The organism is Mesorhizobium sp. LjRoot246 (assembly GCF_964254115.1).
Taxonomy (GTDB): Bacteria; Pseudomonadota; Alphaproteobacteria; order Rhizobiales; family Rhizobiaceae; genus Mesorhizobium.
The window spans coordinates 5,344,994-5,570,426 of the sequence record NZ_CAXUSN020000001.1 but is presented as its reverse complement, the minus strand read 5'-3'; the positions used below and the strand labels follow the sequence as shown (position 1 = coordinate 5,570,426).

Here is a 225,433-nt window from a genome sequence, read left to right as displayed (position 1 = left end):
CGGATCGTTGCCGACAAGCAGGTTTGCGATGCGTGTGGCAAAGCGGTCCATGCCGCCGCCTTCGGGAATGCCGACATGATAGTGGCCTGGTCGGCCAAGGTCCTGCACGGAAGTGGAGAGGCCGGGAGAGATTACCTTAACGGCCATTGATAAGCTCCATCAGCTTTGCATTGGTGCCGTAAATATCGCTGTTGAAGTCCTTCAGGCTGAAGGTGCACTCGCGAACCGTCGGCTGCCACCGATTGGCTTCGATTTCCTCCAGCGTGGCGTCGTAATCATCGCGACCAATGGCCTTGAACTTGACGATGTCGCCTGGCTTGAACAGGCACATGTCATCGGAGAGGTAGCGCACCTTCCTGGTTGGGTCGTAGATCGGGGCCGGGGTTATGCCATACATCTGGTAGCCGCCAGCGCCGCGCACCGAATAGATCGCTGCAAAGCAGCCGCCATGGCCAATGGTGAGCTTGGGAGTGTCGGTGCGCGGACGCAAGTATTTCGGCGCCTGAATCTGTTTCTTGCGCTCAACCATCTGGTACAGGAAGGGCAGTCCGGCGACGAAGCCTACCATGGATACGAACCAAGGCTGGCCGGAATAGGCCGCGATAAACTCTTCCACCGTGGCGTAGCCATTGATGCGTGCCGAATATTCAAGATCGGTGGAGGACGGGTCCTGGTGGCGCTCGCGGAAGCGCAAACAGGTTTCACGCGTCCATGGATCCTGGAAATAAACCGGCAGCTCGATGATCCGGGTCTTCAGCACCGGGTCTGCCTTTGAGGCCGCCTCTTCCATCGATTTCAGTTCGCTGAGCAAATCCTGCGGCTTGACGATGTCGGGGTTGAAGCGAATCTGGAAGCTGGCGTTGGCCGGGCAGATCTCGGTGACGCCTCGGATGCCTGCCGTACGCACGGCGTTGGTCATCGAAAGGCCGGTAAAGAAGGAGGTGAGCGACATTTCCTCGGACACCTCGCCGAAGATATGCTCGTCACCGCCGAAGTTGAATCGTATCGACATCGGTCCTCCTTTAGCCCGCCAAAGCTGCGGCGTTTTCGATGAGCCAGCCTTCCAGCCAGCGGGTATGCACGTCTCCCGCCCGCACCGCCGGATCGGCGGCCAGCGCAAGAAACAGCGGCTTGGTGGTCTTGAGCCCGCCGATCTTCAACTCGTTGAGCGCGCGGATCAGGCGCACTATCGCCGCCTCGCGCGTCTCTGCATGCACGATCAGCTTGGCAAGCAGCGAGTCATAAAAGGGCGGCACCTGATAGCCTTGGTAGAGCATCGAATCGAAGCGTACGCCCGGACCGCCGGGAATGCGAAGCTCGGCCACCTGCCCGGGGAATGGAGCGAACTCCTTCGCCGGGTCTTCGGCATTGAGCCGGACTTCGATCGCATGCCCCTTGACGGAGACATCGCCTTGCCGAATCCGCAGCTTCTCGCCGCCGGCGATGCGAAGCATCTCCGCAACGAGGTCGATGCCGGTGATCGCCTCGGTGACCGGGTGCTCAACCTGGATACGGGTGTTCATCTCGATGAAGTAAAAGCGGTCTGCTTCATCGTCATAAAGATACTCTACCGTGCCGGCACCAGAGTATTTGACCGCCTTGGCCAAAGCGACCGCCGAAGCGCAGAGCTCTTCGCGCAGCCTGTGGGAAAGTGCGCGCGACGGCGCCTCCTCCCAAACCTTCTGGCGTCGCCGCTGCAGCGAGCACTCCCGCTCGTAGCAGTGGATGGCATCGCTTCCGTCTGCCAGCACCTGCACCTCGATATGTCGGGCCTTACCGATCACCTTTTCCATGTAGAGACCACCGTCGCCAAAGGCGGCGAGGGCTTCTGCTTCGGCCTGAGGAAAGGCTTGTTCGAACTCGGCGAGCGAGTTCGCAATGCGGATGCCCCGCCCGCCGCCGCCTGCCGCCGCCTTGATCATCACCGGAAAACCGGTTTCGGTCAGCACCTCGTGGCCAGCCTTGAGACCCTCGACCCGGCCAGCCGAGCCAGGTACCACAGGGACACCTGCAGCGGCAGCGGCCGATCGCGCCGAGACCTTGTCTCCCATCATCCGGATCGCATCTCCCGACGGGCCGACGAAGACCAATCCGGCGCCTGTGACCGCGTCGGAAAACGCGGCATTCTCGGCAAGGAAACCATAACCGGGATGAACGCTGTCGCAACCGGTATCGCGGGCAGCCTTCAGAATTGCTTCGACGTTGAGATAGGACTTCTTTGCTGCTGGTGGGCCGATGTTGACCGCTTCGTCCGCAAGCTGGACGTGGAGCGATCCCGCGTCTGCGGCCGAATACACCGCCACGGTGGGGATGCCCAGATCTTGTGCGGCCCGGATGATCCTGACCGCTATCTCGCCCCGGTTGGCAACCAGAAGCTTTTTCAGCATCAGTCGAGATCCGCAATAGGTGCGCCAGCCATGATGGGGTCCTCATTGTCGGCAATGAAGCGGATGTTCGTACCGGCCGTCTCGGCCCTCACTTCGTGGAACGACTTCATCACTTCGATGAGACCGATTACGTCTCCGGCGGAAACCGCGTCGCCATCCGCCTTGTAGGGCGGCTGGTCTGGCGAAGCGCTCCGATAGAAAGTGCCGGGAAGAGGCGAAAGAATCTGGGCCATAAAAAGCTCCGGAAAACTGCAGACAGACTAATTTGGAACCGCCTGCGCGGGCGGGTTCGGTCGAGTTCAGTGCCAAGGGGCGATTGCGGTGCGCACGGCCCTGGCTATTTCGATGGCGTTCGGCGTATCGGAATGCACGCAGATGGTTTCGCAGCGTACGGGGAAGAAACTGCCGTCCTCTGCCGTGCCCTCGCGCTTGCTGATGGCGCGTACGCAACGCTCGGCCATTTCTGCGGGGTCCTTGGCGTCATGAACGCGTGTCAGGATCAGCTTGCCGGAGGCATCGTAGTCGAGATCGGCATAGAACTCGGCGATGAATGGGATACCGCGCTCTTGATAGATCTTCTCGTGCAGGGTGCCCGTCATGCCGAAGAGGGGTACGCCGAAAACCTCTGCCGCGTCGCACACGCCATGGGCGATTGCCTCCTGCTGCATGGCCATGAAGTAAAGGCTGCCATGCGGCTTGATATGGTGGAGTTCCACGCCCTCGGCCTTGAGGAAGCCGGCAAGCGCTCCCACCTGGTAAATGATGGTGTTCCTGACTTCGTCGCGGGTCAGCCGCATCTCGCGCCGGCCGAAACCCTGAATGTCCGGCAAGCCTGGATGGGCGCCGATCTTGACGCCACTCGCCTTGGCGCCGCGCACGGCGGCGTGCATGTGATCCGGATCGGAAGCGTGAAAACCACAGGCGACATTGGCAACGTCGATGATCGGCATCATGCCCACATCATCGCCTACCTTGTAGAGGCCATAGCTTTCGCCCATGTCACAGTTTAGCGTCACCGCCATCGCATTGTTACCCCTCGTAGCTGCCGTCTTTGCGGCGTTGCAGCATTTTGTGCGCATGCGGGGCATTTGTGAAATAGTAGTTTATTGATTGTGATATCAAAAAAACAGATAATGGTTCTGGGCCGGAGTGCGCCATGACCATCACCTTGAAACAGCTCGATTATTTCATCGCGACCGCCGAGAGCGGACAGGTCAGTCATGCCGCGGTGGAACTCAACATCTCACAATCGGCGGTCACTGCGGCGATAAAGACGCTTGAGGCTGACCTGGGCGTACGGCTTTTGGAGCGTAACCACGCTGGCGTAAGATTGACGATGGAGGGCGCGCGGTTTCTTGAACATGCGCGTGTTATCACCGGGGCCGTCGCAGCCGCCGTCCGAAGCCCGTTGCGCGATAGGAAAGGCCTGGCGGGCAAGCTGCGGCTGGGCATGACCTACACGGTCGTCGGCTACTACATGTCGCGCCACTACGCGCGGTTTCGAAAGACCTATCCCGAGATCGAGGTCGAGGTGCTGGAACTGCCCCGGGACGCTCTCGAAAGCGGCTTGATGTGCGGGGAGATCGACATGGCTGTGATGCTGGTGTCCAACCTGGCGCACACCGAGGAATTAGCGCAGGAGGTCTTGATGCGGTCGAACCGCCGGCTCTGGCTTTCGGCTGATCATCATCTGCTCGCGCGGCAGGAAATCAGCCTTACCGATGTGGCGGCGGAAGATTATGTCATGCTGACTGTGGACGAGGCACGCACGACGGCCGCCCGTTACTGGGATGCCGCGGGGCTTTCGCTCCGCACAGTCCTTACCACCAGTTCGGTCGAGGCCGTGCGGTCGCTTGTGGCCGCTGGCATGGGAGTCACTGTCCTGTCCGACATGGTTTACCGACCATGGTCCCTGGAAGGGCAGCGCATCGAAGTGCGCCGGCTTGTCGAGCCGATCCCCAGTATGGATGTCGGTCTGGCCTGGTCGCGTGACAGACCAATCGGCCCGGCGGCGGCGGCCTTCCGGGCCTTTATGTCCGTGACCATGGGCGGCGGCGGCTAGCCGCCGGCCGTCGGGCAGACGCTTTACCCCAACTCGCTGGTTGAACGGCGGGTAGTCTACAAGCACGGAATACCGTAGCATCGCTGAAGTTGCAGGGTAATGGCCGGCTGTGAGCGGCTGAGGCACCGCGCCGTCTCCGTAATGCTGCCGGTTTCAGCGACACATTCCAGCGATCGGAGCATCTGATGAGGTTCACGTTCGTGCCCGAGCCAGATCCGATGTGCCCAGGATGGCTGCCTGTCACGATGCAACCGATTTCGCAGAGGCAGACGATTTACCTGAACAATAAGAATGGACTCAACGGCCGGCTGGCCCGTCGTGGCAACCGCCGGTCCCGATCTGCCCCTGACATTTCCATGAAAGATATCGCCGCCCGATGCGGTTTTGGCAATGAGGCAACTTTCTTGCGGCGGTTTGGCAAATCGTTTGGCACCAGCCCCGGCCAGCATCGCGCACATTTTGGATCCCAGATGCGAGACTGAGCGATCACACTGCCGGATTGCAAACACGACGTTCGGGCTTCGCCTTGCGTTGATCCGCGGCACGCGGACCTGTGCGTCGGCTGCATCAGCGCGATCCGTGAAGTTTTCGGGCTCAGTCGGCTCGACGATCCGTCGCCCGGCGCCGGTCGATCCACAACGCCAGCAATGTGCAGGCCGCGCCCGAGAGCAGGTAGGCACCGGCGGCGATGAGGCCGAAATTGCCAGCCAGCAGCAGCGCGGCCAGCGGCGCGAAACCGGCGCCGAACATCCATGCGAGATCCGAGGTTATCGCCGAGCCCGTATAGCGATGCTGCCGCGAAAAGCTCGATGCGACGACCCCGGACGACTGCCCGAAACTCAGTCCCAGCAGGATGAAGCCCAACACCATGAACAGGGCTTCGCCCACCGTGCCGCCATCCAGAAGCTGCGGGGCAAAGCCGCTGAATGTCGCGATCGCGATCGCCGAACCGCCGAGGAGCGCACGGCGTCCAATGCGATCGGCCAGCGGCCCCGATGCCACGATTGCCGCAATGCCGAACAGCGCGCTTACCGCCTCGATCACCAGAAAATGCTCCGGCCCCTCATTGGTGAACAGGAACACCCAGGAGAGCGGAAACACCGTCACCATGTGGAATAGGGCGAAACTCGCCAGCGGCGCGAAGGCACCGACGACGACGTTCCGGCCTTCGGTCCTGATCGTGTCCCTGATGCGCGTCGGCTGCAGGTCTCCGCTTTCGTACAGTCGGGAGAATTCGGGCGTGACGACAATGCGCAGCCTGGCGAACAGGGCCACGACGTTGATGGCGAAGGCAACGAAGAAGGGATAGCGCCAGCCCCAGGCGAAGAAATCGTCGGCAGATAAATTGGCGACGAAGAACGCGAACAGAGAGCTTGCCACGATGAGGCCGATCGGCGCACCCAACTGCGGGATCATGGCATAGAAGCCGCGCCGGTTCTGAGGCGCGTTCAGCGCCAGCAGCGAGGGCATTCCGTCCCATGTGCCGCCAAGAGCCAGCCCCTGTCCGATGCGGGCAAGCGCCAGTAGCCAGATTGCAACCGCGCCGATATCACCATAGGCCGGCAAGAACGCGATGGCGACGGTCGACGTGCCGAGCATGAACAGCGCGATCGTCAGTTTCGCGCCACGGCCATAAGCGCGATCGACCGCCATGAACAGAACGGTGCCGAACGGGCGCGCGACGAAGGCCAGCGCGAAGATAGAGAAGGAATAAAGCGTTCCGACAAGCGGATCGTGCGTCGGAAACACGAGCTTGGGAAACACGATGACGGACGCGATCGCATAGACGAAGAAGTCGAAGAATTCCGACGTCCTGCCCACGATCACGCCGACCGCGATATCGCCGGCGCTGACCTGGCCATGATGCGAGCCAATCAGCTCGCTGTTCGTTTCGGTAGTCGAAGTCTTAGCCATCTTATCCGTTGCCATCAGAGGATGAACTGTCCGGGAACCAATCGCCGGCATCCATTGTGCGCTGCACACTGTGCCAAAGTCATACCAGCTGGGCATTGGACAAATTGTCCAATGTCACCGGGCCGCCGTGAGCAGTAGCCCTTGATCGATACCGCACCGCAACATGAACGACCCGGTTGCCACGGTCCATCGAGGGTGTTTGATGAAACGATTTGGAGCCTTGCTTGTGTTCCCCCTGGCCGGGCTGCTGAGCGGCTGCGATCTGGTCGTGCTCGCGCCCGCCGGCGACGTCGCGGCTCAGCAGCGCGACCTGCTCGTGGTTTCGACCTTGCTGATGCTGGTCATCATCGTGCCGGTGATGGCGCTGACGGTCTTTTTCGCCTGGCGCTACCGGCACTCCAACGCCGCGGCGACCTATGCGCCGGACTGGGATCATTCGACGAAACTGGAATTGGTGATCTGGGCGGCACCCCTTCTCATCATCATATGCCTTGGCGCGCTGACCTGGCTTGGTACGCACCTGCTCGACCCATACCGCCGGATCGACCGGATCGAGCCCGGCCAGCCCGTCACCCAGTTGCACAAGCCGCTCAGGGTCGAGGTCGTGGCGCTCGACTGGAAATGGCTTTTTATCTATCCGGACTACGGCATTGCCGCCGTCAACGAGCTGGCGGCGCCGGTCAACCAGCCGATCGACTTCCGCATCACCTCGTCGGCGGTGATGAATTCCTTCTACATTCCGGCTCTTGCCGGGCAGATCTATGCAATGCCTGCGATGGAGACGAAGCTGCACGCCGTCATCAATCGGCCGGGCATCTATAGCGGCTTCTCGGCCAACTACAGCGGCTCCGGCTTTTCGGGCATGCGCTTCGCCTTCCACGGCCTGTCCGACCAGGGTTTCGACCAGTGGGTGGCACAGGCCAGGGCCGCGTCGGCGGCGCTGAACCGCGAGAACTATCTCGAACTGGAAAAGCCGAGCGAGAACGAACCGGTCCGCCACTATGCCTCCGTCGATCCCGACCTTTATGGCGCCATTCTCAATTTGTGCGTCGAGCGCGGCAAGATGTGCATGAACGAGATGATGTCGATCGACGCCAAGGGTGGCCTCGGTCTCGCGGGCGTGCGCAACACGCTGCCGCTGCAATACGACAAGTTCGCCCGGCGCGGCGCGGTGTTTGGGAACGATCCGTCCTATGTCGCCAGCATCTGCACGGCGGAGGAGGCGGCCGCCGCGGCGCGTGCCTCCCGCAAAGCCTGGCCGACGGATTGGCCGGCCAGGAATCTTTCCCCGCTGCGCGGGGCGGGGCTGCTCCGGCCCGGAACTGAGAGCCGTCGCGCCGAGGCCGACGCGCCGCCGCTCGGCCTGCTGCGGCGCGAACTGTGAGGGATAGCCGATGTCCGATACGCTGACCAAGTTCATTTTCGGCCGTCTCACCTGGGACTCGCTGCCCCTGCACGAACCCATCGTCGTGGCCACCTTCGCCGCGGTGGCGCTCGGCGGCATCGCCCTTCTCGGCGTCATCACCTATTTCAAGCTCTGGAACTACCTGTGGCGCGAGTGGTTCACCAGCGTCGATCACAAGAAGATCGGCATCATGTACATGGTGCTCGGCCTGGTCATGCTGCTGCGCGGTTTCTCGGACGCCATCATGATGCGCCTGCAGCAGGCCATCGCCTTCAACGGCTCCGAGGGCTATCTCAATTCGCATCACTACGACCAGATCTTCACCGCCCATGGCGTGATCATGATCTTCTTCGTGGCGATGCCCTTCGTCACCGGGCTGATGAACTTCGTCGTCCCGCTCCAGATTGGTGCCCGTGACGTCTCCTTCCCGTTCCTCAACAATTTCAGCTTCTGGATGACCGTCGGCGGTGCCATCCTGGTCATGGCATCGCTGTTCGTCGGCGAATTCGCCCGCACCGGCTGGCTCGCCTATCCGCCGCTCTCCGGCATCGGCTACAGCCCTGATGTCGGCGTCGATTACTATATCTGGGCGCTCCAGGTGGCGGGCGTCGGCACCACGCTGTCGGGCATCAACCTGATCTGCACGATCATCAAGATGCGCGCGCCAGGCATGACATTGATGCGCATGCCCGTCTTCACCTGGACGTCGCTGTGCACCAACGTGCTGATCGTGGCGTCCTTCCCAGTGCTGACGGCGGTGCTCTCGCTGCTGGCGCTCGACCGCTATGTCGGCACCAACTTCTTCACCAACGACTTCGGCGGCAACCCGATGATGTATGTGAACCTCATCTGGATATGGGGTCACCCGGAAGTCTACATCCTTATCCTGCCGCTGTTCGGCGTCTTTTCCGAGGTCACGTCGACCTTCTCCGGCAAGCGGCTGTTCGGCTACACCTCGATGGTCTACGCCACGGTGGTCATCACCATCCTGTCGTACCTTGTCTGGCTGCACCACTTCTTCACCATGGGCTCCGGCGCCAGCGTCAATTCCTTCTTCGGCATCACCACGATGATCATCTCGATCCCGACCGGAGCCAAGATCTTCAACTGGCTGTTCACAATGTATCGCGGCCGCATCCGCTTCGAGCTGCCGATGATGTGGACCGTGGCCTTCATGCTGACCTTCGTCGTCGGCGGCATGACCGGTGTGCTGCTTGCCGTGCCGCCGGCGGACTTCGTGCTGCACAACAGCCTGTTCCTGATCGCGCACTTCCACAACGTCATCATCGGCGGCGTGCTCTTCGGCCTGTTTGCCGGCATTGCCTACTGGTGGCCCAAGGCCTTCGGATTCAAGCTTGATCCGTTCTGGGGCAAGGTCTCGTTCTGGTGCTGGGTGGTCGGCTTCTGGTTCGCCTTCATGCCGCTTTACATTCTCGGCCTGATGGGCGTGACGCGGCGCATGCGGGTCTTCGACGATCCGTCGCTGCAGATATGGTTCGTCATCGCTGCCTTCGGCGCGGTGCTGATCGCTATCGGCATCGCCGCCTTCCTGATCCAGATCTACGTCTCCATCCGCAGGCGCGAGGCTCTGACGGATCCGACCGGCGATCCCTGGGGCGGCCGCACGCTCGAATGGTCGACGTCCTCGCCGCCGCCCGCCTACAACTTCGCGTTCACGCCTGTCGTGCGCGACAACGATGCCTGGTGGGACATGAAGAAGGCCGGCTACATCAGGCCGCTCTCCGGTTTCAAGCCGATCCACATGCCGGAAAACACCGGCACCGGCGTCATCCTGGCGGCCTTCAGCGTCGCGCTCGGCTTCGGCCTGATCTGGTACATCTGGTGGCTGGCGGCGCTGAGCTTCGTCTGCCTGATCGCCACCGCGATCGGCCACACCTTCAACTATCACCGCGACTTCCACATTCCGGCTGCCGAGGTCACGCAGACGGAAGAGGCGAGGACGAGACTTCTCGTCGCGCAGGCTGGGGTTTGAGCATGGCATCGACAGCAACCACGGCCGGTGCCGAACCGGTCTTTCACCTGAAAGAAGAGCATGCGCACGCCGAAGGCGGCAGCACCATGCTCGGTTTCTGGCTCTATCTGATGAGCGACTGCCTCATCTTCGCGATGCTGTTCGCAGCCTATGGCGTGCTCGGCGGCAACTACGCGGCGGGTCCGGCGCCCAAGGATCTGTTCGACCTCGATCTGGTGGCGGTGAATACCGCCATGCTGCTCTTTTCCTCGATCACCTATGGCTTTGCCATGCTGACAATGGACAAGGGCCGCGTGGCAGCGACCCAAACCTGGCTTGCCGTGACCGGCCTGTTCGGCCTGGCGTTCCTGTCAATCGAACTCTACGAATTCTCCCACATGATCCATGAAGGCGCGACGCCGCAGCGCAGCGCCTTCCTGTCGTCCTTCTTCACTTTGGTGGGTACGCACGGCCTGCATGTCACCTTCGGCATCGTCTGGCTGGTGACGCTAATGGTGCAGGTCGCGAGATTTGGCCTCATCAAGGCGAACCGCCGCCGGCTGATGTGCCTCAGCATGTTCTGGCACTTCCTCGACGTCGTCTGGATCGGCGTCTTCACCTTCGTCTATCTGATGGGGATGCTGCGATGAGCGCTCATGATCATGCCGCCGACCATAGCCACGCGCATGGCGGAGCCGCGCACGGGTCGCTGAGGGGATATCTGATCGGCTTCGTCCTGTCGGTGATCCTGACCGCCATCCCCTTCTGGCTGGTCATGACCGGCGCCATCGACGACAAGCAGGCGACGGCCATCGTCGTCATGGCCTTCGCCGTGGTGCAGATCGTCGTTCATATGGTGTTCTTCCTGCATATGAACACTGCTTCAGAAGAAGGTTGGTCGATGCTGGCACTGATCTTCACGCTGATCCTCGTCGTCATCGTGCTGACCGGTTCGCTCTGGGTGATGTATCACCTCAACGCCAACATGATGCCGGGGCTTCACGACATGCGCGAGATGCCATGAGCCCGGCATCGGGCGCGGGGAGGACCAACATCGGGGAGGTGACCGGGCAGACTGGCATCGATCTGCGCGCCGCGCCAGGAAAGGGCGCCGGTAGATCGCCCGCGTCGCGATTTTTGCTCGTGCTGCTAGGGCTCCTCGGCGCGCTGGTGTTTCTTAGCCTCGGCATATGGCAGCTAGAAAGGCGAGTCTGGAAGCTCGACCTGATTGCCCGCGTCGACCAACGCATTCATGCTCCGGTCGTCGATGCGCCCGGTCCAGGGAGTTGGGACGACATGACGGCGGCCGGCTACGAGTACAGCCACCTGCGGTTGGCCGGACGATTTCTCGGCGGCCCCAACACGCTCGTTCAGGCGGTGACGGCGCTTGGTGGCGGCTATTGGGTGCTGACGCCGATGCGAACCGACCGTGGCTTCGTCGTGCTGGTCAACCGCGGCTTCATCCCCCAGGAGCGCAAGGCAGAGTTCGAACAAGAGAGCAGCGGCTTCGCTTCGTCGACCGTCATTGACGGGCTGTTGCGCATGAGCGAGCCCGGCGGCGGCTTCCTGCGCAACAACGACGCCGCGGGCAATCGCTGGTATTCGCGAGACGTTGGCGCGATAGCTGCCACGCGCGGCCTAGCCGATGCCGCCCCCTATTTCGTCGATGCGGAGGCTTCCGGCATCGACAGCTGGCCGCGCGGTGGCCTGACTGTCGTGACTTTCCGCAACAGCCATCTGGTCTATGCTTTGACCTGGTTCACGCTCGCTGCGATGCTCGCCATCGCGTTGGCCGCGCCGATGATCGGCGGCCGCTGGCAGCAAGGACCGGCAAGATGAGCGCCACGACGCCAACGCCGCACAACGGCAAATCCTTCGTTGCACCTTCCCTCAGGGGCAAGGACGGCGCGGTGTCTGGTTTGGACGCGACGAACAGGAAGAACCTTGCCCTGCTAATCCAGTTGCGTTGGCTGGCTGTGGCGGGTCAGGTGCTCACGATCCTGGTGACGCAATACTGGTTCGATATTCCGCTTCCACTGGCTGAGATGGCCGGCGTGGTGCTTTTCCTTGTCGGGCTGAACATCTTCAGCCTTCTGGTTTTGCGCGGCCACCGTCCAATCAGCAACGCGCAGCTGTTTGTCGCGCTTATCTTCGACATGGTGGCGCTGACGACCCAGCTTTACCTGAGCGGCGGCGCCTCGAACCCGTTCGTGTCGCTCTACCTGCTACAGATTACGCTTGGCGCCGCGCTGCTGACACCTTGGTCCACCTGGAGCCTGGTGGCGGCCGCTTCCGCTTGCTTCGTCTTCCTCACCTTCCAGTTCCAGCCGATCGCGATTCCGCATCACGGTGGCAGCGACCTGTTGGCCCTGCATATACGCGGCATGTTCATCTGCTTCGTGCTGGCGGCTGGCCTGATCGTGATCTTCATGACGCGCATCAACCGCAATTTGCGCGAGCGCGATGCCTATCTCGCCGATCTGCGCCAGCGCTCGGCCGAGGAGGACCACATCGTGCGCATGGGCCTGCTCGCCTCCGGTGCGGCGCATGAACTGGGAACGCCGCTGTCGACGATATCCGTAATTCTGTCCGACTGGCGCCAGATACGCAGCGTCACCCGCAACCGCGAGCTGGCCGGTGACGTCGCTGAAATGCAGGCGCAGATTGAACGCTGCAAGAGTATCGTGTCGGGCATCCTCATGTCTTCGGGGCAGGCAAGGGGCGAGGGCACGATCCGCACCAGCATCCGCCATTTCCTCGACGATCTTGTCCAGGAATGGGGTGTCAGCCGCCAGCCGCTCAATCTGGAGTACAGCAACGATTTCGCACCCGACGAGCAGATCGTGTCCGACACAGCGCTGAAGCAGGTCATCTTCAACGTGTTCGACAACGCCCAGGAAGCATCGCAGGATTGGGTCGGCGTCGTGGCCGAGCGGCAGGACGACAAACTGGTGATTTCCGTACGCGACCGCGGGCCGGGCTTCGACGAGGGTATTTTGGCCGCGCTCGGCCAGCCCTATATGTCGAGCAAGGGGCGGCCTGGCGGCGGCCTTGGTCTTTTTCTCGTCGTGAACGTGGTGCGAAAGCTCGGAGGCGACTTTTCGGCGCGTAACATGGAGCAGGGGGCCTGTGTTACGCTGTCGCTGCCGCTCGCGGCGCTGACCGATGGAGATGATCATGAGGCTTGATCGATCCTTGTTTATCGTCGAGGACGACGCCACTTTCGCGAAAACTTTGAAGCGCTCCTTCGAAAAACGCGACTACGACGTCGTGGTCTGCCAGGACAGGGAGGCATTGCTGCGCGCCCTCGAATCGGCGGTTCCAGCTTACGCCGTGGTTGATCTCAAACTTGGAGCTGGCGGCTCCGGGCTGGAGTGCGTCAAGCTCCTGAGTGCCCGCGAAGCATCGATGAGGATCGTCGTGTTGACCGGATTCGCCAGTATCGCCACGGCGGTCGAAGCGATCAAGCTCGGCGCATGTCATTACCTGGCGAAGCCAGCCAACACCGATGACATCGAGGCCGCCTTTGGTCGGGCCGAGGGCGATGTTTCGGTTTCGCTGAGCAGTCGCCCCACCTCGATCAAGAATCTCGAATGGGAGCGCATCCACGAAATGCTCGTCGAGACCGGCTTCAACATATCCGCAACAGCGCGTCAGCTTGGCCTGCACAGGCGCACCCTGGCCCGCAAGCTAGAGAAGCGCGTGGTGAAGTAAGCTCGCCGAGCGACGCCTAGGAAAGGCGCCAAGGTCGTGGTGCCAGTCTTCGACTTCTCCCTGAATGGGAAGCGAGCGCTTGCCGAATTCCGAGATGCCGTCGATCGATGAGAAAGTCCGCCACGGGTAGCGGCCGCGCATGTCCGGATTCTCCTGCGTAGGCAGGAGATTTCCGAATACCTCGAACTCCGCCAGAATCGGTGAGTGCATCTTCATATTGTAGGCACTGAACGCATGGGGGGCCTCTGCGGGCGGCTGGCGCCCATCAAGCCCCGAGACGCAACAAGTCGTGCGCGCGATCCTATCGCCGATCGCACCATGGTCACGCTAATTTCGGCTTTCTGGGTTATGTGCGTCAAGTTCTGCAAATTGGGGCGGCCACGATGCTGGTCATGCGGAACGCTACGGGAAGGTTTTGATTTTTGGACGCCGAAAAACTCAATAAAATCAATGATATGCATCCTCCAGACCCACCATTGACGTTATGATCAGCGGTTAGATGTCTTTTTCGACCCAGCCAGCCAGGTCAAGACTGGCAAACTTCCGCGTCGAGTTTATCGATTTACGGTGGGCTTCCGCGATCGCCGATCAATTGCGCGTGGTCCGCACGCCGAACACGACGCGGTCCCGATCTGACATGGGTTCGATCAGCGCATTGATTAAATCAGATCTCCAGATATACAAGACAATTTCGGGTATGGATTTCGGATAGACTGGCCATTCATGAGTCGCAATTTTCTGGTGATCGAACCTGAAGAGGGTATTGCCGTGCTCAAGGGGCTTGCCTCTTTGGCACGCATTTCCATGCTGAAACTATTGCATGAGAAAGGGCCGATGAATGTCAACGACATCGCCGCTGTGCTGTCGCTACCGCAATCGACGGTCTCGACCAATATCCAGGTGCTTGAGGATGCGGGCCTGATTCGCACCGAGAACCAGAAGGCGAAGAAGGGCAGCCAGAAGATTTGCTATCCGGCCGCCGAAGAAGTGCTCGTGGTCTTCAAGAGCGAATATCGTGCTGTCAAGAATGACGCTATCGAAGTCTCGATGCCGATCGGGCTTTACACTGGTTTCGAGGTGACGGCGCCCTGCGGCCTATGCTCGCCGGACGGCATCATCGGTCTGCTTGACGTGCCGAACACCTTCCTCGATCCGGACCGCATGAAAGCGGGCCTGTTGTGGTTCACGCGCGGCTTTGTCGAATATCAGTTCCCCAACAATGCCAAGCTCGCCAATGCCGAGATCACTGGACTCGAAGTGTTGGCGGAACTGTCATCGGAGGTTCCGGGCACCAGCGCCGATTGGCCCTCCGACATCACCTTGGCGATCAATGGCGTCGACGTCGGCACCTGGACGTCACCCGGTGATTTTGGCGACAAGCGCGGCGTCTTCACGCCCTCCTGGTGGAAGCTCAAGGGCTCGCAATATGGCAAGCTCAAGAACTGGCGAATTTCCGCCGATGGCACCTATGTCGACGGCGTCAGGATTTCCGAAGTCAGCCTCGCCGCACTCGACCTCAAGGCCCATCATTCGATCCGTGTCCGCATTGGCGTCAAAGACGATGCCAAGCGGCCGGGCGGGGTCAATATATTCGGCAAGGGGTTTGGAAATTACGACGAGGACATCCTGCTTCGGATCAAAACCAAGTGATATCACAAAACCGGGTTCTTAAAAAAGTGCAGCATTTTCAGGCCGTTGCCTTCATCGCGAGGCAAAATCTTTAGTCAATTGTCAGACTTTTGACTGTTTTGACTTGACGAGCGGCTGCCGGTCGCCTTTGATATCGGATAAGATGATTTAAATCATCATTTATGATATTGTGGGAGGAATGCATGAAGGCAGCCGTCACGGCGCATCCGCACTATGTTGTCTCGGAAATCGATCCGAGGCTCTATGGATCCTTTATCGAGCATCTGGGGCGGGCGGTATACACCGGCATCTACGAGCCTGGCCATCCGACGGCAGATGCCAATGGCATGCGTCAGGACGTCATCGATCTGGTCAGGGAGCTCAATGTTCCGATCGTCCGCTATCCCGGCGGCAATTTCGTGTCCGCTTACAATTGGGAAGACGGCATTGGACCCAAGGAAGAGCGCCCGGTTCGCCTCGACCTCGCTTGGCACACGTCGGAAAGCAACGAAGTTGGCCTGCATGAGTTCGCCAACTGGTGCGCCTCCGCCAACACCGAGATGATGCTTGCCGTCAATCTCGGCTCGCGTGGCCTCGATGAAGCCCGCAACTTTCTGGAATACACCAATCATCCCGGCGGCAGTGAGTGGAGCGACAAGCGTATCGCCAACGGGCGCAAGGAGCCCTTCGACGTCAAGCTCTGGTGCCTCGGCAACGAAATGGATGGCCCCTGGCAGATTGGCCACAAGACCGCCGACGAGTATGGGCGCCTGGCCCACGAGACCGCCAAGGCGATGCGCGCCTTCTCCAAGTCGCTCGAACTCGTGGTCTGCGGCTCTTCGAATGCCAAGATGCCGACCTATCCCGAATGGGAAGCGACCGTTCTCGACCACACCTACAACGAGGTCGACTACATCTCGCTGCACATGTATTTCGACAACGAAGCCAATGATGCGCCGAACTACCTCGCCATGAGCGAGAAGCTCGACGACTACATCGTCTCGGTCGCCGGCGTCATCGACTACATCAAAGCCAAGAAGCGCTCCAGCAAACAGGTCTACATCTCGTTCGACGAATGGAACGTCTGGTACCATTCCAAGGAGCAGGACAAGAAGATACTCGGCGGCAATGACGGCTGGCCCTTTGCCCCGCCACTGCTCGAAGACATCTACAATTTCGAGGACGTGCTGCAGGTCGGCCTGATCCTCAACACCTTCATCCGTCGTTCGAATGTCGTCAAGATTGCCTGCCTGGCGCAACTGGTCAACGTTATCGCGCCGATCATGACCGTTCCGAATGGCCCGGCTTGGCGCCAAACGACGTTCTATCCCTATCTCTTTGCCTCGCTCTACGGGCGCGGCAATGCGCTGGATCTCAAGGTGGAAAGCCCGACCTACAAGTCCGCTGTCGCGGGCAACGTGCCCTATGTCGATGTCACCGGCGTGCATGACACGAAAACCGGCCACGTCAACTTCTTCGCCATCAACCGCCATTCGAGCGAGGCAATCGAAACCGTGATCGACATCAGCGGCTTTGGCGCGGCTGACATCGTCGATCACCAGGTGATGACGCATGCGGATCTGAAAGCCGTCAATTCAGCAGCGGATCCCGGCAATGTCGGCCCCCGGAAGGAGACAGGCGCCGCAATGGCCGGCGGCAAACTGAGCCTGTCGCTGCCAGCCTATTCCTACCAGATGATCCGCCTGAAACTCTGACGTCAGGCGGATCATCGAAAAGTACATGCTCTGGGAGGAGCCTCGACGTGACGGCCGATATCGAAATCAGGAATGTCAGCAAGCAATTCGGTGCCATGGCGGTGCTGGATGATCTGTCGCTTTCCATCAAAGCACGCGAATTCATCGTATTCCTTGGGCCGTCCGGCTGCGGAAAATCGACGCTGCTGCGAATGATCGCAGGTCTCGAAACCGTCGACAGCGGCGAGATCGCCATCAACAATGAGCGTATCGATCATCTGCCGCCAGGCAAGCGCGGCATTGCCATGGTGTTCCAGTCCTATGCACTTTATCCGCACATGACCGTGCGCGACAACATGGCGTTCGGGCTTGAGAATGTCGGTGTATCGCGTGAGGTCATTGATGCGCGGATCAACGAAGCCGCCCGCATCCTCGAAATGCCACACCTGCTCCAGCGCAAGCCGGGCCAGCTCTCGGGCGGCCAGCGCCAGCGCGTCGCCATCGGCCGTGCGATCGTCAAGGAACCCAAGGCCTTCCTGTTCGACGAGCCGCTCTCCAATCTGGACGCGGCTTTGCGCGCCCGCACCCGCATCGAACTCGCCCAGCTTCACCAGCGCCTGCAATCGACAATGATCTTCGTCACCCACGATCAGGTAGAGGCGATGACGCTCGCCGACCGCATCGTCGTCATGAACAATCGCAAGATCGAGCAGATAGGCTCCCCGATGGAGATCTACGAACGCCCCGCGACCAAATTCGTCGCGAGCTTCGTCGGTGCGCCGGCGATGAACTTTGTCGATGCGACGCTCGACAGATCGGGTGGGAACGCCACGGTAAAATTCGCGGATGGCATAGCGGTCCAGACCGAGATCGCCTCCAGCCAGTTGACCGACGGCAAGTACACTTTCGGCATCCGTTCGGAGGATGTCCGCACCGTTCCAGCCGGGCAGGGCAATGCCGACGGAGTGGTCGATGTGCTCGAACGGCTCGGCGAGCGCACCTTGATCTATGCGCGGCTAGGCGATGGCCAGCAGATCGTCGGCTCGGATGTCGGCAACAGCCGCGTCGCGGTCGGCAACAAGGTCGGGCTCGCCTTCGACGGCCAGAAATCGCATCTATTCGACGAGGCCGGCCGCGCCTGGCACGCGAGGGAGGCCTGATATGGCTGACCGGCTGACGATACCGCAGACCGCGACGCCGGCCGCGAGCGTCAGAGCTCCAAGCATCGACATTTACGCACCGCAATGGCTAAACTTCATTTTCGTCGCGCCGTTCCTGTTCTTCTTCACGACGCTGCTTGTCTTCCCACTCCTCTGGGGAATGTGGTTGAGCTTCCACAAGGCCGACACCTTCTCGTCCGGAAATTTTGTCGGGCTAGGCAACTATGTCAGGCTGTTCCACGACAGGGTGTTCCTGCAATCGATCTGGAACACCTTCTATTTCGTGCTTCTGACAGTGCCGACGCTGGCGCTGATCGGCCTTTTTCTGGCACTTTGCCTCAACCGCCGCACCCGCACTGCCGCAGTGCTGCGCACCCTGTTCTTTTCTTCCTCGGTGTTGTCGGTCACCATCGTCACACTGATCTGGCGCATCGTCTTCATTCCGAATGTCGGCCTGCTGTCGACGATCTACGGATGGTTCGGAGCGACTGCTCCGGCTTTCATTTCCGATCCCAGCCTTGCGATGATTGGCATCGCCATTGCAACTATCTGGTGGTGTATCGGCCTGCCGATGATGCTCTTTCTTTCGGCGCTGCAGCAGATCCCGCACGATATTTACGAGGCGGCGGCCCTGGACAATGCCAATCGCTGGCAGACATTACGCTCGATTACGCTGCCGTCGATCAAACGCACCTTCATCCTGGTGATCATCATCCAGATCGTGCTGCAATTCCAACTGTTCGGACAGGCGTGGCTGATGACGCGCGGCGGCCCGAACAACCTGACCAAGCCGATCGTGCTCTACATCTACGACACCGCATTCCGTCGCTGGGATCTGGGCATGGGCGCCGCGGCGTCGGAAATCCTGTTCATCCTCATCCTTATAGCGGCCATGGCCCAGTATCTCGTCGCGCGCAACAAGGGGGGCCAGGCATGAGTGCTCCAGCCACTTCCATCAACGGACGGGCATTTGGCGACCGCGTCTTGTTGGCCCTCGTCATCCTGCTTTCGATCGTCATGGTCGCGCCGGTGCTGTGGGTCATCGGCCTGTCGCTCAAGGAAAATGCCGAACTGATGGCCAATCCGAATTCGGTCTTTCACGTGCCCTATACGCTCAAGAACTACATCAACACCATCGGCACCTCTTCGGTATTCGTCTGGGTGTTCAACAGCATCATCGTCTCGGGCGGATTGACACTCGGCACGCTGATCCTGTCGTCGCTCGCCGGCTACGGTTTTGCACGGCTGAACTTCCCCGGCCGAAACATCCTGTTCGTGATCGTGCTCTTCGGCCTGGCGGTTCCCGAACAGGCCGTGCTTGTCGCGCGCCACCAGATCTTCAGCATATTGAAGTTCCACAACACCTATCACGGCCTCATCCTCCCAGGCCTGTCGGCTTCGTTCGGCGTCTTCCTGATGACCCAATATTTTAAGGCCATCCCGAAGGAGCTGGACGAAGCCGCCATGCTGGACAATGCCAGCCGGTTCAGGATTTTTTGGAAGGTGCTTCTGCCGCTCACTGTGCCTGCACAGGCGACGCTCGGCATCTTCACCTTCCTTGGCGCGTGGAACGACTATCTGTGGCCGCTGATCTCGGCGACCAGGAAAGACATGTACACGCTGACCGTGGGCATGGCCTCGACGCAGACCAATTTCGCCCAGTCCGAAGGCATCGGTTTTCTGATGGCGCAGGCGGTGTTCGCCGGCGCGCCGATCCTAATCGTCTACCTGTTTTTCCAGAAATACATCGTCACGGCCGTCTCCGGCGCTGCGGTGCGATGACGAGATTGCGTGCGGCGGGGGAGTGCGCCGCGGCGATGGAAAGCATGACGCCAGTCCAGGGTGGAGTGGTGGAACTCAGTAGGAGGAACTGACATGAAAATGAAGAAATTGCTGTTTGCTGCAGTGTCTGCCAGCGTAATGATGCTGGCCAGCCAGAGCCTTGCAGCAACGGAACTGACCGTGCAGCGCTTTTTCGGTGCCTGCGATGCCGATTTCGGCACCAACACCGATGTCACCAAGGCTGTTGGCGAATGCGGCATCATCACCTCGCTGATCAACAAGTTCAACGCCGACAATCCCGATGTGCACGTCAACGTCACGACCGTGGAATGGCCGGGCTATGACCAGCTGACCGCGCAGTTCGCTTCGGGCGATGCTCCAGACATCGTCACGATCCACGAATCCGCGCTTTCGGACTACCAGTCCAAAGGCCTGCTGATGCCGCTCGACGATCTCTTGAAGTCCGTCGGCGTAACGCCTGACGCCTTTACCGACGCCGCACGCAACGGCGCCACCAAGGACGCCAAGATCTACGGCCTGCCGATCGACAGCTGGACGATGCTCTATCACATCAACATGGATCTCTTCAAACAAGCCGGCCTCATCAACGCCGACGGCACGCCGATCCTTCCGAAATCGCCCGAGGAACTGCTCGCCCAGGCCGAACAGTTCAAGCAGAAGACCGGAAAGCCTTACTTCGTTCAGAACCTGGCCAATGAGACCGCACTCTACACGCGCAATCTCTACACCTATCTGTTCCAGCAGGATTCCGATTTCTTTGCCGATCCAAAGCATGTGAAGCTGAATACGCCGGAAGCCAAGAAGGTCGTCGAGATGTACAAGGCGATCTTCGACAAGGGCTACACCACCAAGGACCTCGACTACGGCGGCGCGATCAACGCCTTCCTTGCTGGTGACGGTGGCGTCCAGCTCAACGGCACGTGGGTTGTCGGCGACAACAACGCCCAGTCCGAAACCAAGGGCACGGCGCTCAACAAGGGCGGCTATGCGGTCTACCCGTATCCGCAGCTGTTTGGCGGCGCCCATGCGCAATATGCCGACGGCCACACCTGGGCAGTCTCGCAGAAGGACCGCACACCCGAACAGACCGCGGCAATCGGCAAGTTCCTGAAGTTCTTCGCCGACAATGACTTCGAATGGTCGCGCACCGGCCACCTGCCGGCATACAAGGCCATCATCACCTCGGACGCCTTCAAGGCGCTGCCGCATCGCAACACGATCGCCGCGGTCGCCGATCTCGGCAGGCCACTGCCGTCCGCCGTACAGCGCCAGTTTGCGATCCAGGACATTATCGGCGAAGAGATGAGCGCGGCAATCACTGGCCAGAAAGACGTCGATGCAGCACTTGCCGACATGGAAAGCCGCGTCAACGAATTGCTCGCCAATATTTGAACACAGGTTCCCGGAGAGTTCTCCCGAGCTCCGCGGCTGAAAATAGTCGCGGGACTCTTTCTGTCAGATGATACATGGGACATCGCACTTTGGCGCAACCACGACCTTCAGTGTGGTCGCTGGGAATTTCTGCCCTTCAGAGGACACTCGAGCGAATCCCATGCCATCGATAGCAGTCGACAGATTCTAGGCGACCCGCAGATCTGCCGCTCTGTCGGGCGTTTCCCCCGCTCTTCGAACGGCGCCCATACGCCGTCAGACCCACCCCAACCTTCGCGACTTTGTGGCCTTCAAATATTCGGTCGCGCGCTGCTCGAAGACGTTAGCGCGCGACCGAATCTCAGCGTCGATCACACGGTCGTAGATCGATTACTGCTCCTTTTTGAACAAATCCTGGAAGATCAGCTGGCCCCAAGTGCGGCCGCGTGCGTGCACCAGCGCGCCACCCTCGTTGAGTTTTCCCAGCTTGACGGGTGCGAACCCGAGTTGTTTGGCCAAAGCCGCCACGGGAGCGGTCGCGTCCTCGTCGTCGCTCGACAGAAAGACGACCCGGTGGCCGCCCTCGACGATCGGATCGGCAGCCAGGGTAGCCGCAACCAGGTGATTGAAACCTTTCACGAACTTAGCGCCGGTGAACGACTTCGCAACGAAGGCGGAGGACGGGAGGCCGTCCAGCTCTTCAGGGACTGGAAACGCGTTCATCGCGTCGATGACCGTCTTGCCTCTCCAGCTCGGCAGGGCCTTCGCAACCTCGCGATGTTCCCCGAACGGGACCGCCAAGATGATTGTGTCGGCCTCGAGTGCATCCCGCAGCGACTTGGCGACGACCGTGGGTCCGATCGCCCGAGCCTGCGGCGCCAACGCCTCGGGCGGCCGGCGGCTCGCGACGGTCACGTCGATGTTTCTACGGGCGAAGGCGTGGGCGAGGGCCTGGCCTATCTTACCGAATCCTACAATCGCATAGCTCATAATACTTCTCCGATCCGTGTTGATATTGATTCCCGGCCCTCAACGGCGCTGGGTTATTCGTTTCGCTGCATGGCGACCTTCGCGTAGACGTCCGGCCGTGAGCGACTTCGCGCGGCCGGCCTTCAGCGCGGAAGTCGTCTCACCATTCCCGCGATCCGGCGCGATTTCAGATGGCCGAGAAGCCGCCGTCGACAGACAACTCCACCCCATTCACGAAGCTCGAATCGTCTGAAGCAAGAAACAGCGCGACCGCCGCAATTTCCTCAGGACGCCCCATCTTTCCCCGCGGGATCAGGGATTCGAACATCTGCTTCGCTTCCTCGGTGAGAACCTGGTCCTGCATCGGTGTGGCGATCGGCCCCGGGTGCAGCACGTTCACCCGGATATTCCTGCCCTTGAGTTCGTTGAGCCACCCGCGTGCGAATGCGTGCAGCGCCGCCTTGCTCGCCGCATACACGCTGTAACCAGGAAAACCTTTGATCGAAGCGACTGACCCGGTCATGAAGATCGATCCGCCGTCGTTGAACAGCGGCAACGCCTTCTGAACCGTAAACAGCGTGCCGCGCGCATTCAAGTTGAAGGTCGCATCGAAGTGCTGTTCGGTAATCTCGCCCAGTGGGACGGCTTCGCCCGTGCCGGCGCTCGCGTACAGGACGTCGATCTTGCCCTTTTCCCGCTTGACCGTGTCGAACAGGCGGTCGAGGTCGTCGAGATTGGACGCGTCGCCCCGCACGCCGGTCACGTTCCGGCCGATCAGCTTGACGGCCTCGTCGAGCGCCTCCTGTCTCCGGCCCGTGATGAAAACATAGGCGCCTTCTTCAACGAACCGCTTGGCGCTCGCCAGCGCCATTCCGCTCGATCCACCCGTGATGACTGCAACCTTACCCTCAAGCTTTCCCATGACTTCTCCTTTTCGTAGTGTCGGGACAGCATCTGCCTCCGAGGACCTCGAAATGGGTCCGCCGGTGTCAGTTGTTGAGTGCGCAAGCGCGCACATCGGTGGTGCGAAATCGATCCGGCTGGACGACTGACGCCAGCCGCGACGATCGGTGTCCGCTGTTCGGAATTGGGCCGCGAGCGTCGACATAAGCTATGATGGCCGCCGGTACTGCTGTACCATGCGCCAGGTACCGGCTTTGGAAGGCGCACCGCGTGGTGCCGGATTGCACCATGATCGACTGGGATGACGTTCGCTACTTTCTTGCCGTCGCACGCGGAGGCTCGGTGCGGGCTGCCGCCGCGCACCTCGGGGTGAATCATTCAACCGTGCTGCGACGCATCGCCCAGCTCGAGGACCGCCTCGGGGCGCAGATGTTCGAAAAGCTGCCTTCGGGCTACCGCCTGACAGCTGCGGGCGAGGAGGTCCTCGAGCTCGCGAACCAGATGGAAGCGTCGTCGCACCAGCTGGAGACGCGCGTCTTCGGTCGCGACCAGAGCGTGCGCGGGCTTCTGCGGGTGACGCTGGCACCGTCCCTCGCGACACACCTGCTCATGCCGGACTTCGCCGATTTCGCGCGTCTGCATCCGGACATCGAGATGGAAATCTTGTCGTCCGGCGAGCTGGCAAATCTGACCAATCGAGAGGCCGACGTGGCGATCCGCGTCGTCTACGACCGCAAAACCCTGCCGCTCAATCTTCACGGTCTGAAGGGACCGGAGCTGTTCGGCAGCGTCTACATGTCTCGCGACCGACTAGCCGCGTGGCGTGCGGGCTCGTCTGATCCCATCCGGTGGATCGTCATAAGCATTCATGGAATTCCGGATTGGGCCAGCGAGGGTGAGGTTCGCACCACCGGGGGGCCATTCAGGACCACGGACGCCGAGGCGCAGATCGTTGCTGTACGGCAAGGGCTCGGGATGACGACACTGCCGTGCTTCGTCGGAGATGCCGACCCCCTACTGGTGAGGGTGCCGGGCACCGACCTGCACATGTACGGAACGCTCTGGCTTCTCACACAGGGGGAGACACGCAAGACGAAGCGCGTGCGGCTCTTCACGGAGTTCGTTTCCCGCAGGCTCGCCGCGTACGCTCCACTTCTCGCGGGGCTGTCCATATCGCGCGACTGACGCCCGGCAGGCAGTTGACGCTGAGTCAGAAACTCATAGCCATCATCGCCGAGCTTCATGTGCGGACAGCGCACGGGCGACAGTCCGCTGTGGCGAACTCGTGACCGATTGATGTCGATAATAGCTGAACCGAAGTCACAGATTTTTTTACCCTGCGAAAGCTGCGCTGTGACCGGCAGGTGTCACAGCTTTCCTACTCCGTTGTCGCTTTTTTTCTGCGCCGATTGGTGTGCGACTGGGCCACGGCCATTTTTAGCTCGGGTGTGATCTCCAACGGCGCATTCTCTGACCCATGTGGGTTCTCTAGCCCCTGGACGTGGACGGTCGGAAATGGGAGTTCGATACCCTGCTCCTTGAAGGCTTGGCGCAGCCGTAGATAGAATTTGCCTTTCATACTGAAGGCACCTCCCGGTCGGGTTGTGACCTTGACCCTCAATACGATGCCGTACTCGCCGAACTCCTGTACGCCCTGCATCTTGATCGGTTCGATCACCCAGTGTTTGAACTCAGGATCTTCCGCCAGTTCGAGGCCGATACGCTTGATCAGCTTGCGAGCGAATTCGATGTCGGTGTCATAGCCGACGGTGATGTTGAACTTGTCGGTAACCCAGTCACGGCTCTGGTTCTGGACTGCCCCCAGTTCACCGAACGGTATGGTGAACAGCGGGCCACGATGGTGGCGCAGCTTCACCGAGCGCAGCGAAAAGCTTTCCACAGTACCCTTGTAATTGCCCGAGGAAATATACTCGCCGACACGAAACGCATCATCGAGCAGAAAAAACACGCCTGAAATGACGTCCTTGACGACGGTTTGTGCGCCAAAACCCACTGCGACACCGACGACGCCAGCGCCGGCGATCAGTGGGCCGATCTGGATACCCATTGAGGCGAGCATCATCAGCACCGCCATCACGATGATCAATGCGAGCAGAATGTTCTGGAGGATCGGCAAGAGCGTGCGCAGCCGCGCCTGCTGCGGATCGAGGATCGCGACGTCCTCCTCGTCGCTGATCACAGGGTGCGGTGTTTCGATGCCCAGCTTTCGTTCGATCAAAGCTTTGATGATCGACCAGCCGAAATCGGCTGCGAGGGCAATGACCACGACATTGATCAAGCCGCGCAATATGAGCGCAGTGGTCGCATTGCCCTCCTGCATGGATTGCATGTTCAGGCCCCAGACACGCGCGAGAAAGTAAGCCGCCGCCAGGATGAAAATCATTCGGATTCCGCGATCGATGACAGCGATCGTCACCGCCGGGATCGTAGGCCGGCCGGCATCTTCAGAACCCGGCCGCAGGACGAAATTAACCCCGCGCTGCGCCAGCACGATTGCCAAAGGCAGGAAGAATGCAGCGAAGGTAAACCAGAAGATTATATAGAGGCCGGCGTTGCGCTGCAGGAACAGGACGACGAAATAAGCGGTCAACAGCCATGTCGCTCCCGTGTGACCGGTGTGGTGCGCGCCGTCTCGCTGGGTTCTTGGCCGACGCCAAATGGCAAGCAGCAAAAGCAACAGCAGTACGAAATCGGCGCCCAGTGACAGGGCAATCATTCCGTCCTGATCAATGCCGAGACCGGGCAAGAGGATAAACGCGGCGCCGAAGAAGGCGAAGACGCCGACGATCCGGGGCAGCCAATAGGACCAATGGTCAGCCGCTTCGTTGGTGATCGGCAAAGCACGAACCTCGACGGCGTTCTCGACGTTCATGAAGGAAGGGACGAGCATGGCCATGACGTACATGCGCACACCCCATGTAACGACTGCCGCCATCAGAAATGTCAGGACAATTTCGCGGATAAGCATTGGCCAGTCGAACAACATGAACGCGCCGGCGCTGCCCAGTGCGAACGAGACGATCAGCATGCTGGAATAAAGCGCGCGACCGCCAATCTTCTTGGCCCGCCCAACGGGCGTATCCTTCGACTGCGCGATAACCCAAAGACGAAATGGACGGGTGATTTTGTACGTTGCCCAAGTGAGCGCTAGGCCGGCAGCGATGAACATCGCAATCAGCATGAATACGCCGGCAGGCCCCTTGCTGGACATATCCTCCATCGTCTTTGCCCGAACGCGCGCGAACTGGCCCGGCAGCAAGGGCAAAGTTCGCACGATTCTTTCGATATGGTGCCGGATCCGATCGAGCGTCGAGGACGCCATCGTATTCATCTGGCCTGGTGCCGCCGCGGCGCCGGACGATGTGTCGGTCGGCGAAGCGCCTGCCTCGGCAGGCGTTCCCGTTGACCCGGCGTCCTGATTTCGTTGTTCGGCCACCCAGGCCTTCACCGATGGATCGTCGAGAAGCTCGAATAGCTGTTTGACCCTTTCAGGCGGGACGGTCGTCGGCGCCTGCGCCTGTGCCTGACCAGCCAACAAGAGGGCGATCCCAAAGACGAGCGGCCTGGCAACCAGGACAAACATCGCAGTCAGATGTCGGAGACATCGTGCCGGGCGCGTCAGGTTCCTGGCTCCCAATCGTCCAATCATGAGTGGCATCGTGGTGTTAACCTTCCGGTCAAATCGGCAAGCAACGACATTTATGTCCGTTGTTGCCCTACCTTGTAGAAACCGATGTTGCCGTGCAAGACGTCATTTCCCAACCAGACCGTTTGTGCCGGGTACTTTGGCAGTATTTATTTAGCCGCCGGGGGCAGGGCATTCCGATCTGCGTGACATCGGGCGATCGCCGCAGTCTGGTCGCGTGAACCATCGTCAACAACAATATCGAGCGCTCCATAGGACCGCGAGGTCACGCTGCGAAGCGTCTCGTCGGTCTTGCGCATTGTGAGGGGGAATAATGACGCTGAGAAAGTTCGCCGTTCAATCGAGCACGGCCTCGACGGTGGCGACGAAGTCATCGAGCGAGCGATCCCCGCGAATCTCGATGCGCGGAAGATCGATGGGATCGCAATTAAGGTCCGCCGGCCCGTGTCTGCCGCCGAAGCCGATCCGATAGCCGGACTCCTTGGCCAGCCTGCCGAGCCGTCGGTCGGTGACAGAGAAGGGTGCCGCAAACGCCGAGGTTGGCCGACCGGTCCACCGTTCGATGAACATGCGAGAGCGCAGCAGCTCGGCGGCCAAATCAGAGCTCGACAGACCATCGATCGCGCGATGCGTCGCCAGATGACTTCCGAAGAACGCACCTTCGGCGGCGAGACGTCGCACCGTTCCGGCATTCATAAGCTGCGTCGGCGGACCGCTGACGGCGTCCCACTTTGCACTTTCACCCACCAGGTCCGTCACCAGGAACACTTCCGCGGTCAGGTCGTTCGCGCGCAAGGTCGGCCAGGCATGGTCGGCAAAATTCTGGAAGCCGTCATCGAAGGTGATAAGCACTGGGCGGCCAGCGAAAGGCTGACGGTTGGCGATGGACCATTCCATTTGCTCGGACGTGATCGCGTGAAAGCCATTGGCACGCAGCCATGCCATCTGGCTGGCGAATGCGGCGGGCGTGAGCCGGAAACGGGCGAGCGCGGTCGGACCATCATCAGCGACGCTGTGATACATGAGGACAGGGATACGTTGCCGCCGCTCGCTACGCGCGACGTCGCGGCGCAAGGCCCGCGCCCCGCCCCAGACGATATTTCGCGCGACCCCGATTCCGATGGGTGCGCGGATCGGCACATGATCAATCATCGGCTCCGTCGCCACGTCGTCCGGCGACGGGCGGCGGAAGCGGTCTATGCGATAGAGCTCGGTCTGGATCGATTGCACGAGGACGAGGCCTTCGGTCCCTGCCAGCGTCTCCGAGATCGCTTGTGCACCGAATGTGTTCCAGTCGAAGCCCGTCCTTTCAACATTGTCACGCAGCACGAATGCGTGTGCGCTGATGAAACTGCCGCCAGGCGCCAACGCCTCAGCGAACTTTTTGGTAATGCGCCGCAACTCGGCGAGATCATCCAGGTAGTAGAGCACTTCCGAGCAGAAGATCAGATCCATCTCACCCGGCAGCGTGTCGGCGGAGAAATCCAGTACGCCGAATTCAATATTCGGCTGATCGCTGCATCGCGCGCGAGCTCGTCCGACGGCTATGGCGGAGATGTCAGTTGCGGTCAAATGGCCCACTCGCGGCGCCAGCTGCCGCGTGAAGTGGCCCTCTGCGCAGGCCAGCTCAAGCGCCCGTCCGATGGGACCGGCAGGCAGAATCTCGAGCTGCCGCTCATATTTTTCCTGTTCATAGGACGAACCGTAGTTCCAGGGATCCTCGGTCGCGAAATAGCCATTCCAGAATGACGTGCGATCCTTGTCGTGCCTGGCTCGTGCGCGGCGCGGCGCCACAGGAGGCTCCGCAGGTTCGGCGCTCGACCGAACCAGCTCCCGCGCTTGCGCTGCCAATCGCTCGAGTTTGCCGAAGTGGCTGTCCGGATCAGGCCGGCGCTCCGCGGTGGTCGACAGTGCCTCGGCTGCAAGCGTGTTTGACGTGTCGGCACCGGCGTCCTTTTGCGGTGCGATCAGTTCAATCCAATGATCCCTTGTCACTGTCCCCAGCACGCCGAACTGCACGACAGCTTCGATCTGGTCATCCATCATCAGGTAGGCATAGATTTGATCGATCCCTTCCGGAAGCTCGGTCAAAGTTGGATTTCGAGCGTCGACGCGAATTCCGAGTGTCCGCGCCAGCCTGCGCGGCGCGGCAAGATCGTCGGCATCGAGAAGCATTTGCTCAAGATGATACTGGACGCGACGACCCGCGACCGGATCGCCCCAGACCTTGCCGAGTTCGATGATCAACTCGGTGAGGGCGCCGCCGAACCTGTCCCACCTGGCAGCCAATTGCGCTGGCACCGATAGGCTTCCTACCATAAGGCCATCGAAGGCCACCTTGGCGATCTCACGCGCCCACTTACGTCCTGCCGGGAGCGCGCGCAAGGACTGCGGGTTGATCGAGCCCGAGCCGCCGCCGCAATCCGACGCGGCGTTCCACAATGCGAACCACGCGAGTGCTTCGGAAGCGGTGCGGCCGATCGCCTCGACCGCTCCATTGGCGTGAGCCGATCCTGGGTGTTTGCCCCTGAGATCAGGAGAAAAGCCGCGGGCGATCACGATTTCCGCGTCTGCCAGCATCTGCGTCGAATTGCGGGAGAGCGCGCTGGGGCTGACCCAATGGAAAGCGAGCGGCTCGTCGACCATCACCCAATTTTTGCCTAGACGTGCGAGGCGCTGCCACAGATCCCAGTTCTCGCAGGTGCGCAGCGACACATCGAAACCGCCCAACTCGACGATTGCCTCCCGGTCGACCAGCAGCGCGTGAGTGGCGATGGCACACCGGCGGGCGAATGTTTCAAAGGGCTGGATCGCAACCTCTGGTGAGATGCTCGACAGGATAAGTTCGCCATCGGGCATCACGCGCTGAGAACCGCAATAGGCGGCCACTGCATCGGAAGCGGTTTTCAATGCGGCCAGCATTTTCGTGAGGAAGCTGGCATCCACCCAATCGTCGGCATCCAGGAACATCAGCCAGCGGCCGCGCGCCGTCGAAATTCCGCTATTGCGGGCGCCGGCGGGGCTATATGCGCAAGAACTCGACGTCCGAAATCGGGCATCTTGTTCCACATAACCGGCGATGATCGCGGGGGTGCGGTCCGTGGAGGCGTCATCGACGATGATCGCCTCCCAATCCACGATTTCCTGATCGAGAAGGCTATCGAGTGCGCGCGCCAGCGTTACCTCCGCGTTGTGCGCAGGAACCACGATTGAAACCAATGGATTATGCGTCACGCCGTCTTACCCGCGCCTGGTTCGAAGGAATAAGATGCGTTGATCTTTGTCGGCGTAGGCCGTCACAATCGACGCCGATCCGTCCGTCGCCCCATCATCCACGACGACTATATCCAGTATCTGGTGGGTCTGCCGGCGGATGCCGGCAAGCGTTGCGCCGATGTTTTGCTCGGCATGAACATCGGTACCACACCGCCTTGCGGTAGCATTATTCTGGATCATCGAGCTTTCGTTTTCTTCGGCAAGAGTCGGCGAATGTCAGAACCGGATAACGGCATCGGATGGCAGCACTGCCCTGTCAAGATCGGGGCGAATTGGAGGCAGGCAAAAAAGACACGAAGACAGGCTTGAATGGCAAGCGCTCATGCCCGACGGCTTGGAGCTGCGGTCATCGGCAAAAAGATGATCGCGGGCGAAGACGCGAGCGCAAGCTGATCCGGATCGACCCACTCGGAACCGCGGTCGAACTGCCGGCCCTGCAGTTGCTTGATGATGGGTTCAAGGCGCTCGATCTCACCGTCCCACTGCTCAACAACCGCCGCCATGTCACGCACAAGATGCCGCAGAAGAGCTGGCTCGCTGGGCAGATTGTCGGGGTCGAGCGGCATGTCCAAATCTACCCGAATCGGAACGCACGAACCGGCTTAAGCCGAGAAGATTCCGGCTTGCGGGGCGGCTATTTTGCTGACATGTTTACTAGTTGCTAAATTAGCACTGTGGCAGTTAGTCAAATGAAGGGGCATAGGATGGCCAAGGAATCGTCGAGTACCGCTTCTTCGGCAAATAAAGCGGACGCAAATCCGATAAGTAATGCAGACGCAAACGGGTTGAGCTTCATGGCGGGCCAGGCTCGCGAGAGCGCGGCCCCCGGCGACGCTGTAGGTGTCGACAAGATACGTGATCTTCTGTTCGGCAACCAGATGCAGGACTATGACCGCCGATTTTCCAAGCTTGAAGAGCGGGTCTTGCAGCGCTTCAAGGATGTCGAATCCGAGGCCAAGCGCAATCTTGAAATGTACGAGTCAAATGCAAAGAAGCAGGTTGACTCGCTTGCGGCGCAACTGCGGAACGAAAAAGACGCGCGAGCCGACGGCGACAAAGAGATTGACCGGAATCTTCGCGAGCAAAATCAGGCGCTTGAAAAGCAGGTGCGCGCGTTGTCGGATCAATTGAGCGAGCTTGAGCGCGAAGTTGCGGACCGGATAAATCGAAACGATCATTTGCTGCGTGAGGAAATCAAGCAAAAGAATGAAGGCATTCAGATGCTGATGGAGAAAATGTTTTCCGATCTCGGCAACGTCAAGACCGACCGAAATCTTTTGGCGGGCCTGTTTGTCGAGGTTGCAAAATGTCTAAATCAGGATCCTGTCGGTAGCAAGAGCAACTCGGAGCGTAACTGGAAAGTGAGTTGAGCGGAACTTGACGTCGACCGTCGACCCAATCAGCCTTCCGCAAAGAACAGCCTCGAACGATACAGAGATTGATCGCGAGGCTCTGGCTCGTCTTTTGATCGAAATTGCCCGGAACGTCGATCCGGACTACCGTGCGCGTTTCGACGGAGTTCCATCTGCCGATCCCCGCATGGAAACGCTGCGCCAGTTGCTGGTCGGCCGCGAGATTTCGGAGCTTTCGCGCGTTACGCATCTGCTGGACGAACCCGACCAGCTTGCGGCAGCAATGGGCGGCGTTCTTCCCAGTGCGGCCGCACGAGCGCCTCATGCGCAACTCGGTGAGGCCCTTACGCCAGCTGTCGAAAGGGCTGTGCAACGGTCCATCCAGAAGAGCCCGCGCACGCTGACGGATATTTTATACCCGGTGTTTCTGCCGGCAATTCGCAAGTCGATCGGGGAAAGGATCGACCAGACCTTTCAGTCGCTAAATGAAACTTTAAGACATATATTTACCTGGCATGGGCTCAAGTGGAGATTCGAATCCTGGAGAACCGGTGCCAGCTTCTCGGAAGTTGTCCTGAAGCATTCCCTTGTATACCGCATAGAGCATGCCTTTCTCATTAACCGCAATTCCGGGCTTTTGATAGCGCATGTAACTGCCGACAATGCAACTAGCGAAGATCCTCAACTTATTTCTTCGATGCTTAGTGCAATTCAGGACTTTGTAAAAGACTCATTTAACGAGAAGGAGCAGAGCAGCCTCGACACTATTCGTTTTGGCGACCTTCGCCTCTGGTCGGAAGTTGGACCATTTGCGACCTTGGTTTCGGTGATCCGAGGAAATCCGCCAGAGGAATTACATGAAATAGTTCGCGATGTATTGCTTCGTATCCATGAGGAATCCTCAGAGGCTTTAGAGCAGTTTGACGGCGACAGTTCGCAGCTGGCTGGCGTAGAGGCGCAGCTGCAGACATGCGTCGAGCTGAAGCAGGAGGAATCGAACCAGGGGTTTCCGTGGCTGGTGGTGACCGCGGCCCTGCTGCTTTTGATCCTGGCAGGCGGTTGGTTCTTTCTTTCCTGGCAATCCGGGCAGCGCTGGCAGGCCTATGTGTCGCGACTGGAGACCCAGCCGGGCATCATCGTTGCCGAACAAAAGATACGCGGTGGCCAATTCTATATTGCCGGCCTGAGAGACCCGCTTGCCGCCGACCCGCAGTCGCTGTTGTCCGGAACGCGGGTCGATCCCGCCCGCGTTCATTCGCAGTGGCGGTTCTATCAGAGCCTTGAGCCGGAGTTCGTGTTGAAGCGGCTGACGGCGTCGCTGGCTCCGCCGGATTCAGTACGACTTTCGATCGTCGATGATCGCATCATTGCCGAGGGTGAGGCTCCAGAAACGTGGATAGATCGGGCGCAGGCCGCCGCCCAGCAGCTTTCGGCAGGCGGGCCGGTCTTCGATATCTCTAGGGTCCGTGATGTGAGCCCCGAAGTACGCGAGGCGGAGCGCTGGCAGGCCTATGTGTCGCGACTGGAGACCCAGCCGGGCATCATCGTTGCAGAACAGAAGATACGCAACGGCCAATTCTATATTGCCGGCCTGAGAGACCCGCTTGGCGCCGACCCCCAGTCGCTGTTGTCTGGAACGCAGGTCGATCCCGCGAGGGTTCATTCGCAGTGGCAATTCTATCAGAGCCTTGAGCCGGAGTTCGTGTTGAAGCGGCTGACGGCGTCGTTGTATCCGCCCGATACAGTACGGCTTTCGATCGTCAATGATCGCATCGTTGCCGAGGGTGAGGCTCCCGACACCTGGATAGATCGGGCGCGCGCAGCGGCCCGACAGCTTTCGGCAGGTGGACCGGAATTCGACATCTCCAAGGTTCGTGATGTGAGCCCCGAAGCACGCGCAGCGGAGCACTGGCAATATTATGTGTCGCGACTTGAGGCCCAATCGGGGATCATCGTCGCCCAACAAACGGCGAGGGGCGGACATTTCTACATTTCCGGCCTGAGGGACCCGCTTGCCGCCGACCCGCAAGCTCTGCTGTCCGGAACGGAGGTTGATCCTGCCCGCGTTCATTCACAGTGGCAATTCTATCAGAGCCTTGATCCGAAGTTCGTGGTGAAGCGGCTGACGGCGTCGCTCACCCCGCCGAAATCGGTTCAGCTTTCAATCATCCAGGGTCGCATCGTTGCCGAAGGTGAGGCTCCTGCCGCCTGGATCAACCGGGCGCAGGCCGCCGCCGAACAGCTTTCGGCGGACGGAGTGGTTCTGGATGTCTCGCAGCTGCGTGAGCTGAACCTTGCAGAACTCAATCAGTTGAGACAGGCCATCCAGACGACCGATATTTTCTTCTCTTCCGGCAAGGTTGTGCCGGGACCAGAGCAGACGCCGGTTCTCGACAGGTTGGCGGATCAAATAAAGGAATTCGCCCAAAGTGCCCGCAAGTCAGGCGTAACAGCGCGGTTCATGTTGACCGGCCATTCGGACACCACGGGCCGTGAGACGGCCAACGCGTCGATCAGCGCCGCCCGCGCCGAGACAGTTCGTGCGCTTCTCAACAAGCGCGGCGTCGCTCCGGAATTGTTGCTGGTTCGGGGCGCGGGCACCTTTGAACCGGCGGTGCCTGAAAATAGTCAAACTGGTAGCTCCACCAATCGCCGGGTTTCGGTTACGGTAAACCTGGACTAGGGCGGAGCCCAAGATGTTGCAAAAAAAGATCTGCATGCTGGGCGGGTTCTCTGTCGGAAAGACGAGCCTGGTTCGCAGGTTTGTGCAAAGCATCTTTTCAGAAACCTACTTGACCACGGTGGGAGTGAAAATCGACAAGAAGAGTGTCGCACTCCCGGACAAAACCGTGGATCTGATTTTGTGGGATTTGGCCGGCGAAGACGATATCGGCTCATTCCGCGTCAGCCATGTGCGAGGTGCGACCGGGCTCGTGCTTGTCGTCGATGGAACCCGCGCCGCTACTCTTGCCGCCGCGCTCACGCTGCGCGAGCGGGTGGAGGCCGAATTCGGCGCTATGCCGTTTGTATTGCTGTTCAACAAATCCGATCTGGCCGATCGGTGGGTGATACCGGATAGTAAGATTGACGAACTGAGGCAACTTGGATGGCAAATATATCTAACGAGCGCGCTTACGGGTGAGCATGTCGATGATGCGTTTCGTCAGCTTGCTTCGATGGTTGCCAAATAGACCATGCATAGATTGCCAAGAGAAGTCGGAAACTGGATTTATGATTTCTTCTACAACGAGCACTCTATCGCATATGTGAAAATTGACGCCCAGCTTTGCATAGCGGCGAAGGGCGGTAACGTTGAACATTACGGGCTCTCATCCCTTCGCATCGGTAAGCCTGTTGCCGATCAGCTTGAATTCATGGAAGGTTTGCTGCCTTGCCCGGAGCTTCCATATCATATGGCCATGGTCGAACTGCCCAGCGGGCGTGTCGCGGACCTTCATCTTTTTGCTGATGACGACTGCGTGTGGCTGCTCTTTCTTGACGCCACCGCCGAACGCGACAACAAGCAGCGGCTTCAGCAGAAGGCTTATGAAATGACGCTCCTGCAGGAGAGGGAGCGTCAACTCAACGAGAAATTACAATCGACGAACGAGGCGTTGAGGAAGAGCCAGGAGGGATTGTCGCGTGAATATCAGCGCGCCGAATCCCTGCTCCTCAACATTCTTCCGGCGTCGATCGCGGAGCGGTTGAAAGCGCACAAAAAAATTGCTGACAACCACGCAGAGGTGAGTGTGCTTTTTGCCGACATCGTCGGTTTTACGGAAAGAGCGCGCAGCGTCGGAGCCGTGACGACGCTCGCAATCTTGAATTACTTCTTCAAGGCGGCGGATCGGCTCTCGGAACGACACGGCTGCGAAAAGATCAAGACAATCGGCGATTGTGTGATGGTGGTCTCTGGCCTGCCCACCGCGCGATCCGATCATGCACGAGCCCTCGCGCACTATGCAGTTGAACTGCGCAAGGCGGTCAAGCGCGAACGCTTCGCGGGAGAACCGATAAGACTGAGAATTGGAATTCACTCGGGACCGATCGTCGCTGGCGTCATAGGCAAAAGGCGGTTCGCCTATGACCTGTGGGGCGAGACCGTCAATCTCGCCTCACGTATTCAAACGTCCGCGGAGCCCGATGAAATCCGTATTTCCGATGCAACGCGCCAACTGCTCGGACCAAAATTTGCTTGCGACCCACTCGAGGAAACGGAATTGCGGGGTGCAGGTCGTGTGCTAATGTGGCGGCTCCCGGCCTGATTTGCCGCATGGCAGTGCCGACCCTGAGCCCATTGCATCTCAAGCCGCAAACCATCAACGCGAAGGTTTGACCCAACGGTGACCCTCATTGGGCGACTTGGGACACGGCTGACATCAGCTCCTGCGGGTTTGGCACCCCAAACATGTATCGCCCACCCTCTGGAACCTCCGTGAAGCTCCAGCGGACGATCCCCTGCCGGTCCAGCAGGAACTGACCGACCAGTTGTCCGTGTCCCGTTGCCATCATCTGCTCGTCGGCTTCGGTCATTTCGTAATGGTCCTTCATGTCGAGGATTTCGCCGGCCGCAATAGGATCCATAGGACCGGGCAACTCGCCTGGTATGTCGACCAGCATATCCTTTACCGCTGCCATCGAGACCTTGTACGGCCAGTTCGTCTCGTTTTGGGTGAATTCAAGATTGGGCAATCCAAAAGCACGATGTGAAGCGCGTTCAGGGTCGGAGGCCGCAAGCAAATTCGGCATCGGGTGGTAGCGGAAATAGAGACGCGCCCGTTCGATCGGCGTGTTGACCACCGTCAGGCTCTCCACGCCCCTTTCGCGCAGCTCCGGATCAAGCCGCGCCTGGGCGGCGATATGGCGCCGGCAAAACGCACAATGCAAACCTCGAAACAGGCCGACCAGCACCGGTTTTTGTCCGCGAAAGTCGTCAAGTGCGATCTTGCCTTCCTGGGTAATGGCGTCGAGTATCACGTTCGGCGCACGGTCGCCCGGTCGAAGGGGTACCAGGTCACTAGGCGCGGACATTTCCAACCTCCAACCCCGGCTAGTCGAGAAAAGGCAGCACCACAAGCGCTTCCGGGTCGAGCCCGTGCTGGGCGCATATACCCTGCGCCAAGGAAAAGTAGCGTTCGGCCTCGGCCAGATTGTCGAGGTCGAGATTAAGCGTTGCAAGACCATCATAGCACGGAAAAAGCAGTTGGGGTTCGGCTGTTTCGCGGGCTACGTCCAGTGCTTCGTGGAACAAGCCAACGGCCAGGTCCGGACGGCCGTTGCACTGGTGGATCTGCCCAAGCACAATCAACGGCACCGGCAGGTGCTCGCGCTGGTCGAGTGCCCGGTCGATCTCGATGGCCTTCTCGGCAGCGGGCACGCCCTCCGTTGGACAGCGATCCGTGAAAGTACAACAAGCGACCGCCAGATTGGCCAGGAGGCGCGCCTGGAAACCCAAATCACCAATATGGCGCGCCACTTCAAGACCGCGCCGACAGACCTCCATCGCCTGTGCCGGATCGATGGTCGTGTAAAGCACGCCGAGATTGGTGTAGCCGCGGCAGGCCGCGCCCAGCAGACCGGCGGCTTCGGCCAATTCAATGCTTTGCTCAACCTGGCGCACGGCTTCGCGGTTTCGCCCAAGGCGAGCCAGGGCGACAGCCTTGGTATTGAGTGCCTCGGCGGTCACAAGAGTGGCATCACGCCCTACCTCGGAGACATGCTCCGTTGTCAGAGTGCGTACGCAATCCAGCGCCGCGTCTGCCCATTTTGCCGCAAGAGCGTGATCTCCGCTCCGGAACGCCTGTCGGCCACGTTCTTGCCAGAGATGCGCCTGCTCGATCGGGGCATCCGCTCCATCGAGGAGCGCTGCCGCTTCAGCATAGCGGAATTCTGCCTTGTCCCGCTTGCCGACGTCCCAGAGCAGCCGACCGATCTTACGCAAAACTCGCGCCGACGCAACGCGATTGGCCGACTCGCGGTGTGCCTGCAACACCGTCTCGTAGTGGTGGTGCGCGATCTCGCGGCGGCCTGCAGCGCCGCTCAAATCGGCAATGCGCTCTGCAATTGCCAGTTTGAGTGGTGTTTGCCCGGTCGCGCCCAACGCAGTCAGTGCTCGCTCGTAGAAACGAAGGGCGTCGTCGTTGGCGTATATCATGCGAGCGCGATCGCCTGCCGCCTGCAGATAATGCGCGCCCTTCTCCCGCTCGGCGCTCTGTGCGAAATGATGACCGAGCACGGTCAAATCCTCGAGCCGTTCCGGCTTGTCGCCGCACAGTTGCTCCAAGGCAGCGCCAATCCGCCCGTGGATTTCGGTCCGGCGTTGCAGGAGCAGATTCTGGTAGATCACGTCCTGCAGCAATGTTTGCGTAAAGCGGTAGCTTTGCGACGAGACCGAACCAGATCCGGCAACTTCCTCGATGATTTCCGCATCGCAAAGAAGTTCGCAGCCGGCCTCTACGCGGCCGGGGTCGGTCGTCACGGTTTTCAGAAGCGTGGCATCGAAGCGCGGGCCGATTACCGCAGCTTCCTGGGCCAACCGGCGCACATCTTGTGGCAGCCGGTCGACGCGCGCAAGCAACATTGCCTGGATAGTGGCGGGAATGCCGGTTGCGACTTCGCCTGCCACGGTCCGCCATCGCTGGCCCTCGCGTATCAGCACACCGCGATCGATAAGGCCGCGAACGATCTCCTCTACAAAAAGGGGGTTGCCGCCCGCGCGCTCCAGGATCTGGTCGAGAAGCCCTCCTGCGGAATTTACCCAGCTCTCGCCGAAAAGCGCCGCCAGCAGGCTGCGTCCGTCATCACTGTTGAGCGGCGAAAGCCTGAGCGCTGTGTGACTGACCCGACTTGAGTCAAGCTGGTCGTTGTCCGGCGCCGGACGATGCGTGACCAGCAACATCAACCGCGTGCGTTCCAACCTGTCCATCACGAAACGTAGTGCCTCGAGAGACACGGCGTCGGCCCAGTGCAGGTCTTCGACGACAATCAACAGCGGCGACAACGCAAGCCGCCGTTCGATGATTGTGCGGACTGCGTAGAGAATTTGCCGCCGCAGCTGCTCGGGCTCGACATGCTGCAAGGTGGCATCGGGGTCGCCTAGACCAAGCACATGGTAGAGCAACGGCATCAGCCGCTTCGCCTCCTCGCCCTCCAGGCCGAGATCGGCAAGCAAACCTGCGAGCTTCCCCCGCATTTCGTCCCCATTGTCGTTTTGCATCATCCCCGCAGCGCTGCGCACCACTGCACCCAAGGCGCCAAATGATTGCTCGCCCAGCGGTGAGCAGGTGGCCTGTCGCACGGCGACGTTTCGAAAACGATCCTCGTCGTCGACACGGGCGACGAACTCCTTGACCAGCCGCGACTTCCCGATACCGGCTTCTCCGACGAGGCGGACAAGTTGGGCCGAGCCGCCGCACGCTTGGTCAAGGCTCGCCAGCATTCTATTGAGCTCCGCAGCACGACCTATCATCGGCGCGCTGAGGCCGAGCGCCTCGAGCCCACGCGCTGCACGCGGCGCCGTAAGCGGTGCATCCAGTCGATGGACGAGCACACCGCCAGCCTTGCCGCGAAGCACGACATCACCCAGCGACTCGTAAGAGAAGGCATGCCGGGTCAGCCTGTGAGTGAGCTCGCCTACCAGAACCTCACCCGGTGCGGCCAGCGATTGCAGGCGTTGCGCCGTATTCACTGTGTCGCCGGTCACCGAATAGGATTTGGCGGTGCCGATGCCCAATCCGCCAGTGACGACCGGACCCGTATTTATGCCTATGTGGAGTAACAGAGGCGAGCCGAAGTGGGGGGCGCGTTCGCCGAGCCGCGCCGTCCGGGCGATCATGTCGAGGGCGGCGCGAAGCGCACGTTCCGGATCGTCCTCATGCGCGACCGGCGCACCAAACAAAGCGAGCAGTGCATCGCCGATGAATTTGTCGACGAAACCACCAAAGTTTCGCACGGCCGCCGTCAATTCCTTGAACAGTTCGTTCTGCAACGCTTGCATGACCTCGGGGTCGAGCTGCTCGCTCAGCGTCGTGAAGCCGCAAAGGTCGGCGAACAAGACCGTTACCGTCCGTCGGTCGGCGTCAGAAACGGGATGCAGCCCATCTTCGCTTTCGATGTTCGCAAGCAGCGACGGAGTTCGAGAAGGCGGCACAATGGTCCGGCTTGGTGTCGGAGCAGGCCGTTCGACGGCTTTTGCGGGCGTACCGACGCTTGCCCCACATTTCGGACAGAACTCGAAATCAGGTGCGCAGAGGTAGCCGCAACTGGCGCATGGCACGGGCTGGCGCCTGCCACACCTCGGACAGAAAGCATAACCGCCCTCAACCTCGAAACCGCAGCCTGAGCAGTCCATCGAACCAGACCTCACCAGGGGCCGTGACGGCGTGATCTCGCTACGCATTTCACGGCCGGGGTATTCACAAGGATGAACCGATAGCCGTCGACCAGCAAGTGGCATCGCAGATGGGCATCGGGCGATCGGTGTGGGTCCTGCGGCAGCGCGCTGCCGATTCGGGCGGCTGCGTGGCCGTCGTTTGCGTCGAAGCAGCGTTGGCAGCCCTGTTCGAGGATATCAGCAAGCCATCCGCTATCGTTCTTCCCTGACCACAAGCGGACTTACTGCTTCGCCCAAAACAAGACGCTCATTGTCTGGCGCTGAGCGTTGGCAGTTGGCGCTACTTGCTCGTTCCCATCGACCCGACGAACGCCACCATTCAACCCCGTTGCGGACGCTCGTCGCAGAAGGCGTACGGTGAAGTTTGACCGATGCTGCCGTTCAGTCTCACAATTACGAAGGTCCGATAATATGAGATCGCGACGGAAAACTGAAATATCGGACCGTCGTTTTCAATCAAGCCCGATCCACACAAAGCCGTCCTGCTTTCGGCAGGGATATACGATCAGCTTTGCGCGGTTTTTCGAAATGTCACCCGCGAATTCATAGCCCGGCGCAGTACCATCCTGCTGTAGCTGCGCCCACCCCCTGATTTCGCCGGTAAGCAGGTCGAAACAACTCTGATGCCAGCGGCAGACCAGCCCAAGATCTGCGGTGATCGTGCTCTGCGTGTGCGGGAGCTTCAGCTTTTCGGCCTGAGCGGAACTTTTGCGTTCGTAGAGCGGCAGATGAAGATGCGGGCAGGCATTGTTGAAGGCGCAATAGCTGTCGGATCCGCGAACGACGACGATGTCGTAATCTTCAAAATCGAGTATCCGACGTTCGTAGGGCTGAAGCTCGTCTTCGGCAAAAGCGCGAATCCACCTCCTGCCGCCCTGACGGATGGTTTCGCGAGGCCGTCTGGCATTCAGCTCGGCGTCAATTTCGGGCTTCAGCCTGACGATTTCGAACAGGCTTGTGCGCTCGCCCGTACCGCGAAGGCGTACCCTGACGAAGTCGCCGATTTCCGCCTTGTCGGCGATCTGGTCGCGGAGGGCCTCGGATATCAGCAAGCGCGTACCGACATCTTTATTAGCGGCCTCGATCCGGCTGGCCAGATTTACAACGTCGCCGATGGCCGTGAGACGTTCGTGTCCAGCAAAACCCAATGTGCCGATGACGGCTTCGCCATAGTTGAGGCCGATACGAATATCGAAATCGATGCCATACATCGAGGCAAAGAACGGCTTCAGACGATCGACTGTGGCGAGGGTCTGAAGCGCGGCGTTCACGGCGCGGAGCGGGGCGTCGGGCTGGTCGTCGATACCGAATATTGCCATGAGCCCATCGCCGATCAGTTTGTCGATGAAACCGCCATTCTGCTCGATGATGTCGCCGACCTGGGCGAAGTAGCGATTGAGCAGATACATCACGTCGTAGGGCGAAAGCCGCTCAGACAGCGCCGTGAAATCGACAATGTCACTGAAGAAGACCGCAACATGCTTTGCTTCGCCGCAACGCGTCGCGGCAGCGCCGCCAAGTTGGCTGGTGATCATCATATCGGTTTCGTCCAGCACCAGGCGTCGGACCCGAAGCTCGCCTTCCGGCCTGAGCTGACAGGCCAGCCTAACTTCATCCGCCAATCTCAACCTGACCGCCATCGAAGTCTCATCGGAATTCCGGTCCGGGCAGGCCTCCAGGCCATCGAGTATCCAGACGCGGCATGTCGAGCATTTCGCCCGGCCGCCGCAGGCATGGGCGAACGGCACGCCCGATCTGAGAGCCGCCTCGAGCAAGGTCTCATCGGCGGCCACGTTAAAATCGATCTGGTCAGGTAGAGCGGTTACTTTGGTCATATTCTTGAACAGAGGTTGCGGCGTTGGCCGGCTCGCCAGTATAGCACCAATCGGCTCAGGCAATCGAATCATCCAAGATGCGAATGAGAACATTCGACCCTTTGCGGACGGTCGTTCGCGGAAGGCGTACGATGAGTTTGACCCACTCACGACGCTCACTCCGGTCAGTGATAACGTCCGGATTTGACGCGCGATTCCGATCTCAGCGAACGAAGTTGTAACACGCCATTCCAGTGTATGATTGCTTCGCCAAATTGGGTGTGTGCTGCAATAGCAGCCGAGATAGTCGCGCTTGCCGAAGGGGCTGTCGGCTCTGACGGGATTGGCGTAAGCTACAGTTAAGGGGGTGCACACATGCACCGCATCATTGCCATAGCGATCTTAGTTCTCGCGGCCGTGTTCAGTTCCGCACGGGCGGAGGTGCTGATCGGCGTCTCGGCTGCGATGACGGGACGGCTCGCCTGGATCGGCGAGCAGGGACAGCGCGGCGCGGAGATGGCAGTGGCCGACGTCAACACGGCGGGCGGCGTACTCGGCCAGAAGGTGAGGCTCATCTCGGTCGACGACTTCTGCGATCCCGAGCAAGCAGTGGCGGCCGCCAAGAAGCTGGTGGCTGACGGGGTCGTGCTCGTCGTCGGGCATTATTGCTCCGGGGCCTCGATCCCCGCATCAAAAGTGTACGAGGAGGCGGGCGTCGTTGAGATATCCCCAGGTTCGACCAATCCGCAGCTGACCGAACAGGGCCGTGCCAATGTCTTTCGCACCATTGGCCGCGACGACGCGCAAGGTTTCATCGCCGGCAACTACCTTGCCGATCGCTGGGGCAACAAGAAGATTGCGATCCTCCACGACAACTCGACCTATGGGAAGGGTCTCGCCGACGAGACCAGGAAGCAGCTGAACAAGCGGGGCGTGACTGAGGCCGTTTACGACGCATACCTTCCCGGGAAGGAAGACTATTCGGCCGAGGTCGCTGCGTTACAGACCGCAGGCGTCTCCGCCTTATACGTGGGTGGGTATCATGCCGAGGTTGCGCTGATTGCTCGCGCTGCACACGACAGTGGCTACACGGTTCAGCTCATATCCGGAGATGCTTTGGCGACCGAGGAATTTGCCCTGATCGCCGGCCCCGCGGCGGAGGGGACCCTCTTCACGTTCCCGGCGGACCCGAGGCGAAACCCCGAAGCGGCCGCGGTCGTTGAGCAGTTCCGTGCGGAGAACTTCGAACCCGCGGGCTACACGCTGTTGAGCTACTGCGCGGTCCAGGTCTGGGTCCAGGCAGTCTCGAAGGCAGGTTCGCTGGAGCCGAAGGCCGTCATTGCGGCACTGCATGAACAGGAATTCGACACCGTCATCGGTCGGGTCGATTTCGACGACAAGGGCGACCTCACAAAGCAGAGCTGGGTTTGGTACGTCTGGCGCGGTGGAGAGTACGTGCCGGTTGAATAGGGTTCGTTGATCGCCGGCGTGCCGGCTGAGACGTCTAGTCTGATGCAGACCAGTGTGGCCCGACTGTTCCGACTCGCCGAGATGCTTGAACGCCTCGGCATACGCGGCCGGCTGTTGCTCGCCTTTTTCGGGATCAGCGCCCTTGCGGTGCTGGCAACCGCTGCGGCGCTTTATGCCTTCCTCCAGGTTGGCGACGTCGTCGACCGAATTACCACGGATCGAGTGCCGTCGGCGCTCGCCTCCCTCCAGCTGTCGCGCCAGGCCGAACGGGTCGCTGCTGCCGCGCCATCGGTGCTGGCAGCGACAAGCAGGGCTCAGCACAGCGAGGTCTCGGCTGCCGTCGCGCTCGAGATGTCCCGCCTCGAGGCCCTGCGCACGGACCTCCGGGATGCCACGTTGGACACAGTGCCTTTGGCCGAGATCGAGGAAGCCGCGATTGTTCTGAGGCGCAACCTGAAGGAGCTCGACTCTCTTGTTGTCGCCCGGCTCGACGTGGTCGCCCGCAAGGAGGAGCTCCTGAACCGCCTCGCCGCGACAACGACCGGAAGCCAGCGCCTTGTCGCCACCGGCATCCTAGTGATGGATTCCAGGCTCCCGCAATGGCGGGCGGTCGCGGCCGACACGTCGCTGTCGCCCGATCGACGCGCAGCGGCGATGGCCGACCTGGTTCAGGCGATTGCGGCCTACATCCCCCAGCAGAAGGCGCAGCTGGAGATCTCGGCGGTCAACGACGCGCTGGTGAAGGTCGCGAACGCGCCGACGCCGGGCGATCTGGCGTTGATCCTTTTTCCGTTACGCCGTTCGCTCACTGCTCTTGAGAAGGCTTCTACGGAGATCGACGAAAAGCTGCGGACCCGCTTCCGGCAGCGTGTCGACGAATTCAAGGGTTTGACCGACGGCGAAGACAGCATCCCCAAGGCGCGGGAGGACGAGTTTGCTGTCCTGGCACAGGGCGAAAGGCTTCTGGCCGAGAACAATCGACTGTCGCGCAATCTCACCGCCGGCGTCGATCGCCTGGTCGCCACGGCAGACCAGGAGATCGCTGCTTCCGGTCGCGAAGCCGCGCTCGTCCAGCGCTACGGCACCGCGGTTGTGCTCGGCTCCGCCTTCCTTAGCCTCCTGAGTTCGGTTCTGGTTGTCTGGCTCTATGTCGACCGCAGCCTCCTCGCCCGACTGGGGGCCGTGAGCCAGGGCATGCTCGCGATTGCGGGGGGCAACCTTCGTGCGTCGCTGCCAGCCGCGGGCAGCGACGAAATCGGGCGCATGGCCGAAGCGCTGAGGCTCTTCCGGGATACTGCTGTCGAGGTCGAGGAGAAGAACCTGCGCGACGTTGCGGAAGCTCGTCAGCGGCTCATCGATGCCATCGAAAGCATCTCCGAAGGATTCGCTCTGTACGACGGGGATGACCGGCTCGTCCTCAGCAACAGCCGCTACCGCGAATTGCTCTACACCGGTCTGGAGACCGAACTGACGCCCGGCACGACATTCGAGCAAATCATTCGCCGATCCGCTGAGCGCGGCTACATCAGGGACGCCGAGGGGCGGGTGGAGGAGTGGGTCGCCGAGCGCCTCTCGCGGCACCGCAAGCCTGGCGAACCTTGGATGCAGCGGCGAGGCGACGGGCGATGGGTCATGATCAGCGAGCGGCGCATCAGCGCCGGCGGCACAGTCGCCGTCTATTCGGACATCACTGAGCTGAAGCAAAGGGAGGAGAACCTCGCCGAGAAATCCGTGGTTCTGGAGGCGCTTTCCAGCAAGCTGGCGAAGTATCTGGCGCCCCAAGTGTATCGCTCGATATTCACCGGCCGCCAGGAGGTCAGGATCGCCAGCCAGCGGAAGAAACTGACAATATGCTTCTCCGATATCGCGGGCTTTACCGAGACCACTGACAAAATGGAATCCGAGGATCTCACCCAACTCCTCAATCAATACCTGACGGAAATGTCGAAAATTGCTTCGGAACACGGCGCGACGATCGACAAATATGTCGGCGATGCGATCCTGATGTTTTTCGGCGATCCCGAGACTCGCGGCGTCAAGGAGGACGCGCTGGCTTGCGCGCAGATGGCACTTGCAATGCAAAAGCGGATTAACGAGCTTGCCGAAGTCTGGCGGGACATGGGGATCGAAACACCGCTGCGCTGTCGCATCGGCATCCATACCGACTACTGCACCGTCGGTAACTTCGGCAGCGAGGACCGAATGGACTACACAATAATCGGCGGCGCCGTGAATCTCGCCTCGCGCCTGGAGCAGGAGGCGCCGCCGGGGGCCATCCTCATTTCCTACGAGACGTTTGCGCAAGTGAAGGACTCAATCGACTGCGAGGAGCTGGGGCACGTCCAGGTCAAGGGGATCGCCTATCCCGTCGCCACCTACCGCGTCATCGATCTGAAGGCCAATCTGGCAGCCGCCCGTAGTGCCGTTCGAACCGAGCTGCCGCACTTTAGGCTGGAACTTGAACCGGAACTGATGTCCCCTGACGAGCGTGGCGATGCCGCCACTGCACTTCGAGACGCGCTGGATCGGCTTTGTCGTAAGCCCGGGTAGGCCTTGGTCCACAACGCCCCCCATGGACGCAAGGAGTGGGATGTGGGACGCCGCTCATTGGTGCTATCGATGCGAAGGCCTCGGAGCCGAGACTTAATATTCACGGCATCACTGGCAAGGTCCGGATATGGCGCGAGTTGCCCGTTCCGGGCGCCGCCTTAAACGACAAAGTTTGACCCAGAGCGGGCGCTCGGCGTGACAGTGTCGAACGTCCAAAAGCGTGATAGAGCAGTCATTGCCCAGGTGCGTACGTCGGCTGCATTTGACTGCCGAAAGCGGTTAGCATCGATTTCACTCAAAGTCGCTCAGAATAGAATCGAAAGTTCCCTCTTGCCTCCGTCTTCCTGCTATCGTGGAGATGAGGAGACGGACCCGTGAGCGAGACTCGTAAGCTAGCCGCAATCCTAGCTGCAGATGTGGTCGGATACAGCCGGCTCGCGAGCGCGGACGAAGATCGTACTTTGGCGAGGTTGCGGGCACTGCGCAGCGACCTGATCGATCCGATCATCGCAGTGCACAACGGCCGGGTGATCAAGCGCACCGGCGATGGGGCGCTGGTTGAGTTCCGCAGTGTGGTGGATGCCGTGCGCTGCGCCATAGAGGTTCAGAATGGTATGGTTGAGCGTAATGCCGGCGTGCCGCAGGACCGCCGCATCGAGTTCAGGATCGGCATCCATCTGGGAGATGTGGTCGAAGAAAGCGACGGCGACCTGATGGGCGACGGCGTCAACATCGCCTCGCGTTTGGAGGGCGTCGCGGCGCCCGGCGCCATCTGCCTGTCCGAGGATGCCTACCGCCAGGTCAAGGCGAGGCTCGACCTCTCGGTCAGCGATCTCGGCAGCACACAGCTCAAGAACATCGCCGAGCCGATCCGGGTCTATTCGCTGCAAGTCGGCAGCGCCGGGGCCAAGGCGGCCGCGACCTCGGAAACGGCGACGAGCCGGCCGTCTACGGCAGTTCCGCCGAAGCTGTCGATCGCCGTCCTGCCCTTCGCCAACATGAGCGGTGACGCCGAACAGGACTACTTCGCCGATGGCATCTCGGAGGATATCATCACGGCGCTGTCCAAACTGTCGCAGCTCTTCGTCATCGCGCGCAATTCGTCGTTCACCTTCAAGGGCCAGAACGTCCATGTGCAGGAGGTGGGCACGAAGCTCGGCGTGCGGCATGTCCTTGAGGGCAGCGTACGCAAGTCGGGCAACAGGGTGCGCATCACCGCGCAGCTCATCGATGCAATTTCGGGTGGCCATCTTTGGGCGGAGCGGTTCGATCGCGACCTGACCGACATATTCGCCGTCCAAGACGACGTGACGCAGCAGATCGTCGGTGCGCTGGCCCTCAACCTGACTACGGATGCCCGTCAGCGACTGGCGCCCGAGCACCCGCGCAACACGGAGGCGTATGACTGTTTCCTGCGGGGCAGGGAGCTGTGGCACCGGCTGACGAAGGACACCAACGTCGCCGCCCGCGATCTCTTGCAACGTGCCACCGAGTTGGACCCGAAGTTTGCCTCTGCCTACGCTTTCCTCGCCCTCACGCACGGACTCGACTACCTGAACCGGTGGGGTTCGTCGCCGCCGGAATCGATGGCGCAAGCCGAAGACGCCGCAACGCGAGCGGTAACGCTGGACGACAGCGATCCCTGGGCGCACTGGGCGCTGGCGATAGCCAAGCTGTACACACGACGGCACGATGGGGCCATCGACGAGGTCGAGCGCGCACTGGCCCTCAATCCGAACTTCGCCGAAGCGCACGTCTGCCTCGGCGAGGCGCTGTACTATTCGGGTAGATCCGAGGAGGCCCTCGCGAGTTTCGCCCGAGGAAAGACATTGAATCCATACTTTCCGGATGTGCTTCTGCACTTCCAGGCTCTGGCGTCGTTTCAACTGGGACGGTACGAAGAGGCTGTTGACCTCTTGCAGCAACGGCTGGCTCGCAACGCTGGCACCGACGTCTCGCGCGCGCTTCTGGCCGCCAGTTACGGCCATCTAGGTCGTTTGACCGATGCCCGCGCGGCATGGCAGGAGCTGCTTCGCGTCAATCCTGACTATTCGCTGGAATACCGTCGCAAAGTCTTGCCTTACAAGAACCCTGCCGATTTCGAACTCATGGTCGACGGGCTCCGCAAGGCGGGGATAGTGCAATGACAAAGGAGGCCATGCGGCCGGATCAGGTGCTAAAGGCCTGACCGATCTTGCGCCATCGCGCGTTTTCGCGAACCAGTTTCAGGTTGTCGGTCGTCTCGGCAAATGTCTGCAAACGGTATTGCAGGAGCAGGTCCGCGAAGAGCGCCCCTTCCGGCAGGCCGGCAAGCTGCTCGCGGACCGAGATCTTTTCATCGATGACCTGCATGCCCCAGGCATTTTCCCGAACCTGCAGCTCGGCAGCCAGATCGCTCTCTTCCGGCGCGTCTTCATCCAGCGCAGCCAGTAGGATCGAGTGGAAAAGCGCTACATAACCAATCTGCCTAAGGCCGCCCACAACCCGCACGCGCGGCAATATGGCAAGGACGAGGAACGTCAGGAACAAGTCCGGCAGCAGCACGCCGTCCAGCAGTGCCTGCCTGAGATGCGGCCGCTCAAACGGGATGGAAAGACCATGCGGCCTGTCAGGCTCGACCAGGTGCCCGTTATCGAGGACGAGCTTGCGCACGCGCTCCTCGCGGATGCCCCAGAAATAGGCCGTGGCATTGGGCAGGAATCTGCCAAATGGGCTCGATGCGGCCTCTTGCAAGGCACGTTCGAGACGCTGGCGCCTCGCCGGCTCGAGGAGCAGCCTGGAAAGCAGGCTGCCATCATAGTCCAGATGCCGCGCCACGGCAGAAGCGGCTAACCGATCATCGATGAACACCGGCCGGGCCATGCCGGAACGATCCCAATCGGCGACCAGATCCTCGTTGAGGGCCGTCAGCGCATCGGCGGCGGTTCCAAACATCTTGTCCTGGCTGGCAAGCAGGGTGCCCAGCCAGCGGCTGGCATCCGTTTCATCGCCCACCGCTCCGAGTGCGCGCTTGTTGAGGGAGACGGGACCGGCCGCGCAGGCGCTTTTGCGGCACAGTTTGTGGCGCCCCATGCCAAACAGGTTGACCTTGTCGTCGCCGACATCGAGCCATCCGGGTCCCTCCCGGCCAACTGTCTCCATGGTCATCGTCGTTCCCATGAAGCCGACGAAGGCCGACAGCCCGTTTTCGACCGCGCCGAGCCAGGCAAACAGGAGGGCATCGAAGGTGATCCGGTCCATCAGAAGCAGGCAATGCAGGCCGGACTGGATCACCGGTCTGTGCTCGAACTCTTCGAGGGCTTTGCCGATCTCCTCAGGCTGCATGATCGCACCGAGGCGCTGATGCAGGACCTCGCGCAGGATCGAGCGGGCAGCAATCGCCGGGCCGGATGCAGGCCTAGCCACCGGCCGCCACAGATGGCGGGCGTAGTCGGAAACCGGTGCATTCCAGTTCTGCTCGATATCACACACAACTTCCGGGCAGAGCAGCGACAGCACAGCCAGAATTTCCACCGGGGGCTTGGGCGTTGGATCAAAGACGGCGGTCATCAGAACCGCAGCCGCGCCATGCTCAGGAGGTCGTGGTACTGCCCGTCGGTAAAACCGGCCTTCACATGCCGGCCTTCGACCTCGAAGCCGTGGTTTTTGTAGAGACGGATGGCCGGTTCGTTGTCGGCATAGACGGTCAATTCGACCCGCTTCAGGGCGCGCCAATTGTCGGCCACGTCAAGCAGCGCGCCAAGTATGGCGGAGCCGATACCCTTGCCGACAAAGGCATCGTCGAGGCCGATATTGATCTCGCCGATATGCGAACGGCGCGGCGAACCCTGCACGACCAGACTGCCATGGCCGACGACCTTGCCGTCCAGCTCGGCAACGATCCAGGTGGTTTCCTGGCCGGATTTGGCGATGCGCCGCTCCACCTGCTCCACCATCTCGAAGGGCATCCTGAGCGTGCCCCAGCGGAAGCCCGGCATGTTGAAGATGGCGCAAAGCGCTTCTGCATCGCTTGGCCGGACGGCCCGGAGCTGCGGCTGGATTTTCTCGGACGATGGCGAGGTCGTGCTGGTCATGGCGTTTCCGGCGAAGGCAATCGGCCCGGCACGATGCACCGGACGTCACCTGAAAATCCAGCCGTCTCTGCAGACTATGATGCCGATTGCGAGCTAAAATACCGGGAGGCGGCGTAGAGTTTGAAGACGCCGCTGATGCCGATCCAGCCGAAAAGGGCGAGCCAGCACAATGTCCCGGTGGCCGTCCAGTCGATCCGATGCACCGCAGCGTCGGTGATGACGAGGCCAAAGATCGCAAGCAGGCCAACCAGAAACTGCGCCAGGCCGAGCATCAGCAGTTCCTCGCGCGGCGCACTTCTCCAGACGAGATATATGCCGCCCGCACCGGCGAGGAAGATGGCGCTGTAGACCTGAGCGTGGAAGGCATCGACCGGCCATGGCCAGAAGCTGCTGAATGTCAGGGGAAACAGCAACAGGCCGACGCCATAGAGCCCAAGGATCGCCGATTCCACCGGCATGTAGCCGCGCCATGCAGGGTTCAAGGTCACGCCTTTTGCAGAAGGACGGGTCCTGGCCCGCCACAGGAACATCCCGGATACCGCGACCGAGCCCAGATAGACCAAAAACCAGAGCCAGGGCGCTTTGCGCCCAAAGTTGAAATAGCCGAGATTGGCGAACGAGGCCGCCGACACGATGGCGGTGAAGATGAAGGCCATGACGAGCACGAGCCTGCCGGGCGACCACCTGTTCCAGAACAGCAGCGCCGCCATCACGACCATTTCGGCGGTATAGAAGCCGCCGAGGAAGCGGGCATTGAACGGCGTGACGGCCCAAGGCCAGCCCGGCTTGACCAGCGCAGGCGCGAAAAACAGGCCGGCGCCTACGATCAGGACGATGATGACGACCACGGAGAAAAGGCGCAGGACCGCGGGAAATGGTGGGTTGTCGGATGTCGGCATGGAGAAAGTCCCCAAGATGAGTACCCCATAGACCATCATAGTGCCGTTCGCGGCCGGTGAAAATCCGCCGAATGGAAATCGAACTTGTCGCCAGGCTTATCCATTCGAATGGCCGTACGGTCCGTTTCGAAGTAAGATGGAGCACTCGGACCAAAGACCGATCCGGTCAACACGCCTCGAAGGGCATTTTCCGGAGCCTGCACGATGAACGAAGCTCAGGATCTATTCTCGCTTCTGCGGCAATCGACCGATGTCGATCCGCAGGCAATCGACGCGATCAAGCGGACCATCGCGGACGGCAAGGACCGCGAACTTTGCCGCATCAATGCGCCAGCCTTCGCCAGCAAGCATGGCCTCGACGAGGAACGCGCCATAAGCGCCTTTCTCCACGCAGCGCGGGTGGGCATCTTTGACATTTCCTGGAATGTTCTGTGCCCCGGCTGTGGCGGCGTGCTCGACACCAACGCCACGCTGAAAACGCTGCAGAAGGACGAATACACCTGCGCGCTGTGCTCCGAAGGCTATTCGCCGACCCTCGACGAGATGGTCGAGGTGACATTCACCGTCAGTCCCCGCGTGCGCAGGATTGCTGCCCACAATCCACACGAACTGCCGTTGGTGGAATATTTTCGCCAGATCTACTGGGGGTCCGGCATCGATCTGCCGGAAGAGGATTTAGCGAAAAAGATAGAGACGTTTTCGCTGGAGGATATCGAGCTTGAGCCCGGGGAAAAGGCGGTTCTGACCATACAGCTTCCGTCCGAGTTCATCATAGTCTTCGAGCCGGTCACCCATTCAGCGCAGTTCATCGACGCGAAGGGCGAACCGACAAAAGAACGCCGAAGCCTGTCTTTGGTCTTCGACCGCGACCATGTCCAGAACCAGACACTGGAAATGCAACCCGGTCCGTTGCGCATTTCGCTGGAAAACAGGACCGACACCCGCGTGCTGCCGGCGGTCTTCATCGCCGGCCAGGCATTGCATGATCTCCTGGGCAAACGCCGGCCCTTCCTGACCGCCAAGCGCCTGCTCACCAACCAGACGTTCCGCGATCTCTATCGCACGGATACGCTCGACATCAACCAGCGCCTGAAGATCACCAGCCTGACCTTCCTGTTCACCGACCTGCGCGGATCGACAGCGCTTTACGAGCGGGTGGGCGACCTTTCAGCCTTCGATCTCGTGCGCGTGCATTTCCAGGTTCTGCAGGAGATCGTTGCGGCTGAGGCAGGCGCGGTGGTGAAGACGATCGGTGATGCGGTGATGGCGACATTCGCGACGCCTGATCGTGCGATTGCTGCTGCCCTAAGGATGCGCGACGCCATGCGTGCGCTCAATGACAAAAGCGGGCGCGAGGATCTGCTGCTCAAGATCGGAGTCCATGCCGGCCCTTGCATCGCCGTGTCCATGAATGAGCGACAGGACTATTTCGGCCAGACGGTCAACATTGCTTCGCGAGTCCAGAACCTTGCCAACGCACAGGCGATCTTCGCCACTCGTGCGGTGGTCGAGGACAATCTCACCGCCGATCTATTGCACAGGAACGCGCTGACGCCCGTGCCCCATGAAGTCTCGCTGCGTGGCATTGAGCGGGAGATAGCCGTGTATACGATCCCCTGAAGACTTGGATCTGAAGACTTGGTTCGTCTCGGCCGCTCACACGCGCTTGCAGAGGAAATAACGATCGGCGGGCTCAGAAGTCGGCGCCGGGAGGCGTTGCAGCAGCGGGTGATCGAGCGGCGTGCCACTGACCGCGAAGCCGCCGACGCGAAGCAGGCTCGCAATCAGATCGGGAAGCCAGGTAGCGGTCACTGCATCGCGATCATCATAGCCGGTGCCGATGTCGGCATGAACGAGGGCGGCTTCGATGCCAATGAACTTGCGGGCCGTCTCGCGTATTTCGCCGAGCACGAGGTTTTCAGCTTCGGGAATTGAGCTGGCGTGTGCGCCAACTTCGCGGTCGAACACCACGATCCGACGCCCGGGCAGGCGCTCGCGCAGATGGTGGAACGTCCGGCCATTGCCGAGGCCGAGCTCGAGCACAAGCCCCTCCATCTTCGCCACCTCGGCGCAGACATGATCGAGAATGTCGCGCTGTGCGGTCATCCTGCTGATGAAATTCTCGAGGCGACTCATATGCTTTTGTATGTCCTGAACCAGCTCAAGAGATCGGCAATGCCCGCGACAAAAACTGTTCACGGGGGGAATCTCGAAGGCGACGTGCTAAGCTCGATTGCGTGTCGGCACATATAGAGGCGGACGATGAACACTGCAACAACCGTACAGGCGGCTGGCAAGGATCATACCGGGTAGAACAGGCGGCACGGCGTGCTGCGGAATAGTGATCTCACTTGTAGGGGTCTGCGGCGTCCCGCAAGCCGTCGCCGAGGAAGTTGAACGCCATGATGACGAGAATGACGGGCAGCATCGGCAAAAGCAGCCATGGATAGAACGCGATCACGCTGACGCTGCGCGCCTCGGTGAGCAGGATGCCCCAACTGGTTATCGGCGCCCTCAGACCGAGCCCAAGGAAGCTCAGTGCCGTCTCGCCGAGGATCATGCCGGGGATGGAGAGCGTCGCCGTCGCGATCAGATGCGACATGAAGCCGGGAATGAGATGCCGTCTGATGATGCGGCTGCTCCCGGCGCCCATCAATTGCGCGGCCAGAACGTAATCCTCCTCGCGCAAGGCCAGAAGCTTTGAACGCACGGCGCGCGCCAGTCCGGTCCAGTCGAGCAGTCCGAGGATAACGGTGATGCCGAAATAGATCAGGATCGGGCTCCAGGTTATCGGCATGATCGCCGCCAAGGCCAGCCACAGCGGAATGCTGGGAATCGATTGCAGAACTTCGATTATTCGTTGAACGATCAGGTCGAAGATACCGCCGTGATAGCCGGCCAGTCCGCCGATGACGATGCCGAGCAGGAAGCTAAAACTGATGCCGACGAGGCCGATTGTCAGTGAAATGCGGGCGCCATAGATCATGCGCGAGAGCACGTCGCGCCCCAGCCTGTCGGTGCCGGCCAGAAAGAGCTGGCCGTTTTCGGAAGGGCAGACAAAATGCCTGTCACCTTCGATCAGGCCCCAGAACCGGTAACTGTCGCCCTTGCAGAAGAAACGGAGCCGCTGAACATCGTCCTGTTTGTCGATGTAGTTCCGCTTGAGCGTATCCATATCCAGCATCATCTGGCGACCATAGACGAACGGCCCGACGAACTCGCCATTGTGGAACAGGTGCACCTTCTGCGGCGGCGAATAGATGTAGTCCATGTTGCGCGAGTGCAGATTGTAGGGCGCCAGGAACTCGCAGATCAGTATCCCGAAATACAGCACTGCCAGGAATATGCCGGATACAAGCGCAAGCCGGTGTTTTCGGAATTTCCACCACATCAGCCGCAACTGCGACGCCTGAAAGACCTTCGACTGTTCGGGCGTCATCGCCTCGACCGACTGCAGGTCAAAGGGCGCGATGGAAACGTAGTGTTGCAGTGGAGCGCCCGGAGCGGGCAGCGGCGATTGCGTGTTCATTTGGTGCTGCCGCCCTGCAAACGAATTCGTGGATCAAGCAGCGCCAGCGCCAGGTCGGAAATCAGCACGCCGATAACCGTCAGGAAGGCGAGGAACATCAGGAACGAGCCGGCCAGATACATATCCTGGCTTTGCAGCGCCTTGATCAGCATCGGCCCGGTCGTTTCCAAAGACAGCACGATCGCCGTGATTTCGGCGCCGGAGATGATGGCCGGCAGGATCGAGCCGATGTCGGAAATGAAAAAATTGAGCGCCATGCGCAGCGGATATTTGACCAGCGCTTTGAACGGATGAAGGCCCTTGGCGCGCGCGGTCACGACATATTGCTTGTGCAGCTCATCGAGCAGATTGGCGCGCAGCCGCCGGATCATGCTTGCCGTGCCCCCGGTGCCGATGATCAGGACCGGAATCCAGAGATGGGCGAGGATCGACTTCGCCTTGGCCCAGCTCATCGGCTCGCCGAGATATTGCTGGTCCATGAGATGGCCGATGGACGTGCCGAACCAGATGTTGGCGAAATACATCAGGATCAGCGCCAGCATGAAATTCGGAATGGCAAGGCCGAGAAGGCCGAAAAAAGTCAGGCCGTAGTCGCCCCAGCTGTATTGATGCGTGGCGGAGTACATGCCGATCGGAAAGGCAATGAGCCAGGTGAAGATGATCGTGACGAACGAAACCAGCACGGTCAGCCACATTCGGTCCCCGACGACGTCGCGAACCGGCAGCTCATATTCGAAGGAATAGCCGAAATCGCCGTGTAGCATCCCGCCGACCCAGTAGAAGTAGCGAATGACCGGCGGCTGGTCGAAACCATATTCCTTGCGCATCATCTCGATGCGATCGGAATCCACTGCTTCGCCCTGGGCCCGAAGCTCGGCGACATAGCTGTCGAAATAGTCACCTGGTGGAAGTTCGATGATCGTGAACACCAGCGCCGATATGACCAGCAGCGTTGGAACCATCACGGCGATGCGCCAGACAAGATATCGAAGCACGCTCAGGAGCCTCCAAGCCAGAATGTATCCGGCATGTAGACGCCGAAATAGGCGGTCGGGTCGTAGCCGAAGAGTGCCTTGTCAGGCAGATTGCGCAGCCGCGAGGATGCCAGAATAGGCTGATGCGTTCCGTTCACCGTGCCGATCGAAAACACCTGATCGGTGTAGATCGACAGCATTGAGTTCCAGATTTCGGCGCGCTCCGTGGCTTCGGTCGATGAATTCCAGCGCTTGAGCAAAGCCATCAACTCGACCACTTCAGGAAGATCGGGCGCCTCACCCATCTTGCCATGGGACAGATAGTGAGCGCCCCAGAGCGGCCATTGCAGTTGGTCGTCGATGGTGGGGGCCAGCTGGTACGGGTTCATGTCGGCGGTCGGCACGCCATTGTCGATGCCCGACCACATCGACATCATGATCTGGCCGCCAAGCGCGCGGCTGCGAAAGATGTCGCGCTGCGAAGTCCGGATGAACAGGGCGATGCCGATCTTGCGCCAGTGATCGGTGATGAGTTCGAGCGCGTCGGTTTCCAGCGTGCTTTCGCCGGCCGTTTCCACGATGATCTGCGCAGAGCGCCCATCGGGAAGTAACCGCAGGCCGTCATCGTCACGTGCCTGAAGCCCAACCTCGTCAAGCAGGGCATTGGCCTGGTCTGGATCATGGGCAACCCAGGCTTTCGCGAATTCCGGCCGGTAGAGCGGGCTCTCCGGCAAGACCGTATCGGCACTTTCCTGCGCCAATCCGTAGAACACGGCCAAATTGATCTCGCGCCTGTCCACGGCGAGCGAAAGGGCGCGGCGCACGCGCACGTCACGCAAAAGGCCACGCCACACCGGGTCGGAACAATTCAGATTGGGCAGCAGCGCCAGCCGCGAACCCTGTGTGCGTTTCCATAGATGCATCTTCACCGGGTAGCGCTTCTCCGCGTCCTTCAGGAAGGAGTAATCGCTGAAGTCAATTCCCATGCATTGCAGGTCACTCTCGCCCGCACCGGTCTTGGCGGAGATGATCGCCGACGAGCTGACATTCATGATGATCCGGTCGACATAGGGCAGTTGCCGGCCATTCTCGTCTGTTCGATGAAAGAACGGGTTGCGCTCGAAGATGAACTGCTCAGCCGGCGGCTTGGTCCGGTTCTGCCAGGGATCGAGCGTCGGCAGATCCGGGTTCTCCGGGCGATACTGCCGCGACATGCGGATATGCAGGAGCGTCCATTTCGCGGCCCGGTTCTCCTTCATCAGGCCGGCGAGCCGGAATGGATCCTGGTATTTCTTGTGGAACTGCTTGAGATAGGCGGCCGGCAAAACAAGCGGTGTCGGCGAAGCAGCAGCAAGCTTGGGCAGGAAGTCGGGATTGGGCGCATCCCAACTATAGCGGACCGTCAATGGATCGACGATCTCGAAACGTGGCGGCTTGCCGTCCGCCAGCAGGGCCGGGGCGAGCCCGCCTTGCGAAAGCTCATCGTTCAGCCAGACATCTTCCCAGCAATAACGAAAATCCTCGGGCGTCAGCAGGCTGCCGTCGGACCATTTATGCCCTTCCCGAATCTTGAACGTGAAGACGCGATCATCCGCCACGTCGAAACTTTCGAGAATGTCGGCTTGCAAGTTAAGCTTTTCGTCATAGCCGACCAGGCGGGCATATCCGTAGATCGTCATCATCCGGATATCTTTCTGGCTGCCGATGATGGTGCGCAGCGTGCCGCCATACTGGCCGGGTTGGCGGCCCATCGCAGCGAGGTTCAACGCGCGCGGGCTCTTGGGCAGGCGTTCGGCGAGTGCCGGCAGAGCCCTGGCCTTCAGCTCCGGCTGAAGAAAATCCGGCTCCAGGTCGCCGGCTTGCACCGTGCCCGGCAGAAATGTCGAAGCCATGAGGCCGAGGAGGGTGCGCCGGCTGATCAATGGCGTAACTCGCTGACATCGACCGAACGTCGGGCCAGCACAAGGTGGCCGCCGCCAAGATCGAGCGGCGACAGCGTATCTTCTTCGCCCTCGTCGCGGAATTGCGGTCCCCATGCGCTGGCGTCGGAAGCGCCGCCGAGCTTCAGCGTCTTGAAATCCATCGGCCGGTCGAGATCGGGGAAAGGTACTGCGGCGACCAGTGAGCGCGTGTAGGGGTGGATCGGTTTCCTGAGCAGAATTTCGCGCGGCGCAAGCTCGACGATACGCCCGCCGCACATCACCGCGATGCGGTCCGCCATGTAGTCCACCACCGCCAGATTGTGGGATATGAATAGGTAGGTCAGCCCCAATTCCTTCTGAAGGTCCTTTAGAAGATTCAGGATCTGCGCCTGAACAGAGACATCGAGCGCCGAAACCGGCTCGTCGCAGATCAGGAGTTCTGGCCCCAAGGCCAACGCGCGCGCGATGCCGATACGCTGACGCTGTCCGCCGGAGAAACTGTGGGGGTAGCGCTTGATGAAGCGCGGATCGAGCCCGATTGCCTGCATCAGGCTCTTGACGGTGGCTAGTCGGGACGCGGCACTGCCACGTTGATGGATTTCCAGCGGCTCGCTCAAGATATTCTCCACCGTCATGCGAGGTGAAAGCGACGAGACCGGATCCTGGAAGACCATCTGGATTTTCGCGCGCAGCATGCGCAGGGCGTCTCCCTCGGCTTCCAGGACGTCGATCGGTCCTTCGCGGCCGTTGAAGACCACCGAGCCGCCGGTAGGGGTGATAGCCCGCATCAGGATCTTGCTGACGGTGGTTTTGCCGCAACCGCTTTCGCCGACCAGGCCCAGGCACTCGCCCCGCCTGATATCGAAGCTCACGCCGTCAACGGCGCGAACAGAGGCTTGATGATCCCCGCCGAACCATCCGGACTTGCGGGTGGTAAAAACCTTTGCCAGATCCCTGACCGACAACAGGATGTCGTCCGGCCCCTTCGATGCCGGCGCCGTCTGCTTGCCCAGCAGGGTGCCGACGTTCACCGGCACTTCGCGGAGCGCCTTTAGCCTTTCGCCTGGCTTCAGGTCGAAATGCGGAACAGCTGCCATCAGACCTTTCAGGTAAGGGTGACCTGGCCGGCGGAATATCGCCTCGACAGGTCCCGCTTCCATGATCTCGCCATGGTACATGACCACCACCTCGTCGGCGACATTGGCGACAACGCCGAGGTCGTGCGTGATCAGCAGCATCGCCATGTTCAGCTTGGTCTGAAGCCCGCGCAGCAATTGCAGGATTTGCGCCTGGATGGTGACGTCCAACGCCGTCGTCGGCTCATCGGCGATCAACAAAGCGGGCCGGCAGATAAGAGCCATGGCGATCATGGCGCGTTGCCGCAATCCTCCCGAAAGTTCAAACGGATACATGTCATAGGCGCGCTTGGGATTGGGAAAGCCGACAAGGCTGAGCATTTCCTCGGTCCGCGCCTTGCGCTCCGCCCTAGCCATGGGCGTATGAATCTGCAGGGATTCGCTGACCTGGTTGCCGATCGTATGCAGCGGCGACAGCGATGTCATCGGCTCCTGAAAGATCTTGCCAATGCGGCTGCCTCTCAACGCCCGGATTTCGGGTCCGTCACGCGGCATCTGCAGGATATCCTGCGTCGTGCCGGGCTTTTCAGGATCGGAAAACAGGATACGGCCGCGAACATGGGCTGTCCTCGGCAAAATGCCCATCACTGCCTGGCTGAGAACCGATTTTCCGGAACCGGACTCGCCCACAAGCGCGGTAACCTTGCCGGGCAAGACGCGAAGATTTGCACGCCTGACGGCATGCAACGGCCCCCCGATAATGGCAAAAGAGATGCCAACATCCTCGATCCGCAGCAGATCAACGCCCGAATTCATTCTCACACCAGCCCCACTCCTGGCGGCCTGCCGGGCGGCAGACCAGAAGGCGAGACTAGCGTATTGCCAGCCTAGAGCAACTTGGATTCGAACGAGTCCCGGCGGAACCGGCGACCGGGCCGCTTACCAAGGCGTTCGGATCGGATCGCGGCGGTTACTGGAGCTTCCTCGGGGCGCCGGGCGACAGCCGCGCGGCATCGCGGTGAAGCAGCATAACCTGCTCGGCGTCGGATATTCTGTCGTAAATCGGCTCCAGCGTGCCGTCCTCATCGAGTGCGAGAGCCCCCGATAGATCGGGTGAAAGCACCGTCAGCTTCTGCTTGATCCCCGCCAGTTCCTCGTTGCCGAGTGTCAGCCAGGTGTTGGCGCCGCAATAGCTGGCGAAGTCTTTGCTGGCGAGAACGCTGTGCGGATATTTCTTGGTCAGGGTCTGGAGGCGCTGGACCTCGTTTACAGCCGAGCCGAAGACAGAGAATGTGAGCCGGTCGGTAAGCCCGACATTTCCGAACATCACGTTGCCGACATGCAGGCCGATGCCAAATTTTATGTCGGACAACCCCTTTTCCTTTCTTCGCAGATTGAGATCCATCATGCGCCCAGTAGCCTTGTGCGCTGCCGCAAGAGCAGACTGGCAGGCGATCTCGGACTGCGAGCGGTGCCTTTCACAAGGGTAGACGGCAATGAAGCCATCCCCGATGAAACTCATGATCTGCCCGCCTTTGCGATTGAAAGGTGCAGCAATGGCATCGAAAAACTGGTTCAGCGTATCGATGTAGATTTCGCGGCCGGAAGTTTCGGCAAGCCTTGTCGACCCGCGCATATCGGCCATGACCAGTGCGGCCCGGATTGTGTCGCCCTCGCCGCGCTTGATCTGGCCGTCCAGCACGCGCCTGCCGGCGTCGCCGCCAAGATAAGTGGTCATCATGTTGTCGGCCAGCTTGGTGAGCACCGCCATTTTGGCTGCGATAGCCAGATGGTTTTGGATACGCAGCAGCGCCGAAATCATGCTGTCGCTGAAACCTGAAGCACTGTCGGTGGACCAGGACCCTATCATGCCCTGACTGGTATTGCCGCTGAAGGGATGGACGAAAGCCATGTAATCGGTCACGCCCATACGCCCGAGTTCATCGAAAACAGGAAATTCCGACGGGACCGAAGGGTCGAGCCGGCGCCGCAGATGGTCGAGCTTGTTGCTGAGCAGATGGTAGTATGGGCTGGTCAGGAATCTGTCAGAATGAACGCCGTCCTCTTTGCGGAAGCCTTCCACTTCCATGCCCTGGCCGCGAAGCCAAGTGAAGCCAAGCGCGTCATAAAGCGGATGAAGCATCGAAAAGCTCAAATGCACCCGCTTCAGCGGCAGGCCGGCAGCAGCCAGCCGTTCACAAAAGCCCTTTACCAATGTTTCCAGGTCGTTGCCCGCCAGCGCTGACTGAGTCAGCCAATCGGCAACCCTATCCATGAGAATGGTGGAAATTTCTGCTTGCGCTGTGCTCATACCATCTCGAAACCCGTCGAAGACGGAGCCATTATCCTTTGATCCGCCATAACACAGTCCGCCAGCGACCCAAAGATCTCCCCGAAGTCAACGAGGCCGGATTCGGCGGCAAAAGTGACGAAGCGTAACTGCATCCAACTCCTGTGGCATTAGGTGGCGAAACTGCCGGCGGAGTGCAACCCCGATCCTGGCATCGGGCAAAAATTCGCCGGCCCAGACCCCGTCAGGCCTTCACCACCGTCTCCCGGGCCAGCCCGAGGCGGCCAAAAACATTGCGTGTGTCTACGATCAGAAGGGCGTGATCAGCGATCGTCTGATAGTCGATCGCGTCATGGTCGGTTGCAATGACGACAGCATCGAAATCCTTCAATGCCGCCTCGGTCAATTCGACCGAGCGTCGCCCCTTGATCGCCATATGCTCCCGTGTGGTCGGGATCTCGGTAACATGTGGATCATGGAATTCCACCTTGCCGCCCCATTCCTCGATGAGTTCAATGAGCCGCAATGACGGGCTTTCGCGGATGTCGGGCACATTCTTCTTGTAGGCGAGCCCGATGATGAGAATGCGCGAGCGGCTGAGCGCCTTGCCGCAACGCCGGTCCAGCGCCTTCGCCAGTTCATCGACCACGTGACGCGGCATGGCGGTGTTGATCTCTGCCGCCAGCTCGATGAAGCGGGTCGGCAGTTCGTATTCGCGCGCCTTCCACGTCAGGTAGAAGGGATCGATCGGAACGCAGTGCCCGCCAAGTCCGGGGCCAGGATAGAAAGGCATGTAGCCGAAGGGCTTGCTCTTTGCCGCCTCGATTACCTCCCAGATGTCGATGCCCATCGCGCCGAGCACGACCTTCAACTCGTTGACGAGGGCTATGTTGACCGAGCGGAAAATGTTTTCCGTCAGCTTGACTGCCTCGGCGGTCGCCGTGGTGGAGACCGGAACGACGGTCTTGACCACGCCTTGGTAGAAAGCCTGCACGAGCGCCGCCGCTTCAATGCCGTCGCCTGCCACGACCTTGGGGATCGTCGCGACTTCAAAGTTGCGGTTTCCGGGATCCTCGCGTTCGGGCGAGAAGCCGAGGAAGAAGTCTATCTTCGACTGCAAGCCGGTTTCTTCCAGTATGGGCTTGATCACGTCGTCGGTGGTGCCGGGATAGGTGGTAGATTCCAGCACGATGAGGTGGCCGAGACGCAGATGCTTTGCGATGGTGTCAGTCGTGTTCCTGACAAAGGAGAGGTCCGGTTCACGGTTTTTCGTCAGCGGTGTCGGAACGCAGATGATGATGATATCGCAGACGGACAGTTCGGCAAAATCCGCGGTGGCGCGGAACCGTCCGCTCGCCACGTGGCCGGCAAGGGCTGTCGACGTCACCGCCTCAATGTAGGATTGGCCGTTGTTCAGGCTCTCGACCTTCTGGACTTCGATGTCGAAGCCGGAAACCGGGAAGCCGGCGCGTGCGACCGCAATTGCCAGCGGCAACCCGACATAGCCCAATCCGATCACACCGACTTGCGCGGCGCGCGTCGAGATCCGGTTCAGCAGACGGTCATATGCCGATCGTGAAGCGTCCAAAAACTGCTTTCCCGTGAATTCGGATAAGGCTAGCCGCTCCCACGGCGCGGCCTAGCATGGTCCAAGAACCATGGCCGAGGCATATTGCGGAAAATGAATTCTCGCAAGCCGTCATCAGACCGGCAACTTCGCCTTCAAGCTTGCGGCAGCCATCGCATAGCCGCCGGCGGCGCCATCTATGAAATGAACGTGATCGCGCTGCAGCGGCGAGGCGACGAGGCATGTCATCAAGGCCGATTTCTGGCGGTGCAGGCCATAGTTGCAGATGCCCGCCTCTTCCGCCTGTTTCAGCCGGTTCTCGATCCGCTGCAACACATCCGCGTCAACGTCGATGGTCATCTTCAAGCCGTCGTCGAATTTTCGGAAATCCGAATTGCTGGCCACCTCGCGTTTGTAGATTTTCGGATCGAAACGGCCGATCGTCCAGCCATATCTATCGGTGACGGCCGTAAGCGTCATCAGGAACACTATCCACAGCTTCGACAGCCACCGCCGTCCTGCCGGCGCCGTGGCGCGCGCCTCGATATCGAGGCCGGCGGGCAGCAAACTGTAGTCCGGCCCGTTCACCGGCACCGGGTGGCCATCGCGTTCCTGCCTGCCGGCAAGGGCGATGATGTCGGAAGCCAGAAACTGAAAAGCGCGCAAGTCGCGCGACCCCCCTGGTATGGCTATGATCGAGACGATTTCGCCATGCCGGGTTTCGATCGGGTTCCAGCGGCAGGAGAGGCCGGTCAGGTCCGGCCGCGCGCCGGCCGGCGCAGGATCGATGCGGTAGCGCCCCGCTTTCATCTCGGCTTCCGCCCAACTGCCGCCACCGCCGGCGAACATGGCATAGAAGACCGCATCGGAGGCTTGGAACCTTGCCACGCGAACGTCGAGGCCTTGCGCTCTTATATCCTTTATCGGCACGATTGCGGCGCGCAAGGTCAGGTCCAGTTCTTCCGCCACCCATCTCTGGACAGCCGCCAGCGCGTTGCGGGTGATCTCCAACGCCGAGCCGGGAAACGCCACGAGCGCGCCGTCGCCGCCGAAGACAAAGGGAAGATCTTGCCGACCCAGCGCATTGAGCAGCGCCGAAATGACGCTGGCGCCGGCCATATTCACGGTTTTATAGCGCCCAGCCTCGATCGCCTTGGTCGAGCCGATGATGTCGGCGGTGGCCAGCGCCCACCCATCGGGGAGGGGCCGATAGTTATCGATATCGGCAACGCTTTCGAACTTTGCGAAGACCGGCAGAGAAGCGACAAACGGGTCGGACGGGGCAGCTGTTTCCATGAGCATTAGATAGCACATTCCACTGCTTGAAGGTGAAGTCGATCATGCTTCGAAATTGACTTGCGCGTGCTTTCCAATGATAGGGTCCGGCAATGCGAATTGCCTTCTATGCGCCGCTGAAGCCACCCAATCATCCCGTTGCCTCCGGCGACCGCCAGATGGCACGCACGCTGGTCAGGGCGCTGGAGCATGGCGGGCATAGCGTCGAACTGGCATCCGAATTGCGCTTCTATCTACGCGAACCGGACCCGAAAAGTTTCGACGCGCTCAAGATCGAGGCCCGAGAGGAAGCCGCGCGGCTGACAAGGCTTTGGGATCGTGACGGCAGGCCCGATCTCTGGTTCTGCTATCATCCCTATTACAAAGCGCCCGATCTGATCGGACCCGAGCTGGCCTCGGCCTTTGCTATCCCCTATGTGACAGCGGAAGCCTCCTATTCGAGGCGGCGCAACGCCGGTTTGTGGGCCGATACGCAAGCGTTGGTTGTGCGAGCCGTCGAACAGGCGGCCCTGAACATCTGCTTCACGCAAAGGGATCGTCAGGGACTGACGAATGCAATTCCCGACGCCGCGTTTAGTATGCTTTCGCCCTTCATCGACACATCGGTATTCCGGGAGATGCCGGCACGAGGTTGTCCGACGCGCCTCGTTACCGTTGCCATGATGCGCCCGGGCGACAAAATCGAAAGCTATCGCATGCTGGCGCAAGCGCTCGGTCTGATCGGCCACCTGCCGTGGACCCTGTCGGTCGTCGGCGACGGGCCTGCCCGTGACGAGGTCAAGGCGCAATTCGCCGGCTTTCCCGCCGACCGTATTGAATGGCTTGGCGCGATTGAGCCAGCCGCCGTGCCGGATGTCCTCCATAGTGGAGGAATTTACGTCTGGCCGGGTTTCGGCGAGGCCTATGGCGTTGCCTATCTTGAAGCACAGGCCGCCGGCCTTCCGGTGGTGGCTCAGGACATCGCCGGTGTGCCGGAGGTCGTGCGCGATGGTCAGACCGGGTTTCTCACCCCGCCGCGCGATGTGGCGGCGTTCGCTTCTGCAATTGAAAGGCTTCTGGCCCGCAACGACGAAAGAACCATCATGGCCGCAGAAGCCAGACGCTTCATACTCGAAGAACGTTCCCTCGGCGTTGCAGCGGCGCGTCTGGCCGAACTTCTTCCGAAGGTCTCGGTTTCATGACATCCGATCGGATCTGGCAGCCCTTGGTGGAAGAACTGGCGTGCCGGCAACGGGCGGGTCGCAAGGCAGAGTTCTGGCTGCGCGATGACGACGCCGTGGACCCGACGCCCGCACTTGATCGGCTGCTCGACCTCACCGGGAAATTCGCTGTTCCGGTCACTCTGGCCGTCATTCCGGCCCTGACTGATGAGAAGCTTGTCGTCCGGCTTGATGAGGCGCCGCATGCCACGGTCGCCATCCATGGCTGGATGCACCGAAATCATGCGCCCGAGGGCCAGAAAAAGCAGGAACTCGGCGCGCATCGGCCACGCGAGGCGGTGCTCGGTGATCTGGCTCACGGGCTGTCGCACGTAACCGAACTACACGGCGCGCGCACCGTTTCGATGCTGGTTCCCCCCTGGAACAGGATTGACGCTGGCTTGGTATCCGACCTTGGATCGATAGGATTTGCGGCATTGTCGGTCTATGGACCGCCGAAGCCGGCTTCACTGGCGGTCATCAACAGCAATGTCGACATCATGGATTGGCATGGCACGCGCGGCTGCCGCGATCATGGCCTATTGGTCCAGGCTATCATCGCGCACTTGCAGCATGCATTCGACGGCGAACCGGTAGGCCTGCTCACCCACCATCTTGTACATGATGAATCGGCCTGGCTTTTCCTCGAACGGCTGTTCGCAGTCACCGCGCAGACTGAATCCTGCGCATGGCTTCCGATCAGGACATTGATCGGGCGCAGCGCGGATAGAGGAAAATAGCTCAGCGCTTTTTGTGCAATGAGACTGGAAATTCGAGCGTCTGACCATCTCGCGCGGCAAAAGCGCCGGCAAACCTGTCTTTGGCCAGTTTCTCCATCGCGTCCAGTTGCTCGTCGGTGCGTGTCGGATCGTGGTGAAACAGCGCGAGCCCCCGCGCACCGGCCGCCTCACAGAGCTTGACGCCCTGTTGCCATGTCGAGTGTCCATTACCGCGGCGTCGTTCCATTTCCTTTTCGGTGTAGGTGCAATCGTAAATGACGAGGTCGGCATCTTCGATCAGGCCGAGCACCGACTGATCGAGTGTGTCCGGCTCGTGCTCGGTGTCCGTGATCACCGCCACGACCCGGCCGCCCCATTCGACGCGGTAGCCTATGCAGCCGCCCGGATGGGTAAGACTGCCGGTCCGAACCACCACCCCTTCGCGCGGCCGAAGCACGTCTCCGGACACGAAATCGCGGCAGTCGAGCTTTGCCTTGCAGACGTCCATTTTCACCGGAAACCACGGCGGCCGTATGAACTCATCGATCATCTGCCGGGTCGTCATGCGTCCTGCAAGATGCCCGGACCAAACCGTAAGCTTGACGCTCGGGTCAAAGATCGGCGCAAAAGCCGGCAGCCCGATGATGTGATCGTAATGGCAATGGGTGAAAAGCAGGTCGAAATCGGTCAGATCCGCCGCCTGAAACGCCCTGCCGGCAGGCCGCAGGCCAGAGCCAGCATCGAACAGAAGCGTATGCTTGCCGCATCTCATCTCAATGCAGTTTGTGTTGCCGCCATAGCGAACGAATTCTGGCCCGGATACCGCAATGCTGCCGCGCACGCCCCAAAATCTGACCTGGAAAAAATCGTCGTCCATACTACTTTTCGCCCATCGTAGCTCTAGGCGGTTCGTGCGTCGATCAGATCCGCGGTCGTATGGCTTAGCCGATCGGCAAGAACCCGCAATATCTCGATGGTCATTTCCGGGAACTCCTTCATAAGCCTCAGGAAATGATCCTTGCGGATTCTCAAGGCCTCCAGATCACTTGCCGCGCTGACGGTGGCAGTGCGGGAGCTATTGCACAATATGGCGATCTCGCCGACGATCGAATTTGGCAGCAGTTCGGCAACTTTTATCGGCCCGCTGTCGGAATCGACCAGAATATCCGCCCTGCCCGAAAGGATGACATAGGCGGCGTCTGCCTCGTCGCCCTGCCGGAAAAGAATCTGGCCGGCGCTGTAGTTCACGCGATCGGATGTGAACGCGAGCAGCTTGAGCTTTGCCGGCTCAATGCCAGAGAACAAGGGAACGCGTTGCAGCATTCCAACTTCATCCTTGAGCAGCATTGTCGCAAACCTTCCTAAATTCGCGTCTGCCAGACTACGACAGAAGTTCCTTGAAGATACCGTTCTCTGCCAAAAGTGTCTCGTGTGTACCGTCTTCCACTAATTGACCCGAGTCAAAGACGATAACGCGATCGAACATCATCGCCATTGCCGGACTCGTCACGACCCACACAATTGCCGGCGAATGGCCGTCGCGTCCGGCTTCCTCGATCACGTTTCGCAGCACCTTGTCCTGAATGCGCTGGTCGAGCGCCGACAGCGGCCGGTTGAGAATGAGAAAATCGGGACGCTTGAGCAGGGCCCGGGCAACATCGAGCTTCTGTCGCTGTCCACCGGTCAGCCGCCTGCCGCCGGCGCCGACGTTGAAGTCCAGGCCGACATCCAGAAGCTCGGCATAAAGCCCCAGCTCGTCAAGAATTTCATAGACGATGGAGCGTATGCGGTCCGGCGCGTCGGGATGGTTGTTGCCAACACGCCCGAACAGGACATTGTCCATGACGGTGGCCGCGGCAATGTATTTGGCAGGATCATACCGTTCGATCGCGTTTTGCAGCTCGGGCGGCAGGTTTTCGTAGAACTGGTTGCGTGCCGCGACGATCTTGCTCATCAGCTCGTCGCTCAGCAGGCCGAAGCGGTGCCGGGGCTCGATATAGGCAAAGCTCAAGGTGATGATCATGGCGCGGTCGGCCTCCGAAACCGCATCGTAGGGGCGGTTCTTGAGCCGCTGCAGCAGGGTCTCGTAGGCGGGTATCTCCTCGGCGCTCATGAAGGCGAGCTGCTGGAAGAACTGGTGATCGGGCGGCAGGTCGGCGAACAGCTCGATCGCCTGTTCGGCGATCTCCATGCCCATCTCGTAGAGCGTGCGGTCGAGGCCGGCTTGCTTCAGCACGGAAGCAAAATAGGGATTGGCCGCCAGCGCCTTGTCGGCCAGTTCGGGGCCGGCGGCAGCGCCGAAGAGCAGGTTCTGGCCGATCGTCGCTTCCGTGTTGTAAGCGCCCGGCTCGAAAGGAACCACCAGTTCGCGCAGCCCTTCCTGTTCCAGCCGGGTTCGCAGCGCTGCACGCAGTTCGACGATCCGCCCGGCAAGCTTCGTGTGACGCGTGAGGTCGGCCGAAGAGCGCAAGCCAAGATCCAGAATGTCGCGCGACAGAAGAACCGCGTCAAGCACCCGGCGCACGGCTTCAAAGAGGTCGTGCGGGCCGGTAGCACCGGCGGAAACATAGTCGATCCAGTCGCTGTGGATGTCGAAATCCGGATTGCCCGACCGGCGTGCCTCGTCGATGTTCCAGCGCTGCTGGTCTGCCGCGGCGCCGTCATAAGTCACCGATGTGAGCGGCGCATGCTTCAACCCGTAGAGCAGGTTATCGCGCAGGCTTGCGTGGAACAGGAAAACATCCGACGAGGCGTAGGACATGCGCCGGCCGGTCACTGCTTCGGGGAGTTCAAGCAGGTCATCGGCGCCCGAAGTGACCTTTCCACTTTCCGGCCAGTTCAGCCGCGCGAAGGCTTCTGCAAGCGCCTCCGCTCCACCTGTTGAGGTGCTGACCAGCGCCACCGTCTCAGCCGGCTTGACCTGCATGGAGATACGGTTGAGGAGCATTGCACCGCCATCGTCTGCTATGGACAGACCTACCGCCGACAGCGGGTTTGTCATCGGACCGGGATCGTCGATCGTCAATGCCCCGATGCTCGGCGCAATGATATCCTCGACGCTGAACTGTTCAACGACCTGCTGATATTTGACCTGAACATCCTGCCGATCCTGATCCCAGTCGATCAGTTCCTTCATCGGTCCGGGCAGGTCCTTGTAGGCTCCGATCACGGCCACGAGCTGGCCGACGTCCAGCCGACCCCCGATGACCAGGTACCCGCCGACCATGTAGAACAGAAAGGGCGTGAGCTGCGCGAGAAAATTGTTGAGGAACTTTACCATGAATTTCCATTGGTAAAGATCGAAGCGGATCTTGAAGATGAGCCCGAGCCGGGCAGCTATGTCGGCGCGCTCGTAGTTTGACGTGTCGTGGACGTGAACCGCGCCGATGCCGTCGACGATTTCGCCAACCCGGCCCGAAAGCGCGCGCGCCGTCAGTTGCCGTTGGCGCCCGAGCACGAGCAGCCGCCGCCGCATTCGCGGGATGAGCACGATCTGGATCACCACGATCACCACCGCTATCATTCCGAGCCAGACGTTCTGGACCATGATGAACAGCATGGCCGTCAGCGCCTGGCCGCCGAGCAGCACCGGCTGCAGGAAGGCATCGCCGATGAAGCCGCCCAGCGGCTCCACCTCGTCCTTCACCATGGTCGCCACTTCGGCGGATTTCACCCGCTTGAAGTAAACCGGCGGAAACCGCAGCACACGATCGATCAGATCGAAGCGAATACGCCGCAGCATGCGTTCGCCGAGGCGGCCCTTGTAGGTGTTGATGTAGAGTTTGAACAGGCCGTTGATGACGACCAGCAAGAGGAACACAAGGCTCAGGGCAAGCAGCGTCGCTTTGCGGCCGAGCTGAAAACCGGAGAAGAACAGGACCTCGCCAATGAACGGCAGGTTATAGTGCAGCCTCATGAATGGCAGGGTCGCATCCGGTTGCTCGAACCCCTTGCCTTGGATCGGGCCATTGACGATCAGCTTCGGCAGGTCGAAGGACATGAAATACGGGATCATCGAAAGCAAGACGATCATCAATATCCAGATCTGCTGCTTCCTGGTGTGCTTCCATATATAGCGGGCTAGGCTGGGTTCCATATGCGACTGTGGATCTTTCAGCTGGAAGGATGCAGGATGCAAAAGCGCCCGCCGGCGAAGGGCGTATCGGCAATGTCTCCGTCGCCAACGACAAGCTCGAAGCTGCAGTGCACGAAGGACACCAACGGTCCGGGCAGATGCAACCGGCACTCTCCGGCAACGGGCAATGGCGAAGCGGCTAGCAGCATATTCATGTCCGCGGATCAAACAGCCTGGCGGGAGGCAAGATTGCGTTGTGTCGCCCGAAATCCCACCCTACAAGACGAATATGATGGATGTCACGCAACCACGCAATGCCGGCTTGGACTGGCACGAGCAAGCCTTGGATCTCACGCGGGGAATCGCTGCCTATGTCAACCACCCTCTCGTGGCAGGGCTGGCGCGCGTCATCGCCAAGCATCCGAAGGCCGATATCGCCAACGCCTTTAACCACAAGCAGGTCGCCTGCAAGATGTGGGCGCTCGATAGGCTGTTCGAAAGCTGCGGCGGCCGGTTCGGGCGCATATGGGTTCTGGGTGGTTGGTACGGCGTATTGCCGGCAATGCTTTTCAACGACGCCCGCTTCGACATCGCGGCGGTCGATAGCATCGACATCGATCCGGAAGTCGCATCGGTCGCCCTGACCCTCAACCGGGAAGCCGGCGACCGGTTCCGGGCGCTGACGGTGGATATGTACGCACTCGACTATGCGGCCGGGCAGCCCGACCTGACGGTCAATACGAGCTGCGAACACATCGCCGATCTGCGCGCCTGGCTTGCTCTGCTGCCGCGGGGCGCGAATGTGCTGCTGCAGTCGAACGACTATTTCAGCGAGCCGACGCACATCAACTGCGTAGCTTCACTGGCAGCCTTCGAAGCAATGGCGGCGCTACGGGAGGTGCGGTTCTCCGGCGAACTGCCGACAAAAAATTATACGCGCTTCATGCTGATCGGAACTGTTTGAAGCGCGTTACGCGAATCTCATCCAGACGCGACGCGCGTCAGGATCCATCGTCTGTTTGATCATGAGCTTTTCTGAACCCGGGTGCCTTTTTCAGGGACCATGTTCGATACCGCTCGCGCAGGATTTGCGCCGAGTGACGCGCGCCTTCCAGATCGAGACGATGCGCGGATGGCGTCGGTGCCACAAGCGCCTCTTCGATCGCTTGCCCCAAACCCTCAGGCGTTAGGTCCTTTTCCATCAGCACCGTTGCAAGACCGAGCTCTTCGAGCATTAGGGCACGAACCGTTTGTTCTGTTTCCCCGCCGGCTGCAAATGGGACGAGCAGGGAGCGACAACCCGCGCGCAGGACATCGCAGACCGTGTTGTAACCCGCCTGCGAGACCGAGAGGCGGGCGCCGGTCAGCAGGCTGGCGAAATCCTCGCGGAACCGGAAGATGGACAGGCCCGGGGTGGCATCGCGTGCGATTGCGTCAAACTCGTCTTTCGGCAGGTTTGGGCCGGTGATCAAACACCATTTCCAACCGTTGTTGGCATTCCGCGCCGCTGCGATGGTGGAGCTAACAAGGCTCTTTCCGGCAGCTCCGCCGCCAACCGACACCAGAACGTCGAAGCACTCGGAGGCCGCGGGCGATAGCGGCGCGGCAACGAGCCCTGTGTAGGTGACCTCGGCCCTGATCGCCCCAGCCAGTGGAAATGTCTTGTCGATGGTTGCGAAAGTCGGGTCGCCGTGGACCATAACAAGGTCGAAATGCCTGTTGACAAGATCAACCGTTTCCTCGTTCCGGCCCAGCTTGACGCGCTCCTGAAGAATATCACGGACGGACGTCGCCAGCAGCGGTCTGGGCGACGTCGCGTTGATGGCCTCGATCAGCGGCAAGAGTTCGAAGCGCATCTGCCGGCGTCCAAATGGAAACGCCTCGACAATGACGATATCCGGCCTGCAATTCCGGAATGCCTGGAGCAGCATCTCTGAACGCCGTTCCTTGAAATCATCGTCGATGGGTTTGCCCTGCAGGTCGACAAGTCCGGAAAATCCTTCATCACCGGAGGTGACAGGTGGCAGGGTTACAGATTTTACCCCCGGTCCCGGAAACCCCGCGACCGGCGCTCCGCCGGTTACGACGGTGACGTCAAACCCGTCATCGACCAGAGCCGCCGCGACGCGGCTGGTGCGCGCGAGATGGCCGATACCGAGCAGGTGCTGGACATAGAGGAAGGCGCGCAGCCGCTTCAATTGGCGGCCCGCCACTCGCGCTCGAACAGTTCCTTGAGCTGTCCAATGCTCGCCATATGATCGAAATTGCCGCGCACGTGCCGCTCCGCGGCGTCGCCGAGGCGGGCGCGCAGCACGGGATCACGGATCAGGCGCTCCAGTGCCTGTGCCAGGGCAATTGGGTTTTCCGTCGGAACCATCAGCCCAGTTTCATCCGCCGATATAAGCTCCGGCACGCCGGAAATATCGGTCGACACGCAGGCAAGCCGCTGGCTAGCCGCCTCCACCAGAACATTCGGCAGACCATCCCGGTCGCCATTTGCCGTGATCCTGCAGGCCAGGGCGAAGATGTCGGCGCGGCGGTAGTGCTCAAGCACCTCCTCCTGTGCAAGCGCGCCTTTCCAACAGATGCGACCATCCAGTCCGAGCTTTTGTGCCAGCGCCTTCAGCGGTTCCAGTTCCTCGCCGCCGCCGATATGCTCGAAACGCCACGCCAAGCCGCCAGGCAAGAGGGCAAGGGCTTCCAGCAAGGTATCGTAACCTTTCTTTTGGACGGCGCGCCCGACACTCAGAACGGTGACCGGTTCGTCCGGCTCCGAGCCGTCATGCTGTTTTCGCACCTCGCCAAAACTGCCGAAGCGATCAAGATCGAGCCCATGATAGCTCAGATGCACAGACGAGTTGCCGTTAGCGAGTTTTTCCAGACGGTCGAAGCCGGCTTTCGTGCAAGTGACCGTCCAGCGAGCCGAGGAAAGCTTACCTGCCAGATCCCAGTCCGCGGAAGTCCAGATGTCCTTGGCATGGGCTGAGCAGCTCCAGGGCAGGCTACGAAGCTGGCTGGCATAGCGCGTCACCGATGCCGGCGTGTGTGCGAAATGTGCATGCAGCCATCCCGCGTCTTCCGGCCATTCGGCCGCCAGCACGAGCGCTTGCCCGAAGCGGCGCGCGCGATTGCGCGTAAAGTCGCGGGGGAAATCGGCAGCCAGCGATCCGAGCGCGCGCCAGAAGCCCGGCCGCGGCAGACAAGCAAACAGCGAGCGAACGACGCGCAGCGGCTCTTCATGCAGATATTCCGGCAGATAATGGACGGACGCTTTGATCTCGTCATGCACGGGATGGCGTTTTGCGTCGGTCGGCCGCCTGAGCGCGACGAGTATCAGGTCGAACCCGGCACGCTCCAGACCGAGCAGTTCCTGCGCGATAAAAGTTTCCGACAGCCGCGGATAGCCCTTCAGAACCACGACGATCTTGCGATGTTGCAAGTCAGTTGGTTCCTTCAACGACCGAAAGGTGATGGCCGGCCCGCCGGTCGAGCAGTTCCGCGACGATTTCGGAAATATGAGGCAGACCTTCCAGCGTCAGATGCGGATTGCTCTGCGATGGGCGGGGCCGGTCCGGCAGCACCTCCAGTGCACCGGCAAACCGCCGGGAATCCTCGGCTTCCTCCGGCAAAAGCATCTCGATGAGCCCGAGTTCGGCCGCGCGCCGTGCTCGGATCAGTTGTTCCTCGCGGGGCTTGACGCGCGGTACGATGAGCGCCGGCTTGTCGAAAGACAGTATCTCGCAATAGGTGTTGTAACCGCCCATCGCCACCACCGCCTTGGCGCCGGCAATCAGGTCTTCCATTCGGTTGTCGAACTCGATCATCTTGATACAGGGGATCTTGGACCCCTTCTTGAGCAGCTTGTTGCGCTTGCGCGCCGGCATGTAAGGCCCAAGCACGATCAGCGCCTTATGCTGCAATTGCGGATCCTGCTGATAGGCATCGATGACGTCGTGGATGAGTTCGGCGCCGTCGCCCCCGCCACCGGTGGTAACGAGGATATAATCGCCCTCGGGCCGGTGGCCGGGCAACTCGTTCTTCTGCAGGCTCCGTTGCAGGAAACCGACGAACTTCATCTTTGCTCTGACAGCCGGCGGCACATCCAGGCCGGTCAACGGATCGTAGAAATCCGGCGGACCATAGACCCAGACCTTGTCGTAGAAGAGACCTATCTTGCGCATCACATCCCTGCGAGCCCACTCTGCTTCGAGCAGATGCGGCGCGTCCATCACCTCGCGCAGGCCAAGCACGAGCGTGGTGCCCCGCGTCTTGAGGTAGGACAGCGTGTCCTCGATCTCACCGCGCAGGCCGAGCGGTTCCTTGTCGACGATGAAGATATCCGGCCGGAAGGTCTCGGCTGTGTGGCGGATGATCGACTGGCGCATCCTCAGCGTCTCATGCAGATCGATGTCCTTTTCCAGCGAGGTGTACTCGCCGTTGCGCAACTTGATGACGCTGGGGATCTTCACGAAGTCGACACGGGCGCGGTAGTCGAAGGCGCCAGCGATAGTCGCACCCGAAATGATAAGCACCTGAAGTCCGCGGAAATCCTCGACCAGCGAATGCGCGATAGTCCGGCAGCGCTGCAAGTGGCCGAGCCCGAACGTGTCGTGGCTGTACATGAGAATTCGAGCGTTTTCTGCGTGCTGGGTCATTGTTGAACGTCTCTTAAAATTCTCGTCTTGAGGACCGTGCGCGACCCGCCGGCTTCGAAATCATCCTGGGTTTGAAACATCAGGCCGCAATTTTCAATTTGTAATGCCTGTCAGATAGGCTTTCTGGTTGCCAGAGGTCGAAACTAGATGGATTGGCGAATATCGCCTCGGCGAGAGAGAGCCAAGCCTCCCTGTCGTTGTGGGATGGATCGAAAGGAAAGCGGTGTCAAAAAAATCGGCAGAAGTCATCCCCCTTGATTCCAATAAGCTCCGGTCTCTCCGAACTCCATTGGTTTCGGAGCGATGAAGGCGAATTCCACTATCCTGCCCATATAGCCAATTGCTTGATCCGAAAGGACAAGGTCGCCGGGCGTCGCATGGCGCATATTGTTATAGAACTCATTTCGCGCGCCATTGCACTCGGTCTTGGGGGACCAAAGGTGCTGCCCATCAATCTCTTGACGGGCGGTCTGATTGTGATTCACCAACCGGAACTGAGCCATCTGTCGCCCAAGCTAGCCGGAATTTCAGCAAGAATCGAGTGGATGCCAGCGCTCACAACACGCCACCTGCAGAAGGACGTGTGCAACACCAGTTGCTTGTCGGTCGCTATGGCCTCTGGCAAATGCCTTGGCTGGGGCGGCGACGGTACTTTTTGAGACGGCTTGGGCACGCCGTCGAACGCCGCAAATTGCAAAAAATCGCCCGATTGGTCCCGATAGTTGGTGAAACCTCAAAAATTTTTGCGGCGATTCTAGCTTTAAAATCGCCGAAGACATTCACGTCGAACAGCGCCTTGGCGCGGTCGAGGCCTCCTCCGCGCCGCCAAACAGACCCATGCCGGCATTGTTGACAAGTCCGGCCTTGCCAGGGCGTCATCGACCATTTTTCGCGACGGACGCGTCGTCGGTCACGTCGCAGATCAGCATGGTAACGCCGTCGGGCTGATTGGAGGCCGTGCGACGGCTGGTTCCGAATACGCGGAAGCCGGCGCTCAGCAAGGTTTCGGCGGTGGCCCGCCCGATGCCGGAAGATGCCCCTGTCACCAAGGCGACGCCAGGATTGGTCTTATCCATTGAGGTCACTTTCTTTGGGTTGGAGTGGAGTTGCGAGGAGGGGGAAAGGTCTGAGCAAAAGCGTCAGTCGCGAGCGGCGTCAGCGTTCGCGCCGTGGCCATCCCAGCGCCGGAACAGCGCGCTGGCATTCACGCCGCCAAAGCCGAAGCCATTGCAGATCGCGTACTCCATCTCCATTGGCCGGGGCTCGTTTGCGACGAAGTCGATGCCGTCGCCGGCCGGATCGGCCTGGCCCAGGTTGAGGGTAGGCGGGGCGACCTGATCCCTGAGCGCCAGGATCGCGAAGATGGCACCAAGCCCGCCGGCCGCTCCGAGCAGGTGTCCGGTCGCCGATTTCGTTGCACTGACAGCTATCGCGAAATTGCGCCCGAACACGCTCTTGATCGCTTCGATCTCACCCAGGTCGCCTACTGACGTGGAGGTCGCATGCGCATTGAGATGACGGACCTCGCGTGGCGAAATCCCTGCCTGGTCAATCGCGATCTGCATGGCCCGGCGCGCGCCGTCGCCGTCCTCGGGACCGGAGGTGACGTGGTGGGCATCTGCGGTCGTGCCGTAGCCGACGAGCTCAGCCAGCGGCTTTGCGCCGCGCGCCAGTGCGTGGCTCAATTCCTCTATGACCAGCACGCCGGCTCCTTCGCCCATGACGAAGCCGTCCCGCGATATGTCGAAAGGGCGCGAGGCTTGAGCGGGTGCCTCATTGAAGCCGGTGGAAAGGGAGCGTGCGGCAGCAAACCCGCCGAGACTGACGGTGTTCATGCATGCTTCCGTTCCGCCGCAAACGGCGATGTCGGCTTCGTTTGCGCGGATAAGGCGGGCCGCGTCGCCGATCGCCTGGATGCCCGCCGCGCACGCCGTCACCGGTGCGCCGAGTGGACCTTTGAAACCATGACGGATCGAGATGTGGCCCGCCGCGAGGTTCACCAGGAAGGATGGCACCGTGAAGGGAGACAAGCGGCGGGCGCCACGCAGGTCGACCGTGCGCACCGCCTCGGTGATGGCGGGGAACCCGCCCACCCCTGAAGCGATGATCGTGGCCGTGCGCAGGCGATCCGTTTCCAGGGCAGGCTTCCATTGCGCCTGCGCAAGCGCCTCTTCCGCCGCGGCCAGCGCAAAGAGAATGAACCGATCTACCTTGCGTTGATCCTTCGCGGACAGGACGACATCGGGAGCGAAACCAGCCTCCGGATCTTCTTCCAAGGAGGGGACCACGCCGCCAATCTTCGCTGGCAGCTCTCCCACCACATCGTCCGGAAGCCTACGAATGCCCGAACGACCGGCAAGCAGGCGTGACCAGGACGCTTCGACATTGGCGGCCAGGGGCGTGACCGCTCCCATGCCTGTGACGACAATCCGTCGCATCTGCTCTCCTATCATTTTGGTGTGCCGGCAGCGCTGCCCCGCACCGTTCAGATGGCGACCGTTTCGCGAACCTGATCGGCCGCTGCATCCAGAAAAGCCTGCGCGAGGTTGGGGTCGTTGACGACCCGCGAGAGCATGACCGCGCCGACCATCGTCGAGAGAACGGCCATCGCCTTCTCGCTGTCGTCCTCGCCAACCCAACTGCCGAGCATCTCGAGGTATTCCTTGATCCCGGCTTCGAATGACGCCTTCACCTCGGCGCCCTGCCTGGCCGCATCCGAGCCGAGCGCAACGACCGGGCAGCCGTCCATCTTTTCCCCGCGGTGGTCCATACTGAGGTAGAATGAGATAACCCCGTCGAGCGGTTTCCCAGGATTTGCCGCGGTCGCGGCCGACCATTTGTGGGCGGCGCTTTCCATCGCCCGCCTGGATGCCTGCGCCGCCAAATCGTCCTTTGACTCGAATTGCTTGTAAAAGGCGCCTTGGGTCAGCCCGGCCCCCTTCATCAGATCCTTGAGGCCGATGCCGTCAAAGCCACGCTCTCGAAAAAGGCGGCTTGCCACATTGATCACGGTCTCGCGGTTTTCCGCAGCCTGAGTGCGACTTACGCGCATCGTCATCTCCTTTTTAGATTGCGTTCGTAATCTATACCCTATATAGAGGGCGAACACAATCTAAAAAGGACAAATGAAATGATCCGCAAAATCCTGAGCGCCTCGCTCCTGGCCGCGCTGTTTATTGCAACCCCGGCTCTTGCCGAAGAAGCCACCATCGGACGCCCGATCGAAGGCGGCAGCCTGCACGAGGGACACCTCGACATGGTGGCCTACTACGTCCCGGTCGACGGCGACCTTCTGGAGGTCACCGCCACCTTCGCGCCGAAGGCGGGGGGTGATCCGCAGCGGGTCGTCATGGGTCTCGCCAACAGCGACTCCGTAGCGTTTTCCATACCTGGCCATCCGGGCTCGCTTTATGCGTTCTCAAGGTCAGGCAAGGAGGTGACGGTCTCGACCGAGGCTGACACATCCCTGCGAGCCGACGCGACAATGCCCTGACCTGACGCGCGGACCGCGGCCTGCGTGACGCTGGCCGGGGCTCTCGCATCCGATCACGCCATCCCAATGAGTTTGGAGGAGAGGTCACATGCTTTATAGCTATTTTGTCAAGAAATCGATCCGGCAGAGCTTCGATGACGTCAACAATCGTCGCTGGGATGCAGCGGTGAAGGCCATCGCGCCGCATGTCCATCACCGGGTTGGTGGCGCCCACGCGCTTGGTGGGGAGCGCCATGACAAGGAAGCCCTGCGCCGGTGGTTTGAGCGCCTCGGCCGTGTTCTGCCCACTCTCCATCTCACGGTCAACCACATCTGGGTGAAGGGCTGGCCGTGGCATACCACCGTGTTTGCCCAGTGGGACGGCACCGCAACCCTGCTCAACGGCGACCCGTCATACGTCAACCGTGGTCTCCACGTGTTCACGCTGCGGTGGGGCAGGGTCCACGCGCTCGAGGAATTTTACGATTCACAGGCAGCGGCGCGCGGTCTCGCCGCCCAAGCGGCGGCAGGCCTCGAAGAAGCTGTCGCCGAACAGATTGTAAGCTAGCAGAGGCGCAGTCAGCTGAGGTAGGCGAGTTCGCTCCTATTCTATGGCACTGACTTTGCCTCCGGATTGAACGCAGCGGCTCCGCTATCCTGGACAAGTTTCGCCAAACGATCCGCAGCGTGGGTTCCACTCTTTCCAAGGTCGCGAACGCTGCTCATGTGATCGGCACCGGCGATGACGGTTCGGGAGACATGCAGACCCTGCTTTCTCAGATGCTCGGCGAATGCCTTGGCCTGGCTAAGAAATGGCGGCGTTTCCTCGCCCCCGATGGCGATCTCAACCTTCACTGACGGATCGAAGTTGTGTGTCAGTGGCGAGAACCAGCGGGCTTCTTCATCTGCGATCGCGATCTCGGCGGCAAGGAACGAGGTTTGCAGAGGTTTCAATTCGTACAAACCACCAAGGAGCAGCGCGCCTCTGATGCCCGATGATCGGCTCTGATCATTGAACAGCGTGGCTGCGAGCTGGGCACCAGCGGAGTGCCCGCTGACGGTCAATCGGCCGGGGTCGCCCCCATGGTCCGCGATGTGGTCGAGTATCCACTGCTTGGCATGACGGACCTGGTCGATGATCGTGGCCATCCTCACGGCAGGCATCAGGGCATAGTCGACAATGACCGCGATCGCTCCGGCGCGCGTCACCGTGTCGGCGACGTAGGAATAGTCGCTTTTCGAGAACATTCTCCAGTAGCCGCCGTGGATGAACATATGAACCGGCAGGCGGTCGCGATCGCCTTCCGGAAAGAATACGTCGACGGTTTCGGTGGGTTCGGAACCGTAGCCAACGTTTGCCAGCATGGGGGTTTTCGCCCTGGTTTCCGCGCTGCGGCGGATGATCTCGGCGACGATCTCATCGAAATTGGCCACGTGATCGCGAATGCGGAACGGATCTTTTTGCATGGACGTCTGCTCAGATGGTCACGGCGATGTACTTCGCTTCCAGGAACTCGGCAACGCCGTGCCTCTGACCACCCTCGCGGCCCAGCCCGCTCTGCTTGACTCCGCCGAATGGCGCCGCCGGATCCGACATCAGGCCGCGGTTCAGGGCGATCATGCCCGACTCGATCTTCGATGCCACTCGCATTCCCCTGGCGAGGTCACGCGTAAAGATGTAGGCGGCGAGACCGTATTCGGTGTCATTGGCCTTGGCGATGGCTTCCGCCTCATCGTCGAAGCGCGTGATGGGAGCCACCGGACCGAAGATTTCCTCGTGGGCCATGATAGCGTCGGCCGGCACGTCGCGAAGCACCGTCGGCGGATAAAAGTAACCCTTGCCTTCGGCGATTGCCCCGCCGCACTGGATTTTGGCGCCCCGGCCGACCGCGTCCTTGACGAGCCGGTCGATCTTGTCCACGGCCTTCCTGGTGATCATCGGACCGCACTCGGTCCGCGGATCGGTTCCGGTGCCAACATTGAGGGCAGCCATGCGGTTGCTCAACCCTTCCGTAAAGGCATCATGGATGCCGGTCTGGACGTAGAGCCGATTGGCGGCCGTGCAGGCTTCGCCGGCGTTGCGCATCTTGGCGACCATCGCACCGTCGAGCGCGGCTTCCAGGTCGGCGTCGTCGAAGACGATGAACGGTGCGTTGCCGCCAAGTTCCATGGAACAGGAGATGACGTGTTTCGCGGCCTCGGCCAGGAGCAGGCGGCCGATACCGGTTGAGCCGGTGAATGACAGTTTTCGCACGCGTGGATCGGCCAGCATGGCCGCCGTCACAGGCCCTGGCTTTGAAGTCGTCAGGACGTTGACGACGCCGGGCGGCACGCCGGCTTCCTCGTAAAGCGCTGCGAGCGCATAGGCCGTCAGCGGCGTCTCGCTCGCGGGCTTCAAGATCACGGTGCAACCGGCCGCGAGCGCCGGCGCGATCTTGCGCGTTGCCATGGCGGCCGGGAAATTCCATGGCGTGATGAGCACGCAAATGCCGATGGGCTGGTAGTCGACAATGATCCGGTTGGCGCCGGACGGCGCCAGGCCGAACTCGCCGCTGATACGGACGGCTTCCTCGGCATTCCAGCGGAAGAATTCGGCGGCATACGCGATCTCGCCGCGCGCATCGCGCAGCGCCTTGCCGTTCTCCAGCGAGATCAGGGAGGCCAGGGCCTCTGCTCGCTCACTCATCAGTTCGAAGCAACGCCTGAGAATCTCCGAGCGCTTGCGTGGTGGCGTCTCTCGCCAGCCCACAGCTGCCTTCGCGGCGGCATCGACCGCTGCAGCCGCGTCTGCGAGCGTGGCGTCAGGAACCGCCGCGATGACGGCTTCGGTCGAGGGGTCGATCACTTCAATCACGCGGCCGTCGGACGAGGGTCGCCAGTGTCCGTCGATAAAAAGACCATGCGAGAACGTCGCGTAATCGGACATATCTGCATCCTCGTCGAATTGCCCTGAAGAGATGTTCATTGGATTGCCTCTAGTGGTTACGTCGCGGCGGCGTCCATGTCGCCGTCGTAAGCCGCTTTGACCAGTCGCCGCATGGCGACAATGTCGAAACTGCGCGGGTTGTTCTTGATCAGCCGGTCGATGCCGAGCGCCTGTTCGGCGGTCCAGTCGACCTTGTCCGCGGGAAGGCCGAGCTCGGCCAGGGTTTTTGGAATGCCGATCGCGCCGAACAACCGGGCGACCTCGTCGATAGTTGCTGCAGCTGCCTGCTCAGGCGTATTGCCCGTCCGCGGCAGGCCGAGAGCGGCGCCCGTCTCCGCGATCTCCTCGGTGGCGGCAGAAAGATTATACCGCATCACATAGGGAAGCATGGTGGCGACCCCCAGACCATGCGCGGTGTGGGTGAGCGCGCCGACCGGGTATTGAACGGCATGGGCGGCCGCGGTTCCTGCCGAGCCGAAAGCGCAACCGGCCGCCAGAGCCCCCATCATGACATCGGCCCGCGCATCTTCATCCGACCCGTCCCGACAGGCTTTCTCGAGACTGCGTCCCAGGAGCTTCATGGCCAACAGCGCGAAATGGTCGGTCAGCCCATTCTTGCCGACGAAAACATGCTTCTGCGGCAAGGTCGGGTCCGTGCCGCGCCTGGCCGCCGTGAAAGCCTCGATCGCGTGGGTGAGGGCGTCCGCGCCGGCGATGGCCGTCAATCCCGGCGGGCAGGTCAAGGTCAGATCCGGATCGCATAGAGCGACAGCGGCGATGAGGTGAGGGCTGGAGATCCCGACCTTCAGCGTGCGCTCCGGGTCGGAGATGACGGCCACTGGCGTAACCTCGGAGCCGGTGCCGGCTGTGGTCGGCACCGCAATGAGGGGAAGGGTAGGGCCAGGCACTTTGAACTCGCCATAGTAGTCCTGAAGCCTGCCTCCGTGGCTGATCAGGAGCGCCGCGCATTTGGCCATGTCCAGGCAACTGCCGCCGCCGATGCCGATCACCATATCGGGCCTGAAGCCGCTCGCCTCGGCAACGCAGACCGCAACGCTGTCGCGCGGCACATCAGGCAAAGTCCTGTCGTGAACAAGGACTTCGATCGAGGCTTCCTTCAGCGAGGCGATCATCTCGGCAAACACGGACGTGCCGGCAAAGCGCTCGTCGGTGCAGATGAAGGCGCGTCGGCCATGTTTGGCGGCGACGTCAGGCAGAACTTGGCGCTGTCCTTTGCCGAACAGGATCTCGCGCGGCAATCGGATTGCGGCGAACAATGTCATGGTTGGTCCATTCTCACAAAATATCCTCTATAAAATCGTATAGGATATAGGATTGAATTGGCCGGAGCATCATGTTAGTGGTTGCACCTGTCAAGAGGCAAAGATGCAGAACACCGACGTTACATCAGACAAGGACACGCTGCCGACGGGCCGGATTTCCCGCGCCAATGGCCTGGCCGGAGATGTCTATGAAGCAATCTTCCAGCAGCTTATGTCGCTTAAAATTGCGCCGGGATCGCGCATCACCGTCGACAACCTCGTGAAGGACTTCAACGTCTCGCACACGCCGATCCGCGAGGCGCTTGGACGCCTGGAGGGTGAAGGTCTGGTGGTGAAGACCCACTTGATCGGCTATCGCGCGGCGCCGCAGATAACCCGGCGCAGGTTCGACGAACTCTATGAATTGCGCCTGTTGCTCGAGCCGGCTGCCGCGGCCAAGGCTACGGCAGCGCTGGACGAGACAGGCCTCGCGGTCCTGCAGGAGGCGGCAGGGGTGATGGCCCGGCGAGAGGGCAGGGACGAACGCCTGCGCTATTCGAACTTCGCGCGCCAGGATGCGATCTTCCATGACAGGATCATGCAGTTCGCCCACAACGACCTCATCCGCGAGACGCTGAACCACCAGCACACGCACTTCCACATTTTCCGCCTGATGTATCATTCACGCGTCACCGAAGAGGCGCTTGACGAGCATGAGGCGATCCTTTCGGCTTTCGCGGCAGGCGATCCGGACGCAGCCGAAAAGGCGATGCGGGTGCATATCGAGAATTCGCGGGACAGGCTCCTGCCTGCGTTCGAGTAGCGGTCGCGAGGTCGCTTGTCCGGGGCACCCTCAAGCTCGGTGCGCCGCTGATTACCCAGGCCAACACCAAGGAAATGTTCCCCGCCTCCCCGTTCTGAGCCGATTCGATCCCTAGGAGGCGAGGCGCGAAGTGCACCTCGCCCTGAAACAAGCCGAGAGGAAAAGCCATGCCAGGCAAAAAAATACTTATGCTGACCGGTGAATTCACCGAGGAATACGAAATCTTCGTCTACCAGCAGGCGATGGAGGCGGTCGGTCACACGGTTCATGTCGTGTGCCCCGACAAAAGCGCCGGAGATCTGATCAAGACCTCGCTGCACGATTTCGAGGGCGATCAGACCTACACCGAAAAGCCCGGCCACAACGCGCTGATCAACAAGACGTTCTCCGACGCCGAGAAGCAACTGAGCCAATACGACGCTGTCTACTGCGCCGGCGGTCGTGGCCCCGAATACATCCGCACCGACAAGCGCGTGCAGGCGATGGTGCGTCATTTCCACGAGGCCAAAAAGCCGATCTTCACCATCTGCCATGGCGTCCAGATTCTGATTGCGGTCGACGGCGTCGTCCGCGGCAAGAAGGTGGCGGCGCTCGCGGCTTGCGAGCCGGAGGTGACGCTTGCCGGTGGCACCTACATCGATCTGTCCCCCACCGACGCCTATGTGGATGGGACGATGGTTTCGGCCAAAGGTTGGACGGCGCTTGCTGCGTTCATTCGCGAATGCCTCAAGGTGCTGGGAACGGAAATCCGCCACGCATAGCCCTTCGAACCGACGCATCCCAAACGGATGCGTCGGTTCCGTCATTGTCGAATGGACTAGTCGTCGCCAATTCGGCTTCGGACGGCCGCCGTCACCGGGGCAGCCTGCGAAGAACCGAGCGATCTCAGATGCCGCGCGACCGGAGATCATCGGGAGACAACGGCTCGCCGCGCCTCGAGACACCCACCATGACGAGGGATCGCTCCGACGACGTTGCGATGGTCGGGTACTCGATACGTAACAGTTACAGAATTGCCACTGGCCCTGTGATCAGAAATGATCTTGAGCGTAGTCGGCCAAGAAAGAAATGACAGCGGCGATCTGGGAGCAAGGCACCGATCCTGTTTTCATTTGTAGCTTCTTCTTGTCGAGAACGGACAACTGGCATTGCCAAAGGCGGATTGGTCTTCGGGTGAATGCATTGCGACAGGCAGGAGGGCCGGGGCGTTGACGGTGTGGCGGTCGTTTCGAAGATCAATTTTGGCGGCAGCCATAACCATGCTGAGCGTCGGCGCTCATGCCGCCGACCTTGTCATAGCTATGCCCAACTGGTCGTCGGGTCAGGCGACCGCCAACATTTTGAAAGTCAGCCTGAAGAAGGAGTTCGGGCTGGATGCGGATGTCGTCCCGATGGGCACCCTGATCGCCTTCGCGGGCCTCAACACCGGTGAGGTCGACATCCATCCCGAGGTCTGGCTCCCCAACCTGGACAACCTCGTCAAGAAATACGCAACCGATGCAGGCACTGTCGCGATCAGCCCGATTGGAGTGCCCGCATGGCAGGGCATTTGCGCAACGCGCGTAGCTGCCGACAAATACGGCATCAAGGACATCTCGGACCTCAGCGACCCGAAGAAGACCGCATCGCTCGATACCGATGGCGACGGCAAGGGCGAGATGTGGATCGGCGCGGAGACATGGTCGTCGACCACCATCGAGCGCATTCGCGCCAACAGCTATGGCTATGCCAAGACGATGACGCTGCTGGAAATGCCAGAGGATGTCGGCATGGCTGCGGTGGATGCCGCCGAAGCCACGGATCGCCCTATGGTCTTCGGCTGCTACGCGCCGCATGTGGTTTTCAAGCTGCACGATATCGTTCGCCTGAGCGAACCGCCCTTCGATGCCGCCAAATGGAAGATCGTCCTGCCTTCGGAGGATCCGTCATCATGGCTGTCGAAGTCGAGTGCGGCGGTGGCGTGGGATACGGCGCATTACCACATCGGCTACGCGACTGCCTTGCGCAAGAAACATCCCGAACTGGCTCGTTTCCTGGATCGTATCGATTTCAAACCCGAGGAGGCGATCGACATGAGCTACGCGCTCCAGGTTGAAAGACGGGATCCTTACGAATTTGCCGAACAATGGGTGGCCAAGAACGAGGATCGCGTCAACGGATGGGCAAAGCCATGACCGCGAACCCGAAGGGAATAAATGCCGCAAGGCGTCCAACGAGCCTTGCGTCCAAGCGGTTCCCGCGGATTGCGCTGCTGATGGCTGCGGGCTTGGCGGTCTCGGCGTCGATCGCCTTTGCCGGGGGAACCCAGGTCTACAACCCGCAGACGCGGCAGTGGACCGATTACGATCGCACCAAGGCCTACAAATACTATAAGCTTCACAAGGATGTGCCTGAGGCTTTTCGCCCGCAAATGGTCAAATTCCGGACCGCGGAAGTGCCGGGCACGGTCATCATCGATGGCAATCAGCATTTTCTCTATCTTGTGCAGCCTGGCCAGCAGGCCATGCGTTACGGCATCGGTGTCGGCCGGGAAGGATTTGGATGGGCCGGCATAGTGCGCGTCGGACGCATGGCGGAATGGCCGACCTGGACGCCTCCGGCTGAAATGGTCGCTCGCGACCCCAAGGCAGTGAAATATGCGGCAGGCATGCCGGGTGGACCCGACAATCCGCTCGGTGCCAGGGCACTCTATCTGTACGAGGGCGACCAGGACACGATTTACCGGATACACGGTACGCCCGAGCCATGGACGATTGGGCTCGACGTATCATCGGGATGTATCCGGATGAGGAACGACGACGTCACCGACTTCGCATCGCGCGTCAATGTTGGTGCCAAGGTTATCGTGCTCATGCAGGGGGCGGCCCTCTACAAGGGCGTTTAAGGCAGCGTTTGGGGAGGCACGACAATGTCAGCAAAACGAGCAATCGCATTGATGCTGGGCGCAAGCCTTGGACCAGCCGCCTTGGTCGCTTGCGTCAGCGCGCCGCCTGCGCCGGAACAGATGTCCAGGACCAAAGTCGAGACCGCTCCAGCGGATCTTCAGCTGCTTTGCTCCAATGCGGTCGCCAAGGCGAACGGCATCGATACCACCAAGATCCTTCCGGTCTCCTCCAGCAAGCTCGATTCGAACACCTATCAGGTCGAACTCGATGCCGGCGGTAAAAAAACGAGCTGCCTCATCGATGCCGAAGGCAATGTCAAATCCATTCAGCCAGTCTGATCTCACGGCTGTACGTTTGGGTCGCTAATGAGGATATCGTTGATCGGCGCCGGCTGGGCAGGCGTGGCATTCGGCTGCAATGCCTTGACCGGTACGGTCACCGCGGTCGTGACCACATTGTTGGCTGTCTTGACCGTTCCAGGAGGACAGCCCCCACGCTCTCGCCGAGGCTTACATCCGACGCCGTCAACGTCTGGCCCATGACAGGCGCTGGCCAAGGCCCGCCGCCCAAGGCGGCAAGCTCTCGCATCCTGATCCAGGCATTTGCCGGGCGCAACATTCAGAGTTCGCACTTGTAGTAGAGGACCGACATTTCGGGAAACTGAGGGTCGAAGCGCTCGAAATGCGTCTTGTCGATGACCCGGAAGGATACCGAAAAACTGCTGAACAGGACGGCATCCGAACAGCTCAGGCGAACGGAGAAATGGTCGCCCCGTTGCAAGATATTCTAGGCTTTGCATGTGGCATTGGGTCCGAGGATCTTGCTTCCGGAAACGATGATTCCGGTTGCTAGCGAGGAACTCCGGTCCTTGTATTCAAACCTATTGCCGGCCTTCTTGAACGTATCGGCGCATCCTGTCCCGTTCATCGTCCACGCGCCTTGCAAGGCTTCCATGGAAGCGGCGGCGGCGTGACCTACCCCTCCGGTCAGCAAGGCGGCCAAGGCGACTGCGCTCAGAAAAGGTCTCTCGATCATGATCTCACCAACCCCGACATTTCAGGTCCTTTCAGATAGAATTCTCGAGGTTGAGGGGTTCTGGTGCCCCCGCCGCGAGACGCGTCGATGCGCCGGGATTGCTAGCGCCGGAACCGCTGCATTCCGCCGCCATGGAAGCCACCGCCGCCATGAAAGCCGCCGCCACGGAAACCGCCCCTATTGAATTCCGGGTGAAACTCGGTGCGGCGGGCAAGCGACCGTTGGTTGCCGGTCAACCTGCTTGCCCGATCGAAGCCCAGGCCTTCAGGCGCGGCCGGGCGGACATGTCGCTGCGCCCGCGGTGCATTGCCTTCGGCCCTGGGCCGGTTCTTGACGGCGTCGGTCGCTTTCGGATGATTGGCGGCAATCTGCTGTGCGGATTTCCCGCCGATATCGGTGTCCGGCGCGCGGACGGGCTGCCAACCGCCATCGGCATGCTTCTGCCACTGGCCGTTCTCCTTGCGGTAGACGTTGCCGTCTCGGCCGGCATAGACGTCGCCGCGCCTGCCTTCGGCCACGAAGCCATGATTGCCGTTGGCAGTGCGCCAGCGGGCTCCTTCCCCGCCGGCGGCCGTCGTTCCTCCGCTGATGCGCGCCCACTCCGAACCGTGCTTCACGCCCGCGGTTCCCCAGGAGCCGTATACGTTGGCGCCGCCACGGGCGAACGCCGCTGTGTCGGTGCGCGGATTGTAGGCCGCGATGAAGCCTCGTTCACCGGCCGGGCCGGCGATCGCCGCACCGCGCGCATAGGTGCCCGTTCGCGGGTTGTAGCTGGCGCCGCCGATGATGCCGCGATAGGGGCCGTAGGCGTAGCCGTAGCGGCCGAACGTCCCGCGCGCAGGGTTGTAGAACGCGCCCACGCCATAGGTGACCGGGCGCGCGTAATACGGCCAATAGCCGCCGTGCCAGCCATAGTCCCAGTAGGCCGGATAATACCAGCCCGTGCCGTAGACTACCGCGTCCCAGGCTAGATAGGCGCCGAGATAGCCGAGCGTATAGCCAAACCAAACGGCATCATTTTCAGTCCGGTAGACCCGCACATATGTGGCGTTGTAGACGGGCGAGGAGGGTGGGATCTTGTAGATCTCGTCCGGCACTGCCTTGGCGACACTGAACGGTCCTGTGGGACTATCGCCAACGAACCAGACGCCATCCTTGAGCACGAAATATTTCCCGCCCACCTGGATGACGGTCTCGTTGGTGTTGACGGCATAGGTCGCCGACGTGCCGTCGATCGGCTCGAATTTCGGCTCGCCGCTATAGGCGACATCGACGGTCACGGAGCCATCCGTCGAAACCCTAGCCATCTGCGGGATGTTCGCCTTCAGCCGCGCTTCCGCGTTCTCGGATGTGCCGGGCACGGACGCGCGCACCGACGCATAGGGCGCGTCGCTTGGAATTTCCTGGAAATCCTCCGGCAGGCTCGGCGTGGCAAAGGTCCACGCGCCGTCGAGCGCCGTCGCAGAGAACCATCTTCCCGACAACAGGACGTACCAGGCGCCAGTCTGTTTAAGAAAGAAGACGTCGTTGTCACTGTTGGAAGCCCACTGAAGTCCTGTGCCCGGAACATCCTCGAGCGTCGGCTCGCCGTCGAATTGGATCAGCTCGGCCGGCTCTGCCGAGTAGATCACCTTCGGTGCCTTGCCCTCGGCAAAGGGCGCGGGCGGGATTGCCGCACGGGCTTCCTTCCAGCTCTCTTCGTCGGGGAGCTTCGAGAGCAGGTCGGGCAGGCTCGGTGCCGGCTGCCAGTCACCGGAAAGGCTGTTGGCGGTAAGCCAGGATTTCTCGTCGCGCAGATAATAGGCGCCGCCGGCGTCGACCTTGAAGAGATCCCAATTCGTGTTCACGACAAAGGACAGTCCGCCCACGCCCTTCAGTGGCGCGTCGACTTCCTTGCCGTTGGTCTGCAGGAGAACCGCCGGAACCTTGCTGACGAAGATCGGCGGCGGATCGGATTTCAAGTCCTTCACGTCGTCCATCCTCTGGTAGCTGGCCAGGCTGGCGGTCAGCTTCTCCTCCGCCAGCGTCACCGTGCCGGTGGGAAGCAGCTTGCCGACCTCGAGCGCCAGGTCGGCGAGCGCCTTGCGGTCGAGAGCCGAGAAATCGAGTTCGGTCGCCTTGATGTCGCTGACGACGACTTCGCCCGCGTCCTGATCGGCTATCGTCGTTCCGGCAAGCCCGATCACGCCGAAGATGGGTTTGGCGTCCTTGGATGTCTTGTATTCAGCAGCAACCAGCGCCTTCAGGTCTGTAAAATTATCCCAGCTCGTCACTTGGGGCTGGTAAAGGACGATCTCGGCGCCCTGGTCCGTGGTGTAGGAGCGCGGCCAACCGGGGCGGCCGGAATCCGCTTCGTTGACATATTTGCCGCTGACGAAGCCTGTCTTGCCATTGTAGGTAGCCGCGCACCAGCCACCCGAGCCGTCGCATTCGGCAAGGTCGATCTGGGCTCCTTCCGGTATCGCCCCGATGCTGCTGTAGCCGGTGCCCGGTCCGGAGCGGAAACTGATCTTTGCCGTGGTGATGGCGGGGCCGGCGGCGACGGGCGATAACACCACGCCTTGCAGGATGAGCGCTAGAAGGAAGTTACGCATCCGCCGTTCCTCTGGTTAGGCAATCGCGCACGACTCAAAAGGTGCGCTGCCATGGTCGATTTGAGCGGAGTTTTCGTAGAAGAGCTTCGCTCCGCTTCAAGTTTCAGGAAGGAAAGATCTCCTTCCAATCCCGCTTCATGTCGGCGACGGTCCAGCCTTTCTTCGTTGCCTCATCCAACGCCTTGTCCAGCTTGCCGACCGGCGAAGCGCGGTCGTAGGCATATTCGCGTTCGGCGTCGGTGTGGTGCACCAGCCCCATGAAGCGCGGCCCTGTTCCCGACGCTGTCCATTCCAGCATCTGCTGGTCGCCGTCCGAATTGCCGAAAGCGAAAATCGGCTTTCGGCCGATGAACCGGTTGATCCCCACCGGTTTGCCGGGACCATCGTCGACGAACTCGACCTTGGCCTCCTTGACCAGCACGGGCGTTCCGTCAGGCTGAAGCTTGTATTGCGTGATGCCGGACGAACCGACGACCTGTTCCGGCGGGATGCCGTACACCTGTTCCATCCACGGCCGCATGAATTCGATCCCGCCGCCGGAGACAACAAATGTCTTGAACCCGTTCTGTCGCAGATGCGACAGAAGCTCCAACATGGGCTTGAAAACCAGATCGGTGTAAGGCCGGTTGAATCGGGGATGCCGTGCGGTCCGGGTCCAGTCGATGACGGTTTGGGCGAATTCGTCCGTCGTCATACCGGCATGGGTAATCTCCATGATCTCGATCAATCCCGGCTCGCCGGAAGCCATCAAGGCTTTCATATCGCCGGAAATGACGGCGCTGAAAGGCTGTTCGGTTTTCCATTCCGGATGTGTCGGCGCAAGCGCCTTCACCCTGTCGAGGGCAAACGCCAGCTGGAAATAAAATGGCTGTTCGGTCCACAGCGTGCCGTCATTGTCGAAAGTGGCGATGCGTTCCGAGACCGGGACGAAGTCCGGCCCTCCGGGAGCCGTCGTGCGCCTGATAAAGTCGAGGATCGCGGCTTTCGCGGCACCCTCGTTCCACGATGGCAGCGGGTCCGCCTGCGCTCGCGCCGTCGCATGGCCGGCCACCGTCAAGCCGGCTGCCAGCATGCCGGCGACCACGGTGCGTCTGTCGACTATCGCGGGACCGATCTTCGTGGTCATTGGATGATGACTTCCACATAGACCCCGCTACTCCTGGCGTAGTAGACGCCGCCGCAATTGTAGTAATAGGCTCCGTAGTAAGGGCCATAGACGCAGCCTGCGGGCAGGACGGCAAGCCTGCGGGCTGTCCGTCGAACGGTGCGGCGGGCGGTCCTACGGGCAACGCCGGCATAGGAAAGGGGAGTGAGCGGGTGCCCGATCCTTGCTTCGGCTGGCGTGCCAAAGCTGATGGCGGCCGACATCGGCTGATCCGTTTCGATCCGCAAATCGCCGAACAGAAACACCGCGGCCAGGCCGAGCGCCAAGTATGTGGATCGCCTTTTCATTGCACATCCTCCTCTTTCGGCGCAGGCAGTTCGTCGATCATCTCCAACTGGCTGAGATCGACCTTCTTGGCGCTGCCCGCATCGTGGAAATCGAAGCTCGTGGCCGGGACTTCGCTGCCGCTCTTGAAATCGCGGATTTCGAGCGTGTATTGCGGCGCCTGGGAGGTGTTCTTGCTGGTGATGACATAGCGCCTCGGGATTGGCTTCGGGCCGTCTTCGATCCATATCTGCCAGTCCACATCCGGTGTCCGGAACGCCAGATACTCGCAGGGGACACCGTCGACATTGGCGCTGGAAATGTGCTTGGCTTCGGTAACGCCGCCCAACAGGGCATCGGCAATGTCAGAGGACAGCAGATCGGCTCCGGGAGGCTCCACGCCAGCGTCGGCGAGCCGGTCGGCGAGGTCCTCAAGCGTGCCCTTGGCCTCCACCTGCGCGTAAGCATCGAGATTCTTGCCGAACACCGTCAGCATTTTTCCGTCGTAGACCATCTCGACGTCGGCGAAGCCGCCGGTGCGCGTGGCCCTGATCTTGTCGGGCCGGCTGACATTGACGGTGCCGGAACTGACGAATTGCAGTTTCTCGAAACTGGAGGAGACGGCCTCGATTGACGATTGGTAGGAGAACGAGAAATTCTGCTGCGCGCCCATATAGTCGGACATCGCCTTGAGCAGATCGCGTGCATCATCCGCGAATGCGTCGCCGAGCGGCACGAAGAGAAAGGTCGCGGCGAGGAGCCCGCCGCGCATGCCCGCTAGCCGTTTGGGATACTGCCGATGTGACATGGTGTTCCTCCGAAGCACATGGTTGGGACGTGGTCACACAAGCATCCGGGTGCCGCGTCCCCTTGGCTGTTCTTGGCCGGCTCAGCAGACGCACTTCAGCGCCGGACCGGCATCTTCGAAGAGTAGAAATTGCTGGCGACCGCACAAGGTTGACGGGCCGCACATACCGCTACGAAACGGTAACAGCCGCATCTGCCCACAGACCGAACCGATGCGGTTTCGATTTGGGGCATGAACCGTTGGCCGGGTGTCGAATGTTTGGAATGTCTGGCGGGCTGCAGAAAATTCCCCGCCCACGCAGGATCCGGAAGAGCGACCCAGCCGGGCGCGAGCCGCCTAAGCAATTCCTATTGTAACAGTAAAGTGCTGGCGCTTGTCCGCAGGCTTAGGTGATTGTTGCAAATCATGCCTCATCGCGCCAGCGTCTAGATGTGCGGCTGGAATGGTTTCGCTTGCTAACGCGGCTCGAAGTCCAATGGCCACAACTGCGGAAAACGACCATGACCGTCGGGGCTTGATTAAGCTCATGCTGAAAATGCCGGCGTTGCGCGGCAGGCTGCAAATACTGAGCGCGACAAATCCTGATCTGCTCAGTCTGTGCGGTGCCTTTGAGGATGCCAGCGCGATGCTGGAGCGTCTGAGAGCGGAAAAAGGAAACGGGAACCGCGCTGCCATAGCCGAATACGAAGAGCTTTGCGTCGAATTGGAAAACGATATCATCCGCATGTGCCAATAAATACGGATTGTCCGCCGTAGAACCTTTGCGCCTAGACGAGGCTGAGAATGGCTCGACCCGGCTATTGTTACTGTTACGTACTTCGCATCCCCACATTCTGGCCTAATTCTGTCAACGCTCCGAAAGTTCGGCGTGCAGAGAAGGGTCGCGAGTGGGGATGTCCGAGAAGCGCGTTAACCTGGCGGCGGCAGAGCCGGTCATTCTTTGGGTGCCGGCAATAGCCCGCTCTCGCCGATGATCAGAAGCTTCATGAACCAGTGTCGTCGGCCGGTTTCCGCCGATCCCAGCAGGCGGTGCGCAAAAGGCAAACCAGAGGGAAGAGCGTCAGTGTCCGGCTCAGCTTGTCGTGCCCTTGCGATGGCTTTTGCAATTGCACTATCCATGGGAACGGCCGAGGCCCAGGAGGCGAAGGAGGCCAAGGATACGTCGGGGACGAACCCTGCGGTGCTGACGAGGACCTTGGCGATCTCCAACGAGTATCGATTCCTACCGGATGACGAATACTACGACATCACCAACCTTCGTTACACAGAGCCGTTCCTCGACGGAAAGGCTTCGGTTCGGCTGACCGTGCCGCTTGATGGAACCAACCTGACAGGCGACGACGAATTCGGCATCGGCGACGTCGCGGCGAAGTTCAGCTGGATCCCTTATCTGAGCAGACGGCAGGCGTTCATCCTCAGCACCGAGATTTACGCGCCTACCGCCTCCGAGGATGTGCTCGGCACCGGCAAATGGGTCGCTGCACCGGGACTGACCTGGGCTTACTTCGCGAGCCCGGAGATCATCATCGCCCCCGCCTACATTCATAATTTTTCGTTTGCCGGCGACAGCGATCGGGCAGAGGTCAATCGCGGCGATTTCGATTTCTACGTCGTCTACAAGCCGCACGCCAAACGCTGGTGGCTCACGTCGGACGTGACCGCAAGTTACGACTTCGAAGCCAAGACAGCACCCATGTCCTGGGAGGTTGCCCTGGGGTTCAATCTTGGCAAGCTGGCAAACGGCGGGGCCATCAACGGGTATATCAGGCCAGGTATCGGCATCGGCAACGACCGGCCCTACGACTTCAATATGGAGGTTGGTGTTTCGCTGGTCAATTTCTAGCGACCAATGAGACCGGTGCAGAAAGGGAGACAATGACCGAAGCAAGATCACCTGCCTGGCTATTAACCGCGACAGCTGTTCTTCTGGCATTCGCTCCCGTCAGGGAGGCAAATGCCACAGAGGCTGTTGCTGGCCGCTATATCCCCGGCGCCTTTGCCGGCCCTGGGGCGGGCATTGTTCCGCCCACGCCAGGCGCTGCCTATTGGGCAATGTCCAACATCTACTACCATGGCGAAGCCAGTGGTCAGGTGCCATTCGGCAAAGGTTCGGTCGCGGCGGGCCTTACCGGTGATACCTATGCCGCGATCCTGGCTGGGGTCTACGTGCCCGAGTTGCACCTGCCGGGAAACTGGACTTACGCCGTCCAGCTTGCTGTGCCGTTGGGTCGGACGGGCGCCACCGCCGAGGTCGGTCCGTTCGGGACGGATCAGCACGTCACCGGGCTTGGGGACATCGCTTTCGCACCCCTCGTGTTTGGCTGGCATAACGATGCCATGAATACCTGGCTGTCGGCATCCCTGACGATCACCGCGCCTACCGGCGAATGGAAGGAGGGGGATGTTGCCTTCATCGGCATGAACTACTGGACATTCACGCCGGCGATCGGTTTCACCTATCTCATCCCACAACACGGGCTGGACCTCTCCGCCAAATTTGGCGTGGACATCAACACCAGGAACCAGGACACCGATTACTACAGCGGTGCGATGGCCCACCTCGATCTGTCAGTCACAAAGGCCGTGACGGAGAACCTGTCGGTGGGCGCAATAGCGGGCTTCCTGGACCAGATCGAAGATGATCGGGGCGCGTTCGCCGACACCCACGACGGCTTCAGGGGCAGTTCGATCGCGGTCGGGCCGCTGGTCAAATACAAGGCCAAGTTCGGAGAAAAAACCGAGGTCGATTTAACCTTGAGGTGGGCTCACGAGGTCGAGGTCGAAAACCGCATGAAGGGCGACGCTGTGTTCTTCGACGTTTCCGGGAAGTTTTGAACGGCGGGACAAACCAAGTGCCAATGCGCAAGCGGGTAGGTAAAATCGCCGCGGCTCTGTGCCTGCTCACGCTGACGGCGTGCGGCGGGGGACCGGAAGGCGTTCTGGCGCCGGTAGCCGCGAATATGACGTCCGCGTCGGCGTCGGATGTGACGATGTTGGTGGCGACCAGCCGCAAACCTTCTGGCGACCCGGCAACGCTGTTCACGGGCGAGCGCAGTCCAACACTTTCCTTGACCGACCTGACCATTTCAATTCCGCCGAACCGCGCATCCGGCACGGTCGAGTGGCCGAAAAAGCTGCCACCGAATCCCCAAAAGGAATTCGCGGTCGTCGCCGCGAAGAACCTTTCGATCCCGCAGGCGGGCGACTGGCTGCACGCTCACAATTCAAACGGTCATGTGCTCGTCTTCGTGCACGGCTTCAACAACCGTTACGAGGATTCTGTTTTTCGGTTCGCGCAATTTGTCCATGACTCGGGCGCGAAGGTCACGCCCATTCTGTTCACCTGGCCATCGCGCGCGAGCGTGCTCGATTACAATTACGACAAGGAAAGCACCAACTTCTCCCGCACGGCATTCGAGCGAACATTGAAGGCTCTGGCCAATGATCGCACCGTCACGGACATCACCGTGATGGCCCATTCGATGGGAACTTGGCTCGCCATGGAAGGGCTGAGGCAAATGGCTCTGCAGGATGGTCGGGTCTCTTCGAAGATCAGGAACGTAATTCTTGCATCTCCCGACCTCGATGTGGATGTCTTCGGGCGACAGTGGACCGAGCTCGGGCCACAGAAGCCGAAATTCACGATCATGATCTCGCGGGACGACCGCGCGCTTGCGATCTCGCGTCTGATTTCGGGCGATGTCGACCGGGTAGGCCAGATTGATCCGTCAAGCGAGCCGTACAAGTCGAAGCTGCAGGCGGCGGGAATAACGGTCATCGACCTGACCAATGTAAAGACGGACGATCGCTTGAATCATAGCAAGTTCGCCGAGAGCCCGGAAATCGTGGCGCTGCTCGGATCTCAACTGGCCTCCGGTCAAATCCTGACGGACTCGAGAGTAGGTCTTGGCGACGGACTGGGTATGGTGATTGCCGGCACGGTGGGGACGGTCGGCAAGGTCGCGGCGACGACGGTCAGTGCTCCTATTGCGATCATGGAGAGAAAGGGGAAAACCCCCGCCCCCGATCAGCTCGGGACAATTCTAAGGCACGATCCGGCGGCGGAGTGATTCCGATCGGCGTCCGTGAATGGAAGCCACCAGTTCCGGCCGCTCCCGCACGTATCGTTACGGTAACGTACTTCGAAATCCTGCGGCTGCGTCCAAGAGTGCTGGTCGACTTCGACATCGCCTCCGTTCGCAGGACCCGGCAATGAGCGTTGAACCCGTCACCGGCAAATCCGGCTCCGCCAGCATCTCGGTTGAGCTGTCGTCGAGGCGAACGGGTATGTCATTCCAGCGCACCCGCATGAGCGCCGACCGCACGCTGATGTCGGTAATTCGCACGGCGCTTTCGCTGATCAGTTTTGGTTTCACCATCTACCAGGTGTTCCAGAAGCTCAGGGACGCCGGCACGCTCAGCCATGCCGCGGCGCCCCGCAATTTCGGTGTGACGCTGGTGCTGCTTGGCATCGTCATGCTGGTCGTCGGCATCATCTATCACGTGCAATTCATGATCGGCCTGCGCCGGGAACGCGATGACATGCGCGATGCCGGCCTGATCCATGCCCAGAGCGGATATCCCGTCTCTTTCACGCTGATAACGGCGGTGATCCTGCTCGTGGTCGGCCTCGTCGCCATCGCCAGCATGGTGTTCGGCATTGGCCCGTTCACCGATGCGACCGCCGGCTGAACGACTTCGGACTGAATCAAACCGGCCCGCTCGATGTGGCCGGGCAGGATCAACAATAGGAGGCAGGAAAGATGGCGAAATCACCAAAGACCGGCAAGCCGAACATCCTCGTCATATGGGGCGACGATATCGGCATCGCCAATCTGAGTTGCTATACGCACGGACTGATGGGCTACAAGACACCCAACATCGACCGCCTCGCCAAGGAAGGCCTGATGTTTACAGACGCCTATGGCGAGCAGTCGTGCACGGCCGGCCGTTCTTCCTTCATTACCGGGCAGAGCTGCTATCGCACCGGCCTTTCCAAGGTCGGCATACCAGGTTCGGATGTCGGCCTGCAGCCCGAGGACGCGACCATTGCCGAAGTCCTGAAGCCGCTCGGCTATGCGACGGGCCAGTTTGGCAAGAACCATCTGGGCGACCGCAACAAGTACCTGCCGACAATGCATGGCTTCGACGAGTTCTTCGGCAATCTCTACCACCTCAACGCGGAGGAAGACCCCGAAGATCCGGATTATCCGAAGGATCCGAAATTCAAGGAAATGTTTGGCCCGCGCGGCGTGATGCATTGCTTTGCGACGGACAAGGACGATCCCACCGAGCAACCGCGTTGGGGCCGTGTCGGCAAGCAGAAGATCGAGGATACCGGCCCGCTGACGCGCAAGCGCATGGAAACCATCGACGACGAGATCGTTGCCGCGGCGAAGAAATTCATCAAGCGCCAGGACGATGCCGGCACGCCATTCTTCGTCTGGCTCAACACCACACACATGCATTGCCGCACCCACACCAAGCCGGAAAGCATTGGCCAGGCGGGCGAGAACCAGTCGCCCTATCACGACACGATGATCGATCACGACAAGAACGTTGGCGAGATGCTCGACTATCTCGACGAACTCGGCATCACCGACGACACCTTCGTCCTCTACTCGACCGACAATGGCCCGCACATGAACTCATGGCCGGATGCCGGCATGACGATGTTCCGCAGCGAGAAGGACACCAACTGGGAGGGCGCCTTCCGCGTGCCGCTCATCGTGCGTTGGCCCGGCAAGGTTCCGGCCGGCGAGGTCACCAACGACATCGTGCAGCATCATGACTGGCTGCCGACCTTCTGTGCGATCGCCGGCGATGCCGACATTCCGAACAAACTGCTCAAGGGCCACAAGGCCGGCGACAAGACCTTCAAGGTCCACATCGACGGCTACAACCTGGTCGACTTCCTAACGAAGAAGGGCGTGAAAAGCCCGCGCCAGGGTCTCGTCTATTTCGACGACGACGGCAGCCTCGTCGCGCTGCGCTTCAAGAACTGGAAGATCGTGTTCATGGAACAGCGCACCGAGGGCACGCTGCGGCTGTGGATGGATCCGCTCGTGGTGTTGCGCTGCCCCAAGATCTTCAATCTCAGAACCGACCCCTACGAGCGCGCGGACATCACCTCGAACACCTATTACGACTGGTACCTGTCCAAGGCCTACATGATCATGGCGGCGCAGGCGGTGGTGCAGCCGTTCCTGAACACCTTCAAGGACTATCCGCCCAGGCAGAAGGCGGCGAGCTTCACGCTCGACCAGGCGCTGGCGAAAATGGCGGACAGTTTCAACAGCGGACATTGAACCATTTTCGCGGCCGCGGGTAGAAGCCTGCCGCCGCAAGCAGCTTGTGTTCAATCGAAACCAACTAATGGTGGCCATCGTGAAGAGAATCTCATTTACTCTGGTTGGGCTTGCCGCAGCAGCCGTTGCAATGGTGTTGCCTGCACAAGCCGCCGATCAATCGATCACTCCCGCCGAAGCTCGCGCCATCGCCAAGGAGGCCACCATCTACGGCTTCCCGCTCGTCGACAGCTATCGCGTTCAATATTCCTATTTCGTCGACAAGAACGACCCGGAATACAAGGCGCCATGGAACACGCTCGTCAACACCGCACGGGTCTACACACCGGACGACAAGGCGATTCAAACCCCCAATTCAGACACGCCCTATTCCTCGGTCGGAGCGGATCTTCGTGCCGAGCCACTCGTCTTCACGGTGCCGGCCGTGGAGAAGAAGCGCTACTACTCGCTCCAGTTCATCGACATGTACACCTTCGACTTCGCCTATGTCGGCAGCCGCGCCACCGGCAGTGAAGCCGCAAACTATCTGCTCGCCGGCCCGGGCTGGAAGGGCGAGACGCCCGCCGGCGTGAAAAAGGTGATCCGCTCGGAGACTGAGCTTGCCTTCGTGCTCTATCGGACCCAGCTCTTCAATCCGGGCGACATCGAAGACGTCAAGAGGGTTCAGGCCGGCTACAAGGTGCAGCCGCTGTCTGCTTTCCTCGGGCAGTCCGCGCCCGCCGCGCCGCCGCCTATCGATTTTATCAAACCGCTCGGCGCCGAAGCCGAAAAGACCTCGCCCGATTTCTTCGCCGAGCTGAACTTCATCCTTCAGTTCTGCCCGACGCATCCGTCCGAGACGGAAATGATGGCGCGTTTCGCCAAGCTCGGCATCGGAGCGGGCAAGCCCTTCGACGTGAAGGCGCTTTCCCCTGAAATGCGCAAGGCGGTGGAAGATGGCATGGCCGACGCATGGAAGACTTTTGCCGAATACAAGGCAACGCAACTCGACACGGGCAAAAAGACCAGCGCCGACGGGTTCGGCACGCGCGAATTCTTGAATGGCGACTATATGAGCCGCATGGCCTCGGCCGTGCTCGGCATCTATGGCAACTCCAAGGACGAAGCGCTCTATCCGGTTTACTTCACCGACACGGATCGCAAGCCGCTGGACGGTGCAAAGCATTATACCCTGCATTTCGCGGCCAACCAGTTGCCGCCGGTCAACGCATTCTGGTCGCTGACGCTCTACCAATTGCCAGCAAGCCTGCTCTATGCCAACCCGCTCGACCGGTACCTGATCAACTCGCCGATGCTGCCGAACCTCAAGAAAGACGCGGATGGCGGCATTACGCTTTATGTCCAGAATGACTCGCCAGGAGCCGACAAGGAAAGCAACTGGCTGCCGGCACCGAAAGGGCCGTTCTTCTCGGTCATGCGGCTGTACTGGCCTAAATCCGAAGCACTGAACGGAACATGGAAGGCTCCGCCGCTGGAGCTGATCGCGGCGACCGAGCATAAGCCCGCGAGTGGAAGCGTGCCCGTCACCGCCGACAATTTTGTCCGCGCGGAGTCGGACCTTTATTTCAGCAACATAGTCAAGGACGGCGGCTTCGGAAAATTCAATCATCGTCGTGAGCCTGCGGCAATCGACAACCAAACCGTCATACGTCTCAACCGCGACACGCTCTATTCCGCCGCAATCTTTGATCTGGATGCCGGGCCGGTAACGATAACTCTGCCTGACGCAGGGCAACGGTTCATGTCGCTGCTGGCCATCAACGAAGACCACTATATTCCAGCGGTATCTTATGGCGGCGCGAGCACCTTCACCAAAGACCAGGTCGGCACACGGTATCTGGCGATCGCCATCCGCACATTCGTCGACCCCGCCGATCCGAAAGACGTTGAGCAGGTCCACGCTCTGCAAGACGCCATCAAGATTGACAAGCCTGGAGGGCCGGGCAAGTTCGATGTGCTGGATTGGGATCAGGCCAGCCAGAAAAAAGTTCGCGATGCCCTCCTCGTTCTCGCGACGACGATGTCCGACTTCAACAGGGCGTTCGGCTCAAAGGATGAGGTGGACCCGGTCCGCCATCTGATAGCTAGCGCGGCTGCCTGGGGCGGCAATCCCGACAAGGACGCAACCTATCTCAACACGACGCCGGCCAAGAATGACGGCGACACCGTCTACAAGCTTACCGTCAAAGACGTGCCGGTCGACGGCTTCTGGTCCGTCAGCCTCTACAATCCCAACGGATACTTCGAGAAGAACGCCTATGACGCCTACTCGGTCAACAACACCACCGGAAAGAAAAGCGCGGACGGATCCATCGACATCCAGTTCGGCGGCTGCGACGGCAAGATCCCGAACTGCCTGCCGATCGTGAAGGGATGGAATTACACCGTTCGTCTCTACCGTCCGCGCGCCGAAATCCTGAACGGCAAATGGCACTTTCCCGAACCGCAGCCGGTGGAATGACCGCGGGCATGGTGAGGCGGAAACAATGAGAACCATCACTTTTGCGATTCTCGCTTTATCCGGGGCGATCTCGACATCGTATTCTCCTGCAGCCGTAGCTGAGACATCGTGGACTTCCGAGCAACTCGCCGGGCGCGCGATCGAGCGTCGGGCTGTCGAGGCGGTCAACTGGGGGATCCCGGTCGTGAACTTCGACCGTATGTATCAGGCCGCGGTCAGGGCGGGCGCTGACTTTAACCAGATCGTCTACTGGTCAGGCCTTGCAGGCTGGAAGAACCAAACGCTTACGCCAAACCCCGACCTCATCTATTTCAAGCCGTTCTTCGACACCAAGGACGCAGGACCGATGGTGTTGGAGATTCCGCCGGCGGGAGACGACGGCTCGATCACCGGCACGATCATGGATGTGTGGCAAGCGGCGCTGGAGGATGTAGGACCGGCTGGTGCCGATAAGGGTGCAGGTGGCAAATATCTGATCCTGCCACCCGACTACAAGCAGCCGATTCCTGCCGGCTACATCGCGCTGCCGTCGTCCACCTACGAGGGCTTTGCCTTGCTGCGCTCGGTCCTCAAGACCAGGGATGATGCGGGTGTGAAGCAGGCTGTGGACTATGGCCTCGGGATCAAGCTCTACCCGCTCTCACAGGCAAGCAACCCGCCGGAAACCAAGCGAGTCGATGTGCTGGGCAAAGTCTTCGACAGCACGATCAAGTACGACTTCACCTTTTTACCTCGCTCGACCGCGTCGTCCAGTACGAACCATGGTTGCCGCGCGACAAGGCGATGATCGACATACTGCGCTCGGTCGGCATTGAGAAGGGCAAGGCGTTTGCACCCAACGCCAAGATGCAAGCGCCACTCAAGGTGGCGGCTGAAGAAGCCCACGCGTGGTTCAATGCGCGCTATGAGACCGCATTCTCTTCCTATTTCGAAGGCAAGCAATGGTTCGTGCCGGCGTCTCCGGAATTCATGGCCGTAGCTGCCACCTTATACGAAGGGGAGAACACCTACCCGATCGATGCACGTGGCTTGACCGACTACTGGGCCTTCACCACAGTAAAACACCTCGGCGCAGGCCAGTTCTACCTGATGTCGATCAGGGACGCGAAGGGAAGGCCTTTCGACGGAAGCAAGAACTACCACCTCGTGGTGCCGCCGAATGCGCCTGTGACACAGTATTGGTCCGCAGTGGTTTACGACCGGGCGACCCACGCGCTCATCCGCGAGGCCCCATCGCAGGGCAAGTCATCGCAGACCGAAGGACTGCAAACCAATTCGGACGGTTCGGTAGACCTCTATTTCGGCCCGAAGGCACCGCCGGGCAAGGAGTCGAACTGGGCGCCGACCAATCCCGGCGGCCGGTTTGAGGTGCTTTTCCGGCTCTACGGACCGCAGAAGCCCCTGTTCGAAAAAACGTGGGTTCTGCCAGACATCGAAAAGACAAAGTGAGGAATGCTCAAATGACGAAACATACCCGGACGACCTTCGCGGCGCTTGCATTCTCCGCCTTTACATCGATCGGCGCATCATGCGCTCAAGCCGCCGATCCTGTGCCCGTGACCGTCAACAACTTCATTCGCGCGGAAAGCGATTTGTATCTCAGCGTCGTCGCCTTGAAGGAAGGCGGATTCGGCAAATTCGAGCACCACCGGGATCTTTCGCCAGTCGATGCTCAAACGATCATCCGGCAGAACCGGGATACGCTCTACTCGGCGGCTGTGTTCGATCTCGATGCCGGGCCTGTGACCATCACGCTGCCTGATGCCGGCAAACGGTTCATGTCATTGCAAATGATCAACGAGGACGAGTACTCGCCTGCCGCCGTCTACACGCCCGGCAAGCACACCCTCACCAAGCAAAAGATCGGCACGCGCTACGTGCTGGTGGGCGTGCGGACGTTGGTCGATCCGGGAGATCCCGCCGACATGGACAAGGTGCACGCGCTTCAGGATGCGATCAAGGTCCAGCAACCTGGCGGTCCCGGCAAGTTCGAAGTGCCCAATTGGGATCCGGCGAGCCAGAAGAAGGTGCGCGATGCGCTTATCGTGCTCGGCACCACCCTGACCGATACCAGCCTGGCTTTTGGCACCAAGGACGAGGTCGATCCGATCCAACGGCTGATTTCGGCGGCGACGACGTGGGGTGGCAATCCGAGGAAGGACGCGATCTATCTGAACTTCACCCCGAGCAAAAATGACGGCAAGGCAATTTATAAACTTCACGTCAAGGACGTGCCGGTCGACGGCTTCTGGTCGATCAGCCTCTACAACCCGCAGGGCTATTTCCAGAAGAACGACTACGATGCCTATTCGCTCAACAACATCACGTCGAAGAAGAACGCCGACGGTTCAGCCGACGTCCAGTTCGGCGGATGCGACGGCAAGATTGCCAACTGTCTGGTGATCATGCCCGGCTGGAATTACACCGTGCGCCTCTACCGTCCACGCGCCGAAATCTTGAACGGTAAATGGCAGTTTCCCGAACCGCAGCCGGTAAAATGACAGCCGAAACCTAGGCGTGACTTCATGAGGTAACAACAATGGCTGGCGAGCACATCAAGGCGATCAAAGGAGCCATCGATAGCCTCCGCAGCGCGGAATACGATGCGCTTCAAAAGCTTACCGCCGACAACAACCCGAACACTCGTGCGCAGTTCCGCGAGATTCACGACACGCTGAAGACAATGCGAACCGCACTCAACACAGAGACCAGCCTGATCAAGCGCCTGTTGAAACTGATCGGCCTTCTTCCGGGGTGAAAGCCTGTGCGCTGCCGGCGACGCGAACCACATTGGATCGGAGCTTGTCCTGCGCAGGCTTTGTTACTGTTACGTACTTTGCATCCTGCCCTTCCGGTTCATTGTATTTCAGACACTGCGTGAGGAAGCCGATCCAAGCTGGGGTAGATCATGACACTTGCAGATGTCATCCCGATGGCCATCAATCTCTCGATGGCCTTGATGGTGCTGGCGCTTGGCCTTCATGCCAGCTGGAGCGACGCGACTTCGTTGCTGCGGCAACCGGTTCTGCTCGCCCGGTCGTTCATCTCGATGAACGTCGTCATGACCGTTCTCGCCGTGCTGATGGCACTGTCGTTCAACCTGCATCCGGCGGTGAAGCTTGCCCTTGTTGCGCTGGCACTTTCGCCGGTGCCGCCGATACTGCCCGGCAAGCAGACAAAGGCGGGTGGCTCGACCTCCTATGTCGTCGGGCTGTTGGTGACGATCTCCGTGCTGTCCATCGTCGTGGTTCCACTCGGGATCGGCGCGATCAGCGGGTGGTTCGATCTGGGCATCGGTGTGCCTGCCGCCAGGATTGCTTCGGTGGTGCTGATGAGCGTGGTCGCGCCCCTGGTCATCGGCCTGTTGATCCGGCAATTCGCCCCGGCGTTTGCGAGCCGGCTGGCGCGGCCGCTTTCCACCTTCGCGACGATACTTCTGATCGCCGCGTTCATTCCCGTGCTCATCAAGATATGGCCGGCGCTGATGGCGATGATCGGCAACCGCACGCTGCTCGCCCTTGCCATCTTCACGCTGATCGGCGTTGCTGTCGGCCACGTCCTGGGCGGACCCGAACCGGACAATCGGACCGTGCTTGCGCTTGCCAGCGGCACCCGTCACCCAGGCGTCGCCATGGCGATCGCCAGCATCACCTTTCCCGACGAAAAGGCCGTGATCGCCGTCGTGCTGTGGCATCTCATCGTCGGCGCTGTTGTTTGTATTCCCTACGTCAACTGGCGCAAACGCGCCCATGCCGCGATGCAGTCAAAGACCGCACTATGACCGGACCTGCGAGGATTTCCCGGAACGACTGGAACGCTAAATCCGGCAGCCCGACTGCCGGCGCGGTTGACAGAAGCGGTTTGTCCGTAACCAGGGCGCAAGGAGGTTGACGGATGGACGAAATTACCAGGGCTGATGACCTGTTCGTCGAAAAGCCGGAGATGATGCCGCGGTCCGTCAATTCGCCACCTGACGGCATGATCTGGATTCCAGGCGGCTCGTTTCTGATGGGCTCCGACAAATTCTATCCCGAGGAAGCACCGGTCCATCGCGTCAAGGTGGATGGTTTCTGGATGGACAGATTTACCGTAACCAATGGCGATTTCGAGCGCTTCGTGGCGGCGACTGGTTACGTGACGCTGGCCGAGAAACCCGCCAACCCCGACAACTATCCCGGCGCCTTGCCGGACATGCTCTCGCCTTCCTCGACCATGTTCAGGAAGCCGGCTGGTCCGGTCGACATGCGCAATCATTACAACTGGTGGGTCTATGTACGCGGCGCCAACTGGCGCCACCCACGAGGCCCCGCCAGCTCGATCAGGAAGCTGGCGGACCATCCGGTGGTGCATGTCGCCTATGAGGACGTCGAGGCCTATGCAAGCTGGGCAGGCAAGACGTTGCCAACGGAAGCCGAATGGGAGTTTGCCGCGCGCGGCGGTCTCGAGGGCGCCGACTACGTCTGGGGCGACGAACTCACGCCCTATGGCCAGCACATGGCCAATACCTGGCAGGGTGAATTTCCTCACCTCAACACACTGGATGATGGATACGAATACACCGCGCCGGTGGGCTCGTTTCCGGCCAATGGTTATGGCCTCTTCGACATGGCCGGCAATGTCTGGCAATGGACGACGGACTGGTACCAGGAACACAGCCGTATCGACAGCCCCTGCTGCACTGCCGAAAACCCACGCGGCGCGGCCCGCGAGGCAAGCTACGATTCACGCCAGCCCGATGTGAAGATCCCACGCAAGGTGACCAAGGGCGGCTCACATCTGTGCGCGCCAAACTATTGCCGGCGCTATCGTCCGGCAGCGCGCATGGCGCAGCCGGTGGATACTTCGATTTCACATCTCGGTTTCCGCTGCATTGTCCGCCCGGTGAGAGGCAGCCGTCCATGATCCTTGGCGAATGGCTGGGTCGGCTGACTGAGATCAGCGCGCCAATCATCGACCTGCTGGCCTTGGTCATGATCCTGGTGGGCACCCTCGAGGCATTCGTAAATGGCATCAGGGTGATGCTTAGCCATCCGGAAGGCCACTACGCCATCCGTTCGGTCTGGATGCGTCACGCACGATGGCTGATCGCCGGGCTGACATTCCAGCTTGCCGCCGACATCATCGAGACCGCGGTCGCGCCAAGTTGGGACGATGTCGGCCGCCTGGCGGCAATCGCCTTGATCCGCACATTCCTCAATTATTTCCTGGAACGCGACGCGCGGGAGGCGCGCGAACTCCAGCACGAAGGCGAAACCAGAGAAATAGAGACGACGACTTAACGCGGTTCAGAATTTGAAAGAATAGCTGATCCGCGCTAAGTATTTGTTTTTGCGCAATTCCAGGAAAACCGCCACGCACTTTTCCTAGAATTGCTGTAGGTCTAGTTCACCGGCTGTGCTTCCGGAAACTTCCAAGTGCCATTCAGCACCTCGGGTCGAGGTCTATACAGTCGGACCATATAGTTCCAGCCCGCATCGATCGGCAGGCAGTTCGGGACCTTTCCATCGCAGCCGCCGAATTGCACATCGACAGATCCGTCGCTCCCCTTCGTCGCCGTAAGATTGTTAAGTGAATAGGCATTCAGGTCGTTTGCTTCGAAGAAACCCTTGGCGTCGTAACGGCTGATGGACCAGAACGCATCAACAGGGATGTCAACAGGGACATGGAGCCTGTAGACTGTCTTGCCATCGTTTCCCTTTGGTGTGAATCCCTTATAGGTCGCATCCTTGTCCGGATTGCCGCCCCATCCTGCCGCAGCACCGATCAGGAAATGTACCGGATCGACCTCGGCCTTCGATCCGAATGCGCGGCTGAAGTCCGACATTGTCGACGCCAGGGCAAGCAATGCATCGCGCACTTTCGTCTGGCTGGCTTCGTCCCAATTCGGCACCTCGAACTTGCCTGGACCGCCGGGTTGATCGACCTTGATGGCATCCTGCAATTTGTGGACTTCATCAAGGTCACCTGGCCTCGTCGGATCGACCAGAGTGCGAACGGCAACGAAGAGATATCGCGTTCCAACCTGATCCTTCGTGAACGTGTTGCTCTCAGTTCCGTAGACGACTTTAGCTGTATATTGGTCTTCGTCGAGCACTTGCATGGACATGAATCGCGTCCCTGTGTCGGGAAGCGTCAACGTCACCGGCCCCGCGTCAAGATCGAACACCCCGGACGAATAGAGTGTGTCGCGGTTCATCCGGATCACCGTCTGCTTGTCAATCGGCACAGGCTGGCGCTTGTGGGTCAATTTGCCGAATGCGCCTTCCTCCTTGACGGACTTGGCAAGGTACATATCGGATTCGGCCCGAGCGAAGTTATCCGGGGTTACAGGTATCTTGTCCGCTGCCCAACAAGAAGTAGCGGCGCTGGCTGAGAGGATCAATCCTGCGACAATTGTCTTAAACATGACGGTGCTCCGCCTCCGACTGTTGACATGGCTGCGTATCGCCGAAGATGCGTACGAAGTTCCAACCAGCGTTACTCTTTTCCGTGAAGGATTGAAGTAACGTAACGGTTAATTTGTCGGAGCGGATTCGGGCCAACAAGGGTCGGTGGCATTATGCCATCCGCGGAATCATCGGTGGATTGGTTAATCGCTTCATCCGATGGAGCGCTTGGTGTGTTCAGCCGAATCTTATCCGAACTCACAGCCAGATGCGTCATGTTGTCCGAAATGTGCGCAACGATTTACTGGATCCGAAGGCCGACGAGCTGCAACCCTTGCGCAAGGTCAGCGCTCAATTGTGGGTCAAGATGGCGGCTGGACATATCGGAACGGAAATTTCGTTCGAAGTCGGGGCGCGTTTGCCGGATATGCGAGATCATGGCGAGCGCCTCGTCTTCTCGCCCCAGGCGCCACAGCGTTGCCGCCAGCAACAGGTCGGAGAGATAACATTCCTTGTTGACCTCCCGCCGAAGGCGCAGCAGCACTTCACCGAATTGCTTTTGCCGATAGGCATCGAAAGCGAGCGTCAATTCGGCGTCCGCCTGCGGCGAGCCGTCGAATTCCACCGCTTGGTTTGCGAGCCTCAGGCCCTCGCTTCGCTCTCCGGTGGAGTAGAGGATCCTGGCGAGCTTCGCAGCCACCTTGGTGTCGTAGGGGTTGAGGCTCATGGCCCTGCGGCCCGCCGATATCGCCGCTTCCACATGGCCCGTCCGGAACTCGGCAATCATCTTGGCCGCAAAGCTGCGAGAAGACCGAGGAGCCAGCGCCACCGCGCGATCAGCATGTTCGTGAGCGGCTGCGGTCAAATCGGTCGGCGCGTCCAGCGGGTCGATCGACAGCAGTATGGGAACTAGCATTGCATGGGCATCCGCATCGTAGGGGCGCTGCTGCAGTGTACGTTCAAGGCACTGCCTTGCCTGCTGCAAGGTCTGCGCCGTTTGCATGTTCAGGGCGAGATTTGCCCGCAGCACGCAACCGTTGCCGAGGGTGGGATTTTGTAGATCCCGGCTAGCCTCGACGGTATTGATCACGCCATCCGCGGAGGCGATTTGGGCAGCCAGCCGTGAAACCAGCAGTTGGGTCTGATCGGTCCATGACTCGGTATCTCTGCGAACACGTTCATCGCCGGACTGGAGAGCTTCACCCGTCTGTTGGTCGATGACCTGCCACCAGACCGACTTCTCGACCTTGTCGGAACCGTACTTCACAACCAGTCGGTACCGGTTCTGGGTCGGTGTGGCAGGGGAATCTTCGGCTGTGCTCGACGTGTAGACGTCCGGTGTTGAAAGCCGCAGCGAGCTGAAGCTCGAAAGCGCGATCATGAGCGAATCGCGAAGGGCAACAGCCTCGCTGTCGCCCGAGCCATCGAGGTCGACCGAGAGGGAAGGCCTTTCGGAGACAGGCATGCTGTTTAGCCCGTCCAGAAGGTTGATCCCGGCGAACAGCGCAACGCCAAGCAAGGCCATACCCGCCAGGCCCGCCCTTTTCAGGGTCCTGGTGCCTCGGCCGATTGCGTGCATTGGCGTCGATCTGAGCACCGTGTAGGCCTCGGAAAGCGGCTGCTTGCCGCCTGGATGATCTGTCCATTCATCAGGTTCCCGGACATGTCGAGAAAACATCGGCACGTACCTGCCCTTCGGAAGTTCGATGCTGACCTCCCGATCCAGCCCATACAGTTCATAATAGCGAGACAGTGCAGAGCGAAGGCGTGTCGCTTCGATCCGGACAATGGGATCAGTCGAGGCATCAAAGGATGACGGCCGGCCGAACACGTCGACAGCGATGGAGTATGCCTTAAGGGCGCTCTCGCGCCCGGCAAAAAGCTCTTCAGAAATAAAGCGCAAAAACTTTTTGTTGCGCTCCGAGCACTGAAACAGCGGGTCCGAAAGAAGGGCTTCAAGCTCTTCCCGGGCGCGCTCGTGCGTAACTGCCAAATATTCGCTTGGCTTCAGGTCTTCCTGGCCAGCGTCCATGACACGCCTCCCCTCGGTCTTGCACGGACCCGCGCGTTACAATCAACCTTGATTCCGAGTTACTCTCATGTCGAAGGGCACGTCACCAATTCCAACCTGAACCGATCTCGCGCTCAGGTATGTGCGGGATCGATAGCCCGACCGACATCGCTCGCATCTTCACCGACAGCCTGTAAACCCGCCGCGCGGCCTTCGGTTTAAGCCGCAAATCGCATTCCCAAGTTCAGCTACAGGCTATGCCGCCGATAGCGATAACGCTATGCAGTTTGTGCCACGCCGCAACCCGCGGTAGGCAGGACGGCTCGGGCGTCGTTCGCTTTCACCGGAAGACCAAAACCCAGCTTCCGACTTGTCGAGGAGCGTCTGCGGCCTGAACTTAACCATTGCCATAATTCTACGCTATGCAGTTTGTGCCAAGAACTGCTATACTTGACGTGGCGGGGAGAAGACAATCTGGCGAGGTCTTCCTATGTCAAATACTTGGAGGGGCGCTTCAGCGGAGAAGCAGGACTCAGAGTCGGGCAAAAATAGCGACCAGTCTTTATCTGCCGGTCAAGCTGATTCAGCCGATCAGATAGAGCTGAAAGCACGCACGTTTAAGTTGCATAACACGGAAGATCTTCGGGAAGCGGTGCATGGCGCGGATCTGAAGGTCGTGCAATTGGCGCCGGGCAGGTTCGAAGGCCAGCTGACGCACGCTCAGATCGGCGAACTCGCTGTAAGCGCTGGCGATTTTGGGCCAGATATCCGAGCGCGCGGTGTCATGAACCCGCAATTGGTCACGATCGGCATGATGCTGGAGAGCAGCGGCGAGGTCTCGCAGTGGGACTATGACGTCGTTCCCGGCGATGTCATAGTGTTTCCGAAATCGGTCGAACAGGAGGGCCGTTTTACTGGTCAATCCCGCTATGCGACAATCACGCTCAGCGAAGAGGCGCTCGCCGCCTATGTCACAGGCGAACGGGCTCTGCAGGATCGGGAATTCTGGACCAAGATTGACCGGTTTCGGGCTTCGCCGTCGCTGCGGGCATTTGCTAGCCGGGAGATCGCGGGAAAGATTTCGCAGCTGCGTACGGGAACAGTTCCTACCACCAGGGCAGGGATACTTTATTTCCAACGGTCGCTGGTAGAAGCCTTCATCGCGGGCATCGTCGACGAAGTACCAGAGGAGCGCGAGGAGCAGGTTCACGGTGGCGCGAAACTGGTCCGTGACGTTGAAGACTATATCGACAGCGTCGAAATCGATCGGCCAGTGCACATATCGGAATTGTGCTCCGCTCTGATTGTATCGCGGCGCACGCTCCACCGCGCATTTCAGCATACATTGGGAATCGGTCCGGTGGCTTATCTGCGCCTAAGGCGGCTATCAGCTGTTCATCGCGCGCTGGGTGCGGCGGCGCCTGCGCATGTCAGCGTCACCCGAGCAGCCCTTGACCATGGGTTCACCGATCTGGGGAGATTTGCGGCTTTCTATCAGAGAATATTTGGGGAAGTCCCTTCGCAGACGCTGGCAAAGGTGGCCTCGCTTGGGAGCTGACAACCTTGATCTGAACTTGTCCGAGGCATCGCGCTGGCGCCAAACGACCGCCGTGGCGCGCGAGGCGGCCGGCAATGTCCTACCTTGAAGACCTTTGGCGAAGCTGCATCAGGATGATTTCCAGTTCATCGCCGCTTGATGCCTAAACTGCTCCTGTTCGCGCTGAAGCTCGGGAATGCCGAGGCTGGCTACGGTGCCGCCCGCGTCGTCGGGGCGGAAGCGGACTGAAGACGCAGCAGGGAAGGCCGTGCCGATTGGCGCATTCCAATGCGACCAGACCATGGCCTCTGTCGCCGACGACATCGGCAAGACCAGGATCAATCCCGGCTATTCGCTGATCGGGCGGCTGAAAGGCCTCGCCGAACCGCGCGGCATCATGCGCACCGTCGAGCGCTCGAGCTTGCTTGAGGAGTCAGGCATAATTTGCATACGCAAAAATTACCTGTCCTGCTGCCGCAGAAGGCGGCACGGTTCGATCGCAAAACGGTTTTCGAACGGACCCGGGCCGCCGCCGAAAAGATATCGGCGGCACTCGGCTGGGGCGAATCCACCACCTCTTCACGTGCCGACCCGGAACGGCGGGACTACCCGTTCAGCGATTAACAAAAGCGATAAACTGGGAGAAGAAACATGCACTGGTCTAGGTCAATTCTGTTTGCATCCGCGGCAGCACTGGCGCTGAGCGCCATCGCCGCTCAGGCTGAAAACATGCCGAAGCGCATCGGCTACGTCACCAATTACGCCACCCATGAGTGGTATCAGAATGTCATCAAGGGCATGAAGGCTCACGGCAAGGAACTCGGCATCGAGGTTGAGGTGCAAGACGCCAACCTCGACATATCCAAGCAGGTCTCCGCGGCCGAAGACTTCATCGCCAAGGGCGTTGATGTGCTGATTATCACCCCGGTGAATGAAGAGGGTGTGGTGCCTCTGCTGCGTCAGGCCAAAGCTGCCAACATCCCTGTGGTGCTTGAGGGCAACCCGGTCAAGGGCATGACGACGATGGTTGCCATCTGCGACTATGACACCGGCTATTTCTCCGGCGTCGAGGCCGGCAAATATGCCAAGGAAAAGCTCGGCGGCACCGCCAAGGTGATGAATGTCGGCCTGCCCCTGCTCTCCGCCACGGTGTTGCGCTCGCACGGCTTCATGGACGGTCTGAAGACTGTCATCCCTGACGCCGTCATGGTCCACGACCTCGATGGCGGCGGCAATCCGGACCGCGCGCTCGAAGTGTCTTCGGCGGCACTGGCCAAGAACGCCGACATCAACATCATCTACGGCATCAACGACTCGTCTTCGCTGGGTGGGGCAAAGTCGCTGGCGTGATACTCCCAGCAGGCGAACAGAAGGTTCTCCGTTCGTGCAGGAAGATCGAATAGTTGCGGGTGTTGGCGCGGCTGATGACTTCGAGCACTTCGGGCAAGACGGCGGCGTGGACGCGCTTGTAGTCCGCGATCGCCCCGGCTTTCACGCCGATACAAAGTCCCATTCGTTGCATGCCGGTTGCTTCCCGGGCTTCTTCAGTCGAGAAGGTCGGCTGCGACTTCGAGCGTGTTGCGGAACGACGTCTCGAGATGATGTTCCATCGCTTGCGCCGCACCCTCCGCGTCGTGGCGCTTCAGCGCGTCGAAAATGGCCTCGTGCTGCTCGATCGTCTGTTCGCCATAGCCGGGCTTCGGAATGGCGAGATAGCGGCCACGATCCATCTGTGCCTTTGAAATGTCGACGGCTCTCCAGATCATCGGCAGGCCACAGATCTCCGCGATGGTGCGGTGGAAAACATCGTCGAGCTGTATCGCGGTGGCATATCTGCCGCGCGATATGGCCAGCCGGTGCGCCGCCATGTTGTCTTCCAGCAATTCGCTGGCTGCCGGCGTGAACTTGGCGGCCGCGCGTCGGGCGCTTTCCATCTCCAGTGCCCGCCGGATGACATAGGCTTCTTCCAGGTCGGCCCGGCTGATCGGAGCGACATAGGTGCCGGTCTGTGCCAGGATCTTGACCAGGCCCTCGTCGCTGATGCGCTTGACCGCTTCACGCACGGGGGTGCGCGACACACCCAGGGCCTCCGCGATGGCGACCTCGTTGATCACTTCCCCCGGCTTCATCTGCCCGACGACGATCAGGTTGCGGATCTTGTGATAGATCTGATCGCGGAGCGGAAGAGCTCGATTGAGCGTCGAAGGATCCAGGTCCATTGCAAATCCGTTTCTTCGTTCACCAGAAATGGTCGGATTATATTAGAACGTCAATTAGAATGCACGCCGATGCAAACGCCGGGACCGGTCGACATCTGGCGTCCATAACGGCTACCTGAATCTAGCTTGCCTGGGCTGTTATATTAGTGCAATAGTTGACATGGCAGCGAGAAATTCAATCCGCAACAGAAAGCCTGGACTGAGCCCGCATGTTCGCCGCGCGGGCATTTCAAGGCATGTTCGAAGAGGTCCGAACGCCAAGACGGTTTGCTACGTGACGGCGGCGGATTCACATGCCTACGCGACCCCGGCCAACAAGGCGCTTCAGGCGCGCGCAGCGGAACTAGGCATCGATATCCTGAGCCTCAGCCAGGATTTTGACGTCCAGAAGGGCACCGAGCAGCTCAACACCTGCGTCGCGGCTGTCAAATGGCCGCGTCGACCTCGCATTGGCGAGCGGCTGGAACGTCAGCGACTTCGTATTGGCGCCCCGCATCCCATCTTAACCTGCGCGACATATGGCTTGACTGCATCGAGGAGATCCGCAGCCTGTGGGGCGGGCGGCCGATGGGCGGGGCGCCGCTCGGGAGACTTTGATTGATCTACGATTTCTGCGTGATCGGCGGCGGCATCGTCGGACTTGCCACCGCCAGGGAACTGCTGGCGCTTCGTCCGCAGGCCAGCCTGCTTCTGCTCGAGAAGGAAGATACCGTCGGCAAGCACCAGACAGGACACAATAGCGGCGTGATCCATGCCGGCATCTACTATGTGCCGGGCAGCCTCAAGGCGCGGCTTTGTATCGAGGGAGCGCGCGCGACCAAGGAATTCTGCGACGAGCATGCGATACGCTACGACACGTGCGGCAAACTGATCGTTGCAACCAATGCGCTTGAAATGAAACGCGCCGACGCACTCCATGAGCGGGCCACGTCAAACGGGCTCAATCTGCGGCGTGTGGGAGAATCCGAACTGAGGGAGTTGGAGCCGAAAATTGCCGGCGTCGGGGCGCTGCTTAGCCCGGAAACGGCGATCGTCGACTACCGGGACATATGCCGGAAAATGCTGTCGCTTCTGCAGGCAGCCGGCGCGACCATCCATTTCGACGAAACGGTGGATAGGATCAAGGAGACCGGCTCTGCCGTCGAGATCGGTTCGAAGGGCGGGAACTGGCAGGCGCGTCAACTTGTCTGCTGCGCCGGACTCCAGTCCGACCGGCTGGCACGCATGGCGGGTGCGGACATTTCCTACAGGATCGTGCCGTTCCGGGGCGAGTATTTCCGCCTGCCGCCAAGGCTCAACGGGATCGTCAACCATCTGATCTATCCGGTGCCGGACCCCGACCTGCCGTTCCTCGGAATCCATCTCACGCGCATGATCGACGGATCGGTGACGCTCGGTCCCAATGCCGTGCTCGGCCTCTCCCGGGAGGGCTATCCGAAATTCTCCTTCAATGCCCGTGACGCGGCCGACATGATAGGCTTTCCGGGATTCTGGAAGCTCGTGATGCGGCATCGGCGTCATGCGGCGCACGAGCTTGCCAATTCGCTTTCGAAGCGTGGCTATCTGGAAGAGTGCAGGAAATACTGTCCGACGCTCGAACTCGCTGACCTGATGCCTTGTCCGGCTGGCATCCGTGCGCAGGCGGTTACGACATCCGGCGAAGCCGTGCACGATTTTCTGTTCGCCGAGACGCCACGCAGCTTGCACGTCGGAAACGCTCCGTCACCGGCGGCGACTTCGGCCATTCCCATCGGTCGGATGATCGCGTCAAGGTGCCTTCAGCACATACGCTAAGTCCAGCGCCGGAAGGGCCTGCAGTCGACCGGCTATGTCCTCGAGTATCGTGTGCAATTCGGCGGGCGCACCGCTTCGCCACCTGCGAGAGTTGGAAAGAAGCGTGCATAGAAGTCGCTGAGGCTGGAAACCCACGCGGTGTCTGGATTGCCGCTTGGCATTGGCGGGACTTCGTCTCCGCGTCCCATGCTGTACGAATGAACGACTCGTATTGGGATGTTTTTTGGACAAAAATGCTATGAATCGAGAGGAGTTTTGCGAATTTTTGTCGTGGGGCGATGCCAAATTTCTTAGCTGCTTCCGACAATGTCTCACACATTGACGTTAACTTAACATGACGGTATGGTTCGTTTGGCCCATCGGCCGCGTCGTTCTTTTATCACCGTTGCTCGTTGATTGTCGCCATGTCTGTCACCCCTATCCCAGCCTGCGGGATTACCTTGCAATGCCCATCGCCAGTTGCTGAAAGAGGCGGTGACCATGCCCTGTCTGCTCGGAATCGATAACGGTCTCACGGTTACCAAGGCGGTGATCTTCGACGCCGATGGCACGCAATTGTCGGTGGCGCGTCGACGGGTGCCGCAGTCGATGCCCCATGCGCGCTGGGTGGAGCGCGACATGGCCGGCCTCTGGCAAGCGACGGCTGACGCAATCAAGGAGGCGATCGCGCTCTGTGGCCGCCCGGCAGACGACATCAAGGCGGTGGCAGCGACCGCGCATGGCGACGGTCTCTATTTGCTCGACAAGGATCGTCGGCCGCTAGGCCCCGGAATCCTGTCGCTCGACAGCCGCGCCGGCGAGATCGTCGAACGATGGTCGGCGGACAGGGTCTTTGAAGACGCGTTGGCGCGCACCGGCCAGGCACCGCACGTCTCGGCGCCGTCGGCGCTGCTGGCCTGGATCAGGAAGAACGAACCCGACCGTTATGCGCGCATCGGGCATATACTGTCCTGCAAGGACTGGCTGCGCTTTTGCCTGTCGGGCACGATCGGCACCGATCGTACGGAGGCCAGCACCTCATTCACGGATTTCCGCACGCAGGCTTACGCGCCGGAAGCGATGCGCATCTTCGGACTGGACGATCTTTTCGACGCGCTGCCGCCGATGGCGCATTCGGCCGAAATCGTCGGTCACGTGACTGCCGAGGCTGCCGAAATGACCGGCCTTGCCAAGGGAACACCCGTTGCGTGCGGCCTGCATGACGTGACTGCCTCCGCGCTTGGCATGGGCGGCCATGGGGAGGGCGTGCTTGCCATCGTCGCCGGGACCTATTCCATCAACGAAGTGGTCTCTTCGCAGCCGCGCGTCGACCCGCGTTGGCTTTGCCGCAACGCCATCGACGTCGGCCGCTGGAACAACATGGCGATCTCGCCGGCCTCGACCGCAAACTACGACTGGTTTCTCGACACGTTCTGCCGCTCGGAGCAGGACAGGGCGGATGCTAATGGCGACTCGATCCATGAACTCTTGGCAGCAGAGATCGACGCGGCGCTGAAGAAGCCCTCGACCATCCTGTTTCACCCCTATCTGTTCGGTTCCCCCTTTGGCGATGTCGCCAGCGGCAGCTTTGTCGGCCTTCACGGCTGGCACAATCGCGGCGATATGCTGAAGGCGGTTCTGGAGGGCATAGCTTTCAATCATCGCACCCATGTCGAAGCCTTGCGCGAAGGCTTTTCTGTCAGCGAGATCCGACTGACCGGCGGCGGTTCGCGCAATCCGGCTTTCGTCCAGATGTTTGCCGATGTGCTGAATGCCCCGGTCACCATCACCTCGACCGACGAGACCGCGGCCTTTGGCGCTGCCCTTTGCGCGGGTGCCGCGGTCGGCATTTTCGCGACGCCGCAGCAGGGCGCCAGGCAGGTCGGCATGACGGCGCGCCAATACGAGCCTGTGCCGGCCTCGAGCGCTGTGTTCAACGAGCGCTTTTCCCTCTATGGCCGCGTAGCCGGTGCGCTCGAACCGCATTGGCCGGAGATCGAGAAGCTGGCGCGGCAAGACACTGGGGGAAGCACATGATCAAGGCCGACGAACGGCGCGAAGAGATCGCCGATTATGTGATCAAGCTCGGCCAGGTGCGCATCGACGATCTGGTCGAGCATTTCGGCGTATCGCGCATGACCATACACCGGCACATCGACCGGCTGGCGCAGCAGGGCGTATTACGCAAGCTGCACGGTGCGGTGACCGTTCAGCCTTCCGGCCTCTATGAAAGCGCCTTTCGCTATCGGGTGACGGTCAACCGGGCCGAGAAGGATGCGCTGGCGCGGGCAGCACTCGACTATGTCGAAGCCGGCCAGGTGGTGATGCTGGACGATTCCTCGACGGCAAACGCTGTCGCGACGCTGCTGCTCGACGTCAAGCCGCTGACCGTCATCACCAACTCCGTCGCGACGGCTGCGCTGCTGACCAATGTCGACGACATCGACTTCATCTGCCTCGGCGGCCAGTACCACGGCACTTACAACGCCTATATCGGTATCGTTTGCGAGAACGCCGTGGCGCAGCTTCGCGCCAATGTGCTGATCTGTTCGGCTTCGGCCATCACCGGAACCACGGCCTTCATCCAGGATCCCAATGTCGTGCGGGTCAAGCAGGCGATGATGGCAGCATCGGTCAAGCGCATCCTGCTGGTTGATCACGCCAAGTTCGACAGGATCGCGCTGCACGTCTTCGACGATCTGACCAGCTTCGACATCGTACTGGCAACCGAAGGCCTGGGCGATGCACGGGCGCAAGCCCTCGAACGCGCGGGCGTGAAGCTGCAAATCGTCAAGACGAAGGCGTCATGAATCTATCTGAAAGACCAGGTGCGGAAAATCCCGTCAAGCGTCTGGCCGCCATGGCCGTGACCGGCGAGGTCGACGTCGTCATCCTTGGCGCCGGCATCAACGGCGCGGGGCTGTTTCGCGATCTGTGCGCACAGGGCGTCAGCTGCCTGATCGTCGACAAGGCGGATTTCGGCTCGGGCACCAGTGCCGCACCATCGCGGCTCATCCATGGCGGCTTGAAATATCTCGAAACCGGCGAGTTCGGGCTGGTGGCGCAATCGACGCTTGAGCGCAATTTGCTTTTGAAGAATGCACCGCACTATGTCAGCCCGCTGCCGACCGTCATCCCGATCTTTTCCTGGAGCAAGGGCATACTGGCGGCGCTGCGAACGCTGTTCGGCTCGACCAGCGCGCCGCGCAGCCGCGGCGCCATCCTGATCAAGATCGGCCTGATGATCTATGATTTCTACGGCTCGCGAAACCAGATCATGCCGCGCCACCGCATGGTCGGGCGGCGGCAGGCGCTGGATGAGATGCCGGCGCTTAACCCTGCGATCGTCGCCACCGGCACCTACTACGACGCCAAGATAAGCCATCCCGAAAGGCTGGTGCTCGAGCTGATCCTCGATGGGCTGCAGGCAAATGCGGCCTCCGCCAGCGCGAACTACACGGCGCTGGTAAAATCCGCCGATGGCGTGCTGACCTTCCAGCCGGAAAACGGCGCGGTCTTTTCGGTGCGGCCGAAGCTGGTGATCAATGCCGCCGGTCCTTGGATCGACGATGTCAACGATCTGCTTGGCGCGCCATCGAAGATGATCGGCGGCACCAAGGGCTCGCATATCCTGCTGAGGCATGACGAACTGGTGAGAAGCCTTGCCGGGCGCATGCTCTATTTCGAAGCCGATGACGGCCGTATCTGCCTTGTCTACGACTATCTCGGCCTGGCGCTGGTCGGCTCCACCGACATCAAGGCCGATAACCCCGACGAGGTTCGCTGCGAAGCTGACGAAGTCGAGTACCTGCTCGACAGCGTGCGGACGTTGTTGCCGGGGATGGCGTTCGAGCGCGGCCAGATCGTCTACGCCTATAGCGGCATCAGGCCGCTGCCGGCCTCGGACGCATCGGTGCCCGGGCTGATCAGCCGTGACCACTCGGCGCCGGTCGCCGAGCCGGATCGAAACAGACCTTTCGCGGTCATTTCGCTGGTCGGCGGCAAATGGACGACCTTTCGTGGCTTCGCCGAGGAAGTCGCCGACACTGTGCTCGGCCGCCTGCAGCGCAGCCGCAAGGTGACGACGCAAGCCATGCCGATTGGCGGCGGCAAGGATTTCCCGGCCGATGCTGCGGCGCGGGCAACCTGGCTGGCTCTGGTTCACGCGGAGACGGGCGCTGAAGAACGGCGTCTCGATGAGCTGCTGTCACGATATGGCACCAGAGCCACGCAGATCGCCACGTTTGGGCCGGATGATAAGGGCCGACTGCCGGATTCAGAAAGCTACAGCAAATCGGAGATCGACTACATCGTCCGCAGCGAATTCGTCGAACATCTGGCTGATATCGTCATGCGCCGCAGCACACTGGCGATATCAGGTTCGCTGACAGGCCGGGACCTGCAGGAGATTGCCGCGATCGCCGGGCGGGCGCTAGGCTGGAGCGCTGGGCGCCTTGCAGAGGAAGTCGAGGCCGCTGCCGTGGAGCTCGAGGGCCGGAACCTGATGCGGTTGGACTGATCGCTCCCTCGCCGATGCTCTTTCCAAGGCAATCCGGTGGTTTGCCCAAGGGATGTGCCGTATGCGCAAATCACCCAACTCACAGACGGATTGGGATTTTTCCGATCACCGATATTATTCATTAGAAACAGGTTGTTGGTAATAGCCAGTGCGGTGAGCGCTTGGGCAATCCTGCTGACTTCAGCAGGACATAACATAGATTGACGTTAAATTAACATCATCATATGATCACCTAACATGCCTACCGCCTAATAGGCCGAAATTAACTGCCAATACGCCGGCAGACCGGCGTTTTGGGAGGGGTGAGACCTCTGAATTCCCCGTGGGCTTATGCGCCAAATCCGGCGAGGGATTGACAGCGATGCACGGATGTGAAAATTTTTGCACACAAAGATAATAATATCATCTCAGGGAGGAGATGGCTTGAAATCCGGCGGAACCGCTAACCGCGATCATGAGTCCAGCCTCGCTACCCGCGCGGCCTGGCTTCACTATGCCGGGGGTCTCACGCAGGCTCAGGTAGCCAAGCGGCTCGGCCTGACCAGCCTCAAGGCGCATCGGCTCATTACACGGGCCACCCAGGATGGCCTGGTCAGGGTGATCATCGACGGCGACGTCGGCGAATGCATCGACCTCGAGCAACAGCTGATCGATGCTTACGGACTCGACTACTGCGAGGTCGTTCCCGATCTCGATCAGGACGAATTGCCGCTGAAAGCGCTGGGTATCGCTGGCGCGCAGTTTCTGAAGCGCGAGATCGATCGCGGCGAGGAGATGCTGATCGGCGTCGGCCATGGCCGCACCCTTGCGGCAAGTGTCGAGTATCTGACGCGTACCTCTGCCGCCCATCTCCGTTTCGTCTCGCTGCTTGGCGGCGTGACGCGCAAATTCGCGGCCAATCCGCACGACGTCATGCATCGGCTGGCCGAACGGACCGGCGCGCAGGCCTATGTGATGCCGGTGCCTTTCGTCGCCAACACCGCCGAAGACCGTGAGGTGCTGCTTGGGCAACGCGGCATCAGCGACGTCTTCGACCTGGCAAGCAAGTCCGACCTGATGTTCGTCGGCATAGGCACAGCCGAACGGGAAGCCTCGCTGGTCGCCACCGGCATGATCGAGCATTCCGAAATCGATGAGGTCAAGCGCGATGGCGGCGTCGGCGAGCTGCTCGCCCACTTCTTCGACGACAAGGGCCGCCCGGTGGAAACGGCGCTGTCGGACAGAATTCTGGCACTGCCGCGGGACCAGTTGAAAGGCCGCAGGATCGTCGCCGTCGCCGGCGGCAAGGTGAAAGTACGCGCCATCAAAGCGGTGCTCGAAAGCCGTTATCTGAGCGGCCTGATCACCGACGAGTCCACCGCCCGTGCCCTTGTCGAGCAGAACCAATCCAATGGTGCGAAGCGCCAGATGAACGGAGGATCGTCAAATGCGTGACAACGGCAGATCTGCTCTTCTGGCGGTTGCGTCATGAGCGCGAAGGCCGCCACCGCGTCGACCCGGCAGACCTCGCCCGGCCCACGCCGGGCACTTGCAGGCGCCGCAATTGTCGTCCTGCTCGGCGCCATGGCGCTCGACACCAAGGTGGTCAGGATCGGCTCCGCAGGCGACGTTCGCAGTGCCGTCTTCTCCGCCGCCGACTACGGCAAGTCGGAATTTCCCAAGGTGCAGGCCGATGTCGAGGCGCGTGCCGCAGACGCGGTGACGGTGGCCACTGCGATCGCCAAGGACAGGGCGACGGCCGAGAAGGAATACGGCATGCCTGCGGGCGTTGGCCCGGTCATCTCGGTCAAGTTCAGCGGCGTCGTCGGCGAGGGAAAGTCGGGCATCTACAAGGTCGCCGTCGACGGCTTGCCCGACACCTTGATGATCCGCGTGCAGACAGGTCCGGCGATCAACGGCACGGAGCTTCGCGATGCCACCGGCAAGATCACATTCGGCCAGTTCACGAACCAGATCGAATATCAGGATGCCGGCTCGGCGCTGAACAACGAGATGAAGAAGGAAGTCCTGGCAAAGGTCGATACGAGCGCCTTGACCGGCAAGACCATATCGGTGGTCGGCGCGTTCAAGCTGGTCAACCCGAAGAGCTGGCTCGTCACTCCCGTGAGGCTGGACGCCAAATGAAACCGGCTGCCGACACCGGACCCGCGATTGGCGACGCCGTGCTTTCGGCGCGCAACATCGTCATGTCGTATGGCGGCGTTCATGCGCTCAAGGGCGTCAATTTCGACATCCATCGTGGCAAGGTCACCACGCTGTTTGGAGAGAATGGCGCCGGCAAGTCGACGCTGATGAAGATCCTCTCCGGCGTGGTCACGCCGACATCCGGTGACATCGTGCTCGACGGCAACCTCGTCAGTTTTTCCTCGTCCTCGGACGCGCGCGATCGCGGCATCTCGATCATCCACCAGGAACTGAGCCTGGCGCCCAACCTCAGCGTTCGCGACAACATCTTCATGGGTCGCGAACTGCGCACCAGGACCGGCCTCGACTTCGCCGAGGAGCAGCGCCAGGCGCGCGCGCTGATGGCCGATCTCGAAGAGGACATCGATCCGATGACCCTGGTCGAGGATCTGCGCCTCGGCCAACAGCAGATCGTCGAGATCGCGCGGGCGCTGTCGGTCGATTCCCGCATCCTGATCATGGACGAACCGACCTCCGCGCTCAGCGCAACCGAGGTCGAGGTGCTGTTCAAGGTGATCCGCGACCTGACCAGCCGCGGCGTCTCCATCGTCTACATTTCGCATCACCTCGAAGAAGCGCTGCAGATCACCGACTACGCCGTTGTCCTGCGCGACGGCGCGATAACGGCAACGGCCGAAGCCAGGGATATCGATCTCGAGTGGATCGTGCGCAACATGGTCGGCGAGAATTTCGATCTCGGCTCGCCGCCGACCGGTCATGCGTTCGGCGAGGTCGCCCTGTCGATCGAGGATGTCAGCGTCGTCGATACTTCGGGCTCAGGCTATTCCGTCGTCGATCACCTGTCGCTGGATGTCAGGGCCGGCGAGATCGTCTGCATCTATGGGCTGATGGGCGCCGGACGCACGGAACTGCTGGAAGCCGTCGCCGGACGCGTGCCGATGGCGGGCGGCCGTGCGCTTCTGGAAGGTGAGGACGTTTCGGGACTGAATATTGCCCAGCGCATTGCTAGGGGTCTTGTCCTCGTCCCCGAGGACCGCCAGCGCGACGGGCTGGTGCAGACCATGACCGTCGGCCGCAATCTCTCGCTTGCCAGCATCGAGGCATTCGCCAAGGGGTTGTTTCTGTCCCGTTCCAAGGAGCGCGGACTGGTCGAGGACTCGATCCGCAAGGTGACCATCAAGACCGCCGGCGGCAACGCCATGATCGGATCGCTGTCGGGAGGCAATCAACAGAAGGTGGTCATCGGCAAGATGCTGACGACCAACCCCAAGGTGATCCTCCTCGACGAGCCGAGCCGCGGCATCGATGTCGGCGCCAAGGCCGAGGTCTTCCGCTTGCTGAGCGAGCGCGCCGCGCAGGGCCTGGCGGTCGTCTTCTCGACCTCCGAGGTCAACGAATGCCTCAGCATCGCGCACCGCATCGTCGTCATGCGGCGCGGCAGGATTTCAGCCGAATTCGGCGCCAACGCCACCAAAGAGCAGATCATGGCCGCCTCCGGCGAAGCCGTGGTCGCCTGATCACCAGAATTTCGGAGCCCAGACCATGACCGACGTCAGCCAGGCCAGAAAACAGTCCGGTCCAAGCGCAAGCAGCGAAGGCTTCGATCTCGCCAGGCTGCTGCTCGAGGGCCGAGCCTTCTTCGCCCTGATCGTCATTATCGTCGTCTTTTCGATCCTGTCGCCCTACTACCTCTCGGTGGCGAACTTCCTCACCATGGCCTCACATGTCGCCATCTTCGGAATTCTCGCGGTCGGCATGCTGCTCGTCATCCTCAATGGCGGCATCGACCTGTCGGTTGGATCGACGCTGGGCTTGGCCGGCGTCGTTGCCGGATTCCTGATGCAAGGGGTGACGCTGACCTGGCTGGGCGTCGTACTCTACCCGCCGGTCTGGGTGGTCGCGGTGCTGGCCTGCATGCTCGGCGCCGTCGTCGGGCTGATCAACGGCGTGCTGATCGCTCGCTTCAAGGTTCCGGCCTTCGTGGCGACGCTCGGCGTCATGTACATGGCGCGCGGCCTGGCGCTGCTGATGACCAGCGGCCTGACCTACAACAATCTTGGCGGCAAGCCGGAGCTCGGAAACACCGGCTTCGATGCGCTTGGCTTCAACCGTCTGTTCGGCGTGCCGACCGGCGTCGTGGTTCTCGTGGTCATCGCGCTCATCGGCAGCATCGTTCTGAACCGCACCGCTTTCGGGCGCTGGCTCTACGCCTCGGGCGGCAACGAGCGCGCGGCTGAACTGTCCGGCGTTCCGGTCAAGACGGTGCAGATTTCCGTCTATGTGCTGTCAGGCATCTGCGCCGCCATTGCCGGCCTGATCCTGTCCTCGCAGCTCACGTCGGCGGGACCGACGGCGGGCACCACCTACGAACTGACGGCCATCGCGGCCGTCGTCATCGGCGGCGCGGCACTGACCGGCGGCCGCGGCAACATCCGTGGAACGCTGCTCGGCGCCTTCGTCATCGGCTTCCTGTCCGATGGTCTGGTGATCATCGGCATCTCATCCTACTGGCAGACAGTGTTCACGGGCGCGGTCATCGTGCTCGCCGTGCTGCTCAATGCCGTTCAGTATCGCCGCCGCAGCAAGCTCCCAAGCGCGACAGGTGGCCAACCGACTTCTCAGAAACGGGGGAAGGCCGAAGCGGCCAATCCTGCCCAAGGGAAGACTGCCAGGTGAACTGGCAGCAACACCGCGTAATCATTGGAGGAATGTACATGAAAACCATGCTGAAAAGTCTGCTTGCCGCCGCGATGGTCGTCGGGTTTACGGCCGCCGCGTCGGCCGCGGGCCTGATCTCGATCATCGTCAACGATCCGGCCAACCCCTACTGGCTGACCGAGGGCAACGTCGCCAAGGCCGAGGCCGAGAAGCTCGGCTATACGGCCAATGTCGGCGCCCACAAGGGCGACACCAACACGGAGAGCAACCTGATCGACACCGCCATCACCAACAAGTCGGTGGCGATCATTCTTGACCCGGCCAACGCCGACGGCTCTGTCGGTGCGGTGAAGAAGGCGATTGCAGCCAACATCCCGGTTTTCCTCGTCAATGCCGAGATCAACCAGGAAGGCCTCGCCAAGGGGCAGCTCGTCTCCAACAACGCGCAAGGCGCTGCTCTCGGTGCCCAGCAGTGGGTGCAGGCAGTCGGCGAAAAGGGCAAATATGTCGAACTGCTCGGCGCCCCGTCGGACAACAACGCGGCCACGCGCTCGAATGGTTACGCAACTGTGCTGAGCCAGTATCCGGATCTCGAAAAGGCCGCTTCGCAGGTCGCCAACTGGGACCGTACCCAGGGCCATGACAAGATGCAGAGCATGCTGCAGGCCAATCCCGACATCATCGCTGTGATCAGCGGCAATGACGAAATGGCTCTCGGTGCTGTTGCGGCACTGAAGGAAGCCGGCAAGCTCGCCGGCATCAAGGTCGGCGGCTTCGACGGCTCCCCGGATGCGGTTGCGGCGATCAAGTCCGGTGAACTGCAGTACACCGTGCTGCAGCCGGTCGCCATCTTCTCGGCCAAGGCCGTGCAGCAGGCGGACTCGTTCATCAAGACGGGTGCCACCGGTGCGGCGACCGAGAAGCAGCTGTTCGATTGCCTTCTCATCACCAAGGACAATGTCGACAAGTACACGGCACCCTTCGTGCTGTCTGAGTAAAACGTGCACAGGGGGTGTCCTTGCGGACACTCCCTACCTCTTCTACGGCTTGAGACAACAAGTACTGCCCTTGTGAACCGTCTTCGCAACCAATCGGAATTTGCGGCATGAAAGACCTGCTGATCGGCATCGATGCGGGAACGTCGGTGATCAAATCGGTCGCTTTCGATCTGTCCGGGCGGCAGCTCGCCATGACGTCGGTGCCCAACAGCTTCGTCACGCTGGAAGGCGGCGGCGCCGAGCAGGACCTCGATCAGACCTGGCGCGACATGGCGCGGACGGTTCGCGATCTCGCGGCCAAAATCCCCGACCTCGCGCAACGAACCGCGGCGGCTGCCATCACTGGGCAGGGCGACGGAACCTGGCTGATCGATGGCGCCGGCTCGCCAGTCTCGGGTGCGTGGCTGTGGCTCGACGCCCGCGCCGGACATCTGGTCGACGAGATGCGCGCCGATCCCCGGGATCGCAGGCGGTTCGAATTGACCGGCACCGGGCTTAATTCCTGCCAGCAGGGTGCCCAGCTTGCCTTCATGAAAAAGAACAATCCGAACCTGCTGGAGCTGGCGGCGACCGCACTGCACTGCAAGGATTGGCTCTACTTCAAGATGACGGGCGAACGCGCCACCGATCCGTCCGAAGGGACCTTCACCTTCGGCGATTTTCGGTCGCGCAGCTATTCCGGCGAAGTCCTCGACATTCTGGATCTGGCGACGCATCGCCGCCTGTTGCCTCCCATGCTTGAAGGCACCACCGACCATCATCCGCTGTCGCGATCGGCGGCGGGAGAGACTGGCCTGCTCGAAGGGACGCCGATTGTCCTTGGCTACGTGGATATGGTCATGACGGCTCTCGGAGCCGGTCTCTATGATCCCTATGGCAATGTGGGCTGCACGGTCATCGGCTCGACCGGCATACACACGCGCTTCGCCGCCACTCCCGACGATGTCGTGCTGAACGACGATGGCTCCGGCTACACGATCGCCATGCCTATTCCAGGCGGCTTTGCGCAGTTGCAGTCCAACATGGCGGCGACGCTCAACATAGACTGGCTGCTTGGCCTAGCGCGCGACGTGCTCGCGACGGCTGGCGGCAAACCTTCTCATGACGAGTTGCTGAAGGCACTCGACGCTTGGGTGGAAGCATCGGAGCCGGGATCGCTGATCTATCAGCCTTACATATCGCTGGCCGGCGAAAGAGGGCCGTTCGTCGACCCTGATGCGCGTGCGGGCTTCATCGGCCTTTCGGTCAAGCATGGCTTTGGCGATCTGGCACGCGCCGTCCTCGAGGGATTGGCCTTCGCGGCCCGCGATTGCTACCAGGCGATGGGTGCCGTGCCGAGCGAGATCCGCCTGTCGGGCGGCGCCGCGCGCAGCCCATCCCTACGTCGCATCATCGCGGCGGCGACCCGGGCGCAGGTGCGCACGAGCAGTCGCCAGGAAGCCGGCGCGGCAGGCGCCGCGATGATGGCTGCGGTCGGCCTCGGCGTCTACAGCTCCATGGAGGACTGCGCCGCCGAGTGGGTGACGCCGCTTCTCGGCGACTGCGATGCCTATGACGAGGCGCTTTCGCAAACCTACGATGCGCTCTTCCCTTCCTTCGTCGCGGCGCACCGGGCGCTTCGGCCGGTGTGGAAGGGCATGGCGCACCGCGCAGGAGCAAGATCTTGAGCAATACAACAGATGTCGTCGATCTCTTCGTGATCGGCGGCGGCGTCAATGGGGCCGGCATAGCGCGTGATGCGGCAGGTCGCGGGCTCTCCGTCATCCTGTGCGAAAAGGACGATCTCGCGCAAGGCACCAGCTCGCGCTCCGGCAAGCTGGTGCATGGCGGCCTGCGCTATCTGGAATATTACGAATTCCGGTTGGTTCGCGAAGCGCTGATCGAACGCGAGGTGCTGCTCGAAGCGGCGCCGCACATCATCTGGCCCATGCGCTTCGTTCTTCCGCATAGCCCGCAGGACAGGCCGGCATGGCTGGTTCGGCTCGGCCTGTTTCTCTACGATCACCTTGGCGGCCGTAAACGCCTGCCGGGGACCAGGACGCTCAATCTGAGAACTGCGCCGGAAGGGACGCCGATAAAGGACGAATTCAAGCGCGGTTTCGAATACTCCGACTGCTGGGTCGACGATGCGCGCCTAGTGCTGCTCAATGCGCTGGACGCCAGGCAGCGCGGCGCAAGGGTGCTCACGCGCACCGCCTGTGTCGCGGCCCGCCGCGAAAACGGACTGTGGTCGATCGACATGCAGGATGGCCGCACGGGTGCGGTGACGAAGGTCCGGGCGCGGGCGCTGATCAACGCGGCAGGCCCCTGGGTCAACGACATCGTCAGCCGCGTCGCCGGGCAGAATTCCACCCGCAATGTCCGGCTTGTAAAGGGCAGCCATATCGTCGTGCCGAAATTCTGGGAAGGGCGGCAGGCCTATCTCATTCAGAACAACGACAAGCGGGTGATCTTCGTCAACCCCTACGAAAACGATCTGGCGCTGATCGGCACGACCGACATTCCCTACGAAGGCAGGCCCGAGGAAGTGGCGGCCGAGGCAAGCGAAGTCGAATATCTGATCAAGGTGGTCAATCGCTATTTCAAGCGACAGCTGACGCCTCAGGACGTGGTCTACAGTTTCTCCGGCGTGCGTCCGCTCTATGACGACAATGCCGACAATCCCAGCGCGGTGACGCGCGATTATATCTTTGAACTCGACGCTTCCAACGGCAACGCGCCGCTGCTGTCGGTGTTCGGCGGCAAGATCACCACCTTCCGCAAGCTGTCCGAACATGCGCTGGAAAAGATCCAGCCATTCTTTCCGGCGATGAAGAAAGCCTGGACCGCCAAAATTCCCTTGCCGGGGGGCGACCTGCCCAATGCGGATTTCGAACAGTTCCTGAGCGATCTGCATGCTGAATTTTCGTGGCTGAGCCCTTCGCTGGTGAAGCACTACGCCCGAAGCTACGGCACCCGCGCCCGGCAATTGCTCGCCGGCGCGCAAAGCGAAGCTGATCTCGGCCGCCGCTTCGGTCCCGATCTGTATGAGCGGGAGGTAAGATTCCTGGTCGAAACCGAATGGGCAAGCACTCCTGCCGACATCCTGGAACGGCGCACCAAACATGGCCTCCACATCGATGCGGCCGAGCGGAAGACCTTTGAAGACTGGTTCTCGAACATCATGGCGACGGCGGACTGATGGCCTTCACGCTTTCCCTCAACACCAATCCTCTGGTCAATCGCTTCGCCGATCCGGACGATTTGATCGACGCGATCGCCTATGGCATCGGTATCCGCGACGTGCAACTGACGCATGAATTCGTCAATCCGGGCTGGCCGGCGGCGACGATTGTCAAATTCCTGCGCCTGTTCAACAGGGCGCTTTCGCGGACCGGTGTCAGGATCACCTCCGGCATGACCGGACCCTATGGCCGGCTCAATCATTTCGGCCATCCGGATGTCGATGTCCGGCGCTACTATGTCGACTGGTTCAAGACCTTCGCCGACATTTCCGCCGAACTTGGCGCGTCGGGCATGGGCACGCAGTTCGCCATCTTCACCCACAAGGACTTTGACGATCCGCAACGGCGAGCGGCACTGCTCGACATCGCGCTCGAATGCTGGCGTGAGGTGGCCGAGCACGCCAGGGCGGCGGGCCTGTCCTATCTGTTCTGGGAGCCGATGTCGGTGGGCCGGGAGTTCGGCCACACGATCGAAAGCTGCGCCACGCTGCAAGGCGCCATCGACGCGGCGAAGCTGCCCATACCGATGAAGATGATGATCGACATCGACCATGGCGACGTCACTTCGCTCAACCCTGCCGACACCGATCCCTATGCCTGGGCGAAAGCGTTTCCATTGCAATCGCCCATCATCCACATCAAGCAGTCTTCCATGAACAAGGGCGGGCACTGGCCGTTCACGGCCGCCTACAACAAGGACGGCCGCATAGTGCCGCAGAAGTTGCTGGACGCAGTTCGGCAAGGCGGCGGAACCGACAACGAAATTTGCCTTGAACTTTCCTTCAGGGAGAGGGAACCAGTCGACCATCAGGTCATCGAGATGATCCGCGAGTCGGTGGATTTCTGGGCGCCGTACGTCGACAGTGGCCGCGACAGTCTCAAGCCTCGGACTTGAGCGAAGACGTCGCCAGAAAGCCGGCTTCGATGTCGGTCGCAAAAGTATCGAAGGAGAAAAAGAATGGCCCCATATTGGGTCGGCACGAGCTGGAAGATGAACAAGACGCTTTCCGAGGCGCTGCAGTTCGCCGATGCGCTGGCGGCCTTCGTGCCTGACTTCGACCAGGCGATACAGCCTTTCGTCATTCCGTCCTTTACCGCCGCGCGCCAGGTCAAGGCGGCGCTTGCCGACACCCGCGTCAAAGTCGGCGCTCAGAACATGCATTGGGCCGACGCCGGGGCATGGACGGGGGAGGTTTCGCCAGTGATGTTGAAAGACTGCGGGCTGGATGTGATCGAACTCGGCCATAGCGAGCGCCGCGAGCATTTCGGCGAGACGGATGCGACTGTGGGACTGAAAACGGCGGCTGCTGTCAGGCACGGTTTCGTGCCGCTGATCTGCGTCGGCGAGACGCTGGCTGAGCGTGAATCTGGCCGCGCCGACGCGGTGTTGACGGTACAGGTTCTCGGCGCACTGCAAGAGCTGAGCGGCGATCAACTGAAGGCAGAAATCCTCTTTGCCTACGAGCCCGTCTGGGCGATCGGCGAGAAGGGAATCCCGGCCAGCGCCGACTATGCCGACAAGCAGCAGGCGCTGATCAAGAAGGTTGCCGCTGACCGGCTGCCGATTGTTCCGCCTGTGCTCTATGGCGGCAGCGTCAATCCCGGCAACGCGGCCGAATTGATCGGCCAGCCGCATATCGACGGCCTGTTCATCGGCCGCTCGGCGTGGCAAGCGGAAGGCTATATCGACATTCTGAAAAAGGCATCGGCCGCCATCGCGCGCTAGCCCAGAAACGGTTTTCCGTCCGGAATTGCGTCAATCAAAGAGATAGACACGAAAGCAAAGGAGTTCATCATCATGAAGATCGCACTCGGAGCCGACAGCGCCGGCAAGCCGCTGCTCGATGTCATCGCCAAGCATCTCGCCACCAAGCCAGACCTGGAGGTCGTCGACCTGAGCCAGGCTGGATTCTACGCCGACATCGCCGCCTCGGTCGGCCACGAAATTCTCGACGGCAATTACGACCGGGCCATCCTGTTTTGCGGCACCGGCATCGGCGTCAGCATCTCCGCCAACAAGGTCCCGGGCATTCGCGCCGCGTTGACCCACGACACCTATTCCGCGGAGCGCGCCGCCAAGTCCAACAACGCCCAGATCATCACCATGGGCGCACGCGTCATCGGTCCCGAACTGGCGAAATCGATCGCCGACGCGTGGCTGGCCTCGGAGTTCGATCCGAATGGCCCCTCCGCCGCAAACGTGCAGGCCGTCGACAAGCTCGACGCCAAGCGCTGAAAGCCAACCGCCGAAAGATGGGGGTTCGCTGCTGATCAGTCGGTCAAGGCGACCCGCATCGCCTCTATCACGGTCACGGCGGATGCTGCACCTGGGTCCATATGGCCAAGCGAGCGTTCGCCGAGGCGTGAGGCCCGGCCCTTGGTGGCGACCATCGCCTTGGTCGCTTCCGCGCCTGCCTTCGCCGCCTGAACTGCTGCCTCGAGACTGCCCGCCAGATCCTTGCCGGAGGCCAGCACGTCGCCCGCCGCCTGCGCCGCCGGCACCCATGCATCGATCATCGTCTTTTCGCCAGGCTCGGCCTTGCCGCGATCCTGAATGCCCTTGGCCATGGCTTGGAACAGGGCGATCACGTCCGCGTCGTCAAGCGCCGTCTTGCCCTTGACGGCTGCCGCGGCGCGCATGAGCGCGGTGGCATAGAGTGGACCCGAGGAGGCGCCGACGGCGTTCAGGAATGACTTTGCCGCCGTGTTGAGCAAGGTGGTCGGATCCGTCGCTCCGGCATCCAGTGCGGCAACCGCATCGCGTGCCGCGGAAAATCCAAGCTCCATCGCAATGCCGTGGTCGGCGTCGCCGATAACCCCGTCAAGCGCGCACAGCCGGTCTCTGTCAGCTGACATGGCGGTTGCGATCACCGCGAACATCGCAACAAGGCGTGCGGTATCGATTGTCGTCATGTTTTTGTCCCTTAACGTGAAGCGGGTTCAGCCGGCGCGAAACATGGCGCAGTCGCAAGGGTGGTCCAGCATCGTCTGCAACTCGCCGTCGAGTTGGTGCAGCGTGATCGAGGCCCCGGCCATTTCGAGCGAGGTGCAGTAATTGCCGACCCAGCTCGCGTGAATGGACACACCGATCTCATCGAGCCTCTGCTTCACGCGCCGGTTCATGATGTAGAGTTCCATCAGCGGCGTCGAGCCCAGCGAGTTGACCAGCACCGCGACCTTGTCGCCGCGCGTCGGCGCCATCTCGTCTAGGATCCTGTCCAGCATCTCGTCGGTGATCTCGTCGGCTGTTTTCAACTTTTCGCGCGCGATGCCGGGTTCGCCATGGATGCCCATGCCGATCTCCATCTCGTCCAGCCCGATCTCGAAATTCGGCCGGCGGGTCTGCGGCAGTGAACAGGGCGACAGTGCCACGCCCATGGTGAAAGTGTGGTCGTTGGCCTTGCGGGCGATACGCTCGCATTCGTCGAAGGACAGCATCCGGTCGCAGGCCGCACCCGCCGCCTTGAAGATGAAGAAATTGCCGGCAACGCCGCGGCGCTTGTGCCGCTGGTCGCGTGGTGCCGAGGCCACATCGTCGGTACTCAGCACCGTGCGCACCTCGATGTCGTCCATGGTAGCCATCTCGGCGGCCATGTCGAAATTCATCACGTCGCCGGCATAGTTGCCGTACATGAACAGCACGCCGGCGCCGCCGCTGACTGCCTTGGCGCATTCGAGGATCGGGTCTGGCGGTGGCGAGGCAAAGACATTGCCGATGGCCGCCGCGTCGGCCAACCCCATGCCGACGAAGCCGAGAAAGCTCGGCTCATGGCCCGAGCCGCCACCAATGACGAGGCCCACTTTGCCTTGGCGCGGCCCCTCGCGGGCGATGATAGAACGTGGACTGCCGTCCACGCTTTTGAGATGGCGGGGATGCGCGGCGAGAATGCCTTCCAGCATCTCGTCGACGGCGCGGTTGCCGTCGTTGATGATCTTCTTGGTCTGCACCCGGCATCCTCCCGATTTCGGTATTTTCGCAGATAATACCGGGTGTTACCGGGATTTCCACCCGGCAAGGCGTATTCGCGTGTTGAAATGTTCTCGCGCAGCGACACCTGAATCCAGGCGTCGGCTGGTTCAATCGCTCAGGCCGTCGCGGATGGCTGAGAAATAGCGATCGGTTCCGACCTGGCCGCCCTTGAGCGCAACCTCCAATCCGTCGATCGCCTCGACGCGCGAATGCGCAACGCAAAGCGGCGAACCCGGCGAAGCGGGCAGCGGCATGCGAATCGTCAGCGCATCGACACCCATCTCGCCAAGGGCGTGGCTCGACGTGTCGCCGCCGGCAATGACCACGCGCCGCAGGCCCTGTTCGACGGTTAGCGCCCGAAGGATTTCTCCGAGGCCGCGGCCAAGCCTGTGCCGGGCGCCTTCCTGCCGGTCGATTTCGGCGCCCCTGTCGGCAGTGGGGCCAAGCGCGGTGTAGAGGATGACGCTGCGCCCGGCTTGCAGGCTGGCACGGCTGTTTGCCGTTGCGCGCGTGATCGCCTGCTGCGAAGCCTGCGAAACCAGTTCGACCGGATCGACCTCGATGCCGTCGAAACCGTCGGTCAGGGCATGCCGGATCTGCCGTTCGGTGGTCGGCGAGCAACTGCCCGAGACAACGGCTATCCGGTCGGCAGCGCCCGGCGGCGTGAAACCTGGTCCAGTGTTGACAATGTCATTCGACGCCCATTCGGCCAGCAACGCATACTCGACCCCGGACGAGCCGACGACAAAAGAACCGCCGGGCTTGCGAATGCGCCAGATCTCCTTGCCGGCCAGAGCTTGCGTTTCCAGATTGTCGACATCGACAAGCACGATGGCCGTGCCATTCTCCACGAAGCGATCGAACGCTGCCGATCGCGATGCCGATTGCAGCGTCGCAAGGTCGACCAGCCCGGAACTCAGCTCCGTCTGCCGCGACAGATGGATCAGCAGATCGGACTCATCCATTGGCGTGGTTGGGTGACGGCTCATCACCGGGTGGCGGTCGATGCGGAAATATTGGTCGCGATAGGCGGCGAACAGATGGCCGAAGGCGGTGTAGCGCTTGAGTTGCGGCGCGCCGACTAGCAGCGGCACGCTGCCCTGGCCGAAAACCGAGCGGCCGATCTCGATGGCCCGGCCGATGCTGCCGATCGCCGGGCTGGAATCGAAAGTCGAGCAGACCTTGTAGTGGCAAATCGCGGCGTTGAGTGTCTTCAGCCAGGCGAAGGCCTCGCGCAGATGCGTGTCCATCCATTGCGGCGTCTCGCTGCGGCTGGTGCCGGCCAGTCCGATCGCCCGGCAATGGGCAAACCGTGAAAGCAGGGCCTCGTCCGGCTGGCGCATGAACAGCACGGTCGGCACGCCGCCGAGCTCAAGCGCCTCCATGACATCGGTCGAGCCGGTCAGATCGTCGCCATAGTAGCTGAGAAGCAGGTCTTGCATGGTTTCAGGCTGCCTTGCCGTCGCCGAATTTTTCGATCGACCGCGCCAGCTCGGAATGGTTCAGGGCGAAGTCCGCCAGCGGAATGCCGTCGACCGCCGCTTGCCAGGCTTGCTGCACGGCGCGAACGCCGGCGCCCGGCCCGTCTGGATGGCTCACAATGCCGCCGCCGCACAGGTAGAGAAGATCGACCGTCCGCCCGGTCCGCGTATATGTCTCAGGTGCCTGGCCACCCCATTGGCCGGAGCCGGCGACCGGCAAGGCGCAGTCCTCGGGCGAGAAGATCGGTGTCGTCACGGCTTTGAAGGATTCGACGAAAGAGTCGTCCGGCTCCCAGTATTTCGAGGCGATGCCGTTGATCTGGAACTGGTCGACGCCGAGCAGCCGCCAGAATTGCTGCCAAACCTTGAAGTCCATGCCGAGGCCCGGGTGGCGGGTAAGGATGTCCCAGCCGTTGCGATGGGCGTGCAGCACCAAGCTGGAGCGTTTTCTCAGGAACGCCATGCCACTAAGCCCGATCGAATTGATGTTGATGACAGCGCAATTGCCGCCGGCCTTCGCCACCAAATCGTGGTTGCGCATCATCTCGTCCGGGTCGGCATGCGAGATGCCGAACGCATACATCACCTTCTTGCCGGTCCTCTGCTCATGGTCGAGGATGAGCGGCATGATTGCCTTCACCCGCTCGGCCAGCGGCGAATAGGCCGGGCTCATCAGCTTCTCGTCGTCCTTGATGAAATCGACGCCGGCGGCGATTAATTCCGCCACCATTGCCGCCGTCTCGTGCGGCCGCAGTCCGAGCGCCGGCTTGACGATCGTGCCGATGACCGGGCGGTCCGTCACGCCGGCCAGCCGGCGGCTGCCGGCGACACCGAACTGTGGGCCGGGATGCGCCCCGCGATACTCCTCCGGCAATTTCATGTCGACGACGCGAATCCCGGTAAGGCCCTTGATCGAATAGGTGCCGCCGATGGCAATCGTCATCAGCGCCGAAAGGTCGGTGCCGATGGCATCGAATGGAAAGCCGATATCGACATCCGCGCGCTTGAACGGCCCGTTGCCGTCATCGGGAAGCGACGGCCGCTCCGCATCGGGCAGGGGCCGGATCGCCAGCACACGCGCCGCCACCCGGGCCTTCAGTTCCTCGGTCTCACCGGGAAGCGCGACGAAGGTGCCGGTCGACTGGTCGCTGGCGATCTTGGCTGCCAGCGCCTCGATGCTGCCTGGGGTCTCGATGCGATAGGTGAGGGTGATCATGGTCCGCTGTCTCAAGCCGAGGCGTTCGAAAAAGGTTCACCGTGTTCGAAATCTGGTATAATGAGTACATAAGTATTGCAAGTCATATCCGGCTGGCGGATCGACAGACGGCAATTTCCGGGAATTGTGGCGGCAGTGTTAAATAGGGCCGGGTCAAGGGAGTGATTCGCGACGATGAACCGTTCGGAACCGATTGTCCGGCGCAAGCTTTCCGACGAGGTCTTCTTGCGGCTGAAGCGCCTGATCACCAGCGGTGAATTGATGCCAGGCGACGACATGCCGTCGGAGCGCGAGCTGATGGAGCGCTTCGAGGTCGGCAGGCCTGCGATCCGCGAGGCGATGCAGGCGCTGAGCAATATGGGGCTGGTCGCGATCTCGCATGGCGAGCGCGCCAAGGTGCTGCAACTGACCGCCAAGTCGATCATCAAGCAGGTCGATGGCGCCGCCAAGATCATCCTGTCGTCATCGAAGGACACGCTTGAGCACCTGAAGACCGCGCGCATCTTTTTCGAGCGCGGCATGGTCAGGGAAGCCGCCGAAAAGGCCACCGCCGAGGATGTGCAGCGGCTGCGAGCCACCGTTGCCGAACAGCGCGGCTTCCGTGGCGATTCCGAAGCCTTCATCTCCGCCGACATGAAATTCCACACACAGATCGCCGCGATCTCCGGCAATCCGATCTATATCGCCGTCAGCGAGGCGATGCTCGGCTGGCTGAAGGAATATCACACCGAAATGCTGATCTGGACCGGCAAGGAAAAGTTCACGCTGACCGAGCACGAAGAGATCATTGGTCGGATCGAGAAGAAGGACGCCGATGGCGCCGAGAAGGCGATGATCAAGCATCTCGAACGCTCGCGCGCCCTCTATGTGATGAATTCCGAAAAGTAACTTCAACCGAGCCGGGTGATCGCGTAAGGCGTCATCACGACTTGGCCTCGGCCAAAAGCTGAAATGTCGACCGGCACGTCGTCCGCCGTCAGGTTGGCCAGCCACACGACAGTGTCGCCCGAGGCCGAGCGCCCGGCCAACGCCAGCACCTTGGTTTCATCGCTGGTCCTTGCCGCCACCTGCGTAAGGCCGGCCAGTTCGCAAAGCCCCTTGATCGCGCTGAAGATCGGCCGGGGCGATCCTTTCGCAACGGGTTCCCCTGAGGAAGCGAGCACGCCGAAAGGTCCGGTGAAACTGGAGAGCGTCAGCATCTCCAGTCCGGCGGGCGCGACGCGTGCGGCATAACCGATCGTCCATGCTGCCGCGAACAGGCCGGCATGGCGTGGGTCTCGGTCGGCCATGGCGATGCGCTGTCCCCCGGGCTTGGTCGCGCCGCCATAGGGGTTCTGGCGCATGGCAATCGTCGAAGGGCCGATCCGATAGGGTTTTGCCCCGAAGATAGCCCGCGCCGATTGGGTGATGAAAGGCAGCGCCTCCAGCGACTGCATGATGCTGAGATCGTCGGCGGCATGCACGATCGGGCAAGTGCAATGGCTGACGAAATCTAGCTGGTCTACGGGCACGCGTTTGCGGTTGAGTTCGGTGAAATAGCTGAACATGCCGCCGCCAAGACGGATGTCCCGGAAGGCGCGCCGCGCCGCGGCGTAGACCTCTTCGAGCGGCGGGCATTCAGGCCACGCGCTGCCCGGCGGCGTCGATTGCCGGTCGACCGAAGGTGAGACGGCAATGGCCTGGAGTTTCAGCCCGGCCTCGCGAACCAGGCCGGCGGCCCCGGACATCTCGGCGTCAAGATCGCCTGTGGCAGCAACGACGCATTCGAGGGTCGTCTGTACCGGATAGTCGGCGGCAAGTTTTGCAAAGGATTGCAACGCACCCAACCCGTGGCCGCGCGTCGGATCGTAGTGAAACAGCAGCTGTTGCGGGCCGAGCGCCGACAGCGTTGGGAGGCTTGCCAGCGCCGTCTCGACATCCTCGGGATAGATGACCACGCCGACATCGGGCAGCCCTGGTCCGGCCTCGCCGAGCTCGACGCGGACCGGTCGGCTGGCCACGGTAGCAGCCGGCGCTTTGCCTTCACCCGTGATGCGCAGGCTGATCGTCTGGCGCAGGGGTTCGCCGGCAGGCAGCACATAGGGCCACGGCAGCGCCAGCGGCCGCACATAGGTCTTATAGGATGCGTCCGACCAGTTGCGCTGGTCCTCCATTTCGAAAGTGTCGCCTTCCATCCGGCATTCGGCGGTGACGCCAGGCCGAATCTGATGCGTGATGGCGCGGATATTCTTGAAAGGCTGCCAGGGCTCGATCAACTCGGGAAGTTTCGTCGCCACCACGCTGCCGTCCGTATGCTCGACCGTGACCGGGCTGCCGGCTAGCCCGGCGATCGGGTGCAGGATGCAGAAGCCGCAGCGGTTGGTCTCGAAATCGTTCTCGGGAAGGGCGCTTACGTCGAAGACCAAACGGCCATCGGCAGAGCCTTTGATGGTGGCGCGGAAGCCGAGCCGGCTTCCACCGAGGGCCACACAGCTGGCCGAATAGCTGACCGAAAAAGCGTCGGCACCCTGTTCGATGATCAGGTCCGTCAATATTGGCTCGTAGGTGCCCCAATCGCGATCCCTGACTATATAGGCGATGGCGCGCAGCACCTCGGTGCCGCTATGACGGATCGTGCGCAGATTGCCGTTGACGAAGTCGGCGCTGAGCGCGCCTGCGCGCAGCCTGATTGGCTCGGCCTCGACGGCACGCGTACCGTAGAGGAGGAAGGCGTCGGCGGTCATTTCAGCAAGGCGTCGAGCTGCACCGGTTGCCGGCTCGCGGCACCGGCATAAGCGGCCTCGATCAGCGCGAACGTCTTGAGATTGTCGGCGCCCGAGGTCGCTGGTTCTACGCCCTTTGCCAGGCAGTCTACCCAGTGTTTTTGGATGGCGACGACGCTTTCCTGGATGTTGTGCCAGGGCCGCGACGCCCAAGGCAGCAGCGGCGGCGAGACGTCGGTGATGGCCGTGCCGCTCTTGCCGGTGACGGTGAGCCGGTATCCCTGCGCCAGCCGGATCGTTCCGTCGCTGCCGTCGATCTCGATCAGCGTTTCGGGAAACGGCTCCGTGGCGAGCTTCGTCGCATAGCTGCAGTCGACCACGGAGGTTGCGCCGCTCTTGTGGTCCATCAGCATGGTCGCCACATCCTCGCCCGCGATGGCGGGATTGATGCGGGCGGTTCGTGTCGTGATTGTCGACACATCGCCTAGCAGGAAACGGGCGATGTCGAGGATATGGATACCGAGGTCCTCGATGATGAAGCGCTTTCCCGTCGCCAGATAGGGCTGGTCGGAAAACACGTCATAGGCCGAGCGAAAGGAGATGCGCCCGAAGAAAGGCGTGCCGATCTCGCCGCTGTCGAGCACGCCGCGCACAGCCTGGATCGGCGACTGCCAGCGAAAATTCTCATGCACCATCAGCGGCACGCCGGCTTCCACGCACGCCCCGACCATCGCCTTGGCGTCGGCGAGCGTCGGTGCGAACGGCTTTTGGCAGATCACCGGCACGTGGTGCTGTGCCGCCATCTCGACCAGCGGGCGATGGCTGGGCGCGGTGGTGGCGATATCGACGAAGTCGAGGTTTTCGCCGGCAAAAAGTTCCGCCGCATCGGTATAGCGCCTCGCAACGCCGAACTGGTCGCCGACGATCCTGAGCCGCTCCGGATCACGGTCGCAGATGGCGACGATCGAGGCGCCTGCTATGTCGCGCCAGGCGTGCATCTGGTTGACGGCAAAGAAGCCGCAGCCGACTAGCGCTCCACGCAACTCCGCCATGCTCAACCTGCCTTCGCCATCTGCATCAAGGTGACACGTTGCTGAAGCCGGCGCTGCGCCTGGTCGACGACGACGGCGACGATGATGACGAGGCCCTTGATCACCATTTGCCAGAACGAACTCACACCCATCATCACCAACCCGTCCGAAAGAATGCCGATGACGAAGGCGCCGACAATGGTGCCGCCGATCGTGCCGCGGCCGCCCGACATCGAGGTGCCGCCGAGCACTGCCGCCGCAATGGCGTTGAGCTCGAAACTTTCGCCTGTCGCCGGATGCGAGGCCATCAGCTCGGACGAGATGATCAGGCCGACGATCGCCGCGCAGAACCCGGAGAACATATAGACGAACATCTTCACCATGTTGACACGGACGCCCGAAATCCGCGACGCCCGTTCATTGCCGCCGACGGCGAAGATGTGGCGGCCGAGCGGCGTGTATTTGGCGAGATAGGCGGCTCCCAGCGCAACGACGATCAGGATCCAGATCGCCACCGGCAGACCAAGCAGCCGGCCGGCGCCGAGGAAGCCGAAGCCGGTGGTGCCAAGCTCCGGCTTGCCGACGAGGTTGGGAAAGGTGCGGCCATCCGACGACAACAGCGCCAGGCCACGCGCGACATAGAGCACGCCGAGCGTGGCGATGAACGGCGCGACGTTCAGCCTGGTGATCAGTAAGCCGTTGACGGCGCCGATCAGGATACCGACGGCAAGCGTGATCAGCGCGATCTCGAAGACGTTGAAGTAGATCGTGTAGCCGATCTGCAGGTCGATGCCGTTGAGCACGAGATAGCCGGCCACCATGCCGCACAGGCCGACGATCGAGCCGACCGAAAGGTCGATGCCGCCGGTGATGATGACGAAGGTCATGCCCATCGCCAGGAACGCGTTCAGCGCCACATGCTTCGACATCAGGATCAGATTGGCGGTCGACAGAAAATTCGGCGCCGCGATCGAAAAGAAGATCAGGACGGCGATGAGCGCGATGAAGGTCCTGAGCTTCATCAACGTCAGGAGCATGGAGCCGCTCGGGGCAGAGGAGGTAGCCGCCTTGGCCGGGATGTCAGTCATGGGCGGTGCTCTCCGTATGTGGGGCCGGTCCGTGGCCAAGCGCCGATGCGGCGACGAGTGCCGCCTCCGTCGCCTCGGCGCGGTCGAACATGCCGGTCAGTTTTCCGTTGCTCATCACCGCGATGCGGTCGGACAATGCCATGACCTCATCGAGATCGGAGGTGGCGAACAATATCCCCAAACCGTCGCGGGACAGTTTGCGCATGGTGCGGAAGACGTCTGCCTTGGCGCCGACATCGATGCCGCGGCTGGGTTCGTCCATCAACAGCACCTTGGGTTCGGTCAGCAGCGCCTTGCCGATCACCACCTTCTGCTGGTTGCCGCCCGACAGCGACGAGACCTCCTGCACCGGGTCGGCGACCTTGATCGCCAGTTCCCGCACCATCTGTGTCACTGCCTGCTTCTCGTCGGCGCCACGGATGTGGAACAGGCGGGCAAATCGCGACAGGCTGGCCAGCGTCAAATTGCTGGCGACCGAGAGGATCGACACCAGCCCTTCGCGCTGGCGGTCCTCGGGGATCAGTGCCAGCCCGCGCCGGATGCGCCGCGTCGTGTCGCGCTCCCTGACCTGTTTGCCGCCAATGAAGATATCGCCCGTCGAATGGCCATGGCGGCCCATGATGCAGTCGAACAATTCGCTGCGCCCGGCGCCCATCAGGCCATAGATGCCGAGGATCTCGCCGGCACGCAGCGACAGCGAGACATGGTCGACGGCAAGCCCGCCGGTCGCGCGCGGCAGGCAGATTTCCTCGGCGCGGAAGATCTCTTCGCCCGGAAGATGGCCGTCTGCCTTGGCGAAATCCTTGGCGTCGGAGCCTATCATCTGGCGAACGATCCACTGCGTGTCGACGTTTTTCATCTCCTCCTGGCCGGTGATGCGGCCGTCGCGCAGCACGGTGATGTAGTCGCCGATGCGGATCAGCTCTTCCAGCCGGTGCGAGATGTAGACAATGGCCACACCGCGCGCCTTGAGGTCGGCGATCACCTTGAACAGGATCTCGACTTCCGCCGCGCTCAGCGCCGAGGTCGGCTCGTCCATGATCAGGATGCGCGCGTCGAGCGAGACCGCCTTGGCGATCTCGACCAGTTGCTGCTGGCCGATGCGTAGATCCTCGACCAGCATATCGGGCCGTATGCCGGCTTGCAGGCGTTCCAGAAATTCCGCCGCGCGGTTTTCCTGTTGCTTGCGGTCGATCTTGCCAAAGCGGTTGGTGATCTCCCGGGTGGCGAAAATGTTCTCTGCGACGCTCATATTACCGAACAGGTTCAGCTCCTGGAACACCATGCCGATGCCGCGGTTCACCGCATCGCCGGATGACGAGAAGGAAACCTCTTCGCCCTCCAGCAGGATGCGGCCGGCTGTCGGCCGTTCGACACCGGCGATGATCTTCATCAGCGTCGACTTGCCGGCGCCGTTCTCGCCGACCAGCACGTTGACCGCGCCCTTGCGCACCTCGAAATTGGCGCGCTTGACCGCAACGGTGCCGGAATAGACCTTGGAGACGTCCTCCAGCTTCAGGATGATGTCGCGCTCGGCGATCGCGCTCATGGCTTCGGCCCGATCTCTGCCTCCGCCGGTGTCACCAGCGGCAGGTCCTGGCCGCTGCCCAGCGTATAGGCGCCCAGCACCTTGGCGCTGCGGCCCTCCAGCGCCTCGCGCGGCAACTTGGACAGCACCGTCTTGTCAGCATAGCTGTTGAACGCCTTGCCGAACTGGGCGAAGTCGATCTGGTTGGTGAAGTCGTTGAACTGGATGAAGTCCAGGCTGTCGCGTAGCGCGGTACCGCGCACCGCCGGTCCGATTTGCACCCGCGCATCGGCCTTGCCGTCGCCGTCGACATCGATGTCAACCGTTGCCGCGCGGGATTGCGTGTTGGCCGCCACGATCTTGCCTTCCAGGCGAACCGCGAAAGTCCATGGCGCGTTCTCCTGCTTGTTTGGATTGCCGTATTTGGCGCCGGCGGCCGCTGGGTCGGCTTTCGCCAGGGTATGAACCTGCGGAAACGGCCCGGCTTTCTGCTGGAGATAGGGCACGGCCCTTGGCGCCCAGATCTCCTCGACCGTCTTGTCGGGATTGAAGGCGGGAGCGTTGTCGCCGGCTTCCGATTTCGTCGGCAGGATCTTGCAGGCAGTCAGGCTGATGCCAACCATCGCGGCAAGGATCGGCCAGTTCGGCTTGGTGTTCAGCATGGCGGCCTGTTGTTCAGCATCGTGGGCGGCCCACGGAAAATGGCGGCGAGGGGCGCCCTGGGGTTCGCCCCTCGCTATTCATCCCACGCGGGCTCAGTTCGTCAGCGCGAAGGTCTCCAGCTTGGCGGCATTGTCGCCATTGACCAGAACGCAATCCATCAGCTGCTTTTCCTTGGCCGGCGACTTCTTGTTCTTGATGAAGTCGTTGGCCTGCTCGACCGCCATCTGCGCCTGCGCGAAGGCCGGCTGCAGGACGGTCGCCTTGATTCCGCCCGACGTGATGGAGTCGCGCACGTCGTTCGATCCATCGAAGCCAACGACGATGACATCCTTGCGGTTCGCCGCGGCAAGTGCCGCATAGGCGCCCATAGCCATCGTGTCGTTGCCTGAGATGACGCCCTTGATGTCGGGGTTGGCCTGCAGGATCGATTCCATCTTGGAATAGGCTTCAGTCTGGCTCCAGTTGGCCGACTGCTGAGCGACCATCTTCAGATCCGGATAGTCGTCGATGACGTCGTGATAACCCTTGGAACGGATGCCGGCATTGGTGTCGGATTCCTTGCCGACCAGCTCGACGAAATTGCCCTTCTCGCCCATCAGCTTGACGAATTCCTGCGCGCCGAGCTGGGCGCCCTGGTAATTGTTGGAGACGATCTGCGCGACGGCGACGCCGGTGGCGTTGATCTCGCGGTCGATCAGGAAGGACGGAATGCCTGCGTCCTTGGCCTTCTGCACGGCGGCGACGGTGGCGTCGGCGCCGGCATTGTCGAGGATGATCGCCTTGGCGCCGCGGCCGATCGCGGTGTCGATCAGCTCGGACTGCTTGTTGGCGTCGTCGTCATGGACCAGCACCAGCGCTTCGTAGCCGAGTTCCTTGGCCTTGGCCTCCGCGCCGACGGCTTCCGCCTTGAAGAACGGATTGTCGTGCGAGGGCGTGATGATGGCAATGAGATCCGCCGCGTAGGCGGGCACTGCCGTGCCAAGCGCCAGCATGCCGGCGAAAGCCGCAAGCGTCATTCTGCGTGTGAGTTTCATGAAGTCCTCCCGTTTGAAAATTACCTTGGTCAACCAAGGCCTTTGTCGGCATCCAAATTCGTCAGGCAGCGCGGGCGGCGGATCACTTCGGGCAAGCCGTTACCGGCTTACCCTCGACGGATCATTGCCCCCAGCCATCCTCCACTCGCTCAGGCTTCGTACTCCCTGCGAAACCCTGTCGATCCGAGCCATGAACAGCTAAGCCAACTGGTATGATGAGTCAACCACAAATTCAGGTGATATGTACCTGATGAGCGGCGAAACCTGAACGTCGGCACGCCGACGCCTCGAGGGCGCCGCGCCTGTCCTCTCTCATGTGATGCGCTGAATGCTGGCGGCGATCTCTTCCGGCTCGAACACGCGTTTCCAGTCGTCACGCATCAGCACCGGCTTGCCGAATTCGATCGCCTTGTTGCAGGCGTCGGAGAACACGCCCTTGGTCTCGCCGAAGATGACGGCGCCGAGCACGTTCATATGGCCGAGCAGGAAGTCGAGCGCCGCCTGTTGGTCGACGCCGCGCGCTACGACCTCGTCGACGGCTTCCTTCATAACCGTCAACAGCGAGGCGCACACCGTCTCCGAAAGCCCAGGCTCGAGCAGCGCCATCTGTTCGACGCTGACGCGGTGCGAGCGCATGACCGGCGCCCAGATGATCTTCGCGATCGCCTCTCCCTTGGCGTAGTCTTCTTCCGGTCCCTGCATCAGGGCGCTGACCATATGCTGCTTGGCCTTGACGCCGCCGAAATAGTCCTTCTTGGCCGCCATGTCGGTCTCGTCGTTGAAAATCGGCGGATGGCATGGATGAGTGACGAAATAGGTGAGGTCCGGCCGCTTCGGCAGATGGCCGGCGAAGGGTGCTGCCGCGTCGAGCACCACCACCATCGTGCCTGATACCAGCTTGCTCTCGATGCTCGTCGCTACCTTGCCGATATGCGTGTCGGGAACGGCCAGGATCACCACATCGGCGCCCTTGAGCGCCTCGTCGGCGCTGACCGTATCGAAACCCAGTCCGGTCTTCAGCCGTTCGCGGCCGGCATCGCTGACCTCGACATGGCGTATCGTGTAGGGCGATCCGCGAAAATTGGTCGACAGGCGGTAGCCCATTTTTCCGCCGGCACCGAACAGCGCAATCGTTGTCATCTCACTACTCCTGATTTCGACGGCATCGCCTGTCGTCAACTTATCAACTGGTATAATCACGCTACCAGACTTTGGCAATCCGATAATCAAATGCAGTGCAGGTCATGACTGCCGTCACCGCGTCCCGGAACCTCCGGGCACCTTCCCCTTGGCTTGGCGCGTGCGGCATAGCCAACAGTTTCGGCATGCTGCTGGCGATGCGCGTCCTGGAGGGGGCTGGGGCGGCGCGATGATGCCGCCGGCCGGGTCGGCTGATCCTGCCTCGCGCAGCGGGCTGATCGTCGCACGACCTACATGACCTTGCTCGCCACTATTGGGTCAGCGGCCACGTTCGATCGGGCAAGTCATGCTCGAAGCGGTTTGCCTTCAAGGCAACGAATCCGTGCTAACGGGTTCCTTCGGAGCCTTCCCCGGCGCGTTGGCTGACGGAGCATTAAACGAAAAACTGGCGCAAATCAGCACCATAGATAAATATGTACCATAGCTGACGGCATAGAGTCAAGAAAAAATTCCTATCGCGGAAAGCTGCCGGCACAAAAAAGCTGCCGATACCGCCGAACTGGCTGTCGTCAGGCCTTTTGTTGACCTGAGTTCGGAGCCCTGGGTTTGCCTTCAATAGGATTGCCTCACCTGATCGGTCGATTATCATAACGTTGATAACTCCATGGCTGAGCGCTGCTCCGAAGCGCTCTTGGCGGTGGATGGCGCGGAAAGATTGCGATGGCGAAGCTGGAAACACGACGGGTGTGGGTCAAAGAGCTTTCATCTGGTGAGAAGCTGGCCATCGCCGCCGACTGCGAGCGTTTCATCGCCGATGTTCTGAAGCCACGGTTCATCCACGGCCAGTCGAATCGGCTCGACCATCCGCTAGACATCTTCGGCAAGTGGCGAGGAAACAAATACGGTTTCTCCGCGCGCTACCGTTCGGATGACGGTGAAGAATTCAACGCTCCCTTCGCCCGGCTCGACCATGTGGAGGAGCATCGCGCCGAGACCCGGTTCGACCTCATGTGGCACAGGCACACCGGAGCATGGTGGCGGTTGCATGCGGCCGTTACGTTGGACGAGGCCCTGCGTCTCATCGCGGCTGACTCGAGGCTCCAGCCGCCACTATGAATCGCGACAGTGCCCCCCGTTTCGATGTCGATGCCTTGAGCGACCTGGTCGGCAACAAGGTGTACTCGCGTGGCGAGGCCTATTGGCGTGACGGGCTGGTGCAACTGCTATCCGTTGGGCAGAAACGCGTTCTGGCACAGGTTGCCGGCACGGAGGACTATCGTGTCGAGCTGACGGGGCGTGGCGAGTCCGTTGACGGTACCTGTTCTTGCCGCGCCTTCGGCGATTGGGGGTATTGCAAGCATTTGGTGGCGACGGCTCTGGCGGCAAATGCGGCAGGCGGCGATGGCGTGGCGGAAGGCGCCGGCGCGTTCGCGCGTATTCGAAAACATTTGGAAGGCAAGGGCAAGGCGGCGCTTGTCGACATGATCATGGACAGTGCCGAGCGCGACCCGATTCTGTTGCGTAAGCTGGAAATGGCGACGCTGGCTACGCAGGACGGCGACGAGGCGACGCTCGAAGCGCGCCTCGGCAAGATGATCGACGGCGCAACCGCCACGAATGGCTTCGTGGATTACCGCGAGGCGCCCGACTGGGCGCAAGGCGTCGAGGAGGCGCTCGATGTGATCGCCTCTGTCTCGGGCAAGCATGCCGGCGTGGTGATGCCGCTCGCGATGCGCGCCATCGATCGGATCGAGGTCGCCATCGAAGACATGGACGATTCCGATGGTCATTGCGCGCGACTTCTCAACCGGGCGTGCGAAATCCACCTGAGTGCTGCCCGGGTGGCACCTTGCGAACCCGTGTCCCTGGCGCGCGACCTTTTCGCACGCGAGATCAATGGCGACTACGACACCTTCAGTGGCGCGGCCGGGCGCTACAGCGATGTCCTCGGTGAAGATGGATTGGCCGAATACCGTCGCCTTGCCAGCGAGGCCTGGGACAAGTTGCCCGCAACCGCCGGCAAGAGCCGGACCGGTCACATACTGAATGGGGATCATTACAGGCTGCGGGAAATCCTCGATTTCTTTGCCGAACGAGACGGCGACGTCGAGGCGCGCATCGCGCTTCGCGCCAAGCATCTGTCGTCACTGGAAGCTTATCTGCAAATCGCCAAACTCTGCCTCTCGCACGGTCGCGCCGATGAGGCCTTGCGCTGGGCCGAGGACGGCCTGTGGCTCTTCGAGGACGATCGGCCCGACGAGCGGCTCGTTTTCTTTGCCGTCGAACTGCTGACCACAGCCGGTCGCGATGCAGATGCCGAAGCACATCTATGGCGCGCATTCGAGAAGGCGCCGAGCCTGGAATTGTATCGGCGGCTGTGCAAGACGGGTGGCACGGCAGCGCGCGATCGGGCGGTCTCGCGTCTCCAATCCAGATTGGCGGGCGAGAAGCCATCCAAGTGGCATTATCCGGCCGAACTGCTCATCAGCATCCTGATCGAGGAGAAGCGGTTTGACCTGGCCTGGGCGAACACGCGCGAACATGGTGCTTCCGATGGGCTGAAGGAAAGGCTCGCGCGGGCCAGCGAAGCCACCCATCCGCGCGAAGCGCTGACGATTTATGCCGAACGCGTCAACCGGTTGGCCGAGTTTGGCGGCAATGACGCCTATGCGGAAGCGGCGGTCTTGATCGGCCATATGGCGGGCCTGCGCGTGGCGTCCGAACATGTCGCTTACTTGGCGGATGTGAAGGCCCGCTTCGGCCGCCGGCGCAATTTCATGAAACTGTTGCCCTGACATGCGGCGCGCGGCGATCGAGGAACAAGACCGTTATATGCTGGAACGCCAGCGGCAGTTCCGCGCGGCGGCGGATGTCGTTGCCGATGCCTGGACGCGTTTTCGCGATGTGGCGGCGGTGGCCGTTATCGGCTCCGTCGCCAAGCCGCTTTGGAAAGAGGTCCCGCGTTTCATCGAATTCCGGCGCGCACGGATCGAGGTCTGGCATGAATGCAGCGATCTCGACCTGGCACTCTGGCTCGACTCGCAGGAACGCCTCGGCGAACTGCGCCGCGCCGCGGCACTTGCCCTGCGCGAGGCGTTTGAGAAGGGAACAGGGATCAGCGTTGCCGATCACCAACTGGATGTTTTTCTGATCGAACCCGGCACGGACAATTATCTGGGCCGGCTTTGCAAGTTCAGTCAATGTCCTAAAGGAAAGATCGACTGCTTGGTTCCCGGCTGCGGCGAAATCGCCTTCAACAAGCAGGTCGCCGACTTCAAGCCGTATGACGATCTGCTCGCCCCAGCCCAAGGCGCGATGCTCTATAGGCGCGGCGTCGGCCGGATACGCTCTGCGCTTGACCTGCCGCAGACTGGTTGAAAGGCAACTGGGCGAGCCGGCGTTGGCCGTATGTCAGACGACCGCTCCACATCGCAGGCATCGCGATGATGCCTCTGTGAAAACGGCAGGCGTTGCGACAGTGAGCGACTTTTCCAGTCGTCCGGCGCGAAACGGTGCGTATACGGGCATACTTATATCCGCGAGGGCGGTTTTCCACTAGGCTGACGCCAGATGGACGGGAGCATCGATTGCGAGGATTTGCGGAAAGCGTGATGCAGGGGCCGCGGACCGTGGCCGAGCAGGTAGCGAATGTCCTGCGCGAAGCGATTGCCAGTGGAACCATCAAGGCGGGCACTCCGCTGCGCCAGGATGAACTGGCCGAGCAGTTCGGCTTCAGCCGCATGCCCATTCGCGATGCGCTTCGCCAGCTGGAAGCCGAGGGTATTGTCTCCATCCACCCGACAAAGGGCGCGCAGGTCGCCCGGATGGACGGCGCCGAGATCGGCGAAATCTATGCGCTGCGCGAACTGCTCGAATGCGAGGCGTTGCGGCTTTCGCTTCCCAATCTTGCCGGCGCGAAGCTCGACGAGGCGGAACAGGTGCTCGATCAGATCGACGCGGAGCGCAATGTCGGGCGATGGGGGGCGTTGAACCGCGCCTTTCATCTAGCTCTCTACGATGCCTGCGGCAACCATCGATTGCTCGGCTTGATCGAGGCCCACCACAATGCGGCCGATCGATACGTCCGCATCCTGCTGTCGAACCTGGACTATCGCAACCGCTCGCAGATGGAGCATCGCGACCTGCTCGCCGCCTACCGGCGGCGCGATGGTGACAAGGCCACAAGCATTCTGAGGCAGCATCTTCGCGAAGGGAGCGAGACGCTGGTCAGCGCGATCAGCGAAGATGGCCTGTCGCGAAAATCCTAGGCCGGCTCATAGGCATTGCGATGGCTTCAGCCCTGCGCCGGCCTGCGCTCGACGATGTAGATGTGGTCGGCCGCCAGCACCACTTCACCGCGCTGATTGATCACCTCGCAGCGCTCGATCACCCGTCCCGATCCTGGCCGTTTGGGGTCGTCTTCCCTGGTCGTGATTGTGGTGCGCGTGCGGATCGTGTCGCCGATGAACACCGGTTTGATGAAGCGCAGCCGGTCATAGCCATAGGAAAAGGCGACCGGGTTGACGATGCTAGCCGTCAGGCCGATGCCGACGGAGAACACCAGCGTGCCATGCGCGATGCGCTGGCCAAACGGCGTCGTCTTCATGTATTCGGCGTCCATATGGTGCGGGAAGAAATCGCCGGTGTGGCCGGCATGGACGACGAAGTCGGTCTCGGTGATGGTGCGGCCGCTGGTCAGGCGCGACGAGCCGATTTCGTAGTCCTCGAAATACTGGATCTGTTCCATCAGGGTCTTTCCGCGATCGGCGTCGCCGGTGCCGCGCTCGATTGATAGGCGGCCTCGACCAGCGCCATCGTGCTCCACGCATCCTCGACCGGGCTGATCAGCATAGCATCTTCTCCGGTGGCGAAACGCTGGACATTGGCCATGCGGCCAACGAAGCCGTCAGGAAACCACTCGCCGGCCAAGGGTACCGCGACCCAGTCTGTTCCGCCCTTCGGATAGATCTCCAATATATCCGGTTCGCCTGTGGGATAGTCGAGATTGAGGCCGAGCTTGAGATAGGCGGCGCCCTCGGTGCCGCAGATGCGAAACTCGCAGGCCTGATGCCGGCGTCCGAACTTGTGGTCGTGGTTGATCGACAGCGCGCAGCGCACGGTATCGCCATAGTCGAGAATGGCGCTGGTGCGCGTCTGCGCCACCGCGTGGTTGGGGTGGCCAAGCGTCTTGGCGTGCACACCTTGCGGGTCTCCAAGCAACTGCCGGATCAGGTCGAGATAGTGGATCGAATGCATGGCGATCTCGACGCGTGGCGCCTTGAGCAGGAACTCCCAAAGCTCCCACGGCGTGGCCAGCGCGAGCCAGGCATCGAAGTCGACGATCTCGCCGAGCCATCCCTTGGCGATCGCGTCCTTCAGCGCCAGCATCATCGGCGCGAAGCGCAGTTGGAAGTTCACCGCCGCGTGCAGCTTCCTGGCGCGGCAGATTTCGAGGATCACGGTCGCCTCGGCAAGATTGCTGCCCATCGGCTTCTGGATCAGCGCCACCGCGCCGTTCGGCAACGATTTCAGCACATCGGCATGGCGCGACGGCGGAGTGGCAAGGTCGAAGATTGCGCCCTCGACGGCGGCGGCCTCCTCGACCGAGCGAAAGGCCGTCACGCCCCATTGACTGGCCAGCTTTTCAGCCCTGGCATGGTCAGGATCATAAAGCCCGGCGACCGGAAAGCCGGCCTTCCTGTAGGCCGGGAAATGCGCGTCGCCGACGATCGATCCGGCGCCGAAGGTGACGATTGGCCGAGGCTTTGAGGGTTTTGGCCAGGATTGAACGAGCAAGGCAGGGTCGAAACCGCCTTCAGTCATGATGGAAGACCTCATCCATCTCGGCCCACCACTCGCCCTCTTTGCGCGTCGCCAACGGCTCCTGGCATGGCATGCAGACCGCCCACCATTCCTGCGTCTTCGGATCGGCCGCCATCTTGGCCATGTCGGCTTCGTAGTCGGTACCGTGGTATTCGAAGGTGCTGAACAGCAGGTTCTCTGGCCGCTTCAGGTAGATCGAGTAGTTCTTGATGTTGCAGGCCGAGATCATGGTGAGCACGTCCGGCCAGACGGCGGCATGCAGGCGGACATATTCCTCGACTTTTTCCGGCTTCAGTCCCAGAACCATCCCCATCCGCTGCATATCAGTTCTCCTATTTCGTCATCGCCGTGGTGAATTCGGCGATGCTCATGGCCTTGACCGCGTCCCAGTCCCAGTCGATGCCGATGCCCGGTTCGTCAGGCGCCAGCGCCTGCCCATCCTCGATGCGCATACGCTTGCCGGTCAACTGGTCGAGCTGCGGAATGTACTCGACATATCGGCCGTTCTGAACAGCGCAGGTCAGGCTGACATGAAGTTCCATCAGGAAATGCGGGCAGACCGGAATGTCGAAGGCCTCTGCCGCATGCGCGATCTTGAGCCAGGGCGTGATGCCTCCGATGCGGCCGACATCGACCTGCACGATCGAGCAGGCGCCTTTCTGCATGTATTCGCGGAAATGGCGGATGGAGTAAAGCGACTCGCCGATGGCGATCGGCGTCGGCGTCGAGTTGGACAGCCGCACATGCCCGTCGATGTCGTCGGCCGGCAGCGGTTCCTCGATCCAAGCAAGGTCGAGCTCACGCAGCCTTGCCGCGCGCCGGATCGCTTCGTCGACCGAAAACCCCTGATTGGCGTCGGTCATGATTTCGTAACCGTCGCCGACCGCCTTGCGCACTGCCGACAGGCGGGCAAGATCCTCCGAGCCGTGCGGCCTGCCGATCTTCACCTTGGAGCCGCGAAATCCCTTCGCCTTGGCGGCCAGCGCGTCGTCGACCAGCGCCTGCGTCTCGATGTGCAGCCAGCCGCCCTCGGTGGTGTAGAGCGGACAACGATCCTTGGCACCGCCGGCCAGCTTCCACAAAGGCAGGTTCTGCTTCTTCGCCCTGAGATCCCACAGTGCTGTATCGATCGCCGCGATGGCGATGGCCGTGATCGCGCCGATCGTCGTGGCATGCGTGGCGAATTCGAGATCGTGCCAGATCGCCTCGATCATATCGGGGTCGCGGCCGATCAAGCGCGGTGCAAGATGGTCTGACAAGAGCCGCATCACCGACGAACCGCCGGTACCAATCGTGTAGCTGTAGCCGATGCCGACCGCGCCGTCGGAATCGGTAATGGTGACGATCGGCGTTTCCTGGCTGACGAAACTCTGGATGGCGTCGGTGCGCTTGACCTTGGGCACAAGGTCCACCATGCAAAGGTCGACTTTCTCAATCCTTGCCATGTCGATCAGCTCCGCAATGTCTTTCCGGTCTCGGTGGCAAACAGATGAGCCTGCGACATGTCGAGGCTCATGGCGACCCGCTCGCCGGGCCTGAGCGGCCTCGGGTTCAGCATGCGCGACACCCAGTCTTCGCGGTTGAATTCGACGAACACCAGCGTCTCGTTGCCGAGTGGTTCGGTGACCGTGATTGGCAATTCGATCTGGTGTACGTCGGCCGCACCGCCGGAACTGATGCCATGACCAGTCGGATAGATGTCGTCCGGCCGTAGTCCGAACACGACCTTGTCGCCGGTCGCGACATTGGCCTTGAATTGGCTGGGGAGCGGCAGCTTTTCGCCGCTGGCGAAAACCAGCTGGCCACCATCGATCGTGGCCTCATGCAGGTTCATTGGCGGCGAGCCGATAAAGCCGGCGACGAAGCGCGTCGCCGGCCGCCGGAAAACCTCGTCGGGCGTGCCCACCTGTTCGATATGGCCGTCGCGCATGATGACGATGCGGTCGGCAAGCGTCATCGCTTCGACCTGGTCATGGGTGACGTAGATCACCGTCGACCGCACCTTGGCATGCAGCTTCTTGATCTCGGTGCGCATCTGCGTGCGCAATTTGGCGTCAAGATTGGAAAGCGGCTCGTCGAACAGGAAGACATCGGGGTCGCGCACGATGGCGCGGCCCATGGCGACGCGCTGGCGCTGGCCCCCGGAGAGTTGCGACGGGCGTCGGTCGAGCAGCGTGTCCAAGCCGAGGATGGCCGAAGCTTCGGCGACACGGCGCTCCATGTCTTCCTTGGCGGCACCGGCGATCTTCAGGGAGAAGCCGAGATTTTCGCGAACCGTCATATGCGGATACAGCGCGTAGGACTGGAACACCATCGAGATGTTGCGCGAGCGTGGCGGCAGGTCGTTCACAATGCGCCCGCCGATCTCGATCGAGCCGGCGCTGATCTCCTCGAGACCGGCGATCATGCGCAGCGTCGTCGACTTGCCGCAGCCGGACGGGCCGACCAGCGCGATGAATTCGCGGTCGGCAATGTCGAGATCGATGCCATGCACGATCCCGATATTGCCATAGCGCTTGGTCAGCTTGGTGAGGGTAACGGTTGCCATTGGATCAGCCTTTCACCGCGCCGGAGGTCAGGCCGCCGACAAGGTGTTTCTGGACGATGTAGGTGAGGGTGAGCGCCGGAATGATCATCACCACGGCAAGTGCGCACATGCCGCGCCAGTCGATGGTGAACTCGGCCGTGTAGTCGAGCAGGCCGACCGGCAGCGTTTTGGCGCTCACCGAGCGGGTCAGTTGCGAGGCCAGCGCGAACTCGTTCCAGCAGGTCAGGAAGGCAAAGATCGCGGCCGACGCGATGCCCGGACCGGCGAGCGGGAACTCGACCTGCCAGAACGCCTGCCAGCGCGTGCAGCCGTCGATCTGCGCGGCCTCCGCGAGGTCCTTCGGCACCTGACGGAAGAAGCCGTCGATCAGCCAGATCGTGAACGGCACGTTGAGCGCGACATAGGCAAGGATAAGCCCGAAATGCGTATCGATGATGCCAAGCCGCACATAGAGGAAGAACAGCGGCAGAGACAGCGCGATGCCCGGCACCGTGCGCGTCAGCATCAGGCCGAGGAAGACGCTCGATTTGCCGCGAAAGCGGTAGCGCGCGAACGCGTAGCCGCCGGCCATGCCGATGGCCACCGCAATCACCGTCGAGGTCACCGAGATGATCAGCGAGTTGCGGAAATATTCGATGACCGGAATGCCGCCCTTGCCGATGCCTGAGAACATCGCGACATAGGCGTCGAATGAAATCTCCTGCGGGATCCATACTGGCGGCTTGGCCATGATCTCGACGGTCGGCCGCAGCGACGACAGCACGATCCAGAGCCCAGGCAGGCAGATGGTCAGCATCGCCAGGAAAAGGCCGATGCGATAGACGATGCCCAACAGCCGGCGCTTCAGGCGGGCGGAAGAATTCTGATCCATTCTCACCACTCCGCACCGATCTGCGTGCGCGCCGCGGCGAGCTTGTTGAAGAAGTAGACCGTGAAGGCGATCGACAGCAGGATCGAGAAATAGGCCATGGCGTTGGCCATGCCCATGCGCCCGTCGCTGTAGGCGGTGCGCGCCACCAGCGTCCACAGCAGCTCGGTGCGGCCCGCCGGCCCGCCATCGGTCATGATCTTGACGATGTCATAGGCGCGCGCCACGTCGAGCGAACGGATGGTCATGGCGATGTAGGCGAACGGCATGACGAACGGCCACGTCACATAACGGAATGTCTGCCACGGCGTGCAGCCGTCGACGCGCGCCGCCTCGATCGGTTCCTTGGGCATGGCAAGCAGGCCGGCGAGGATCAGTATGGCGAAGATCGCCGTCGACGACCAGATTTCGGCGATCGAAATGGCGATGAAGGCGAGATGGCCCTCGATCAGCCACGGTATGGCATCCCTGGTGATGCCGAGCGACTGCAAGGCATTGTTTACCAGGCCGATATTGTCGTTGAACATGAACTTGAACTGGAAGCCGACGAGGATCGGCGAAAACATCATCGGGAACATCATCAGCGTGCGCAGGATGCGCTGACCGCGCGTCGCCTTCTCGACCAGCATCGCCAATCCGAGGCCAAGCAGCATTTCGAGATTGAGCGCGATGGTCAGCAGCAGAACCGTGCGGCCGAACGCCCACCAGAAGTCGGTGTTGGACAGGATCGAAAGATAATTCCGGATGCCGATAAAGACGTAGAATGTCTCGGGCCGCGTCAGGCGGAACGGGGTGAAGCTGGAATAGAGCGACAGAAGCAGCGGTACCACGACCACGGCCGCCAGCACGATCATGGCCGGAAGCAGCAGCAGGAATGGCGCGGATGGCTTGAAGCCCTTCATCAGAATCCTTGAGGTGTTTGTATATGGACGGCGGTGCGTGGACCGGGAGCGAAGGGTTGGCGTAAACCGCTGGCATCCCGCGCAACGCGATCGCCTCCCCCATTTTCTGATGGGGGAGGCGGCCCGGGAGCCGCTTCTAGAGCTTGCCGGCGTCCTGGAGGATTTGCGTCGCCTTGGCGGCGGCTTCGTCCAGTGCCTGCTTCGAGGTCTTGTCGCCGAGGATCGCCGCCTGCAGTTCGGGATAGACGGCGTTCGAAATCTCGATCCATTCAGGCGTCTGCGGCACGGCGAAGGCGTGCGTGGCTTCTTCCTGGAAGGCTGAGAGAACCTCCTTCTTGTAAGGATCGTTCTCGGCCTGCTTCAGGTCCCAGTCCCAGACAGCGGTGCGGGTCGGCAACGGGCCGGCGGCAGCTTCGAGCTTCTGGCTGTCCTCGTTGGTCAGCCACCACACCAGGGAAGCCGCGGCCTCCTTGTTCGGGCAATTCTCGGTCACCGAGAAGCCATGGAAACCGGACCAGCCGGTGCGCTTGCCGGACGAGCCCTTCGGCGCGACTTTCACGCCGACATTGCCGGCGACCTTCGACGATTTCGGATCGTTGAAGAAGCCGGCCCAGCCCGGCCAGTCCAGATTGATGGCGACGGTGCCCGAGGCAAAGCCCTGGCCGAGATCGTCCCACAGGTAGTTGGTGGTTCCGGCAGGCACGGCCTTGGCCTTGTAGAGGTTGACGAACCAGTCGAGCGCCCGGATGCCGGCCTCGGAATTGAAGACCGGCTTGCCGTCCTTGTCGAGATATTCGCCGCCCTCGGCGACCACCATCTCGTAGAATCGGCCGTTGATCGCCTCTTCCTTGCCGGCGAACTGCGTGCCGTAGAAATTGGGCGGGTTGGCGAAGAACTCTGCCTGGTCGGTGACTTCCTTCCAGGTGTCCGGCGGCACCAGGTCATAGCCGTATTTCGCCTTGAACTTGGTCTTGTTGTCGGCGTTCTCGTACAGGCTCTTCTGGTAGTAGAGCGCCGAAACGTCGAACTGCGCGCGCGGCAGCATCTCCAGCTTGCCGTCGATGGTTGCCGACGTGATCGTCGACGGCACGAAAGCGTCGATCTCTTCCTTGGGCAGCAATTTGCTGAGGTCGGTGTAGAGGCCCGTATATTGCGGCGCGAAGGACGAATGGTTCCAGCCGACGCACCAGTTGGTGCTGCCCGAGGCGATGTCGGACTTGAGCTCCTTGTCGATGTCGAAGCCATTCTTCTTGGTCAGGATGTTGACCTTGGCCCCGGTCGCCCTCTCCCATTCGGGAATGCGCTCGTAGAGCTTTTCATATTGCTGGCCGCCGATCAGCTTCACGTCGACGGTAATGCCTTCGAACTTGCCGGGCAGGTCGCCGGCAAGGGCCGCGCTTGCACCTGACGCAAGCAACAATGCACCGGCGCACACGCCGGAAAGCAGTCTGTTCATTGGTATCCTCCCTTGGTGCCGCCTCAGCGGCGACCGCAACTCGTCTGATGACAACAAGCGCTACATTCATATACAAACAAAACATTCACGGACACGTCAAGGCGAAATTTGTTTCCGCCAGCCGTGTTTCTGCGTATATGAAGGGTAAAATTCACTGGAGGGATGAGCCATGGACGACAGCGAAGACGAGCGCTATCGCGCGCCGGCGCTCGACAAGGGGCTTGATATCCTCGAACTGCTGGCAGGCGTCGACGGCGGTCTGACGCAGGCCGAAATCGCCAAGAAACTCGATCGCAGCCCCAACGAATTCTACCGCATGCTGGACCGGCTGGTGCGGCGCGGCTATGTCACAAGGCTTGATGGCGACCGTTACTCGCTGACGCTCAAGCTGTTCGGCCTGGCGCAGCTGCACGCTCCGGTGCGGCGGCTGGTGTCCTACGCGACGCCGCTGATGCGCGAACTCGCAGAGACCTCGCAGCAGGCCAATCAACTCGTTGTTTTTGATCGCGGTTCTGCCGTTGTCATTGGTCAGCAGGAAGCACCGAATTATTGGGGCATATCGATCCGTGTCGGCTCCCACATCAGTCTGTTCGACACCGGCTCGGGACATGTGCTGCTCGCCTTCCGTTCACCGGAAGAGCGCCAGATGATGATTTCCGAACACGTCCGCAGCACCGACAAGACGGCGCAATCGACCGAGTTCTTCACCCGGCTCGACCAGATTCGGGACCGCGGCTATGAGATGATGGCCTCGATGCAGACAGCCGGCGTCTACAACCTGTCGGCCCCGGTGCGCGGCTCCGACGGCAAAGCAATCGCGGCGCTGTCGATTCCCTACATCACGGTGGTCAATGCGCCTTCCGCGCCCGACATCACCAGGACGATCGAACTGTTGCTGGCAACGTGTGAAAAGCTGTCACACCTCGCTGGATCAGCGGTCGGTTCATCGGCATGAATTCTTATTTGAATGAACAATTCCTCCGTGAGATGATTTGAAAAAGCCGGAGGGAGGAGCCTCACCATGATCATCGACACCCATCTGCATCTCATCGACCGTTCGGCTTTGCGCTATCCCTGGCTCACCGGCGTGCCGGCGCTTAATCGCGATTTTTCCTATGAGGACTACGCCGTGGAGGCGCATCGTGTCGGCGTCGGGCGCGTGCTGCATATGGAGGTCGATGTCGACCCAGCCGACATCGAGGCCGAGACCGCTCGTGTCGAGGGGCTGTCGCGGCAACCCGGCAGCATGCTGGCGGGTGCGATAGCGTCATGCCGTCCCGAGGAAGGGGATTTCGCGGCCTATCTCGAACGGCAGCGGGCGAACCCGTTCGTAAAAGGCTTTCGTCGCGTCCTCCATGTCGTGCCTGACGACCTTTCGGAAGGCGCGCTGTTCCGGGACAACATCAAGCGGCTTGGCGGCACTGGCCTGACCTTCGATCTTGTCGTGCTGCCGCACCAGATCCCGAAGGCGATCGCGCTTGCCGACCTGGCGCCGGATGTGCAGTTCGTCCTCGACCATTGCGGCGTGCCCGACATCAAGGGCGGAGCCGAGCACCCGTGGCGCGAGCATATGAGCGAGATCGCCCGGCGCCCGAATGTCATGGCCAAGATTTCCGGCGTCGTCGCCTATGCCGATGCTGGCAGCTGGACGGCCGAGACGCTGCGGCCTTACGTCGAGCACACCATCAATTCATTCGGCTGGGACCGCGTCGTCTGGGGCAGCGACTGGCCAGTCTGCACGCTCGGCGGTGGCCTGTCGACCTGGGTCGCGGCGACCCATGCGCTGCTCTCAGGCTGCAGCATTGCCGAACGCGACAGGCTGTTGTCCGGCAATGCTCGCAAACTCTGGCGGCTCGACTAAGCCGGGATCGTTCACGATTTGCCGGCAGCGCCGGGCACCAGGGTACTTTCCCGAAACAGGCGATTGAGATCGGCAACGACTTCGGCGGCTTTGTGCCGGGAAGTCATGCCGGAAAGGATGCGGTCGGATGCCGCCTGCTGGAACGCCATGTAGCCGTCATGGCGTGGCCGCACCCATGCGCCTTCCAGCGTCGCGCGCGTATCCCGATAGAAATTGCCGGTCGCTTCATTGACGGTCTGATCCTCCCAGGCCGCTGCATGGCCGGGCTGCCCGCCGGCAGCGGCATAGGGGCCGCGTTGGACATCGCCGCTGGCGACCCAATAGGCGAAGTCGATGGCGGCATCTCTGGCCTTGGAAAAGGCTGACACCGCTATCCCTGTGCCGCCAAGCGCCGAACCGATCGGACCACTGGAGCCGATGACGGGGATATCAGCAAAGGCTAGCCGGTGCGGGCGAAAACCAGCCGCCGCATAGGAAACGTAGCCATAGATCAGCGGTGCGCAGACGATCCGGGAATCGGCTTCCGTCATACGCTCCGAGACGGCAATAGGATCCATCTCGAAACACGCCGGATCGACGAGCGCGGCAATCTCGCGCATCGCCTCGAAGACGTCGCTGCCGGCCACGATGTCGATGAGATCGTGGGATGGATCGGTGGTGCGGAGATGCCCGAAATTGCCGGCAAGCGTGTAGAACACCATCAGCACATGGGGCGGGCGCAACGGCAGCAGCACACGGCCTTGCCGGGCGAGGTCGAGTACCTCGCTCCAGCGCGCTGGCGGCGCATCGAGCGCGTCCGGCCGCCATGCCTGAACTTGGGCCGCCGCGTCGATCGGGAAGGCCCACTGTCGCCCCTGCCAGTTGTAGCTTGGATAGGACCGGCCGACGCTGCCTGAGGCAAGGGCTGCGCACTCTGCCTCGCGGCCGGCGACATCCAGCGGCTCGAGGCAGCGCTCAGCCGTGATCTGGCCGACATGCGGGTGGTCGATGACGATCAAATCGTAGGCGCGCGCCAGTTCCTCGACCGGGAAGGATTCGAAATCCTGCAGCGAGCGCTTGTCCCATTCGATGGCTATGCCGGTCTTCTGATTCCATAGCGATGAGCAGGCGACCATCGGGTCGTAGCCGCGCGGATGGCTCCAGGTCATGCCCTTGAGTGTGGGCACGCTCACAGGCCGAACTCCTCGCGGATTGCAGCACTGTGCTCGCCGATGCGGGGCGCCGCCCGATCGACCTTGGCTCTGATGCCATCGACCCGGAGCGGCGAACTGGTGGTGAGGATCGAGACGTCGTCCTCACGCGTCACCGTCTGCAGCATGTCGAGCGACTGAAACCCCTCGCTCGCCAGCATCTCCGGCCAGGTCAGCACCTTGGCGCACCAGATGTCGGCTGGCTCCAGGATATCAAGCCACTCGTCGATGGTCTTGGTGGCGATCCTCTGCGCGATGATTGCCTTAATGTCGTCGCGCGCCGTGAACCAGGATGCCGGCTTGTCGCGGTAGGGCGCCAATTCACTAAGCGACAGCAGGTCGGCCAGCTTGGGGATCGGCGTCATGGCGATGGCGAGGTAGCCGTCTTTCGCCGGATAGACGCCATAAGGCGCTGAGAGATAGGCGTGAGCACTGCGAAAGCTGGAGCGCCTGGGCAAGCGGCGGCCGTCGTTGAGATGCGTGGTCAGCACCTCGAACTGGAAATCGACCAGCGCTTCCAGCAGGCTGGTTTCGATATGGCTGCCCTGGCCGGTGATGCCGCGCCGCACCAGTGCTGCCAGTATGCCTTGCGCGCAGGCGGCACCGGCCAGCATGTCGCCGATGGCAAGACCGAACGGTACCGGCCCCTGGTCCTCGTCGCCATTCAGCCACATCACGCCGGAACGCGCCTGCGCCAGCAGGTCCTGGCCGGGTCGCTTGACCCATGGCCCGTCCCCGCCATAGCCGCTGATCGAGGCATAGACGAGCCGCGGGTTGATCTTGCGGACAGCCTCGTAGTCCAAGCCGAGCCGCTCGATGACGCCCGGCCGGAAATTCTGGATCAGCACATCGGCCTTGGCCAGAAGGCCGCGCAGCGCCTCGAGATCGGCTTCGTTCTTGAGGTCGATGGCAAGACTTTCCTTGGCCCGGTTTATGGCATGAAAGATCGTTGAATCGCCGCCGATCTCGGTGTCGCTGAGATAGAGCCGGCGCGACAGGTCGCCGCCATCCGGACGCTCGATCTTGATGACGCGCGCGCCGAGATCGAGCAGCCTGAGCGAGCAGTAGGGTCCCGACAAGAACTGGCTCATGTCGACGACGACGAGACCGGCAAGCGGCAATTCGACTGCTGCCGGCATTTCTATTTCTCCGTCTTGCCGACGAAATCGGCAGGGTTGCGGTACTTCACCGTCTGCAGATGCTCGCAATAGAGAACGAGCTCACCTTCGCCCTTGAACACTTCATAGCTGGCGCGGATCAGCCCCATCTCCTTGTAGCGAGGCTTCTTGTCGAGGTTGGAGCGGATCGAATAGATCGTGTCGCCAATGAAGACAGGCTTTATGAAGCGCAGTCTGTCGTAGCCATAGGAAAAGGCGTTGACGCAATTGGTGGCGACCAGCCCCAGGCCCGCCGAAAAGACGAAAGCGCCGGCGATCAGCCGCTTGCCGAAAATGCCTTCGCTCTCGGCAAACATCTGGTCCTGCACATAGGGGTGGATGTCGAGCACCAGCGTGTTGAACAAATGGCTGTCGCCTTCGGCCATGGTGCGCCGCAATGAGCGGATTTTCTGCCCGACCGGCCAATCCTCATAGAACCAGTTCTCGGCATTCCACACCGGCAGCGCGGCATGGTCCGGCGGCATGTTCTTGGGGTGCGTCGAGGCAACGCCGACGGTGGGCGCGAAGTCGCTCATAGCTGGCTCCGCCAGCCCTGCGTGGAGTACGTTATATCAGTCGGAAAGCCTATCGAGGCGTCGAAATTCAAGACGTCTCCTCCCATCAATCTTCTTTTGTAAATAGTATTTTCACATATGGGATTGCGTTGCAAGCGTGAACAGGCGAAATTTTGGCCATTCCCGCAAGCCGCCGGCGCTGGCGGGCAGGGAGGAAATCATGCGCAAGGAGTGTCTGGTCTTTGTCGGCAGCCTGAACCGCGAGGCGCCCTATTTTCAGGGCGCACGCGGCGTCGGCCTCAGCGTCTACAGCTTCAATGAGGAAACGCTGGAAACGCGAAAACTGACCGAGACCGATGACGTCGACAATCCGACCTTCCTGTCGGTGACGCCGGATGGCGCGCGGATCTATGCCAACTCTGAAGTCTTCACCTGGCGCGAGGGTACGGTCTCGGCCTACAGCTTCGATCGTGCCTCGGGCACGCTCAGCTACCTGAACAAGCAGCCATCACTCGGAAGCATCACCGCCCACAACACCATCACGCGCGACGGGACGAAGCTGCTGGTCGCCAATTACGGCATGGGCGAGGGCGGTCCGGATCGCGCCGTGACGGTCTTTGGTTTCGAAAAGGATGGCGCGCTGACAACGCCGCTGGCCAGCATCTCGCATAAGGGCAGCGGCCCGAATGCGGCGCGGCAGGAACGCTCGCATGCCCACAGCGTCACCGAAACCATTGCCGGGGGAACAGCCATCGTCGCCGACCTCGGCATCGACCGGCTGGTGTCCTACCGGATCGGCAAGGACGGAAGCCTGGGCAAACTCGCCGAATCCGCTTTGCCGCCCGGCGCCGGCCCGCGCCATCTCGCTTTGCATCCGAACGGCCGCTTCGTCTTTGTCATGAACGAGCTGGATTCGACCATCGTCTCGATGGCGCTGGACGAAGCCACCGGCAAGCTCTCCATCATCGATTCCCAGCCGGCGGTGCCGGCCGAGGCGCGCGACAGCAACCATTGCGCTGATATCCAGATCTCGCCGGATGGCCGTTTTGTCTACGGCTCCAACCGTGGCCATGACAGCGTCGTCATCATGGCCGTCGACCAGCAGGCCGGCGCGCTGGCCCTCGTCGGTTATATCCCCTGCGGCGGTGCGACGCCGCGCAACCTGGCGCTGACGCCGTCAGGCGGCCATCTGTTCTCGGCCAACCAGAATGGCGACCGCATCTCGATCTTCGCCCGCGACACCGAGACCGGCATGCTGAGCGACACCGGGCGCGCCATCGAGATCGGCACGCCGATGTGCGTCAAGATCGTGCGCTGAACGCCTGCAACCGCACATCATATCTACGTCGAAGCGTCGGACAAAACCGGCTCGGGCTCAAGCCTGTTGTATGGCCGATAGCTTCCAGTTCGAGCCGTTCTCACGCACGAATGTCCACAGCTCGGTCGTCTCCGTCGGATGTTCATCGTCGCCCTCGACGACCTTGCCGCTGGCCCGTTCGCGGGTCACGTCACGAGACTCGTAGCGCAATGCGGCCGTGGCGTAGTCGCGGTTATCCTCACGCCAGCTCTCTGCGATGTCGGCCTGCAGCAAAGCGATGTCCGTCACCTCGTTCCTGAGGCCTTTGTGGGCATTGTCGGCCAGTTCTTCCGACAGATAGGATACCATCTCGGGGGTCGTCGCCCGGCGCAAAGCGGCATGGTCCTCGCGTCCGAATGCCTCCTGGACATCGGTCAACAACTGCTGAAATGCTTCGAGGTCGGTCTGGGCCAGCCTGATCTCGTCAGAGCCGGCGGCCGGCGAGCCTCCGCCCGAACCGCTCCCAAAGCCGGGAATTGTGAAGGAGCCCGCAGTCTGTTGCTGTGCCGTTGCGCGGTTCTCAAATCGCGAAGCCTGGCCATTGCCGGCACCGGCGAGCGCCGGCGCGGGACCACGCGCGGATTGCGAGCGGAAGAACCTGATGGCCAGCATGATCGCGCCACCGATGAGCAGCGCCTGAAGCAGGAAGCCGAACATGCCGGCCAGGCCGCCGAAGCCTTGGCCGACGAGCAGGCCGATCAGGCCGCCGAGCAGCAGGCCGCGCATCATTGTTCCACCGAAGCCGCTCATGAAGCCGGGCCTCTGCGGGCCGGCCTGCGGCTGCCGGGCCGCGTTGTTCACACCGGTGTTTGGCGTCATCGAACGCTCGACTGGAGCGGTCGGCGCCGGGGCGGTCCTGGTCGGCGGTGCCGATTGGAACGTACGCATGCCACGACTGCCGAAACTGCCGCCGCGCCGCGCCTCGGCATGATCCATCGCGACCATGGAGAATGCCAGGAACAGTCCTGCAAAGAGAGCTGCAAATCGGCTTGTGCGGGAAATCATCGGAAATGAACCTTTGTCGATGCGTCTCGGAAGTTTCAGCAAACGCCGGCCTGGATTGCCGGGCGTCATGCGGTCAGTCGAACAGCTCTTCGAAGAATGACTTCTTCCGCTTCGGATAGCGGTGGCCGTGCGAGCGGGAATAATCGTCATCGCGGCCCTGGCCGTGTTGCGGCTGGGAGAATGCTGCCGGCTGCGGCGCGGGCGAGGCATCCCTGCCGGAACGCTCGATGATCTTGTCGAGTTCTCCTCGATCAAGCCAGACGCCGCGGCACTGCGGGCAATAGTCGATTTCGATACCCTGGCGTTCGCTCATCACGAGCGCGACGCGACAGGAGGGACAAACCATACCAAGGAGAGAAGAAGATGTCATACGGGGCTCCAAACCGAGAAGGAATGAGTCCGCTTGACCGAAAGAATGGAAACGGACCCGTTAAAGCGGTCCGACATCACAATCACCAGAGGCGATAGTCAGAGGGGCCCGGCCCGCACCGGACAATTAGGAATGCCGCGCCGCGCCTTCAAGAGCGACATTGCCTGCGAGAATGATTTGTTCGCCATCTCTGCTCAAACCGTCACCACGATCTCAGATCGTCACCACGATCTCAAATCGTCACCACGATTTTGCCGAACTGCTGGTTCGATTCCAGGTAGCGATGCGCCTCGACGATTTGGTCGAACGCAAAGGTCCTGTCGATGATCGGTCTGAGCGTCCCGCTCTGCAGACCTTCGACGATGAACGTCTTGGCGACCTCCAGTTTTGCCGGGTCGCCGGTGATCTCATGCACGAGGTAGCCGCGCAGTGTCAGCGTCTTGGCCAGCACGGTTGACAGCGGGAAGGGCGTCGCCTCGCGGCTGAGGCCGCCATATTCGATGAGGGTGCCGCCCTTAGACATCGCCTCCGTCAGCGGCTCGAAGATAGGCCCGCCGATCGCATCGAAGACGACGCGTACGCCTTGCGCCCCGGCGATCTGGTTCAGGCATGCCGACAGATCCTCCTCCGCCGAGGCCACCACATGCGCCGCACCGACGCCGAGCAGCGCCTGCTTCTTTGCTGATGTCCGGGTCACGGCGATCGCGGTCGCACCAACCTTGTTGGCGATCTGGATCGCGGCAAGCCCGACACTGCTCGATGCCGCTGTGATGACGATGTGGTCTCCACTGCGCAACCTGGCGATATCGATCAGCGCGCCATAGGCGGTGAGGTACTGCATCCAGACGGCCGCTGCCGTCTGCCAGTCGAGCGATGGCGGATGCTTGACCATAAGCCCGGCGGGATAGGTGGCACGCTCGCCATAGGCCGGCCAGCGGATCATCGATTGCGGCGGGATCACACTGACGCTGTCGCCCGGTGCGAAATCCCCCACTTCTTCGCCCACCGCCTCGACGATACCCGCTGCCTCGAGGCCCAGCCCCGAGGGCAGCGTCGGAGTCTCGATGTAAGTGCCCGCACGTAGCAACGCCTCGGCGCGATTGAGGCCGAGTGCCTTGACGCGGATTTGAACTTCGCCCGGACCGGGTCGGGGAAGGTCGACATTCTCGATGCGCAGAACCTCGGGGCCACCATGCTGGTGAAAGCGAACCACACGTGTCATTCGGGATACTCCAAATCGTCTGAACCGAATGTGCTATGCAGCTAGGATTTTCGGAGATAAATGGCCGTGGAAGGAGAACAGTAGAAACCAGGAGTTCCGAATATGGATCGGCTTGAGAGCATGGCCGTATTCGTCAAGGCGGTCGACCTCGGCTCGTTCGCGGCCGCGGCGGTCGCGCTTGATCTCTCCGGACCAATGGTCGGCAAGCATGTCCGGTTTCTCGAGGACCGGCTGGGTGTGCGGCTGCTCAACCGAACCACGCGCCGGCAGAGCCTGACCGATTTCGGCCGCGCCTATTATGAACGTTGCCGGCTTGTGCTGGCCGAGGCCGATGCCGCCGATGCCTTCGCCGACCAGTTTTCAGAACCACGGGGAAAACTGCGCGTCACCATGCCGGCGCATTTCGGCCGCCACTGCGTGACACCCGTGCTGCTGCGGCTGGCCCAGCAATATCCGATGCTGGAACTTGACCTGTCGCTCAGCGATCGCTTCGCCGATCTCGCTGAGGACGGCTACGACCTTGCTATCCGCACCGGTGATCTGGACGACAAGGCCGGCGTGATCGCGCGCCGCGTCGCCCGCCAGGGTATGATCGTCTGCGCGGCACCCTCCTATCTCAGAATTCATGGCGAACCGCGACAGATCGAGGATCTCGCCGACCATCAAGCGATTGTCTACCGCCGCCTTGGCCAGGTCGTTCAGCCCTGGCTGTTTGCGCGCGAGGGGCAACCCGCGCAGGAGATCATGCCAACCGGCCGGCTGCGGCTCGACGATCTCGATGCCATCGCTGACGCGGCCACCGACGGCATGGGCCTAGCCTGGCTGCCCTATTGGCTGATCAGGGAGCGCATCCGGACCGGCGCATTGGTGGCGCTGTTGCCGGATGAGCCGCGCTATCTCTACGACTGCTACGCGCTTTGGCTTAAAACGCCGCATCTGCCGCTGAAGGTGCGGCTTGCCGTCGACGCGCTGGCGGCTGCCTTGCCGAAATCGATGGCGTAACCGTAGCGTCCGCCTCTCGGTAAAGATCGCGCCAATATCCCCTGACCTTGGCGCGGCGGCAAAGGTCGTCGACAACAAGGACACAATTCGGGTTTCTTCTGCAAAGCCGGTAAAAGAGTGCACGCTTCGGCTTTGAGGCGTGGCGTTCCAGTGCCATATGAAAGTGGCCGGCGGATTGAGTGCATTGCGGGAGGGTTTATGACAAAAGGTTCGGATCTGTTCGTCGCGGCCCTCGAAAACGAAGGGGTCGAACGGATTTTCGGCATTCCGGGCGAAGAAAATCTCGATATCGTCGAATCCATACGCCGCTCCTCGATCCAGCTGATCCTGACCCGCCACGAGCAGGCTGCCGCCTTCATGGCCGCCACCTATGGCAGGCTCACCGGCAAGCCAGGTGTGTGCATCACCACGCTTGGCCCAGGCGCGCTCAATCTTTCGACTGGTTCCGCCTATGCGCTGCTCGGCGCGATGCCGATGATCATGATTACCGGCCAGAAGGGCATCCTGTCATCCCGGCAGGCACGCTTCCAGATCGTCGACATCGTCGCGGCGATGAAGCCGCTGACCAAGCTGTCGCGTCAGATCGTCTCGCCGAAGATGATCCCGTCGCTGGTGCGCGAAGCCTTTCGTGTCGCCCAGGAAGAGCGTCCAGGCCCGGTGCATCTGGAGCTGCCGGAAGACATTGCAGCGGCGGAGTGCGAAGCGGTCGCGCTGGTACCGACGCATCCCGTCGAACTGCCCCTGGCCAGTGCGGTCGCGCTCGATCGCGCTGCCCGGATGATCATGGAGGCCAAGCGTCCGCTGTTGATGTTCGGCGCGGCGGCGTCGCGGCCGCGATCGACCTCCGATCTCGCGCAGTTCGTGTTGCGCACGCAAATTCCCTACTTCACCACGCAGATGGGCAAGGGCACCGTGCCTGGCGGAACCGAACTCTACATGGGAACGGCAGCACTTTCGGAGCGCGACTATGTGCACGAAGCCATAGAGCAGGCCGATCTGATCATCACCATCGGCCACGACACGATCGAGAAACCGCCCTTCATCATGGGCGCCAAGGGTCCCAAGGTCATCCATGTCGGCTATCTCACAGCCGATGTTGAGCAGGTCTATTTCCCGCAAGCGGAGATTGTCGGCGACCTCGGCCCTTCGTTGGCGTTGCTGGCCGACCGCATCGAGGGCAAGATCCCCAATGCACAGGCGCTGCTGCCGCTGCGTGAAGGTATTTTGAGCCGGATCGCCGCGCGCGCCACCGAGGATCGCTTCACGCCGCAGCGCATCGTGCATGATGTGCGCGCCGTGATGCCGGCGGACGGGATACTCGCCCTCGACAATGGCATGTACAAAATCTGGTTCGCGCGCAACTACCGGACGCGCATGGCAAACACGCTGCTGCTCGACAACGCGTTGGCCACCATGGGAGCGGGCCTGCCGTCGGCGATGATGGCGGCACTGCTCTATCCACAGCGCCGTGTCATGGCCATCTGCGGCGACGGCGGGTTCATGATGAACAGCCAGGAACTGGAAACCGCCGTCAGGCTCAAGCTCAACCTCGTCGTCCTGCTGCTCGAGGACCACGCCTACGGCATGATCCGCTGGAAGCAGGCAGTCGACGAGTTTCCGGATTTTGGCATGACCTTCGGCAACCCCGACTTCGTGAAATATGCCGAGGCCTATGGCGCCAGGGGGACCCGGGTTGGCGCGATCGCCGAATTGCGGCCAGCGTTGGAACAGGCCTTCGCCGGCGGCGGCGTGCATCTCGTCGTCGTGCCAATCGACTATTCCGAAAACATTAAGGTGCTTGTCGACGAGCTGCGCGAGCGGCTGCCGGCGACCCCGGCGCCCTAACGACAGCGGCAACGCCGCCATCGTTATCGCCTGGAGTCGCAGCCGAGGTTCCTAGACCTTGCAGTAGGGCGTTACCGGCGCGATGGTGCCGAAATCCCTAGCGATCTCGTAGCCGATGCCGTCGGCCGCCGCCTTGCCGACATAGGAATGGCAGAGCGTGTGGTTGTTGGTGGCGTCGACGCGGATCTTGCCTTGCGGCGCGTCGAACTCGATCGACGGCAGCGCCGCCAGCACGTCGTCGTCCTTCAGCGATCCGGCCTTTTCGGCGGCCAGCGCATAGAGATGCAGGTCGTTGTAGCCTGCCTCGCCGATGCCGTTGACCATCTTCTCCTGGCCGAACTTTTCGCGGAAGCTCAAGATGTCGGCCTCGCGCGCCGCAAGACCCGCCACCAGTGCTGTCTCGCAGCGGACCCATCGGCGGTGATGCGGCGACGCATTCGTGGCGGGTTGCGGAGTTGCTCTCATTGCGCCTGGGCAGCCCTTCGGTTCTCTGGCGAGACCGCAGCCCCCTTGGCATTGTCGGCCGAGGGATTGCCAGCACCTGCCTCAATCAGCGGAATCTGCGGTGCGGCGTCGCGCGGCAAGGTTCCCTTGATCCGGGGATCGTCGACAATCTCAAATCCGGTCGCGAAGGGCACGAACCCGCAGGCACTGTAAAACCCGATGACGCTGTGATGGTCGAAGCTGCTTGTGTGCAGCCAGATGCGGTTCGGGTTGAGGCGCCATGCGAGGTCCAGGGCACCGGCCATCAGCCGCTTGCCGAACCCTCGGCCGGTCAAGGACGGGAACAGGCCGAAATAGGTGATCTCGATCTCGCGGCTGTCGGCGACGAAGAATTCGACCATGCCGAGATGCGCGCCGCTCTCATCGTAGCCGTAGTAGAGATGCTGGCGCGGATCGGCAAAATGCTCCGCGATCTCGGCATCGGACATTTCGGAAACGCGGTCCCACAGCCAGGGCGCGCCGATCTCAAAAAAGATCGCCCGGTAGGAAGCGCAGTCGGGCGTCGTGATCCGCGTCATGGCCAAGGGGTGCGCGAGATCGGGCTGCGGCGAGCGCGCCTCCATCCACGTCACCGCATTGGCAAGCTTGCCCACCGGCAGGCGATGGTAGCCAATGGCGAGTTCGGTAACTTCGGCGGGCATCGGATTTTCGGTGATCAACGCATTCCTCTCAAGTCTTGCAGAAACAGCAGTACCGGCTCGCCGCGGCCGATGCCAACTCCCCAAAGACTATGGCAGCATCGAAGACCATGGCGGCGTCGAACGGCAAGTCCTGGACTGAAAGTTTGGCACGTATGCCTCTTGCATTTCACAGGAATGGCATATGAGATATGATACACCATTCGGATGAAAGTGAAATATGATGCCTGAGCGGATTGCGGACGAGGCCATTCTGAGCGCGGTCGATGACGGCTTCGCGCGGCAGGTCGCGTTTCTGCAAGACCTCGTGCGGTTTCCGTCGCAGCGCGGCGAGGAACACGCCGCGCAGTCGTTCATGGCAGCTGCCTACGAGGCGGATGGCTACGCGGTCGACATGTGGCGCGTCGATGTCGACGCGATACGCGAACTCCCGGGTTTTTCACCCGTGGCGGTTTCCTATGACGACGCCTTCAATATCGTTGCCACTCACACGCCGCGAAACGCGACCGGCCGCTCGCTGATCCTCAACGGGCATATCGATGTCGTGCCGACTGGCCCGCTCGACCGCTGGGTGCGCGATCCCTACGATCCGGCGATCGAGGATGGCTGGATGCATGGTCGCGGCGCCGGCGACATGAAAGCCGGCCTGTCCGCCTGCCTCTATGCGCTGACCGCCTTGCGCAGCCTTGGCTATCAGCCGGCCGCGAAGGTTTACCTGCAGTCGGTGGTCGAGGAGGAATGCACCGGCAACGGCGCGCTCGCCTGCCTGCAGCGCGGCTACCGCGCCGACGCCGCTTTCATTCCCGAACCGCTGGAACCGCGGCTGATGCGGGCGCAGGTCGGGCCGATCTGGTTCCGGGTCGAGGTCGACGGCGACCCGCAGCACGCATCGGGTGCATTTTCGGCCGGCGCCAATGCCATCGAAAAGGCCTTCGTCATCATCCAGGCGCTGAAGCAGCTCGAAATCGTATGGAACGCACGCAAGGTCGATGACCCGCATTTTTGCGACCATCCGCACCCGATCCGCTTCAATCTCGGCAAGATCGAAGGCGGCGAGTGGACATCGAGCGTTCCGGCGCGCTGTGTCTTCGAAATGCGCGTCGCAACCTATCCCGGCCAAAAGCTCGAGGATGCCAGGGCCGAGCTTGAGGCCTGCATCGCCGATGCGGCCCGAGCCGATCCGTTCCTGGCCAATCGTCCGCCGAGCCTCACCTACAATGGCCTCATGGCCGAGGGCTATGTACTGGAGGGTGTCGACGAGATGGAAGCAGTACTGCGCCGCAGCCACACAGCCGTCTGGGGCGAGCCGTTGACGGAGCACGTCACCTCGGCCACCACCGATGCACGTTTCTTCGGCCTCTATGCCGACACGCCGGCGATCGTCTACGGCCCGATCTGCCGCATGCCGCATGGCTATGACGAGGCCGTCGATCTCGACTCGGTGCGCAAGGTCACCCAGACGATCGCGTTGTTCATCGCCGATTGGTGCGGGCTCGAACGCATCAATCCGGAGGCGAGGATATGAATGCGGCCGTCCCCGATGCGTTCGGCGAAACACTCGCCGAGGACGCGCCTGATGTCTCGACCGCTGACGCGCAGGCCGTCCTGCGCCGGCACTACGGGCTCACCGGCTCGGCGCGTCCGCTGCCTGGCGAACGCGACCACAATTTCCATATTCAGACCGATGGCGAGGGCGAATTCGTCCTGAAGATATCCCATCCGGCGGAAGAAGCCGGATTCACCGATTTCCAGAACAAGGCGCTCGACCACATCCTTGCGGTCGACCCAACCTTGCCGGTTCCCTCGGTGCGCAAAAGCCTTGAGGACGAAGCGCAGTTTGCGATCAGCGTCGCCGGATCGGCGCCGCGCATCATCCGGCTGGTCACTTATCTGCCAGGCCAACTGCTGTCGCTCTCGCCCACGTCAGCAGCGCAGGATCGCAATCTCGGCATCTTCCTCGCCCGCCTCGGCCGGGCGCTGCGCGGTTTCTTCCATCCCGCCGCTGGCAGCGACCTGCTCTGGGATATCCGCAAGGTCGCCAAGACGCGGCCGATGATGGCGCACATCACTGATCCGAGCCGGAGGGCCATGGTCGAGCGTGCGATGGACTCCTTCGAGGAGCATGCTGCGCCGGTCATTCCGAAACTGCGCGCCCAGATCGTCCACAACGACATGAACTCCTACAATGTGGTGATGGATGCTTCGCGGCCCGAGGTGGTGAGCGGCATTCTCGATTTCGGCGACATGATCCATTCGCCGCTGATCTGCGACCTCGCCATCGGCGCCGTCTATCGCTGGCCGGCGGAAGGTCATCCGCTGGCGCCGGCCGCGCGCTTCGTCGCAGGTTATCAGTCGGTCCAACCACTGGAGGAGGACGAGATCGGCATTCTTTTCGAACTGATCCGTGCTCGCCTTGCGCTCATCGTCAACATCGCCAGTTGGCAGGCCGAGCGCTTCCCGGCCAAGCGCGACTATGTGCTGCGCCTCGCCAGCGAGGTCTGGGCCTCGCTCGAACGGTTGGACGGCCTGTCGTCCGCTGATGCCCGCCGCTATTTTCTCGACCATTCCAATCCGGAGTAGAAGCTCGTGTCTCAATCCTCGCCATATGCTGCAAACGCCGACGTAGCGGCATCGGAGCGCGCGCTGCTTGAACGCCGCGCCAGGCTGCTTGGGCCAACCTACCGCGCCTTCTATCGCAACCCGATCCATCTGGTGCGTGGCAGCGGTGTGTGGCTCTACGATGCGCAGGGCCGCAAGTTCCTCGATGCCTACAACAACGTCGCCTCGGTTGGGCACTGCCATCCGCGCGTCGTCGAGGCGCTGTCGGGGCAGACCGCCACGCTCAACACCCACACGCGCTATCTCAGCGAGATCATCCTCGACTACGCGGAGAAACTACTCGGCACCGTTCCAGCCCATCTCGGCCACGCCATGTTCACCTGCACTGGCAGCGAGGCCAACGACCTCGCCATCCGCATCGCCCAGCATTCCAGCGGCGGCACCGGTGTGATCATCACCGATTTCGCTTACCACGGCGCCACCATCGCGACGGCGCAACTGTCGCCGGCGGCGGTCGGGGCAAAGGGCGTACCCGCGCAACACCGCACCGTGGCAGCGCCGGACATGTTCCGCGACCATGGCAAGGCATCACGCGATTTCGCCAAAAATGTCGCCGCCGCCATCGACGACATGCGTGCAAACAATATCAAGCCGGCGGCGCTGCTTCTGGACTCGGCCTTTTCCAGCGATGGCATCTTCTTTCCGGATGCGGCGGTGATGCGCGAGGCGGCCGACCATGTGAAAAAGGCCGGCGGCATCGTCATTGCCGATGAGGTTCAGTCTGGCTTCGGCCGGCTCGGCCAGGGCATGTGGGGCTTCGCCAATTATGGCATCGAGCCCGACATCGTCACGATGGGCAAGCCGATCGGTGACGGGCATCCGATGGGCGCCGTGCTGGTGCGGCCGCAACTTGTCGCCTCCTTCGGCTCGAACACCGGTTATTTCAACACCTTCGGCGGCAATCCGGTCGCTGCCGCCGTCGGCCTCGCCGTTCTGGAGGTGATCGAAGGTGAAGGACTGATCGAGAATGCGCGCAATGTCGGCGCCTATACGGCTGAGCTGCTGCGCGCCCTGCAGAGCCGGCATGGCGCGGTCGCCGACATCAGGCACAACGGCCTCTATTTCGGCGTCGAGCTGATGGCGGACGGCGACGAGGCGCTGGCCGCCACCAAGACATCGGCGGTCGTAGAAGCCATGCGCGAGGACGGCGTGCTGATCTCGTCGTGCGGTCCGCGCGGCAATGTGCTGAAGATCAGGCCGCCACTGCCGTTTGCCAGGGACAATGCCGAGCAACTGGCCGAGACGCTCGATCGCGCGCTGTCGAACTGGTGATCGGAGCAGACCGCCCATGCTGAAGCTCGAACATCAAACCCTGAATGACCGCGCCTATGGCGCGCTCAAGCAGGAGTTGATTTCCGGCGGCTTCAGCCCGGGCCAGACGCTGGTCATCCGCAAGCTCGCCGACACCTTCGGCATCTCGACGACACCGATCCGCGAGGCGCTGCAAAGGCTCGTCGCCGAGCGGCTGCTGGAGATGCAAAACAACCGCTCGGTCATTGTGCCCCTGCTGTCCGCGCCTGCCTTCGAGGAGCTGACGCGCATCCGCATCGCCGTCGAGGGACTGGCCGGCGAGATGGCGGCGACCAGGATGAGCGAAAGCGGGCTGGCTGACATACAGGCGACGCTCGCCGGCATGCAGCGTGCCATCGAGGCCGGCGACGCCAGGGCCTATCTCTCATTGAACGAGGCGTTCCACTTCGCCATCTACCAGCACGCCGGCGCGCCGATCTTGCTCAACATGATCCGCGACCTTTGGGGACGTGTCGGCCCCTATCTCAAGCTGCTGATGCAGGCCGATCGCTACATCCCGCAGTCGAACGACGCGCATCGCAAGATCGTAGTTGCACTGGAGCAGCGCAGTGGTCCCAAGGTGCGGGTTTTCATAGAAGAGGACATCGCGATGGCGGCCGCCGTGCTGTCGGCAAACCTTGACGCTGCCAAGCGACTGTCGGCCTAGCTCGACCTGTCCAGCCGGTCGCGCAGCATGCTCCAGCCGAGCAGCATGTTGGGCGCATGCCGCAGCACAGGATGGAACGGAATCGGCGCCGGCGGCGCGAAGGGCAACGGCAGGTCGCGGGCGTCGGTTCCAGTGGCCCAATCGGCCAACACCTTGCCCATCGCCGTGGTCATGGCGATGCCGCGGCCGTTGCAGGCACGCCCGGCAATCAGGCCGGAACCGAGGTCAATGAGGTGCGGCAGGAAATCCGGCTCGACGGCAGCCATTCCCGACCAGCTGTAGGCGACGGGCGGCAAGTCGGGCAGGTCGAGGTGACGGCCAAGCCTTCGCCAGATCGTCCGCGGGACGCGCGTATCGGCGCCGGCGCCAAGGATGTGCATGCCGCCGCTGATCAGCCGGTTTTCGGCATCGAAGCGGAAGGTGAACAGATTGCGCCTGGTGTCGCCGACACCTTGCCCGCCCGGCAGCAACCGGCTGCGTATTTCACGAGGCAGTGGCGCTATCGCGATCTGGAAAACCTTCAGCGGAAAATAGGTTCGCTGCAAGGTCGGATTGAGGGACCGGCCATAGGCGTTGGTGGCGATCAGCACCTTTGCGGCGCGTACCGATCCCGTCGGCGTTTTCAGCATCCAGCCATCGGCTATGCGATCAACCGAGGTGACGCGCGTCTGCTCGAAGATCTTCGCTCCGGCCTTCTCCGCCACGTCGGCGAGCCCGCGCGCATAGGCGACCGGATTGAGCACGCCGCCGGAACGATCCATCCAGCCGCCGACATAGCCTGGCACGCCCGTCAGTGCTTCGATCTCCCGCCGATCCAATGTGACTGCCGGTCGGCCACGCTGTGCCCATTGCCCGGCACGTGACTTGACCTTCTCGAAGGCGGCAGGCGAATGCGCCGGCTGGATCCATCCGTTCTGCACGGCGTCGCAGTCGATGCCGTGCTGCCGGATCAGGCGGAAAACCAGATCGGCGCTGCCGGCGGCGAAATCGATCAGCCTTTCGCCGCGCGAAGGTCCAAGATGGGCCACTATGTCGGCCGGGTCCATCTTGGCGAAGTTCGGCACGACGAAGCCCGCATTCCTGCCGGTCGCGCCCCAGGCGATGAATTCGGCTTCGAGAACGGCGACGGAAAGGCCTTTGCCGGCGGCGTGCAGCGCGGTTGAAAGGCCGGAAAAGCCGCCGCCGACAATGGCCAGGTCGACATCGAGCCCGCTCTGCAGCGCCGGCCGCTCTCGACGATCGCGGCTGACGGCATGCCAGAGCGAAGCGCCATGCGCTTCCTGCCGAACCGCGGCATTCATGACGGGGAAATGCTCTTGGCCGTCGCTACCTTCGCCCGCTTGCCAAACCACGGCCGCCGCGGCCTGTCGCCGAGCAGGCCGTTCGGCCGGGCCAGCAGGATGACGCAGAGCATGACGCCGATCGCTGCGATCTGCAGCGCGGCGGCGCGAGCCTGCTGTTCCGGTGGGAACAGGATGCTGGTCAGCGTGCCCGATCCGGCCCATATCGCCCAGACCAGGATGCTGCCGATGACGGCGCCGAGATTGCTGCCCGAGCCGCCGACGATCAGCATCACCCAGACCTGGAAGGTCAGGATCGGCAAATAATTGTCCGGCGCGATGAAGCCGGTGAAGTGCGCCTGCAGCGCGCCGGCCAGCGCCATGATGGCGCCACCCACGGCAAAGGCCTGGACGCGGTAGAAACGCGCGCTCTTGCCAAGCGAGATCGCCGCCCGCTCATCCTCGCGCAGCGCCTTCAAAACCCGCCCCCATGGGCTGCGCGACAAATGCTCCAAAGCGAGATAGGCGATCAGCGTGACGACCGAGACCACAGCAAGGTTGGAGAGGTTGAACAGCAGCGGCGTCTCGGCAAGGCTGCCGAAGGGGCGCGGGATGAAGCCTATGCCGAACGGCCCGCCGGTCAGCTTCTGCGCGTTGAGCGCGACCAGTTGCACGACGACGGCGACGCCGAAGGTGGTGATTGCCAGATAGTCTGATCTCAGTCGCAGCGTTGCCATGCCGGTCAGTGCTGCCGCGATGCCGCCGACGACCATGGCGCCGAGCCAGCCGACAAGGATCGGCAGGCCGAAGCCGCCAAGCCGCACGGCATCGTCCGGCGTCGTCAGCAGCGCCGAGGTGTAGGCGCCGATGGCGACGAAGCCGGCGAGGCCGACATTGAACAGGCCGGTCAGGCCCCACTGCAAATTGAGCCCCAGCGTGACCAGCGAGAAGATCAGCGCGGTGGTCAGGAAGAAGGCGCCGTAGCCGATCAGATCCATCAGCGTTCCCTCACACCAAAAAGGCCGATCGGCCGCACGAATAGCACCGCCATCAGGATGATGAAGGAGACGGCGGCGCGCCACTCGGCGCCGATCAGTTGCACGGCTCCGGCTTCGGCAAGCCCGATGATCAGGCCGCCGAGCACCGCGCCGGGGATGCTGCCGATGCCGCCGAGAATGGCGGCGGCAAACATCGGCAGCAGCATGTCGAAGCCCATGAACGGACGGATCTGCACCAGAATGCCGATCATCACGCCGGCCACGCAGGCAAGCGCCCCGCCGATGACCCAGGTGACGCGCACCACGCTGGCGACGTCGATGCCGACGATGCGGGCGAGTGCCGCGTTCTGGCTCAGCGCCTGCATCGAGCGGCCGGTCTGCGTGCGTGTCATCAACAGATGCACGCCCAGCACCAGCACGGCGGTCAACAGCAAAAGCGCGATCTGGTCGGGTGTGATGCGGATGCCGAAGCCGACCGGCATGGCGATCTGGATCGCCCGGCTGAAATAGGTCGGCCGCGAGGTGAAGGTGAATTCGAGCAGACTTCTCAGCGCCATCGAGGCGCCGAAGCTCGCCATCACCACGATGATCGCCTGGCCTTGCGAGCGCAGCCGCGAAAACAGCACCTTGTCGAGCAGCAGCGCCAGCAAAGCGGTGAACGCCATGCCGATGATCAGCGCGACAATCAGCGGCCAACCGAAGGACAGCGGCGCGATCGGCGCCACCTTGCCGAATGTCGCGCCGATGGTGCTGACGACGGCCAGCGTCGCATAGGTGCCCCAGGCCATGAAGTCGCCATGGGCAAAGTTCGAGAAACGCAGGATCGAATAGGTAAGCGTCACGCCGATGGCGCCGAGGCCGATCATCGAACCCGTCAGCAATCCGTCGACGATAAATTGCAGGCTCATGCCGTGCCTCCTTTCCCCGCCTGCGATGGGCGCTGGCCAAGATAGAGTTCGGCGACCACCGGGTCGTTCCATAGTTCGGCGGCGATGCCCTGGTGCCTGTCCTTGCCCTCGACCAGCACATAGGCGCGGTCGCCGATGGCGAGTGCCGCCTTGGCGTTTTGCTCGACCAAAAGGATGGTGACGCCGGACTTGCGGATGCCGGCCAGCATCTCGAACACCATCGAGACGAATTTCGGCGACAGGCCGGCGGACGGTTCGTCCAGCACCAGCACCTTGGGGTGGACGATCAGGGCGCGCGCAACGGCCAGCATCTGCCGCTGTCCGCCGGAGAGGTTGCCGGCGGCGGTGCGGCGCTGTCGGACAAGGTCGGGGAAGGCCGCATACATCTCCTCGATGCGGGCAGGGATCTCGCGCCGTTCGAGGATGCCGCAGGCAACTTTCAGATTGTCCTCGACCGACATCAGCGGAAAGATGTTTTCGGTCTGCGGCACGAAGGCTAGCCCAAGCCGCACCATGGTGTGTGCCGGTGCGGCAGTGATGTCCTTGCCGTCCAGAAACACCGTGCCGCCGGTGATCGGGACGAGACCGGCGATCGCCTTGATGAAGCTCGACTTGCCGGCGCCGTTGGGACCGAGAACGACGACGATCTCACCCTTGCCGACGGTGATCGAGGCGCCGCGCACAATCGGCACGCCGGGCTCGTAGCCGGCTTCGAGGTCGCGGACATCGAGGACGGTTTCGCTCATGCGGCGCCTCCCAGATAGGCCTCGATGACGCGCGGGTCGCGCGCGACTTCTTCCGCAGTACCTTCGCTGAGCAACTGGCCGCTCGCCATGACAAGGACGCGATGGCAAAGCCGCGTCACCATGTCGATATTGTGCTCGATGAGCAGGAAGGTGATGCCGCGCGCGTTGATGTCGCGGATGCGGTCGATGATGACTTCGAGCAGCGTCGCGTTGACGCCGGCCGCCGGTTCGTCGAGCAGGATGATCGCCGGATCGGCCATCATGACGCGGGCGAGTTCGAGCAGCTTGCGCTGGCCGCCGGACAGCACGCGCGCCGGCTCATGCGCAAGGTGGGTGAGGGTGACGAGCGCCAGCAGATCGAGCGCCTTTGCCCTGGCGGCTCTCTCCTGCGCCGCCACCCGCCATGGCGCGACGAAATTGGCGAGCAATTTTTCGCCGGCCTGGCCCTGTGCCGCCAGCATGATGTTTTCGATCAGCGTCAAATTGGGCAGCGGGCGCGGGATCTGGAAGGTGCGGCCAAGGCCACGGCCGATGCGCAGATGCGCCGCTTCGCCCGAGACCGGCGTGCCGTTGAGAAGGATCTCGCCGCTGGTCGGCAATATGCTGCCGGCGAGCAGATCGAACATCGTCGTCTTGCCGGCGCCGTTGGGACCGATGAGGCCGAGGATTTCGCCCGCTTTGACATCGAACGAAACGTCGTTGACGGCGACAAGGCCGCCGAACCGCCTGACGACATTCTTCGCCGTCAGAACCGGCGCACGGGTCACTTGCCGTTGCCTTTCCGCTGCCTCGCTCATCAAACCCTCTGGCCGAAGACGATCATTGCCGTCTCCTGATTATTGATTTGTGATCACACTTGCTTTGATCACGCTATTCGGCTTTAATTTCATCCGCAAGCCGAAAACCGGCCAAGAACGGAATTCCATGCAAAAGGCTGCCATCGAAAAGAACAACGAGGCGATCGCGGCCCAGCTTGCGCCGGTCGGCCGCGAGACTGTGCAGGACCGCGTCTATTCCGAACTGCGCCGCGCCCTGATCGGCGGCCTGTTCGAACCAAGCCAGGTGCTGACCATCCGTGGCCTGGCCGATGCCTTGGTCACCTCGACCATGCCGGTGCGCGAGGCGCTCGGCCGGCTAATCACCGAAAAGGCGCTGGAAGCGCTGCCTAACCGTTCGGTGCGCGTGCCGCCGATCACACTGGAGCGCCTCGACGATCTCTTGCGTGCGCGCATCCTGATCGAAGGCGAGGCGATCGCGCTGGCCGCCGCCCGCATGGGGCCGCGCCAGATCGCCACAATCGAAACCATTCTCGGCGAATGGGACGAGATGCGGGCGCTGAAGCACAAGAAGGACGTCGATCGCGAAGTGACGCTCAACCAGAGCTTTCACTTCGAGATCTACCGCTCCTGCGGCTCGGCCGTGCTAATCCCGATGATCGAGAGCCTGTGGCTGCAATCGGGTCCCTGCATCCGTGTCGCCATCTACGCCTTCTCGGAAGCCGGCGAGGTCGACACCGCCCAGTATCACCGCCGCATCGTCACGGCGCTGGCCTCGCAGGATGCGCAGGCGGCGCGCGAGTCGCTGGTCGCCGACATCAGCCGACCCTTCACCTTCCTGCGCAGCAAGCTGCAGGCCAATGCCGCGAAAGACCAGACATGACCGCCATCAGGATCACCGAACCACGTTCGAAGCTGTCCGTCACGGCGCTGCTGCTGCCCGAGAAGGCGCCGGAAAACGCTGCCTTCCTCTCGGCCTATCTCGGCACGCCACGCGTCGTCCCTGGCATCCATGCGATGTGGACGGGGCCTGAGATTTCCTGTCCGGTTCCATCAGCCGATATCGACGGCCAGGCCTATGCAAAACCGTTGCCGGCGGAGAACGCGACGCTGACGCCGCAGCCGGGCGACATCGTGCTGTCCTACGTGCCGCCACGCATGTGGGGCGGCAATCCCAATGCGATCTTCGACATCGGCCTCTATTACGGGCAGGGCGCGCGGCTCTTGTTCCCGATCGGCTGGCTGGCCGGCAGCGTGGTGGCGCAGGTGCGCGTCGAAGAGCGTGATCACTTCGCCGCCGCCTGCGGCGTCATCCGCCGCAACGGCGCCTGCGACGTCACCTTCAGTCTTGTGGAGATGTGACATGGCCGACGACAGTTTCGAACTCTTCGATCTTCGCGTCGAGGCGGTCATTCCCGAGGGCAAGCCGATCCATTGCGGTGCCAAGGCCGGCGACTATTTCGAACTCAAGGGCGAGATGCTGTCGATGCCGGCAGGGCAGGGTTTTTCGATCTATTCGATCTCGGCTGTATTGCCGCTGCTGGCGGCGAAGCAGCGCCCAACCCATCCGAACGACTGGATGACCTCGGACGCCGAGATCGCTTGTCCCGATCCAAATTGCGCCAGCCGGCTGCGGATCGTCAGGGTGGCCAAGCGGCGGTTCAGCCATGCCGAGACCACGGCCGTGCCGTTGCCGAAGGAGAATGACCTGAGATGACCGCCAAGACCTTCGAACTCGGCCCCGGCTACACCATCTCGCGCGTCATCCGCGGCGGCTGGCAGCTGGCCGGCGGCCACGGCGCCATCGACCGCAGCCAAGCGGTTGCCGACCTGATCGCCACCTTCGATGCCGGCATCTGGACCTATGATTGCGCCGACATCTACACCGGCGTCGAGGAACTGATCGGCGCGGCGCGGCTGCGGTTGGCCAGTGAGCGTGGCCTCGACGTTGCGGCCAGGATGAAAGTGCACACCAAGCTGGTGCCTGACCTGGAACGGTTGGCCAGCATCAGCCGCGACTATATCAGGGGCATCGTCGACCAGTCGTTGCGGCGGCTGAAGACCGAGCGGCTCGATCTCGTGCAGTTCCACTGGTGGGACTATGAACAGCCTCGCTATGTCGAGGCGATGGGCTGGCTGAACGAGCTGCGGCTCGAAGGCAAGGTGCGCAATCTCGGCACGACCAATTTCGACACGCCGAGGCTGGCCGAAATTCTAGCGGCCGGCATTCCGCTCGTCAGCCAGCAACTGCAATATTCGGTGCTCGACCAGCGGCCGGGCAACAGCCTTGCCGCGCTCGCAAAACAGAACGGCATCAGCTTCCTCTGCTACGGGTCGGTTGCTGGCGGTTTCCTCAGCGACAAATGGCTAGATATGGCCGAGCCGGTCACGCCACTCGAAAACCGCTCGCTGGTCAAATACAAGCTGATCATCGACGATTTCGGCGGCTGGGAGCTGTTCCAACACCTCCTTCAGGCGCTGAAGGCCGTTGGCGACCGCCACGGTGTCGACATCGCCACCATCGCCAGTGCCTGGGTGCTGGAGCAGCCGCAAGTGGCCGCCGTCATCGTCGGCGCCCGCAACCAGACGCATGCACTGGCCAATGCGGGTATCATGGACGTTGCGCTCGACGCCGAGGACCGGACGCGGATTGCTGCCGTCATCGCACAAGGCGCCGGCCTCGAGGGCGACGTCTACACGCTGGAGCGCGACCGCCACGGTCGTCACGGTTCGATCATGCATTACAACCTCAATGCGGGGAAGAAATGACCGGCGAACCCTCTCTGTTTTCACGCGCCAGCGCCGAAATCATCGACCTGCATCGCTTCTTCGTCGATTGGTTCGTCGCCGCGCGCGCCAATACGGTGGACTTCGGCCGCTTCGAACGCGCCATGGGCAAAGACCTCAGCATGGTGGCGCCGGACGGGCAGGTCCTCGATCGCGAAGCGGTCGTCGATCATGTCCGCTCAAGCCGCGCCTCCTGCGACGACGGTTTTGCCATTTCGATCGAGGACATCCGGCCCGGCTGGCAGGACGCCGATACCATCGTCGTCCTTTATGTCGAGGCGCAGCTGCGCGCGGGCAACCACAGTCGTCGCCAGTCGAGCGCCGTCTTCACCACCAGTTCATCGGCGCCCAACGGTGTCGAATGGCGACATCTGCATGAAACCTGGCTGCAGGTGCCGGAACGCTGAACAGGCTCCAGAATTCAAATACAGTCGAGTAACGAAAGGGGAACAACAATGACAAAGACGATACTCCAACTCACCACCGCGCTCGCCCTCGTCACGATGGCAGGTGCCGCGCAAGCCGCCGATTGCAAGATCACCGTCGGCCTCGTCATGGAGCTGACCGGTCCGGCCGGCGAATACGGCCAGGCCGGCGCCAAGTCGGTCGAGATGGCCTTCCGCGACATCAACGAAGCCGGCGGCGTGCGTGGCTGCGACCTGGCGACCGACACGCGCGACAGCCAGAGCCAGGGCAACATCGCGGTCGACGCCGCCACCCAGCTGGTTCAGGTCAAGAAGGTGCCGGTCATCATCGGCGGCATCATCTCGTCGGTGTCGATCCCGATCCTGACCTCGGTCACCGCGCCAGCCAAGATCGTCCAGGTCTCGCCGGCATCGTCCTCGCCGACGCTGACCGCGCTCGGTCGCGACGGCAAGACCAACGGCATCTTCTTCCGCACCATCACCTCGGATGCGCTGCAGGGCGTCGCCGCGGCCAAATATGCCATCGACAAAGGTTTCAAGAAGCTGTCGATCATCCATGTCAACAACGATTTCGGCGTCAACATGGTGGCCGAATTCTCGCGCGCCTACAAAGCGCTCGGCGGCACCATCGTCTCCGACACGCCCTATAACGAGAAGCAGTCGAGCTATGCCTCGGAAGTCACGGCAGCCATGGCAGGCGAGCCGGACGGGCTCTATCTCGTCAGCACGCCGGTCGACGGCGCCACGGTTGCCCGCACCTGGATTTCGCAGGGCGGCGTGCAGAAATTCCTGCTCAATGACGGCATGAACAGCCCTGACTTCATCGAATCCGTCGGCGCCGACTATCTGAAGGAAGCCTATGGCACGTCGTCCGGCACCAGCCCGACCGCCTCGACGGAGTATTTCACCAAGAACTACAAGGAATTCTCCGGCATCGAACCGTCCAATCCTGCGGCCGACCGTTCCTATGATGCCGGCGCCATTGTTGGCCTCGCCATCGCCATCGCCGGCTCCGAGGATCCAGCCAAGATCAAGGACGCTATGTACAAGGCGGTCGACCCGGCCGGCACGCCGATCTTTGCCGGCAAGGAAGAATTCGCCAAGGCGCTCGGGCTGATCAAGGACGGCAAGCCGATCCGCTACGAAGGCGTCATCGGTCCGGTCGCCTTCGACAAATACGGCGACATCACCGGCCCGTTCCGTCTGTGGAAGATCGTCGATGGCAAGGTGGCGACCGACGGTGAAATGACCACCGACGACGTCAACGCCCTGCAGGCGAAGCTCCAGTAGGTTTCATTCCTTTTTGTCCGGCATCGATTGCGTCAGCGTCGATGCCGGATGAAGAATATGGCTGCTTTGTTGCAGCGCTTCTGCCCGACGCTCAGGTCCGTTCCGTCGCGACCTGCCTGGGGATGAGAAAACGGGCGGCAAGCACGCAGAGCAGCACGGTGAACATCAGGATCAGCGCCACCAGCGCATTGATGTCGGGTGAGAAGCCAAGCCGCATCATCGCCCACAGCCTGACCGGCAGCGTGCTCTGCGTGCCGGTGACCAGTATGGTGATCATCGTCTCGTCGAACGACAGCGCGAAGGCCAGGATGGCGCCGCCAACCATGGCGCTCGACAGGTTCGGCAGAATGATGCGCCAGAACGTCTGCCAGCCCGTGGCACCGAGATCGTAGGACGCTTCGACCAGCGTGCGGCTCATCGACTGCAGCCGCATCAGCACCGTGCGGTAGACGATCGCCAGCACGAACACCGTGTGGCCGATGACGACCGTCAGCAGCGACCGTTCGAGGTGGATCTCGCGGAAGAAGATCAGCAATGCCAGGCCGCTGATGATGGGCGGCATCAGGAACGGCAGGAAGATGATGAACTGCAGGATGGACCGTCCGGAGCGGCGCCCATGATAGTAGAGCGCCAGCAGCGTTCCGCTGACCACCGACAGGATGACGGTGCAGACGCCGACGATCAGCGTGGTGCGCAAGGCGGCCAATATGTCGTGATTTTCAACCAGCGCGACATAGGTCGCAAGGGTCGGCGACGACCAGTCGACATTGCCATGCGAAATGGTGAAGAACGACGACACGATCGGCACGAACAGCGGGCTGTAGAGCAGCACCGCAACCAGTGCCGTGATCGCGGCCAGGAAGATGGTGGACAGTCGGGGCAGGGCACTCATACCGAAATCCCCCGGTTGCGCCCGAAGCGTTCGCCGATGAGGATTGCCGCGATCACCACGACCGCCAGCGCCACCGACAGCGCTGCGCCGAACGGCCAGTTATAGGCTGTGCCGAACTGGCTGTAGAGGATGCGGCCGAAGGTGAAGCCGCTGATCCCGCCGACCATTTGCGGCGTCAGGAAATCGCCGATCGCCAGCACGAAGACGAAGCTCGCCGCCGAGGCGACGCCGGGCAGGCTGAGCGGCAAGGTGATGCGCAGGAATGTCTGCAAGCCGCTGGCCCCCAGATCATCTGAAGCGCGCAGCAGCACCTGCGGAATCCGCTCCAGCGACAGGAAGATCGGCAGGATGGCGAAGGGGATCAGGAGCAGGGTCAGCGTCAGCAGGATAGCGTTCATGTTGAACACGAAAAGCGTCGACGGTTCCTGCAGGATACCGAGCGCCACCAGCGCCTTGTTGAGGAAACCGTTGAGGCCAAGGATGCTGCGGATCGCATAGATCTTGATGACGTAGCTCATCAGCAGCGGCACCAGCAGCAGCATCAGCAAGGCGTAGCGCCAGCGGCCTTTCAGCATCGTCAGGAAATAGGCGGCAGGATAGGCGAGCAGGATGCAGATGATGGCCACCGAGACGCACAGAACGATGGTATTCCAGAACACCGGAAGAAAGACCGGATCGGTGAAGAACCTGACATAGTTGCCCAGTGACAAGTCGTAGACGATCGTGCCCTGATCGACGCTGAAGAAGCTGTAACCGAGGAAGATCGCCAGCGGCACCAGGACAAAGATCACCGGCAAGGCAAACGCCAGCACTGTCACCAGCAGCGACAGCCGTCTTTCCGCAGGCTGTGTCGGACCGGCTTCGCTCATGCCAGCACCAGATGGCCTTCATGCGGCGCAAACGAAAACGATACAGCCTCGCCGGATTTGAGCGCGCTGCCATCGACCCGGCTCGGCACGCGCAGCCGCAAGCGTTGCGCGGCATTGTCGGCGCCGGCCGTGATGGTGGCGACGGTCGACGAGCCGGCAAAGGCCATGTCGGAGATCGTGCCGGAAAAACGGTTGTCGGTGTCCTTTGCATCCGCAAGGTGCAAGGCTTCTGGACGGAATGCGGCGTAGGCGCTGGCGCCATCCGCCGCGGCTTTCAGATGCGGCTGGCTGCTGATCGAGCAGATCAGGCGCCCGAGCGCCGTCTCGATCGATCGCAGCTCGCCCTGGACCGGTCCGAGTTTCCCAGCCACCAGATTGTTCTCGCCGAAGAAGCGCGCGACGAACTCGCAATTCGGTCTGTAGTAAAGATCGTGCGGCGTGCCGAGCTGGCGGATATGGCCGGCCTCCATCACGCAGATCCGATCGGCCATGCCGATGGCTTCTTCCTGGTCGTGGGTGACGAACAGGAAGGTGGTCCTGATTTCGCGCTGGATGGACTTCAGGAATACCTGCATTTGCCGGCGCAGTTCGAGGTCGAGCGCCGCCAGCGGCTCGTCGAGCAGGATCAGGCGCGGCTGGCAGATCAGCGCACGGGCGAGCGCGACGCGCTGGCGCTGGCCGCCGGAGAGCTGCGCCGGAAAGCGGTCGGCGAACCGGCCGAGCTGGACCAGATCCAGCGCCTCCGCGACACGGCGCGCAATCTCCTTGCGCTGGACATGGCGAACCGAAAGCCCGTAGCCGACATTGCCGGAAACGGTCAGGTGCGGGAACAGCGCATAGTCCTGAAACACGGTGTTGAACGGCCGCCGGTTGATCGGCATGCGGCTGATGTCCTGGCCGTCCAGACGGATATCGCCTGAGGTCAGCGGCTCCAGCCCACCGATCAGCCGCAGCACCGTGGTCTTGCCGGAGCCGGATGGTCCAAGAACGGTGAGGAACTCACCGTCCCGGATCGACAGGTCGATGTCGTGCAGCACGGGAACCGTGCCGTAGGATTTCGAGACGGACCGCAGCGTCAGCAGGTCGGTGGTCTGGTTCATGAAATACTCTCGCATACGCTTCGGCGGTCCGGAACCTCCGGACCGCCGGGTCCTTTGAAGGCAGAGTGCGGAACGGTCAGGGCGTGGCCTTGACCTCGTTCCACATGTCCGAACGCTTGAGCGGGTCCTCGACATTGTTGAGCCAGACCAGTCTGTCGTTGCCGCCGGCGCTGCCGGTTTCCGTCACCGTGTTGCCGAAGCCGGTGCGCTCGGAAAGCTCGCCGCTGACCTTCTTGCTCAGCATGAAGTCGATCCATTTCTCGGCCGCCGCATTGTCACGGACGCCCTTGGAAATGACCCAGTTGTCGAGCCAGGCAAGCGCGCCCTCGCTTGGGTTGACGTAGGCGACATGGGCGCCGATCTTCTGCAGCGCCTTGACCTGCTGCTGGCCGTAATTGGCCCAGATCAGGGCAACGTCGTTGTTCTGGTAGATCTGCTGCGCCTCGTCGGCGGTGGTGTAGAAGCTCAGCACGTTGCGCTTGAGTTCGACCAGCTTGGCCTTGACCGCCGCCATCTGCTCTTCGTTGAGGTTGAACGGATCCTTGTAGCCGAGCGTCAGTGCGGTGAACGAGAAATTGTGCTCGCCATTGTCGTAGGCCAGCACCTTGCCCTTGTAGGCCGGGTCCCACAGAACCGACATCGAGGTCGGCGCCGGCTTGACCTTGTCGGTGTCGTAGATCAGGCCGATGGAGTCGAAGCAGAACGGAATGCCGTAAACCTTGCCGTCCTTGGTGACGCCGCTCACTGCCGTCAGATCGCGGAAGCGCGGCAGCACTTCCTTCTGATTGGCGAGCTTGGTGACGTCGATCGGCGACACCAGATCGGCCTTGATATAGCGCTGCAACTGGGCGGTGTTGACGGCGAAGACGTCGAAGTCTTGGCCTTCGCTGCCCTTGATCTTGGCCCAGATCTCGTCATCGCTGCCGATGAAGACGACATCGACGCCGATGCCGGTCGCGGCGGTAAAGTCCTTGACCCAGTCGGCATCGGCGTAGCCGTCCCAGGCCAGAACCCGCAGGTTCGCGGCGAGCGTTGCCGATGTCATCAGGCCGATGCCGAGCCCGATCGTTGCCATTCTCAGAAACAGTTTTTTCAGTCCCATTTTCAATCTCCCATTGTCATTCTGGTGGACCGCGGTTTCCGGACTTTCGTCGTCACAGCTGGGTGACGGCGACCAGTCCCTCGTCCGGCACCGACACCATCCGGTTGCGCAGTGGCTTGCCGAATGTCTGTGCCTGGATTTCATACTCGTCGCCGGAAGCCGTCTTGACGCCGGAGGCGTAACTCATCACCGCCGCACCGAAGAAATAGGCATGCAGGTCGCCCGCCCTGCGGTGCATCGGGTAGCGGAAATGGAAGTGTTCGAGATTGCCGATCGAGTGCGACATGTGCGCCTCGCCCGACAGGAACTCCTGCTCCCAGATGACAGCGCCGTCGCGCAGGATGCGCGAGTGGCCGCGCACCTCGTCAGGCAGGTCGCCGATCAGCAGCTCCGGCCCGATCGAGCAGGAGCGCAGCTTGGAATGGGCGAGGTAGAGGTAGTTCTCGGCTTCCGTCACATGGTCGGAATATTCATTGCCGAGCGCATAGCCGATGCGGTAGGGGCGGCCGTCCGGCCCGTTGACATAGAGGCCGACGATCTCGGCCTCTTCGGCGCCGGCGCGCGCGAAGGCCGGCATCGGTAGCTCGGCACCGGGCGGCACGACACAGGTGCCGACGCCCTTGAAGAACCATTCGGGCTGGATCCCGATCTGTCCGGCGGCGGGCTTGCCGCCTTCCAGGCCCATGCGGAAGATCTTCAGCGAATCCGATTCCTCGGCATCCTCGCCATGGGTCAGCACATGCATCTTGTCGCGTGCGGCGGCACTTCCGGTATGGGTCAGGCCGGTGCCGGTGACGAGGAAGCGCGCCGGTTCCGGATGGTCGACTGGGGCCAACACGCGGCCATCGTGCAACAGCTGGTCGTAGTCGATCGTCGCTATGCCGGTCCGCTTCCCAACCAGCGCCGCTATCGACGTGCCCTGGGCGATCGCCGCTTCGGCCAGCTCCAGCACGCTGCTGGTCTTTTCGAGCGGGTGCAGATGATTGCCGTCATCGGAGACACGGCCAACCCGTCTGCTGCCGTCGGCCATTGTGAACTGAACAAGACGCATGAACTAACCTTCTTCCTTTACAGCCGTACGGGTCACACCCAGCCCGCGTCGACGATGAACTGCTGGCTGGTGCACATGCGGCTGTCGTCGGCTGCTAGGAACAGCGCCATGCGTGCGATATCGGAGGGTTGCAGCCGGTCGGGCAGGCATTGCCTTTCCGCGATCTGGCGTTCGCCCGCCGGGTTTAGCCACAGGCGCATCTGGCGCTCCGTCATCACCCAGCCCGGCACCATGCAGTTGACGCGGATGCGTTCGGGGCCAAGCTCGCGGGCCAGCGCCCGCGTCATGCCGTAAACAGCGGCTTTCGCGGTGACATAGGCTGGGCAATCCGGATCGCCGACCATCCAGGTGATGGAGCCGAAATTGATGATCGAGCCGCTGCCCGCCGCGCTCATCTGCGGACGCACCGCCTGCGCCGCGAAGAACTGGTGGCGCAGATTGACCGCCATGCGGTCGTCCCAGTAGGCCACCGTCACGTCCTTGGTCTGGTGGCGGTCGTCGTTGCCGGCATTGTTGCACAGCACCTGGATGGGGCCGTTGTGCTGCATCGCTTGCGCGGTTGCCGCCTGCAGTTGCTCTACGTCGCGCAGGTCGCAGGGAATGAACAGTGGCGCGACATGTCCCTCGGCCGCAATCGCGTCGACCAGGCGTTGGGACGGTTCCTCGGCCAGATCGACAAAGGTGACACGGCTGCCTTGCGCGCAGAAATGGCGCACCAGGCTTTCGCCGATGCCGCTGCCGCCACCGGTGATGAACACGCTGCGGCCCTTGAGGCTGGGGTAGGTGGCGTAGCCGCCGATTTCATCCGTCATCGCGCGCCTCTCTAGTGCGAATGCCGAGGGATGCCGGCATCGCGTCGGCCGACGAGAAAGTCGAAATCGCAGCCCTTGTCGGCCTGCAGAACGCGCTCGACATAAAGGCTCTGATAGCCGCCTTCGGGCGGCGCCGGCGGCTTCCAGTCGCGCCGGCGGATCGCCAGTTCCTCATCCGACACCAAAAGCTCCAGCCGGCGGCCGGCGACGTCGAGCTCGATGAGATCGCCGTCGCGCACCAGCGCCAGCGCGCCACCTGCGGCTGCCTCAGGTGCCACATGCAGAACCACGGTGCCGTAGGCGGTGCCGCTCATGCGCGCGTCCGAAATGCGCACCATGTCGGAGACGCCTTGCTTGAGCAGCTTGGCCGGCAGCGGCATGTTGCCGACCTCGGCCATTCCGGGATAACCGCGGGGTCCGCAGTTCTTCAGCACCATCACCGAGGAGGCATCGATATCCAGCTCCGGATCGTCGATGCGCGCGTAGCAGTGCTCGATGTTCTCGAAAACCACCGCCTTGCCGCGATGCTGCATCAGCGCGGGCGTTGCCGCGGACGGCTTGATGACCGCCCCGTCAGGCGCCAAATTGCCGCGCAGGATGGAGATGCCGCCTTCCTTGGTCAGCGGCTGGCTCAGCGGCCGGATCACCTCGCTGTTGTAGTTGGGCGCGCCGTCGATCAATTCACCGATGGTCTTGGCGCTGACGGTCATGGCGTCGCGATGAAGAAGCCCCACTTCATCAAGCGACGCCATGACCGCAGCTAGCCCCCCGGCGTAGTAGAAATCTTCCATCAGGAATCGGCCCGACGGCATCAAATCGACAATGGTTGGAACGTCACGGCCAAGGCGGTCCCAGTCCTCGAGGCTGAGATCGACGCCGACCCGGTTGGCGATGGCGATCAGATGCAGCACCGCATTGGTCGAGCCGCCGATCGCGCCGTTGACGCGAATGGCGTTCTCGAACGCTTGCCTGGTGAGGATCTGCGCGATCGTCACGTCCCTGCGCACGAGATCGACGATCTGGCGTCCGGCCATCTGCGCGAGCACGCCACGGCGCGAATCCACAGCCGGGATCGCGGCATTGTCCGGCATGCCGATGCCGAGCGCCTCGACCATGCTGGCCATGGTCGAAGCCGTTCCCATCGTCATGCAGCTGCCCGCGGACCGGCTCTGGCCCTGCTCGGCGGCGAGGAAGTCGGCGACCGGCATGCGGCCGGCCTTCACTTCCTCGGCGAATTTCCAGACGTGGGTACCCGAGCCGATATCCTGTCCGCGGAACTTGCCGTTGAGCATCGGCCCGCCGGAAACCGCGATGGTCGGCAGATTGCACGACGCAGCGCCCATCAAGAGTGCCGGCGTGGTCTTGTCGCAGCCGACCAGCAGGATGACGCCGTCGATCGGATTGCCGCGGATGGACTCTTCGACATCCATGCTGACCAGATTGCGAAACAGCATGGCGGTGGGTCGCATGTTGCTCTCGCCCAGCGACATCACCGGGAATTCGAGCGGCAGGCCGCCGGCTTCATAGACGCCGCGCTTGACGTGATCGGCGAGTGCCCGCAGGTGCGCGTTGCACGGGGTCAATTCCGACCAGGTGTTGCAGATGCCGATCACCGGGCGGCCGTCGAAAGCGTCGGCGGGGATGCCCTGGTTCTTCATCCAGCTGCGGTGCATGAACGCGTTTTTGCCTTCGCCGCCGAACCAGGCCTCGGACCGCAGCTTGCGTTTGGTGTCCGTCACGATGTCTGTTCCCGATCCTGGCGGCGCCTGTTGCGGTTGTCGACGCTGCGGCGCACGTCCTCCTCGGCATTGTCGATAAGCACCAGCAGCGCTTTTTGCGCACCAATGGCGTCGCCGGATGCAATCTTTTCGGCCACTTCCCGATGCAGCGGCAAAGAATGGCGCTGCCCTTCCGGATTGTCGTTGGAGAGGCGAAAGCTCATCATCAGTGCGGTTTCGACCAGTGCCGCCAGCGAGCCGATCAGCTCGTTGCCGGTCATGCGCAGGATGGTCTGGTGGAACAAAAGGTCGGGCTTGGCGAAGCGGTCGCCGTCGTCGACCACGGCTTCCATTTCGGCCAGCGCGGCATTGATCTCGGCAATCTGCGCCGGCGTGGCGCGCTGGGCGGCGAGTGCGGCCGACATCGGTTCGATGGCTCGCCGCAGCTCAAACAGCGCCCGGACATCCTCGGCGCTGACGCCGCTGGCATAGCGCCAGGACAGGACATCGGGGTCGAGGAAATTCCAGTCGGAACGGGGACGCACCCGTGTGCCGGTCTTCGGCCGCGATTCGACGAGCCCCTTGCCTGCCAGCACCTTGATCGCCTCGCGCAGCACCGTGCGGCTGACCCCCAGCATCTCGCTGGAATCGTCGGCATTGGGCAGTGCCTCGCCGGGCAGGAAATCGCCTTGCACGATGCGCAGTCCGATCTGCTCAACGACGGTCGCATGCAATGCCGTCGAGCCGCTGGAAACCGCCACCGCAACCCTTGACGTGCGCGCCGTGCTGAAAGATTTCTTATTCTTCATACTATTCATATGATATGTCTTATCGGCATTGCGATTGGAGTCAAGGGATGGGCGCGTGCCGATGACAAAGAATTCCGCTGCCGTTGCCGAGCAGCACCAAGAGCTGATCTCGATCAGCGATGGCATTGCGAGTGTGGAGATTGCCCCGGCCGCCGGCGGCGCCGTGGCGTCTTACCGCTGGCGGCAAAACGGATCCGTTGTGGACTGGCTGCGCCCTGCGGATCCAGCGGCGATCGATAGTCGCCATGCCGGCGCCATGGCCTGCTTCCCGCTGGTTCCCTATTCCAATCGCATAAGGGGTGGCCGCTTCGTATTCGCCGGCCGCACCGTCGAACTGCCGACCAGCTCCGACGATCCGCACCATGAGCATGGCCATGGCTGGCGTCGGCCATGGACAGTCGCGCGGCACGATGCCAGCGCCACCGTGCTATCCTATCGCCATGCCGCCGATTCCTGGCCGTGGAGCTATGAGGCAAGGCAAGCGATCTCGCTGGTTGATGGCGGGCTGGTCATTGCCATCTCGCTGCGCAACCTCTCGGACGCGCCGATGCCGGCAGGCTTCGGGCTGCATCCCTATTTCCCGTCGACGCCGTGGACGCATGTCCAGGCGCGGGTGTCCGGCATGTGGGAGACCGATGCGGAAATCCTGCCCACCCGGCACGTCCTGCCGCCTGCTGGCTCCAACCCGACCACGGGCTTCGATGTGTCGGAGACGGACTTCGACACCGTCTTCACCGGATGGGCGCGCCGTGCCCGGATCTCCTGGCCGGAGCATGGGCGGCAACTGGACATCGAGGCAGAGGCGCCGCTCGATTTCCTCGTCCTCTACACGCCGCCGGGCGAACCGTTCTTTTGCGCCGAGCCGGTCAGCAACGTCACCGATGCCTTCAACCGCAGGGGTGGCGCGGGTATCGACACCGGCTGCATCGTACTGGCACCCGGGCAGATGCGATCCGCAAGCGTTCGCTTCACGCCTTCACAGGCGATCTGATCGCCCAAGTCGAATCGCCCAATGCGAGGCCAGATCAGAACGGATAATGCTGGCCGGGATCCTCGATCGTCACCCAGCGCATATCAGTGAACTCGGCGATCGAGGCCTTGCCGCCGAAGCGGCCATAGCCCGAGCCCTTGACGCCGCCGAACGGCATCTGCGCTTCGTCGCCGACGGTCGGGCCGTTGATGTGGCAGATGCCAGCTTCGATGCGCGCGGCGACCGCCATGGCACGCTTGATGTCGCGGCTGAACACGGCTGACGAGAGGCCATATTCGGTGTCGTTGGCGACACGCACGGCCTCATCCTCGCCCTTCACCCGGATCACCGGCTTGACCGGTCCGAAGGATTCTTCGGCGTAGACGCGCATCGCCGGCGTGACATGGTCGAGCAAAGTTGCTTCGACCACGGTGCCGGTGCGCTTGCCGCCGGCCACCAGCCTGGCGCCCTTGGCGACGGCATCCGCAACCAGCTCCTCCATCTTGTCGGCTGCCTCGCTGCTGATCAGCGATCCGAGCACGACATGGCCGCGCGGATCGCCGGCCGGCAGTTTTGAAGCGCGGGCGGCGAGTTTAGAGACAAATTCATCGGCGACTTTCTCATCGACGATCAGCCTCTCGGTCGACATGCAGATCTGGCCCTGATGCATGAAGGCGCCGAACGTCGCGGCATTCACCGCCGCGTCGATGTCGGCGTCATCAAGCACCAGCAGCGGTGCCTTGCCGCCGAGTTCGAGCAACGCCGGCTTCAGGTGTCGGCCGGCGAGTTCGGCGATGATCCTGCCGACCTTGGTCGAGCCGGTGAAGTTGACGCGCTTGACCGAGGGATGCGCGACCAGCGCCTCGACGATGCCGGCGGCATACTTGGGATCGTTGGTGACGACATTGATGACGCCCTTCGGCAGGCCGGCTTCGACCAGAACCTGGCCGATCAGCCGGTGCGTACCGGGGCACATTTCTGAGGCCTTCAGCACCACGGTGTTGCCGCAGGCGATCGGCATTGCGATGGCGCGGGTGCCGAGAATGACCGGCGCGTTCCACGGCGCGATGCCGAGGCACACACCCGCAGGCTGGCGGATCGCCATGGCCAGCGTGCCCGGCTTGTCCGACGGGATGATCTCCCCCGAAATCTGCGTCGTCATCGCCGCTGCCTCGCGCAGCATGTTGGCCGCCAGCATCACGTTGAAGCCGGCCCAGGGGCCGGTCGCACCAGTCTCCTCCGTCATCAGCCTGGTGAATTCGGCGACCTTCGAGGCCATCACGTCAGCAGCCTTTGACAGCAAGGCGCGGCGCTCGCCAGGCCCGGTCTTCGACCATGCTGGGAAGGCCGCCGCTGCGGCCTCGACCGCGGCATTGGCGTCGGCAATGCTGGCTGCGGCGGCGCGCGTCGCCAGCTTGCCGGTGAACGGGTCCATGCGGTCGTAGGAGGCCGAGCCGGACGCATCCCTTTTGTCGCCGTCGATCAGAAGTCCGATATCCATTGTTCTCTCCCTCGCTCGCAGTGGAGCATCGCAAAATCTAGAAGCCGAGCACCTCGGCATTGATCGAGGCCTCGAGGCCGCCATCCACCGGCACATTGGCGCCGTTGACCCAGCGCGCTCCGTCCGAGCACAGGAACAGCACCACCGGCGCGATATCGCCCGATGTGCCGGCGCGCCCGACCCTGGCAATGTCGCTGTCGACGCGGGCGTCGCCGAGCACGCTGCGGAACTGTTTCAGGATCGGCGTCTCGACAGGGCCGGGGCTCACCGCGTTGACGCGGATGCCACGGCGTTTGAACAGATCCTGATGCGCCGCGCGGAAGGTCCACAACAGCAGCAACTCCTTGGAGACGGGATAGCCTTCCTCGTCCCTGACCGCGTGAGTGCGGACCACGTCGGCAACATCGGGGAAGCCTTCGATGCCGACCATCGAGGCGGCGCGGTTGAGATTGGCGCGCCAGCCATAGCCGGCGATCGAGGCGACGTTGACGATGGCGCCGCCTTCACGAAGTCTTGGCGCCAGACCTTCCGACAGAGCCCGCAACCCGAAGAAATTGACGGCCAGCGTCGACGCCGCGCCGGTGTTGCCGGAGAGGCCGGCGACGTTGCAGAGCGCGTCGAGCTGCTGCGGCAGGCGGGCGATCAGCCCGTCGACACCGGCCTTCGACGAGATATCGGCCTTGACGAAGCAGCCGACCGGAGCAGCCGGCTCGCGCACATCGACGCCGATCACATCGGCGCCAAGTTGGCCGGCGAGTTCCGCCGTGCGCGCGCCGATGCCGGAGGCGACACCGGTGATGAGGATCGTCTTGCCGAAAAGCATGGTCATGCCTTCTCCCGATGAGTTGTGATCTGCTGTGGCGAAGGCGTTGCATCGCCATCGGCGGCGGCTGGGAACCTGACGCGGTAACCGACCGGCAGCAGGCGAAGCCCAAAACGCTCCTCGATCGTCCCCCACAGGCCGCGCGGCAGGAACAGCGAGAACAGCACGGCCGTGGCGCCTAGCCCGACCAGGTACAAGACGCCGGTGCCGCCGAACCATGTCTCGATGAGGAAGAACACCAGCGCGCCCAAAATGGCGCCCTCGAACGTGCCGATGCCGCCGACCAGCACCATGAAGATCATGTAGGCGGTCCACTGGACATTGAAGTAGGTCTTGGGCTGGAAGGTGATCGAGGTCGCCAGCCACAGCGCGCCGGCGATGCCGATGCCGAAGGCGGCAAGCACGAACAAAAGCCGCTTGGTGCCGGTGACGCGCACGCCGACCGAGGCGGCGGCATCCTCATTGTCGCGGATCGCGCGGATCGCGGCACCTGTGCTGCCGCGCAGCAGGCCAAACAGGATGGCGAGCAAGGCGGTCATCGAGGCCAGCGCCAGCCAGTAGATGGTCGCCCGCCTGGTGCTGGCGTCGTAGACATTGAGCGAGATCAGCGACGTGCCGGTTTCGCCTTGCACCAGCCGGTCGAGATTGACCAGGAGATGCGTCAGCGCCGCGATCACCCACATGCCGATGGCGAACTCGCCATTCCTCAGCCGCAGCATGAACAGCGACAGCGGCCAGGAGACGGCGCCAACGACAATTCCGGATGCGAAGAGCGCGAGGAACGGGTTGAGGCCGGCATCGGCCAGCCGGATGGCGAAATAGGCGCCGAGCCCGAAGAACACCTGCTGGCCGACCGAGACCAGGCCGCCGAAGCCGGCCAGCGCGTTCCACATCGCTGCCAGGATCACATAGACGAACAGCGCGGTCATGCGGTCGACGGCACCGGCCGACAGGAAGTGCGGTGCGATCACGAGCAGCGCAATGATGACGGCGACGGCAATCGCCGCGATCCGCGACATCGCGGTGCCGCGCTCGATGACCGGCGAGGCCGAGACAGCGCTCATGACGCGCTCCGGGATGGCAGGCGCAACAGGCCGCGCAGGCCGAGGCCGGACGTGGAAAGCCGCACGAACAGGACGATCAGGAATGCGACATGGCCGCCGATCAGAAAACCTTGCGGATGCACTTGCGCGCCGAGTGTCTGCGCAAGCGCCAGCACGATGCCGCCGATCAGCGTCCCCCACAGCGAACCGGCGCCGCCGATGACCGCGGCCTCGAAAGCGAACAGCAGTTGCGGCGCGCCGGCATAGGGATCGAAGGTGGCGCGCATGCCGAGGAACGCGCCGGCAAGGCCGACGGTGACCATGGCTATTGCCGCAGCGATGGCATTGGCGCGGCGCGCATCGACACCGACCAGGCCGGCTGTATCCGGGTCCTCCGACGTGGCGCGGATGGAGCGGCCAAGCCTGGTGTGGGTGAGGAACACTTGCAGCCCGCCGAGTAGGATCACGGCACTGGCGAACATGATCACGGCGAGTTTGCCGACATAGATGCTGCCTGGCCATTCCCAGGAATCATAGGACAGGCTGCCGATATAGGGCGCCAGCGAACGCGTATCGGCGCCGAACTGCTCGAACAGCAAGTTGTCGATGACGATGGCCAGGCCGAACGTCGTCAAGATCGGCAGCAGGGCGCCGCCGCGCGCGCTGCGTTCGAGCAGGAAGCGCTGCAGCGTCCAGCCGATCGCCGCCATCAAGGGCAGCACGATGAGCAGGCCGACAAAGGGCGAGATGTGGAACCGCGAGGCGAGCCACCACAGCGCATAGGCCGCGAACACGGCAAGGCTGCCATGGGCGAGGTTGATGATACGCATCACCGAAAACATGAACGACAGGCCGCAGGCGATCAGCGCGTAATAGCCGCCCAGCAGAATACCCTGGATGATCTGGTTGCTCATGCGGGAACGCTCCCGGGGCTCTTCCGGTGCAGGCCGAAATAGGCCTTCGTCACATCCTCGCGCGAAACCTGTTTGCTCGGCCCTTCGAGCGCGATACGCCCTTCGAGCATGCAGATGACCCTGTCGGAAACCGCGAGAGCGCGGTTGAGGTCTTGTTCGACGAGGATGATCGTCGTGCCGGAGGCGATCAGCCCTTGCAGCGCGGCATAGACACGGTCGACGATCAGCGGCGACAGGCCGAGCGAAACCTCGTCGAGCAGCAGCACGTCCGGATTGCTCATCAGCGCGCGGCCGATCGCCGTCGCCTGCTGCTCGCCACCTGATAGATGGCCGGTCTTGGCATGGCGGCGCGGCTTCAGATTGGGGAACATCTCAAGCACCCTGTCGACGCTCCAGGCGCCCGGCCGGCCGGCGGTCTTGCCGAGCAGAAGGTTCTCCTCGACCGTCATCTGCACGAACAGTTTTCGCCCCTCGGGCACCAGCGCGATGCCCATGCCGACACGCTTGTGCGACGGCACGCTGGTGAGGTCGGCGCCGCTGAGCAGCACCCGGCCGCCCGCCGGCTGGTGCGCGCCGGCGATCGCCCTGAGCAGCGTGGTCTTGCCGGCGCCGTTTGCACCGACCAGCGCCAGCGTCTCGCCGCGCTCGATCGTAAAATTCACACCGCGCACCGCCTGCAAGAGGCCGTGCCGGACAACCAGGTTCTCGACCGCAAGCAGGCTCATTTGGGGCCTCCGCCGAGATAGGCGCGCACGACCTCGGGGTCGGCCATCACCGTTTGCGGATCGCCGTCAGCGATGATTTTTCCTGCGTCCATGCAGATCAGCCGCTCGGCCACCTGCAAGAGAATATGGACGATGTGCTCGATCCAGACGATGCCGATCTTGCGCCGGCGCAATTCCTTGATCGTGTCGACAAGTTCGCCGGCTTCACCGTCGGTCAGCCCGCCACCGATCTCGTCCAGCAAAAGCAGCGTCGGTCTTGCGGCAAGCGCGCGTGCCAGTTCCAGCCGCTTGCGGTCGAGCAGGCCGAGCGTTTCGGCGCGCCGGTTGGCAACACCGAGCATGCCGCACAGTTTCAGCGAGCCCAGCGCTTCCTCATAGGCTTCGTCGCGGCCGAGGCCCGCGCCATGTGAGGCGGCGACGAAGACATTCTCGAAGGCGGTCATGCCGCTGAACGGTTTCGGCACCTGGTGCGTGCGCACCAGGCCGAGCCGGCAGCGCTGCGTTGCCGATAGCGGCGTCACATCGCCGCCCTTGAAGCTGACCGTGCCCGAGCTTGGCGGAAAGGCGCCGGCCAGCACGCTGAGCAGCGTGGTCTTGCCGGCGCCGTTCGGGCCGACGATGCCGACCGCTTCGTCGGCTTCCATGGTGAAATCGACCGCATCCAGCACCACAAGCGCGCCGAAGTGTTTGTGGATACCGGCGGCAGCAAGGATCGCCTGTTGTTGCGGATGGGTCACCAGGCGATCCTCGTCAGCGGTCCATCAGCCGTTGTAAGGCAGAAGCTTGGCTTCGACGGGCACTTTGGGGTCGGTGGCGTTCTCGGTCACGACGTAATCGAGCGGGAACTTGGATCCTTCCTTGGCGGCCACCCACTGCGTGCCGATGATCGGGCCGGGCGAGACATTGGCCACCGGGCCGCTGGTGAAGTCGACCTTGCCGACCATCGTCTCGGTTTTCAGCGTGCTCAGCGCCTTGGCCACGGCAGCCTTGTCCTTGGCGTCGGTACTTGCCTTCAGCGCCTCGAAGCCGGCGTCGAGCAGCGACATCGAGGCGCCGAGTTGCTGCGTCCACTGCTTGCCGCTCGCCGCCTCATAGCCGTCGGCCAGCTCGGTTCCCGAAACGCCGGTCAGCGGCGATTTGTAGGGGAAGGCCTTGTGCCAGTAGGCGGCGCTCGAAATCTTCACGCCGAGGTCGCCGAGCGCTTCGATATCGGACGGGAACAGTCCGGTCTTGGCGACCTGGCAAATCTTGATCTGCTTGATCAGGCCCTGCTGCGCCGCTTGGCGCCAGAAGGCGGCGAAATCCGGCGGGATCGGGAACGAGTTGAAGATCTCGACGCCTTCCTGCTTGAACAGCGCGATCTGCGAGGAATAGTCGGTGGTGCCGGTCTCATAGGCGCCGGGATCGACAATCGTAAAACCCTCCTTGGCCAGCAGCGGTGCCAGGTGGGCGCGGATGGCATTGCCGTCGGCGTCGTTCGGATACATGACGCCGACCTTCTTGTTGGTCTCGATCAGGTTCCATTGCGAGATATAGGCCTTGAAGAACTCGCCGACGCCGAAGCCGAAATGATAGGTCCATTTGAACGGCGAGGGTGCATCGGGCTTGGCGCCACGGCCGAAATACCATGCCTCCCACGGCATGACCGTCGACAGGCACGGCACGCCCGCGGCTTCGCAGGCGTCGGCCACCGGATTGATCACCTCGGGCGTCGACACGGCCAGCATCAGATCGACGGCCTGGTTGTTGATCAGGTCCTTGGCCAGCTGGCCGGCACGCGACGGATCGGATTGTGTGTCCTGATCGACGATTTCGACGCTGTATTTCTTGCCGCCGATGTCGAGGCCTCCGGCCAGCGCCTTGCGGGCCAGGTCCAGCACGTAGCCATCGGTCTGGCCGAAACCGGCGAGCGGCCCTGTGCGCGGGCTGACGAAGCCGACCTTGAGCGTGTCGCTGGCTTGGGCAAAGGCCTCGCCGCCGCCAAGCGTGAGCGCGGCGCCGCCGGCGATCGAGGTGGCGATGAACTGGCGCCGCGAAATGCCTGGAATGCTGGATTTGCTGCCTATGGCGTGGGTCATGTGTTCCTCCCTCTGTGCTCCTCGGTCGCCACAGTGCACCAGCGGTTTGGTTCGGTAAAATGATATTTTGCGGTGTTTCGTTAACCTCTGGGTTAGGTAATTGGGGATCTTCTCAGGCGTCAGTGGCCCTGCCTTGCCGCTTCGCGGATGGTCTGCAACAGGATGGAGAAGGCCGGCGAGGGCGCCGTGTCGGTCCGCATCGTCAGGCCGACCGGCCCCTTGGTTTCCTCGGTGTTGACCGGCAGGGCGACGAAGGCGCCGCTGCCGAGTTCATTGGCAACGACACCGGCCGAAATGATCCAGACCGCATCGCTCTGCCGCAGGAAAGCGCGGCCGAAGGAGTCCGAGACGGTTTCGATCTCAGTTGCCGGCGCCGTCATGCCATTGGTGATGAACAGGCGGTCGACAAAGGGGCGGATGACCGATTCCCGTGTCGGCATCAGGGCCGGGAACTCGTCGAGCCGCGCGAACACGTCCTGTCCGGGCTCAAGCAGCGGATGTCCCGCGCGCACCACGAACAGCACCTGTTCGGAATAGAGATGCTCGAAGAAAAAGCCGGTCATGTTCTCCGGCGCCGCCAACCGTCCGACGACGAGATCGAGCGCGCCGGTGCGCAACTGTTCGAGCAGCACCGCGTTCTCGCCGGTGACGATCTTGATTGCGGCACCCGTACCCTCCTTGAGGAACAGGCTCATGGCGAGCGGCATCACCCGCGCCGACACTGTCGGCAGCGCGCCGATGCGGATCGGATGCCGGTTGACCGCCCCATCCTGCCGGACGGAATCGACACCCTGCTTGAGCGCCGTGATCGCCGTGCCGGCATGGCGAAGGAAGATTTCGCCTATGCGCGTCAGTCTGATGCCGCGGCCGTCGCGTTCGACGACCGCCACCCCCAGCGCCTCTTCCAGTTCGCGCAATGTCTTGGTCACCGCCGGCGGGCTGACATGCAGCAAGTCGGCCGCCCGCGCCACGCTTCCCTGCCGCGCAACTTCCAGGAATGCCTGCAGGTGACGGAACCGGATACGGCTCTCGGACATGGATTTGATAACCCCTGAGTTAATGAAACGGCGCAAAATATCATTTTACCGAACCAAACGCCTTGTGCAATGTGGGGATGGAGGACCGAAATCGTGCCATTCGTCACCATCGGCGGCATCACGCTGCACCATCGCCACATCAAGGCGGCCGGCAATGCGCCACCGGTCATATTCATCAATTCGCTGGGCACCGACTTCCGGATCTGGGACGAAATCGTCTCGGCGCTTGATGGTGAAATGCCTCTGCTTGTCTACGACAAGCGCGGTCATGGCCTTTCGGACATTGGCGACATCAGATCGATCGATGATCATGTCGACGACCTCTCGGCGCTCATCGATTATTTCGGGTTGAGCAAGGTCGTCCTGTGTGGCCTGTCAGTCGGCGGCATGATCGCGCAGGGCATCTATCGCAGGCGTCCGGAAATGGTCGAAGGCCTTATCCTGTGCGACACGGCGCACAAGATCGGCACGGCAGACAGCTGGAATACACGCATCGCGACGGTCGAAAGCAAGGGCATCCAGGCCATCGCAGATGGCGTGCTCAAAGTATGGTTCACCCCCGCCTTCCACGCGGCGCGTCTGGCCGAGCTCGACGGCTATTGGAACATGATGACCCGGCAAGCGCTTGCCGGTTACATCGGGACGTGCGTGGCCGTTCGCGATGCGGATTTCACCGATGCTGCACGCCACATCGCGGTGCCGACGCTCTGCATCGCCGGCGACCAGGATGGCTCGACGTCTCCCGATCTCGTCCGCTCGCTGGCCGAGCTGATCCCGGGCGCGCGCTTCGAGATCATCCGCGACGCCGGACATATTCCTTGCGTCGAACAGCCTGAAGCGCTGATCGCCCTGATCCGCGGTTTTATCGCATCGCTTGCCCCTGGAGCAGAAACCCATGGATGAAGTCCCCGGCAACGCAGCCAGATATCGCACCGGCCTCGCGGTGCGGCGCTCGGTGCTCGGCGACCGCCATGTAGACCGGGCCGAAATCGCAGCCACCGATTTCGATCAGCCGTTCCAGGAGCTGATCACCGAGGCCGCCTGGGGAACGGTGTGGGCGCGGCCGGGCCTCACCAAGCGTGAGCGTTCGATCGTCACGCTGGCGCTGCTGGCCGCACTCGGCCATGATGATGAGGTCGCCATGCATGTGCGCGCCACCGCCAACACCGGTGCTTCGCGCGACGATATCTGCGAGGCGTTCCTGCATGTCGCCATCTATGCCGGCGTGCCGGCCGCCAACCGTGCCTTCAAGATCGCCAAGGACGTGTTTTCGGAAATGGACGGAGCCGAGAATGCCCGCTAAGTCCGGCTCGAACCGGAGGCCAGAAACCGGCGCTTTCTTCCAGCGCGACCGGACCTGGCATCCGCCGGCGCTGACGCCGAACTACAAGACCTCCGTGCTGCGTTCGCCGCAGAAGGCATTGCTTGCCTTCGATAACACGCTGTCGGAACTATCAGGCCCTGTTTTCGGCCATGCCATGTTGGGCGAACTCGACGCCGACCTGATCCACAATTTCGCCAGGCCCGGCGAGAGCGCCATCGGCGAACGCATCATCGTCTACGGACGGGTGCTCGACGAACGCGGCGTCGGCGTGCCCGGCGCGCTGCTCGAATTCTGGCAGGCCAATGCCGGTGGCCGCTATCGCCACAAGAAGGACGGCTATCTGGCGCCGCTCGACCCGAATTTCGGCGGCTGCGGCCGCGCCATATCAGGCGAGGATGGCGGCTATGTTTTTCGCACCGTCAAGCCCGGTCCCTATCCCTGGCCGAACGGGCCGAACGACTGGCGGCCCTCACACATCCATTTCTCGGTCTTCGGCCATGGTTTTGCGCAGCGGCTGATCACGCAGATGTATTTCGAGGGCGATCCGCTGATCTGGCACTGCCCGATCGTGCGTGGCATCCCCGACAAGGCAGCCATCGAGACGCTGATCGCCACACTCGACATGCAAGCAACGATCCCCTTCGATGCGCGCGCCTACAAGTTCGACATCGTGCTGCGCGGCCGCCGTTCCTCGCTGTTCGAAAACAGGCTGGAGGGCACTTGATGGCCCAATCGCTCGGCCGGCTCAGGGAAAGCCCCTCGCAGACCGCGGGACCCTACGTTCACATCGGGCTGACGCCCAATTTCTGCGGAATCGGTGGCGTCTATCCCAGTGACCTCGGCGCCACCATGGTCAACGACAAGACCAGGGGCGAGCGCATCGGCCTGCGCATCCGGGTGCTCGACGGCACCGGCACGCCGCTCAAGGACGCGCTGATCGAGATTTGGCAAGCGGATGCGGATGGGCTCTACAATTCACCGGCTGAACTTCGCGGCACGGCCGATCCCAATTTCTTCGGTTGGGGCCGCTGCCCGACCGACATGGACACCGGCCTTTGTACATTTGAGACGGTCAAGCCGGGCCGCGTCCCGTTCACCGATGGCCGCCTGATGGCGCCGCATATCACGCTCTGGATCGTCGCCCGTGGCATCAACCTCGGCCTGCACACGCGGCTCTATTTCTCCGATGAGGAAAAGGCCAATGCTGAAGATCCGATCCTGGCGCGCATCGAGCACCGCGTTCGCGTGCCGACGCTGATCGCCGAGCGTCAGGGCAATACTTACATCTTCGACGTCCATCTCCAAGGGGAGAAGGAAACGGTCTTTTTCGACAGCTGATGGGCAGGAGGAGCAAGATATGACGGTATCGCCCTTCGACCATCCACTGCTCTCCGCGCTTCTCGGCGACGAGGAAGCGGCGAGGCATTTTTCCGTCGAGGCGGAAATCGAGGCGGCGCTGGCATTTGAGGGCGCGCTGGCGGAAGCGGAAGCCGAAAACGGGATTATCGCCAAGGATGATGCTGAAGCGATCGTGACCGCCCTTGGCACATTCCGGCCCGACACCGCCTTGCTGCGGGCCGCCGTCGTCAAAGACGGCGTCATGGTGCCGGAACTGGTGCGCCAGATCAGGGTGGCGGTCGGTAAAACGCATGGCGACAAAGTGCATTTCGGCGCGACCAGCCAGGATATCGTCGATACGGGCCTGATGCTTCGCCTGAAGTCCATCGTCGAGCATCTCGGCTTGCTCCTGACCGAGACCATCATACGGCTCGTCTCACTCGAAGAGCGCTTCGGGGGCAGGGCGCTGACCGGGATGACGCGCATGCAGAAGGCGATTCCGATCAAGGTTGCGGATCGCTTGACAGCGTGGCGCACGCCGCTGCAACGGCACCAGGAAAGATTGTCGGAACAGTCGAGACGTCTGCTGGTGCTGCAGTTTGGCGGCGCGGCCGGCACGCTGGAAAAGCTCGGCGACAAGGGGCCGGCGGTGCGAGCGGCTCTTGCCGCAAAGCTTGGCCTTGGCGACGCGCCGCAATGGCAGAACCAGCGTGATGCGCTCGCCGATTTTGCCGGCTGGCTGTCGCTGGTTTCAGGCAGCCTTGGCAAGTTCGGCCAGGACATTGCGCTGATGGCGCAGAGCGGAACTGAGATCGAACTTTCCGGCGGCGGCGGCTCGTCGGCCATGCCGCACAAGCAGAACCCGGTGAAGGCCGAGGCACTGGTGGCGCTTGCCCGCTTCAACGCCACGCAGCTTTCCGGCATGCATCAGGCGCTCGTGCATGAGCAGGAGCGCTCGGGTGCGGCCTGGACGCTGGAGTGGCTGCTGCTGCCGCAGATGGTCGTGGCGACCGCCGCGTCGCTGCGCCTCGCCGCCGAACTGGCCGTACAGGTCGAAAGTCTCGGCCACTGATGCGCACGCAAATCGTCATCGTTGGCTCCGGACCGTCCGGCCTGCTGCTGGGGCAACTGCTGGCCGGCATCGGCGTCGAGACGGTCATTCTGGAGCGCGCCAGCCGCGAGCACGTGCTTGGCCGTGTGCGCGCCGGCGTGCTCGAACAAGGCACTGTCGAATTGCTGGAGGAAGCCGGTGCCGCGGCACGGCTGCATGCCGAAGGGTTGCCGCATTCCGGCATCTCGCTCGCCTTCGACGGACGCCTGCATCGCATCGACCTTGCCGAACTCACCGGCGGCAAGCATGTCACCGTTTACGGGCAGACCGAAGTAACGCACGATTTGATGGACAAGCGCGACGCGGCTGGGCTGACCACGATCTACGAGGCGGCAAACGTCACGCTGCACGATTTCGACAACGCCGCGCCTTTCGTCACCTATGACAGGGACGGTGTCACGCATCGCATAGACTGCGACTTCATTGCCGGCTGCGACGGCTATCATGGCGTCAGCCGCAAATCGGTTCCGCGGCAGGCGCTGAAAACCTTCGAGCGGCAGTATCCGTTCGGCTGGCTCGGCGTGCTGGCCGAGGTGCCGCCGGCCGATCACGAACTGGTCTACGCCAATCACGAGCGGGGTTTTGCGCTGTGCTCGATGCGCTCGACGCATCGCAGCCGCTACTATGTGCAGTGTCCGCAGGACGACCGCGTCGAGGCCTGGCCGGACGATCGCTTCTGGGACGAGTTGCGCCGCCGCTTGCCCGAGCAGACGGCGGCAAGCGTCGTCACCGGCCCATCCTTCGAGAAATCGATCGCGCCGCTGCGCTCCTTCGTTGCCGAGCCGCTGCGTTTCGGCCGGCTTTTCCTTGTCGGCGACGCCGCCCACATCGTGCCGCCGACCGGCGCCAAGGGCCTCAACCTCGCCGCCAGCGACGTGCGCTATCTGTTCACCGGTTTTCGCGACTTCTATGTCGAAAAATCACACGCCGGCATCGACGCCTATTCCGGCAAGGCGCTGGCACGGGTTTGGAAGGCGGTGCGTTTTTCCTGGTGGATGACGACCATGCTGCACCGTTTTCCCGACACCGGCGAGTTCGGCCAGCGCATCCAGGAAGCCGAACTCGACTACCTCGTGCAGTCGCGTGCCGCTTCGACCGCGCTCGCCGAGAACTATGTCGGCCTGCCTTACTGAGGAATCATCCGGTGCCTTGCTGCCTGGCAAAGTCCGATAGCATCGGGCGCTGCCCCTTCAGGATCTTCACCTCGGTCTCGGCCAAAGTGAACCAGCCAGCTCTGTCCACCTCCGGAAACTCTTTTAGGGACCCTGACTTTGGCGGCCATTCCATGGTGAACATGTTGCTTTTGATGGCAGCCACATCGATGTCGATACGCGCCTCGACGGACCAGGCCGTGACAACCTTGCCGCCGGGTTGTTTATAGTCGCCGAGCCGCGCGAAGGTGCCATCGACCTTGATGCCGAGCTCTTCCTCGGTCTCGCGTTGCGCTGCCGCCAACTCGTCCTCGTCCACGCCGACGAGGCCCTTCGGTATCGACCATGCGCCCTCGTCCTTCTTCGCCCAGAACGGTCCGCCCGGATGAACCAGCAACACCTTGAGAACGCCGTCGCTGCGGCGGTAGATCAGCAATCCCGCACTGCGTTTTGCCATTTTACACGTCCGTTTGCGAAGCCGGCAGCTTTGCCGACAGTCCTTGAAATGCTGACGCTAACCTTGCGCCAGGGGATTGCGACGCTATGTCAGGCGGGTCTGCATTGCACCTCATCCGCGAGTCCGGCAATCTGATACCATCGCTTATTTGGCGGCTCGAAGGCTAGGTGACGATGCAACTCGGTCTTATTGGCTACTATAGCGACTTCGTGGTGTATCCGCTGGTGATCGCAGTGCTGGCAGTGGCCGGGCTGCTCGAGGCCGGCGAAGAGAGTGCGCCAGGCTGGGTCGGCACGGTCCTCGCCTGTCTCGGCCTCTGGACGCTGATCGAGTATGTGCTGCACAGGTTCGTTCTTCACCACATTCCCTACATCAGGGACCTGCATGATCGTCACCATGTCGAGGAGCGCAGTTCGGTGGGCACGCCGACCTGGCTCAGCCTCGGGGTGCATGCGCTGGTCGCGTTTTTGCCTGTCTGGGTGGTCTCGGATTTCGCCACCGCGAGCGCGGTGAGCTGCGGGCTGATGCTGGGGTACCTCTGGTACATCAGCATCCACCACATGATCCATCACTGGCATCCGAGCCATCCGAGTTATCTCTACACCCTCAAGCGCCGCCATGCGGTGCATCATCACATCGACGAAGCGGCCAATTTCGGCGTGACGTCGGCATTCTGGGATCGGGTCTTCGGTACGGCGCGGCTCTGAGAGCCCGTTTGGAAATTGAGATGGCGGTTGGCGGTCGTGTTCATGTCGATGGCTGGTCGCATTGAATGGTCGAATTGGTAACGCTGGAGGGATAGATGGAGGGTGGATGCCTTTGCGGCGCGGTGCGCTATGTCGTTGAGGGCGAACCGATCAGCAGCGGCATCTGCCATTGCGAGACCTGTCGGCGCGCTGCATCGGCGCCCCATCTCCCCTTCATTGGCGTGTTGTCCTCAGGTTTTCGCTACACCCGCGGTGCGCCGGTCGACTACACCTCTTCGCCCGGCGTCACCCGCAGCTTCTGCGGCCTATGCGGGTCTCCTCTGACCTATCGCCAGGACGACGCACCCGACGAACTCGACGTAATGACAGTGAGTTTGGACAACCCGAGCGCGATCCCTCCAACCTTCCATGTCTGGACGAGCGAGGCTCTCGACTGGGACCGGCTGCCGGGGGATCTCACGAGCTACTTGCGATCGCGCAGCGGTTAAGGCCGGGGTGGCGTGCCCCGACCGTTCAGCGCCTCTTACCGCGACCGCCGGAAGTCTTGGCTCCGCGAGGTCCGCTCTGGACCGGCGTGTTGTTTTGGTTTTCGTCTGACAGTTTTCGCCAGCGGGCAAGGCGCTCCGGATCGAGCGTGCCAGCCTTCAAGGCGGCCTGTACCGCGCAACCCGGCTCGTGCACATGCGTGCAGTCGCGGAACTTGCAGAGCGGGGCAAGCTCGGTGATTTCGGCGAACAGCGTGTCGATGCCATAGCCGACATCGCTGACCTGCAGCGTCCGCATGCCCGGCGTATCGATCACCCAGCCGCCACCGGCAGTAGAATGCAGCGATCGCGACGTGGTGGTGTGGCGTCCCTTGGCATCGTGTTCGCGAATGCTTCCGGTCTGTTGCGGCGATTGCTGCGCCGATCCGGCCAGCGTGTTGACCAGTGTCGACTTGCCGACGCCGGAGGAGCCGATCAGCGCCACCGTCTGGCCGACACCGCACCAGGCTGCCAAAACGGCTGCCGCATCCGATGTGCGGGGGTTCAGCATCACGACCGGCAACCCACGCTGCAACACGGCAGCCTGCCTTGCATACGCCTCGGCGTCCTCAGCGGTATCGGCCTTGGTCAGCAGGATCACCGGTGTCGTCCCTGCCTCGTTGGCCAGCGCCAGATAGCGCTCGAGCCGGGCGGGATTGAAGTCGGCATTGCAGGAGGTGACGATGAACAGCGTGTCGACATTGGCCGCGGCAAGCTGCGGCACCCTGCCGCCCTGGGTGCGGCGTTCCAGCACCGTCTTGCGAGAAAGGCGCCGCTGCACAAGCTGGTCATGCGCATCTACCAGCACCCAGTCGCCGACGGCATAGTCGCCGGTGTTGGCCTGCGCCGGCAGCGTCAGATCGACCGGTCCCGCCTGGGACAGGCCGGTCAAGCGGTCGCGATGGACCGTGGCGACACGCGCCGGGACGAGATCGGCGTCGCCCGGATCGAGCTGGTCGGCGAAAAAATCCGTCCAGCCCAGGCTGGCGAGCGATGGCGTGGAAGGATCCGTCACGGCTTTGACCACGGCGTCGCGGACATTGGACAGTATCCCTGGCAGGTGAGGCGCGAACGGAGTGGGCGATTGCCCAGCTGTATGGGCGGCACGGCGGCATTTGGCAAGCGGAGCTGCGGCTGAGGCAGGGCCACGAACTCGGGTTAACGGGTTCCTTCGGAGCCTTTCGCCGGCGCGTTGGCTGACAGAGCACTAAACGAAAAACCCGCCTGTGCGGCGGGTCACTGGCGCAAATCAGCACCATAGGCAAATATGTACCTTAGCTGACGGCACCGAGTCAAGAAAAAATTCCTATCGTGAAAAGCTACCGGCACAAAAAGCTGCCAAAACCGCCGAACTGGCTGCCGCCAGGCCTTTTGTAACCTGAGTTCGGAGCCCCGGCGGCTGAGGGGCAAGCCCTAGCCTCGACACGCCCGATACGAATCGGAAGCTGCCGAGGACGTTGGCGAGAAAACGGGCGGGCGGATCGGCCGGCGGTGTCGGTTTCTTCATCCGATGCTGCCGGCGCTAGGTGTCAACAAATAATTTGACGTACGTAATGTTTTTGCGTTGTATTGAGAACTGTGAAAATTTGACTGAATAAGTTCCGTCAAGCATTGCCGCTGCCGGTCAACGGTCGCATGACTGGGTGACCGGCCGGCCGTTGCGGTCGGCAAAGGGATCAGGAATATATCGATGGCGGAGAAGACGCACCGCACGATGGACGACTTCGCCCAGGCATGTGGCGTGTCTCGCCCGACGCTGTCGAAATATTTCGATGATCCGGCGAGCGTGAAGCCGGCGACGCGGGCGCGCATCGAAGCGGCGCTGCGATCTTCGGACTATGAGCCGAACCTTTTCGCGCGCAACCTCAACCGCAAGCGCACCCGCAATGTCGGCATCGTCGTGCCGACGGTCACCGATCCGTTCTACGCCGAGATGGTCAGCCGCATCGAATTGCGCTGCCGCGACGAGGGCTTTTGGCCGATTGTCATATCCTCGCACGGTTCGCCGAAGCTGGAGGCGGAATCGGTCAGGACGCTCATGTCGCTGAAGGTCGCGGGCGCCATCGTCGCTCCTCTGGGTTCGGTCTCGGAACCGGGCGTCTTCGAGCGGATGGGTGAAAACATTCCGATTGTCTATTTCGACACCTACATCGAAGGGAATACGCCTTTCGTTGGCAACGACAACCACCAGAGCACGTCGACCATAGTGGATTATCTGTGCCGGTCCGGCGAACCGCCGGTCTATGTCGACATTCCGCACGTCAACCACAATTCCGGCGAACGCCTGCAGAGCTACATAGAGACGATGCAGGTTGCCGGCTTGGAACCCGTCTTCATCAATGCGGCGCGCGACTATAGCTGGGACTTCGAGCGCATCGGCCATGAATGGATGGACAGGACACTCGAAAAAGGCACCCTGCCTGGCCGCACCATCCTGTGCGCCAATGATCGTCTCGCCTTTGGTGTGATGGCGGCTGCGTTCTCGCGCGGCCTGAAGGTCGGCCGCAAGCCCGATTGCGATCTGCGCGTTGCGGCGCATGACGATCATCCGCTGAGCCGCTACACTTGTCCGGCGCTGACCACCATGGCACAGGATTTCGCCGCCATGGCCGGTCGCAGCGTCGAGATCCTGCTGGCCCTGCTGAACGAGGCCGACCCGCCGAAGCAGGACATCGCACGCACGGTCAAGCTCGGCGCGACGCTGATGATGCGTCAGTCGGCCTGACCGTCCGGCGGCAGCGAACCCTTCTCGAATTGGCGCCAGGCAGCCACGGCCTCGGCCACCGCTTGCCGGGCAGCGGGGATATGGCGCCCCATCGAGACGAAGCCGTGGATCTGGCCCGGCCATTGCCGCAGGGTCACAGGCACGCCTGCGGCTTGCAGGCGCGCGGCATACGCTGCCCCTTCGTCGGCGAGGATGTCGCATCCGGCTAGCGCGACGAATGCCGGCGCGACACCGGCGAGATCAGGTGCCAGCAAGGGCGATACGCGCCAATCCAAACTGTCGTCAGGCGTTCGCACATAATGGTCGCGAAACCAGGCCATGGTGGTAGCGGTGAGCCCGAAGCCGTCGCCGAAACGCCGGTAGCTATCCGATGTCTGCCGCGCATCGGTATTGGGATAGATCAGGATCTGCGCCGCAAGCGGTGGAGCCAGCCCATCGCGGGCGAGCAGCGCCAGCACGGCGGCGAGATTGCCGCCGGCACTGTCGCCGGCAACGCCGATGCGCGCCTTGTCGATGCCGAGATCGGCGGCGTTCTCGGCCATGAAACGGAGCGTCGACAGACAATCCTCGAGTCCGGCGGGAAATTTGTGCTCCGGCGCCAGGCGATAATCGGGACAGACAATGACGGCGTTGCCGAGATTGGCCAGCCACCGGCAGATCTCGTCATGCGAATCGAGATTGCCGATGACCCAACCGCCGCCATGCAGATAGAGCAACGCCGGCGCCCCGTTCGGCAGTGCGCCGATGCCGCGATGGATGCGGATCGCAATCGGGCCGTTCGGCCCGTCGATCCGCTTTTCCAAGGTCGCAGCGACCGGCTCGTGCTCGCCCTGCAGCGTTGGGAACGAAGCATTGTAGGCGGCGCGTGCCGCCGCCACGCTGCCGGTCTCGAACGGCGCGCCGCCAGCCGCACGGCCGATTTCGAGGACGCGCAGCGCATCCGGATCGAGCGTCGTCGTCATCTCCTCAGGCCAGCAGGCTGCTTGCCTCCTCCTCGGTCAGCAGGGCCGGCTGGACGACATCGCCCGCGATGGCGACTGAACCCTGTGTTTCGCCGGAATGCAGGATCGCCTCCATGATCTCAAGCACGTGCAGCGCAAGGCTGCCGGAAGCGCGCGGCGTCTTGCCGGTTTGAAGCGAGCGCACCAGGTCGGCGACGCCGAGCATGCGGTAGTTGGCGCGGTCGGGCGCCGCATAGGGCCAGTTGCGGGCGCCGTAGAGCTCGCCTTCGCTGGCGAAATCCTGCCAGTCGGCGCCGCGTTTGGACAGCGATACGGTGCCGCCGAACGTGTCGGGGTCGGGCAGGCGCAGCGAGCCCTCCGTGCCGTGAAGCTCGATCGGGTGGTTGGAGTGGCGAAAGACATCCCACGAGGCGCCGAAGGTGACGGTCGCGCCGGAGCGGAATTCAAGCAGCGACAGAACGTTGGTCGGCGTGCCGACCTTGAATGTGGTGTTCTTGAACGGCCCCTCGGCTGATATAAGCCGCTCCTCCTGGCCGCGTGTCGCCATCGCCATGATGCGCTCGACAGGGCCGAGCAGGTTGACCAGCATGGTCAGATAATAAGGCCCCATGTCGAACACCGGGCCACCACCGGGCTGATAGTAGAATTGCGGGTTGGGGTGCCAATGCTCCATGCCGCGGCCCATCATGAAGGCCGTGCCGGTGACCGGGCGGCCGATGGCGCCGTCATCCATCAGCCGGCGTGCGCGGCGTCCGGCGGCACCGAGAAAAGTGTCGGGCGCCGAGCCGAGCAGCAGGCCGCGCGACCGCGCCTCATCGACCAGGCGCCGTCCATCGGCGGCCGAGGTGGCGAGCGGCTTTTCGGTGAAGACGTGCTTGCCGGCCGAAAGTGCTGAAAACGAAATGTCGAAATGCGCCGCCGGAATGGTCAGGTTGAGGACAAGATCGATCTCGGGGTCGGCCAGCAGCGCATCGACGCCGAGCGCCCGTATGCCATATTCCTTCGCCCGCAGCGCCGCCATATCGGCCGAGATATCGGCGCAGGCGCGCAATTCGATGCCGCCGAAGAGGGCGGCGTTGCGCAGATATGTCATCGAGATATTGCCGCATCCGATGACGCCGATCCCGAGCTTCGTCTTTGATTTTCCGTGCATCTTCGATCGTACCTTCCAACGCGGTCATGGGCTGCCGAATCCGCCGGCCGGTAGCCCAACGAGGTATACAACATTTTAAATATTGACGCGCGTAAAATTTTTAGACAACATGCGAAAATGCTGGCGTGATCTCGGGAGGCTGCCAGTTCTAGGAGGAGAAAATGACGGACATGAAAAAACGGCCGACCGCCGATGCGAATCCCGTGGGTTATGAGCGCATGGGATATTTCCGTCGCGGCCAGGGACCGCGACGGAGTCAGGCATAGATCACCTTGGCCCCGGTCCTATCAAGCTGGCTGCGTATCGCGCCAGACAGGCCATCGTCGGTGATCACAACATCGACGCTCGACAGCGAAAAGGCCTTGGAGGTCCCGCTGACGCCCCATTTGCTCGAATCCGCAAGGAGGACAACGCGCCGGGCCATGCGCACGAGGTTTCGCTTCGTTCGCGCCATGTCTTCGTTCACGTCGACCACATCCAGTGACGAGTCAATCGCATGCGCTCCAACAAAGACCTGATGCGCTACCAAGCCGCCGAGAGCCGTGTCGGCATCGGTGATCAGCGTGCTCACCGTGTCCGGATAGACCCGGCCACCGATCATGTGAACGTCGAGCCCGGGCCGATGCATCAGATGCTGCACGATATTCATCGCCGTGGCCGCGACCACGACATTGCTGAGCGGCGGTAACAGCATGGCAACCTGCATCAATGTCGAGCCGCCGTCGAAGATGACCGATTGGTTGTCCTCGAACAGTTCTACCGCTGCCCGGGCAATGCGTTTCTTTGCATCGAGGTTCGTTTGCATCCGCCGGGCGAACGCGGCCGTGGTCGAATCCGTGGTCCGGGTCACCGCGCCTCCACGGGTCTTGGTCAGCAGTCCCTTGCGGTCCAGTATCTCGAGGTCGGAGCGCACCGTGACTTCCGACACGCCAAAATCGTCTGACAGGTCCTTGATGCGAACCTGTCCGCTGCGTTGCACTTCACCCAGGATCGATTGGCGTCTCTGCTCTGACAACATTGCCCTGTCCTTGCCTCCATGCGCCAAGCGATCGCCCTGGCCTCGGTTCACTCTACCAAAAATACGCGAATTCGAAAGATTTCGAAAGATTGCATTTATCCTTTCTTTCGCAAACACTAGGTCCAGGATTTTGAAATCAATCGATTGGAGAGTTTTGGACTCATGAGCCTCGGAACCAAGGTGCGCCTGGCGCGCCTCTTCTCACACCCATCGGGGAATCTTTTTGGCGGCGCGGTCGACCACTTTGTCGGCTATGGCGACGTGCGCAAAGGAGGTCTTGCCGACCTGCCGGGCGCGCTTGCACGCGTCATGGTGGGCAAACCCGACTACGTCAGCATTCAGCCTGGCACCGCGCGCCATCTGTGGCCGCAATACGCGGGCAAGGCTTCCCTGGTGATCCAGGCCGGCTGCTTCACCCCAGACGATCGCATCAGTGAACTGATTGCAACGCCCGAGGACGCGGTGCGCGCTGGCGCCGATGCGTTGGCCGTGGCCATTCCGGTGCGCGGCGCGACCGAGGGCAAATACATACGCTGGCTGACCGATTCGGTGAATGCGGCGGCCCGTTACGGCATGCCGGTGGTGGCGCATATCTACCCTCGCGATTTCACCGACGGGGCAAAAATCGTCTTCACCCCCGACGAGATCGCCTATGCGGCACGCATCGGCTACGAGTCCGGCGTCGACGTGATCAAGATCGGTTACACCGGCGATTTCGAGTCGTTTCGAGAGACCGTTCGGACCTGCCCGGTGCCGGTTGTGATCGCCGGCGGTCCGAAGACCGACACGCTGCTCGGCGCCCTTCAGCAGACTGCGGACGCCATCCGTGCCGGCGCGCGCGGTGCCGTGGTGGGCCGCAATCTCTGGGGGCATGGCGATCCGGAAAAGGCAGCGATTGCCTTTCGGGGCGTCATCCATGACGGCCTTTCGGCGCAAGACGCCTTGGCGAAGGCGGGTGCCTGAACGATGCCCACCGTCCCTTCAATCCTCGGCTTCGGAGCTATTGCGATCGACGACATCGTCTATGTCGATCAGCCGTTGTCGGCGGGCAAGGGGAAGGTTCTGCAAAGTGCCCGAGCTTTCGGGGGAAATGTCGCGACGGCGCTTGCCGCCGTCGCGCGGCTCGGCGGAACCGCCGGGTTCGTTGGATGGCTGGGCAGTGCGGCCGACGACGCCGTGTTGTGCGATCTCGTTGCGAGCGGCGTTGAAACCGCGTTCGCGCCGCGCCACCCGCACGCGCGCCCGGTGCGCTCGCGGATCACCGTCGGTTCGGATGGGGAGCGGTTCATCGCGTATGACGACGAAGCGATGCTGGGCACCGCGCCGGACTTTCCGGACGAGGTTCTCAGCCGCGCGACCGCCCTGATCGTCGATAGCTACGCGATCGGGTCGCTGGATGTCGTGGCTCGGGCTCGCGATCTCGGCCTTGCGATCCTCGGCGATGTCGAATGGAGTCACGGCCCAGCCACCGAGAGACTGATCGGGCTCTGCGACCATCTCATTCTTCCGCTCGGCTTTGCGCGGACCGCCACGGGCCACCGGTCGCCGGCCGAGATACTCGATGCATTGTGGTTGCCGTCGCGGTCCGCCGTGGTTCTGACGGATGGCGGCAGGGGCGTCTTCTATCGCGGACGCGACGAGACAGGGCTCTGGCACCTGCCTCCGCACCGGGTTGCCGTCGTCGATTCGACCGGCGCCGGTGACTGCTTTCATGGCGCCTATGCCCTTGCATTGACGCGCGGGGCCGACACCGCGGGCCGGGTCGCATTCGCGGCCGCGGCGGCCGCCCTATCGATAACGGGGCGGGGCGGGCGCGAGGCGCTTCCGACCGACGACCAGGTCACGGAACTCCTAGCATCGACGAACGTGCCGTCGGCAGTCGAACTGAAATATGCGCGGCTCGATACCGGAACGTAGCCCGAACTATCCGAGGAAATATTTCGCAGGTGAACATAAGCCGAGGACAATCATAAAAACAGTGGCTTAGACTTGTGGAGGGAGGAATATGGCAGAAGTCGTTCTTGAGAATATCTGCAAGACATACGGGAACAATTTCCACGCAATCGACCAATTGAACCTGTCGGTCGAGGACGGCGAGTTTTTGATTCTCGTCGGGCCGTCCGGCTGTGGCAAATCCACCGCGTTGCGGATGATCGCGGGATTGGAGGACGTCACCAGCGGCAGCCTTCGGATCGGCGGAGTCGACGTCGTCGACATGCCGCCCAAGGACCGCGACATCGCGATGGTCTTCCAGAGCTACGCCCTCTACCCGCACATGACGGTGTTCGAAAACATCGCCTTTTCGATGCGGCTGGCAGGCAAGCCGAAGGTGGAGCGCAAAAAGCGCGTGGACGAGATCGCCAAAACCCTTCAACTGACGTCTCTGCTGGACAGCAAACCGGCGAACCTTTCAGGCGGACAGCGTCAAAGGGTTGCCATGGGCCGCGCCATGGTGCGCGAGCCGGCAGCCTTTCTCATGGACGAACCCCTTTCCAATCTGGACGCGAAACTGCGTGTTCAAATGCGCGCCGAAATTACCAGTCTGCAAAAGCAGCTCGGCGTAACGACCATATATGTGACCCACGACCAAACCGAAGCCATGACGATGGGCGACAGGGTCGCGGTGTTGAAAGGCGGCGTGCTGCAGCAGGTCGACACACCCAAGAGGCTCTATCAATCGCCGGTGAACGCCTTCGTTGCCGGCTTCATCGGGTCTCCTTCGATGAACCTTTTCGAGGCGACTCTGACGGGCGACGAACTGATGTCCGGCGCCTTAGCCATCCGGCTGCAGGATGCAGCCTTCGAGCGCAGGCCGGGCTTGAGGTCGTATGCCGGGCGCAAGGTCGTGTTCGGGATACGACCGGAGGATCTCTATGACAGCAGCCTCGAATCCGGCCGCAAGTATCAGACGATACCGGCAAAAGTGACCTCGATCGAAGAACTCGGATCCGAACATATCGTCCATCTCGACATCGACGCGGTCCGGGTGGACTCCGGCGACCCTGACGCGGAACGGGATTTCGGCCTGGCGTCGAATGCGGTGGCGAAATTCGAACCGGTCAGCACAGTCCGCTCCGGCTCGGAAATCAAGTTGGCCCTGGATAACGCCAAGCTCCATTTCTTCGATCCCGAGACGCATCTGGCGATCTGAATATCGCGACAAGACCCGCGGGTGAGGGTGAGGCGCCTGCGTAAGAAGACTTCTGAATAAGCAGACGATCGGCCGCATTGTGCGGTCGATCCTAAAGAAGGAGGAGAAAATGACTTTTCGTATAAAACCCGCGATGCTGAAAATAGCCGCGGCCGCATGGTTGCTTGGCGCAACCGGCGCCATGGCGGATACGACGCTGGAATTCACCCAATGGTGGGAGCCCGAATTGCCGGCTGGCTCGCTCAGGGCAATCATGGATGGCTTCGAGGCCGCTAACCCCGGAATCAAGGTGACGCTGGTCAGCGGCCCCTACGCGACCACGCGAGACCAGATCTCGGTTGGTGCTGCAACCGGAACGCTCAGCGACGTCGTCGGTCTCGACGGTGCCTGGGTGAACAATCTGAATGCGCAGAACGCACTCGCCGACATGAATCCGATGATGGATGCAAGCGGTTTCGACAAGAGCCAGGTGGCGGACATCATCAAGGTGGACGGCAAGGCGGTGATGTTTCCCGTGGCTTCCTTCGTCTATCCCGTCTTCGTGAATTTGGATCTCGCCGCCCAGGCAGGCGTGACCAAGCTGCCGTCGACCCGTGCGGAGTTTCTCGAAGCCGCCAAGAAGATGACGAAAGCCGACAAGAACCAGTATGGCTGGGTGCTGCCCCTGTCGCTGCAAACGCCATCCGGCGTCCAGAACGACATGATGTCGTGGGTTTGGGCTTCGGGTCAGTCGATGATGGCGAACGGCAAGCCAGACCTTGGGGGCAAACCGGTGGTGGATATGCTCACCTTCGTCAAATCACTCAACGACGCCGGCACCATCTCGCCCGGCATCGCCACCAAGACCGAGCAGGAAAAGGTCGAGGAGTTCGTCAACGACCGCGTCGGCATGATGATCGACTCGCTCGCGCATGTGAACCTCATCCGCAAGCGCAATCCCAAGCTGAACTTCGACCTCATCCCGGTCCCGGTCGTGGAAAACTATACCGGCAAGCGCGGCCTTCCCTATGCCTCCTGGGGCATCGGCATCTCTGCTGCCTCGAAACATCAGGAAGAGGCCTGGAAACTCGTCCAATATCTGATGAGCGAACAGGTGAACGCCAAGCTCGTGTCGCTTGCGAACGCCTTCCCGGGCAACGTCAACGCCAAGCCCGATTTCGTGACCTCGGACAAGGCTTTCGGCAAGGCTTTTGAAATCTTCAAGACCGGTTATCTCGCCAATGAGTTCACGGGCCTGCCGGTGGCTGAAGACCTGATGACCCAGTTCGACGTGCAAGCCCAGAAGATGCTCGCCGGCGAGCAATCTCCGGAACAAGCCGCGGCCACCGCCCAGAAGGGCTGGATGGCGAAATTCTGATCGGCCTGTTCCCGTTTGCTATCTTCGACCGGGTGGCCTGACTTCGGGCAGGCCACCCGGCAACAACGGATCGGCAATTTGAGATGGACCTGTTTCCGAAGCTTACCTTCTCTTGAAGGCGTATCCCAAGGTTGGCACATGACCCGGCAAAAGCGCTCCCACCACAAGCTGAAACGAGCGGTCGCACCGTACCTCTATCTGTCGCCCTCGCTGCTCATAATCGGGCTTCTGATGCTGCTGCCGATGGTGACGGTGATTGCCTACTCGTTCCAGAACAGCGCGGTGCTGCGTCGTGACCCATCCTTTGCCGGACTGAAACACTACCAGGCGATCTTCGACGACCCCGTGTTCTGGGCTTCGCTGTGGCACACGCTCTACTTCACATGCATGAGTGTCATTTTCCACATGACCATCGGCATGGTCTTCGCGCTCATGCTGAACAGCGACCGCATCAATCCGACGCTGCGCAATATTCTGCGCGTGCTCTACATACTGCCCTGGCTGTTCACCGCGGTGATTATCGCCGTGATCTGGCGCCTCCTGCTTGAGCCGAACGGTGTCGTGAATAGCATTCTCATGCAAATCGGCATCATCGGTTCCAAGGTCGAATGGTTTTCCTCGCCTGAGACCGCGCTGCACGCCGTCACCTTTGCCAATATCTGGGCGGGCTATCCGCTCTTCATGGTCAGCCTGCTCGCGGGCTTGCAGGGCATTCCCAAGGATTTCTACGAGGCCGCCGATATCGACGGGGCGAAAGCCTACCAAAAGCTGATCTTCATCACCATCCCGCAGCTGATGCCGATCATCATCAGCATCTCGCTGCTCGACTTCATCTGGACCATGCAGGTCTTCCCGTTAATCTGGATAACGACGGGCGGTGGCCCGATCTACTCGACCGAGGTCCTTAGCACCTACACGTACAAGCTGGCGTTTTCGAGCTACAACCTGTCGCAGGCTTCGGCGAGCGCTGTGGTCATCTTGTTGATCTCTCTCGGCCTGACGCTGTTCTATATTCGCTATCAAAAGGCTCGGTAGTCACCATGAGGAAAAGGCATACGCCGAAAGACAGGCTGATCACCGTCGCGCTCCATGTAGCGCTTGCGGCGGGGCTCTTTTTCGCGGCATTCCCGATCTACTGGATGCTGAGCAGTTCGTTCAAATCGAATACCGAAATCTTTGCCCTGCCACCAACCATCCTGCCAAAGGCCTTCACGCTGGAAGCGTATGCAGCCATCCTTGGCGATCCGGTAAAGCTGCGCTTCTTCTTCAACAGCTATTTCGTGGCGGGAGCGGTGACCGTGCTAACGGTGCTGATCGCCTTGCTGGCGGCCTACGGGTTCAGCCGCTTCAACTTCCGCGGCAAGGGCAGCCTGAACACAATCATCATCAGCACGCAGACGATTCCGCCGATCACACTTTTGATCCCCTTCTTCGGGCTCGTCGTTTCATACGGCATCTTCGATACCTACGTCGCACTGATCCTGACTTACCTGGTGTTTACACTGCCGTACGCGATCCTGCTGATGACGGGATATCTGAACACCTTGCCCCGCGATCTCGATGAAGCCGTGGCTGTCGATGGCGGCACCAGTTGGACGGCGCTTTGGCGGGTGATCGTCCCGATTTCACTGCCTGGTATCGTGGCGACGTCGGTCTACACCTTCCTGTTGTGCTGGAACGAATTTCTCTTTGCGCTGACGCTGACGAAGTCAACGTCCATGCGCACCGTCCCGATCGGCATCCAGCTGTTGATGGGGCAGCACGCCTTCGAATGGAACCAGATGATGGCGATGAGCGTGCTCGGCTCGCTACCGCTCTTGCTCATCTACCTCGTTGCCCAGAGGTACTTCCTCGCCGGCATGACCGCGGGCTCGGTCAAGTAGGATGTCCATCCCAAGGAAAACCGAAGGAGCAGGCCCCCGCGTATCGCAATCCTTGATGCGCCCTGCGTCAGCCGATCGTACTCGTGCTGCTCTTCCCGCGCCACGTCATCGAGCGGCTGACGCAGGGCGCATCAAGGAATAGGCGGTATCAAGGAATGAAAGGATGAACGTGAAAGACCTCAAAGTCGGCTGCCAGACCTTTACCTGGGAAATGCTTGGCAAGGCCTGGACCGGCGGTCCCGACGACCTGCTCAAGGCGATCGCCGATGGCGGCTATGCCGGCATCGAGATCACCGATACCATGATCGGTCACTATGGCGACACGCCGGAAGAGTTTGCCGCCGCGCTGAAGGCATCCGGGCTGTCGCTGGTCTCTTTCGCCTTCGGCTCGAACAGCGGCTTCACTCTGAAAGATGAGATCGGCGCCGACCTCGAGGCCGCCAAGCGCTGGATCGACTTCGCCGCAGCCTTCCCGAATGCGCTGGTGTCGATGGGCTCGGCGACGGTGGTGTCCGAAGGGCCACGCGATGAGAAGTTCGCGATCGCGGCGGAGGTTTACAACAAAGCTGGCGAGCTCGGACGCAAGGCGGGCGTCCAGGTCGCGGTGCATCCGAGCTCGCACCACAACACGCTGCTGTTCGACCGCGCCGACTACGACACGATCTTTGCCTTGGTCGACCCCGACCTAGTCGGCTGGGTGCCGGATACCGGCCATATCCTGCGCGGCCACAAGGACATGGCCGACACGCTGCGCACCTACCGCGATCGCATCCGCTACATCCACCTCAAGGACGTCGACGCCAACGGCACCTGGGCCATGCTCGGCAAGGGCGTCTGCGACACCCCTGATGTCATCGAGATCGCCAACACCGCGCCACGCTTCAACGGCTGGCTGGTGCTGGAGGAGGAATCCGAAACGGCCGCCGCCGATCCCGCCGGCGCGGTCAAGACCAACCGTCAGACAATGCGCTCCTACGGCGCCTGAAGAAACGAGACGATGATCAAGAAACAGGACAGACGCCTCAGGGTCGGCGTGCTCGGTTGCGGCCCCATCGCACAGTTCGCGCATCTGGAATCCTGCGTAAAGGCCGGCAATGCCGACCTTTATGCCATCTGCGACGCAGCACCCGATCTGCTCGCCCGCATGGGCGCCACCTACGAGCCCGAAAAAATGTATGGCGACTACGACGCGATGCTCGCCGATCCCGAACTGGAGGCGGTGATAGTCGCCACCTCGGACGCCTATCACGTGCCGATGTCGATCAAGGCGCTCGATGCCGGCAAGCATGTGCTGTGCGAAAAACCGATCGGCACCTCGGTCGAGGAGGGCGAGGCGCTGGCGCAGGCGGTCAGGCGCTCGGGCAAGGTGCTGCAAGTCGGACACATGAAGCGCTTCGACCCGGCGCTGGAGGCAGCGCGCGACTTCGTCCGCGACGAGATCGGCGAGGTGCTGGCGCTGAAGGCCTGGTACTGCGATTCCACCCACCGCTACACCAACACCGATGCGGTGCAGCCGCTGCCCGTCACCAGCAAGCTCGCGAGGAAACCGGGGGGAAATCCCAAGGCGGATCTCAGGCAGTATTTCATGCTGGCGCACGGCTCGCACCTGGTCGACACCGCGCGCTTCCTGTGCGGCGAAATCGTTGCCGTGCGCGCCCGCCTCAACGAACGCTTCGGCGCCTATTGCTGGTTCGTCGAGACCGAGTTTGCCAGCGGCGCGCTCGGCCATCTCGACCTGACCGTTGCCGTCCGCATGGACTGGCACGAAGGTTTTCAGCTCTATGGCGAGAACGGTTCCGTCATCGCCAAGACATTCAACCCCTGGTACTTCCGCGCCAGCGAGGTCGAGATCTTTCACGAGAAGACCGCCACTGCCCACAAGCCGCTCGGCGCCGACGGCCATTTCTTCCGCCGCCAGCTGGAGGGCCTTGCCCAAACGGTGCTGGAGGGCACGCCTATGCGCGGCGCCAATGTCGACGACGGCATCGCGTCGATCCGTGCGATGGTCGCCATTGCGCGTTCGGTCGAGACCGGCGAGCGGGTCGAACTCGCCTCGGTTTCGGGGGCGGTCTGATGCGTCTCGGCATCTTCGCCAAGACTTTTCCCGGCACCGAGCCGGCTGCGGTGCTCGCGGCCGTTCGGCAAGCGGGCTACGAGACGACGCAGTTCAATCTAGCCTGCGCCGGCCTGCCGTCGATGCCGGATGCGGTGCCGGCGGAAGCTGTCGCTTCTATCCGTGCCGCCGCGCAATCGACCGGTGTTTCTCTTGCCGCGCTTTCGGGCACCTACAACATGGCGCATCCCGACAAGGCCGTTCGCGACGACGGTCTCAGGCGCCTGGCCACCGTCATCGAGGTTGCCGCCGCCTTGGAAGTTCCCTTGGTCACGCTCTGCACCGGCTCGCGCAACGCCGCCGATCAGTGGGCGTATCATCCGGACAATGTTGACCCGTCCGCCTGGTCCGACATGGCCGCCGAGATGGCGAAGGCGCTGGCGCTGGCCGAAGACGCCAGCGTCGATCTCGGCATCGAGCCCGAACAGGCCAACATCGTCACCTCGGCCAGTGACGCGACCAGGCTGATCGCCGAGATTGGGTCGAAGCATCTGAAGATCGTGCTTGATCCGGCGAATCTGTTCGAACACGCCACGCCCGGCGAGGCGCGTGCCATCGTTGCCGCCGCGATCGACGAGGCCGCTGGCCACATCGCCATGGTGCATGCCAAGGACCGCCATGGTGACGGCCGCTTTGCCACCGCCGGAAAAGGCATCGTCGATTTTCCGGATTTCGTCGCGCGGCTGAAGGCAGTCGGCTTTGACGGGTCGCTCGTCACCCACGGCCTGTCCGCCGACGAAGCGCCCGGCGTCGCCGCCTTTCTGCGAGGGCTGCTCTGATGGGCGCAGCACCGGCGATGCTGCTTCGCGACGATGCGGCACTTCATGTCTTCGATACGGGGCAGGGCAGGCTTCCCGTCATCTTCCAGCATGGCCTCGGCGGTGACGCAACGCAGGTCGCGCAGAACTTTCCCGACGGCCCGTCATACCGCCGTCTGACCGTCGAATGCCGCGCGCAAGGCGGCTCCGGGGCGGGCACCAGACGGCCCTTTTCGATCGCGATGTTCGCCGACGACGTGCTGGCCGCCGCCGACGCGGCCGGCCTCGACCGTTTCGTCGCCGGCGGCATCTCGATGGGCGCGGCCATCGCCTTGCAACTCGCCGCCCGCCACCCGGGCCGTGTCCTTGGTTTGGTGCTTGTTCGCCCGGCCTGGGCTTTCGACGCGGCCCCGCAAAACATGCGCCCTTACGTGGAAGTGGCGGAGCTCATCCGCAACCGTCCGCTGGATGACGCGCGCGATGTCTTCGCTTCCTCCGCCACGGCGGCTCGCTTTCGCACCGAAGCGCCGGACAATCTTGCTTCCTTGCTTGGCTTTTTTGCGCGCGAGAACGCGACTGTTTTCGCCGAGGTGATGCAGGCGATCGCTGGGGATGGACCCGGCGTGACACGGGCAGAGGCCGCCGGCCTCGCAATCCCTACGCTCGTCATCGGCAGCGGCATCGATCTCGTCCATCCGCTGGCCACCGCCCGCAGCCTCGTCGACGCCATCCCCAACGCCATCTTCACCGAGGTGACGCCGAAGGCCACCGACAAGGATCGGCATTTCGCCGAGATCCGCACCGCTATCGGCAGTTTCCTCAAAGATCGTTTCAACAACCAGGACCCATCATGATCTCGAAACCTCTCTCCGGCCCCGCCGCCATCGCCGCATTGCCGCGCGATCGTTTGATCGCCGAATTCTCGCTCTGGTCGGCCAATCTTGCCAATTTCGAGAGCGACCTCAGGCGTATCGAGCCTTATGTCGATCTTCATCACATCGATGTGGCGGACGGTCATTTCGCTCCGTCCTTCCTGTTCTTCCCCGATCTCGTCGCCCGCATCGCCGGGCTGACGGCCAAGCCGATCCATGTCCATCTGATGGTCGATGAAGCAATCGTCGAGGCGCAGACGCGCCAGTTCGTCGAGGCCGGCGCCGACATGATCAGCGTCCATGCCGAGAATGGCGAGGCGGGCCTGCGCGCCGTCCGGTTGGCCCGCGAACTCGGCGCCGAGGCCGGCGTGGTGCTCAGGCTGGAGACGCCGGTCGAGACTGTGACGCCCTTCGTCCCGGAGGTCGCCTTCGTCACGCTTCTGGGAACCGCTATCGGCGTCAAGGGACAGGGCCTGTCGGACAAGGCCTGCGACAGGCTGGGCGCTGCCCGCGCCATCCTGAGAAAGGCCGGCCGCGAGGCGGACGTGGTTCTGGCGGCCGACGGCGGCATCCGCCACGAGACTGTGCCATTGCTGCGTGCCGCCGGTGCCGAAACCGTGGTTCTCGGTTCGCTCGCCTTCGGCGACAAGGATCTCGCCGGCCGCATCGGCTGGCTGCACGGATTGAAGGTCGCGGCATGACAAGTGAAGCCGCCCTTGCGATCGATCTTGGTGGGACGGAGCTTCGCGCCGCCCTGGTCGACCGTGAAGGCAAGATCCTGGCATTCGCGGCGGTGTCGACGCAGGCGCAGGCTGGTCCAGATGTGGTGATCGGCCAGATCGAGGCGCTGGCGGCGACCGTTCATGCCGAGGCGCCGGCGCTCTCGATCGTCGGCGTCGGCGTCGGCGCGCCGGGACCGCTTGATCCACTAGCCGGCATCGCCGTCGGTCCGCCGACGCTCGCCGGCTGGCTGGACGTGCCGCTTGCCGACATCCTCGAGCGGCGGCTCGGCCTGCCGGTGCGGCTGGAGAACGACGCCAATGCCGCGGCACTCGGCGAATGGCGCTTCGGCGCCGGCCATGGCGCGCGCTCGCTGGTCTTCGTCACGGTGTCCACCGGCATCGGCGGCGGTGTCGTAGTCGACGGGCGCATCCTGCATGGCCGCCGCGGCCTTGCCGCCGAGATCGGCCACATGACCATCACCAATGAAGGCGAGCGCTGCGTCTGCGGCGTCGTCGGCTGCTTCGAGGCCATCGCTTCGGGAACCGCGCTCGGCCGCCGCGCCACCGCCGCCACGGTCGCCGGCGATGGCTCGACCTTGCGGCGCCTGTCTGCGGACGTGGAGGTGACCGGCCGCCATGTCGTCGAGGCGGCACGGCTGCGGGACGGTCTTGCTTTGGCGCTGCTTGACGAGGAAGCCCGCTGGCTGGGCGTTGGCTTCACCAACCTCTTGCATCTCTATTCGCCGGATGTGCTGGTCGTCGGCGGCGGCATTGCCAATGGGCTCGACCTGATGCTGCCGACCCTCGAGGCGACCATCCGGCAGCGGGCCATGCGCGCCTATCGCGACGTACCGGTCGTCCAGGCCCAGCTTGGCCGCCATGCCGGGCTGGTCGGCGCCGCCAGCCTTGTCCTGTTCGACGATGTAGGCACGTTTGCGGCCCGCATGCCTGTCGGCCCAAGCACATTTCCGGACACGGCAATACCGAGGTGATCAAGGGCGTCGACCTCGAAGTCGGCAACCGCGAATTCGTCGTCTTCGTCGGCCGGAAGCGGCATGCCTCCGGCCGTTGTCAGTATTGAACCGCGCCGATTACTCGGCGGGAACGACGTCCGCCGGCAGGTTGTCGTCCGCCGTGCCCGCCAAGGCTCTGGCAAGCTTAGCCTCGTCGAGTTCGCCTTCCCAGCGCGCCACCACCAGCGTGGCGACGGCATTGCCGACGAAATTGGTCAGCGCCCGACACTCCGACATGAAGCGGTCGACGCCGAGGATCAGCGCCATGCCTGCGACGGGCACCGCCGGAACCACCGAAAGCGTGGCGGCAAGGGTGATGAAGCCTGCCCCGGTGATGCCGGCGGCACCTTTGGAGGAAAGCATTGCGACCAGCAGCAGCAGGATCTGGTCACCCATCGACAGGTGGATGTTGGTCGCCTGCGCGATGAACAGCGCCGCCAGCGTCATGTAGATGTTGGTGCCGTCGAGGTTGAAGGAATAGCCGGTCGGAATGACCAGACCGACGACCGAACGCTTGGCGCCGGCCTTCTCCATCTTTTCCATCAGCGAGGGCAGGGCGGCTTCCGATGAGGAGGTTCCCAGCACCAAAAGCAGCTCTTCCTTGATGTAGCGGATCAGCGACAGGATGGAGAAGCCGTTGTAGCGGCAGACCGCGCCCAGCACGACGAACACGAAGAGAAACGACGTCACGTAGAAGGTGCCGACCAGCATGGCGAGGTTGATGACCGCGCCGATACCGTATTTGCCGATGGTGAAGGCCATGGCGCCGAAGGCGCCGATAGGGGCTGCCTTCATCAGCACGCTGACCAGCTTGAAGATCGGCGTCGTCAGCGCCTGCAGGAAATTGAGGACGGGCGTGCCCTTGTCGCCGACCAGCGCCAGCGCAATGCCGAACAGCACCGAGAAGAACAGCACCTGCAGGATGTCGCCGTCGGCGAAGGCGCCGACGATCGTCGTCGGGATGATGTTCATCAGGAAGCCGGTGACCGACTGGTCGTGCGCCTTGGCGGCGTAGGTGTTGACCGTCGAGGCGTCGAGCGTCGCCGGGTCGATGTTGAAGCCGGCGCCCGGCTGCACGACATTGGCCACGACAAGGCCGATGATCAGCGCCAGCGTCGAGAAGGTGAGGAAATAGAGCATCGCCTTGCCGGCGACACGGCCGACCTTCTGCAGGTCGCTCATGCCGGCAATGCCGGTCGTCACGGTCAGGAAGATGACCGGGGCGATGATCATCTTGACCAGCTTGATGAAGGCGTCGCCGAGCGGCTTCATGCTTTCGCCGACCGACGGATAGAAATGGCCGAGCAGGATGCCGATGGTGATTGCGACGAGCACCTGCACGTAGAGCTGGGCATAGAAAGGCTTGCGCTGCGCGGAAACCGCGCCTGATTGGTCTGCGATGTGCATCGAACTCTCCCTGGCCGGATGAGCGAAAACGGACCGCCCTGCGTGACTTCTCCCATCGCGGCGCTCCGGTCGCGCGCCGCTGCAAGCAGGTTTGCAAGCGCTGTGCCAGATCGGCGAAAGGCCGGAATCCCGGGTTTTCCGCCTTTGTCAGAGGTCGCGCGGGCAACGCCTGTGCGGATTTCCGCACAGGCAGCGTTTGCCTGGGCGGATTTTCGCATTACACTGGCCGTAAGGCCGCGAGCAAAAAAGGAGAGGGCAGACGCAGCAGGCAGGCACCGATAGCGAATCCCAGGGATTTGCCGGCCGTGAATTGCTGCGCGAGGCGGCGGCCCGGCTGCGCGATGGCCGCTGGCTTGTCGTCGTCATTGCCCTTGCGGTTCTGGCCGGGGCGATTGCCGTTGCTGGACGCATCGCCTCCGGCCAGGCGGCCGACAATCTCCGCGACACAGCGCTTGCCGCTCTCCCGCTGGCGGCGGGAACGCTGACCGGCGAAATCGAAAAGCAGCGCCTGGTTCCCCTGGTTCTGGCCCGCGACGACGCGGTGCGCGGCGCCCTGCGCCGAGCCGGAAAAATGCAAGAAGCGGCCCTCAACGACAAGCTCAAGGCGATTGCGGGCGACGCCTCGGCGTCGGCGATCTATGTCATCGACACAGCCGGCATCGCCATAGCAGCCAGCAATGCCGGCGAACCGGCGAGCTTCGTCGGCATCGATTATAATTTTCGGCACTATTTCCAGGAGGCCATGGCCAACGGCGCCGCCAGCCAATATGGCCTCGGCACGATCAGCGGTAAGCCGGGGCTCTACCTTGCCAGCCGCGTCGACGATGGCGGCAAGCCGCTCGGCGTTGCGGTGCTGAAGGTCGAGCTCGACGGCGTCGAAGCAAATTGGCGTTCCAGCGGTTTCCTTGTCTTTGTCACCGATGAGCGCGGCGTGGTGCTGGCCACCAGCCAGCCCGACTGGCGGTTTCGTGCGCTGGCTCCACTCTCGGCCGAGGCCGTCACCGCCGCCCATGAGCAGCTCCAACTGGCCGATGCCGGCTTCGAGCCGCTGCCGATCCGGCGCGGCGCCGGCGACGGCCTGGCAACGATC

General features: G+C 61.9%; 212 protein-coding genes and 4 pseudogenes (2 of these 216 cut by a window edge). 111 read left to right on the top strand and 105 right to left on the bottom strand.

From position 1 onward, the window contains the following. From ACSQ3L_RS27305 to pxpA, 5 genes are all read right to left on the bottom strand, one after another. A protein-coding gene (locus tag ACSQ3L_RS27305; RefSeq protein WP_436162726.1) for a biotin-dependent carboxyltransferase family protein crosses the window boundary here: on the bottom strand, positions 1-147 show its beginning. 825 nt of this gene lie to the left of the window's left edge; 147 of the gene's 972 nt are visible here — the first part of the coding sequence; it begins with the start codon at positions 145-147; its stop codon lies beyond the left edge, outside the window. After that, positions 137-1,012, bottom strand: coding sequence for a 5-oxoprolinase subunit B family protein (locus ACSQ3L_RS27300; protein ID WP_126103558.1), 876 nt, complete (start codon positions 1,010-1,012; stop codon positions 137-139). The genes ACSQ3L_RS27305 and ACSQ3L_RS27300 overlap by 11 nt, the downstream gene beginning before the upstream one ends. 10 nt (positions 1,013-1,022) lie before the next feature. After that, on the bottom strand, positions 1,023-2,387 hold the full coding sequence (locus ACSQ3L_RS27295; protein WP_436162725.1) for an acetyl-CoA carboxylase biotin carboxylase subunit: 1,365 nt from the start codon (positions 2,385-2,387) through the stop codon (positions 1,023-1,025). Then, positions 2,387-2,620: an acetyl-CoA carboxylase gene (locus tag ACSQ3L_RS27290; RefSeq protein ID WP_013533152.1), complete on the bottom strand. Its 234-nt coding sequence runs from the start codon at positions 2,618-2,620 to the stop codon at positions 2,387-2,389. The genes ACSQ3L_RS27295 and ACSQ3L_RS27290 overlap by 1 nt, the downstream gene beginning before the upstream one ends. 66 nt (positions 2,621-2,686) lie before the next feature. Continuing rightward, the gene (pxpA, locus tag ACSQ3L_RS27285; protein ID WP_436162724.1) at positions 2,687-3,409 is read right to left on the bottom strand and encodes a 5-oxoprolinase subunit PxpA; all 723 of its coding nucleotides are present in this window, start codon (positions 3,407-3,409) and stop codon (positions 2,687-2,689) included. Between the two features lie 134 nt (positions 3,410-3,543). Here pxpA and ACSQ3L_RS27280 point away from each other — a divergent pair, with 134 nt between their 5' ends. Next, entirely contained in the window at positions 3,544-4,449 is a 906-nt protein-coding gene (locus ACSQ3L_RS27280; RefSeq protein WP_436162723.1) for a LysR family transcriptional regulator, read from the top strand. 56 nt (positions 4,450-4,505) lie between these two features. Here ACSQ3L_RS27280 and ACSQ3L_RS27275 read toward each other — a convergent pair whose 3' ends face one another. Continuing rightward, positions 4,506-4,631 (bottom strand): helix-turn-helix domain-containing protein, encoded by a 126-nt coding sequence (locus tag ACSQ3L_RS27275; protein WP_436162722.1) that lies wholly within the window; start codon positions 4,629-4,631, stop codon positions 4,506-4,508. A 3-nt stretch (positions 4,632-4,634) separates the two neighbouring features. On the opposite strand from ACSQ3L_RS27275, the gene ACSQ3L_RS27270 reads away from it, so the two are divergent. Then, entirely contained in the window at positions 4,635-4,931 is a 297-nt protein-coding gene (locus ACSQ3L_RS27270; protein WP_436162721.1) for an AraC family transcriptional regulator, read from the top strand. A 112-nt stretch (positions 4,932-5,043) separates the two neighbouring features. Here ACSQ3L_RS27270 and ACSQ3L_RS27265 read toward each other — a convergent pair whose 3' ends face one another. After that, positions 5,044-6,363 carry an MFS transporter gene (locus ACSQ3L_RS27265; protein WP_436162720.1) on the bottom strand — a complete coding sequence of 440 codons (1,320 nt, stop codon included), beginning with the start codon at positions 6,361-6,363 and terminating at the stop codon, positions 5,044-5,046. Between the two features lie 202 nt (positions 6,364-6,565). On the opposite strand from ACSQ3L_RS27265, the gene cyoA reads away from it, so the two are divergent. The 13 genes from cyoA to ACSQ3L_RS27200 all read left to right on the top strand — a co-directional run bounded on the left by cyoA (position 6,566) and on the right by ACSQ3L_RS27200 (position 21,132). Beyond that, positions 6,566-7,747, top strand: coding sequence for a ubiquinol oxidase subunit II (gene cyoA / locus ACSQ3L_RS27260; RefSeq protein WP_436162719.1), 1,182 nt, complete (start codon positions 6,566-6,568; stop codon positions 7,745-7,747). Positions 7,748-7,757: 10 nt separating this feature from the next. Next, entirely contained in the window at positions 7,758-9,761 is a 2,004-nt protein-coding gene (gene cyoB / locus ACSQ3L_RS27255; RefSeq protein ID WP_436162718.1) for a cytochrome o ubiquinol oxidase subunit I, read from the top strand. A gap of 2 nt (positions 9,762-9,763) precedes the next feature. Then, positions 9,764-10,390, top strand: a complete 627-nt coding sequence (gene cyoC / locus ACSQ3L_RS27250; protein ID WP_436162717.1) for a cytochrome o ubiquinol oxidase subunit III — start codon at positions 9,764-9,766, stop codon at positions 10,388-10,390. Beyond that, complete coding sequence (locus tag ACSQ3L_RS27245; protein WP_436162716.1) at positions 10,387-10,764, top strand: cytochrome o ubiquinol oxidase subunit IV; 378 nt, start codon at positions 10,387-10,389, stop codon at positions 10,762-10,764. Before cyoC ends, ACSQ3L_RS27245 begins: the two co-directional genes overlap by 4 nt. Continuing rightward, positions 10,761-11,579: an SURF1 family protein gene (locus ACSQ3L_RS27240; protein WP_436162715.1), complete on the top strand. Its 819-nt coding sequence runs from the start codon at positions 10,761-10,763 to the stop codon at positions 11,577-11,579. The genes ACSQ3L_RS27245 and ACSQ3L_RS27240 overlap by 4 nt, the downstream gene beginning before the upstream one ends. After that, complete coding sequence (locus ACSQ3L_RS27235) at positions 11,576-12,928, top strand: ATP-binding protein (protein WP_436162714.1); 1,353 nt, start codon at positions 11,576-11,578, stop codon at positions 12,926-12,928. The genes ACSQ3L_RS27240 and ACSQ3L_RS27235 overlap by 4 nt, the downstream gene beginning before the upstream one ends. Continuing rightward, the gene (locus tag ACSQ3L_RS27230) at positions 12,918-13,454 is read left to right on the top strand and encodes a response regulator transcription factor (protein ID WP_436162713.1); all 537 of its coding nucleotides are present in this window, start codon (positions 12,918-12,920) and stop codon (positions 13,452-13,454) included. Before ACSQ3L_RS27235 ends, ACSQ3L_RS27230 begins: the two co-directional genes overlap by 11 nt. Before the next feature lie 723 nt (positions 13,455-14,177). Beyond that, a complete protein-coding gene (locus tag ACSQ3L_RS27225; protein WP_436162712.1) occupies positions 14,178-15,104 on the top strand; it encodes an ArsR/SmtB family transcription factor in 927 nt (308 codons plus the stop codon). A gap of 182 nt (positions 15,105-15,286) precedes the next feature. After that, entirely contained in the window at positions 15,287-16,798 is a 1,512-nt protein-coding gene (gene arfA, locus ACSQ3L_RS27220; RefSeq protein ID WP_436162711.1) for an arabinosylfuranosidase ArfA, read from the top strand. Between the two features lie 47 nt (positions 16,799-16,845). Continuing rightward, complete coding sequence (locus ACSQ3L_RS27215; protein WP_436162710.1) at positions 16,846-17,937, top strand: ABC transporter ATP-binding protein; 1,092 nt, start codon at positions 16,846-16,848, stop codon at positions 17,935-17,937. A 1-nt stretch (position 17,938) separates the two neighbouring features. Further along, entirely contained in the window at positions 17,939-18,874 is a 936-nt protein-coding gene (locus tag ACSQ3L_RS27210) for a carbohydrate ABC transporter permease (protein WP_436162709.1), read from the top strand. Beyond that, positions 18,871-19,719 carry a carbohydrate ABC transporter permease gene (locus ACSQ3L_RS27205; protein ID WP_436162708.1) on the top strand — a complete coding sequence of 283 codons (849 nt, stop codon included), beginning with the start codon at positions 18,871-18,873 and terminating at the stop codon, positions 19,717-19,719. Before ACSQ3L_RS27210 ends, ACSQ3L_RS27205 begins: the two co-directional genes overlap by 4 nt. Before the next feature lie 99 nt (positions 19,720-19,818). Further along, on the top strand, positions 19,819-21,132 hold the full coding sequence (locus ACSQ3L_RS27200) for an ABC transporter substrate-binding protein (protein ID WP_436163541.1): 1,314 nt from the start codon (positions 19,819-19,821) through the stop codon (positions 21,130-21,132). A gap of 369 nt (positions 21,133-21,501) precedes the next feature. Here the strand turns inward: ACSQ3L_RS27200 and ACSQ3L_RS27195 are convergent, their stop codons facing one another. Further along, the gene (locus ACSQ3L_RS27195; protein ID WP_436162707.1) at positions 21,502-22,101 is read right to left on the bottom strand and encodes an NADPH-dependent F420 reductase; all 600 of its coding nucleotides are present in this window, start codon (positions 22,099-22,101) and stop codon (positions 21,502-21,504) included. 166 nt (positions 22,102-22,267) lie between these two features. Then, positions 22,268-23,002, bottom strand: a complete 735-nt coding sequence (locus tag ACSQ3L_RS27190) for an SDR family NAD(P)-dependent oxidoreductase (RefSeq protein ID WP_436162706.1) — start codon at positions 23,000-23,002, stop codon at positions 22,268-22,270. Positions 23,003-23,271: 269 nt separating this feature from the next. Here ACSQ3L_RS27190 and ACSQ3L_RS27185 point away from each other — a divergent pair, with 269 nt between their 5' ends. Further along, positions 23,272-24,168, top strand: a complete 897-nt coding sequence (locus ACSQ3L_RS27185) for a LysR family transcriptional regulator (RefSeq protein WP_436162705.1) — start codon at positions 23,272-23,274, stop codon at positions 24,166-24,168. Between the two features lie 193 nt (positions 24,169-24,361). Here ACSQ3L_RS27185 and ACSQ3L_RS27180 read toward each other — a convergent pair whose 3' ends face one another. The 4 genes from ACSQ3L_RS27180 to ACSQ3L_RS27165 all read right to left on the bottom strand — a co-directional run bounded on the left by ACSQ3L_RS27180 (position 24,362) and on the right by ACSQ3L_RS27165 (position 30,492). Then, positions 24,362-26,587: a mechanosensitive ion channel family protein gene (locus ACSQ3L_RS27180; RefSeq protein WP_436162704.1), complete on the bottom strand. Its 2,226-nt coding sequence runs from the start codon at positions 26,585-26,587 to the stop codon at positions 24,362-24,364. Between the two features lie 399 nt (positions 26,588-26,986). Further along, positions 26,987-29,884, bottom strand: coding sequence for a glycosyltransferase (locus ACSQ3L_RS27175; RefSeq protein ID WP_436162703.1), 2,898 nt, complete (start codon positions 29,882-29,884; stop codon positions 26,987-26,989). A gap of 6 nt (positions 29,885-29,890) precedes the next feature. Beyond that, positions 29,891-30,106 carry a glycosyltransferase gene (locus ACSQ3L_RS27170; RefSeq protein WP_436162702.1) on the bottom strand — a complete coding sequence of 72 codons (216 nt, stop codon included), beginning with the start codon at positions 30,104-30,106 and terminating at the stop codon, positions 29,891-29,893. Between the two features lie 140 nt (positions 30,107-30,246). Continuing rightward, a complete protein-coding gene (locus tag ACSQ3L_RS27165; protein ID WP_436162701.1) occupies positions 30,247-30,492 on the bottom strand; it encodes a hypothetical protein in 246 nt (81 codons plus the stop codon). A gap of 138 nt (positions 30,493-30,630) precedes the next feature. Between ACSQ3L_RS27165 and ACSQ3L_RS27160 the strand changes: the two genes are divergently transcribed. Genes ACSQ3L_RS27160 through ACSQ3L_RS27145 form a run of 4 tightly spaced genes read left to right on the top strand, consistent with a single transcriptional unit; the run spans position 30,631 to position 35,543 of the window. Beyond that, entirely contained in the window at positions 30,631-31,296 is a 666-nt protein-coding gene (locus ACSQ3L_RS27160; protein WP_436162700.1) for a hypothetical protein, read from the top strand. Positions 31,297-31,303: 7 nt separating this feature from the next. Then, complete coding sequence (locus ACSQ3L_RS27155) at positions 31,304-33,961, top strand: OmpA family protein (protein ID WP_436162699.1); 2,658 nt, start codon at positions 31,304-31,306, stop codon at positions 33,959-33,961. Between the two features lie 13 nt (positions 33,962-33,974). Further along, positions 33,975-34,469, top strand: a complete 495-nt coding sequence (locus ACSQ3L_RS27150) for a Rab family GTPase (RefSeq protein ID WP_436162698.1) — start codon at positions 33,975-33,977, stop codon at positions 34,467-34,469. Between the two features lie 3 nt (positions 34,470-34,472). After that, complete coding sequence (locus ACSQ3L_RS27145; protein WP_436162697.1) at positions 34,473-35,543, top strand: adenylate/guanylate cyclase domain-containing protein; 1,071 nt, start codon at positions 34,473-34,475, stop codon at positions 35,541-35,543. Between the two features lie 85 nt (positions 35,544-35,628). On the opposite strand, the gene ACSQ3L_RS27140 is transcribed toward ACSQ3L_RS27145, so the two are convergent. From ACSQ3L_RS27140 to ACSQ3L_RS27130, 3 genes are all read right to left on the bottom strand, one after another. After that, positions 35,629-36,309: a peroxiredoxin-like family protein gene (locus ACSQ3L_RS27140; RefSeq protein WP_436162696.1), complete on the bottom strand. Its 681-nt coding sequence runs from the start codon at positions 36,307-36,309 to the stop codon at positions 35,629-35,631. 19 nt (positions 36,310-36,328) lie between these two features. Continuing rightward, positions 36,329-39,628, bottom strand: coding sequence for an ATP-binding protein (locus tag ACSQ3L_RS27135; RefSeq protein WP_436163540.1), 3,300 nt, complete (start codon positions 39,626-39,628; stop codon positions 36,329-36,331). 494 nt (positions 39,629-40,122) lie between these two features. After that, positions 40,123-41,598 (bottom strand): adenylate/guanylate cyclase domain-containing protein, encoded by a 1,476-nt coding sequence (locus ACSQ3L_RS27130; protein WP_436162695.1) that lies wholly within the window; start codon positions 41,596-41,598, stop codon positions 40,123-40,125. 261 nt (positions 41,599-41,859) lie between these two features. Here ACSQ3L_RS27130 and ACSQ3L_RS27125 point away from each other — a divergent pair, with 261 nt between their 5' ends. The 3 genes from ACSQ3L_RS27125 to ACSQ3L_RS27115 all read left to right on the top strand — a co-directional run bounded on the left by ACSQ3L_RS27125 (position 41,860) and on the right by ACSQ3L_RS27115 (position 47,651). Further along, on the top strand, positions 41,860-42,954 hold the full coding sequence (locus ACSQ3L_RS27125; protein WP_436162694.1) for a branched-chain amino acid ABC transporter substrate-binding protein: 1,095 nt from the start codon (positions 41,860-41,862) through the stop codon (positions 42,952-42,954). Positions 42,955-43,035: 81 nt separating this feature from the next. Then, the gene (locus ACSQ3L_RS27120; protein WP_436163539.1) at positions 43,036-45,504 is read left to right on the top strand and encodes an adenylate/guanylate cyclase domain-containing protein; all 2,469 of its coding nucleotides are present in this window, start codon (positions 43,036-43,038) and stop codon (positions 45,502-45,504) included. 374 nt (positions 45,505-45,878) lie between these two features. Further along, positions 45,879-47,651 (top strand): adenylate/guanylate cyclase domain-containing protein, encoded by a 1,773-nt coding sequence (locus tag ACSQ3L_RS27115; protein WP_436162693.1) that lies wholly within the window; start codon positions 45,879-45,881, stop codon positions 47,649-47,651. Positions 47,652-47,673: 22 nt separating this feature from the next. Here the strand turns inward: ACSQ3L_RS27115 and ACSQ3L_RS27110 are convergent, their stop codons facing one another. The 3 genes from ACSQ3L_RS27110 to ACSQ3L_RS27100 all read right to left on the bottom strand — a co-directional run bounded on the left by ACSQ3L_RS27110 (position 47,674) and on the right by ACSQ3L_RS27100 (position 50,476). Beyond that, the gene (locus ACSQ3L_RS27110; protein WP_436162692.1) at positions 47,674-49,053 is read right to left on the bottom strand and encodes a hypothetical protein; all 1,380 of its coding nucleotides are present in this window, start codon (positions 49,051-49,053) and stop codon (positions 47,674-47,676) included. Beyond that, positions 49,053-49,577, bottom strand: a complete 525-nt coding sequence (locus ACSQ3L_RS27105; protein ID WP_436162691.1) for a GNAT family N-acetyltransferase — start codon at positions 49,575-49,577, stop codon at positions 49,053-49,055. Before ACSQ3L_RS27105 ends, ACSQ3L_RS27110 begins: the two co-directional genes overlap by 1 nt. A gap of 74 nt (positions 49,578-49,651) precedes the next feature. Next, positions 49,652-50,476, bottom strand: coding sequence for a hypothetical protein (locus ACSQ3L_RS27100; RefSeq protein ID WP_436162690.1), 825 nt, complete (start codon positions 50,474-50,476; stop codon positions 49,652-49,654). 204 nt (positions 50,477-50,680) lie between these two features. Between ACSQ3L_RS27100 and ACSQ3L_RS27095 the strand changes: the two genes are divergently transcribed. Further along, positions 50,681-52,096 carry an adenylate/guanylate cyclase domain-containing protein gene (locus ACSQ3L_RS27095; RefSeq protein WP_436162689.1) on the top strand — a complete coding sequence of 472 codons (1,416 nt, stop codon included), beginning with the start codon at positions 50,681-50,683 and terminating at the stop codon, positions 52,094-52,096. A 36-nt stretch (positions 52,097-52,132) separates the two neighbouring features. Here ACSQ3L_RS27095 and ACSQ3L_RS27090 read toward each other — a convergent pair whose 3' ends face one another. The 8 genes from ACSQ3L_RS27090 to ACSQ3L_RS27055 all read right to left on the bottom strand — a co-directional run bounded on the left by ACSQ3L_RS27090 (position 52,133) and on the right by ACSQ3L_RS27055 (position 63,148). Further along, positions 52,133-52,612 carry a class I SAM-dependent methyltransferase gene (locus ACSQ3L_RS27090; protein WP_337139428.1) on the bottom strand — a complete coding sequence of 160 codons (480 nt, stop codon included), beginning with the start codon at positions 52,610-52,612 and terminating at the stop codon, positions 52,133-52,135. A 211-nt stretch (positions 52,613-52,823) separates the two neighbouring features. Beyond that, positions 52,824-54,005, bottom strand: a complete 1,182-nt coding sequence (locus ACSQ3L_RS27085) for an ABC transporter permease (RefSeq protein ID WP_436162688.1) — start codon at positions 54,003-54,005, stop codon at positions 52,824-52,826. Further along, positions 54,002-55,000, bottom strand: a complete 999-nt coding sequence (locus ACSQ3L_RS27080; protein ID WP_378977802.1) for an ABC transporter permease — start codon at positions 54,998-55,000, stop codon at positions 54,002-54,004. The genes ACSQ3L_RS27085 and ACSQ3L_RS27080 overlap by 4 nt, the downstream gene beginning before the upstream one ends. 2 nt (positions 55,001-55,002) lie before the next feature. Then, complete coding sequence (locus ACSQ3L_RS27075) at positions 55,003-56,901, bottom strand: ABC transporter substrate-binding protein (RefSeq protein ID WP_436162687.1); 1,899 nt, start codon at positions 56,899-56,901, stop codon at positions 55,003-55,005. Further along, the gene (locus ACSQ3L_RS27070; protein WP_436162686.1) at positions 56,898-58,793 is read right to left on the bottom strand and encodes an ABC transporter ATP-binding protein; all 1,896 of its coding nucleotides are present in this window, start codon (positions 58,791-58,793) and stop codon (positions 56,898-56,900) included. Before ACSQ3L_RS27070 ends, ACSQ3L_RS27075 begins: the two co-directional genes overlap by 4 nt. A gap of 154 nt (positions 58,794-58,947) precedes the next feature. Then, positions 58,948-60,288, bottom strand: a complete 1,341-nt coding sequence (locus ACSQ3L_RS27065; RefSeq protein WP_436162685.1) for an adenylate/guanylate cyclase domain-containing protein — start codon at positions 60,286-60,288, stop codon at positions 58,948-58,950. Positions 60,289-60,511: 223 nt separating this feature from the next. Continuing rightward, complete coding sequence (locus ACSQ3L_RS27060; protein ID WP_436162684.1) at positions 60,512-61,855, bottom strand: nucleotide sugar dehydrogenase; 1,344 nt, start codon at positions 61,853-61,855, stop codon at positions 60,512-60,514. Positions 61,856-61,969: 114 nt separating this feature from the next. Beyond that, positions 61,970-63,148 (bottom strand): DUF3095 domain-containing protein, encoded by a 1,179-nt coding sequence (locus ACSQ3L_RS27055; RefSeq protein ID WP_436162683.1) that lies wholly within the window; start codon positions 63,146-63,148, stop codon positions 61,970-61,972. A gap of 74 nt (positions 63,149-63,222) precedes the next feature. Between ACSQ3L_RS27055 and ACSQ3L_RS27050 the strand changes: the two genes are divergently transcribed. Beyond that, positions 63,223-64,311 carry a glycosyltransferase family 4 protein gene (locus ACSQ3L_RS27050; RefSeq protein ID WP_436162682.1) on the top strand — a complete coding sequence of 363 codons (1,089 nt, stop codon included), beginning with the start codon at positions 63,223-63,225 and terminating at the stop codon, positions 64,309-64,311. Continuing rightward, complete coding sequence (locus tag ACSQ3L_RS27045) at positions 64,308-65,069, top strand: polysaccharide deacetylase family protein (protein WP_436162681.1); 762 nt, start codon at positions 64,308-64,310, stop codon at positions 65,067-65,069. The genes ACSQ3L_RS27050 and ACSQ3L_RS27045 overlap by 4 nt, the downstream gene beginning before the upstream one ends. 1 nt (position 65,070) lies before the next feature. On the opposite strand, the gene ACSQ3L_RS27040 is transcribed toward ACSQ3L_RS27045, so the two are convergent. From ACSQ3L_RS27040 to ACSQ3L_RS27025, 4 genes are read right to left on the bottom strand one after another with little or no spacing between them, the layout of a single operon-like run. Further along, positions 65,071-65,925 carry an MBL fold metallo-hydrolase gene (locus tag ACSQ3L_RS27040; protein ID WP_436162680.1) on the bottom strand — a complete coding sequence of 285 codons (855 nt, stop codon included), beginning with the start codon at positions 65,923-65,925 and terminating at the stop codon, positions 65,071-65,073. 23 nt (positions 65,926-65,948) lie between these two features. Continuing rightward, on the bottom strand, positions 65,949-66,395 hold the full coding sequence (locus ACSQ3L_RS27035; protein WP_436162679.1) for a cyclic nucleotide-binding domain-containing protein: 447 nt from the start codon (positions 66,393-66,395) through the stop codon (positions 65,949-65,951). A gap of 34 nt (positions 66,396-66,429) precedes the next feature. Continuing rightward, the gene (locus ACSQ3L_RS27030) at positions 66,430-69,144 is read right to left on the bottom strand and encodes an ABC transporter transmembrane domain-containing protein (RefSeq protein ID WP_436162678.1); all 2,715 of its coding nucleotides are present in this window, start codon (positions 69,142-69,144) and stop codon (positions 66,430-66,432) included. A gap of 17 nt (positions 69,145-69,161) precedes the next feature. Beyond that, the gene (locus ACSQ3L_RS27025) at positions 69,162-69,338 is read right to left on the bottom strand and encodes a hypothetical protein (protein ID WP_436162677.1); all 177 of its coding nucleotides are present in this window, start codon (positions 69,336-69,338) and stop codon (positions 69,162-69,164) included. Positions 69,339-69,412: 74 nt separating this feature from the next. Between ACSQ3L_RS27025 and ACSQ3L_RS27020 the strand changes: the two genes are divergently transcribed. Then, positions 69,413-70,087, top strand: a complete 675-nt coding sequence (locus ACSQ3L_RS27020) for a class I SAM-dependent methyltransferase (RefSeq protein ID WP_436162676.1) — start codon at positions 69,413-69,415, stop codon at positions 70,085-70,087. A 37-nt stretch (positions 70,088-70,124) separates the two neighbouring features. Here ACSQ3L_RS27020 and ACSQ3L_RS27015 read toward each other — a convergent pair whose 3' ends face one another. The 3 genes from ACSQ3L_RS27015 to ACSQ3L_RS27005 are packed head-to-tail and all read right to left on the bottom strand — an operon-like array spanning position 70,125 to position 73,778. Then, positions 70,125-71,321 (bottom strand): glycosyltransferase family protein, encoded by a 1,197-nt coding sequence (locus ACSQ3L_RS27015; RefSeq protein WP_436162675.1) that lies wholly within the window; start codon positions 71,319-71,321, stop codon positions 70,125-70,127. Further along, positions 71,318-72,562: a glycosyltransferase family 4 protein gene (locus tag ACSQ3L_RS27010; RefSeq protein WP_436162674.1), complete on the bottom strand. Its 1,245-nt coding sequence runs from the start codon at positions 72,560-72,562 to the stop codon at positions 71,318-71,320. The genes ACSQ3L_RS27015 and ACSQ3L_RS27010 overlap by 4 nt, the downstream gene beginning before the upstream one ends. A 1-nt stretch (position 72,563) precedes the next feature. Continuing rightward, positions 72,564-73,778 carry a glycosyltransferase family protein gene (locus ACSQ3L_RS27005; protein WP_436162673.1) on the bottom strand — a complete coding sequence of 405 codons (1,215 nt, stop codon included), beginning with the start codon at positions 73,776-73,778 and terminating at the stop codon, positions 72,564-72,566. A gap of 152 nt (positions 73,779-73,930) precedes the next feature. On the opposite strand from ACSQ3L_RS27005, the gene ACSQ3L_RS27000 reads away from it, so the two are divergent. Then, complete coding sequence (locus tag ACSQ3L_RS27000) at positions 73,931-74,437, top strand: hypothetical protein (protein ID WP_436163572.1); 507 nt, start codon at positions 73,931-73,933, stop codon at positions 74,435-74,437. Positions 74,438-74,537: 100 nt separating this feature from the next. On the opposite strand, the pseudogene ACSQ3L_RS26995 reads toward ACSQ3L_RS27000, so the two are convergent. The 3 genes and pseudogenes from ACSQ3L_RS26995 to ACSQ3L_RS26985 all read right to left on the bottom strand — a co-directional run. Beyond that, positions 74,538-74,854, bottom strand: a pseudogene (locus tag ACSQ3L_RS26995) (SDR family NAD(P)-dependent oxidoreductase); the annotation flags it as partial. A 63-nt stretch (positions 74,855-74,917) separates the two neighbouring features. After that, the gene (fabF, locus tag ACSQ3L_RS26990) at positions 74,918-76,216 is read right to left on the bottom strand and encodes a beta-ketoacyl-ACP synthase II (RefSeq protein ID WP_436162672.1); all 1,299 of its coding nucleotides are present in this window, start codon (positions 76,214-76,216) and stop codon (positions 74,918-74,920) included. Between the two features lie 47 nt (positions 76,217-76,263). Further along, entirely contained in the window at positions 76,264-76,830 is a 567-nt protein-coding gene (locus ACSQ3L_RS26985) for a TetR/AcrR family transcriptional regulator (protein WP_436163538.1), read from the bottom strand. A 78-nt stretch (positions 76,831-76,908) separates the two neighbouring features. Between ACSQ3L_RS26985 and ACSQ3L_RS26980 the strand changes: the two genes are divergently transcribed. After that, positions 76,909-77,271: a hypothetical protein gene (locus tag ACSQ3L_RS26980; RefSeq protein WP_436162671.1), complete on the top strand. Its 363-nt coding sequence runs from the start codon at positions 76,909-76,911 to the stop codon at positions 77,269-77,271. A gap of 88 nt (positions 77,272-77,359) precedes the next feature. Next, positions 77,360-77,818 carry a nuclear transport factor 2 family protein gene (locus tag ACSQ3L_RS26975; protein ID WP_436162670.1) on the top strand — a complete coding sequence of 153 codons (459 nt, stop codon included), beginning with the start codon at positions 77,360-77,362 and terminating at the stop codon, positions 77,816-77,818. A 41-nt stretch (positions 77,819-77,859) separates the two neighbouring features. Here ACSQ3L_RS26975 and ACSQ3L_RS26970 read toward each other — a convergent pair whose 3' ends face one another. From ACSQ3L_RS26970 to ACSQ3L_RS26960, 3 genes are read right to left on the bottom strand one after another with little or no spacing between them, the layout of a single operon-like run. Beyond that, positions 77,860-78,717, bottom strand: coding sequence for an alpha/beta hydrolase (locus tag ACSQ3L_RS26970; RefSeq protein WP_436162669.1), 858 nt, complete (start codon positions 78,715-78,717; stop codon positions 77,860-77,862). Positions 78,718-78,727: 10 nt separating this feature from the next. Next, a complete protein-coding gene (locus ACSQ3L_RS26965) occupies positions 78,728-80,176 on the bottom strand; it encodes an NAD-dependent succinate-semialdehyde dehydrogenase (RefSeq protein ID WP_436162668.1) in 1,449 nt (482 codons plus the stop codon). Between the two features lie 56 nt (positions 80,177-80,232). Beyond that, positions 80,233-81,459 carry an iron-containing alcohol dehydrogenase gene (locus ACSQ3L_RS26960; RefSeq protein ID WP_436162667.1) on the bottom strand — a complete coding sequence of 409 codons (1,227 nt, stop codon included), beginning with the start codon at positions 81,457-81,459 and terminating at the stop codon, positions 80,233-80,235. Between the two features lie 103 nt (positions 81,460-81,562). On the opposite strand from ACSQ3L_RS26960, the gene ACSQ3L_RS26955 reads away from it, so the two are divergent. The 5 genes from ACSQ3L_RS26955 (at position 81,563) to ACSQ3L_RS26935 (ending at position 85,484) form a co-directional block, all read left to right on the top strand. Beyond that, complete coding sequence (locus ACSQ3L_RS26955; RefSeq protein WP_436162666.1) at positions 81,563-82,261, top strand: GntR family transcriptional regulator; 699 nt, start codon at positions 81,563-81,565, stop codon at positions 82,259-82,261. Positions 82,262-82,428: 167 nt separating this feature from the next. Beyond that, a complete protein-coding gene (locus tag ACSQ3L_RS26950; protein WP_056591072.1) occupies positions 82,429-83,022 on the top strand; it encodes a DJ-1/PfpI family protein in 594 nt (197 codons plus the stop codon). Positions 83,023-83,520: 498 nt separating this feature from the next. Further along, on the top strand, positions 83,521-84,435 hold the full coding sequence (locus ACSQ3L_RS26945) for an ABC transporter substrate-binding protein (RefSeq protein WP_436163537.1): 915 nt from the start codon (positions 83,521-83,523) through the stop codon (positions 84,433-84,435). A gap of 80 nt (positions 84,436-84,515) precedes the next feature. Continuing rightward, positions 84,516-85,145, top strand: coding sequence for a L,D-transpeptidase (locus tag ACSQ3L_RS26940; protein ID WP_436162665.1), 630 nt, complete (start codon positions 84,516-84,518; stop codon positions 85,143-85,145). A 120-nt stretch (positions 85,146-85,265) separates the two neighbouring features. Further along, positions 85,266-85,484: a hypothetical protein gene (locus ACSQ3L_RS26935; protein ID WP_436162664.1), complete on the top strand. Its 219-nt coding sequence runs from the start codon at positions 85,266-85,268 to the stop codon at positions 85,482-85,484. Between the two features lie 280 nt (positions 85,485-85,764). Here ACSQ3L_RS26935 and ACSQ3L_RS26930 read toward each other — a convergent pair whose 3' ends face one another. The 6 genes from ACSQ3L_RS26930 to ACSQ3L_RS26905 all read right to left on the bottom strand — a co-directional run bounded on the left by ACSQ3L_RS26930 (position 85,765) and on the right by ACSQ3L_RS26905 (position 91,012). Continuing rightward, positions 85,765-85,926 (bottom strand): hypothetical protein, encoded by a 162-nt coding sequence (locus ACSQ3L_RS26930; RefSeq protein ID WP_436162663.1) that lies wholly within the window; start codon positions 85,924-85,926, stop codon positions 85,765-85,767. Positions 85,927-85,932: 6 nt separating this feature from the next. Beyond that, the gene (locus tag ACSQ3L_RS26925) at positions 85,933-86,181 is read right to left on the bottom strand and encodes a hypothetical protein (protein ID WP_436162662.1); all 249 of its coding nucleotides are present in this window, start codon (positions 86,179-86,181) and stop codon (positions 85,933-85,935) included. A gap of 101 nt (positions 86,182-86,282) precedes the next feature. Then, positions 86,283-88,775, bottom strand: coding sequence for an SH3 domain-containing protein (locus tag ACSQ3L_RS26920; protein WP_436162661.1), 2,493 nt, complete (start codon positions 88,773-88,775; stop codon positions 86,283-86,285). A 103-nt stretch (positions 88,776-88,878) separates the two neighbouring features. Beyond that, positions 88,879-89,901: an HAD family hydrolase gene (locus tag ACSQ3L_RS26915; protein ID WP_436162660.1), complete on the bottom strand. Its 1,023-nt coding sequence runs from the start codon at positions 89,899-89,901 to the stop codon at positions 88,879-88,881. Further along, entirely contained in the window at positions 89,898-90,227 is a 330-nt protein-coding gene (locus tag ACSQ3L_RS26910; RefSeq protein WP_436162659.1) for a hypothetical protein, read from the bottom strand. Before ACSQ3L_RS26910 ends, ACSQ3L_RS26915 begins: the two co-directional genes overlap by 4 nt. Next, positions 90,224-91,012 carry a DUF2092 domain-containing protein gene (locus ACSQ3L_RS26905; protein WP_436162658.1) on the bottom strand — a complete coding sequence of 263 codons (789 nt, stop codon included), beginning with the start codon at positions 91,010-91,012 and terminating at the stop codon, positions 90,224-90,226. Before ACSQ3L_RS26905 ends, ACSQ3L_RS26910 begins: the two co-directional genes overlap by 4 nt. 475 nt (positions 91,013-91,487) lie before the next feature. Between ACSQ3L_RS26905 and ACSQ3L_RS26900 the strand changes: the two genes are divergently transcribed. The 15 genes and pseudogenes from ACSQ3L_RS26900 to ACSQ3L_RS26830 all read left to right on the top strand — a co-directional run bounded on the left by ACSQ3L_RS26900 (position 91,488) and on the right by ACSQ3L_RS26830 (position 105,060). Continuing rightward, positions 91,488-91,748, top strand: a complete 261-nt coding sequence (locus tag ACSQ3L_RS26900; protein ID WP_436162657.1) for a hypothetical protein — start codon at positions 91,488-91,490, stop codon at positions 91,746-91,748. A gap of 327 nt (positions 91,749-92,075) precedes the next feature. Further along, positions 92,076-92,855, top strand: coding sequence for a hypothetical protein (locus tag ACSQ3L_RS26895; RefSeq protein ID WP_436162656.1), 780 nt, complete (start codon positions 92,076-92,078; stop codon positions 92,853-92,855). Positions 92,856-92,887: 32 nt separating this feature from the next. Beyond that, entirely contained in the window at positions 92,888-93,847 is a 960-nt protein-coding gene (locus tag ACSQ3L_RS26890; protein ID WP_436162655.1) for a SphA family protein, read from the top strand. A 23-nt stretch (positions 93,848-93,870) separates the two neighbouring features. Beyond that, on the top strand, positions 93,871-95,082 hold the full coding sequence (locus ACSQ3L_RS26885; RefSeq protein WP_436162654.1) for an alpha/beta hydrolase: 1,212 nt from the start codon (positions 93,871-93,873) through the stop codon (positions 95,080-95,082). Between the two features lie 142 nt (positions 95,083-95,224). Next, a complete protein-coding gene (locus ACSQ3L_RS26880; protein ID WP_436162653.1) occupies positions 95,225-95,704 on the top strand; it encodes a YidH family protein in 480 nt (159 codons plus the stop codon). 71 nt (positions 95,705-95,775) lie between these two features. Beyond that, positions 95,776-97,320: an arylsulfatase gene (locus ACSQ3L_RS26875; RefSeq protein WP_436162652.1), complete on the top strand. Its 1,545-nt coding sequence runs from the start codon at positions 95,776-95,778 to the stop codon at positions 97,318-97,320. Between the two features lie 67 nt (positions 97,321-97,387). After that, positions 97,388-98,800: pseudogene (locus ACSQ3L_RS26870) on the top strand (DUF1254 domain-containing protein); the annotation flags it as partial. Continuing rightward, positions 98,792-99,781 (top strand): DUF1254 domain-containing protein, encoded by a 990-nt coding sequence (locus ACSQ3L_RS26865; protein WP_436163536.1) that lies wholly within the window; start codon positions 98,792-98,794, stop codon positions 99,779-99,781. The pseudogene ACSQ3L_RS26870 and the gene ACSQ3L_RS26865, both read left to right, overlap by 9 nt. Before the next feature lie 25 nt (positions 99,782-99,806). Further along, positions 99,807-100,568: a DUF1254 domain-containing protein gene (locus tag ACSQ3L_RS26860; protein ID WP_436162651.1), complete on the top strand. Its 762-nt coding sequence runs from the start codon at positions 99,807-99,809 to the stop codon at positions 100,566-100,568. Further along, complete coding sequence (locus tag ACSQ3L_RS26855; protein WP_436162650.1) at positions 100,565-101,230, top strand: DUF1214 domain-containing protein; 666 nt, start codon at positions 100,565-100,567, stop codon at positions 101,228-101,230. The genes ACSQ3L_RS26860 and ACSQ3L_RS26855 overlap by 4 nt, the downstream gene beginning before the upstream one ends. 11 nt (positions 101,231-101,241) lie before the next feature. Further along, entirely contained in the window at positions 101,242-102,282 is a 1,041-nt protein-coding gene (locus ACSQ3L_RS26850; protein WP_436162649.1) for a DUF1254 domain-containing protein, read from the top strand. A 38-nt stretch (positions 102,283-102,320) separates the two neighbouring features. Then, positions 102,321-102,539: a hypothetical protein gene (locus ACSQ3L_RS26845; protein ID WP_436162648.1), complete on the top strand. Its 219-nt coding sequence runs from the start codon at positions 102,321-102,323 to the stop codon at positions 102,537-102,539. 150 nt (positions 102,540-102,689) lie between these two features. Continuing rightward, complete coding sequence (locus tag ACSQ3L_RS26840; RefSeq protein ID WP_436162647.1) at positions 102,690-103,562, top strand: bile acid:sodium symporter family protein; 873 nt, start codon at positions 102,690-102,692, stop codon at positions 103,560-103,562. Between the two features lie 197 nt (positions 103,563-103,759). After that, complete coding sequence (locus ACSQ3L_RS26835) at positions 103,760-104,683, top strand: formylglycine-generating enzyme family protein (protein ID WP_436163535.1); 924 nt, start codon at positions 103,760-103,762, stop codon at positions 104,681-104,683. Then, complete coding sequence (locus tag ACSQ3L_RS26830) at positions 104,680-105,060, top strand: DUF1622 domain-containing protein (RefSeq protein WP_436162646.1); 381 nt, start codon at positions 104,680-104,682, stop codon at positions 105,058-105,060. Before ACSQ3L_RS26835 ends, ACSQ3L_RS26830 begins: the two co-directional genes overlap by 4 nt. 101 nt (positions 105,061-105,161) lie before the next feature. Here ACSQ3L_RS26830 and ACSQ3L_RS26825 read toward each other — a convergent pair whose 3' ends face one another. Next, entirely contained in the window at positions 105,162-106,187 is a 1,026-nt protein-coding gene (locus ACSQ3L_RS26825; RefSeq protein ID WP_436162645.1) for a DUF1254 domain-containing protein, read from the bottom strand. Positions 106,188-106,468: 281 nt separating this feature from the next. Then, complete coding sequence (locus ACSQ3L_RS26820) at positions 106,469-108,199, bottom strand: hypothetical protein (protein WP_436162644.1); 1,731 nt, start codon at positions 108,197-108,199, stop codon at positions 106,469-106,471. Between the two features lie 469 nt (positions 108,200-108,668). Between ACSQ3L_RS26820 and ACSQ3L_RS26815 the strand changes: the two genes are divergently transcribed. Then, entirely contained in the window at positions 108,669-109,736 is a 1,068-nt protein-coding gene (locus ACSQ3L_RS26815) for a helix-turn-helix domain-containing protein (RefSeq protein WP_436162643.1), read from the top strand. Between the two features lie 108 nt (positions 109,737-109,844). Here the strand turns inward: ACSQ3L_RS26815 and ACSQ3L_RS26810 are convergent, their stop codons facing one another. After that, entirely contained in the window at positions 109,845-110,018 is a 174-nt protein-coding gene (locus ACSQ3L_RS26810; protein ID WP_436162642.1) for a hypothetical protein, read from the bottom strand. Here ACSQ3L_RS26810 and ACSQ3L_RS26805 point away from each other — a divergent pair. The 3 genes and pseudogenes from ACSQ3L_RS26805 to ACSQ3L_RS26795 all read left to right on the top strand — a co-directional run. Further along, positions 109,965-110,139, top strand: a pseudogene (locus ACSQ3L_RS26805) (mannonate dehydratase); the annotation flags it as partial. The gene ACSQ3L_RS26810 and the pseudogene ACSQ3L_RS26805 sit on opposite strands and share 54 nt — an antisense overlap. A gap of 20 nt (positions 110,140-110,159) precedes the next feature. Beyond that, complete coding sequence (locus ACSQ3L_RS26800; RefSeq protein WP_436162641.1) at positions 110,160-110,339, top strand: hypothetical protein; 180 nt, start codon at positions 110,160-110,162, stop codon at positions 110,337-110,339. Positions 110,340-110,366: 27 nt separating this feature from the next. Beyond that, the gene (locus tag ACSQ3L_RS26795; RefSeq protein WP_436162640.1) at positions 110,367-111,065 is read left to right on the top strand and encodes a sugar ABC transporter substrate-binding protein; all 699 of its coding nucleotides are present in this window, start codon (positions 110,367-110,369) and stop codon (positions 111,063-111,065) included. Here ACSQ3L_RS26795 and ACSQ3L_RS26790 read toward each other — a convergent pair. Together ACSQ3L_RS26790 and ACSQ3L_RS26785 are read right to left on the bottom strand one after the other, a co-directional pair. Beyond that, positions 111,047-111,237: pseudogene (locus tag ACSQ3L_RS26790) on the bottom strand (L-rhamnose mutarotase); the annotation flags it as partial. The gene ACSQ3L_RS26795 and the pseudogene ACSQ3L_RS26790 sit on opposite strands and share 19 nt — an antisense overlap. Positions 111,238-111,259: 22 nt before the next feature. Next, positions 111,260-111,934 (bottom strand): GntR family transcriptional regulator, encoded by a 675-nt coding sequence (locus ACSQ3L_RS26785; protein WP_292183178.1) that lies wholly within the window; start codon positions 111,932-111,934, stop codon positions 111,260-111,262. Between the two features lie 597 nt (positions 111,935-112,531). Between ACSQ3L_RS26785 and lhgO the strand changes: the two genes are divergently transcribed. The 14 genes from lhgO (at position 112,532) to derI (ending at position 129,487) form a co-directional block, all read left to right on the top strand. Further along, complete coding sequence (gene lhgO, locus ACSQ3L_RS26780; RefSeq protein ID WP_436162639.1) at positions 112,532-113,728, top strand: L-2-hydroxyglutarate oxidase; 1,197 nt, start codon at positions 112,532-112,534, stop codon at positions 113,726-113,728. A 480-nt stretch (positions 113,729-114,208) separates the two neighbouring features. Next, complete coding sequence (locus ACSQ3L_RS26775; RefSeq protein WP_436163534.1) at positions 114,209-115,744, top strand: FGGY-family carbohydrate kinase; 1,536 nt, start codon at positions 114,209-114,211, stop codon at positions 115,742-115,744. Next, positions 115,741-116,517 carry a DeoR/GlpR family DNA-binding transcription regulator gene (locus ACSQ3L_RS26770; protein WP_436162638.1) on the top strand — a complete coding sequence of 259 codons (777 nt, stop codon included), beginning with the start codon at positions 115,741-115,743 and terminating at the stop codon, positions 116,515-116,517. The genes ACSQ3L_RS26775 and ACSQ3L_RS26770 overlap by 4 nt, the downstream gene beginning before the upstream one ends. A 50-nt stretch (positions 116,518-116,567) precedes the next feature. Further along, entirely contained in the window at positions 116,568-118,226 is a 1,659-nt protein-coding gene (locus ACSQ3L_RS26765) for a glycerol-3-phosphate dehydrogenase/oxidase (RefSeq protein WP_436163533.1), read from the top strand. A 423-nt stretch (positions 118,227-118,649) separates the two neighbouring features. Then, positions 118,650-119,660 (top strand): sugar-binding transcriptional regulator, encoded by a 1,011-nt coding sequence (locus ACSQ3L_RS26760; RefSeq protein WP_436162637.1) that lies wholly within the window; start codon positions 118,650-118,652, stop codon positions 119,658-119,660. A 33-nt stretch (positions 119,661-119,693) separates the two neighbouring features. Further along, positions 119,694-120,350, top strand: coding sequence for a DUF2291 family protein (locus ACSQ3L_RS26755; protein ID WP_436162636.1), 657 nt, complete (start codon positions 119,694-119,696; stop codon positions 120,348-120,350). Further along, positions 120,347-121,888 (top strand): sugar ABC transporter ATP-binding protein, encoded by a 1,542-nt coding sequence (locus ACSQ3L_RS26750; RefSeq protein ID WP_436162635.1) that lies wholly within the window; start codon positions 120,347-120,349, stop codon positions 121,886-121,888. The genes ACSQ3L_RS26755 and ACSQ3L_RS26750 overlap by 4 nt, the downstream gene beginning before the upstream one ends. Before the next feature lie 25 nt (positions 121,889-121,913). Then, entirely contained in the window at positions 121,914-123,047 is a 1,134-nt protein-coding gene (locus ACSQ3L_RS26745; RefSeq protein WP_436162634.1) for an ABC transporter permease, read from the top strand. 38 nt (positions 123,048-123,085) lie between these two features. Then, positions 123,086-124,027, top strand: coding sequence for a D-ribose ABC transporter substrate-binding protein (locus ACSQ3L_RS26740; RefSeq protein WP_013533072.1), 942 nt, complete (start codon positions 123,086-123,088; stop codon positions 124,025-124,027). A gap of 107 nt (positions 124,028-124,134) precedes the next feature. Further along, complete coding sequence (locus tag ACSQ3L_RS26735) at positions 124,135-125,694, top strand: FGGY-family carbohydrate kinase (RefSeq protein ID WP_436162633.1); 1,560 nt, start codon at positions 124,135-124,137, stop codon at positions 125,692-125,694. Next, entirely contained in the window at positions 125,691-127,208 is a 1,518-nt protein-coding gene (locus ACSQ3L_RS26730) for a glycerol-3-phosphate dehydrogenase (protein WP_436162632.1), read from the top strand. The genes ACSQ3L_RS26735 and ACSQ3L_RS26730 overlap by 4 nt, the downstream gene beginning before the upstream one ends. After that, entirely contained in the window at positions 127,208-128,146 is a 939-nt protein-coding gene (locus ACSQ3L_RS26725) for a sugar phosphate isomerase/epimerase family protein (protein ID WP_436162631.1), read from the top strand. Before ACSQ3L_RS26730 ends, ACSQ3L_RS26725 begins: the two co-directional genes overlap by 1 nt. 63 nt (positions 128,147-128,209) lie before the next feature. Beyond that, positions 128,210-128,977: a triose-phosphate isomerase gene (locus ACSQ3L_RS26720; protein WP_436162630.1), complete on the top strand. Its 768-nt coding sequence runs from the start codon at positions 128,210-128,212 to the stop codon at positions 128,975-128,977. A 72-nt stretch (positions 128,978-129,049) separates the two neighbouring features. After that, a complete protein-coding gene (gene derI, locus ACSQ3L_RS26715) occupies positions 129,050-129,487 on the top strand; it encodes a D-erythrulose-4-phosphate isomerase (protein ID WP_436162629.1) in 438 nt (145 codons plus the stop codon). Positions 129,488-129,522: 35 nt separating this feature from the next. Here the strand turns inward: derI and dhaL are convergent, their stop codons facing one another. From dhaL to oiaX, 4 genes are all read right to left on the bottom strand, one after another. Next, on the bottom strand, positions 129,523-130,164 hold the full coding sequence (gene dhaL, locus ACSQ3L_RS26710; RefSeq protein ID WP_436162628.1) for a dihydroxyacetone kinase subunit DhaL: 642 nt from the start codon (positions 130,162-130,164) through the stop codon (positions 129,523-129,525). Positions 130,165-130,191: 27 nt separating this feature from the next. After that, positions 130,192-131,199, bottom strand: coding sequence for a dihydroxyacetone kinase subunit DhaK (locus tag ACSQ3L_RS26705; RefSeq protein WP_436162627.1), 1,008 nt, complete (start codon positions 131,197-131,199; stop codon positions 130,192-130,194). Between the two features lie 129 nt (positions 131,200-131,328). Next, positions 131,329-132,663, bottom strand: a complete 1,335-nt coding sequence (locus ACSQ3L_RS26700; protein ID WP_436162626.1) for a four-carbon acid sugar kinase family protein — start codon at positions 132,661-132,663, stop codon at positions 131,329-131,331. A 4-nt stretch (positions 132,664-132,667) separates the two neighbouring features. Then, on the bottom strand, positions 132,668-133,918 hold the full coding sequence (oiaX, locus tag ACSQ3L_RS26695) for a 3-oxo-isoapionate-4-phosphate decarboxylase OiaX (RefSeq protein ID WP_436162625.1): 1,251 nt from the start codon (positions 133,916-133,918) through the stop codon (positions 132,668-132,670). Positions 133,919-134,092: 174 nt separating this feature from the next. On the opposite strand from oiaX, the gene ACSQ3L_RS26690 reads away from it, so the two are divergent. Beyond that, positions 134,093-134,806, top strand: coding sequence for a transcriptional regulator NanR (locus tag ACSQ3L_RS26690; RefSeq protein WP_127318194.1), 714 nt, complete (start codon positions 134,093-134,095; stop codon positions 134,804-134,806). A 2-nt stretch (positions 134,807-134,808) separates the two neighbouring features. On the opposite strand, the gene apnL is transcribed toward ACSQ3L_RS26690, so the two are convergent. The 7 genes from apnL to ACSQ3L_RS26655 form a co-directional block, all read right to left on the bottom strand. Continuing rightward, positions 134,809-136,641 (bottom strand): D-apionate lactonase, encoded by a 1,833-nt coding sequence (apnL, locus tag ACSQ3L_RS26685; protein ID WP_436162624.1) that lies wholly within the window; start codon positions 136,639-136,641, stop codon positions 134,809-134,811. Then, positions 136,638-137,672 carry a Gfo/Idh/MocA family protein gene (locus ACSQ3L_RS26680; protein ID WP_436162623.1) on the bottom strand — a complete coding sequence of 345 codons (1,035 nt, stop codon included), beginning with the start codon at positions 137,670-137,672 and terminating at the stop codon, positions 136,638-136,640. Before ACSQ3L_RS26680 ends, apnL begins: the two co-directional genes overlap by 4 nt. Positions 137,673-137,674: 2 nt before the next feature. Next, the gene (locus ACSQ3L_RS26675; RefSeq protein ID WP_436162622.1) at positions 137,675-138,739 is read right to left on the bottom strand and encodes an ABC transporter permease; all 1,065 of its coding nucleotides are present in this window, start codon (positions 138,737-138,739) and stop codon (positions 137,675-137,677) included. After that, positions 138,732-140,288, bottom strand: a complete 1,557-nt coding sequence (locus ACSQ3L_RS26670) for a sugar ABC transporter ATP-binding protein (protein ID WP_436162621.1) — start codon at positions 140,286-140,288, stop codon at positions 138,732-138,734. Before ACSQ3L_RS26670 ends, ACSQ3L_RS26675 begins: the two co-directional genes overlap by 8 nt. Continuing rightward, complete coding sequence (locus ACSQ3L_RS26665) at positions 140,285-140,929, bottom strand: DUF2291 family protein (protein ID WP_436162620.1); 645 nt, start codon at positions 140,927-140,929, stop codon at positions 140,285-140,287. The genes ACSQ3L_RS26670 and ACSQ3L_RS26665 overlap by 4 nt, the downstream gene beginning before the upstream one ends. A 93-nt stretch (positions 140,930-141,022) precedes the next feature. Next, complete coding sequence (locus ACSQ3L_RS26660; RefSeq protein WP_024502459.1) at positions 141,023-141,964, bottom strand: D-ribose ABC transporter substrate-binding protein; 942 nt, start codon at positions 141,962-141,964, stop codon at positions 141,023-141,025. A 312-nt stretch (positions 141,965-142,276) separates the two neighbouring features. After that, on the bottom strand, positions 142,277-143,104 hold the full coding sequence (locus ACSQ3L_RS26655) for a phosphogluconate dehydrogenase C-terminal domain-containing protein (protein ID WP_436162619.1): 828 nt from the start codon (positions 143,102-143,104) through the stop codon (positions 142,277-142,279). A 720-nt stretch (positions 143,105-143,824) separates the two neighbouring features. On the opposite strand from ACSQ3L_RS26655, the gene ACSQ3L_RS26650 reads away from it, so the two are divergent. The 4 genes from ACSQ3L_RS26650 (at position 143,825) to ACSQ3L_RS26635 (ending at position 147,372) form a co-directional block, all read left to right on the top strand. After that, positions 143,825-144,220 carry a DUF3024 domain-containing protein gene (locus ACSQ3L_RS26650; protein WP_436162618.1) on the top strand — a complete coding sequence of 132 codons (396 nt, stop codon included), beginning with the start codon at positions 143,825-143,827 and terminating at the stop codon, positions 144,218-144,220. Further along, a complete protein-coding gene (locus tag ACSQ3L_RS26645) occupies positions 144,217-145,899 on the top strand; it encodes an SWIM zinc finger family protein (protein ID WP_436162617.1) in 1,683 nt (560 codons plus the stop codon). Before ACSQ3L_RS26650 ends, ACSQ3L_RS26645 begins: the two co-directional genes overlap by 4 nt. A gap of 1 nt (position 145,900) precedes the next feature. Then, positions 145,901-146,482 carry a hypothetical protein gene (locus tag ACSQ3L_RS26640; protein WP_436162616.1) on the top strand — a complete coding sequence of 194 codons (582 nt, stop codon included), beginning with the start codon at positions 145,901-145,903 and terminating at the stop codon, positions 146,480-146,482. A gap of 233 nt (positions 146,483-146,715) precedes the next feature. After that, a complete protein-coding gene (locus ACSQ3L_RS26635) occupies positions 146,716-147,372 on the top strand; it encodes a GntR family transcriptional regulator (protein WP_436162615.1) in 657 nt (218 codons plus the stop codon). 26 nt (positions 147,373-147,398) lie between these two features. On the opposite strand, the gene ACSQ3L_RS26630 is transcribed toward ACSQ3L_RS26635, so the two are convergent. From ACSQ3L_RS26630 to ACSQ3L_RS26595, 8 genes are all read right to left on the bottom strand, one after another. Continuing rightward, entirely contained in the window at positions 147,399-147,854 is a 456-nt protein-coding gene (locus ACSQ3L_RS26630; protein WP_436163532.1) for a MaoC/PaaZ C-terminal domain-containing protein, read from the bottom strand. Beyond that, the gene (locus ACSQ3L_RS26625; RefSeq protein WP_436162614.1) at positions 147,851-148,927 is read right to left on the bottom strand and encodes a Gfo/Idh/MocA family protein; all 1,077 of its coding nucleotides are present in this window, start codon (positions 148,925-148,927) and stop codon (positions 147,851-147,853) included. Before ACSQ3L_RS26625 ends, ACSQ3L_RS26630 begins: the two co-directional genes overlap by 4 nt. Continuing rightward, positions 148,920-149,249, bottom strand: coding sequence for an L-rhamnose mutarotase (locus tag ACSQ3L_RS26620; RefSeq protein ID WP_292637285.1), 330 nt, complete (start codon positions 149,247-149,249; stop codon positions 148,920-148,922). The genes ACSQ3L_RS26625 and ACSQ3L_RS26620 overlap by 8 nt, the downstream gene beginning before the upstream one ends. Positions 149,250-149,259: 10 nt before the next feature. Further along, the gene (locus ACSQ3L_RS26615; protein ID WP_436162613.1) at positions 149,260-150,372 is read right to left on the bottom strand and encodes a mandelate racemase/muconate lactonizing enzyme family protein; all 1,113 of its coding nucleotides are present in this window, start codon (positions 150,370-150,372) and stop codon (positions 149,260-149,262) included. 5 nt (positions 150,373-150,377) lie between these two features. After that, on the bottom strand, positions 150,378-151,475 hold the full coding sequence (locus ACSQ3L_RS26610; RefSeq protein ID WP_436162612.1) for an ABC transporter ATP-binding protein: 1,098 nt from the start codon (positions 151,473-151,475) through the stop codon (positions 150,378-150,380). 4 nt (positions 151,476-151,479) lie between these two features. Then, a complete protein-coding gene (locus ACSQ3L_RS26605) occupies positions 151,480-152,346 on the bottom strand; it encodes a carbohydrate ABC transporter permease (RefSeq protein WP_436162611.1) in 867 nt (288 codons plus the stop codon). Between the two features lie 2 nt (positions 152,347-152,348). Next, entirely contained in the window at positions 152,349-153,245 is an 897-nt protein-coding gene (locus ACSQ3L_RS26600) for a carbohydrate ABC transporter permease (RefSeq protein WP_013533025.1), read from the bottom strand. A gap of 136 nt (positions 153,246-153,381) precedes the next feature. Continuing rightward, complete coding sequence (locus ACSQ3L_RS26595; RefSeq protein ID WP_436162610.1) at positions 153,382-154,701, bottom strand: ABC transporter substrate-binding protein; 1,320 nt, start codon at positions 154,699-154,701, stop codon at positions 153,382-153,384. A gap of 169 nt (positions 154,702-154,870) precedes the next feature. On the opposite strand from ACSQ3L_RS26595, the gene ACSQ3L_RS26590 reads away from it, so the two are divergent. Together ACSQ3L_RS26590 and ACSQ3L_RS26585 are read left to right on the top strand one after the other, a co-directional pair. Next, positions 154,871-155,656 carry an IclR family transcriptional regulator gene (locus ACSQ3L_RS26590; RefSeq protein WP_436162609.1) on the top strand — a complete coding sequence of 262 codons (786 nt, stop codon included), beginning with the start codon at positions 154,871-154,873 and terminating at the stop codon, positions 155,654-155,656. Between the two features lie 66 nt (positions 155,657-155,722). Next, positions 155,723-156,562 (top strand): amidohydrolase family protein, encoded by an 840-nt coding sequence (locus ACSQ3L_RS26585; protein WP_436162608.1) that lies wholly within the window; start codon positions 155,723-155,725, stop codon positions 156,560-156,562. 11 nt (positions 156,563-156,573) lie between these two features. Here the strand turns inward: ACSQ3L_RS26585 and ACSQ3L_RS26580 are convergent, their stop codons facing one another. Genes ACSQ3L_RS26580 through ACSQ3L_RS26570 form a run of 3 tightly spaced genes read right to left on the bottom strand, consistent with a single transcriptional unit; the run spans position 156,574 to position 159,445 of the window. Beyond that, a complete protein-coding gene (locus tag ACSQ3L_RS26580) occupies positions 156,574-157,734 on the bottom strand; it encodes an extracellular solute-binding protein (RefSeq protein ID WP_436162607.1) in 1,161 nt (386 codons plus the stop codon). Beyond that, positions 157,731-158,891 (bottom strand): CaiB/BaiF CoA transferase family protein, encoded by a 1,161-nt coding sequence (locus ACSQ3L_RS26575; protein ID WP_436162606.1) that lies wholly within the window; start codon positions 158,889-158,891, stop codon positions 157,731-157,733. The genes ACSQ3L_RS26580 and ACSQ3L_RS26575 overlap by 4 nt, the downstream gene beginning before the upstream one ends. Positions 158,892-158,893: 2 nt before the next feature. After that, the gene (locus ACSQ3L_RS26570) at positions 158,894-159,445 is read right to left on the bottom strand and encodes a MaoC family dehydratase (RefSeq protein WP_436162605.1); all 552 of its coding nucleotides are present in this window, start codon (positions 159,443-159,445) and stop codon (positions 158,894-158,896) included. Positions 159,446-159,644: 199 nt separating this feature from the next. Between ACSQ3L_RS26570 and ACSQ3L_RS26565 the strand changes: the two genes are divergently transcribed. Beyond that, the gene (locus ACSQ3L_RS26565; RefSeq protein ID WP_436162604.1) at positions 159,645-160,742 is read left to right on the top strand and encodes a lactonase family protein; all 1,098 of its coding nucleotides are present in this window, start codon (positions 159,645-159,647) and stop codon (positions 160,740-160,742) included. A gap of 57 nt (positions 160,743-160,799) precedes the next feature. Here the strand turns inward: ACSQ3L_RS26565 and ACSQ3L_RS26560 are convergent, their stop codons facing one another. The 3 genes from ACSQ3L_RS26560 to ACSQ3L_RS26550 all read right to left on the bottom strand — a co-directional run bounded on the left by ACSQ3L_RS26560 (position 160,800) and on the right by ACSQ3L_RS26550 (position 163,378). After that, positions 160,800-161,786, bottom strand: a complete 987-nt coding sequence (locus tag ACSQ3L_RS26560) for a Tim44 domain-containing protein (RefSeq protein ID WP_436162603.1) — start codon at positions 161,784-161,786, stop codon at positions 160,800-160,802. Between the two features lie 73 nt (positions 161,787-161,859). Continuing rightward, the gene (locus ACSQ3L_RS26555; RefSeq protein ID WP_436162602.1) at positions 161,860-162,156 is read right to left on the bottom strand and encodes a zf-TFIIB domain-containing protein; all 297 of its coding nucleotides are present in this window, start codon (positions 162,154-162,156) and stop codon (positions 161,860-161,862) included. A 232-nt stretch (positions 162,157-162,388) separates the two neighbouring features. Beyond that, a complete protein-coding gene (locus ACSQ3L_RS26550) occupies positions 162,389-163,378 on the bottom strand; it encodes a zinc-dependent alcohol dehydrogenase family protein (RefSeq protein ID WP_436162601.1) in 990 nt (329 codons plus the stop codon). Positions 163,379-163,480: 102 nt separating this feature from the next. Between ACSQ3L_RS26550 and ACSQ3L_RS26545 the strand changes: the two genes are divergently transcribed. Together ACSQ3L_RS26545 and ACSQ3L_RS26540 are read left to right on the top strand one after the other, a co-directional pair. Continuing rightward, positions 163,481-164,380 carry a LysR family transcriptional regulator gene (locus ACSQ3L_RS26545; protein WP_436162600.1) on the top strand — a complete coding sequence of 300 codons (900 nt, stop codon included), beginning with the start codon at positions 163,481-163,483 and terminating at the stop codon, positions 164,378-164,380. Positions 164,381-164,578: 198 nt separating this feature from the next. Continuing rightward, on the top strand, positions 164,579-166,225 hold the full coding sequence (locus ACSQ3L_RS26540; protein WP_436162599.1) for an acetolactate synthase large subunit: 1,647 nt from the start codon (positions 164,579-164,581) through the stop codon (positions 166,223-166,225). 51 nt (positions 166,226-166,276) lie between these two features. On the opposite strand, the gene ACSQ3L_RS26535 is transcribed toward ACSQ3L_RS26540, so the two are convergent. Continuing rightward, positions 166,277-166,615, bottom strand: a complete 339-nt coding sequence (locus tag ACSQ3L_RS26535; RefSeq protein ID WP_436162598.1) for a transporter substrate-binding protein — start codon at positions 166,613-166,615, stop codon at positions 166,277-166,279. Positions 166,616-166,686: 71 nt separating this feature from the next. Beyond that, positions 166,687-167,370 (bottom strand): GNAT family N-acetyltransferase, encoded by a 684-nt coding sequence (locus ACSQ3L_RS26530; RefSeq protein WP_436162597.1) that lies wholly within the window; start codon positions 167,368-167,370, stop codon positions 166,687-166,689. A 220-nt stretch (positions 167,371-167,590) separates the two neighbouring features. Here ACSQ3L_RS26530 and ACSQ3L_RS26525 point away from each other — a divergent pair, with 220 nt between their 5' ends. The 4 genes from ACSQ3L_RS26525 to ACSQ3L_RS26510 are packed head-to-tail and all read left to right on the top strand — an operon-like array spanning position 167,591 to position 171,943. Further along, positions 167,591-168,892 (top strand): ArgE/DapE family deacylase, encoded by a 1,302-nt coding sequence (locus ACSQ3L_RS26525; RefSeq protein ID WP_436162596.1) that lies wholly within the window; start codon positions 167,591-167,593, stop codon positions 168,890-168,892. After that, positions 168,889-169,947, top strand: a complete 1,059-nt coding sequence (locus ACSQ3L_RS26520; protein WP_436162595.1) for a phosphotransferase — start codon at positions 168,889-168,891, stop codon at positions 169,945-169,947. The genes ACSQ3L_RS26525 and ACSQ3L_RS26520 overlap by 4 nt, the downstream gene beginning before the upstream one ends. Before the next feature lie 6 nt (positions 169,948-169,953). Then, positions 169,954-171,258 carry an aspartate aminotransferase family protein gene (locus ACSQ3L_RS26515; protein ID WP_436162594.1) on the top strand — a complete coding sequence of 435 codons (1,305 nt, stop codon included), beginning with the start codon at positions 169,954-169,956 and terminating at the stop codon, positions 171,256-171,258. Positions 171,259-171,274: 16 nt separating this feature from the next. Beyond that, a complete protein-coding gene (locus ACSQ3L_RS26510; protein ID WP_436162593.1) occupies positions 171,275-171,943 on the top strand; it encodes a GntR family transcriptional regulator in 669 nt (222 codons plus the stop codon). Here the strand turns inward: ACSQ3L_RS26510 and ACSQ3L_RS26505 are convergent. From ACSQ3L_RS26505 to ACSQ3L_RS26485, 5 genes are read right to left on the bottom strand one after another with little or no spacing between them, the layout of a single operon-like run. After that, a complete protein-coding gene (locus tag ACSQ3L_RS26505) occupies positions 171,940-173,244 on the bottom strand; it encodes an NAD(P)/FAD-dependent oxidoreductase (RefSeq protein WP_436162592.1) in 1,305 nt (434 codons plus the stop codon). The two genes, ACSQ3L_RS26510 and ACSQ3L_RS26505, sit on opposite strands and share 4 nt — an antisense overlap. Beyond that, complete coding sequence (locus tag ACSQ3L_RS26500; protein ID WP_436163531.1) at positions 173,241-174,224, bottom strand: branched-chain amino acid ABC transporter permease; 984 nt, start codon at positions 174,222-174,224, stop codon at positions 173,241-173,243. Before ACSQ3L_RS26500 ends, ACSQ3L_RS26505 begins: the two co-directional genes overlap by 4 nt. Then, complete coding sequence (locus tag ACSQ3L_RS26495) at positions 174,221-175,129, bottom strand: branched-chain amino acid ABC transporter permease (protein WP_436162591.1); 909 nt, start codon at positions 175,127-175,129, stop codon at positions 174,221-174,223. The genes ACSQ3L_RS26500 and ACSQ3L_RS26495 overlap by 4 nt, the downstream gene beginning before the upstream one ends. Next, positions 175,126-175,875, bottom strand: a complete 750-nt coding sequence (locus tag ACSQ3L_RS26490) for a branched-chain amino acid ABC transporter ATP-binding protein (protein WP_436162590.1) — start codon at positions 175,873-175,875, stop codon at positions 175,126-175,128. The genes ACSQ3L_RS26495 and ACSQ3L_RS26490 overlap by 4 nt, the downstream gene beginning before the upstream one ends. Then, the gene (locus tag ACSQ3L_RS26485) at positions 175,872-176,672 is read right to left on the bottom strand and encodes an ABC transporter ATP-binding protein (protein WP_436162589.1); all 801 of its coding nucleotides are present in this window, start codon (positions 176,670-176,672) and stop codon (positions 175,872-175,874) included. The genes ACSQ3L_RS26490 and ACSQ3L_RS26485 overlap by 4 nt, the downstream gene beginning before the upstream one ends. A 127-nt stretch (positions 176,673-176,799) precedes the next feature. Here ACSQ3L_RS26485 and ACSQ3L_RS26480 point away from each other — a divergent pair, with 127 nt between their 5' ends. The 6 genes from ACSQ3L_RS26480 to ACSQ3L_RS26455 are packed head-to-tail and all read left to right on the top strand — an operon-like array spanning position 176,800 to position 181,153. Next, on the top strand, positions 176,800-177,534 hold the full coding sequence (locus tag ACSQ3L_RS26480) for a GntR family transcriptional regulator (RefSeq protein WP_436162588.1): 735 nt from the start codon (positions 176,800-176,802) through the stop codon (positions 177,532-177,534). Beyond that, positions 177,531-178,013: a DUF3830 family protein gene (locus ACSQ3L_RS26475; RefSeq protein WP_436162587.1), complete on the top strand. Its 483-nt coding sequence runs from the start codon at positions 177,531-177,533 to the stop codon at positions 178,011-178,013. Before ACSQ3L_RS26480 ends, ACSQ3L_RS26475 begins: the two co-directional genes overlap by 4 nt. Before the next feature lies 1 nt (position 178,014). Next, positions 178,015-178,368, top strand: a complete 354-nt coding sequence (locus tag ACSQ3L_RS26470) for a TIGR04076 family protein (protein WP_436162586.1) — start codon at positions 178,015-178,017, stop codon at positions 178,366-178,368. Further along, on the top strand, positions 178,365-179,420 hold the full coding sequence (locus ACSQ3L_RS26465; protein WP_436162585.1) for an aldo/keto reductase: 1,056 nt from the start codon (positions 178,365-178,367) through the stop codon (positions 179,418-179,420). Before ACSQ3L_RS26470 ends, ACSQ3L_RS26465 begins: the two co-directional genes overlap by 4 nt. After that, complete coding sequence (locus ACSQ3L_RS26460; RefSeq protein ID WP_436162584.1) at positions 179,417-179,845, top strand: hypothetical protein; 429 nt, start codon at positions 179,417-179,419, stop codon at positions 179,843-179,845. Before ACSQ3L_RS26465 ends, ACSQ3L_RS26460 begins: the two co-directional genes overlap by 4 nt. Positions 179,846-179,893: 48 nt before the next feature. Beyond that, positions 179,894-181,153 carry an ABC transporter substrate-binding protein gene (locus ACSQ3L_RS26455; protein WP_436162583.1) on the top strand — a complete coding sequence of 420 codons (1,260 nt, stop codon included), beginning with the start codon at positions 179,894-179,896 and terminating at the stop codon, positions 181,151-181,153. A 91-nt stretch (positions 181,154-181,244) separates the two neighbouring features. Here the strand turns inward: ACSQ3L_RS26455 and ACSQ3L_RS26450 are convergent, their stop codons facing one another. The 8 genes from ACSQ3L_RS26450 to ACSQ3L_RS26415 all read right to left on the bottom strand — a co-directional run bounded on the left by ACSQ3L_RS26450 (position 181,245) and on the right by ACSQ3L_RS26415 (position 189,506). Continuing rightward, positions 181,245-182,045 carry an ABC transporter permease gene (locus tag ACSQ3L_RS26450; protein ID WP_436162582.1) on the bottom strand — a complete coding sequence of 267 codons (801 nt, stop codon included), beginning with the start codon at positions 182,043-182,045 and terminating at the stop codon, positions 181,245-181,247. Beyond that, entirely contained in the window at positions 182,042-182,914 is an 873-nt protein-coding gene (locus tag ACSQ3L_RS26445) for an ABC transporter permease (protein WP_436162581.1), read from the bottom strand. The genes ACSQ3L_RS26450 and ACSQ3L_RS26445 overlap by 4 nt, the downstream gene beginning before the upstream one ends. Beyond that, entirely contained in the window at positions 182,911-184,014 is a 1,104-nt protein-coding gene (locus tag ACSQ3L_RS26440) for an ABC transporter ATP-binding protein (RefSeq protein WP_436162580.1), read from the bottom strand. Before ACSQ3L_RS26440 ends, ACSQ3L_RS26445 begins: the two co-directional genes overlap by 4 nt. A 76-nt stretch (positions 184,015-184,090) precedes the next feature. Further along, positions 184,091-185,116: an ABC transporter substrate-binding protein gene (locus tag ACSQ3L_RS26435; protein WP_436162579.1), complete on the bottom strand. Its 1,026-nt coding sequence runs from the start codon at positions 185,114-185,116 to the stop codon at positions 184,091-184,093. A 52-nt stretch (positions 185,117-185,168) separates the two neighbouring features. Continuing rightward, positions 185,169-186,167 carry an AraD1 family protein gene (gene araD1, locus ACSQ3L_RS26430; protein WP_436162578.1) on the bottom strand — a complete coding sequence of 333 codons (999 nt, stop codon included), beginning with the start codon at positions 186,165-186,167 and terminating at the stop codon, positions 185,169-185,171. Positions 186,168-186,199: 32 nt separating this feature from the next. After that, a complete protein-coding gene (locus tag ACSQ3L_RS26425) occupies positions 186,200-186,979 on the bottom strand; it encodes an SDR family NAD(P)-dependent oxidoreductase (protein ID WP_436162577.1) in 780 nt (259 codons plus the stop codon). Positions 186,980-186,990: 11 nt separating this feature from the next. Next, positions 186,991-188,718: an IlvD/Edd family dehydratase gene (locus ACSQ3L_RS26420; protein ID WP_436162576.1), complete on the bottom strand. Its 1,728-nt coding sequence runs from the start codon at positions 188,716-188,718 to the stop codon at positions 186,991-186,993. Further along, a complete protein-coding gene (locus ACSQ3L_RS26415) occupies positions 188,715-189,506 on the bottom strand; it encodes a FadR/GntR family transcriptional regulator (protein WP_436162575.1) in 792 nt (263 codons plus the stop codon). Before ACSQ3L_RS26415 ends, ACSQ3L_RS26420 begins: the two co-directional genes overlap by 4 nt. 61 nt (positions 189,507-189,567) lie before the next feature. Here ACSQ3L_RS26415 and ACSQ3L_RS26410 point away from each other — a divergent pair, with 61 nt between their 5' ends. Beyond that, positions 189,568-190,497 (top strand): aldose 1-epimerase, encoded by a 930-nt coding sequence (locus ACSQ3L_RS26410; protein WP_436162574.1) that lies wholly within the window; start codon positions 189,568-189,570, stop codon positions 190,495-190,497. 34 nt (positions 190,498-190,531) lie between these two features. Here ACSQ3L_RS26410 and ACSQ3L_RS26405 read toward each other — a convergent pair whose 3' ends face one another. From ACSQ3L_RS26405 to pcaQ, 8 genes are all read right to left on the bottom strand, one after another. Continuing rightward, positions 190,532-191,977 carry an aldehyde dehydrogenase gene (locus ACSQ3L_RS26405; protein WP_436162573.1) on the bottom strand — a complete coding sequence of 482 codons (1,446 nt, stop codon included), beginning with the start codon at positions 191,975-191,977 and terminating at the stop codon, positions 190,532-190,534. A gap of 37 nt (positions 191,978-192,014) precedes the next feature. Further along, the gene (locus ACSQ3L_RS26400) at positions 192,015-192,800 is read right to left on the bottom strand and encodes a coniferyl-alcohol dehydrogenase (protein ID WP_436163530.1); all 786 of its coding nucleotides are present in this window, start codon (positions 192,798-192,800) and stop codon (positions 192,015-192,017) included. A gap of 2 nt (positions 192,801-192,802) precedes the next feature. Then, a complete protein-coding gene (locus tag ACSQ3L_RS26395; RefSeq protein ID WP_436162572.1) occupies positions 192,803-193,864 on the bottom strand; it encodes a branched-chain amino acid ABC transporter permease in 1,062 nt (353 codons plus the stop codon). After that, positions 193,861-194,757 carry a branched-chain amino acid ABC transporter permease gene (locus ACSQ3L_RS26390; protein ID WP_436162571.1) on the bottom strand — a complete coding sequence of 299 codons (897 nt, stop codon included), beginning with the start codon at positions 194,755-194,757 and terminating at the stop codon, positions 193,861-193,863. The genes ACSQ3L_RS26395 and ACSQ3L_RS26390 overlap by 4 nt, the downstream gene beginning before the upstream one ends. Further along, positions 194,754-195,482: an ABC transporter ATP-binding protein gene (locus tag ACSQ3L_RS26385; protein ID WP_436162570.1), complete on the bottom strand. Its 729-nt coding sequence runs from the start codon at positions 195,480-195,482 to the stop codon at positions 194,754-194,756. The genes ACSQ3L_RS26390 and ACSQ3L_RS26385 overlap by 4 nt, the downstream gene beginning before the upstream one ends. Continuing rightward, a complete protein-coding gene (locus tag ACSQ3L_RS26380; RefSeq protein WP_436163529.1) occupies positions 195,479-196,222 on the bottom strand; it encodes an ABC transporter ATP-binding protein in 744 nt (247 codons plus the stop codon). Before ACSQ3L_RS26380 ends, ACSQ3L_RS26385 begins: the two co-directional genes overlap by 4 nt. 21 nt (positions 196,223-196,243) lie before the next feature. After that, positions 196,244-197,560 carry an ABC transporter substrate-binding protein gene (locus ACSQ3L_RS26375; RefSeq protein WP_436162569.1) on the bottom strand — a complete coding sequence of 439 codons (1,317 nt, stop codon included), beginning with the start codon at positions 197,558-197,560 and terminating at the stop codon, positions 196,244-196,246. A 119-nt stretch (positions 197,561-197,679) separates the two neighbouring features. Further along, on the bottom strand, positions 197,680-198,597 hold the full coding sequence (gene pcaQ, locus ACSQ3L_RS26370) for a pca operon transcription factor PcaQ (protein WP_436162568.1): 918 nt from the start codon (positions 198,595-198,597) through the stop codon (positions 197,680-197,682). Positions 198,598-198,690: 93 nt separating this feature from the next. Here pcaQ and pcaD point away from each other — a divergent pair, with 93 nt between their 5' ends. From pcaD to pobA, 6 genes are read left to right on the top strand one after another with little or no spacing between them, the layout of a single operon-like run. Beyond that, complete coding sequence (gene pcaD / locus ACSQ3L_RS26365) at positions 198,691-199,500, top strand: 3-oxoadipate enol-lactonase (RefSeq protein ID WP_436162567.1); 810 nt, start codon at positions 198,691-198,693, stop codon at positions 199,498-199,500. Beyond that, positions 199,493-199,900 carry a 4-carboxymuconolactone decarboxylase gene (pcaC, locus tag ACSQ3L_RS26360; RefSeq protein ID WP_436162566.1) on the top strand — a complete coding sequence of 136 codons (408 nt, stop codon included), beginning with the start codon at positions 199,493-199,495 and terminating at the stop codon, positions 199,898-199,900. The genes pcaD and pcaC overlap by 8 nt, the downstream gene beginning before the upstream one ends. Continuing rightward, positions 199,890-200,645 (top strand): protocatechuate 3,4-dioxygenase subunit beta, encoded by a 756-nt coding sequence (gene pcaH, locus ACSQ3L_RS26355; protein ID WP_436162565.1) that lies wholly within the window; start codon positions 199,890-199,892, stop codon positions 200,643-200,645. The genes pcaC and pcaH overlap by 11 nt, the downstream gene beginning before the upstream one ends. Continuing rightward, positions 200,645-201,259, top strand: a complete 615-nt coding sequence (gene pcaG, locus ACSQ3L_RS26350; RefSeq protein WP_436162564.1) for a protocatechuate 3,4-dioxygenase subunit alpha — start codon at positions 200,645-200,647, stop codon at positions 201,257-201,259. Before pcaH ends, pcaG begins: the two co-directional genes overlap by 1 nt. 19 nt (positions 201,260-201,278) lie before the next feature. Further along, entirely contained in the window at positions 201,279-202,331 is a 1,053-nt protein-coding gene (locus ACSQ3L_RS26345) for a 3-carboxy-cis,cis-muconate cycloisomerase (RefSeq protein WP_436162563.1), read from the top strand. Then, positions 202,331-203,503 (top strand): 4-hydroxybenzoate 3-monooxygenase, encoded by a 1,173-nt coding sequence (gene pobA / locus ACSQ3L_RS26340; protein WP_436162562.1) that lies wholly within the window; start codon positions 202,331-202,333, stop codon positions 203,501-203,503. Before ACSQ3L_RS26345 ends, pobA begins: the two co-directional genes overlap by 1 nt. Positions 203,504-203,507: 4 nt before the next feature. Here pobA and ACSQ3L_RS26335 read toward each other — a convergent pair whose 3' ends face one another. Beyond that, positions 203,508-203,978, bottom strand: coding sequence for an NUDIX domain-containing protein (locus tag ACSQ3L_RS26335; RefSeq protein ID WP_436162561.1), 471 nt, complete (start codon positions 203,976-203,978; stop codon positions 203,508-203,510). Between the two features lie 173 nt (positions 203,979-204,151). Here ACSQ3L_RS26335 and ACSQ3L_RS26330 point away from each other — a divergent pair, with 173 nt between their 5' ends. Continuing rightward, positions 204,152-204,685 carry a sterol desaturase family protein gene (locus ACSQ3L_RS26330; protein ID WP_436162560.1) on the top strand — a complete coding sequence of 178 codons (534 nt, stop codon included), beginning with the start codon at positions 204,152-204,154 and terminating at the stop codon, positions 204,683-204,685. A 95-nt stretch (positions 204,686-204,780) separates the two neighbouring features. Then, entirely contained in the window at positions 204,781-205,173 is a 393-nt protein-coding gene (locus ACSQ3L_RS26325; RefSeq protein WP_436162559.1) for a GFA family protein, read from the top strand. A 25-nt stretch (positions 205,174-205,198) separates the two neighbouring features. Here the strand turns inward: ACSQ3L_RS26325 and rsgA are convergent, their stop codons facing one another. Continuing rightward, the gene (gene rsgA, locus ACSQ3L_RS26320; RefSeq protein ID WP_436162558.1) at positions 205,199-206,236 is read right to left on the bottom strand and encodes a ribosome small subunit-dependent GTPase A; all 1,038 of its coding nucleotides are present in this window, start codon (positions 206,234-206,236) and stop codon (positions 205,199-205,201) included. Between the two features lie 663 nt (positions 206,237-206,899). Between rsgA and ACSQ3L_RS26315 the strand changes: the two genes are divergently transcribed. Next, positions 206,900-207,934, top strand: a complete 1,035-nt coding sequence (locus tag ACSQ3L_RS26315; RefSeq protein ID WP_436162557.1) for a LacI family DNA-binding transcriptional regulator — start codon at positions 206,900-206,902, stop codon at positions 207,932-207,934. Here the strand turns inward: ACSQ3L_RS26315 and ACSQ3L_RS26310 are convergent. From ACSQ3L_RS26310 to ACSQ3L_RS26300, 3 genes are all read right to left on the bottom strand, one after another. After that, on the bottom strand, positions 207,922-208,896 hold the full coding sequence (locus ACSQ3L_RS26310) for an alpha/beta hydrolase (RefSeq protein ID WP_436162556.1): 975 nt from the start codon (positions 208,894-208,896) through the stop codon (positions 207,922-207,924). The genes ACSQ3L_RS26315 and ACSQ3L_RS26310 overlap by 13 nt on opposite strands. A 4-nt stretch (positions 208,897-208,900) precedes the next feature. Continuing rightward, positions 208,901-210,049 (bottom strand): Gfo/Idh/MocA family protein, encoded by a 1,149-nt coding sequence (locus tag ACSQ3L_RS26305; RefSeq protein ID WP_436162555.1) that lies wholly within the window; start codon positions 210,047-210,049, stop codon positions 208,901-208,903. Between the two features lie 256 nt (positions 210,050-210,305). Further along, complete coding sequence (locus tag ACSQ3L_RS26300) at positions 210,306-211,067, bottom strand: DeoR/GlpR family DNA-binding transcription regulator (RefSeq protein WP_023808795.1); 762 nt, start codon at positions 211,065-211,067, stop codon at positions 210,306-210,308. Positions 211,068-211,229: 162 nt separating this feature from the next. Between ACSQ3L_RS26300 and ACSQ3L_RS26295 the strand changes: the two genes are divergently transcribed. The 12 genes from ACSQ3L_RS26295 (at position 211,230) to ACSQ3L_RS26240 (ending at position 222,915) form a co-directional block, all read left to right on the top strand. Further along, positions 211,230-212,030 carry a class I fructose-bisphosphate aldolase gene (locus ACSQ3L_RS26295; RefSeq protein ID WP_023756676.1) on the top strand — a complete coding sequence of 267 codons (801 nt, stop codon included), beginning with the start codon at positions 211,230-211,232 and terminating at the stop codon, positions 212,028-212,030. Positions 212,031-212,033: 3 nt separating this feature from the next. Further along, a complete protein-coding gene (locus ACSQ3L_RS26290; protein WP_436162554.1) occupies positions 212,034-212,984 on the top strand; it encodes a PfkB family carbohydrate kinase in 951 nt (316 codons plus the stop codon). A gap of 88 nt (positions 212,985-213,072) precedes the next feature. After that, the gene (locus tag ACSQ3L_RS26285; protein ID WP_436162553.1) at positions 213,073-214,218 is read left to right on the top strand and encodes an ABC transporter ATP-binding protein; all 1,146 of its coding nucleotides are present in this window, start codon (positions 213,073-213,075) and stop codon (positions 214,216-214,218) included. A 109-nt stretch (positions 214,219-214,327) separates the two neighbouring features. After that, positions 214,328-215,575: an ABC transporter substrate-binding protein gene (locus ACSQ3L_RS26280; RefSeq protein ID WP_436162552.1), complete on the top strand. Its 1,248-nt coding sequence runs from the start codon at positions 214,328-214,330 to the stop codon at positions 215,573-215,575. Between the two features lie 138 nt (positions 215,576-215,713). Further along, complete coding sequence (locus ACSQ3L_RS26275) at positions 215,714-216,610, top strand: carbohydrate ABC transporter permease (RefSeq protein WP_023764771.1); 897 nt, start codon at positions 215,714-215,716, stop codon at positions 216,608-216,610. Between the two features lie 5 nt (positions 216,611-216,615). Continuing rightward, on the top strand, positions 216,616-217,458 hold the full coding sequence (locus ACSQ3L_RS26270) for a carbohydrate ABC transporter permease (protein ID WP_023808790.1): 843 nt from the start codon (positions 216,616-216,618) through the stop codon (positions 217,456-217,458). 163 nt (positions 217,459-217,621) lie between these two features. After that, the gene (locus ACSQ3L_RS26265; protein WP_436162551.1) at positions 217,622-218,443 is read left to right on the top strand and encodes a sugar phosphate isomerase/epimerase family protein; all 822 of its coding nucleotides are present in this window, start codon (positions 217,622-217,624) and stop codon (positions 218,441-218,443) included. 12 nt (positions 218,444-218,455) lie between these two features. After that, positions 218,456-219,532 (top strand): Gfo/Idh/MocA family protein, encoded by a 1,077-nt coding sequence (locus ACSQ3L_RS26260; RefSeq protein ID WP_436162550.1) that lies wholly within the window; start codon positions 218,456-218,458, stop codon positions 219,530-219,532. Then, positions 219,532-220,350, top strand: a complete 819-nt coding sequence (locus ACSQ3L_RS26255) for a sugar phosphate isomerase/epimerase family protein (protein ID WP_436162549.1) — start codon at positions 219,532-219,534, stop codon at positions 220,348-220,350. The genes ACSQ3L_RS26260 and ACSQ3L_RS26255 overlap by 1 nt, the downstream gene beginning before the upstream one ends. Then, entirely contained in the window at positions 220,350-221,183 is an 834-nt protein-coding gene (locus tag ACSQ3L_RS26250) for an alpha/beta fold hydrolase (protein WP_436162548.1), read from the top strand. Before ACSQ3L_RS26255 ends, ACSQ3L_RS26250 begins: the two co-directional genes overlap by 1 nt. Continuing rightward, complete coding sequence (locus ACSQ3L_RS26245; protein ID WP_436162547.1) at positions 221,180-221,902, top strand: ribulose-phosphate 3-epimerase; 723 nt, start codon at positions 221,180-221,182, stop codon at positions 221,900-221,902. The genes ACSQ3L_RS26250 and ACSQ3L_RS26245 overlap by 4 nt, the downstream gene beginning before the upstream one ends. After that, complete coding sequence (locus tag ACSQ3L_RS26240; protein ID WP_436162546.1) at positions 221,899-222,915, top strand: ROK family protein; 1,017 nt, start codon at positions 221,899-221,901, stop codon at positions 222,913-222,915. The genes ACSQ3L_RS26245 and ACSQ3L_RS26240 overlap by 4 nt, the downstream gene beginning before the upstream one ends. Positions 222,916-223,014: 99 nt before the next feature. On the opposite strand, the gene ACSQ3L_RS26235 is transcribed toward ACSQ3L_RS26240, so the two are convergent. Then, the gene (locus ACSQ3L_RS26235; RefSeq protein WP_436162545.1) at positions 223,015-224,343 is read right to left on the bottom strand and encodes a dicarboxylate/amino acid:cation symporter; all 1,329 of its coding nucleotides are present in this window, start codon (positions 224,341-224,343) and stop codon (positions 223,015-223,017) included. 310 nt (positions 224,344-224,653) lie between these two features. Between ACSQ3L_RS26235 and ACSQ3L_RS26230 the strand changes: the two genes are divergently transcribed. Next, positions 224,654-225,433 carry the 5' portion of a sensor histidine kinase gene (locus tag ACSQ3L_RS26230; RefSeq protein ID WP_436162544.1) on the top strand. It continues 1,044 nt past the right edge of the window, so the window shows 780 of its 1,824 coding nt (coding positions 1-780); it begins with the start codon at positions 224,654-224,656; the stop codon falls past the right edge of the window.

What these genes read in the sequence shown, in the direction of transcription:
- ACSQ3L_RS26625 (WP_436162614.1), bottom strand. Translation starts at nt 148,927, where the DNA reads ATGACTGAAGGCGGTTTCGACCCTGCCTTGCTCGTTCAATCCTGGCCA.
- ACSQ3L_RS27005 (WP_436162673.1), bottom strand. Translation starts at nt 73,778, where the DNA reads ATGACCCAGCACGCAGAAAACGCTCGAATTCTCATGTACAGCCACGAC.
- ACSQ3L_RS26255 (WP_436162549.1), top strand. Translation starts at nt 219,532, where the DNA reads ATGCGTCTCGGCATCTTCGCCAAGACTTTTCCCGGCACCGAGCCGGCT.
- ACSQ3L_RS27105 (WP_436162691.1), bottom strand. Translation starts at nt 49,577, where the DNA reads ATGACCAGCACGACCTCGCCATCGTCCGAGAAAATCCAGCCGCAGCTC.
- ACSQ3L_RS26665 (WP_436162620.1), bottom strand. Translation starts at nt 140,929, where the DNA reads ATGCTGAACACCAAGCCGAACTGGCCGATCCTTGCCGCGATGGTTGGC.
- ACSQ3L_RS26595 (WP_436162610.1), bottom strand. Translation starts at nt 154,701, where the DNA reads ATGAACAGACTGCTTTCCGGCGTGTGCGCCGGTGCATTGTTGCTTGCG.
- ACSQ3L_RS26835 (WP_436163535.1), top strand. Translation starts at nt 103,760, where the DNA reads ATGATCTGGATTCCAGGCGGCTCGTTTCTGATGGGCTCCGACAAATTC.
- ACSQ3L_RS26770 (WP_436162638.1), top strand. Translation starts at nt 115,741, where the DNA reads ATGATCAAGGCCGACGAACGGCGCGAAGAGATCGCCGATTATGTGATC.
- ACSQ3L_RS26945 (WP_436163537.1), top strand. Translation starts at nt 83,521, where the DNA reads ATGCTGAGCGTCGGCGCTCATGCCGCCGACCTTGTCATAGCTATGCCC.
- ACSQ3L_RS26845 (WP_436162648.1), top strand. Translation starts at nt 102,321, where the DNA reads ATGGCTGGCGAGCACATCAAGGCGATCAAAGGAGCCATCGATAGCCTC.
- ACSQ3L_RS27020 (WP_436162676.1), top strand. Translation starts at nt 69,413, where the DNA reads ATGATGGATGTCACGCAACCACGCAATGCCGGCTTGGACTGGCACGAG.
- ACSQ3L_RS26400 (WP_436163530.1), bottom strand. Translation starts at nt 192,800, where the DNA reads ATGCTTTTCGGCAAGACGATCCTCATCACCGGTGTCGCCTCCGGCATC.
- ACSQ3L_RS26660 (WP_024502459.1), bottom strand. Translation starts at nt 141,964, where the DNA reads ATGAAACTCACACGCAGAATGACGCTTGCGGCTTTCGCCGGCATGCTG.
- ACSQ3L_RS26310 (WP_436162556.1), bottom strand. Translation starts at nt 208,896, where the DNA reads ATGACGACGACGCTCGATCCGGATGCGCTGCGCGTCCTCGAAATCGGC.
- ACSQ3L_RS26670 (WP_436162621.1), bottom strand. Translation starts at nt 140,288, where the DNA reads ATGAGCGCGATCGCCGAGCGCGACATCATCCTGAAGCTGGAGGACGTC.
- ACSQ3L_RS27185 (WP_436162705.1), top strand. Translation starts at nt 23,272, where the DNA reads ATGATCGACTGGGATGACGTTCGCTACTTTCTTGCCGTCGCACGCGGA.
- ACSQ3L_RS27210 (WP_436162709.1), top strand. Translation starts at nt 17,939, where the DNA reads ATGGCTGACCGGCTGACGATACCGCAGACCGCGACGCCGGCCGCGAGC.
- ACSQ3L_RS26475 (WP_436162587.1), top strand. Translation starts at nt 177,531, where the DNA reads ATGACCGCCATCAGGATCACCGAACCACGTTCGAAGCTGTCCGTCACG.
- cyoB (WP_436162718.1), top strand. Translation starts at nt 7,758, where the DNA reads ATGTCCGATACGCTGACCAAGTTCATTTTCGGCCGTCTCACCTGGGAC.
- ACSQ3L_RS26300 (WP_023808795.1), bottom strand. Translation starts at nt 211,067, where the DNA reads ATGTTGTCAGAGCAGAGACGCCAATCGATCCTGGGTGAAGTGCAACGC.
- ACSQ3L_RS26910 (WP_436162659.1), bottom strand. Translation starts at nt 90,227, where the DNA reads ATGAAAAGGCGATCCACATACTTGGCGCTCGGCCTGGCCGCGGTGTTT.
- ACSQ3L_RS26755 (WP_436162636.1), top strand. Translation starts at nt 119,694, where the DNA reads ATGAGCGCGAAGGCCGCCACCGCGTCGACCCGGCAGACCTCGCCCGGC.
- ACSQ3L_RS26810 (WP_436162642.1), bottom strand. Translation starts at nt 110,018, where the DNA reads ATGGTCTGGTCGCATTGGAATGCGCCAATCGGCACGGCCTTCCCTGCT.
- pcaG (WP_436162564.1), top strand. Translation starts at nt 200,645, where the DNA reads ATGGCCCAATCGCTCGGCCGGCTCAGGGAAAGCCCCTCGCAGACCGCG.
- ACSQ3L_RS26285 (WP_436162553.1), top strand. Translation starts at nt 213,073, where the DNA reads ATGGCAGAAGTCGTTCTTGAGAATATCTGCAAGACATACGGGAACAAT.
- ACSQ3L_RS26890 (WP_436162655.1), top strand. Translation starts at nt 92,888, where the DNA reads ATGACCGAAGCAAGATCACCTGCCTGGCTATTAACCGCGACAGCTGTT.
- fabF (WP_436162672.1), bottom strand. Translation starts at nt 76,216, where the DNA reads ATGCGACGGATTGTCGTCACAGGCATGGGAGCGGTCACGCCCCTGGCC.
- ACSQ3L_RS27270 (WP_436162721.1), top strand. Translation starts at nt 4,635, where the DNA reads ATGAGGTTCACGTTCGTGCCCGAGCCAGATCCGATGTGCCCAGGATGG.
- ACSQ3L_RS26605 (WP_436162611.1), bottom strand. Translation starts at nt 152,346, where the DNA reads ATGGATCAGAATTCTTCCGCCCGCCTGAAGCGCCGGCTGTTGGGCATC.
- ACSQ3L_RS26975 (WP_436162670.1), top strand. Translation starts at nt 77,360, where the DNA reads ATGCTTTATAGCTATTTTGTCAAGAAATCGATCCGGCAGAGCTTCGAT.
- arfA (WP_436162711.1), top strand. Translation starts at nt 15,287, where the DNA reads ATGAAGGCAGCCGTCACGGCGCATCCGCACTATGTTGTCTCGGAAATC.
- ACSQ3L_RS27095 (WP_436162689.1), top strand. Translation starts at nt 50,681, where the DNA reads ATGAACGAAGCTCAGGATCTATTCTCGCTTCTGCGGCAATCGACCGAT.
- ACSQ3L_RS27085 (WP_436162688.1), bottom strand. Translation starts at nt 54,005, where the DNA reads ATGAACACGCAATCGCCGCTGCCCGCTCCGGGCGCTCCACTGCAACAC.
- ACSQ3L_RS26615 (WP_436162613.1), bottom strand. Translation starts at nt 150,372, where the DNA reads ATGGCAAGGATTGAGAAAGTCGACCTTTGCATGGTGGACCTTGTGCCC.
- ACSQ3L_RS27225 (WP_436162712.1), top strand. Translation starts at nt 14,178, where the DNA reads ATGAGTCGCAATTTTCTGGTGATCGAACCTGAAGAGGGTATTGCCGTG.
- ACSQ3L_RS26955 (WP_436162666.1), top strand. Translation starts at nt 81,563, where the DNA reads ATGCAGAACACCGACGTTACATCAGACAAGGACACGCTGCCGACGGGC.
- araD1 (WP_436162578.1), bottom strand. Translation starts at nt 186,167, where the DNA reads ATGCGTCTTGTTCAGTTCACAATGGCCGACGGCAGCAGACGGGTTGGC.
- ACSQ3L_RS26880 (WP_436162653.1), top strand. Translation starts at nt 95,225, where the DNA reads ATGAGCGTTGAACCCGTCACCGGCAAATCCGGCTCCGCCAGCATCTCG.
- ACSQ3L_RS26395 (WP_436162572.1), bottom strand. Translation starts at nt 193,864, where the DNA reads ATGAGCGCTGTCTCGGCCTCGCCGGTCATCGAGCGCGGCACCGCGATG.
- ACSQ3L_RS27065 (WP_436162685.1), bottom strand. Translation starts at nt 60,288, where the DNA reads ATGAGCACAGCGCAAGCAGAAATTTCCACCATTCTCATGGATAGGGTT.
- ACSQ3L_RS26765 (WP_436163533.1), top strand. Translation starts at nt 116,568, where the DNA reads ATGGCCGTGACCGGCGAGGTCGACGTCGTCATCCTTGGCGCCGGCATC.
- ACSQ3L_RS26590 (WP_436162609.1), top strand. Translation starts at nt 154,871, where the DNA reads ATGGACGACAGCGAAGACGAGCGCTATCGCGCGCCGGCGCTCGACAAG.
- ACSQ3L_RS27070 (WP_436162686.1), bottom strand. Translation starts at nt 58,793, where the DNA reads ATGAATTCGGGCGTTGATCTGCTGCGGATCGAGGATGTTGGCATCTCT.
- ACSQ3L_RS26235 (WP_436162545.1), bottom strand. Translation starts at nt 224,343, where the DNA reads ATGCACATCGCAGACCAATCAGGCGCGGTTTCCGCGCAGCGCAAGCCT.
- ACSQ3L_RS27165 (WP_436162701.1), bottom strand. Translation starts at nt 30,492, where the DNA reads ATGCCGCTCGACCCCGACAATCTGCCCAGCGAGCCAGCTCTTCTGCGG.
- ACSQ3L_RS26860 (WP_436162651.1), top strand. Translation starts at nt 99,807, where the DNA reads ATGAGAACCATCACTTTTGCGATTCTCGCTTTATCCGGGGCGATCTCG.
- ACSQ3L_RS27170 (WP_436162702.1), bottom strand. Translation starts at nt 30,106, where the DNA reads ATGATCCAGAATAATGCTACCGCAAGGCGGTGTGGTACCGATGTTCAT.
- ACSQ3L_RS27125 (WP_436162694.1), top strand. Translation starts at nt 41,860, where the DNA reads ATGCACCGCATCATTGCCATAGCGATCTTAGTTCTCGCGGCCGTGTTC.
- ACSQ3L_RS26450 (WP_436162582.1), bottom strand. Translation starts at nt 182,045, where the DNA reads ATGAGTGCCCTGCCCCGACTGTCCACCATCTTCCTGGCCGCGATCACG.
- ACSQ3L_RS27130 (WP_436162695.1), bottom strand. Translation starts at nt 41,598, where the DNA reads ATGTTCTCATTCGCATCTTGGATGATTCGATTGCCTGAGCCGATTGGT.
- ACSQ3L_RS26700 (WP_436162626.1), bottom strand. Translation starts at nt 132,663, where the DNA reads ATGCAAGACCTGCTTCTCAGCTACTATGGCGACGATCTGACCGGCTCG.
- ACSQ3L_RS26405 (WP_436162573.1), bottom strand. Translation starts at nt 191,977, where the DNA reads ATGGATATCGGACTTCTGATCGACGGCGACAAAAGGGATGCGTCCGGC.
- ACSQ3L_RS27200 (WP_436163541.1), top strand. Translation starts at nt 19,819, where the DNA reads ATGAAGAAATTGCTGTTTGCTGCAGTGTCTGCCAGCGTAATGATGCTG.
- ACSQ3L_RS26905 (WP_436162658.1), bottom strand. Translation starts at nt 91,012, where the DNA reads ATGTCACATCGGCAGTATCCCAAACGGCTAGCGGGCATGCGCGGCGGG.
- ACSQ3L_RS26900 (WP_436162657.1), top strand. Translation starts at nt 91,488, where the DNA reads ATGGCCACAACTGCGGAAAACGACCATGACCGTCGGGGCTTGATTAAG.
- ACSQ3L_RS27135 (WP_436163540.1), bottom strand. Translation starts at nt 39,628, where the DNA reads ATGGACTGCTCAGGCTGCGGTTTCGAGGTTGAGGGCGGTTATGCTTTC.
- ACSQ3L_RS26750 (WP_436162635.1), top strand. Translation starts at nt 120,347, where the DNA reads ATGAAACCGGCTGCCGACACCGGACCCGCGATTGGCGACGCCGTGCTT.
- ACSQ3L_RS26735 (WP_436162633.1), top strand. Translation starts at nt 124,135, where the DNA reads ATGAAAGACCTGCTGATCGGCATCGATGCGGGAACGTCGGTGATCAAA.
- pxpA (WP_436162724.1), bottom strand. Translation starts at nt 3,409, where the DNA reads ATGGCGGTGACGCTAAACTGTGACATGGGCGAAAGCTATGGCCTCTAC.
- ACSQ3L_RS26240 (WP_436162546.1), top strand. Translation starts at nt 221,899, where the DNA reads ATGACAAGTGAAGCCGCCCTTGCGATCGATCTTGGTGGGACGGAGCTT.
- ACSQ3L_RS27090 (WP_337139428.1), bottom strand. Translation starts at nt 52,612, where the DNA reads ATGAGTCGCCTCGAGAATTTCATCAGCAGGATGACCGCACAGCGCGAC.
- ACSQ3L_RS27025 (WP_436162677.1), bottom strand. Translation starts at nt 69,338, where the DNA reads ATGAATATGCTGCTAGCCGCTTCGCCATTGCCCGTTGCCGGAGAGTGC.
- ACSQ3L_RS26435 (WP_436162579.1), bottom strand. Translation starts at nt 185,116, where the DNA reads ATGGGACTGAAAAAACTGTTTCTGAGAATGGCAACGATCGGGCTCGGC.
- ACSQ3L_RS26940 (WP_436162665.1), top strand. Translation starts at nt 84,516, where the DNA reads ATGGCTGCGGGCTTGGCGGTCTCGGCGTCGATCGCCTTTGCCGGGGGA.
- ACSQ3L_RS26675 (WP_436162622.1), bottom strand. Translation starts at nt 138,739, where the DNA reads ATGACTGACATCCCGGCCAAGGCGGCTACCTCCTCTGCCCCGAGCGGC.
- ACSQ3L_RS26265 (WP_436162551.1), top strand. Translation starts at nt 217,622, where the DNA reads ATGAACGTGAAAGACCTCAAAGTCGGCTGCCAGACCTTTACCTGGGAA.
- ACSQ3L_RS26640 (WP_436162616.1), top strand. Translation starts at nt 145,901, where the DNA reads ATGCGGCGCGCGGCGATCGAGGAACAAGACCGTTATATGCTGGAACGC.
- ACSQ3L_RS27205 (WP_436162708.1), top strand. Translation starts at nt 18,871, where the DNA reads ATGAGTGCTCCAGCCACTTCCATCAACGGACGGGCATTTGGCGACCGC.
- ACSQ3L_RS26600 (WP_013533025.1), bottom strand. Translation starts at nt 153,245, where the DNA reads ATGAAGGGCTTCAAGCCATCCGCGCCATTCCTGCTGCTGCTTCCGGCC.
- ACSQ3L_RS26280 (WP_436162552.1), top strand. Translation starts at nt 214,328, where the DNA reads ATGACTTTTCGTATAAAACCCGCGATGCTGAAAATAGCCGCGGCCGCA.
- ACSQ3L_RS26645 (WP_436162617.1), top strand. Translation starts at nt 144,217, where the DNA reads ATGAATCGCGACAGTGCCCCCCGTTTCGATGTCGATGCCTTGAGCGAC.
- ACSQ3L_RS26440 (WP_436162580.1), bottom strand. Translation starts at nt 184,014, where the DNA reads ATGAACCAGACCACCGACCTGCTGACGCTGCGGTCCGTCTCGAAATCC.
- ACSQ3L_RS26785 (WP_292183178.1), bottom strand. Translation starts at nt 111,934, where the DNA reads ATGGACCTGGATCCTTCGACGCTCAATCGAGCTCTTCCGCTCCGCGAT.
- ACSQ3L_RS26690 (WP_127318194.1), top strand. Translation starts at nt 134,093, where the DNA reads ATGAACCGTTCGGAACCGATTGTCCGGCGCAAGCTTTCCGACGAGGTC.
- ACSQ3L_RS26960 (WP_436162667.1), bottom strand. Translation starts at nt 81,459, where the DNA reads ATGACATTGTTCGCCGCAATCCGATTGCCGCGCGAGATCCTGTTCGGC.
- ACSQ3L_RS26470 (WP_436162586.1), top strand. Translation starts at nt 178,015, where the DNA reads ATGGCCGACGACAGTTTCGAACTCTTCGATCTTCGCGTCGAGGCGGTC.
- ACSQ3L_RS26720 (WP_436162630.1), top strand. Translation starts at nt 128,210, where the DNA reads ATGGCCCCATATTGGGTCGGCACGAGCTGGAAGATGAACAAGACGCTT.
- ACSQ3L_RS26985 (WP_436163538.1), bottom strand. Translation starts at nt 76,830, where the DNA reads ATGCGCGTAAGTCGCACTCAGGCTGCGGAAAACCGCGAGACCGTGATC.
- ACSQ3L_RS26575 (WP_436162606.1), bottom strand. Translation starts at nt 158,891, where the DNA reads ATGCCGGCAGCAGTCGAATTGCCGCTTGCCGGTCTCGTCGTCGTCGAC.
- ACSQ3L_RS26795 (WP_436162640.1), top strand. Translation starts at nt 110,367, where the DNA reads ATGCACTGGTCTAGGTCAATTCTGTTTGCATCCGCGGCAGCACTGGCG.
- ACSQ3L_RS27120 (WP_436163539.1), top strand. Translation starts at nt 43,036, where the DNA reads ATGCTTGAACGCCTCGGCATACGCGGCCGGCTGTTGCTCGCCTTTTTC.
- ACSQ3L_RS26290 (WP_436162554.1), top strand. Translation starts at nt 212,034, where the DNA reads ATGCCCACCGTCCCTTCAATCCTCGGCTTCGGAGCTATTGCGATCGAC.
- ACSQ3L_RS26655 (WP_436162619.1), bottom strand. Translation starts at nt 143,104, where the DNA reads ATGACAACGATTGCGCTGTTCGGTGCCGGCGGAAAAATGGGCTACCGC.
- ACSQ3L_RS27160 (WP_436162700.1), top strand. Translation starts at nt 30,631, where the DNA reads ATGGCCAAGGAATCGTCGAGTACCGCTTCTTCGGCAAATAAAGCGGAC.
- ACSQ3L_RS26650 (WP_436162618.1), top strand. Translation starts at nt 143,825, where the DNA reads ATGGCGAAGCTGGAAACACGACGGGTGTGGGTCAAAGAGCTTTCATCT.
- ACSQ3L_RS26305 (WP_436162555.1), bottom strand. Translation starts at nt 210,049, where the DNA reads ATGCACGGAAAATCAAAGACGAAGCTCGGGATCGGCGTCATCGGATGC.
- ACSQ3L_RS26260 (WP_436162550.1), top strand. Translation starts at nt 218,456, where the DNA reads ATGATCAAGAAACAGGACAGACGCCTCAGGGTCGGCGTGCTCGGTTGC.
- ACSQ3L_RS26345 (WP_436162563.1), top strand. Translation starts at nt 201,279, where the DNA reads ATGACGGTATCGCCCTTCGACCATCCACTGCTCTCCGCGCTTCTCGGC.
- ACSQ3L_RS26270 (WP_023808790.1), top strand. Translation starts at nt 216,616, where the DNA reads ATGAGGAAAAGGCATACGCCGAAAGACAGGCTGATCACCGTCGCGCTC.
- ACSQ3L_RS26925 (WP_436162662.1), bottom strand. Translation starts at nt 86,181, where the DNA reads ATGATCGAGAGACCTTTTCTGAGCGCAGTCGCCTTGGCCGCCTTGCTG.
- ACSQ3L_RS26545 (WP_436162600.1), top strand. Translation starts at nt 163,481, where the DNA reads ATGGATCGGCTTGAGAGCATGGCCGTATTCGTCAAGGCGGTCGACCTC.
- ACSQ3L_RS27030 (WP_436162678.1), bottom strand. Translation starts at nt 69,144, where the DNA reads ATGGAACCCAGCCTAGCCCGCTATATATGGAAGCACACCAGGAAGCAG.
- ACSQ3L_RS27150 (WP_436162698.1), top strand. Translation starts at nt 33,975, where the DNA reads ATGTTGCAAAAAAAGATCTGCATGCTGGGCGGGTTCTCTGTCGGAAAG.
- ACSQ3L_RS26725 (WP_436162631.1), top strand. Translation starts at nt 127,208, where the DNA reads ATGGCCTTCACGCTTTCCCTCAACACCAATCCTCTGGTCAATCGCTTC.
- ACSQ3L_RS26560 (WP_436162603.1), bottom strand. Translation starts at nt 161,786, where the DNA reads ATGATTTCCCGCACAAGCCGATTTGCAGCTCTCTTTGCAGGACTGTTC.
- ACSQ3L_RS26390 (WP_436162571.1), bottom strand. Translation starts at nt 194,757, where the DNA reads ATGAGCAACCAGATCATCCAGGGTATTCTGCTGGGCGGCTATTACGCG.
- ACSQ3L_RS26505 (WP_436162592.1), bottom strand. Translation starts at nt 173,244, where the DNA reads ATGAATGCCGCGGTTCGGCAGGAAGCGCATGGCGCTTCGCTCTGGCAT.
- ACSQ3L_RS26570 (WP_436162605.1), bottom strand. Translation starts at nt 159,445, where the DNA reads ATGAGCGACTTCGCGCCCACCGTCGGCGTTGCCTCGACGCACCCCAAG.
- ACSQ3L_RS26460 (WP_436162584.1), top strand. Translation starts at nt 179,417, where the DNA reads ATGACCGGCGAACCCTCTCTGTTTTCACGCGCCAGCGCCGAAATCATC.
- ACSQ3L_RS26485 (WP_436162589.1), bottom strand. Translation starts at nt 176,672, where the DNA reads ATGAGCGAGGCAGCGGAAAGGCAACGGCAAGTGACCCGTGCGCCGGTT.
- ACSQ3L_RS27035 (WP_436162679.1), bottom strand. Translation starts at nt 66,395, where the DNA reads ATGCTGCTCAAGGATGAAGTTGGAATGCTGCAACGCGTTCCCTTGTTC.
- ACSQ3L_RS26530 (WP_436162597.1), bottom strand. Translation starts at nt 167,370, where the DNA reads ATGCCCGCCGAAGTTACCGAACTCGCCATTGGCTACCATCGCCTGCCG.
- ACSQ3L_RS26680 (WP_436162623.1), bottom strand. Translation starts at nt 137,672, where the DNA reads ATGGCGGAGTTGCGTGGAGCGCTAGTCGGCTGCGGCTTCTTTGCCGTC.
- pcaC (WP_436162566.1), top strand. Translation starts at nt 199,493, where the DNA reads ATGGATGAAGTCCCCGGCAACGCAGCCAGATATCGCACCGGCCTCGCG.
- ACSQ3L_RS26250 (WP_436162548.1), top strand. Translation starts at nt 220,350, where the DNA reads ATGGGCGCAGCACCGGCGATGCTGCTTCGCGACGATGCGGCACTTCAT.
- ACSQ3L_RS26540 (WP_436162599.1), top strand. Translation starts at nt 164,579, where the DNA reads ATGACAAAAGGTTCGGATCTGTTCGTCGCGGCCCTCGAAAACGAAGGG.
- ACSQ3L_RS26325 (WP_436162559.1), top strand. Translation starts at nt 204,781, where the DNA reads ATGGAGGGTGGATGCCTTTGCGGCGCGGTGCGCTATGTCGTTGAGGGC.
- ACSQ3L_RS26245 (WP_436162547.1), top strand. Translation starts at nt 221,180, where the DNA reads ATGATCTCGAAACCTCTCTCCGGCCCCGCCGCCATCGCCGCATTGCCG.
- ACSQ3L_RS27290 (WP_013533152.1), bottom strand. Translation starts at nt 2,620, where the DNA reads ATGGCCCAGATTCTTTCGCCTCTTCCCGGCACTTTCTATCGGAGCGCT.
- ACSQ3L_RS26455 (WP_436162583.1), top strand. Translation starts at nt 179,894, where the DNA reads ATGACAAAGACGATACTCCAACTCACCACCGCGCTCGCCCTCGTCACG.
- ACSQ3L_RS26620 (WP_292637285.1), bottom strand. Translation starts at nt 149,249, where the DNA reads ATGCAGCGGATGGGGATGGTTCTGGGACTGAAGCCGGAAAAAGTCGAG.
- ACSQ3L_RS27275 (WP_436162722.1), bottom strand. Translation starts at nt 4,631, where the DNA reads ATGCTCCGATCGCTGGAATGTGTCGCTGAAACCGGCAGCATTACGGAG.
- ACSQ3L_RS26635 (WP_436162615.1), top strand. Translation starts at nt 146,716, where the DNA reads ATGCAGGGGCCGCGGACCGTGGCCGAGCAGGTAGCGAATGTCCTGCGC.
- ACSQ3L_RS27240 (WP_436162715.1), top strand. Translation starts at nt 10,761, where the DNA reads ATGAGCCCGGCATCGGGCGCGGGGAGGACCAACATCGGGGAGGTGACC.
- ACSQ3L_RS26745 (WP_436162634.1), top strand. Translation starts at nt 121,914, where the DNA reads ATGACCGACGTCAGCCAGGCCAGAAAACAGTCCGGTCCAAGCGCAAGC.
- ACSQ3L_RS27235 (WP_436162714.1), top strand. Translation starts at nt 11,576, where the DNA reads ATGAGCGCCACGACGCCAACGCCGCACAACGGCAAATCCTTCGTTGCA.
- ACSQ3L_RS26425 (WP_436162577.1), bottom strand. Translation starts at nt 186,979, where the DNA reads ATGACGGATGAAATCGGCGGCTACGCCACCTACCCCAGCCTCAAGGGC.
- ACSQ3L_RS26815 (WP_436162643.1), top strand. Translation starts at nt 108,669, where the DNA reads ATGTCAAATACTTGGAGGGGCGCTTCAGCGGAGAAGCAGGACTCAGAG.
- ACSQ3L_RS26480 (WP_436162588.1), top strand. Translation starts at nt 176,800, where the DNA reads ATGCAAAAGGCTGCCATCGAAAAGAACAACGAGGCGATCGCGGCCCAG.
- ACSQ3L_RS27045 (WP_436162681.1), top strand. Translation starts at nt 64,308, where the DNA reads ATGACATCCGATCGGATCTGGCAGCCCTTGGTGGAAGAACTGGCGTGC.
- ACSQ3L_RS26550 (WP_436162601.1), bottom strand. Translation starts at nt 163,378, where the DNA reads ATGACACGTGTGGTTCGCTTTCACCAGCATGGTGGCCCCGAGGTTCTG.
- dhaL (WP_436162628.1), bottom strand. Translation starts at nt 130,164, where the DNA reads ATGACGACAATCGATACCGCACGCCTTGTTGCGATGTTCGCGGTGATC.
- cyoA (WP_436162719.1), top strand. Translation starts at nt 6,566, where the DNA reads ATGAAACGATTTGGAGCCTTGCTTGTGTTCCCCCTGGCCGGGCTGCTG.
- ACSQ3L_RS27230 (WP_436162713.1), top strand. Translation starts at nt 12,918, where the DNA reads ATGAGGCTTGATCGATCCTTGTTTATCGTCGAGGACGACGCCACTTTC.
- pobA (WP_436162562.1), top strand. Translation starts at nt 202,331, where the DNA reads ATGCGCACGCAAATCGTCATCGTTGGCTCCGGACCGTCCGGCCTGCTG.
- ACSQ3L_RS26295 (WP_023756676.1), top strand. Translation starts at nt 211,230, where the DNA reads ATGAGCCTCGGAACCAAGGTGCGCCTGGCGCGCCTCTTCTCACACCCA.
- ACSQ3L_RS26335 (WP_436162561.1), bottom strand. Translation starts at nt 203,978, where the DNA reads ATGGCAAAACGCAGTGCGGGATTGCTGATCTACCGCCGCAGCGACGGC.
- ACSQ3L_RS26610 (WP_436162612.1), bottom strand. Translation starts at nt 151,475, where the DNA reads ATGGCAACCGTTACCCTCACCAAGCTGACCAAGCGCTATGGCAATATC.
- ACSQ3L_RS26775 (WP_436163534.1), top strand. Translation starts at nt 114,209, where the DNA reads ATGCCCTGTCTGCTCGGAATCGATAACGGTCTCACGGTTACCAAGGCG.
- ACSQ3L_RS27265 (WP_436162720.1), bottom strand. Translation starts at nt 6,363, where the DNA reads ATGGCTAAGACTTCGACTACCGAAACGAACAGCGAGCTGATTGGCTCG.
- ACSQ3L_RS27145 (WP_436162697.1), top strand. Translation starts at nt 34,473, where the DNA reads ATGCATAGATTGCCAAGAGAAGTCGGAAACTGGATTTATGATTTCTTC.
- ACSQ3L_RS27180 (WP_436162704.1), bottom strand. Translation starts at nt 26,587, where the DNA reads ATGTTTGTCCTGGTTGCCAGGCCGCTCGTCTTTGGGATCGCCCTCTTG.
- ACSQ3L_RS26840 (WP_436162647.1), top strand. Translation starts at nt 102,690, where the DNA reads ATGACACTTGCAGATGTCATCCCGATGGCCATCAATCTCTCGATGGCC.
- pcaQ (WP_436162568.1), bottom strand. Translation starts at nt 198,597, where the DNA reads ATGTCCGAGAGCCGTATCCGGTTCCGTCACCTGCAGGCATTCCTGGAA.
- derI (WP_436162629.1), top strand. Translation starts at nt 129,050, where the DNA reads ATGAAGATCGCACTCGGAGCCGACAGCGCCGGCAAGCCGCTGCTCGAT.
- ACSQ3L_RS26875 (WP_436162652.1), top strand. Translation starts at nt 95,776, where the DNA reads ATGGCGAAATCACCAAAGACCGGCAAGCCGAACATCCTCGTCATATGG.
- ACSQ3L_RS26965 (WP_436162668.1), bottom strand. Translation starts at nt 80,176, where the DNA reads ATGTCCGATTACGCGACGTTCTCGCATGGTCTTTTTATCGACGGACAC.
- ACSQ3L_RS26565 (WP_436162604.1), top strand. Translation starts at nt 159,645, where the DNA reads ATGCGCAAGGAGTGTCTGGTCTTTGTCGGCAGCCTGAACCGCGAGGCG.
- ACSQ3L_RS27245 (WP_436162716.1), top strand. Translation starts at nt 10,387, where the DNA reads ATGAGCGCTCATGATCATGCCGCCGACCATAGCCACGCGCATGGCGGA.
- ACSQ3L_RS27110 (WP_436162692.1), bottom strand. Translation starts at nt 49,053, where the DNA reads ATGACCGCCGTCTTTGATCCAACGCCCAAGCCCCCGGTGGAAATTCTG.
- ACSQ3L_RS27195 (WP_436162707.1), bottom strand. Translation starts at nt 22,101, where the DNA reads ATGAGCTATGCGATTGTAGGATTCGGTAAGATAGGCCAGGCCCTCGCC.
- ACSQ3L_RS26445 (WP_436162581.1), bottom strand. Translation starts at nt 182,914, where the DNA reads ATGAGCGAAGCCGGTCCGACACAGCCTGCGGAAAGACGGCTGTCGCTG.
- ACSQ3L_RS26920 (WP_436162661.1), bottom strand. Translation starts at nt 88,775, where the DNA reads ATGCGTAACTTCCTTCTAGCGCTCATCCTGCAAGGCGTGGTGTTATCG.
- ACSQ3L_RS26915 (WP_436162660.1), bottom strand. Translation starts at nt 89,901, where the DNA reads ATGACCACGAAGATCGGTCCCGCGATAGTCGACAGACGCACCGTGGTC.
- ACSQ3L_RS26830 (WP_436162646.1), top strand. Translation starts at nt 104,680, where the DNA reads ATGATCCTTGGCGAATGGCTGGGTCGGCTGACTGAGATCAGCGCGCCA.
- ACSQ3L_RS27280 (WP_436162723.1), top strand. Translation starts at nt 3,544, where the DNA reads ATGACCATCACCTTGAAACAGCTCGATTATTTCATCGCGACCGCCGAG.
- ACSQ3L_RS26825 (WP_436162645.1), bottom strand. Translation starts at nt 106,187, where the DNA reads ATGTTTAAGACAATTGTCGCAGGATTGATCCTCTCAGCCAGCGCCGCT.
- ACSQ3L_RS27140 (WP_436162696.1), bottom strand. Translation starts at nt 36,309, where the DNA reads ATGTCCGCGCCTAGTGACCTGGTACCCCTTCGACCGGGCGACCGTGCG.
- ACSQ3L_RS26385 (WP_436162570.1), bottom strand. Translation starts at nt 195,482, where the DNA reads ATGAGCCTGCTTGCGGTCGAGAACCTGGTTGTCCGGCACGGCCTCTTG.
- ACSQ3L_RS27040 (WP_436162680.1), bottom strand. Translation starts at nt 65,925, where the DNA reads ATGGACGACGATTTTTTCCAGGTCAGATTTTGGGGCGTGCGCGGCAGC.
- ACSQ3L_RS26375 (WP_436162569.1), bottom strand. Translation starts at nt 197,560, where the DNA reads ATGACCCACGCCATAGGCAGCAAATCCAGCATTCCAGGCATTTCGCGG.
- ACSQ3L_RS27055 (WP_436162683.1), bottom strand. Translation starts at nt 63,148, where the DNA reads ATGTGCTATCTAATGCTCATGGAAACAGCTGCCCCGTCCGACCCGTTT.
- ACSQ3L_RS26330 (WP_436162560.1), top strand. Translation starts at nt 204,152, where the DNA reads ATGCAACTCGGTCTTATTGGCTACTATAGCGACTTCGTGGTGTATCCG.
- ACSQ3L_RS26885 (WP_436162654.1), top strand. Translation starts at nt 93,871, where the DNA reads ATGCGCAAGCGGGTAGGTAAAATCGCCGCGGCTCTGTGCCTGCTCACG.
- oiaX (WP_436162625.1), bottom strand. Translation starts at nt 133,918, where the DNA reads ATGATCACCCTCACCTATCGCATCGAGACCCCAGGCAGCATCGAGGCG.
- ACSQ3L_RS26855 (WP_436162650.1), top strand. Translation starts at nt 100,565, where the DNA reads ATGATCGACATACTGCGCTCGGTCGGCATTGAGAAGGGCAAGGCGTTT.
- ACSQ3L_RS26970 (WP_436162669.1), bottom strand. Translation starts at nt 78,717, where the DNA reads ATGCAAAAAGATCCGTTCCGCATTCGCGATCACGTGGCCAATTTCGAT.
- ACSQ3L_RS27100 (WP_436162690.1), bottom strand. Translation starts at nt 50,476, where the DNA reads ATGCCGACATCCGACAACCCACCATTTCCCGCGGTCCTGCGCCTTTTC.
- ACSQ3L_RS26980 (WP_436162671.1), top strand. Translation starts at nt 76,909, where the DNA reads ATGATCCGCAAAATCCTGAGCGCCTCGCTCCTGGCCGCGCTGTTTATT.
- ACSQ3L_RS26520 (WP_436162595.1), top strand. Translation starts at nt 168,889, where the DNA reads ATGAATGCGGCCGTCCCCGATGCGTTCGGCGAAACACTCGCCGAGGAC.
- ACSQ3L_RS26850 (WP_436162649.1), top strand. Translation starts at nt 101,242, where the DNA reads ATGACGAAACATACCCGGACGACCTTCGCGGCGCTTGCATTCTCCGCC.
- pcaH (WP_436162565.1), top strand. Translation starts at nt 199,890, where the DNA reads ATGCCCGCTAAGTCCGGCTCGAACCGGAGGCCAGAAACCGGCGCTTTC.
- ACSQ3L_RS26740 (WP_013533072.1), top strand. Translation starts at nt 123,086, where the DNA reads ATGAAAACCATGCTGAAAAGTCTGCTTGCCGCCGCGATGGTCGTCGGG.
- apnL (WP_436162624.1), bottom strand. Translation starts at nt 136,641, where the DNA reads ATGACCGCCGACGCCTTCCTCCTCTACGGTACGCGTGCCGTCGAGGCC.
- ACSQ3L_RS26510 (WP_436162593.1), top strand. Translation starts at nt 171,275, where the DNA reads ATGCTGAAGCTCGAACATCAAACCCTGAATGACCGCGCCTATGGCGCG.
- ACSQ3L_RS26525 (WP_436162596.1), top strand. Translation starts at nt 167,591, where the DNA reads ATGCCTGAGCGGATTGCGGACGAGGCCATTCTGAGCGCGGTCGATGAC.
- ACSQ3L_RS26415 (WP_436162575.1), bottom strand. Translation starts at nt 189,506, where the DNA reads ATGAAGAATAAGAAATCTTTCAGCACGGCGCGCACGTCAAGGGTTGCG.
- ACSQ3L_RS26465 (WP_436162585.1), top strand. Translation starts at nt 178,365, where the DNA reads ATGACCGCCAAGACCTTCGAACTCGGCCCCGGCTACACCATCTCGCGC.
- ACSQ3L_RS27295 (WP_436162725.1), bottom strand. Translation starts at nt 2,387, where the DNA reads ATGCTGAAAAAGCTTCTGGTTGCCAACCGGGGCGAGATAGCGGTCAGG.
- ACSQ3L_RS26555 (WP_436162602.1), bottom strand. Translation starts at nt 162,156, where the DNA reads ATGACATCTTCTTCTCTCCTTGGTATGGTTTGTCCCTCCTGTCGCGTC.
- ACSQ3L_RS26495 (WP_436162591.1), bottom strand. Translation starts at nt 175,129, where the DNA reads ATGAGCCTGCAATTTATCGTCGACGGATTGCTGACGGGTTCGATGATC.
- ACSQ3L_RS26585 (WP_436162608.1), top strand. Translation starts at nt 155,723, where the DNA reads ATGATCATCGACACCCATCTGCATCTCATCGACCGTTCGGCTTTGCGC.
- ACSQ3L_RS26935 (WP_436162664.1), top strand. Translation starts at nt 85,266, where the DNA reads ATGTCCAGGACCAAAGTCGAGACCGCTCCAGCGGATCTTCAGCTGCTT.
- ACSQ3L_RS26410 (WP_436162574.1), top strand. Translation starts at nt 189,568, where the DNA reads ATGACAAAGAATTCCGCTGCCGTTGCCGAGCAGCACCAAGAGCTGATC.
- ACSQ3L_RS27050 (WP_436162682.1), top strand. Translation starts at nt 63,223, where the DNA reads ATGCGAATTGCCTTCTATGCGCCGCTGAAGCCACCCAATCATCCCGTT.
- ACSQ3L_RS26275 (WP_023764771.1), top strand. Translation starts at nt 215,714, where the DNA reads ATGACCCGGCAAAAGCGCTCCCACCACAAGCTGAAACGAGCGGTCGCA.
- ACSQ3L_RS27190 (WP_436162706.1), bottom strand. Translation starts at nt 23,002, where the DNA reads ATGGGAAAGCTTGAGGGTAAGGTTGCAGTCATCACGGGTGGATCGAGC.
- ACSQ3L_RS27300 (WP_126103558.1), bottom strand. Translation starts at nt 1,012, where the DNA reads ATGTCGATACGATTCAACTTCGGCGGTGACGAGCATATCTTCGGCGAG.
- ACSQ3L_RS26315 (WP_436162557.1), top strand. Translation starts at nt 206,900, where the DNA reads ATGGCGGAGAAGACGCACCGCACGATGGACGACTTCGCCCAGGCATGT.
- cyoC (WP_436162717.1), top strand. Translation starts at nt 9,764, where the DNA reads ATGGCATCGACAGCAACCACGGCCGGTGCCGAACCGGTCTTTCACCTG.
- ACSQ3L_RS26820 (WP_436162644.1), bottom strand. Translation starts at nt 108,199, where the DNA reads ATGGACGCTGGCCAGGAAGACCTGAAGCCAAGCGAATATTTGGCAGTT.
- ACSQ3L_RS26490 (WP_436162590.1), bottom strand. Translation starts at nt 175,875, where the DNA reads ATGAGCGAAACCGTCCTCGATGTCCGCGACCTCGAAGCCGGCTACGAG.
- ACSQ3L_RS26950 (WP_056591072.1), top strand. Translation starts at nt 82,429, where the DNA reads ATGCCAGGCAAAAAAATACTTATGCTGACCGGTGAATTCACCGAGGAA.